Origin of the sequence: Streptomyces sp. NPDC091287 (assembly GCF_044768525.1) — a bacterium.
Lineage (GTDB): Bacteria > Actinomycetota > Actinomycetes > Streptomycetales > Streptomycetaceae > Streptomyces.
The window spans coordinates 81,007-250,098 of record NZ_JBIVUV010000001.1 but is presented as its reverse complement, the minus strand read 5'-3'; the positions used below and the strand labels follow the sequence as shown (position 1 = coordinate 250,098).

Here is a 169,092-nt window from a genome sequence, read left to right as displayed (position 1 = left end):
GTGGACGGGGCGGATCCGGGGGGCTGGTGAGGGCCGGGATCCGGGCCTCAGGTACGGGGGGGGGGGGGGGGGGGGGGGGGGGGGGGGGGGGGGCGGGGGGGGCGGGGGGGGGGGGGGGGGGGGGGGGGGGCCCCCCCCCCCCCCCACCCCCGTGACTCCGCTCAGACTTCCTTGACCTGGCCGTCGGCCACCTCGATGCGACGGGTCGTGCGGACCGCCTCCAGCATCCGCCGGTCGTGGGTGACCAGCAGCAGGGTGCCCGTGTACGTCTCCAGGGCCGCTTCCAGCTGCTCGATGGCGGGCAGGTCCAGGTGGTTCGTGGGCTCGTCGAGCACCAGGAGGTTGACGCCCCGGCCCTGGAGCAGGGCGAGGGCGGCGCGGGTGCGCTCGCCCGGGGACAGGCTGGTCGCGGGGCGCATCACGTGGTCGGCGCGGAGGCCGAACTTGGCGAGCAGGGTGCGGACTTCGGCCGGTTCCGTGTCGGGCACGGCCGCGCAGAACGCGTCCAGCAGCGACTGCGCGCCGAGGAACAGCTTGCGGGCCTGGTCCACTTCGCCGACGACGACGCCCGAACCGAGCGTGGCGTTCCCGGAGTCCAGCGGCAGCCGCTCCAACAGGGCTGCCAGCAGTGTGGACTTGCCGGCGCCGTTGGCCCCGGTGATGGCGACCCGGTCCGCCCAGTCGATCTGGAGCGAGGCGGGGCCGAAGGAGAAGTCGCCGCGCGCCACTCGGGCGTCGCGGAGGGTCGCGACGACGGATCCGGAGCGCGGGGCGGAGGCGATCTCCATCCGCAGCTCCCACTCCTTGCGCGGCTCCTCCACGACGTCGAGACGTTCGATCATGCGCTGGGTCTGCCGGGCCTTCGCGGCCTGCTTCTCGCTGGCCTCGCTGCGGGCGTTGCGGCCGAGCTTGTCGCCGTCGGTGGCCTTGCGGCGGGCGTTCTTGACGCCCTTGTCCATCCAGGAGCGCTGCATATGGCCGCGCGCTTCGAGGGAGGCCTTCTTGTCGGCGTACTCCTCGAAGCCCTCCCGGGCGTGCCGGCGGGCGGTCTCCCGCTCCTCCAGGTAGGCCGCGTAGCCACCGCCGTACAGGTTGATCTGCTGCTGGGCGAGGTCCAGCTCCAGCACCTTGGTGACCGTGCGCATCAGGAACTCGCGGTCGTGGCTGATGACGACGGTGCCCGCGCGCAGCCCGGACACGAAGCGCTCCAGGCGCTCCAGGCCGTCGAGGTCGAGGTCGTTGGTGGGCTCGTCGAGCAGGAAGACGTCGTAGCGGGACAGGAGCAGCGAGGCGAGTCCGGCGCGTGCGGCCTGTCCGCCGGAGAGCGCGGTCATGGGCCGGTCGAGGCCCACGGTCAGGCCCAGCTCGGCGGCGACCTGCTCGGCCCGCTCCTCCAGGTCCGCGCCGCCGAGGGCGAGCCAGCGCTCCAGGGACTCGGAGTACGCGTCGTCCGCGCCCGGGGCGCCCGCGACCAGGGCCTCGGTCGCCTCGTCCATCGTGCGCTGGGCGTCGGCGACGCCGGTGCGGCGGGCCAGGAACGCGGACACGGTCTCACCGTCGTGGCGTTCGGGCTCCTGCGGGAGGTGGCCGACGGTGGCGGTGGGCGGGGAGAGCCGCAGCTCGCCCTCCTCCGGGCGGTCGAGCCCGGCGAGCAGCCGGAGCAGGGAGGATTTGCCGGCGCCGTTGACTCCGACGAGACCGATCACGTCACCGGGAGCGACGACGAGGTCGAGTCCGGCGAAGAGCGTGCGGTCGCCGTGTCCGGCGGCGAGGTCCTTGGCGACGAGAGTGGCAGTCATCAGGGTGTCGATCCTAATCGCCGGGGCTCCATGCCCGTCGCCCTGTGCCCCTGGTCTCCGGTTTCCGGCTTCCGTTAGCGTCCACGCAGCGACCGGGTGCACCGATGCGACAGGAGTGACCGTGATGACGGATGTGATCGTGGTGGGCGGCGGGGTCGTCGGTCTGACCACCGCCGTGACGCTGGCGGAGCGCGGACTACGGGTGCGGGTCTGGTCGCGCGATCCGGCCGGGGCGACGACGTCGGCGGTGGCGGGGGCCCTGTGGTGGCCGTACCGGATCGAGCCGGCGGAGCGGGTGGGCGACTGGTCGCTGGCGACGCTGGCGGTCTACGAGGAGCTGTCGGGCGCCCCGGAGGAGACCGGCGTACGGCGGGTGGCGGGGCTGCACGGCGGGGAGCGGCTCGCGGCGCTGGGCGACTGGTCGGCGGGGCTGAAGGACGCCGTGGAGGTGCCCGAAGGGCTGCGGGTGACCTTGCCGCTGCTGGACATGCCCGTCCATCTGGCGTGGCTGGAGCGGCGGCTCGCTGCCGCCGGCGGGGCGGTGGAGCGGCGGGCGGTGTCGGGGTTCGGCGAGGCGGCGGAGCGGAGCCCGGTCGTGGTGAACTGCACGGGGCTCGGGGCGCGCGAGCTGGTGCCCGACTCCGGGGTGCGGCCGGTGCGGGGGCAGTTGGTCGCGGTGGAGAACCCGGGGATCGAGGAGTGGTACACCGAGGCGGATCCGGCGTCGGCCGCGACGACGTACTTCTTCCCGCAGCCGGGCCGCCTGGTGCTGGGCGGTACGGCCGAGGCGGACGATCCGCGCACGGAGCCCGCCCCGGGGACGGCGCGGGAGATCGTGGCGCGGTGTGCGCGGATCCGGCCGGAGATCGCCGGGGCCCGGGTGCTCGGGCACCGGGTGGGGCTGCGCCCGGCGCGGGAGGCCGGGGTGCGGATCGAGGCGGAGGCGCTGCCGGGCGGCGGTCTGCTGGTGCACAACTACGGGCACGGCGGCGCGGGCGTGACCGTGGCCTGGGGGTGCGCGCGGGCGGCGGCGGCGCTGGTGGGCTGACCGGGGCCCGCCGGACACGGGACCGCCGGGTGGTGCGCGCGGGCCTGCCGGGAGCGGGGCCCGCCCGTGATGCGTGGGACACGACGTACCGGAGCCCGCGGCCTGTCGGCGGTCGCGGGCTCCGGTACGGGTACGGAACGGGCGGGCGGTTCCCCGCTCAGTCGGAGGGGCGCTTCTCCGTGGCCGTGGAGCCCGATCCGGTGGCGTCGGGCCTGTGGCGCTCGTCCGTGATGGTCGTGGTCCCGGGGCCGATGCGGATCTCGAAGTCGCCGTCGTACTTGGCGTGCCCCTCGATCACCGCGGACTCGACCGCCTCCACGCCGAACTCCTGGCGGACGATCTGCGGGTCCCTGCGCAGGTCCCGCATCAGGGCCACGCACATGCCGATCATGACGAGGGCGAAGGGGGCGGCCACCAGGATGGTGAGGTTCTGCAGCCCTTGCAGCGCGTTCTCCTTGCCGTCGCCGATGAGCAGCATGATCGCGGCCACGGCCCCGGTCACGACGCCCCAGAAGATCACGACCCACTTGCTCGGTTCGAGGACGCCCTTATGGGAGAGGGTGCCCATGACGATGGAGGCGGCGTCGGCTCCGGAGACGAAGAAGATGCCGACCAGGACCATCACCAGAATGCTCGTGAACGTGGCGATCGGGAACTCCTGGAGGACTCCGAACAGCTGCGCCTCCGGGGTCTCGGCGCCACCGAGCTTCCCGGCCTCGTCCAGCTTCATGGCCGAGCCGCCGAAGACGGCGAACCAGATCAGGCTGACGGTGCTGGGCACCAGGATGACGCCGCCGACGAACTGACGGATCGTGCGGCCGCGGCTGATCCTGGCGATGAACATGCCGACGAAGGGCGTCCAGGAGATCCACCAGGCCCAGTAGAAGACGGTCCAGCTGCCGAGCCAGTCGGCCACGTCACCGCCGCCGGTCGCCTCGGTGCGTCCGGCGAGCTGCCCCAGGTCGGTGATGTACGCGCCGAGGGAGGTGGGCACCAGGTCGAGCACGAAGATCGTCGGACCGGCGATGAAGACGAACACGATGAGCAGGAGGGCCAGCACCATGTTGATGTTGGACAGCCACTGGATGCCCTTCTCGACGCCGGAGACCGCGGAGGCGACGAAGGCGACGGTCAGCACGGCGATGACGGTGACGAGGAGTCCGGTGCCCGCCTTCTCCAGCCAGTCCAGTTCCTGGATGCCGCTGCCGATCTGGAGCGCTCCGAGGCCCAGGGAGGCCGCGGAGCCGAACAGGGTGGCGAAGATGGCCAGGATGTCGATGACGCGGCCGACACCGCCGTAGGCGTGACGCTTACCGATCAGCGGTTCGAAGACCGCGCTGATCGTCTGCCGCCTGCGCATCCGGTAGGCGCTGTAGGCGATGGCGAGCCCGACCACGGCGTAGATGGCCCAGGGGTGCAAAGTCCAGTGGAAGAGTGTGGTGGCCATCGCCGTCTGCATGGCCTCGGCCGAGTCGGCGGGGTCGGTGCCCGGCGGCGGGGTCCGGAAGTGTGCGAGGGGCTCGGCGACGCCCCAGAACATCAGCCCGATGCCCATACCGGCGCTGAACATCATCGCGATCCAGGAGATGGTCCGGAACTCCGGCTTCTCGCCCTCCTGGCCGAGGCAGATCTTCCCGTACCGGCTGACGGCCAGCCACAGGGCGAAGATGACGAAGGCGGACGCGGCCAGTATGAAGGCCCAGCCACCGTTGTGGATCAGCCCGGTGAGCAGCTTGCCGGAAACGGTCTCCAGGGAGTCGGTGGCGGTCGCGCCCCAGACGACGAAGGCGAGGGTGAGGACCGCCGTGACCCCGAACACCACCCGGTCGGTGGTCGGAGTCCTGGTACTGGGCGGTTCGGGGGGGAGGTCCGCCGTGACCGGCAGCACTTCCCGCCCGTCCGTTGTCTGGTCGTCCTGGGACACTCATGGCACCTTTCACCGAGTCTGAAAAACGCTCTCCGTAGGCAGTACCACACCTGCCCCGGATCTCGAAGGATCAACAAGCAGTTCTGGCTTGACCGTTTGTGAGGTGATATGTCGCCCGCTGATCGAGAAGCAGCGGAATCAGGTGTCGAGCCGACTGACGCAAGGGCACAAACGCGCCACCCTCCTCCGGTCGGGCAGTGACGCCGTGCAGGGCCAGCTCGTCCTTCACCGCCGCGTACTGGGCCGCGTCCAGCCGGTAGCCGCACGGCGGGTCGGCGAGGACCTCCGCGGGCTCGGCCGGGTCGTTGTCGGCGCCGCCGAGGTACACGGGCCCCCGGTCGGCGAGGCCGGTCAGGCGCGCGAGGGCGGTGGCCGTCCGGAGCCGGGCGCGCTGCTCGTCGGTGAAGGCGAAGAGACCGCCGAGCGCGGTCTGCTGAGAGTGGACCCGGCGCCGGTGGTTGAGCGCCTGATCGGCCTTCTCCGCGTCGCTCAGCGCGTCGATCCGGGACTCGATGAGCAGGCCGGCGGCGTGCTTGAGGCCGGAGGTGTTGCGCAGGATGCGTTCCTGGCCGTCGCCGGCGACCTGCTTGACGGGCTCCCCGGTGGCCGGGTCGGTCCAGATGCCGTAGTGGCCGTTGCTGTAGCCGCCCGCCGTCGCGGCGGGGCGGACGTACCGCTCGGAGAGGGTGCGCGAGACGTCGTGGACCCGGTCGTCGACGTTGAGATTCCGCGGCCACAGCGCGAACAGGTCCTTGTCGTAGTACGGCGGGGTCGCACCGTACTCGTGCAAGTCGTAGATCACCTGGGGTCGTTCGTCGCGTACGACGGTGGCGACGGCCCGCGCCTCGGCGGTCTCCAGGGCGATGTGGTCGCGGTTGACGTCGACCCCGTCGGCGTTGCCGCGGGTGTCGGCGGCGCGTCCGTCGGGGTTGGCCGTGGGCAGGACCAGCAGGGTCGTACGGGCCAGGAAGGCGCGGGTCGCCCGGTCCTCGGCGAACGCCAGGTCACGGATGGTGGTCAGACAGGCCTCGCGCCCGGCGGGCTCGTCCCCGTGCTGGCTGCAGATCAGGAGCACCGTGGTGGCCCCGGGGCGTTCCTGGCCGACGCGTACGAGCCGCAGGGGGCGGCCCTGACCGGTCGTGCCGACGCGGTCCACGGAGACCCGGTCGCTCCCCCGGTCCACCGCGGCGAGGAAGGTCCGCTCCTCCGCCTCGCCGGTCCAGCGGGCCCCCTCGCTCGTCTCGAACCCGGTGCGCGGCGGGCGGTGCGCGGCCTCGGCGGGCGCGATGGCGAACGGGAGGGCCAGCCCGGCGAGTGTCACCGCCACGGCCGTCCGGCGCACCGCTCTCGCCACGCGGCGCGCGGGCGCCGACTGGGGCCGGGCGGGGCCGACGACCGGCGCGAGCCACGGGTGCGGGCTGAGCATGCGAAGCGCGCGAGCGATGCGAGGGGTCATCAGCGGCCTCCGGAACATGGGGGGCGGGCGCCTTGACGCCCGTCCGGCTGTCGGCAATGTGCGGACGTTACCCCGGTCAACTCCTGGGCAACAGGGGTTGATCACTGCTGTCGTACGGGTCGTCCGTGACGACGGAATGGCGATCGTGTGACAGAGGTGCCCGGAACGGCACGTCCTGCTCCGCCCCGTGCATAGCCTCATGAAGACCGGTCGGAAAATCATCCGACCCGACCATGTGGAGTATGCGTGCACCGCAGATTCATCGTCCCCGGCGCACTGGCGGCCACCCTTCTGCTGGCGATCCCGGCAGTGGCCTCACCGGGCACCGTGGGCGCCCCGGGTATCGGCGACCCCTACTACCCGGCCGCCGGAAACGGTGGCTACGACGTGTCCCACTACGACCTGCGGCTGCAGTACCGGCCGACGACCGACCTGCTGGAGGGCACGGCGACGATCCTCGCCACCACCACGCAGGAGCTGTCCCGCTTCAACCTCGACTTCGGACTCGACGTCTCCGAGGTGCGGGTGAACGGCAGGACGGCCCGTTTCGCCACGAGCGGCGACCACGAACTGGAGGTCACCCCGGCGGCTCCCCTGACGAAGGGCAAGGACATCTCCGTCGTCGTCCGGTACGCCGGGAAGCCCTCCGAGCTGAAGATCAACGGCTGGACCGCGTGGGCCCGGACCCCGGACGGCGGTGTCGCGGCGCAGGAGCCGGAGTCGGCCGTGTGGTGGTACCCGAGCAACGACCACCCCCTGGACAAGGCGACCTACGACGTGTCGGTCTCCGTTCCGGACGGCACCCAGGCGATCAGCAACGGGGTGCTCCAGTCGCAGAGTTCGAAGCTCGGCTGGACCCGCTTCAACTGGCGCTCCGACAAGCCGCAGGCGACCTATCTGACGACGCTCGCCATCGGCAGGTTCGACATCACGACCGACAGGACGGCGGACGGCCTGCCGGTCCTGAACGCCTACAGCAAGGACCTGGGAGCCAACGCCGGTGCGGCCCGCGCCAGCATCGAACGGACCACCGAGGTCGCGGAGTGGCTGACCGGGGTGTTCGGCCCCTACCCGTTCAACGCGCTGGGCGGCTACGTGCCGAACGTGACGAGCGGCTTCGCCCTGGAGACCCAGACCAGGCCCTTCTACAGCCCCAAGCAGTTCGCGGGCGGCGCCAACGTATCGGTCGTCGTCCACGAGCTGGCCCACCAGTGGTACGGCGACAGCGTCTCCGTCGACGGCTGGAAGGACATCTGGATCAACGAGGGCTTCGCCCGCTACAGCCAGTGGCTCTGGTCGGAGAAGGAGGGCGAGGGCACCACGCAGGAGCTGGCGGACTACACCTACGCCCAGCACCCGGCCGACGACCCGTTCTGGAAGGTGAAGCCGGGCGACCCTGGCCCGGACAACCAGTTCGACATCGCCGTCTACGACCGGGGCGCGCTGGCCCTCCAGGCGCTGCGCAACGAGGTCGGCGACGCCGTCTTCTTCGAGCTGCTGAAGGGCTGGCCGGCCGAGCACGCGTACGGCAACGCGAACGTCGGCGACTTCGTCCGGTACGCGGAGCGGGTCTCGGGCAGGCCGCTCGCCTCGCTCTTCGACACCTGGCTGTACCGGCCGTCGCGCCCCGCGCTTCCGGCGGCGGCCGACGCGGGGGTCGCCGAGGGCGCGCTGTCGGCTCGGACGGCGGCGCGGGTCGAGCGCCCCGCCTCCTGGCAGAAGATCGCGGCGACGAACACCGTGCACGACCACGGTGACCACGGCGATGGGGCCGGCCGGGAACACCCGCGCCACGACCACCGCTGACCTGCCCCGGGGCGTCGGAGCGGCGGGCGTTCAGCCGTTCCGACGCGCCTCGGCGGTGCGGGCGCCCCGTCCCGCCGTACGCGACGCGGCGCGGGCCGCTCGCGCCCGGGGCAGATAGCGCAGCCGCTCCGGGAGGACGGGGACGACGACCCGCAGCACCGCGCACATCCGGCGCAGCCGCTTCTCCTGGTCCGGGGTCCACGGCAGGCCGATGGCCATCCGGGCGTCGGGCGGCATGAGCCCGATGGTGACGAACCGGCGGAAGCGGGCCAGCGGCGGCAGCAGCACCGGCCACAGCGCCCGCAGCAGCAGCCGGAGCGGCCACGGCCCCCGGTCCGGCGGCGGGACGGACTGGTCGGTGGCGACGAGTTCCCGGACGACGGCGGTCGCCTCGATCTCGCCCGCGAGCATCTTCTCCCAGTACGGCCAGAAGTCCTCGACCGTCTGGGGCATGTCCCGGTCGTGGATGCCCAGGATCCGGCCGACCTGGAGCCACTCCGCGTACAGGGCACGCTCCTGGGCGGGGCTCATGGGGCGGATCAGATACCGGGCCGCGTGCTGGTACACGGGGAAGCCGGTGGCGTGCACCCAGGCGTAGTTGGCGGGCGTCAGGGCGTGGTAGCGGCGGCCGCGGGTGTCGGTCCCCTGGATGGTGCGGTGCAGCACCCGCAGCCTGCGGCCCTCCGCCGCGGCCTCCGCGCCGCCGTAGACCCAGAGCTGGAGCGAGCGCAGCGAACGTTCACCGCGCCCCCAGGGATCCGTACGGAAGACGGAGTGCTCGTCGACGCCGGCGCCGACGGCCGGGTGGGCGACCTGGAGGGTGAGGGCGGCGGGCAGCATCAGCAGGGCGCGGATGTCCCCGGACAGGCTCCAGAGCACCCCGCCCGGCGGGGGCGGCTCGGGGTTCTTCGCTTCGGTCGCGCCGCTCATCCGTGCTCCCGCGGTCCCGGCGGGCCTGCCGTGCGCTGCCCGTCCCCTGTCCCTCTCCTCCATGATCCCTCGCCCCCGGGAGAACCCCTGGGGCGGGGTCGGGGGCCGCCGACGGCCCGGTCAGTCGTGGTCGTACACCGTCACCGGCAGGCCGGCGGATATCAGGCGCCGCTCGATCAGCGGCTCGATCCTGGCCCACTTGCCGCCCGCGAGCCCGCAGCCGATCCGGGGCATATGGACCGAGGCCCCCAGCTCGCCCGCCTTGAGGGCCACCGCGCCGAGCGCCGTGTCGATCGCCTCGTACCGCACGGGCACCCCCTTGCTGCCGGTGCGCATGCCCCGCTGACCGACCATGTTGGCCACCCAGAGGTAGGGCCCCACCTGCACGAACTGCGCCGCGCCCAGGGCGAAGCCGTTGCCCGCGCGCTCCCGGTGCCAGCGCCGGTAGGCGGCTTCGGGCTCCGGCCAGCGGCGGGAGAGGGCCAGGACGAAACCCTTGCCCCAGCCGCCCAGGTCGTTGCAGACGTGGGCGATCAGCTTGACGCCCTTGCCCTGCGGCGCGGTGGCGTCCCCCCGTACGTAAGTGATCTCCGACATGACCTCACCGTACGGGCCGGCACTGACAACGGGCCCGGGGTGGACTGCGGGGCGATGGTGCCGGAGACTTTCACAGTGTTGGTGAGACACCAGCACTGTCCGATACGCGGATTCGACCGGCGGGGAGCATTGATGGCGACGGGGACCGACGAGCCGACGCTCACGGTGGACGAGCTGGCGGCGCGGGCCGGTGTCACCGTGCGCACCGTGCGGTTCTACAGCACCCGGGGTTTGCTGCCGCCCCCGGTCATCGGGCCCCGCCGGGTCGGACACTACGGGCCGGACCATCTCTCACGGCTCGCGCTGATCGAGGAACTCCAGCAGCAGGGGATGACGCTGGCGGCGATCGAGCGCTATCTGGAACAGCTGCCGCCCGACCTGAGCGCCCACGATCTGGCGATCCACCGGGCGCTGGTCGCGTCCTGGGCGCCGGACCAGGCCGAGGACTTCTCCCCGGCCGAGCTGGAGCGGCGGGCCGGGCGGGCGCTGTCGGAGGCGGATGTGGAGCGGCTGGCGGCGATGGGGGTGCTGGTCCGGCCGCAGGAGGACGGCGGGGCGTACCGGGTGGATCTGGGGCTGCTGCGGCTCGGGGTGGAGCTGCTGGACGTGCCGATCGCGCACGAGACGATCCTGGCGGCGCGGACCGTTCTGCTGGAGCACACCCGCTCGGCCGCCCAGGAGATGACCCGGCTGTTCCGGGACGAGGTGTGGAACCCCTATCGGGAGCGTGAGGGCGACCCGGAGCACGTGGCGGCGATGAAGTCACTGTCCGCCGATATGCAACCGATCGTGGTGCAGGCGCTGGTGACGGCGTTTCAGCGATCGCTGAAGGAGGAGCTGCGGGCCGCGTTCACCGCCGAGTGACGGTGAACGCGGTGCACGAGCGCCTCAGTCGTGGAAGGTCTCGCCCTTCTCCGCCTTCTCCACCAGCAGCGCGGGCGGCAGGAAGCGGTCCCCGTAACGCTCGGCGAGTTCCCGGGCGCGGGCCACGAAGCCGGGCAGGCCGCCCTCGTACCCGTTGATGTACTGGAGGACGCCGCCGGTCCACGGCGGGAAGCCGATGCCCATGATGGAGCCGATGTTGGCGTCGGCGACGGAGATGAGGACGTTCTCCTCCAGGCAGCGGACACTGTCCAGGGCCTCGGAGAAGAGCATCCGCTCCTTCATGTCCTCGAAGGGCACATCGGCGTCGGGCTTCGCGAAGTGCTCGCGCAGTCCGGGCCAGAGGCCGGCCCGCCTGCCGTCCTCGTCGTAGTCGTAGAAGCCCGCTCCCCCGCTGCGTCCCGGGCGGCCGAACTCGTCGACCATGCGGTCGATGACCTCGTCGGAGGGGTGGCCGGGCCAGCTGCCGCCGGCCTCCTCCACCGCACGCTTCGTCTCGTCGCGGATCTTGCGCGGCAGGGTCAGGGTCAGCTCGTCCATCAGGGAGAGCACCTTGGCCGGGTAGCCGGACTGGGCGGCGGCCTGCTCGATCGACGCGGGCTCGACGCCCTCGCCGACCATGGCGACGCCCTCGTTGATGAACTGGCCGATGACGCGCGAGGTGAAGAAGCCGCGGGAGTCGTTGACGACGATCGGCGTCTTCTTGATGCGTCGTACGAGGTCGAAGGCGCGGGCGAGCGCCTCGTCGCCGGTGCGCTCGCCCTTGATGATCTCGACGAGCGGCATCTTGTCGACGGGCGAGAAGAAGTGCAGTCCGATGAAGTCGACGGGGCGCGAGACGCCTTCGGCGAGGACGGTGATCGGGAGGGTGGAGGTGTTGGAGCAGAGCAGCGCGTCCGGCTCGATGACGTCCCTGATCTCCTGGAACACCTTGTGCTTGAGGGCGGTGTCCTCGAAGACGGCCTCGATCACCGCGTCGCAGCCCGCGAGGTCGGCCGCGTCTCCGGTGGGGGTGATCCGGGCCAGCAGTTCGTCGCGCTTCGCCTCGGTCGTACGGCCCCGGGAGAGCGCCTTGGCGAGCAGTTTCTCGCTGTACGCCTTGCCCTTGGCGGCCGCCTCGGTGGAGACGTCCTTGAGGACGACCTCGATGCCGGCCTTGGCGCAGGAGTAGGCGATGCCCGCGCCCATCATGCCGGCGCCGAGGACGGCGACCTTGCGGACGGGTCGCTCCGGGATGTCCTTCGGGCGGTTGGCACCGGAGTTGACGGCCTGGAGATCGAAGAAGAACGCCTGGATCATGTTCTTGGAGACCTGGCCGGTGACCAGCTCGGTGAAGTACCGGGCCTCGATGGTCAGGGCGGTCTCGAAGTCGACCTGGGAGCCCTCGACGGCCGCCGCCAGGATGTTGCGCGGCGCGGGCATCGGCGCGCCCGCGAGCTGCTTCTTCAGGTTGGACGGGAAGGCGGGCAGGTTGGCGGCGAAGCGCGGGTTGGACGGAGTGCCGCCGGGGATCTTGTAGCCCTTGACGTCCCACGGCTGCTGGGACTCGGGGTGGGCGTCGATGAAGGCGCGGGCCTTCTCGGTCATCTCCTCGCGGGTGGCGGCGACTTCGTGGACGAGGCCGTTCTCCAGGGCGCGCCGCGGCGTGTACTGGGTGCCCTGGAGCAGCACCTTCAGCAGGGCGTCGGCGATGCCCATGAGGCGGACGGCCCGGGTGACGCCGCCGCCCGCCGGGAGCAGGCCGAGAGTGACCTCGGGCAGGCCGATGCGGGAGCCGGGGGCGTCGAGGGCGACGCGGTGGTGGCAGGCGAGCGCGATCTCGTAACCGCCGCCGAGGGCCGCCCCGTTGATGGCGGCGACGACGGGCTTGCCGAGGGTCTCGATGCGGCGGAGCGAGGCCTTGATGGCGTTGCCGGCGTCGAAGGCGTCCTGGGCGTTCTCCGGGCCGACCTTGATCATGTCCTTGAGGTCGCCACCGGCGAAGAAGGTCTTCTTGGCGGAGGTGTAGATGATGCCGCGGATGGAGTCCTTCTCGGCCTCGGCGCGGTCGGCGACGGCCGCGATGGAGTCCTTGAAGGCCTGGTTCATCGTGTTGGCCGACTGGTTCGGGTCGTCGAGGACGAGGGTGACGACGCCGGTCTCGTCCTGTTCCCAGCGGATGGTCGTGCTCTCGGTCATGTCGGTGTCTTCTCCGTAAGCAGGTGGGGCCGGCCAGGGCCTGTCGTCAGACTGCCGTCGTCGCCCGGAGGGCGGCCGCGCGGCGTCTGGTGCGTGCGATCGCAAGGCGCTGGAATGGTCTTGTAGCGGAGCTACCAGGGCATTTCGGCAACGCCGCGAGTGTGCGTGCCAGGCGTCGCGCGGCAGGCGGCAGTTTGACGACAGGCCCTGGAGGTCAGATGCGTTCGACGACGGTGGCGACGCCCATGCCGCCGCCGACGCAGAGGGTGACCAGGCCGAACCGCTGGTCGCGGCGCTCCAGTTCGTCGATGACGGTGCCGAGGATCATCGCGCCGGTCGCGCCGAGCGGGTGGCCCAGCGCGATCGCGCCGCCGTTGACGTTGACCTTGTCCAGGGAGAGGCCCATGTCCTTGACGAAGCGCAGGACGACTCCGGCGAAGGCTTCGTTGATCTCGACGAGGTCGATGTCGTCGATGGTCAGCCCGGCCTTGGCGAGCGCCTTGCGGGTGGCGGGGGCGGGGCCGGTGAGCATGATGGTGGGCTCGGAGCCGGAGACGGCGGCGGAGACGATACGGGCGCGCGGGGTCATGCCGTAGCGCTCGCCGACCTCCTTGGAGCCGATGGCGACGAGCGACGCGCCGTCCACGATGCCGGAGGAGTTGCCCGCGTGGTGGACGTGGTCGATCTTCTCGACCCAGTGGTACTTCTGGAGGGCCACCGCGTCGAAGCCGCCCATCTCGCCGATGCCCGCGAAGGAGGGCTTGAGCGCGGCGAGGGAGTCGGCGGTGGTGCCGGGGCGCAGGTGTTCGTCGTGGTCGAGGACGAGGAGGCCGTTGCGGTCCTTGACGGGGACGACGGAGCGGGCGAAGCGGCCGTCCTTCCAGGCGGCGGCGGCGCGTTCCTGGGAGAGCGCGGCGTACTCGTCGACGTCGCGGCGGCTGAATCCCTCGATGGTGGCGATGAGATCGGCGCCGATGCCCTGCGGGGCGAAGCCGGTCTCGAAGCTGGTCATCGGGTCCATGGCCCAGGCCCCGCCGTCGGAGCCCATCGGCACCCGGGACATGGACTCGACGCCGCCGGCGAGGACGAGGTCCTCCCAGCCGGAGCGGACCTTGGCGGCGGCCAGGTTGACCGCTTCCAGGCCCGAGGCACAGAAGCGGTTCTCCTGGACCCCGGCGACGGAGTCGGGCAGGCCGGCCGCGATGGCGGCGATACGGGCGATGTCGGAGCCCTGGTCGCCGAGCGGGCTGACGACGCCGAGGACGATGTCGTCGATGGCGGCCGGGTCGAGGTCCGGGAAGCGGCCCCGGATCTCGTGGATGAGACCGACGACCAGGTCGATCGGCTTGGTCCCGTGCAGGGCGCCGTTGGCCTTGCCGCGGCCGCGCGGGGTGCGGATCGCGTCGTAGACGAATGCTTCGGTACTCAAGACAGCTGCCTTTCGAGGGTGGTTGGACTGGTACCTGTCGTTGAACCGCCGTCGTCGCCCGAAGGGCGGCAGTTTGACGACAGGCCCTGGGGGCGCCGGGGGGCTCAGGCGAGCAGCGAGCGGCCGATGATCTCCTTCATGATCTCGGTCGTGCCGCCGTAGATGGTCTGGACGCGGCCGTCGGTGAACGCCTTGGCGACCTTGTACTCGCTCATATAGCCGTAGCCGCCGTGGAGTTGGAGGCAGCGGTCGGCGACGCGCTTCTGCAGTTCGGTGGCCCACCACTTGGCCATGGAGGCGTGGACGGCGTCCAGGACGCCGGCGGAGTGGTCGACGATGCACCGGTCGAGGAAGGCCCGGGTGACGGCGCACTCGGTGGCCATCTCGGCGATCTCGAAGCGGATGTGCTGGAGCTTGGAGAGCGGACGTCCGAACGCCTCGCGCTCCTTGACGTACCGGGTGGTGATCTCCAGCAGGTGTTCGGCGGCGGCGATCCCGGCGACCGCTATGCCCATGCGTTCCTGGGCCAGGTTGGTCATCAGGTGGATGAACGCGCCGTCGCGTGTCCCGAGGAGGTTCTCCTTGGGGACGCGGACGTCGTCGAAGAACAGTTCGGCGGTGTCCTGGGACTTCTGGCCGATCTTGTCGAGGTTGCGGCCGCGCTCGAAGCCCTCCGCCCCGCGTTCGACGACGATCAGCGAGAGGCCCTTGGCCCCGCCGGCGGGGGTGGTCTTCGCGACGACGACGACCAGGTCGGCGAGGATGCCGTTGGAGATGAAGGTCTTGGAGCCGTTGAGCAGCCAGTGGTCGCCCTTGTCCTCGGCGGTGGTGCGGATGCCCTGGAGGTCGGAGCCCGCGCCGGGCTCGGTCATCGCGATCGCGGTGATGGTCTCGCCGGAGCAGAACCCGGGCAGCCAGCGCCGCTTCTGCTCGTCGGTGGCCAGGCCGGTGAGATAGGGGCCGATGATGTCGTTGTGCAGGCCGATCGCGAGTCCGGGGGCCCCGGCCCGGGTGAACTCCTCGGCGAGGACGGCGCTGTAGCGGAAGTCGTCGCTGCCGCCGCCTCCGTACTCCTCCGGGACGGCGAGCCCCAGCAGTCCCGCGCGTCCGGCGGCGAGCCAGGCGTCGCGGGAGACGATGCCGTCCTGCTCCCACTGCTCGTAGTACGGGAGGACCTCCTTGGCCAGGAAGGCCCGGACGGTCTCGCGGAAGGCGTCGTGCTCCTCGGTGAAGATCTGCCGTTGCACGGGGGCTCCTAGTAGGTGTCGGTTGATTCGGCGGGCCGCAGCGCGGGGACGTCCCAGTCCGCGGCGACGGCGGCCGTGTCGGCGCCGGGCAGGGCGGGCCCGCCGCGTACGGAGACGGGGGTGGCCGAGAAGCGCGGAGCCGGGGCGGGCTGGGTAAGGCCGCTGTGTTCGACGAAGGTGGAGCGGGCGACGAGGTGCGGGTGGTGCGGCGCTTCGGTGAGCGAGAGCACGGGGGCCACGCAGGCGTCGGTGCCGTCGAAGACCTCGGTCCACTCGGCGCGCGTACGGCTCAGGAAGCGCTCGGTGACGGCGGCGCGCAGCTCGTCCCAGCGGGCGAGGTCCCACCGGTCGGGGAAAGCGTCCGCGACGCCGAGGAGGCCGGCGAACTCCGCGTAAAACTTCTCCTCCAGCGGGCCGACCGCCATGTGGCCGCCGTCGGACGTGGCGTAGGTGCCGTAGAACGGGCAGCCGCCGTCGAGGAGGTTCGTGCCGCGCCGGTCCTGCCAGCTCCCGGCGGCCAGCATGCCGTGGATCATCGTGGCGAGATGGGCCGCGCCGTCCACGATGGCGGCGTCGACGACCTGCCCCTCACCGTGGGCGCGGGCGTGCTGGAGGGCGGCGAGGACGCCGACGACGAGGTAGAGCGAGCCGCCCGCGTAGTCGCCGACGAGGTTGGCGGGGACCACGGGCGGTTCGTCCGGCTTGCCGATCATGGACAGGGTGCCGGTGAGCGCGAGGTAGGCGATGTCGTGTCCGGCGCGCTCGGCGAGCGGCCCGTCCTGGCCCCAGCCGGTCATCCGGCCGTAGACGAGCTTCGGGTTGCGGGCGAGGCAGGCGTCGGGTCCGACGCCGAGGCGTTCGGCGACGCCGGGGCGGTAGCCCTCGACCAGGATGTCGGCGCGTTCGACGAGGTCCAGGACGCGGGCCGGCCCCGCGTCGCTCTTGAGGTCGAGGAGGACGGAGCGCTTGTTGCGGTTGGTGAGGTCGGAAGCGGGATCGATGCCGAGCCCCGCGCCGCCGGGACGGTCCACGCGTACGACGTCGGCCCCGAGGTCCGCCAGCAGCATCGCCGCGAACGGTCCGGGGCCGATGCCCGCCAGTTCGACGACGCGGACACCGGTCAGCGGACCGTGCCCGGGCCTTGGGCCTTTCGCCATCTGTGAGCCCCCCAGAGGTGTGACACAACCGATGTAACATCAGTGATGCTAAGAACGTGCCCCGCTCCGCACAACCCCTCGGGCCGAGCAAGCGCTTAGTTTTTTCCCTCGATCCTCTCGCATCCGGCCTGCCCGGCCGGGCGCCGCCACGTCGCTCTCCGCTAACCTCTGCCTGCCACGTCGGCACCCGGCTCGCAGCGGAGGTACTCGTGAACAGGCAGAACGACGCGACACGCCCCTTGGACGTCGTCCTCTTCGGTGCCACCGGCTTCGTGGGGACGCTCACGGCCGAGTACCTGGCGGCCCACGCCCCCGCCGGCCTGCGCTGGGCGCTGGCCGGTCGCAGCCGGGCCAAGCTGGAGGGGCTGCGTGCGCGGCTCACCGCGATCGCACCCGGCTGCGCGGAGCTGCCGCTGCTGGAGACGGACGCGGACGACGCGGAGGCCCTGGCGGAACTGGCCGCCTCCACCCGGGTGGTGGCCACGACGGTGGGGCCGTACATCCGTTACGGCGAGAAGCTCGTCGCCGCGTGCGCGGAGGCCGGGACGGATTACGCGGACCTCACGGGCGAGGCGGAGTTCATCGACCGGACCTACCTGGAGCACGACACACGGGCCCGTGAGACGGGGGCGCGCATCGTGCACGCCTGCGGCTTCGACTCCGTCCCCCACGACCTGGGGGCGTACTTCACCGTCCAACAACTGCCCGAGGACGTCCCCCTCACCGTCGACGGCTTCGTCCGTACCGACGCGGTGTTCTCCGGCGGGACGTTCGCCTCGGCACTGACCGCGATGGGCCGGGGCCCGCAGCTGCTGGCCGCCGCCCGGGAACGCCGGCTGCACGAACCGCGCCTGGTGGGCCGACGGGTCCGCACCCCGGTGGGCTCCCCGCACTTCAGCGGGTCCGTCGGCACCTGGGCGCTGCCGCTGCCGACGGTGGACCCGACGATCGTGGGCCGCTCGGCGCGGTCGCTGGAGCGGTACGGCCCCGACTTCCGCTACCGGCACTTCGCCTCGGTCAAGACGCTGCCGATGGCACTCGGCGCCCCGGTGGCGATCGGTGCGCTGGTGGCCGCCGCGCAGGTGGAGGGCGTCCGGGAGTGGCTGATGGGGCGTTACGAGCCGGGGCAGGGGCCGGACGAGGAACGCCGTGAGCGGAGCTGGTTCACCATCCGCTTCGTCGGCGAGGGCGGTGGACGGCGCGTCTTCACCGAGGTGTCGGGCGGCGACCCGGGTTACGGGGAGACGGCGAAGATCCTCGCCGAGTCGGCGGTGTGCCTGGCCCTGGACGAGCTGCCGGAGACCTCGGGGCAGGTGACCACGGCGGTGGCCATGGGCGACGCGCTCCTGGACCGGCTGACGGCGGCGGGACTGCGGTTCCGGGTGGCGGCGGTGCGGTAGCCGGCGCCCCGGGGGCCGACCGGGGGCGTCTAGAAGATCCAGCCGGCCAGCGTGTAGAGCATCGCGCCCAGCCAGACAAGGCCGACGGCGCTCCCGAGCAGCATGCCGAGGGCCATACGGCGCTGAGCGGGGTCGAAGGGCGCGGCGGTGCGGACGGCTGCACGAGAGGCGTTCATGCGTTCTAGCCTGCCCAGCTGTACGGATCTACGCCATCCGTACGGGTACTCAGTTGCAAGACTGTTCCACGCCCGGGACCGTCACGCGGCGGGCGGCAGCTGTTCGCGTACCCACGACGGGTCCGGATTGGTGTGCGGCCGGTCCGCCACGAAGACGGTCGGCACGGTCTCGTCGCCGCCGTTGGCCGCCCGCACCTCGGCCGCTCCGGCCGGATCGCGCCAGATGTCGACCCAGTGCAGCCGGGAGGCGTCGCGGCCCAGCCGGAGGCGGAGCCGCAGACAGTACGTGCAGCCCGGACGCCAGTAGACGACCGGGCGGCCGTCGGCCGCGCTGCGCCGCCGGGCCTCGGCGGCGGGGACCGGCCTCGGGAAGACCAGGGGCGAGGTCATCCCGGCGAACAGCACGAACAGCACGAGAAGTGCGGCCGCCATGACGGGGTCGCCGCCGCGGGCGGACCCCGTCGCGACGGCGGCGCCGCTGAGCACCAACAGGACCGGCGACATCCACACACGCGTCATGACGACGCACGCTATCCCCGCGCGACCCCGCCCATCGAGGCGGGCCGCCCGCCGGGGCCTCGGGGCCGCGTCAGGCGGTCGCTTCCCGCAGGGTCTGCCGGCACAGGGCGTCCGCCCGGCGGGTGCTCTCCGGCTGGCGGAACCGGCCGGCGAGGCGGAGCGTGTGGGCGCAGGCGTTGTCGAGGCTGATGCGGTGGCCCACCGAGACGAACACCGGGTTGGTGTTCTCCTGGGTGCGCAGCGCCCGGCCGACCACCTCTTCGCCGTCCAGCAGCGGCGAGAAGTCGCCGCGCCGGGGGCCGGGGGCCTCGTACGTGAACGTGAACGGGTTCTTGCCGACGCCTATCACCGGCAGACCGGTCAGCACGCCCAGGTGACTGGCGAGTCCGAAGCGGCGCGGGTGCGCCAGACCGTAGCCGTCGCAGATGACGAGGCCCGGGTCGACGCTCAGCCCCTCCAGGGCCTCCAGCGCCGTCGGGATCTCCCGGAAGGCCAGCAGCCCGGGGACGTAAGGGAAGGTGATCCGGCCGACGGCGGTGGCCTCGTCGATCGTCTCCAGGGTCACGGCGTCCAGCACCACGGCCGCCGCGACGACGACGTCCTTCACGTCGTCGTAGGCCACGTCCACCCCGGTGACCAGCCCGGTTCCCGGCTCCGGTCCCGCCTCGTCCAGGATCACCCGGCCGCGCAGCCGGTCCTGGATCTCCCGGCCCTCGGCTTCGTCGGCGGGGGTCTCGTGGGCGGGGTTGGGGGAGGTCGTCATGTCCGGAAGCTTATGCGGTGACGGGTCGGCGTCCGTTACGCGGTGCGCGGTGGGGCCCCGGAGCGGGCGGCCGGAATCCCGTAGCCTGACGATCATGTTCGTACTCGAATTGACCTACACCGCTCCGGTCGAACGCGTCGACGCGCTGATGCGGGAGCACATCGCCTGGCTCGACGAGCAGTACGCGGCGGGCGTCTTCATCGCCTCGGGCCGCAAGAACCCCCGGGACGGCGGAGTGATCCTGGCCGTCGGGGAGGACCGGGCGGAGATCGAGAAGACCGCGGCGGGCGACCCGTTCGCCGAGCACGGTGTGTGCGCGTACCGGATCACCGAGTTCATCGCCACCAGGACGGCGCCCGGACTCGCTCCGTACCAGCAGCCGTTGCCGTAGCGGGCGGCCGGGCCCCGTCCGCTCCCGGTCCGGACGCGGCCGATGAGTTTCCGGGGCGGGGGCGGTCTGCACGGGTATGGAAACGTACACACTCAAGACAGCCGGCGCCGACCTCGTCCACGACGTTCGCGGGCCCCTGCCGACCGCTGACGGCCGCCCGCCGTTGTTCATGATCGGGCAGCCCATGGACGCCACCGGGTTCGTCGCGCTCGCGGCGCGCTTCCCCGGGCGGACCGTCGTCACTTACGACCCGCGGGGGCTCGGCCGCAGCATCCGTAAGGACGGGCGGACCGACCACACGCCCGAGACCCAGGCCGACGACGTGCACGCGGTCATCGAGGCGCTCGGGGCCGGGCCGGTCGAGATGTTCGCCAGCAGCGGTGGGGCGGTCACCGCTCTCGCCCTCGTGGCGCGCCACCCCGGCGATGTGACCACTCTCGTCGCACACGAGCCCCCGCTCATCACGCTCACCCCGGACGGCCCGGCGGCCGTCCGGGCGCGGGCCGGGGTCCGGGACGCGTACGAGACGCGGGGGTGGGGGGCCGGGATGGCCGCGTTCGTGGCGATGACCTCGTGGGAGGGCGAGTTCACCGACGCGTACTTCGCACAGCCCGCGCCCGATCCCGCCGCGTTCGGCATGCCCACCGAGGACGACGGCTCGCGCGACGACCCGCTGCTGTCCGACCGGTCGTGGGCGATCAGCGACTACCGGCCGGACGTCGACGCCCTCGCCGCGGCCGCCACCCGCGTGGTGATCGCCGTGGGCGAGGAGTCCCGGAGCGTGCAGACCGGGCGGACGTCCGCCGCGACCGCCGAACTGCTCGGGCAGCGGGTGACCGTCTTCCCGAGCCATCACGGCGGCTTCCTCGACGGGGAGTTCGGCTATCCGGGGAAGCCGGACGAGTTCGGGCAGCGGCTGCGGGAGGTACTCGACGCCTCGTGAGGCTCCGGTACCTCGGGCGGCGACCGCACCACAGCCCCGGCTCCGACACCGCGAAAGCGGCAAGACCCGAAACCTGGCAGGAGCCTCCTCGTTGCGCGGGGTATGGCACGCAAACAAGCAGACCCGACTGCCCGACGGGCACGTGAGGCGGCCCGCAGGGCGGCGGCCGCGCAGCGCATCGGACCCCGCCCGCTCAGAGCACCGCGCCCGCGCCGGCCGAAGCTCCTGTTCGACCTCCAGCCGCCCGGGGTCTTCTACACCGACTGGGAGATCCCCGTCGGCACGGACACCGGGGTCATGGGCCAGGTCATCGACCAATTCGGGGCCGACTCCGCCGAGGCCGCCACCATGCGGATCCTGTTGTACTTCCGGAGAATCTACGGTCCGAACATCCCGCTGGGCGCGATCGGGCAGCTGGAACTTCTGCTGGACGAGACGGATCTGCTGACGCGGCTCTCCCCCGGGCCGGACGTCACCGCCGACGATGCCCGTGAATCGGTGCATTTCCTGCACGCCCACGGCAGGATCCTCATCGCCGACGACGGCTCCCTGTGGATGACGGTCCCTCCGGGAACCCCGAACTCCGCGCCGGACGGCACGTGGTCGTTCGTGGAACAGAAGGTCCGGGCACCGGCGGAACGCGTCGACGCGGCCACCTGACCTCACGCCGTCCGGCCCCGAGGCCCGGGCGCGGCCGCCGGTGTGATCGCGGCCGGCCCGGCCCGTCCGGGGTGCGTCGCCGCCGAACGGGCAGGAGAGCGGGGGTGCGCGAGGTCCGGGCGGGACCGGCGGGAGCCGGTGACGCAGCTCACGCCGCGCGCCGGTGCACGAAACGAGGAGTTCCGTCGTCTACTCCAATGCCGGGAACCGTTCACCCGGCCGCGCGAGAGGGAGCAGGTCTTGTCCAGCGTTATCGAGCAGTCCGTGCAGGCCCGCATGGTCGCGTCCGCACCGCGGATGGAGACCCTGCCCGCCACTCTTCAGTACGACCGCCAGTACCCCTTCGCCGTACGCATGGCGTTCCCGGCCCCAGCGACCCTGGAAGGCACCGAGGTGTCCTGGGAGTTCTCCCGCGAGCTGCTGACCACCGGGGTGGACTCCCCCGCCGGGCAGGGAGACGTACGCGTACGGCCGTTCGGGTACGAGCGGACCGTGCTGGAGTTCCACGCCCCCGAGGGCATCGCCATGGTCCATGTGCGCACCGAGGAGCTGCGGCGTTTCCTCCAGCGGGCGCAGGAGCTCGTTCCGATGGGCGACGAGCACCGGTATCTGGACCTGGACCGGGGTCTGACCGATCTGCTCGGCGGTCCTCGCTGACCTCGTAAATCCGGTTGCCGGGCCCGCGCCCCCGGCCCTACCTTCGTGACGGTTCCTGTTGTCGTCGATCGGAGTGGGACGTTGCTGATCTGAGGTCCTGTGCACACCGTGCAGCGCCCGCCGCGCCTTGCCGCGGCCCGGAGCGCCCGTGTGCGATCTCAGCTTCCGCCGACCGTCCCTGTCGTTCCCGACGTACAACGGGAGATCCGCATGTCTACCACCGACACCCACATCAGCTGTACCTCCCTCGCCTTCTCCTGGCCCGACGGCAGCGAGCTCTTCACCGGTCTCGACCTGGCCGTGGGGCCCGGCCGCACCGGTCTCATCGGCCTCAACGGCTGCGGCAAATCGACCCTGTTGCGCCTGTTCGCCGGTGACCTCGCCCCCCAGTCCGGTGTGATCAGGACCCGTGGCGAACTCGGCTACCTCCCCCAGAACCTGATCCTGGACACCGCGCTGCGGGTCGACGAGGTGCTCGGCGTCGCCGACCGGCGCACGGCGCTCGACGCGGTCGAGTCGGGCGACGTCCGGCCCGAGCACTTCGCGGTGATCGGCGACGACTGGGACATCGAGGAACGCTCCCTCGCCACCCTGGACGGGCTCGGCCTCGGCCACATCGGGCTCGACCGCGCCATCGGGGAGATGTCCGGCGGCGAGTGCGTCCTGCTGCGGCTGGCCGCTCTGCTGCTGGCGCGGCCCGGGGTGCTGCTGCTGGACGAGCCGACGAACAACCTGGACGCGTACGCCAGGCGGCGCCTCTACGACGCGGTCGACGCCTGGACCGGCGCGCTGCTCGTCGTCAGCCACGACAGGGAGCTGCTGGAACGGGTGGACCGAATCGCGGACCTGCGCGAGGGTTCGGTCACCTGGTACGGCGGGAACCTGTCGGCGTACGAGGAGGCGCTCGCCGTCGAGCAGGAGGCGGCGCAGCGCATGGTGCGCGTCGCCGAGTCGGACGTACAGCGTCAGAAGCGGGAACTGGCCGACGCCCACATGAAGTTGGCCCGGCGCAAGCGCTACGGGCAGAAGATGTGGGACACCAAGCGCGAGCCCAAGGTCGTCATGGGGCAGCGCAAGCGCTCCGCGCAGGAGTCGGCAGGCAAGCACCGCATCCTGCACACGGAGCGGCTGGCGGCTGCCAGGGAGCGTCTCGACGAGGCGGAGCTGGCGGTGCGGGAGGACGAGGAGATCCGGGTCGAGCTGCCGGGGACCCGGGTCCATCCGGGCAGCGAGGTGCTGCTGCTGCGCGATCCGGTGCCGCCCTACGGCCCGCCGCTACGCGGCGAGTTGATGGTGCGGGGTCCCGAGCGGATCGCGCTGACCGGTCGCAACGGGGCGGGCAAGACCGCACTGCTCCGGTTGATCGCGGGGCAGCTGACGCCCGCCTCGGGCGAGGCGACCCCCTTGGTCGCGACCGGGTTCCTGCCGCAGCGGCTGGACGTGCTGGACGACGCGTCGTCGGTGGTGCGGAACGTGGCACGGTCGGCTCCCGACCACACGGACAACGCCGTACGGGCACGGCTGGCCCGTTTCCTGTTCAAGGGGGCGGCGGCGGACCGCCCGGCGGGGACCCTTTCGGGCGGGGAGAGGTTCCGGGCGACGCTGGCGATGCTGCTCCTGGCCGACCCGCCGCCCCGGCTGCTGCTGCTCGACGAGCCGACGAACAGCCTCGACCTGGCGAGCGTACGGCGGCTGACCGAGGCGCTGGAGGCCTATGAGGGGGCGTTGATCGTGGCGAGCCACGACGTGCCGTTCCTGGAGTCGATCGGGGTCACCCGCTGGCTCCGGCTCGACGGCGGGCTGTCGGACACGACGGCCCGGGCGGTGCGCGACGGCCGCTGAGACCGGCCGGGCGGGGCGGTTGAGCCGGGGCACGGATCCAGGTGGCGCGGGCGGCTACTGATCCGGGCTCCGGCGGATCGCGTCGGCGAGCGTGCGCAGGCTCCGCAGGAAGCTCTCCCGGTCGAGGTCCGCCAGTTGTCCCAGCCAGGCCTCCTCGCCCCGCTGGATCTCATCCCTCACCGCGTCCCGGAGCCGGCGGCCCTCGGGAGTCAGGGAGAGCAGTCGGGCCCGGCGGTCCTGCGGGTCGGGCCTGCGCACGAGCAGATGGCGCGATTCCAGGTCGTCCAGCACGGTGATGATGCGGGTCTTGTCGGCGTTGATGGCGGCCGCCAGTGCGGCCTGGGTGCGCAGGGGCGTCTCACCGAGGGCCGACAGCACCACATATCCCCACATGCTCAGCCCATGCGCGTCCAGCACGGGTTGCTCGGCGGCCACCAGCGCCCGACCGAAGGGGACGACCATCGCGGCGAGGTCGGGACGGGGCTCGTTTTCGGCGGCGGCGTTCACAGTGCCGAATCTAAGCGTTGACAGATGATAAGCGCAAGCAGATCATCTGCACATGCCTACGAAAATCCTGAGGTCCTCCTGGACGGCCGGGCAGCTGGACGGCCTGCCCGGCCCGGTCCTGGTCAGCATCACCGACTTCGCCCCCCGCAGACGCCGCGATCTGCCCGGGATATACCGGGCGGCACGCCGCCTGTCCGCCGACTGGCAGGAGCTGGAGGGGGCGCACGGAATGTGGCTGTGGGCGGAGCGGACCGGCCGGCGATGCGGGGCTGTGGCCGTCTGGTGCGATCACCACGCTCTGCGCGGTTTCGTCGACTGGCCGCCGCACGTGGAGATCATGCGGACCTACCACGGTCGGGGGCGGCTGACCTCGACCACCTGGGACGCCGAGTCCTTTGCGCCGGGAGACGTCTGGGCGCGGTCGCGGGCTCGCCTGATGAGCGTGGGCGCGGACGGGTGACATCGGATCGCCCGGGAAAAGGGGACAGAAGCTGTCGGGTATACCGCCTAGCGTCGGCCTCATGGATCGCTTCCCCGAGCACGACGCGGAGCCGGGCACCTCTGGCTCCGCGCACCGCGACATCGTCATCACCGGCGCGCGCGAGAACAATCTGCGCGACGTCTCCCTCCGGATCCCCAAGGGCCGCATCACCGTCTTCACCGGCGTGTCCGGATCGGGCAAGTCGTCGGTCGTCTTCGACACGATCGCCGTGGAGTCGCAGCGGCAGCTGAACGAGACCTTCACCTCGTTCCTCCGCAACCGGCTGCCGAAGTACGAGCGGCCGCACGTCGAGTCCGTCGAGGACCTGTCGGTGGCCATCGTGATCGACCAGAAGCCGCTCGGCGGCAACGTCCGCTCCACGGTCGGCACGGCGACCGACATCTGGTCGGTGATCCGGGTGCTCTTCTCCCGCCGCGGGACCCCGAGCGCGGGCGGGGCGACCGCGTACTCGTTCAACGACCCCAGCGGGATGTGCCCGGAGTGCGACGGGGTGGGGCGCACGGTCCAGCTGGATCTCGACCGGGCGATCGACTGGTCGAAGTCGCTGAACGAGGGGGCGCTGCTGCTGCCCGGCCTGACGGTGGGCAGCTGGGAGTGGAATCTGTACGGGGGGTCGGGGCGCTTCGACAACGATCTGCCCCTGTCCGAGTTCGGCGAGGAGGAACGGCGGATCCTGCTGCACGGTTCCGGGTTCAGCGTTCGCATCGACATGCGGACCGGCTCGGCGGACATGAAGTTCGAGGGGGTCGTGACCCGGTTCGAGCGGCTGCACCTCAAGCGCGACACCGCCTCGCTGTCCGAGAAGCGGCGCGAGGCGGCCGCCCGGTTCACCGTGGAGCGGGTGTGCGGGGCCTGCGGCGGGGCACGGCTGAACGCGGCGGCGCTCGCCACCCGGATCGACGGTTTCTCGCCCGCCGACTACGGGCGGATGGAGGTCTCCGAACTCGTCGGCGTCCTGGAGCGGATCGACGATCCGGTGGGCGGGCCCATCGCCACCGCCGCCCGGGAACGGCTGGAGCGGCTGGTCGGCATCGGGCTCGGGTATCTGAGCCTGGACCGGGAGACCACGACCCTGTCGGGGGGCGAAGGTCAGCGCCTCAAGATGGTGCGGCACCTGGGCAGTTCGCTCACCGGGCTGACGTTCGTCTTCGACGAGCCCAGCGTCGGCCTGCATCCGCGCGATGTCGGGCGGCTGGGCGATCTGCTGGTGCGGCTGCGCGACAAGGGCAACACGGTGCTGGTCGTCGAGCACGACCCGGATGTGATGGCCGTCGCCGACCACGTCGTCGACATGGGGCCGCGGGCCGGGGCGGACGGCGGTCACATCGTCTTCGAGGGGACCTACGAGCGGCTGCGCGATGCCGACACGCTCACCGGCCGCGCGTTGCGCGGCCGCACCCCGCTCAAGGAGACCGTCCGCTCCCCCACCGGCCGGCTCGCGGTGTACGGGGCCGACCTGCACAACCTCAAGGGCCTGGACGTGGCGTTCCCCACCGGGGTGCTGACCGCGGTGACGGGGGTGGCGGGATCCGGGAAGTCGACCCTGGTGTCGCGGGTGTTCACGGCGGCGTACCCGGAGGCGGTGGTGATCGACCAGAGCGCGATCACGGCCTCGTCGCGCTCCACCCCCGCCTCGTACATCGGCGCGCTGGACGCCATCCGCAAGGTGTTCGCCCGGGAGAACGGCGTGGACGCGGGTCTGTTCAGCTTCAACTCCGCCGGGGCCTGCGCGGGTTGCTCGGGCCGTGGAGAGATCTCGACCGACCTGGCGTTCATGGATCCGGTCACCACGACCTGCCCGGAGTGCGAGGGCCGCCGCTTCCACGACGATGTGCTGAAGCACCGGGTCTCCGGCCGGTCGATCGTGGACGTCCTGGACATGACGGCGGCGCGGGCGGCCGGGCTGTTCGAGGATCCGGTGCTGCTGCGGAAGCTGCGCACCCTCGACGCGGTCGGCCTCACCTACCTCACCCTGGGGCAGCCGCTCTCCTCCCTGTCGGGCGGCGAGCGTCAGCGGATCAAGCTCGCCACCCAGCTGCACCGCACCTCCAGCGTGTACGTGCTGGACGAGCCGACGACCGGGCTGCACCTGGCGGACACGGGCACGCTGGTGGATCTGCTGGACCGGCTGGTCGACGCGGGGAACACGGTGATCTGCGTGGAGCACAACCTGGATGTGGTCAAGCGGGCGGACTGGGTGATCGACCTCGGTCCGGACGGCGGCAAGGGCGGCGGGGAGCTGGTCTTCGAGGGGACGCCCGCCGATCTGCTCGCTCATCCGACGTCCGTCACCGGCCACTATCTGCGCCGGGATCCGGGGGTGGGACCACGCCCGGGCACCGGGGCGGAGCGGCCTCGGAACCCAGGGGTGGAGCAACCCATTCCGGAACGGTGAAACGGGGCCCGGAAAGGCCAGGGGAGGGCTCTCGCACACCCCCTCACCTGGCCGGATGACTCCGTGTGTCCGGCCGTTCCCGGGGGCGGGCTTGGCTTTGGCCTTACGGTCGCCTTAACCTACGGTCACGTAACCTACGAAGCCGTAGGTAATTCTCCCGTCCCCAGGAGCTCCCCGTGACGATCACCTCTCCCCACCTCGGCAGTTCGAAGGCGTGGACCGACGCCCAACTGCTGTACGCGCTGGAAGAGGTGGTGGAGAAGGAACTCAACCGCCATCTCAAGGTCGCCAAGGACTGGATGCCCCACGAGTACGTCCCCTTCTCCGACGGCCGGAACTTCCCCGGCGTCTTCGAGGACGGCGAGGCGTGGACGGCCGACCAGTCCAAGGTCACCGACATCGGCAAGATCGCCCTCGTGGTGAACCTCCTCACCGAGGACAACCTCCCCAGCTACCACCACGAGATCGCCTCCCTCTTCGGCCGCGACGGCGCGTGGGGCACCTGGGTGCACCGCTGGACCGCCGAGGAGGGCCGCCACGGCATCGTGATGCGCGACTACCTGCTCACCTCGCGCGCCGTGGACCCGGACAAGCTGGAGCAGTTCCGCATGGCGCACATGGCGGAGGGCTTCGAGTCGGACAACCGGCACTCGATGCTGCACTCCGTCGCGTACGTCGCCTTCCAGGAGCTGGCCACCCGCGTCTCGCACCGCAACACCGGCCACCAGTCCGGCGACCCGGTCTGCGACCGGATGCTGGCCCGGATCGCGACCGACGAGAACCTCCACATGGTCTTCTACCGCAATCTCCTGGGCGCCGCCTTCGAGCTGGCCCCGGACCTGACCATGCAGGCCGTGCGCGACGTCGTCGTCGACTTCCGGATGCCCGGACACGGCATGCCCGGCTTCGAGCGGGCCGCCGCGCAGATGGCGATCGGCGAGATCTACAACATGCGCATCCACCACGACGACGTGATCCAGCCCGTGCTGCGCTTCCTGAAGGTCATGGACGTCGACGGGCTCGGCCCGGAGGGTGCGAAGGCCCAGGAGGAGCTCGGTCTGTACATGAGCGGGCTGGACAGCGAGGCGTCGAAGTTCGACGAGAAGCTCGCCGCCCGCAAGGCCCGGATGGTGGCGCGCGGCCGCGCCTGATCCCCACCCGGGGCCCTGATGCGTCAGGTGCCCCGGGCCCGCCGGATCCAGGACGCCCCTACTCCTCGGCGGTGGCCTCGGCGTACGCCACGTCGCGCACGTCGCCCGAGGTGTGCTGGCGGAGCATCCGCAGCTGGGTGCGCCACGGCCCGGTCCACCCGGTGCGCAGGCCGCACGCCACGGTCAGTTCCGCGGCGAGGAGCCCCTCGGCCGGATCCCCCGTCCCCGCCAGCCGTGCGACGACAAGCAGCAGGGTGTCCGGGTCGCCGGCCTCCGCCCCCTGGTATCCGGCGACCCGCCTGCCGACCGTTGCCGCGGTCCTGGCGGCGAGTGCGGGGCGGCCGCCGTGCAGGGCGGCCAGCGCGACCAGCTCGGTGTGCAGGGTGTCCGGGTCCCCCGCCAGGTCCAGGGAGCGCGAGAGCAGGGCGACGGCGTCCGGCACGAGGTCGCGGTGCGCGGCCAGGGTCCGGCCCGCGGCGGCGAGCACCACCGAGGCGGGCCGGTTGTTCGGACCGGCCCGCAGTGACAGCGTCCGGGCCACATGGCCGAGCCGCCGGCGGGCGGGCCGGTCGCGCTCCGCCCCGGCGTCGTCCGCGGTCTCGCCGGTGGCCAGCAGCGACAGGGCGCGGACCAGGGCCCCGACCGTATCCGGGGTGGTCAGGGCCGCGTCCACGAGGGCGTCGGCGGCCGGGCGCCATCTCCCCCGCCGGTCCAGGTCGGTGACCGCGTCGACCAGGGCGGCGGCGGCCCCGGGAGCCCACGGCAGGAACGGGACGAGCGCACGGTGGGCGAGGTCGGCGACCTGGTCGTCGTCCCCCTTGCACACATGGTGGATGAGCGCGGCGTAGCGGTCCCGGAAGCGGGGTTCCACCTCCATGGGGCACACCCGCAGCAGTGCGACGCGCAGCGCACGCTCCCCCAGCGCCGCGTCCTTCGTCATCTTCCATACGCGTACGTCGCCGAGCAGCGGCGTTCCGGCGGCCACACAGGCGGCCCGCACGTCGAGGTGCTGGCCGGGCTGCCCGTACGCGTCGGCGAGGAGGCCGGCCGCCTCCGCGCGGGGCAGCAGGGCGGCGGCGAGGCGGACCATCTCCTTGCGGCTTGTCACCTTGCCGGTGCCGGGACCCGTGCGGGCGGCGAGCAGGGGGGCCAGCCGGGAGGGTCGGGTGTGCGCGGCGGCGCGGCCCGCCGCGTACACGGCGACGCGGGCCCGGTCGTCGCCCGCGTGGGCGAGCAGCTCGGGCAGGGACTCGGCGGGCCGGTCGGTGTGGGCGAGCGCGGCGAGCGCGGCCTCCGCGAGCACCACGTCCCGGTCGTCGGTCCAGGCGCGTACGGCGTCGGCGCCCCGCCCGGGTATGCGGGCGAGCTGCCCCAGGGCGGCGGTGCGCAGATACAGCGGCAGCTTCTCGTCCGTGACCGTGCGCTCCACCGCGCGCTGTGCGGAACGCTGCTGACGGGGCGTCCAGCGCTCGGCTCCGGCGACCTCGACGGTCCATGGCGCTCCGGGCGCGAGGAACCGGCCCCGGGGCGGTGTCCCGTCGAGGTACGCCGCCAGCAGGTCCGTCCGCCGGCGGCTCACGACGCGCCGGACGTCGGGGAGCGCGATGGCGGAGGGGTGCCGGGCGAGCAGCGATTCGGCCCGCTCGTCCCGGCCGGCCGGGGCCCTGAGCCACAGGGCGGCGGCGGTCCGGGCGGCCGTGGCGTCCCCGTAGTTCACCGCCTGCCACAGCAGGTCCTGGAGGCCGGGCATGGCGTCGGCGCGACGGCCCACGGCGCGGGCCAGGGCCAGGACGAGGCCGTAGTCGGAGCGTTCCGCGCCCGCTTCCAGCCAGGGCCGCAGCGCGTCGAAGACGGTGTGCTCCTGGCCCCGGCGCAGCGTCCGGTCCAGTCGGCCGAAGTCCGCGCTGCCGCTGGTGCCGGTGATCCGGACCAGGGTGCGCAGCGCCCAGTTGAGCAGGTCGCGCTGGCCGGTCACCGCGTGTTCGCGCAGCGCGCCGACGGCCAGGGAGCCGAGGACGGAGCGGGTGGCCGCCGAGGAGTCGCGGGCCTCCACGGCGTCGGCGGCGATGCGGTCGAGCAGCGGTTCCACCGCGTCGGTGAAGAGCGCGGGCCGCACCCCGGCCAGGGCGGTGAGGGCGGTGGAGCGGACGGGGTCCTGCTCGTTGCGCAGCCGCAGCAGGTCCTCCAGCACGGTGGCGACGGTGGCCGGATCGCCGGAGCGGCCCGCGCCGGCGACGAGCAGCGCCCACGCCGTGGCGCGGTCGTCGGCGGCGGGCCCGCGGGTGGCGGTCAGGAGCTGTTCGCGTCCCTCGTCGACGGGGAGGTGGGACACGGCGTCGAGGACGGCGGCGTCGTCACCGCGGGCACGGGCCCGGTCCGCCGCCCGCCGGGCCACGGCCGCGACCCGGTTACGGGGCAGCGCGTCCAGGAGCCGGGTGTCGACGGTGGCCGTCGGTGCTCCCTCGCCCCTCTCCTCGGTGACCGCCTCGTGGAGTGCGGCGCGACGGCCGGGCGGCAGGGCGCGGAGGATCCTGGGCCCCGGGCCCGCCGGGTCCGCGGCACTGAGGGCCAGTTCGACGAGAAGGGTGTCGGGCAGGGCGCGGACGAGGCGGCGCAGCTGGGTTCCGCTGAGTACGTGGAGCACCCGTGCGCAGACGTCCGGCCTGATGGCGAGGCGGGCGAGCCTGACCGGATCGGCTGCGACGAGATGCCCGAGGGGGGCGCCCAGCACCACCGGGAGCCGGGTGGGGCCGAACCGTTCGAGGAGGTCGAGCACCCGGTGCGGAAGAGCCCGGGTCGCGGCGACGATGCCCCGGGGGTGCCCGTACCCGTGCCACCAGGCGTCCCGGGCCGTCACGGGGAGGCCGGCCAGTTCTTCCTCGGCGGAGTCCAGGACCGGTCCGGGGTGGTGGTGGCCGAGCGAGGACCAGCAGGCCGTCGAGCGCCGCAGTTCGGGCAGCAGCGTCCTGACCGTCGTGGCCGAGCACCCGGGCAGCAGGCGGGCCGCCTCGATGTCGCCGTGGGTGTCGCGCTCGGCGAGCACCAGGCGGTCGGCGAGTGCGGTGCGGCGGTCGGCGACGATCGCCCGCACGAGGTGGCGGCGCACGGCGGCGGGCGCGTCGGCGAAGGCCCTCTCGTACGCCGTGTCCGGCACCCCGAGCGTCCGCGCCGCGCGCAGGGCGTGCCCGCGCACGACGGCGTCCTCGTCGGCGAGACGCGCCCCGATCCACTCGGCGTCCCGGCCGACCGCGGCGGCGATCACCGCGATCCGGCGCTCGTACGGATCGCCGTCCTCCAGTTCGTCGAGGACGGCGCGCAGCGACCCCTGGTCGGCCAGTCGGCTCGCTCTGACCGCCAGTTCGCTCATGCGCCCCACGTGGGACAGCGGTTCGAGCGCGTCGAGCAGGGCGGCGGCGAGGACGAGGGGCGGTGCGTCGGTCATGGCCCGATTGTGCCGGGCCCGCCCCGAACACCCCAGGGGTTTACGGTGCGAGAGTGCGTGCCGGACGCCGCGGGCCAGACGAGACTTTGGCCTTTCGCGGTGTTCAGCCCCGGTCGCGGCCTTCTCTGCGCAGCCGCTCGCGCTCCTTCTCCGACAGCCCGCCCCAGACGCCGAACCGCTCGTCGTTGGCGAGGGCGTACTCCAGGCAGGCCAGTCGGCCTTCGCAGGCGTTGCACAGCTGCTTGGCCTCGCGGGTCGAACTGCCCGGGGCCGGGAAGAAGAACTCGGGCCCGGCCTGCGCGCACAACGCGGACTCCTGCCAGGCGAGCGCGTCGTCGGTCACGGTGTTGATCAGCATGGTGCACACGGTGCCCGGTGGCGATAAACAACTGATCAACGATTCATCAATTCGCTCCGAGGGCGGCCACGGAGCACTCGCCGGAGCCTCCGGGACCGCGGTACCCGCCCGTGGCTACTGCCTCGGCTCGGGCCTCATGACCGCGAAGACCGCCCCGTACGGATCGGCGACGTTGGCCATCTTGCCGACACCGGGCACGTCCATGGCGGCCAGGGTCTCCGTGCCGCCGAGCCGCTTGGCCTCGGCCACCGTGGCGTCGACGTCGGCCACGGCGAAGTACGGCAGCCAGTGCGGGCCCCGGGCGGCCTCGGACGGGACGTCGCCCATCCGGACCAGGCCGCCGAACGACGCGTCCGGGCCGGCCCCGGCCGGGTGGACGGTGGTGTAGGTGTAGTCGGTGCCCTCCACCTTCAACTGGTCGGTCCCCCAGCCGAAGACGGTTCCGAAGAAGGCGGCCGCCGCCGGGACGTCGGAGGTGTACAGCTCGGCCCAGAGGAACGAGCCGGGCTCCTGGACGACGCCGAAGCCGGGATGCTCCTTCGGCTGCCAGGCGCCGAAGTACGCCCCGGCCGGGTCCGTGAAGCCGCCCACGCTGCCGAAGTCCAGGACGTCCATCGGCTCGAACGCGGCGGCGCCGCCTGCCCGCTCCACCGCCGCGGCGGTGGCGGCGATGTCGGGTGACTGGAAGGAGACCGACCAGGCGCTGGGCGACTCCTCCTCCGACACCGTCATCACACCGCCGACGTACCGGCCGTCCAGGGTGAGCATTCCGTAGCCGCCGACCTCGGGGCCGCCGGGGATCAGGCCCCACCCGAACAGCTCCCGGTAGAAGGCGGTGGCCCCGTCGAGGTCGGGGGTGCCGAGATCGACCCAGTTGGGCGCTCCGTCGAGGAAGGTGGGGCTGATCATGGCGTGCTCCTCAGTCGGTCCGGGTGATCCTGCTCGTCCTGTGCTGCCGGGTGGTTCCTCTCGTTCCGAGTCTTGCACCGGGCACCGATGACCGCAGTCCGCGCGGGGCCGACCGGGGTGCGATACACCGGCGGAGCCGCGGGGCCCCGGCTCCGGGCGGTCCGGTGGGAGCCGGGGCCGACGGTGATCGCTTCTGTCACGCGGCTCAGCGTAGACAGCGCCGGGGTGCCGGGGCGAAGCGTTGGACCGGCGCGTCGTCCCCGCCGTCGGGCGATGGTCGTTCAGCGCCGTACGTCGAGGGACGGCAGCACGGTCTCGGCGACGCGGTAGGCCTCCTCCAGCAGGGGGTTGCCGGACAGGATGAAGGTGTCGACGCCCAAGTCCTGCAATTCCCGCAGGCGTTCGACGACCTGGGCAGTTGAGCCGACGACCGCCGTGCCGGGACCTGGTCGGAAGAGGCTCATGCCCGGCCACATGTTGGGGTGGACCTCCAGCTCCCGTACGCGGGCGGGGACCCCGCCGCCGTGCTGGCGGAACTGCCGCTGCCGGCCGACGCCGTCCTCGGTGTCGCGGACGATGAGGTGCAGCCGCAGCCCGACGCGCAGGGTACGTCCGTGGGCGGCGGCCCGCGCCCTGACCCGCTCCAGCTTCTCCTTCAGCAGGTGCGGCGGCTCGCCCCAGGCGAGGAAGACGTCGACGTGTTCGGCGGCCATCTCGATGCCGGGGTCCGAGGAGCCGCCGAACCAGAGCGGGATGTGCGGGTCCTGGACGGGCTTCAGCTCGCGGAAGGACGCGCCCGCGTCCCTCAGGTCGTAGAAGCGGCCCCGGTGGTCGAGCACCTCGCCCGCGGTGGGCCGCTTGACGATCGACCAGTACTCGGCGCTCAGCTCGTACCGCTCGTCGTGCTCCACATGGAGCCCGAGATCAGTCCCGGGTGGACGGCGAGCAGCGGCTTGAACCGGGTGCTGGTGGACGCGGCCAGCGCACTGCCGAGGGGCCAGACGTCGTAGAGGTCGGTGGCGAGCAACGCGCCGCTGTAGCCGAGCTGTTCGACCGTTCCGGCGAGCCTGCTGAGATAGCCGAGGTCGACGGGGCGCCGGCCGGCCGGCTCCCAGGGGTAGGCGCCTTCGCGCGGGATGATGTACCACAGGACTTCGGCTGCCATGTCCCTCAGACCGCCTTGGTGGGTGCGTGGGCGACGGCGTCCGCCACGGTGACCGGGCGCTCGATGAAGCCGGTGCGGTGGAAGATGTCGGCGGCCTCCTGCTGTTCGGCGAGGAACGCGTCGCCGACCGCCTCGATCCGCCACGGCAGGGCGGCCAGGGCGCTCTCCCGAGTGCCCGCCGGGGCGTAGCGCCCTGCCGTCCGACGCGTCGCGCGACTGTTGGGGGGCAGCTGTGCACGCCCGGGGGCTGTCGGCGGTGCGTGGCACGATGGCGGGACAGCCGACGGAGCGGTTCCCGGGGCGGTGAGACACCGGCACCGGAGCGGCGGGACACCCACTCCGGGAACAGAAGGACGTACATGAAGCAGAGCGGGGCGGCGGGCGGCACGGCCCTCGGGACACTCGCGCACGGGGCCGCCGCGAGCCCGGTGCCGACAGGCGGCCCGGTCCGGGAGCTGCTCGCGCGGGCGGAGCGGCTCCTGGAGAGCGCCCGAGCCGTGCCGGCGGACCGGGGAGCCGCCGTGGACGCCGTGCGTTCCGTGCTCGATCCGCTGCTCGACTCCCTGGTGGGCCGGGAGCTGGCCGCGATCCCCGTATCCCGGCTCAAGGACGTCACCGAGGGGCGGCTGCGTCTCGGTGCGCTGGAGCAGGCCGGGTTCGGCACGGTCGGGCAGGTCCACGGCACGAACCGCTACGAGCTCCGGCAGCTCCCCGGCGTCGGCGCCCACACCGCGGATCAGGCGCTGGCCGCCGCCGCGCAGATCGCCCACGCCGTGCGGGACACCGTCTCGGTGCGGATCGACGTGGACGCCCCGGACGACACCAGCACCGCACTGGTCGTCGCCCTGCACCGGCTGGCCGAGGCCGGTACGGACGCGCGGCGGGCGGTGGACGCGGCCCGTCGGCTCGCCGAGCGGCTCGGCCCTCCGGTGGCGGCGGCCGCACCGGCCGGGAGCCGGCTGCGCATGCTGTTCACGGGACGGGAGGCGCGGGCGCGGGCGCGCGAGGCCGTCGGCTCGGTGCACGCGGCCCTGGCGGACGCCGTGGAGCGGGAGCTGCCGGTGCTCTTCGCCCAGGCGTCGGCCGACCTGCTGCGGTCACCGGCGTCGCCGGCCGAGGCCTGGGTGGACTTCGAGCTGCGGTCCGCCGAGTACTACAGCCTGCTCGCCGAGCTGTCCGGCAGCGGTCCGGACCGGGACGCCGCCGAGGGGTTCCTGCCCGCCGGGATCGCGGACCAGGTACGCGCGCTGCGCCTGGACGACACGCATCTGCGGGTGTCCCTGCGCGGCTATCAGGCGTTCGGGGCGCGCTTCGCACTGGCGCAGAAGCGGGTCGTCATCGGGGACGAGATGGGGCTCGGCAAGACCGTGCAGGCCATCGCGGCGCTCGCCCATCTCGCCGCCCACGGCGAAAGCCACTTCCTCGTGGTCTGCCCGGCGAGCGTGCTGATCAACTGGACGCGGGAGATCCGGGCCCGCTCCACCCTGCGCGCCGTGCCGGTGCACGGTGCGGAGCGGACCGAGGCGTTCGCGGACTGGCGGGAGAACGGCGGGGTGGCGGTGACCACGTTCGACGCGTTGCACCTGCTGCCCGAGGCGGCGGCCTCGGTGCGGCCCGGGATGCTGGTCGTGGACGAGGCCCACTTCGTGAAGAACCCCGCGGCCCGACGGTCGCGGGCGGTCGCCGGCTGGGCGGACCACGTGGAGCGGGTGCTGTTCCTCACGGGCACCCCGATGGAGAACCGGGTCGAGGAGTTCCGCAGCCTCGTGCGCCAGCTCCGCCCCGAACTCGCGCCGTCGGTCAGCGGTACGCACGGCGCGGCCGGTTCGCGGGCCTTCCGCCGGGCCGTCGCCCCCGCCTATCTCCGCCGCAACCAGGTCGACGTGCTGGCCGAACTCCCGGCGCTGGTCCACGTGGACGAGTGGGAGGAGTTCGGTGCCGAGGACCGGGACGCCTACCGGGAGGCGGTCGCCTCGGGGCGGTTCATGCGGATGCGCCGGGCCGCCTACGCCGTTCCCGGGTCCTCCGTCAAGCTGGAGCGGCTGCGCGAGCTGGTCGACGAGGCCCGGGAGACCGGCCTGAAGGTGGTCGTCTTCTCCTATTTCCGCGAGGTCCTCGCGACGGTCGGCGAAGCCCTGGGCCCGGACGCCTTCGGGCCGCTCGCCGGGAGCGTCCCGCCGGCCCGGCGGCAGGAGCTCGTCGACGCCTTCTCCGCCGTGGACGGGCACGCGGTGCTGCTGAGCCAGATCCAGGCCGGGGGCACCGGTCTGAACATGCAGGCCGCCTCCGTGGTCATCCTGTGCGAGCCGCAGATCAAACCCACGCTGGAACACCAGGCGGTGGCCCGTGCGCACCGGATGGGCCAGGTGCGCGCGGTCCAGGTGCACCGGCTGCTGGCCACGGACAGCGTCGACCAGCGCCTGGTAGAGCTGCTGGCCCGCAAGGACCGGCTCTTCGACGCATACGCCCGGCGCAGCGACCTGGCACAGACCACCCCGGACGCGGTGGACGTCTCCGACGCCGAACTGGCCCGGCGCATCGTCGAGGAGGAGCAGCAGCGGTTCGCGGACGACGCCCGCCGTCCGTGACCGGGGCCGCCCGCCGTCCGGGCCCGCCCTCCGTCCACGACCGGGCCCGCCCCCTCCGCGGGCCCCGTGACGGACGGGACCACGGACGGGGTCAGTGCTGGTGCTCCCCGGAGCCCTTCCCGGCGGTCTCGGCGGCACCCTTCGCACCGGCCTTCTCCTCGGTCTTCTTCTCCGCGCCGCCCGCCGCGTGGTGGGGTTCGTAGCCCGGAATGGTGCCGTCGGGCTTCTTGATCAGCAGGAGCCCGGCCATCCCCATGTCGGAGTGGCTCTGGACGTGGCAGTGGTACATCCACGCGCCCGCGCCCACGCGTTCGCCCGCGATGATCTGGAGGCCGAAGGAGTCCGCGGGGCCACAGATCTTGTTGTCGACGACCCGGCTCGGGTCGTCGGGGCCGGTGAGGATGCCGGTCCGGTTGTCCGCCCAGCGGTGACCGTGGATATGGAAGGTGTGGTAGTACTCACCGTGCGTGATCATGACGAATTCGAGCCGGTCACCCACCGTAGCCTCGAAGTTGACGCTGTTGTGGGCCGTCTTGTTGTTGATCATCATGTCGTTGAAGACGACCGTGCAGGTCTGGTCGGGCAGGATGTCGCCCTTGCGCCGCACGACGACCGGCCCGTACAGCCCCTTGCGGATGCCGCCGGTGCCGTGGTCCGTGCCGACGACGTGGTCGTGGTAGTGCCAGTAGCCCGCGCTGCCCGGCTCGTAGGTGCCGTCCTTGCGGACGCGCGGGGCGTGGGTGCGCCAGGTGTACGTACGGGTGCCGCCGGGCTCGACGTGACTCTTGTTCATCCGGGTGCCGTCGTTGGCGATGTCGTAGTCGACGCCGTGGACGTGGAGGCTGGCGTCGACGTCGGTGAGGTTCTCGAACTCGATGTGGACCGTGTCGCCCTCGTTCAGCTCGATGAGGGGGCCGGGGATCGAGGCCTTGCCCTTCTCGAAGCCGTAGCCCAGCTCGCCGTTCGGCAACTTCTCGGCGTACATCTTCAGTCGGCGCACCACACCGCCGGCCGGGGCCGTGCGCGGCGGATTCTCTGCCGAGCTCGCCTCCACCGCCCCGAGCGACAACGATGTCACGCCCGTCGCGGCCGCGGCCGCACCACCGACCAGCATCCGTCGGCTGAAGGTCCTTCGGTCCATGTCGAACTCCCCACTGCGATAAGGAAACCGGCGAAGCGGCCCACAAGAACGGCCGGAACGGGCCACACCGTAGCCGGGGCATCCCCGTTTATCCACACCCAGGACAAAGTTCACACGATTGCTGCCATACCTATTGGCGGACCGCGAAAAGAGGTCTAGCTTCGTGCGCTGTCGCAGTGAATCAAGAGGAACTGACGAAGAGTGAGCAAGCCACAGTCACCGAGAGGTGCAGTGACCACAGAGGGGTGAGTGACCACATGCAGCGCGCATCACATCACCGGTCCAGATCACGACGCGGCCTCGCGGCGGCCGTGGCGGCCGGCGCACTGACCGTGTCCATGCTGGGCAGCGGCGGCCCGGCCAGCGCGGATCCGTCGCCGGACCGGGCCCTGGTGGAGAAGATGGCGACAACGTTGTCTCTACCGACTCCGCCCGGTGCCGCGAACCAGGTCAAGGTGCTGGTCTTCCACGCCTCGGCGGGCGACGAGGCACCGTACACGGACGCCGGGATCGCGGCGATCGAGAAGATCGGGCTGAGCGGCCCGGAGGCCGGCCGGTTCGCGACCGTGGCCACGGCCGACCCGAAGGTCTTCACCAACGGCAAGCGGCTCGGCTCGTTCCACGCCGTCGTCTTCCTGACCGGCGGGGGCGACGTCCTCGACCCGGAGCAGGAAGCGGGCCTGGAAGCCTACATGGAGGCGGGCGGCGGTTTCCTCGGCATCCATGACGCGGCGCGTACCGAGCCGTACTCGGACTGGTTCACCGGACTGGTCGGAGCCCGTCCCGCGGCGAACAGCCCGACTTCCACGCAGCGGGCGACCGTGGAGATCGGCGACCGGGTCCACCCGGCCACCAAGAACCTGCCGTTGGAGTGGAAGCGCCCCGACAAGTGGCTGAACTGGACGAAGAACCCGTCCGGTGACGTCCACACCGTGGCGCGCGTTCGGGAGTTGACGTACAAGCCGGGCGCGAGCGCCAACGGCTGGGACCACCCGGTCTCCTGGTGCCGCGACTACGACGGCGGCCGGTCCTTCTACACGGCCATGGGCGGTACGGCGGACAGCTTCGCGGAGACCGACTTCCGCGACCACCTGCGGGGCGCCCTCGCCTGGACGAACCGGACCTCGCAGGCCGACTGCAAGGCGACGATCACCTCCAACTACACCGCCGAGCGCGTCACCCAGCCCAACCAGCCGGGCCAGAACGACCAGATCGGCGAGCCGCACGGCCTGGTGACCGCACCGGACGGCCGGGTCTTCTACATCGGGCGCGGCGGGGCCGACAGCTCCGTCCCGGTCGTCATCGACTGGAACAACCCGAACATCGGCAAGGGCAAGGGCGAGATCCACGTCTACGACCCGAAGACCAGGAAGGTCACCCTGGCGGGTGCGCTGGACGTCTTCGGCAACAAGGGCGGCGGCGACGAACTGGTCAAGGTCGAGGAGGGGTTGCTCGGCATCGAGCTGGACCCGGACTTCGCGTCCAACGGCTGGGTGTACCTGCACTACACGCCGCACGCGAAGATCGACCGCGACAAGCGCATGGCGACCCGTCAGGTCTCCCGCTTCACCTTCGACTCCGCGACCAACAAGCTGGACCTGGCCTCGGAGAAGGTGCTGCTCGACTGGCCGGTGCAGATCAACAGCTGCTGCCACGCGGGCGGTGGCATGGCGTGGGACTCGAACGACAACCTGTACATCGCGACCGGTGACAACAACTCCTCCGGCTTCAGCGGTGGTTACTCCGGCAACAACCCGGAGCCGAACTACAAGGGCGTCTCCTTCGCCGACGCGCGGCGCACCGCCGGCAACACCAACAACCTCAACGGGAAGATCCTGCGGATCCACCCGGAGGACGACGGCACGTACACCCTGCCGTCCGGCAACCTCTTCACCGGCGAGGAGCCGGACGAGGGCGGCGGGAAGACCCGCGGCGAGATCTATGTGATGGGCGTGCGCAACCCGGCCCGGATCTCGATCGACACCGCGACGGACACGCTGTACGCGGGCTGGGTCGGCCCCGACGCGGGCGCCCCGTCCACCACCTGGGGTCCGGCGAAGTACGACACGTTCGCCGCGATCACCAAGGCGGGCAACCACGGCTGGCCGTACTGCATGGGCAACAACCAGCCCTACCGGGACCGTAATCTGCCCGACCCGAGCAAGCCACTGGGCTGGTACGACTGCGACGCCCCGAAGAACGAGTCGCCGCACAACGACGGCCTGGTCAAGATCCCGCCGGTGACCCCGAACACCATCTGGTACTCCCCCCAGGGCGGCGGAGTCGACTACCCGCGCGACGCCAACGGCGTACCGAGCTACAAGCCGGAGGAGGGCAAGCAGCTGCTCCCCTGGCTCAAGGGCGGCGGGCAGGCCACGATGAACGGCCCGGTCTACCGCTACGACGCGCAGAGCGAGTCCACGGCGAAGTGGCCCGCCTACTGGGACGGCAAGTGGTTCGTCGGCGACTTCTACGACGACACCCAGCCCCGGCACGCCGTGCTCACCGACCCGAAGACGGTCGGCAAGGGCGGACTGCCCACGCACGCCGAGTCGTTGAAGAAGATCATCCCGGTCGGGGCTGACGGCATCCGCAACCTGATGGACTGGAAGTTCGCGCCGGACGGTTCGCTGTACGTCCTGGACTACGGGCGCGGCTTCTTCACCTCCGACTCCAAGTCGGCGCTGTGGCGCGTGACGTACAAGGGCGGCGCCGCGACCCCGGCCGCCAAGGATCTCGTCGGAAAGGCGGCGGCGAAGTGAGACACCACTCGCTCCTGACACGCGGGCGGCACCGTCCGCCGAGCTTCTGGGTGGCCCTGCTGGCCTCCCTGCTGATGGTCCTCGGGCTGACCTCGACGGCCGCGTACGGCAAGGGGGACGACGCTCCCCGGGCGGCCGCCGCCGACCAGGTGCTGACCTGGACCGCGGGCGACCCGATCGACCACTATCTGTCCGCGCCGAAGACGGCGGTGGCCGGCAAGGCGACCATCGTCTTCGAGAACAGCACGGCCACCGGGAACACGACGAGCATGCCGCACACGCTGACGTTCAGCGTGTCGGACCCGGAGTTCAACAACGACGTCCAGCTGAACATCCTGGCCAACCCGGGCGACGCCGAGGGCGGCAAGCACAGCGTGGAGGTCACGCTGTCGCCCGGCCGGTACTTCTACCACTGCACGATCCCCGGCCACGGCATGATGCAGGGCATCCTGACCGTCACCGAGGGCAGTGGCGAGGACACCGAGGCCCCCGCGACCTCGGCGAAGGTCGACGGCGACCAGAACGGTGACGGCGCGTACATCGGCCAGGCCACGGTCGGCATCGAGGCCACCGACGCGGGCTCCGGCGTCGACACCGTCGAGTTCGCCCTCGGGGCGGACGGCGAGTGGCAGCCCTACACCGCGCCCGTCGTGGTGAACGAGGTCGGCGACCACACGGTCCGCTACCGGGCCACCGACAAGGCGGGCAACGTGGCGGCGGAGAAGTCCGTCGACTTCGCGGTCGCCGCGCCGCCGACCGACGACAAGACGCCGCCGGAGACCTCGGCGACCGTCTCGGGCGAGAAGGACGACGCGGGCGCGTACCTGGGAATGGCCACGGTCACCGTGACCGCGTCCGACACCGGGTCCGGCGTCAACACCATCGAGTACGCGCTCGGCGCGGACGGCGCGTGGCAGCCGTACACCGCACCGGTGATGGTCCACGAGCTGGGCGAGCACAAGGTCCGCTACCGGGCCACCGACCGGTCGGGCAACGTGGCGGCCGAGAAGGCCGTCGACTTCACCGTGGTCGAGCCGCCGTCGCAGGACCAGACGGCTCCGGAGACCACGGTGAAGGTCGAGGGCGACAAGAACAGCGACGGCGCGTTCATCACCAGCGCCAAGGCCACCGTCTCGGCGACCGACGACGACTCGGGCGTGGACAAGGTCGAGTACTCCCTCGACGGCGGTCCCTACCTGGCGTACACCACCCCGGTGATCGTCGACCGGGTCGGTTACCACTCCATCGCCCACCGGGCGACGGACAAGGCGGGCAACACCTCCGAGGCGAAGAAGGTGTCGTTCACCATCGCCCAGGGCGGCGGGGTTCCCGCGCCGAACTGCGCGGAGTTCGACGAGCGGCACACCGTCTTCGTCGGCACGATCGACACGGGCGTCCCGAACCGGATCACCCGTAACCGCTGCACGATCAACGAGCTGATCGAGGACGAGAAGGACTGGTCCTCCCACGCGCTGTTCCTCAAGCACGTGACGACGGTGCTCGACAAGCTGAAGACCGACGGCGTCATCGACCAGCGCGAGCGCAGGGCGATCAACCAGGCCGCCAAGCAGTCGGGCATCGGTAAGCCGGGCCAGGTCGAGGGCTACACCAAGCTCTTCGACGGCACGGCGGCCTCGCTCGCCAAGTGGCAGCAGGTGGGCGGCGGCGCGTTCGGGCTGAACGAGGAGGACGGCTCGATCACCAGCTCCACCACGGTGGACGGCATGGGCATGCTGTGGTTCCCGGCCCGCGCCTACGGGGACTTCTCGCTGAAGCTCCAGTGGCGGGACGACGCCCCGGGCTCGGGCAACGCCAACGGCGGGGTCTTCGTCCGCTTCCCGAAGGTCCACGACCACCCGGAGGAGTCACGTCCGGAGTGGGTCGCCATCAAGTACGGCCATGAGATCCAGGTCAACGACCGGCCGGACGGCGACATGTACAAGACCGGTTCGGTGTACGGCTTCGACCGGGTGGGTCTCGGCGGCGCCGGGGTCACACCGAAGGGCACCTGGAACGACTACGAGATCAAGGTGGTGGACCAGCACTACGAGATCTACCGCAACGGTGTCCTGATCAACGAGTTCGACAACACCGGTGGTCAGCTCTTCGAGCCGCCGCGGGGCGACGACCCGGGCACCGACGGCCGGCGGTTCGCCTCCGGTTACATCGGGCTCCAGGTGCACGGCGTCACCGACGTCATCTCGTACCGCGACATCCGGATCAAGGAGCTGTAGACCGCGGGGCTCGCTCAGGTGGCCGCGTCCGCATGCTCCGGCGTGCGGGCGCGGCCACCGGGGTGTCGGTGGCGCCACACCCAGAACACCGTGCAGGAGACCAGCGCCCAGCCGGCGAGGACCAGGTACGGGAAGACGAACTGGTGGCCCTGGTAGTAGACGGCGGTGTGCTGGGCGTTGACGGAGGCTCCCGGCGGCAGCCAGCGGCCGATGTGCCCGAGCGCCGAGGGCAGCAGCGGCCAGGACACCGCGCCGCCGGAGGACGGGTTGCCGAGCAGCACCATGACGCCCCAGGTGGGGATCATCGCCCAGCGGCCCATCAACGTGTTGAACATGGTGAAGACCATGCCGGAGGTGAACATCGTGAACGCCAGGATCAGCCAGGACTGGACGAACGGCAGGTTCACCGCCCCGAGCCACCAGTCCACGGCCGCCGCGATGGCGAACCCGCCGAGCAGGGCGTAGGCCACGGTGAAGGCGATCCGCTCGGCCGGGTTCAGGCCGTGGGCGTGCACGCTGAGCTGGATCGCGCCGAGGAAGCCCATGATCACGGCGGCCAGCGAGATGTAGAACAGGGCGAGCCCGCGCGGGTCGCCCCGCTGGAGCGGCTTGATGTCCCGGACCGTGACCTCGACCCCGGTGGCGTCACCCACCTCCAGGCCCGCCTTGCCGAGCAGCTCGGCCACGGACGCGCCGGAGGCTCCGGCCACGTCGAGCGCCACTCCCCCGTCGGACGCGCGCACGATGGCGAAGACCTTCTGTTCGTCCAGGGCGCGTCGGGCGTCGGCGACGTCGGGGTAGTCGCGCAGTTCGAGGGAGGCGTCGAGGGCCTTCTCCATGCCCGCGACGAACGCCTCGCCGCGCGCCGCCTCCGGCCGGGTGACCAGGGCGGCGGGAATGCGGTGCGGGGTCGGGTCGGCCATCGCGTACGTGTAGGAGCCCGCGAAGAGACCGGCCGCGGCGGCGACGATCAGGACGAGGACGGTCGCGGGGAGGAACGGGCTGTTCTTGTACGCCTCCCAGCGCTCGCGGAGGGTGAGCGGCCGCCCGTGCGCACCGTGCCGGTCGCCGCTCCCGCTCACGCCATCTCACCGTCGTCGTCGTGGCGGGCGCGGCTGGCGTCGTCGTGGCGGGCGCGGCTGGGCTGGACGCGCTTGGGCTCGCCGGGCATCTTCGGATACTCCGGCGGATAGGGCATGTCGCCGAGTCCGCGCTCCTTCTCGTCCCGGTCGGCCAGCTCCAGCAGGGCGTCGAGCCGGAACGCCTCCTGGTCCATGTCGGCGTGGACGTCGCCGAGTTCGGCGTAGCGCGCCGGGAGCGTGACGATGTCGAAGTCGCGCGGTTCGGCGTCGTCGATCTCCTCCCAGCGCAGCGGCGCGGAGACCGGGGCGTGCGGGAAGGGGCGTACGGAGTAGGCGGAGGCGATGGTGCGGTCGCGGGCGGTCTGGTTGAAGTCGACGAAGATCCGCTCGCCGCGCTCCTCCTTCCACCAGGCGGTCGTCACCCGCTCGGGCATCCGCCGCTCCAGCTCACGCCCGACGGCGATGGTGGCACGCCGTACCTCGGTGAAGGTCCAGGCGGGTTCGATGGGCACGAAGACGTGGATGCCCCGGCCGCCGGAGGTCTTGGGCCAGCCGCGTACGCCGTGGTCCTCCAGGACGGAGCGCAGCTCATGGGCGGCGGTGACGGCGTCCGCGTAGTCGGTGCCGGGCTGCGGGTCCAGGTCGATGCGGAGTTCGTCCGGGTGGTCGGTGTCCCCGGCGCGGACCGGCCAGGGGTGGAAGGTGAGGGTGCCGAGGTTGGCGGCCCAGATCACGGCGGCGAGCTCGGTGGGGCAGATCTCGTCGGCGGGCCGGCCGCTGGGGAAGGCGATGCGGGCGGTGGGGATCCACTCGGGGAGGTTCTTCGGGGCGCGCTTCTGGTAGAAGAAGTCGCCCTCCACCCCGTCGACGAAGCGCTGGAGCGTGGTCGGCCGGTGGTTCAGGGCCCGGGTGATCCCCGGCCCCACCGCCAGGAAGTACTCGGCCACGTCCCTCTTGGTGTAGCCCTTCTCCGGGAAGTACACCTTGTCCGGGTTGGACAGCCTCACGGCCCGTCCGCCCGCGTCCAGCTCCACCGCTGCTCCCATGACGGCCACCGTAGGCCGGTCGCACATATGCCGCACATCGGGAGACACGGGCGGGGTCGCGGTCCAGAATCGGCGCATGGACCTGCCGGTGATGCCGCCCGTGAAGCCGATGCTCGCCAAGTCGGTCTCCAAGATCCCGCCGGGCATGAGCTACGAGGCGAAGTGGGACGGCTTCCGGGCGATCGTGTACCGGGACTGCGACGAGGTGGAGATCGGCAGCCGCACGGGCAAGTCCCTGACCCGCTACTTCCCCGACCTGGTCGACGTCGTACGGGAGAACCTCCCGCCCCGCTGCGTGATCGACGGGGAGATCGTCATCGCCCACGAGGGGCGGCTCGACTTCGAGCGGCTCAGCGAGCGCATCCATCCGGCGGACTCCCGGGTGCGCATGCTCGCCGAGCAGACCCCGGCGAGCCTGATCGCCTTCGACGTCCTCGCCGTCGACGACACCTCCCTCCTCCCCACCCGGCAGGCGGACCGGCGGGAGGTGCTGAGGGCCGCGCTCTCGGAAGCGTCCCCGCCCGTGTTCCTCGCCCCGGCCACCACGGACATCGAGGTCGCCCGGGAGTGGTTCGAACGGTACGAGGGGGCCGGGCTCGACGGGGTCGTGGCGAAACCGCTCGATCTCCCCTACCGGCCGGACGCCCGGGCGATGTACAAGATCAAGCACGAGCGGACCGCCGACGTCGTGGTGGCGGGCTATCGCGAGCACAAGAGCGGCCCGGTCGTCGGCTCGCTCCTGCTCGGCCTGTACGACGCCGACGGCGTGCTCCAGCACGTCGGGGTCTGCGCGGCCTTCCCGATGAAGCGGCGCGCCGAGCTGGCCGGGGAACTCGCCCCGCTGCGCGTCGAGTTCGCCGAGCACCCGTGGGGCGCCTGGGCGGACGCGGCGGCGCACGAGCAGTCCCGGCTGCCGGGGACGCAGAACCGCTGGTCGGGCAAGAAGGACCAGTCCTGGGTGCCGCTGCGCCCGGAGCGGGTGTGCGAGGTGGCCTACGACCACATGGAGGGCGACCGGTTCCGGCACACCACCCAGTTCCGTCGGTGGCGGCCGGACCGGTCCCCCGCCGGCTGTACGTACGCGCAGTTGGAGGAGGTCGTCTCCTACGACCTGTCCGAGGTGCTGTCAGGCGGCTGACCCCGGTCACCGCGCCCGCTCGGACATGCCCGGCGGCTGTCGGGGAACATGCTCGTGCGGGAGAGGGCTCATCCGCGGCGGGTGGGCCCTCTCCCGCCGCACCGGCCCATGCGAAGCGAACGGGGACACGACCATGACCGACGACGACCGGAACACCGACCCCGCGGAGCTGCTGAAGGGACTGACCGTCGACGGTCGGCGCCCCGAGCAGCCCGTGCTCCTCGACGAGCAGGGCCGTCCTCTCGAGACGTGGCGGGAGAACTACCCGTACGACCGGCGGGTGCGCCGCAGGGAGTACGAACAGGAGAAACGATTCCTCCAGATCGAGCTGCTGAAGCTCCAGCGGTGGGTCCGCGAGAGCGGGCAGCGGCTGGTGGTCCTGTGCGAGGGCCGCGACGCGGCGGGCAAGGGCGGCACGATCCAGCGGTTCACCGAGCGGCTCAACCCGCGTGGGGCGCGCGTGGTCGCCCTGGAGAAGCCCACCGAACGGGAGAGCGGGCAGTGGTACTTCCAGCGGTATGTGGCGCATCTGCCGACCGCCGGCGAGATCGTCTTCTTCGACCGCTCCTGGTACAACCGGGCCGGGGTGGAGCGCGTGATGGACTTCTGCACACCGCAGCAGTACGAGCACTTCCTGAAGCAGGCCCCGCAGTTCGAGCGGATGCTGGTCGATGACGGTGTCCTGCTGGTGAAGTTCTGGTTCTCGGTCTCCCGCGCCGAGCAGCGCACCCGCTTCGCGATCCGGCAGGTCGACCCGGTACGCCAGTGGAAGCTGTCGCCGACCGACGTGGCCTCCTTGGACCTCTGGGACGAGTACACCACCGCGAAGGTCGAGATGTTCCGGGCCACGGACACCGAGAGCGCGCCGTGGACCGTGGTGAAGAACAACGACAAGAAGCGCGGCCGGCTGGAGGCGATGCGCAGCCTTCTGGGGCGTTTCGACTACGACAGCAAGGACGAGAAGGCCGTGGGTGCCCCGGATCCGCTCATCGTCGGTCCCGCGGACACCTTGTTGGAGCCGGGTGAGGAATGGGCGGATCTCTCGCCCACCCCTCTGACCGGCAGGGCCCACGGGCCGGGAGACCATCCCGGGCGGGCGTGACCCCCGGAGCGTTCAGCCCCACGGCCCTCTTCTCTCCTCTCCCCTCGGGGGAGGGGAGAGGAATTCCGTGTGCCGGGGGCTGAAACGCACCGCGCGAAAAATCATGCGTCATACATCATGCGCAAAAAGCTTTCCTGGTCAGGAAGTGATCTTCTTCGGGTCGACCACGTCAGCGTCGGCCGGTGCCTGCGCGTCGACCTTCTTGTTGTAATCGCTCAGCACGACCTCACTCGGCGCGTCTCCGCCCTCGGTGACCGCCTTGAGGATAAAGGGATCGCCCTCGGTGGCGACGTACATGGTGATCTTCTCGCCACCCGACTGCTTCTTCTCCAGGGCCAGTACCGACTGCCCGTCGATCTCCGTGGTGTCCCCCTTCTTCAATCCCTTCCGCTCGGACTTGTCGCTGTCCAGCGCGGCCAGGAACGCCTGCTTGTCGCACATTCCCTCGGTGCCGGACTGTCCCTGTTCGGACTTCACCCACTTGCCGTGCAGTTGCTCGATCGCCCCGTCGGTACCGGGCCTGCCCTGCAGTGAGTTCTGCCAGAACTTCTCGTCACCGCGCACATAGACCTGCTGCCCGACCTGGAGGATGTCGGCCTTGGCGCCCCGGCCGGTCATCGTGCCCTCGCACCGGTCCTGGTCGTCGACATGGAAGTCGAGACCTATCTCGTTCCCGCCCTTTTGTCGTGCGTTTCCCGTGACCCGTAAGGATTTCGCGTCGCGCGTCGCCTTGACCGCGTCCGCCGCGATCGTATCCGCGCTTTTTCCGCCGAACGCCTCGTCGCCGCTCTTCTCCCCGCCGCATCCGGCGAGCGCGGTCGCCCCCAGGGACACCGAAACCACAGCCAGGAATACTTTCTTCGTCACTTTTCCCTCCCAGAACAGTGAAGGGCCGTTACTGGCCTTCACCTGCCCGGGTACCCGGCGTAAACGGAATTCCACCTACGTGTTTCCGTTCATGCTCATATCCTGGCCAGGAGAGCGACTGTGCCGAGCCAGGTGCGAAACGCGCAGACCGTACCTGGTTCAGCCACCGGACCCTTCGCCCGGCACGCAGGGATCGCCCGGTTCGTCCTGGCCACCCGGTGTCTCCTCCTTCGGAGAAGGCGGCGACGGGGACGGTGACGGGGTGTCGTCGGGGCAGCCCGGGCCGGTCTCGCCGGGGTCGGGCGATGGGGTGGGGCCGGGGTCCGTCGGGTCGGGGCTGGGACTCGGGCCCGGATCGGTGGGACCCGGGTCGGTCGGACCGGTCGGGTCGGGGCTGGGGCTCGGGCCGGGGTCGGTGGGGCCGGGGTCCGTCGGGTCGGGGCTCGGGCTCGGTGAGCCGGGGCCCGTGGGACGGGGGGTGGGCGTCGGACTCGGCGGCCGGGTGGGCTGCGGGCCGACGACGACGCCTCCGTCGCCCTTGCCTGGACGTTCCGGCGCGCCGGGCCCGCCGACCGCTGCCTTGGGCGGGGTCTTCCCGCCGGGGCCGGGGCCGGCCGGGAGGACACCCTGGCCGTCGGCGACCGCATGGCTTCCGCTGCGGTAGAACTCCAGCCAGGACAGCACGGTCCGCAGATATGTCTCGGACCGGTTGTAGCTGAGGATCGCCCGGTCCAGGTCGGCGCGGCGGGTCAGATCGCGGGACCCGGCACAGAGGTAGCGCCCGGCGGCGAGCGCCGCGTCGTAGATGTTGTTCGGGTCCCGGCGGCCGTCGCCGTTGCCGTCCGCGCCCCAGGCCGCCCAGGTCGAGGGGATGAACTGCATCGGCCCGACGGCCCGGTCGTAGGCGCGGTCGCCGTCGTACGCCCCGTCGTCGGTGTCCCGGATCAGGGCGAAGCCCTTCCCGTCGAGCGCGGGGCCGAGGATCGGGGTGAGCGTCGTCCCGCGGGCGTCGACCCGCCCGCCGGACGCCTGGCCCGACTCGACCTTGCCGATCGCCGCGAGCAGTTGCCACGGCAGCCCGCAGCCCGGGTCGCCGCGGCCCACCGCACTCTCGGCCTTGCGGTAGGCGGCCAGCACGGTCGCCGGAATGCCCGCCTCGGACCAGGCGCGGGCCACGAGCGGATCGGGCTTCGCCCCGGGCTTCGGGGGAGCGGGCGGCTTCGGGGACCGCAGCGGAGGCAACTCGGTGTGGTAGACGTCGTCACCCGGCACCTCGCTCCACACGACGTCGTCCGAAGCCGCCGCCTTCCCCTGCCGGGGCTCGGGCAGCGCGACCCCCGGGGCCTGGGAGGCGGTGAGCGCGGTCATCGCGGCGACGGCGGTGGCCGTGGTGCCGAGCCGTCGGCGCACCGTGCGGTTGAAGCTCATCTGGACTCCACTCCCCTCTCCGGGGCTCAGCGGGTGAACGTGTCGATGGCGGCGATCAGCCAGGTGTCCCCGCGGCGGACGGCGTCCACGGCGAACATGGCCGCCGCGTACGTCGTCTCCTCGTCCTTGCCGGTACGGGTGTTGCTCTGGTCGGCGAAGATCAGCAGCCGGGCGCGGTCGCCGTCGAGGAACTCGACCCCGCTCTCGGTCACGGTGGTGGTCAGGACGAGCTTCTGCTTCGGGGCCTGCTCCCGTACGTCGGCGAGCATGTCCTTGTGCTGCTGCACGGCCCGGCCGGTCAGATAGGTGCTCGCGGCGCGGTCGGACCGGGCGGGCGAGGCGTAGTCGTACGAGAACACCGCGCCGACCGCCTCGCTGATCCGGCCCTTCACCTCACTGGTCCGGCCGATGTCGGTGAGCGCGGTGTTCTGCCGGGCCGGCTCGTCGCGGAGGCTGTCGGCCGAGGTGAACGCCCAGGCGGCGAAGGCTCCGAGGAGGACGGTGAGGGCGCAGAGCACGGCGGGCAACGTGACGCGGAGGCGGGATGTCCTGGTGCGCGGGGCATCCGCCGGGGCGTCGGACCCGGCAGTGGCGTCGGGGTCGGGGTCGGTGTTGAGATCGGTGGCGGTGCTTTCCGCTGCCCGCGGGGGTTCGGCGTCGGCAGCGGCGGTGGCGGCGGTGGTCTGTTCGGGTGCCGGATCGGTCTCGGCCCCCGGCGGGCGCGGTGGCGTCGTGGCAAGCCGGCGGCGGCGGTTCACGAGGTGACGGGTCGTCGACATGGGCGGGGTCCTCTCCGGGGCGGGCGGGGCAGGCGGGTGCAGGCGGATGCGGGGGCTGAGGTCAGCCGCCCGTGCCGCCGACGGGCGCCTGGCCGAGCGCGCTGAGCTTCCACCCGTCGGCGGTGCGGGTGAGACTCCCGAGCAACCGGCTCTCCTTCACCGCCGGTTCACCCTTCGGCGCGGTGACGGTGACCCGTAGCGCCACCATCACCCCCGCCCGGCCCGCCCGTTGGTCCAGCTCGGTCACCGCACCGGAGAGGACCTTCGCGGTGCTCACCGTCTTGGCTGCGGCGATCTGCTCGGCGAACGCATCGCGTCCGTCGACGAGTTGGCTGTGCAGATCGCCCGTGGTGGACTGCTCCCAGCTGTCGAGCCCGTTCTCCAGGGAGCGGTGGTCCAGGGTGTTCATGTTCTGCACCGCCTGCTCGCCCGCCGCCAGTGCGTCGTCCCGCGCCTGCGCGAAGGACGCCGCGTCGTCGTGGGTGGCCTCGTAGCGCAGCCAGCCGCCCCAGCCCGCCGCTCCGGCCGCGCAGACCGCCAGGGCCAGTGCGGCGACCACCAGCGGGTTCCGCGTCCCCGCCCGTGCCGTCCCTGCCGGCGCCGTGCTCTCCTGTGCCGGGTCCTGCCCTGCTGAGTCCTGCAGTGCCGTCCGCTGCCGTGCCATCTGCTGCCTCTCCCCTGCCTGCCGAACCGGACCGGTGCGCCATCGCCTCCGGCCCGCCGTCATGTGGAGCCGATCTCGACGATCCACCAGCGTCCGTCGCGCAGTTGCGCGGTCACCGTGAGCTGTGCGGAGGCGGTGGTGGGGGCGCGGCCCCGGCGCTCGTAGACCTGGTCGAGGAAGACCAGGAGGTGGGCGCTGCTGCCGGTCAGCCGGGTCACCCCGGCCCGGACGACCTCGGTGGTGAGCGTCAGCTTCTGGTCGGCGGACTGCCGCTCGACCTGGCCGAACAGCGTCGCGTACTGCTGGAGCGCCTTGCCCGCCAGGACCTCTTCCGCCGCCGCCCTGGTGACGGCGGTGGCCCCGGGACCGTACGAGAAGATCTTCCCGAGCGCGCTGCTGACGTCACCGGTGACGCGGGCGGTCGCCTCCGCGTCGGTGAGCGCGAGGTTCGCCGTGGCCGGGGTGTCCCGCAGGTGGCGTCCCTCGGCGTACAGGGCTCCTCCGGTGGCGAGCAGCACGACCGTCAGCAGTGCGCCGATGACGCGTGGCCACCGCCCAAGGGGTACGTCCGCCGCGCCGTCCGGGTCCGCCGTCTCCGCTCCGGCTTCCTGGTCGTCCACGTCGAGATCGAGGACCATGTCGCTCTTCATCGTCGCCGTTCCTCCCCGCGGTCTCATCGGCCGCCGCCCGTTCCGATCGCTGTGAGCGCCTTGACCTTCCAGCCGTCGGCCGTACGGGCGAGGGTCGCCCCGAACCGCTTGCGCTGGGTGCCGGCCGCGCCGGCGCGCGGGGTGACCTCGACGTCCACGGTGGCGATCAGCTCCGCCGTGCCCGTGCGCTCGTCGAGGGCGGTCAGCGCCGCCGAGGTGACCTTGGACCGGGCCGTGTCGCCCGCGGCCGTCAGGGACTTCGCGTCGGCTTTCCGGGTCCGCTTCAGCTGGTCGTGCAGCGGCCCCGTGGAGGAGTCCAGCCAGGCCCGTAGTCCGTCGTCGACCTGCTTCGCGTCCTCGCCGTCCAGGCTGTTCAGCGTCGCCAGGTGCCGCCTGCCCTCGGCCAGGGCCGTGTCGCGGGCCTTCGCGTAGGACAGGGAGCGGTCGCCGCGCGCCTGCCCGTACGACCAGGCCCCCAGGCCGCAGAGCAGGGCGGCGACGAGCAGGACGGCCCAGCCGCTCCGGCGTCGGGTGCGGGGGGTCATGAGCCGCCTCCCAGACCCAGCAGTCCGGCCATTCCCTCGGCCGGCGGCTGTGCGGTCGCGGACCCGCCGTCCGCCGTTCCGGGCAGCTTCATCGAGCCCGGAACAGCCGGTTTCGGCACCGGGCCGCCCTTGGGGGCGTTGGCGCTGCCCCGGACGTTGATGCCGGTGCCGGGCGAGGACGTGCAGCGGGCGGCGGTGTTCACGGCGGGCCCGTCCGAGGTGTTGAGGCCGTTGCGGTAGACCGTGCCGCCGTAGCCCGCGGTGCACGGCAGCGGTTCGAAGAAGGTGACGGACATCCCGAACCGGGCGCCGTCGTCGTCGACCGCGCTCGCTCCGGCGGCGGCGACGGCGGGCAGCTTCACGAGGAGTTCCTCCAGGCCTCGTTGGCGGGTGACGGCGACCTCCGAGGTGGTGAGGAGGTTGGCGACGACGACGCCGAAGGCGGGGTCCAGGTCGCGCAGCAGTCCGCTGATCTGGACGGCGGCGTCCGGGGTGGTCGCGATGAGGCGGCGCAGGTCGGCGTCGGAGCCCTTGAGTTCGGCGGCCAGTTCCCTGGCCCCCGAGGCGAAGCCCTTGAGGGCCTGCCCCTGTTCGGCCTGGGTGCGCAGGACTCGCTCGCCGTCGGCCATCAGCCGGGTGGTGACCGGCAGGGCCTTGTCGGCGGCCTCGATGAAGTCGCCGCTGGTGTCCAGCAGGACCTGGAGGTCGTCGCCGCGCCCCTCGAAAACGGCCCCGAACTCCTCGACGACGGTCCGCAGGCTCTCCAGGTCCACGGAGCTCGCCAGGTCGTCGACGCTGGTGAGGACGTCGGTCGGGGGCGCGGGGGTGGTGGTGTCGGCCTCGTCGATGACCGAGCCGTTGCCCAGGAAGGGCCCTTCCTTGCGGGTGGGCCGCAGATCGACGTACTGCTCGCCGACCGCCGACAGGTTCGCGACGACGGCGGTGAGGCTGTCCGGGATCGGCGGCGCGTCCTTCTCGATCCGCAGTTCGGCCTCGACGCCGTCCTCGGTCAGCTCGATGGGGCCGACGCGGCCCACGGAGACGCCCCGGTAGGTGACGTTGGAGTGGGTGTACAGGCCGCCCGTCTGCGGGAGTTGCACCGTGACGGTGTAGTAGCTGCGCAGTCCGACGTAGTGGCCGAGATCGGCGTACCGCACCCCCAGGTAGCCGAGGGCCAGCGTGGCGATGACGAGGAAGGCGAGGTTCTTCAGCCGGATGGCGAGGGTGATCACGGTGTCGCCTCCTTCTCCGGCTTCGGCGTTCCGGGGGCGGCCGGCTTCGACGTTCCGGATGCGCCGGGCTTCGGCGTTCCCGACACGGCGGGCAGCGGCAGGGGCAGGGGCAGCGCGCCCCGGGCCGCCGCGCCTTCGCCCTCGGCCGGGGGCAGCGGCGGGATCCCGGGGGGATCCGGGGTGAGCGCGGGGATGATCTGCGTACCGGGCAGGGCCGTCACGTCCAGGTAGACGTTGAGGTAGTCGCCCTTGACACCGCGCAGCACCTCGTCCGTGAAGGGGTAGGTCAGCAGCACCTGGAGGGAGTCGGGGAGGTCCTGGCCGGAGTCGGCGAGCGCCTTGAGGGTCGGGGCGAGCGCCTTGAGGTCGGCGATCATGTCGGCTTTGCTCCGGTTGATCGTGTCGACGGCCACGGTGGAGAGGGTGTCGAGGGAGCGCAGCATGGTCAGCAGCGAACCGCGCTGTTTCTCCAGGACCTTGAGTCCGGGACTGAGCCCGGTGAGGACCGTGCCGACGTCCTGCTTGCGGGTGGCGAGGGTGGCGGCGAGGCGGTTGACGCCGTCCAGGGCCTTGGTGATGTCGCTCTTGTTCTCGTCCAAGTTGGTCACGAGGGTGTCGACCCGGTTGAGCATGGAGCGGATCTGCGGTTCCTGCCCGGCGAGCGCCTTGTTGAGTTCGGTGGTGATGGTCTTGAGCTGGTTGACACCGCCCCCGTTGAGGAGCAGGGACAGTGCGCCGAAGACCTCTTCGACCTCCGGGTTCCGGTTGGTGCGGGAGTGCGGGATACGGCCGCCGGCGGCGAGCGACCCGCGTGCGGTGCCCTCGGGGGGCGGCGCGAGCTGGATGAACTTCTCGCCGAGCAGGCTGGACTGTTCGAGGCGGGCGTAGGAGTTCGCGGGGAGCTTGATCTTCCCGTTGACCCGCATGGTGACCCGGGCCCGCCAGCCGTCCGGGGCCAGCGCGATCTTCGTGACGCGCCCCACGGCCACGTCGTTGACCTTGACCGAGGACTGCGGCGCGAGGCTGAGGACGTCGCCGAACTCGGCGGTGACCTCGTACGGCCGGTCGCCGAGGTCCGCGCCGCCGGGCAACGGGATCTGCTCGATGCCGGTGAAGGAGGGGCCGTCGGGGCGGACCACGACCAGGGCGATCAGCGCACCGGTGGCGAGGAGGGCCACGGCTCCGACGGCGGCCCGTACGACGGGTCTGCGCCGGTCGTCGTCGTTCATCGTCGCGCCCCCTTCTGCTTGCCGGACTGCTGGCCGGGCTGCTTGCCGGGCTGCTTCTCGGGGGTGCCGTAGACCGTGCCGACCTCCGGGAGCGGCAGGGCGGGCAGGGCCTTGCGGCGGGTCGCGTCGACGGGGGCGAGGCCGGTGAGCCGGCCGGCGGCGGAGGCGGCCCCGGGGTCGACGAGCGGTCCCCCCATGGACAGTTCGTTGAGGTTGGTGCGCCCGTTGAGGGTGCGGTTGGCGGGGTCGTAGGCGTTGAGAACGTTGCCCGCGGCGAGCGGGAGGGTGTCCATCGCCTCGGCGAGCGAGGCGCGCTGGTCGACGAGCGCCTGGGTGACGGGCACCAGGGCCTCGACGTTCTTCTTGAGCGCGCCGCGGTTCTTGGCGATGAAGGTCTTGACCTGGCCGAGGGCGGTGCCGAGTTCCTTGAGGGCCGCGCTGAGGTTCTTCTTGTCGTCGGCGAGGAAGGAGGTGACCGTGTTCAGCTGCTGCTCGGCGCTGCGGACGTTGCCGTCGTTCTCCTTGAGCATGGTGGTGAAGGACTGGAGGTGGGCCAGGGTGTCGAACAGGTCGCCGCTGCTCCTGTCGAGTGTTTTGGTGGCCTTGCCGAACTGCTCGATCGAGTCGCCGATGGCCTTGCCGTTGCCGTCGAGGTTCTTCGCCCCGGTGTCCAGGAGCCGGGCGAGCGCCCCGTCGGCGTTGGCGCCGTTCGGGCCGAGGGCGGTGGAGAGTTCGGTGATGGAGGCGTACAGCTCGTCGACCTCGACGGGGGTGGCGTTGCGGGCGGCGGGCAGGACCGCGCTGTCGGCGAGCCGGGGGCCGCCGTCGTAGGCCGGCGCGAGCTGGATGTAGCGGTCGGCGACGAGGCTGGGGGCGACGACGACGGCGTGGGCGTCCTCGGGGACGTCGATGCCGCGGTCGAGGCGCAGCACGACCTTCACCTCCTCGCCGCGGGGCTCCACGGAGGTGACGGTTCCGACCTTGACGCCGAGGATCCGCAGGTCGGATCCGGCGTAGACGCCGGTGGCGCGTTCGAAGTAGGCGGTGACGGTTCTCTTCCCGTCCTCCTCCAGGGCGCTCACGCCGGTAACGGCCGCGACGGCGACGAGGGCCAGTCCGGCGGTGATGCCGGTGATGCGGGTGCGTCTCATGTCAGCGGCCCCCTTGCTGCCGGGGTGGCATGCAGCCGGTCGCCGGGGGTGTGCCGGCGGGGAGGTAGTTCTTGGGCACGACTCCGCAGACGTAGTTGTCGAACCAGCGCCCGCTGCCGAGGGTGTTGCCGACGAGCCGGCTGTAGGAGCCGGTCATCGCGAGGACCTTGTCGAGGCTCTTGCGGTTCTTGACCAGGACGGCGGTGACCCGGCCGAGGGACTCCAGGGTCGGCCCGAGCTGCTTGTCGTTGTCCCGGACGAGTCCGGTGAGCTGGGTGCCGAGGTCGCGGGTGCCGGTGAGCAGCAGGTGGATGGAGTCGCGGCGGGCCTGGATCTCGCCGAGCAGCAGGTTCCCGTCCTCCAGGAGCGTTTCGAAGCTGCTCTTCTTCCCGGCGAGGGTCTTGGTGAGCTTCTTGCTGTTGCGGAGCAGGGTGGCGAGCTGGGCGTCGCGTTCGGAGACCGTACGGGAGAGGGCGGAGAGCCCTCTCGCGGCGCTGCGGACGTGCGGCGGGGAGTCCTTGAAGGTGGCGGAGATCGTCTCGAAGCTCTTGGCGAGCTGTTCGGTGTCGATCTCCCCGATGGTCTCCCCGAGGCCGTTGAACGCCTGGGTGACGTCGTACGGGGAGGTGGTGCGGCTCGCGGTGATGCGGGAGCCGGGGTCCTGCGGGGCGTCGCCGAGGGGGTCGACGGCGAGGTACTTCTCGCCGAGCAGGGTCTTGACGGCGATGCCCACGGTGGAGGAGTCGCCGATCCAGGCGTTCTTCACCCGGAAGTCGACGCGGACCTTCGCGCCGTCGAGGGAGACGCCGGTGACCTCGCCGACCTTCACTCCGGCGATCCGCACCTCGTCGCCGTCGGTGAGTCCGGCGGATTCGGTGAAGTCGGCGCTGTAGGAGGTGCCGCCCTGGACGAAGGGCAGGGAGTCGGCGCGCCAGGCGGCGAGGCCGAGCAGGGTCAGGACGAGGAGCCCGACGACGGCGACGGCGACCGGGTTGCGTTCCCGGATGGGGGTGATTCTCATGCCAGGCACCTCGGTTGGGTGATCGCGATGCCGCCCGGCGGCTTGCTGCCGTCGTCGTGGGTGACGCCGCTGACCTTCGCTTCGCAGAGGTAGAGGTTGAGCCACGATCCGTAGGACGTCAGCCGGCTGATGGCCGCCATCTTGGCCGGGGTCTTCTGCAGGAAGTTCTCGATCTGCGGAGTGCCCTTCTCCAACTGGCCACTGAGACGTCCGAGTTGGCGGATGTCGTCCTTGAGCGGCTTCCTGCCGTCCTGGAAGAGGTCGGCGGTGACGGTGGTGAGCGCGCCCATCGCGGTGATGGCCTCGCCCAGGGGTTTGCGGTCGCCGGAGAATCCGGTGACGAGCTTCTCCAGGGTGACGACGAGGTCGTCGAAGCCGGCCTCCCGGTCGTTGACCGTCTTGAGGACCGTGTTGAGGTTCTTGATCACCTCGCCGATCACCCTGTCCTTCGCGGCGACGGTGGTGGTGAGCGAGCCGACGTGCCGCAGGATGCTGTCGACGGTGCCGCCCTCGCCCTGGAGCACCTGGACGATGGAGCCGGCGAGCTGGTTGACGTCGGGCGGGGACAGTCCTTCGAAGAGGGGCTGGAAGCCGTTGAAGAGCTCGGTGAGGTCGAGTGCCGGGGTGGTGCGGGAGAGCGGGATGGTGTCGCCTGGCGCGAAGGCCCGGCCGACGGGGCCGGGGCCCCGGTCGAGGTCGACGTACCGCTGGCCGACCATGTTGAGGTATTTGATGGACGCCGTCACCGAGGCGGGGAGGCTGCGCCCCTTGCGTACGGCGAAGGCGACCTCGGCGACCCGGCGGTCGGCGACCTTCACGGATTCGACCTGGCCGACCTTGACTCCGGCGATCCGGACGCTGTCGCCGGGGATGAGACCGGTGGCGTCGGTGAACCGGGCCCTGTAGGTGGTGGTGTCCCCGACGCCCGTGTTGGCGATGGAGAGCCCGAGGACGGTGGTGGCCAGCACGGTGACGACGATGAAGACGAGGGACTTGGTGATCGGTCCCGCGAGCGAGCGGCGTTTCACTTGAGCTTCACCTCCGCACCGCGGAAGGCCGGGCCGATGAGCACGCTGCTCCAGTCGGCCAGATCTCCCGGCCGGGCCTTCAGCGAGGGTGCGACCAGTTCGTTGACGAGCCGGGACTCCTGAGGCGAGTTGGGCAGTCCGAGCCCGGTGCCGGCGTCGTCGGCCGGGTCCGCCGGGGGCGCGGTGACCTCGATGGCCCGGCGGGTGTCGGCGGTGGGGGCGTGCTTGCCGACGTACGGCACCGAGTAGCAGGCGGGACCGCCGCTCGCGCTGTAGGCCGGGGTGTCCTTGCCGGGGAGGTATTTGCCCTTGGAGGGAACGGACTTGATCGACACATGCAGCCCCGGTTCGTCGGTTCCCTTGCCCAGCGCCTTGTCCATGGCGGGCACGAAGTCGGCCATGGTGCGCAGGGTGCAGGGGAACGACTCGGCGTATTCGGCAAGGAGTTCGAGGGAGGGGCGGCCGTTGGCGGAGAGCCGGATGAGGTTGTCCTTGTTCTCCCGCAGGAAGGAGGTGACGTCCTGCGCGGCGGCCGTGGTGGTGCCGTAGAGCCCGGCGAGCCGGGCCTCCTGGTCGGCGAGGGTGGAGCTGGTGACCGCGGCGTCGGTCAGTGCGTCGAGGACGTCCGGCGCGGCGTCCGCGTACAGCGTGCTCACCTTGACGAGTTCCTTGATGTCGGCGTTGAGGGTGGGGAGTTGGGGGTTGAACTTCTTCAGGTGGCCGTCCAGCGTGGTCAGCGTCTCGCCGAGGCGCTCACCCCGTCCCTCCAGCGCCTGGGAGACCGCGTTGAGGGTGGCGGAGAGCTTCTCGGGCTTCACGGCGGTCAGCAGCGGCAGGAGGTTGTCCAGGACCTGTTCCAGCTCGATGGCGTTGCTGGAGCGGTCCTGCGGGATGACCGCCCCGGCCCGCATGGTGGTGCCCGTGGGGATGCGGGGCGGGACGAGCGCGACGAACCGCGCGCCGAAGAGGGTGGTGGGCAGCATCTGGGCCGTGACGTCGGCGGGGACCTGGTCGAGCTTGTCCCGGTCGATGGCCAGGGTGAGGCGGGCGCCGTCGCCGTCGGTGGCGATGGAGCGGACCTGTCCGATGACGACGCCGCGCAGCTTCACGTCGGCGTTGTCGTGCATCTCGTTGCCGACCGCTCCGGTGCGGACGGTGACGGTGGCGTCGTCGGTGAAGTCCTTCTCGTACACGGAGACCGAGACCCACACCAGGACGGCGGGCACCACCAGGAAGGTGACTCCGGCCAGCCGTCGGCGGACCGTGCGTGTGCTGGAGGCGCGCATCAGCCGGCCACCTTCACCGTCGTCGTGGCGCCCCAGATGGCGAGCGAGAGGAAGAAGTCAGTGACGCTGATGAGGACGATGGCGTTGCGCACCGACCGGCCGACCGCCACGCCCACTCCGGCCGGTCCGCCGGTGGCGTGGAAGCCGTAGTAGCAGTGGGCGAGGATCACCAGCACGCTGAAGATCAGCACCTTGAGGACCGACAGCAGCACGTCCTGCGGGGAGAGGAAGAGATTGAAGTAGTGGTCGTAGGTGCCCGCCGACTGCCCGTTGAAGAAGATGGTGATGTAGCGGGAGGCGACGTACGAGGAGAGCAGCCCGATCGCGTACAGCGGGACGATCGCGACGACCCCGGCGATGATCCGGGTGGTGACGAGGTAGGGCATGGAGCGGACGCCCATCGCCTCCAGGGCGTCGACCTCCTCGTTGATCCGCATCGCGCCGAGCTGGGCGGTGAAGCCCGCGCCGACGGTGGCGGAGAGGGCGAGGCCGGCGACCAGGGGGGCGATCTCCCGGGTGTTGAAGTAGGCGGAGATGAACCCGGTGAACGCCGAGGTGCCGATCTGGTTGAGGGCCGCGTAGCCCTGGAGTCCGACGACGGTGCCGGTGAACAGGGTCATGGCGACCATCACGCCGATGGTGCCGCCGATGACGCCGAGTCCGCCGCTGCCGAAGGCGACCTCGGCCAGCAGCCGCTGCACCTCCCGCAGATAGCGGCGCAGGGTGCGCGGGATCCAGACGAGTGCTTTGACGTAGAAGGTGAGTTGGTCGCCCGATCGGTCGAGCCAGCTGAGCATCGCCATGGGTCAGCTCCCCTTCGCGGGGACGATCTGGAGGTAGATCGCCGTGAGGACCATGTTCACGAAGAACAGCAGCATGAAGGTGATGACGACGGACTGGTTGACCGCGTCGCCGACGCCCTTGGGGCCGCCGCGTGGGTTGAGGCCCCGGTAGGCGGCGACGATGCCCGCGATGAAGCCGAAGATCAGGGCCTTGAACTCGCTGATGTAGAGGTCGGGCAGCTGGGCGAGGGCGGAGAAGCTCGCCAGGTACGCGCCCGGGGTGCCGTCCTGCATGATCACGTTGAAGAAGTAGCCGCCGAGGGTGCCGACCACGGAGATCAGGCCGTTGAGCAGGACGGCGACGAGCATGGTGGCGAGCACCCGGGGGACGACGAGGCGCTGGATGGGCGAGACGCCCATGACCTCCATCGCGTCGAGTTCCTCGCGGATCTTGCGGGAGCCGAGGTCGGCGCAGATCGCGGATCCGGCGGCCCCGGAGATCAGCAGCGCCACGATGATCGGGCTCGCCTGCTGGATCACCGCCAGCACGCTGGCGCCGCCGGTGAAGGACTGGGCGCCGAGCTGCTGGGTGAGGGAGCCGACCTGGAGGGCGATGACCGCGCCGAAGGGGATGGAGACGAGGGCGGCGGGCAGGATCGTGACGCTCGCGACGAACCAGAACTGCTCGATGAACTCGCGCACCTGGAAGGGGCGGCGGAAGATCGCCCGGGCTACCGCGACGGCGAGCGCGAAGAGCTTCCCGGTCTCGCGGAGCGGGGCGAGCAGCCGGGAGGGCCGCCGCTGCTCGGGCGCGGACGGGGCGGTCGCCCCGCGGTCGGTGGGCGGCGGGGGCTTCTCGGGCGGCTCGGGTGGCCGCACCGGCATCGGGGCGGTCACGTGCGCGCACCTCCCGCGGCCGGGGCGTAGCTGTGGAGGATCGCCGTACGGGCGGCCTCCGGCAGCTGGCCCATCATCGACATGACCCGCTCCCGGCGGCGCAGCGCGCCCTGGCGTACGGGCATCCCGGGCGAGGGCTCCAGCTGGGGGACGACGGTGCGGGGCCCGGTGCGCAGCGGGGCGGTGTCGGCCTGCTGCTCGGCGGCGAGGGTGGCGGCGTCCTTCTCCTCCGACATGCCGATGGGGCCTTCGCGGCGTCCGGCGAGGAACTGGGAGACGACCGGGGTGTCGCTGGTGAGCAGCACCTCGCGCGGGCCGAAGGTGACGAGGTTGCGGCAGAACAGCATGCCCATGTTGTCGGGGACGGTCGCCGCGATGTCGAGGTTGTGGGTGACGATGAGCATCGTCGCGTCGATCTGCGCGTTGAGGTCGATGAGGAGTTGCGACAGGTAGGCGGTGCGGACCGGGTCGAGGCCGGAGTCCGGCTCGTCGCAGAGGATGATCTGCGGGTCCAGGACCAGGGCGCGGGCGAGGCCGGCGCGCTTGCGCATGCCGCCGGATATCTCGCCCGGCAGCTTTCCCTCGGCGCCCAGGAGCCCGACGATGTCGATGCGCTCCATGACGATGCGGCGGATCTCGGATTCCTTTTTGCGGGTGTGCTCGCGCAACGGGAAGGCGATGTTGTCGAAGAGCGACATCGAGCCGAAAAGGGCCCCGTCCTGGAACATGAGGCCGAAGAGCTTCCGGGTCTCCATGATGTCGCGCTCGGAGCTGTTCACCATGTCGACGCCGTTGATGAGGACGCGTCCCTGTTCGGGCTTGAGCAGCCCGATGATGGATTTCAGGAAAACGGTCTTTCCGGTTCCGGAAGGACCGAGCATGACGCTCACTTCACCGGCGGGCAGGGTGAGGCTGACGTCCTGCCAGATGTTCTGCTTGCCGAAGGACTTCGTCAGGCCCTCGACGACTACTTCGATTCCCATCGGCCCTCCCTCGAAGTGGCGGTGAACGTGTTCATCGATTGGCGCTCCGGCTCTGAGAAAAGCGATGGCGACTCGTCACACATGCACCAGGGGGCGCACGTTATGTCCGTCGAAACCGCCAGGGCAAGCCGTTGAACAGCGGAGATCGACGAACGCGGGGCTGAGAAAGGATCACTTGTCATTCGGTGACAAGGCCGGTGCCCGTCCTTGTCGAAATCTGCGCAAGCAGTGGGCGTTTGATCCGGGGTGCCCCCTGGACCGGAGCGGAGCGAACCGGGCCCGGGTGTGCCCGCCGAACAGGCACGCAGTCGGTTTCGATCGGCACGTCTGGGACGCTACGGGCCGGTAACCTGACTTCGCAATACTGGGTACAGACTTTCCTCGGCGAGAATTCACGCGGGGCGGAGAATTGTTCACGGGTGAGTAATCCGCGCGTCAAACCTGTCGGATGATGAGGAATCACACGACGGCCGGTGGGCAGGAAAAGAGCCCTTCCGGTCGGGGGACCGGAAGGGCTCGGGTGGTGTTCGGGTCAGCGCTCGGGGTCGGGCACCCTCGGCGGGCAGTCCGGCCCTTCCGGGTTCGTGGCCACGCACAGGGGCGCCTGTGTCATCTTGGTGTAGTTGTCGGCCTTCTTGCCCGGGCTGGAGATGGCCGAGGTGAAGATCGGGTCGAGGTCCTCCCCCACACCGCAGCCCTCGAACGGCGGGATGTGGGCGTACCCGGTCAGGCTGCCGCCGGTCGCCACGAGGTAGCCGGCCGGAGGATAGCTCTGGCCGTACCCTCTCAGCACCTGCTCGAAGGGGCGTTCCGTGCGGCAGTCGGGGCCCACGTCCAGGGGGACGCCGTTCACCTCGACATCGGAGAGCCGCATCACGAGCTGGGCCGTGACGGTCGTCTCCTCCGGGTAGGTGGGCGTGTTGGTGACCGTGTGGGTGTGGATCGCGGCCGGGGGGCCCACCTGCTCCAGCGTCATGGTCGCGGTCGTCGGCATGAATCCGTAGCTGAGGAACGTGGCCTTCGTCGGGGGGAGTTGCCGGCGCCCCTGGTAGTCGAAGTTCACCTCCGAGCTGACGTCGACGGTCGAGGCGCACGAGTCGTTGATGTAGCGCTTGTTGAGCACCACCTTCATGAACGCGGGCCCCAGCGCCGCCGCGCCGTCCAGCTTGGCGGCGTTGGCGTAGCCGGCGGCGTAGGTCTCGGCGGTGGTCATCACCCACTCGGGCGGGATCTCGATCGGGCAGCTGCCCGGGTCCTCGCCGTCCAGGGCCGCGAGCCGTTCGTCGGTGAGGGCGTCGATCCTCTCCCGGGCGCCGGGCGACAGGCCCTCGGCCGGCCGGGTGGGGGTCGGGTCCGGTGCGGGGTCGCTCGCCGACGGCTGCGGAGCGGGGGCCGTGGGGTCGCTGTCGCCGCGGACGGTGATCGCGGCGAGTTCGGGTTCCTGGCCCGGGGCCGGTTCGCAGGTGACGTCGAGCCCGGGGGGCGTGGTCGGCTCGCCGGCTCCGGTGAGCGAGGACAGCGAGAGGGCGAGTTCGGCGGGGGCCAGCGTCGCGCGCCCGGGGCTGCCGAAGGAGACCGTCGGCACGTCACCGGTCGCGGTCAGGGCCAGGCCACCCCCGTCGGGCCCGGGCAGGGCGACGGGCGGAGCGGTCAGATCCTGCCAGGAAGCGTCGGCGGACCGGTCGCCGACGGTGTTGCGGACGGTGAGCCGCGCGACGGCCGACAGGGTGGCGGCGTCCAGCTCCCCGAACCGGGCGAGCGCCGTGGGCTCCAGGTTCACCTCGACGGAGATCTGGGACGGGCGGATCTCCTCGCCCGTGCGAACCGAGGTGGGAAGCACCGCCGAGACGACGACGTCCACTTCCTCAGGCCCGGAGGGGAACGGGCAGGCGTAGCGGAGGGCGACCTCCGAGGTCTGTTCCGCGGCGGCCGACTCGGCGCTGGGGACGAGCGCGGTGGCGACGACGAGCGCCCCGCCCACGGCCCAGTGGATCGGTCGTCTCGCTGCGGCGCGTGCATCGACGGTCATACGGATGTGTCCTTCCGGCGCGCGTGGGCCCAGGGATGGCTGCGGAAAGCGGGTCCACTTCTCGGCAACGGCCCCTGCGGGCGGACGTCGAGCGGACTTCGAACGGACGTCGGGCGGGCTTCGGTGGTACGACGGCCGGGCTCGGCCGTACGTCGGCCGGACGGGGGATACGGCCCCTACCGACGGGTACGGTACGCACGCCGACGACGCCTGGGAAGGGCCGGGTTTCCGTTCGGATCACGGGTGCTCGGACTTTGGCAGCCGGTGACAATCCACGGCCGCGCCCTTGTCGGCGGGTGCGCGAAAACGGGGTGTGTCCGGCCGGCACGGTGGAGCGGCGCCCGCGGCTCCGGCCGACGCCGGTGGAGCGCCTCGTGCCCGGCCGTCGGGTGCGCACGGCCGGGCACGACGCTCAGGTACGGGACGTCATCGGCGGCGGGTCACCCGCTGATGACCGGGGACTTGCCCGAGGCCGTGTTCACGATGGTGTACAGCCCCTGGAAGCTGGCGGTGGTGCCGACGATGCCGCAGCCGCCGCCGACCTTGTTGGCGATGGTCAGGGTGAGCCCGCCGCCCGCGGTGTTGAGGGTGCCGTTGCTCCCGTTCAGGGTCGGGTTGTTGTACTTGGCCGCGACCTTGCCGGTCACGTCGAAAGTGCACGGTCCGAGGATGCTGCTCCCGGACACCTTCGCCTTGATCGCTCTGATCTCGCCGGTCACCTGGCCCGTGGAGTTGGTGCCGGCGCCCGCCGCGTAGTCCAGGCCCCAGATCTCCCACGGCGGTGTGGTGGTCACCGTCCACGTCGAGCTGAACGGCCCGGTGCACGGCGAGTTGAACGAGATCGCTGAGATGGACGCGAGCTTGGCCGGGCTGCCGGCGACCGGGGAGGTCGGCGCCGAGCCCGAGGCGGCGGAGGTCGCGCACTGGATCTTGTTGCCGTTGTTGTCGGTCAGGACGGTCACTCCGGCGGTGCCCTTGAAGGCACCGGTCGGGCTGATCGTCCAGCTGGTCGGCGCGGCGACGGCCGACGGTGCGGCCAGGACGACGGATGCCGCGGCGGCACCGATCGCGGTCAGGACTCCGGTTCGCTTGAACATGGGGGTACTCCCTTTTCTCGTCCCGTTGGGGATTCGACTGAACGTGACTGGAGAGGCGCTTGCTCAGTTGCTCGCCGTGCCGGACGGTGCGGCACTCGGCGGGTCCACGGCACCGGCTCGCGTCGAGGTGCGCGGACAGGGAATGGGGGGCGGTCGCGCATCACCTCCTCGGTACTCGGCGTCAGGGCGGGTCCGGCGGATCGGGACCGGGGCTACCGCTTCGCGGAGTGCCAGAACTCGGACAGCTTCCTGCCCTCGTTCGGCGCGAGGCCGGCGGGGTCGTAGGGGCTGCCGAAGTACGTCGTGGTGGCGTCGAGCGTCACGCTGTTCTTTCCGGCGGCGGACGGGAGACCGGTCTTGAGATTCACCGCCCAGTCCAGGAGCCCGGCACCGCAGCCGCTGGCCCCGGGAACGGCGAACGTGGCGTCACCCTGGTCGGCGCCGTCGAAGGTGTAGCGCCCCATCTCGCCCTCGTCGTCGTTCGGGGTCCCGTCGGCCGAGAACCGCTGTAGCGAGAGGCTCGGCGCCGTCACGTTCTGGGGCTTCAGGAGCACCGGGTTGGAAGTGGTCCCGATGTAGCACTTGTCACCGAGGAACGGATTCTTGAGGTGGATGCGGACCGGGATGGTGAGAATGGGCTCACCGGTGGAGAATGCCGCGCTCATATGGAAGTCGCGCGGCGCTCCGGCCGGTTCGATGGTGGCCGTCACGCGGTTGAGATTGTTGTCCGTCAACTGACGGCAGATTCCCGATACGAGCGGAATTCCACTGGGACACATGAGGCCGATCAGCCCGCCGGGGATCTCCGCCGGATCCGCGGTCAGCGCCCCCTCGGGAGGGGCCACCAGGGAGGCGGTGCCGTCGGGGCGCTGGATGACTCCGAGCTGCAGGTCGGTGTTGCCGGTGGAGACCTTCGTCTTGCCCAGCGTGATGGTTCCGGTGGCCGAGCTCGACGCTATGCAGGTCGCGATGGTGTTGAGGCCGTCCGCGGCCAGCATGGGGGCCGCGTCGACCGGGCAGCGGTCGAAGGGCGCCCAGTCGCCGTTGAGCTGGGTGGCGGCGGTGGCCGAGCCGGTGGAGAGCAGAGCACTGAATGCCGTGAACGCCGCGAGCAGACCTACGCGGGTTCGATTGGAAACGGATCTCATGTCGTCCCCTCTGTCGGCCGCCGTGGCGCGGCCTCGTGCACGAAGTTGAGCGGTTCTGCAATGCGAGCCCGCACCGCGACGACTTCTCGACGGTGTTGGAGCCTCGGGTGGGCCCAGGGGCGGAGGATCGGAGCATCAAATTTCGGGCAGATTTCGTGACCGAATTGATCGAGGCGTGATGTTACTCGCGGGAAACCGGGCGACACAATCCGTCCGTCTAAGATTCTTTGCAGCGCACTCTTTTTGATCCGGAAATGAGCATCGGGGCACCGTCCCCTTGTCAAGGAATGCGCACCCGGGGGCAGGGAATTGCGCAGCGGCGACCGGAACCCCGCGCGCCGTGCGTACGCGGCCCCACGGGGGCGGGGGCGACCGGAATCCCCACCTCCACCCCCTCTCGGGTGGCGCGCAAATCAGCCACTCGGCCGAAAATGCTCAGCAAAGAGCAGCCACCCACCATCATTCGCCGTGGTGAGCCGCCTGCGCGCCCGTTCGTCACGAGGGTCGACCGATACCGCGCGCACCACTCCGGGAACCTCTCCGGGCAGCGGAACGGCTTTGTTGTCATCGCCGGAGCAGGCGGCCGAAATTCATTGTCCGAAAGCGCGTAGTGCCGCCCGACCTGCACGGAAGTCGCACAGTGCGGCCGGGTTGTGTGCCCCCTGCACTTCGATCTTGTCCAAGTGGTGTGCAGTGCCTGTTCGTTGGTCTATCTTCGTCGCGAACTTGGTACGCACCTGTCGGTTCGTGGGAGCGCTTTCCCCCCACCGCCTCACCCCACCACCGGGCGCCGAGAGCAAGGGGACCTGTCATGCCACATCTCATACAGCCGTTGGATACCGAAGACCCGTTGGGACCGCTCCCGCAGGAATTCGCGGCGATCATGCGGCCCGAACTGCCCAGCCTCATCAAGGAAATCGGCGTCGAGGTCACCCGGGCCTATCCGGAATACGCCCGACTGCTCGAAGGCCCGAACGGGCAGGCCATCCGGGTGGGCGTGGAGCAGAGCCTCGCCTCCTTCGTCGATCTGGTGGCCGAGCCCGCCTCCCCCACCACCCTCCGCGACGACATGTGCCGGCGCTTCGGACGGTTCGAGGCGTACGAGGGCCGGAGCATGGACACCCTCCAGGGGGCCTACCGGCTGGGCGCACGGGTGGCCCTGCGGCGAGCGAAGAAGGTCGGGCAGAGCTACCACCTGTCCCCCACCCTGATGCTGAGCTTCGCCGACGCGCTCTTCGCCTACGTCGACGAACTGGAATCGCTTTCCCGGGAGGGATTCCAGGAGGTGCAGTCCCAGTCGGGAGAGCACAGCGAGGCGCTGCGCCGCCGTCTGCTCCACCTCATCCTCGCCGGACGCCCGGCCCCCGGCAGCGCCATCGCCGATCTGTGCGAGCAGGTCGGGTGGGCGCTGCCGGAGGAGGTCACGCTGATCGCCGTCCGCGCCCCGGCGGAGCTGGACCGGCTCAGCGCGGACCGCGACCTCCTCGTCGATCTCAGCGCCCCGCAGCCCCATCTGCTCATCCCCGGAGCAGTGGACGACGCACGAAGATCCATGCTGGAACAGGCTCTACCGGCCGGCCGCGCGGCGATCGGGCTGACCGTACCCACGGCGCTGGCCTGCGAGTCGATCCGCTGGGCCCGCCGGGTCCTGGAGCTCGTCGACTCCGGCGTGATCGACGACGCACCGCTGATCCGCTGCGAGGACCACCTCACCACCCTGTGGCTGCTGTCCGACCCCGCCCTGCTGGACCAGCTCGCCCAGCGGGAGCTGGCCGCCGTCGCGGGGATCAGCGCCACCCGCCGCGACCGGCTGGTCGAGACGCTGCGGATCTGGCTCGACACCCGGGGCACCGCGGCCCAGATGGGCGCACTGCTGGATGTCCACCCGCAGACCGTGCGCTACCGCATGCGGAGCCTGGAGACCATCTTCGGTGACCAACTCGTCGATCCCGAGAGCCGTTTCGCCACCGAGGCGGTGCTGCGCGCGTTACGGCTCCGCTCCCGTGCCACGGGCACATCCCCCTGATCCGGATCACGTTCGGCGCGGCGGGTCAACTTACCGGCGCGTAAGGCGAAATAGACGGTCAGTCCCAAACGGTTGCGACACGGAGACGTATCCGACGAGAAACCCGGAACCGCGTCCCGTACACAGGAAGGAACCTGCCGCCCAACAGGCGGCAGGCCCCGTGCACCGCCTCCTGGCCAACCATCCGAGAGGGAACGTCCCATGACCGCCTCGCACCTCCTCGTCCCCGTGCCGATCCCGGACCGGGTCGCCGCGCTGATCGGTTCGTGTATTCCGCCGCACATCCTCCAGGCGGAGTTCGACGCCGACTGCGCGGCCCGCGAGGTACGCAGGTTCCGCGGCCCCCGGCTCGGCGTCGAGGACCAGGCCGACCGCGAACAGGCCCTGTCCGACCTGGCCCGCGCCAACAAGATGCTGGCCGCGCACCACCCCGAACTCGCCGTGCTGCCCGGCTCGTCCTTCTGACCGCCCCTCACCCCTCCGCCCACCCGCCCCTCTCACCGCGACCGCCCGTGGACCGGCCTTGCGGGGAGCCGACACTCCCCTTACCTTACTCAAAAGTAAGTTTACTTTGGAGTAAGGAACTGGCGTGGACGGAACCAGCAGCGGCAACCTCACCGACGACCTGTCCGGGCTCGACTTCGCGGCGGTCGCGCCCGAGGAGTTCGCCCGCATCGTCAAGAGCCTGTCCGCGAAGCAGCTCGCCGAGGTCATGCGGGGCGAGCTGCGCACCCGGATACTCGGCGAGGTCTTCGGCCGGATGAAGCAGCAGTTCCGGCCCGAGGCGGCCGGCGGCCTCACCGCGCTGATCCGCTGGAAGATCACCGGGGAGAGCGACGCCGTCTACGAGACCGCGATAGCTGACGGAGCCTGCCGGATCACCCCGGGCCGCTCGGACGCCGAACCGCGCACCACGCTGGTGATGGGGGACGCGGAGTTCCTCAAGCTCGTCTCCGGCAACGGCAATCCCGTCACCATGTTCATGACGCGCAAGCTCAAGGTCGCCGGTGACGTCGGCCTCGCCTCAGGCCTGACCCGCTACTTCGACATCCCGAAGGCGTGAGCCCATGAGCTTCTTCTCCCTCGCCCTGACCGAGGAGCAGCAGGACCTGCGCAACTGGGTGCACGGCTTCGCCGCCCAGGTGGTACGCCCGGCCGCCGCCGAGTGGGACGCCCGGGAGGAAACCCCCTGGCCGGTGATCCAGGAGGCCGCCCGGATCGGGCTGTACGGATTCGAGTCGCTCGCCGACCTGTACGGGGACCCCACGGGACTCTCCCTCCAGATCGCCAACGAGGAGTTGTTCTGGGGCGACGCGGGCATCGGCATGGCTCTGTTCGGCACCTCGCTCGCGGTCGCCGGAATCTTCGCCTCCGGCACCCCGGACCAGCTCGCCGAGTGGGTGCCGCAGTGCTACGGCGACGAGGACGATCCGAAGGTCGCCGCCTTCTGCGTATCCGAACCCGGGGCCGGCTCCGACGTCTCCGCGATGACGACGAAGGCCCGCTACATCGAGGCGAGCGACTCCTGGGTGATCTCCGGTCAGAAGGCGTGGATCACCAACGGCGGCATAGCCGAGGTCCACGTCGTCGTCGCCTCGGTCGATCCCGCGCTCGGGGCCCGCGGGCAGGCCGCGTTCATCGTGCCGCCCGGCACGAAGGGCCTGACGGCGGGCCGTACGGTCAAGAAGCTGGGGCTGCGCGCCTCGCACACAGCGGATCTCTTCCTCGACGAGGTGACCGTACCGGGGCACTGTCTGCTGGGCGGGAAGGAGAAGCTGGACACCCGACTCGCCAGGGCGCGCGAGGGCGGCACCGCCAAGGGCCAGGCGGCGATGGCGACTTTCGAGGTCAGCCGCCCGACCGTGGCGGCGCAGGCACTCGGCATCGCCCGGGCTGCCTACGAGTACGCCCTGGAATACGCCGGTGAGCGCGAGGCGTTCGGCAGGCCGATCATCGAGAACCAGTCGATCGCCTTCGCCCTGGCCGATATCCGCACCGAGATCGAAGCCGTACGTCTGCTGATCTGGCAGGCCGCCTGGATGGCCCGCAACGACCGGACCTTCGACGCGGGCCAGGGCTCCATGTCGAAGCTGCGGGCCGGCGAACTCGCGGTCGCGGCAACGGAGAAGGCGGTCCAGATCCTCGGCGGAGCGGGCTACAGCCGGGAGCATCCGGTGGAGCGGATGTACCGCGACGCGAAGATCTACACCATCTTCGAGGGCACCAGCGAGATCCAGCGCCTGGTCATCGCGCGGGCGATCTCGGGTCGGCACATCCGCTGAGGCGGAGGCGGTGGTGGCGGCGGTGGTGGCGGCGGCGGTGGCGGTGGCTGTGGCGGCGGTGGCTGTGGCGGCGACGGGGTGAGTCCGGCGTCGCACCGGTTGGCGGAGGGAAGGGATCGCCCCCACCGACCGACCCGCCGCCCGCCGATGCGCCCGTCCACCCTGCTGAATCCGCCCTGATCCGGGCCTGAGCAGACCCTGATCCGGGCCTGATCCGGGCCTGATCCGCCTCGAATCCATGTGATCCTCGTCGCCCCGAACGCGTACGCCGATGGGGAACGGAGCCGTCGAAATCTGCGTCGGGCCAGGCCGGACGGCGACCGTCACCGAGCGCGTCGGGACGTGCACGCAACAGCCCCGAGGCCGCGCCACACCCCGCCGACGTGCGGCGACAGGGTTCGGATCGTCCGGTCGTGACGATCCGCGGCGATCGGTGACGACGGTGTGGAGAGCGTCGCGACAGGGGACGACAACGTGTCGGCGCCGCCTCGGGGCCGACGACGAACGGTGCCCGTGGCGGGCCCCACACGTTTGACCGGTGCCTCTCCGGCCTCCCTGCCACTAGCCTCTTCACATGACCTCCACTTCGACCGAGCCGACGCCTGCCCGCCCAATGGTTGAGCTGAACGCGGAGATCCGCGCTCTGGTCGCCGATGGCGGTGTGGTGTCGCCCGAGGGCCGCCGGGAGTACGAGCGGCTGCTTGTCGAGTGGGTGGCGGCTGTACGGGGCGGACCCACGGACGCTGTCTGACCGCAGGGTCACGGGAAGCGGTGAGGGCCCGAGGTCAGGGGAACCACCCGCTCCGGGGGGCCGGCCGGGCGTCGGCGATAGTGATCGTCCGTCCGCTTCCTCATCCCGGGAGAGCCCCATGACCGCCGCGACGCCCGCCGGCGCACGCCGCCTGTCCCTCCTGCTCGTCACCGATCTCGCGTACGAGGCCCGTGGCCGCCGCTACTGCGACGAGGACATCTACCTCGGCTCCCGGCTGCGCGAGTCGTTCGACGTCGCTCTCTGCCACCCCCGGGACGCGGCCGCGCTGATGGAGGGCTTCGACACCGTGCTCATCCGCAACAGCGGGCCCGTGCTGCACTACCGGGAGGCGTACGACGCGTATCGCTCCCGGGCCCGGGAGCTGCGGACGCCGGTCTACAACCCGCTGGGCGGGCGTGGTGACACGGCGGGCAAGGAGTATCTGGTCGAGATGAGCCGGGCCGGCCTGCCGGTCATACCCACGGTGGACCGGGCAGCGGATCTGCCGGAGCTGCCCGACGCCCCCGCCTACGTGGTCAAGCCGAAGCAGGGTGCCGACTCGGTCGGGCTGCGTTTCGTCACAGCGGCGGAGGCGGCCACCGAGCTGGAGCGGGCGGCCGAGGGCTCGCTCCTCGTCCAGCCGCGTATCGACTTCCGACACGAGGTGTCCTTCTACTTCGTCGACCACGACTTCCAGTACGCGCTGTACGCGCCGGACCCGGAACGGCGCTGGGTCCTGGAGCCGTACGCGGCGAGCGCGGAGGATCTGGCGTTCGCCCGGCGCTTCATCGCCTGGAACTCCCTTGACCACGGGATCCAGCGGGTCGACGCCTGCCGGACGGCGGACGGCGCGCTGCTGCTCGTCGAGCTGGAGGACCTCAATCCGTATCTGTCACTCGACCGGGTCGGCGAGGACGTCCGTGAGGCGTTCGTGGCGCGGCTGAAGAGCTCGATCGCCTCGCTGCCCCGCTGACCCCCGTCCGGCCCGCCCCCGCATGCGGGGGTCCTGAGCCGGTGTGAGGGTGCAAAGGTGACCACTGCCAGCGAGCAAGCTCCCGCCGCGCAGAGTGCCGCCGCGCCGCCGCCCGTCCTCGACCGGCGGCGGCGGAACATCGTCTTCGCGACGATCGTGCTGGGTATGCTGCTCGCGGCCCTGGACCAGACGATCGTGGGCACGGCCCTGCCGACGATCGTCTCGGACCTGGGCGGGGCCGCGCACATGTCGTGGGTGGTCACCGCCTATCTGCTGGCGGAGACGGTGGCCACCGTCCTGGTCGGCAAGTTCGGCGACCTGTTCGGACGGAAGCTGGTCTTCCAGGTCTCGGCGATCATCTTCATCACGGGTTCGTTCCTGTGCGGTCTCGCGTCGGACATGCTGCTGCTGATCATCTGGCGCGGTATGCAGGGCATCGGCGCGGGCGGTCTCATGGTCACGTCGATGGCGTTGATCGCGGACGTGATCCCGCTGCGCGAACGGGGCAAGTACCAGGGTGCGATCGGAGCGGTGTTCGGCATCTCGACGGTGATCGGGCCGCTGCTCGGCGGGCTCTTCACCGACCATCTGACCTGGCGCTGGGCGTTCTACGTCAATGTGCCGATCGCCATCGTGGTGGTGATCGCCGCAGCCCGGAACATTCCGTCGGTGAAGGCCGCCGGCCGGCCGGTCATCGACTACGCCGGGATCGCGCTGGTCACCGTCGGGGCGAGCGCGCTGATCCTGGCGACGAGCTGGGGCGGGAACGAGTACGCCTGGGGCTCGCCCATGATCATCGGGCTGTTCGCCGGCGGGCTGATCGCCCTGGCGCTGTTCTGCGTGGTGGAGACGCGGGCGAAGGAACCGATGCTGCCGATGCGGCTGTTCCGGAACCCGGTGTTCACGGTCTGCTCGATCCTCAGCTTCATCGTGGGCTTCGCGATGCTCGGTTCGATGATCTTCCTGCCGACCTATCTCCAGTACGTGGACGGGGACTCGGCGACGCTCTCGGGGGTGCGGACGCTGCCGCTGGTCGTCGGTCTGCTGGCCGCCTCGATCTTCAGCGGCAACGTGGTGAGCAAGACGGGCCGCTACCGGGTGTTCCCGATCGTGGGGACGCTGGTCATGGCGGCCGGACTGTTCCTGCTGTCCAGGATGGGGCCGGGGACCGGCGTCTGGCTGGAGTCGCTCTACATGGTGGTGCTGGGGCTCGGCATCGGTCTGGCCATGCAGGTGCTGACGATCGCCGTGCAGAACACCGTCGACTACGAGGACCTGGGCACGGCCACCTCGGGCGTGACGTTCTTCCGCACCCTGGGCAGCGCCTTCGGCACGGCGGTGTTCGGCACGATCTACGCCAACGCGCTGAAGCCGAACCTCACCGACGGCGTCGCGCGGGCGGTGGCGGCGGGCGGCGACCCGGCGGCCCTGGCCCGCGCCTCGCAGAGCCCGCAGGCGCTGCACGCGCTGCCCGCCGCCCAGTCGGAACCGTTGGCCCTGGCCTACGCGGACACCCTGCACACCGTGTTCCTGTGGACGGTGCCCATCGCGCTGATCGGCTTCGTCGTCGCGCTGTTCCTGAAGGAGGTGAAGCTGCGGGACTCGGCCCGGCTCGGGTCGACGGACATGGGCGAGGGCTTCGCCCAGCCGGGCAGCGGGGACTCGGCGAAGGTCCTGGAGTACTCCGTGGCCACGATCCTGCACGGCGCGGGCCCGGACACCGCCCGGCAGATCACCGCCGGGTCCGACACCCGCCTCGACATGGCGGGGGCCTGGGCGGTGATGCAGGTCGACCTCTTCACCAGGATGGTCGGCCACGCGGGCCTCGGGCTGATCGCGGCCCGGCACCGCATCCCGCCGGAGGTGCTGGTGCCCGTCTTCGACCGAATGATCGAGGAGGGCTATCTGACGGGCGACGGCCGGATCTTCTCGCACACGGCGGCCGGCCGGCGCGAGGCCTCGGTGATCTCCGACGCCTGGGGCCGCTGGCTCAACGAGCGCCTGGCCGAGGACGGCGCCCGCCCCGACGACCATCAGCTCCGGGCCACCGTGGACGTGATCGCCAAACGACTGCTGGCGGAGGACCTGGCCCAGGAGCTGTCCCCGGCGGCCGGTCCCGGCGGTTCGAAGCGGGTGGGGGCCCCGGTCTGAGGCAGTGGCCGGGGGCCCGCTCCCGGGCCCTTCCCGCACGGACGGGTCAGTGCTCCCAGGACCGGGGGCGGACCAGCGCCTCCCATTCCGCGCGGAGCAGGCCGAGGATCGCGTTGTCGTGGCGGCGGCCGCGGTGCAGGCAGGAGGACCGGCGTACGCCTTCATGGACGAAACCGGCTCCGCGCAGGGTGGCGAGGGCCGCCGTGTTGTCGGTATGGGTGACGGCCTCGACGCGGTGGAGGGGCAGCTCGCCGAAGGCCAGGTCGGTGAGGGCGGCGAGCGCGTCGGCTCCGATGCCCTTGCGGCGGTGCTCGGGGGCGAGGAGGAGGTAGGCCTCGGCGGTGCCGTCGGCGAAGTTCTCCTCGATGAGGGCGATGTGGCCGACCGGGGTGCCGTCCGCGAGGAGGACGAGGAAGTCGTCCCGGTCCCGGTCCTCCACGTTGGCCTCGACGCGCTCGCGGAATTCGTGGAGGGAGCCGGGCCAGACGCCGATCTCGTGGGCGGCCACCGGGTCGGCGCGCCAGTGGTGGATCAGTTCGGCGTCGTCGGGCTCGACAGGAGTGAAGGCGACGTCACGGCCCCGCCAGAATCGTTCCCGCGTGGCATCGGGCGTCGCTGCTTCGTCGTCCTCGTTCATGCGCGGATCGTACGGTCGCGCACGGTCCGCCGGGAAACGGATTTCGCGGGTCCGCGAGCGGCGGTCAGGGCGCGTCCGGCACGCCGCTCAGTCGACGAAGACCGCCGTCGTGTAGACCCAGGCGCCCTCGTGCCGGACGAAGCGGCTCTTCTCGTGGAGGGAGTCGGGGCGCCCGTCGTCGGTGTAGTGGGCGCGGAAGGTGACCGTTCCGGTGGAGTGGAAGGCGCTGCCCTCGGTGGTCTCCAGGATGTCCAGCCCCGTCCAGCGCATCGCGGGGTCGAAGTCGACGCCGGGCGGCCGGGTCCCGGGGTGCCAGGTGCGCAGCAGGTACGCCGCGTCCCGGACGACGAAGGCCGCGTACCGGGAGCGCATCAGGGCCTCGCAGGTCGGCGCGGCGGCGCTGCCGGAGTGGAAGCGGCCGCAGCACTCCCCGTAGGCGGCGTGCAGGCCGCAGGGGCACGGGGAGGCGGGGGTGATCCGCGCGGCGGCGGGCCCCCGCGGCCGGGAGGTGCGTCGTGACATGGGTCCATTGTGACGCGTGGCGGCGGGCTCAGGGTTTGCGGGCCACGCCGGCGTAGCCGGGGATCGGCTCGTCGCCCGGGACGTCGATGACCTCTCCGAGCTCCGGATGCCAGTCGGCGGAGAGCGAGACGCCCGGCTCGACCAGTTCGAGACCGTCGAAGAACGCCGTGAGTTCGGCGCGGCTGCGGGGACGCAGCGTCATCCCGCGCGCCTTGTACATGGCCCGTGCCTGCGCGGCGCCCTCCGGGTTGAAGTCGCCGGTGGTGTGCGAGAGCACGAGATAGCTGCCGGAGGGAAGCTGCTCGACCAGCTTGTCGACCAGTTCGCCCGCGCCGTCCTCGTCGTCGATGAAGTGCAGCAGGGCCAGCATCGACAGGGCGATCGGCTCGTCGAAGTCCAGGACCTTGCCGGCCTCCGCCAGGATGGTCTCCGGCTTGCGGGCGTCGGCCTGGATGTACTCGGTGGCGCCCTCGGGCGTGGAGCGGAGCAGCGCCGCCGCGTGGGCGAGCACGATCGGGTCGTTGTCGCAGTAGACGACGCGTGCGTCGGGGGCGGTCTGCTGGGCGATCTGATGGAGGTTCGGCTCGGTGGGTATGCCGGTGCCGATGTCCAGGAACTGGCGCACCCCGCTCTCGGCGAGCCGGCGGGTGGCCCGGTGCATGAACGCCCGGTTGACCCGCGCCATGTCACGGCCCCGTGCGTCCAGGGCGAGCAGCTGTCGCGCCATCTGTTCGTCGACCGGGTAGTTGTCCTTGCCGCCGAGGAACCAGTCGTACATCCGGGCCGGATGCGGCTTGCTGGTGTCGATCTCGATGGAGTGGGGTTCTTGCCCGGTCATGGCGCGCTCCGTGGTCGGGTGTCCGTGCAGAGGAGGGGTGCGATATCAGGTGAGCAGGAAGTCGGCCTGGCCTGCCTTGGCTCCCTGGATGAACGCGGCGATCTCACCGTTGGAGTAGATGAGAGCAGGGCCGTCCGGGTCGGCGGACTGGCGTACGGCGACCCGCCCGTCGGCGAGCTTCATGGCCTCGACGCAGTTGCCGCCGTTCCCGCCGCTCCACGGCTTGTACCAGCCTTCGGAGCCGAGGTCACCGGCGGGCATGCCGTTGTATATGTGGTTCATCACAGCTCCTTGCGGAAGTCCCGGAGGATTTCCTTCGTGCGTTGTGCAGTCGCGGCCTGAGCCGCCATGCGGTCCATGACTTCGAGATAGGAGGCCACCTCGGGTCGGGCGTCGAAGTAGACGGCTCCGGTCAGGTACTCGCTGTAGACCATGTCGGGGAGTTCGGGGACGGCGAACCGGAAGAGGACGAACGGTCCGTAGGTTCCCGGGTGGTGGCCGGTGGCGAACTCCGCGATCTGAAGCGTGACGTGAGGAAGCTCCGTGGCTTCGAGCAGCTTGTCGATCTGCCCGCGCATCGTCTGCACACTGCCGACGGGACGCCGCAGGACGGTCTCGTCCATGATCGCCCACAGTCTGGGGGCGTCCTCCTTGGCCAGCAGGGACTGGCGCTCCATCCGCAGCGCCACATGGCGCTCGATGTCCTCGGGCCGGGTCTGGCCGACCGCTCCGGTCCGCATCACGGAACGTGCGTAGCCCTCGGTCTGGAGGAGTCCGGGCACGAAGTGCGGCTCGTACATGCGCAGCAGGCTCGCCGCGCCCTCCAGGCTGACGTACATGCTGAACCAGTCGGGCAGGACGTCGTGGAAACGCTGCCACCAGCCCGGCTTGTTCGCCTCCTCGGCCAGGTCGACGAAGGCGTCGGCCTCCTGGTCGGCGATGCCGTACGCCTTCAGCAGCAGCTGGACGTAGGGGATCTTCAGCCCGACCTCGGCCGTTTCCATTCTGCGTATCGTCGCCGGGGCGACCCTGAGCACCTTCGCCGCCTGGTCACGGGTCAGACCGACACGCTCGCGCAGATCTTGCAGGCGCTTGCCGAGAACGACCTGGCCCACGGTCGGGGCGGACCGCGGTTCGCTCACTTCAGACCTCCCCATGCGCTGTTCTGCGAGCAGTGTGCCATGCGTGCGCCCCCAACGACACAGTCACTCTGGAAATTTCAGAGTGCCTCTTGCCAAGTGTCATCGTCAGGGGGAGAGTTGACTCCCGAACCAGTTCGCTCAGTCACGCCCGCCCCCGATCACCCGGGGAACGAAGCGTGACGCAGCCCCCACTGTGAGGAATCGGTCGTGGCACCTGGCAGTGCGCTCATCCCCCGGCTCATGGACCTCAGCCCCGGGACGGAGACGCTCCGTTACTGCTTCGCGCTGCCGGCGCACCCGGAGTCGGTGGCCGGTGCGCGCGAGCTGACGCGAGCCCGGATGGACGCCTGGAAGCTGGGCCGTGACACCGGTGACGCGGCTGTCCTCATCGTCTCCGAGCTGGTGACCAACGTCGTCGTGCACACCGCGAGCACCCGGGTGGTGTGCGAGCTGAGCCGGCTCGGCAGACGACTGCGGATAGCCGTGCAGGACCAGGGGCACCAGCCCGACGGTCCGCGGCTGCGCCGCTCGTCCGACGACGAGCACGGCCGCGGTCTGCTCCTGGTCGACGCGATGAGCAGCGCCTGGGGTTCGCACGACGCCCAGAACGCCTCCGGACGCATCGTCTGGGCGGAGCTGGCGCCCGACGCGGAGCAGCCGTCCGGCACGGAGCAGCCATGCTGAAGAACGCGCTGGCCAGGCTGCGCTCGGCGCACCGGGCCCGGACGCCCGAGCAGGCCCGTGGCGGCGGCCGGGTGCGGCTGGTCCTGCCGGCCTCGATGTCGGCCACCCTGGGCTGTGACGCGGTCGGGGTGCCCGCCCGGCACGGCTTCCGCCTCATGTCCCATCTGCCGCGCACCGGATGCGTCTTCGCCGACGCGGACCGCTGGTGGTGGATCGTCCCGGCCGGCTCCGACCTGGATCTCGACTGGCCCGAGCAGGTGACGTACGCGCGTGACGCGGACGTGCCCGGGGGGCGGCCCCGGCTGATCCACTCTCCGGACGGTCTCACCCCGTACACCCCGCCCATTCCGCTCTTCCTGATGGTCTGCCAGGTGACCGGGGTGGTGCCGAGCTGGGCCACGGCCGGCAGGCCGAGCGTCGTGTCCGCGCCGTAGTCTCCCTGGCGACCGGGCGGCGGGGCCCGCGTCGGAGCGAGCCGGGCCCGGTCAGGTCGGGCCCGTCTCGTTCCGACGCGGGTCCCGCGAGGTCAGGGCCGGTCGAGGTACGCGAGCCCCGGGTGGACCTCGACGTACCGGTCGAGCAGCCGCCGGGCCACTGCCACGGAGTCGACCAGCGGGTGCAGCGCGAACGCCTGGACGGCCGCCGCGCTGGACCCGCTCTCCGCCGCCTCCAGCACCGCCCGCTCCACGGCCTTCACGGCGGTGACGAGGCCGACCGCGTGGTCCGGGAGGGGGGAAACGGCCACCGGGTGGGCCCCGTTGGCGTCGACGAGACAGGGCACCTCGACGACGGCGTCCGCGTCCAGGGCCGAAAGGGCGGTGCGGTTGCGGACGTTGAGGATCAACGAGGTGCGTTCGTTGCGGGCGACGGCCCGCATCAGGGCGAGCGCGACCTGTTCGTAGCCGCCGGACTCCAGGTCGCTCTCCTCCCGCTCCCCGGCTCCGGCGACATCGCGGTTCTCCGCCATGTACGTCGCCTCGCGTTCGGCGCGGGTGCGGTCCCAGGTGGCCAGGGCGGGGGTGCCGGGCTCCCTCATGCGGGCGTAGAAGCCCTCCTGCTGGTCCCGGAGGAAGGCGCCCCGGGTCTGTTCGGCCTCCTGATAGGCGCGTACGGCTTCCCGGTTGAAGTAGTAGTAGTGCAGGTACTCGTTGGGGATCGCGCCCAGCGACCGGAGCAAGTCCGCGCCGAAGAGACGGCCCTCCTCGAAGGATGCGAGCAGCTCGGGGTCGGCGAGCAGCCGGGGCAGTTCGTCCCGCCCGTCCACGTACAGCCCCCGCACCCACCCGAGGTGGTTGAGCCCGGCGTAGTCGATCCAGGCCCGGTCCGGGTCGGCGCCCAGGACGCGTGCGACGCGCCGCCCGAGACCGACCGGCGAGTCGCAGATCCCGATGACCCGGTCTCCCAGGTGCCGGGACATGGCCTCGGTGACGAGGCCGGCCGGGTTGGTGAAGTTGATGACCCAGGCGTGCGGGGCGAGCCGGGCGATGCGGCGGGCGAGGTCGAGGGCGACAGGAACGGTGCGCAGCCCGTAAGCGATGCCGCCGGCGCCGACGGTCTCCTGGCCGAGGACGCCTTCGTCGAGGGCCACCCGTTCGTCGGCGGCGCGTCCGGCCAGCCCGCCGACCCGGATGGCGGAGAAGACGAAGTCGGCGCCGCGCAGTGCCTCGTCGAGCTCCGTGGTGGCGACGACGGCGGGGGCGTCCGCGATGCCCCGCCCCTGTTCCTCCAGGACGCGGGCGACGGCGGTGAGCCGGTCGGCTTCGGTGTCGTACAGCGTGACCCGGGAGACGCGGCCCTCGGCGTGATCGCCGAGGAGGGCCCCGTACACGAGAGGCACCCGGAATCCGCCACCGCCAAGAATGGTGAGTTTCACGCTGCTCGATGGTACGGGACAGCCCTTGAGGTCCGGCCTTCCGCCGCCGGCCGCGCCCACGGCCCCGGAGCGCGACGCGGCGGCCCCGGGCCCGTGGGCGTGATCCGGGGCCGCCGCGGTCGGGCGGGGGCGACGGTGTGTCAGTAGCCGCTCCACCAGCGGGCGACCGCCTGCCAGAGCCGGGCGGGGGCGGCCGGCCGGCGCTGCTGCGGGATCGTCGCCAACGGAGCGGGTTCGGGGGAAGGGGCCGGTTCGGACACGAGGGGTGCGGCCGGGGCGGGAGCGGGTGTGACGCCCGGGGCGGGAGTCGGTGTGACGCCCGGGGCGTGGGCGGGCTGCGCCACGGCCGCCTCGTGCCGGGGCTCGGGGACCTGCCTGGCCGGGGAGGAGATCTCCCAGGCGTCGGCCGGGCGGGCGGCGCGGGCCATCACCGAGAGCGGGTCGGCGTCCAGCTTCTGCTGGGGGCTGGGGGCGAACTTCACCGGCAGTTCGACCAGGTGGCGGGACATGATGTTGCCGACCCAGCGCAGCTCGCTCTCCCCGACACCGAGCTCCAGGTCCGGCAGGCGCATCAGGAGGGCGTCGACCCCGACGTCGGCGATGGCCCGGCCGATGTCCTGTCCCGGGCACTCGTGGGGGCCGCCGCTGAAGGCGAGGTGGGCACGGTTGCCGCTCATGTCGGCGGCCAGGTCCGGGCGGACGGTGGGGTCGGTGTTGGCCGGAGCGATCCCGACGAGCAGGGCGTCGCCCGCCTTGATCTGCTGGCCGCCCAGCTCGGTGTCGCCGACCGCCCAGCGGCCGAAGACGGCGGTGAACGGCGGCTCGTCCCAGAGGGTCTGCTCGACAGCCTCGGGGACGGTCATGTGCCCGCCGCTGAGCCGGGCGCGGAAGCGCGGGTCGATCAGGACCATGCGCAGCACGTTGGCGATGAGGTTGGCGGTGGACTCGTAGGCGGCGATCATGATCAGGCGCAGATGCTCGATGACCTCGGTGTCGGTCATCGTCGCGGGGTGCTCGACGAGCCAGGAGGCCAGGTCCGGCGAGGGTTCGGCGCGGCGCCGCTCGACCAGGCGCGTCAGCACGGACACGACGTGGGCGTTGCTGGCCACGGCGGTCTCGGTGCCGCGCGTCATGTCCCGGGCCGCCTGGACGAGACGCTCGTCGTACTCCTCCGGCATGCCGAAGATCGCGCACACGACCATCATCGGCAGATGCTCCGCGAACTGGCTGACCAGGTCGGCGGTGCCCTTCTCGCAGAAGTCGTTGACGAGGCGGTTACTGAAGCGGTTGATGTGGCGGCGCACCCCGCGGGTGTCGATGCGCTCCATGCTGTCGGTGACCGCGCCGCGCTGCCGTTCGTGCTTGGCGCCGTCGGCGAACACGCAGACGGGCTGCCAGGTGAAGATCGGGGCGAGCGGGTGGTCCGGGGCGACGCTGCCGTCCTGGAGGGCCCGCCAGCGCCGCGAGTCCCGGGAGAACTGGGAGGGCGTACGGGTGACGTGGAGGTTCTCGCTGTGGCCGAGCACCAGCCAGGCGGGAACGTCGCCGTGGAGCAGGATCGGGGCGACCGTGCCGTGTTCTGCGCGGAGCTTGTCGTAGAGGCCCGCCGGGTTGTTCTCCGCCTCGGGGCCGTAGAGCCGGCGCAGTCCGCCGGGGCCGGTGTCGAGGTTGTGGGCCGGGCACTGGGGCGGGGGCACGGCGCCGGGTTCGTGGTGGAAGGGGGTTGTCACAGGGGCTCCAGGGATCAGGATTCCAGGGCTGGTGCACAAGCGGGCGGGACGGGCCGACGGGTCGCGGCCCGGGCCGGACCCGGCCGGGGGCAGGCGCCGCGGGATGGCGCGCGCCCCCGGTCGTGGATCCGGTCGGATCCGGTCGGATCCGGTCGGATCCGGTCGGATCCGGTCGTGGATCCGTTCGTGGATCCGTTCGTGGATCCGTTCGTGGATCCGGGTGGACCGGGTTGGTCCCGTAGGAGGTTCGGCGTCAGGCGAGGGGGACGGCCAGGCTGTGCAGATAGCGCATCAGGGTCATCAGCACATCGCGGCTGGAGGCCCGCAGCCGGGCGTCGCAGTCGACCATCGGGACCTCGTCCGGCAGGTCGAGGGCTCTGCGCAGGGCCTCGACCGGGTGGTGCGGCGCGTCGGGGAAGGTGTTCACGGCCACCACGAAGGGCACTCCGCGCTCCTCCAGCCGGCCGATGACGTCGAAGCTGACTTCGAGCCGTCTCGTGTCGATGAGGACGACCGCGCCCAAGGCGCCCTCGAAGAGGCCGTTCCAGAGGAACCAGAAGCGTTCCTGGCCGGGGGTTCCGAACAGATAGAGGATCAGTTCCTCGCTGAGGCTGACCCGTCCGAAGTCCATGGCGACCGTGGTGGCGGTCTTCGTCTCCACCCCGGCGTTGTCGTCCACGCCGACGCCGGCCTGGGTCATGGTCTCTTCGGTCGTCAGCGGCCGGATCTCGCTCACCGAGCCGACCATGGTGGTCTTGCCGACGCCGAACCCGCCGACGATCACGACCTTCACCGCGGCGGTGGCCGTGGTGGGAAGGACGTCCTCGCTGCGGGGTCCGGTGATCGTGTCAGAGCTTCTGAAGTCCATGCATCACCGCTTCGAGAAGGGACCTGTCGGGGAGCGTGGCGCGGACGATCGGCGCACGCGACTGGATGAGTTCGGTCGCGAGGAGATCGCTCAGGAGCGAGGTGACCACGCTGAACGGCAGGCTGAGGTAGGCCGAGATCTCGGCGACGGACAACGGCGCCTGGCAGAGCCGCAGGATGGCCGCCTGCTCGGGCTGGAAGGTCGGCGAGGGCTCCGCCCGCGCGACGACCATCGTGACCAGGTCGAGCGCGGACCGTTCACTGTCGTCGAGATCGCCGGTGATCACGTACAGCCGTTCCGGATCGTGCAGGTCCGGATCGGCCTTGCGGCGTTCTCGTCGAGGACCACTCATCCGGACTGCCCGCCGTGGCGGGGCGGGCTGGTCAGGTGGGCTCCGATCCGCACGACCATGTCCCGCATCCGGGCCCCGACGAGTCCGGCGTCGACGGTCTCGCCGGCCAGGACCGCGAGATAGGCGCCGGTCCCGGCCGCCATCAGGTAGAAGAACCCGCCCGTCACCTCGATGACCACGAGCTTCATGAGGCCGTCGCTGTACGGGATCTCGGTGGCCACGGCGGCGGCCAGGCTCTGCAGCCCGGCGCAGGCCGCCGCGAGCCGGTCGGCGACGTCGGGATCGCCACCGTGCATCGCGATGCGCAGGCCGTCCGACGAGAGCACCACGATCTGGTGGATGCTCGGGACGTCGTCGGCCAGTTCCTTGAGCATCCAGTCCATGTTTCCCCGCTGCTGGATCACTTCAGGTCTCCCTTGTCCCACGCGTCATCGGAGTCTTCGCCGTGCTTTCGTTCCTGCGGTACGCCGTTGACGGCCTTGGTGAAGGCCTCCAGCCAGAGGCCGGGGGGCTTCTCCTCGCCGCGTCCGTCGTCCGCGCCCTCGTCCGCGCCGGGGTGGAAACCGTTGGCGGGTGCGGGGGGCGGTGGGGGCTGCTGCGGGAGGTTGTGCGAGCCGAGCGGGGCGCGCCCCCGGCTGCGGCGCTGCGGCAGCCCGTTCTCGGTCCACTCGGTGACCACGGGAAGGTCGTCCTCCATGGCTGCCGCGGGAGGGGCCGGGTGCGACGTGACCGCGGGGGCTCCGGTGGAGACCGGTGCGGCCACGGACGGCACGGGGCCGGTGGCGGCGGGCTTGGGCTTGCGCTTGCCGGGCGGCGGCACCACGTGCTGGAGCTGCGACATGTCCAGGGAGCTGGTGGGCCGCGAGGTGGCGCCGATGCCGTGGGCGATGCCCGGGGCGGGACCGGTGGTGATCATGTCGCGCGGCACGATGAGGACGGCGCGGACGCCGCCGTAGGCCGACTGACGCAGCGACACCTGGAGCTGGTACATCCGGGAGAGCCGGCCGACGACGGCCATGCCGAGGCGCGGGGACTCCCCGAGGTCGTTCATGTTGATGCCGGCCTGGGCCTGGGCGAGCATGTTCTCGGCGCGGGCTCGGGCCTCCTCGCTGAGGCTGACGCCGCCGTCCTCGATCTCGATGGCGATGCCGGTCTGCACCTCGACCGCGGTGACGTGCACCCGGGTCTGGGGCGGTGAGTAGCGGGTCGCGTTGTCGAGGAGTTCGGCGCAGGCGTGGATGAGCGGTTCGACCGAGGTGCCGACGATGGCGACCTTGGCGATCGAGTGCAGATCGACCCGCTGGTACTCCAGGATGCGGGACATCGCGCCGCGCAACACGCTGAACAGCGGTACGGGCTTGGGCCACTGGCGGCTTGGGCGGGCGCCGCCGAGCACGGCGATGGAGTCGGCGAGGCGGCCGATCAGCGCGGTGCCGTGGTCGATGCGCAGCAGGTCGTCGAAGACCTCGGGGTTGCGCCCGTAGTGGTCCTCCATCTCCCGCAGCTCACTGGCCTGGCGGTGCACGATCGCCTGGACGCGGCGGGCGACGCTGACGAAGGCGCGCTGAGCGGAGTCACGCCGCGCCTCCTCGTTGTCGATGACTTCGAGGACCTGGTAGATCTGCTCGCGCAGCGCCTTGGGCAGATGCCGGTTGGCCGCGTCCGCGTCGACGACGTCGCGCATCACTTCTTCGGGCGAATTGCCCACGCGCAGCCGCCGGATGGCGGCGGGCATGACTTCCTTGGTGAGCCGTACCGTCTCGGCGTCGTGCGAGAGGATGCGGTGTTCCAGGTAGGCGATGCGCTGTTCGTACTCCGCGCGCTGGACGCGCATGGCGCGTCGGCGGCGGTGCAGCGCCACGGTGAGTACGGCGACCACGAGCGTGGCGATCGCGCCGCACACGGCGACTGGTATCCGCGCGGCCGGTGCGACCAGGGCCGAGCCGGCGGCGGTGGCGCCGAGGAGCAGGGCCACGGGCAGCAGGACTACGCGGACGACGGGAATTTCTCTGTCGGTCGGCGGTGATTCAACACGGACCATCTAAAACCCTCTGGCGGTTGATTCCGGGATGTATGCGCACGTGAGCGGAGACTCAGGAACAAGTGCTCGAATTCATCTCAACTCGACTTCACTGCGCGTGAGCTTAGCCAGATCAGAACAGTGCTTCGGCATATTCACCCAACCCCCTGCGGAAGCTCTCCGAGAGGAATACACTCACCAGTTTTTGCACGCTGCGCTGTGGTGCGTGCGCGCTGAGTGATCGTGGCCGAAATCATCCCCCTGGAGGGCTCTCCGAGCTCGGAATCCGAAACACCCAACACCAGTTATTGGAATTTTCCAGGGCAAATCGCCCTCGCGTAGGAGCATTTCGTCGGGCAGAACAGGACAACGGCACAGGTGATCGAACCGGATCGAAAGGTGCAGATTCCTGACCGACGAGCGAGTGACGCGCGAAATCGCCGCGCTGACGCGGCTACGAAGACCCTGGGCCGGGCCGCCGGATCAACGCCGGGCTCCGCCGAGCCGCCCCTCCAGCTGGACGAGCAACTCGCCCAGCCTGGAGCCGAGTTCGCCGCGCGCATCCCCGTCCAGACCGGCGAGCACCGCGCGTTCGTAGGCGAGCTGTTCGGGCAGGATCCGGTCGACCAGGGCCCGGCCCTCGTCGGTGAGCCGGACATGGGCGACCCTCCGGTCGCGGGCGTCGCCCCGGCGCTCGACCAGGGCGCGGTCCTGGAGGGCGCGCAGCCGCTTGGTGACGGCAGCCCCGGAGGAGAAGGTCTCGCGGGCCAGCTCGCCGGGGGTCAGCTCCCGGTCCGTCCTGCGTACGGCGCCGAGGAGGTCGAATTCGGCGCGGGTCAGTCCGGCGGAACGCAAGGGGGCGTCCTCCGCCTGCTGGAGCAGGGCGGCGCAGCGGTTGATCCGGCCGATGATCTCCATCGGTCCGGTGTCGAGCCCGGGGTTGACGGCCTGCCACTGCCGGACCACCGAGGCAACGATGTCGTCGGTCACTCCGCTCCGATCGAAGGGGCGTGGACCGTAGGAGGTGTGTCGCCCCCGGGCCCCCGCCGTTGTGCTGTCGCGGCGAGCGTACGGTGTCCGGCCTGCTCGGCCGCGAGAAGGCGCTGCTCCGGCAGGGCGCGCTGCCACCATTCGCCCGCGGCGGTGTCGCCGGCCTCGCGCAGTTCGACGAGGCTCGCGGTGAGCGCCCGGCGCGCCCGGTCCCGGGCCGCGGGCGCCGCCCCGGGGTCGGCTCCGGTCCGTTCGGCGTCGGCGCGGGCCCGGTCAAGGGCGTCGAGCGCCCGCTCGACGCGCCCCGCCGCCCGCCGGTTGGTGACCAGCGTCGCGGCCAGGAAGCCGACGACCGCTCCGAGGACGGTGTCCAGGACCCGGTCGCCGATGAGCTCCCCGGCCGGATGGGCGCCGCCGAACTCCAGGACCAGCAGGGCCATCGGGGTCACCGCGACGGAGCCGAGCCAGTAGTTGCGGGTGATGAGGGCCTCCGCGGCGAAGCTGAAGAAGAGGCAGCAGCAGACGAGGGCGAGCGGGCTGATCCGGGACACGGACAGGACCGCGGCGAAGACGAGCACGCCCAGGAGGTTGCCGAGGGTGCGCTGGATGGCCCGGTTCCACGACAGGGTGATGTTGGCCTGGTAGAGGGAGGCGGCGGTGACGATCGCCCAGTAGGGGCGTCCGACGCCGAGCGCGGCGCAGAGGTACCCGGCGAGCGCGCAGCCCGCCAGGGTGCGGACGGCGACCGGCAGCAGCGGCGATCCGGGGCCGAGGCGGCGGAGCAGGGCGCGACGGGCCGCGTGGCGCCCCTCGGGGCCCCGCCGGGCGGCGCGCTCCGCGTCGATCCCGTAGAGCTCGTCGGCGGTGCCGGGGGCCGGCGGCGGCGCGGGCACGGGACCTCGGGCCCGGGTCAGGGCGGCCCAGGCGCGCAGCCGGTCCGGATCCACGGTTCCGCCCTCGGGGCGCGGGGCCACGAAGGCCGCTTCGGCGTGCACCACCAGACGTTCCAGCGACCGGCGTACGGGGGTGGGGCGGCCGGAGGCGAGCAGGCACTGCCAGGCGGCGTGCACGGCGGCGGCCGCCGCGTTGCGGGTACGGGGGCCGGGGTCGGCGGCGCACGCTGCCGCAGCCTCCAGGGCGCGGGCGACGGCCCGGCGTTCGGGGCCCTCGCGGCGGAACAGGGCGGGCGCGACGGCGACCAGCCAGGCGAACGCGCCCGCCCCGAGGGTCAGGGCGAGGTGGCCGGGGATCTGCTCGGGGCGCTGCGGGGCGAAGAGGGCGGCGGAGCTGACGAAGGTGAAGATCACATGGCCGGGCGGTCCGATCCGGGTGGCGTCGCACAGCACCTTCTGGGCGGCGGCGAGCAGCGCCCCGACCGCGATGAGCACGGCGGTCGATCCGGTGAGCGACGCGGTGACCAGGGAGACGGCGAGCGAGGCCGTCATGCCGAGCACCACGCCCGCGACGGCCCCGGCCCGCCGGGCGTACGGCAGGCCGTGACCGTAGAGCGCGCAGAGCGAACCGGCCATCGTGTACATCACGAGGTCCAGCCGGCCGATGGCCAGGAGCGTCAGCTGGGGTGCCGCGGAGGCGACGACCACGCTGAGGGCGGGCTTGAACCAGGTGTCCGACGGCCGCGAGAGCCGGAGGGCCGAGGTCAGCGGGAGGGCCCGGGCGGAGGGCCGTCCCGGACGGATAGGTGTATCGGTCACTTATACACGTTAGCAGGTATTACACCTGTAAATCACCTGTAAATCATTTGGGCTCTGTTCGAGCGGCGGCGACTCGGGCACACTGTCCCGCGGACAGCGCGACCCATATTCTTTGAATCTTCATGCACCCACTACGATGACGGGCGATGACCAGGGTGAGCACGCGGGCGGACCGGCAGCGGTACCGCTCCCGCACGCCCCTCGCTCTGGGCTGGGTGTTCTTCCTCCTGGCCATGCTCTTCTGCTGCTCGGTCACCACCTCGTCCGCCGGCACCCCGGTGGCGGCGGGCCCCGCCGGGGCGAGTGCCGTCCGCGCTTTCACCCCGACGCCCGACGCCGCCTTCGAACCGGTCGTCCTGGCCTCCCCCGCGGACCGCGGACTCGGGACGTCGTGCCACGGGGGCTCGACGCACACGGCGGGCGTCGTGCTTCCGGCGTCGTCCGCCCCCGTCACCGTTCCCTCGCCCGTGACCTTCGTCCCCGCCACCCCGCTCACCGGCGCGGCGGCCATCCGGGGTCCCGCGCACGACGGTGTGCGTTCCGTCGATCAACTACGCCTTCAGGTCCAGCGGATCTAGAGGCCGGGTCCGCTCTCCCGCCGCGCCCTGGCGCCGGTTCACCGGGAGCGGTTTTTCGCCTGCCCCGCACCCCTTCCCCCTTCATGCATCGCCTGTATGCATCGGTTGAACGACGAGGACTCCCCATGGCTTCCGCCAAGAACCAGAACAACCCGGCCTCAGCGCGTCGCGCCAAGCTCGAGGAGGCGCGCCGCAAGGAGCGCGCCCGCGAGCGGCGGGTCCGCGCCATCACCATCAGCGCCTCGGTGGCCGTGGTCGCCGCCCTGGTCGCCGGGGGCGGCTATCTGATGTCGCAGGCGAACGAGAAGGACAAGAAGGAGGAGCAGGCCAAGACCTCGCCCGTCACCGGCGAGCGCAGCTGGGACGAGCTGGGGCGGGAGCACGTGACGGCCAAGGTCGACTACCCGATGAACCCTCCCGTCGGCGGCGACCACAACCAGGTCTGGATGAACTGCAACGCCGACGTCTACACCGACGAGATACCGAAGGAGAACGCCGTGCACTCGCTGGAGCACGGCGCGGTCTGGGTCACGTACAGCGACAAGGCCTCGGACGCCGACATCGAGGCGCTCACCAAGAAGGTCAAGTCGACTCCGTACTCCCTGATGAGCCCGGTCAAGGACCAGAAGGACCCGCTGATGCTCAGCGCGTGGGGCAAGCAGGTGACGATCAAGAGCGCCACCGACGACCGGGTCGCGCAGTTCTTCACCAAGTACGTGCAGGGCCCGCAGACCCCTGAGCCGGGGGCCGCCTGCACCGGCGGGCTGGACAAGTGACCGCCCTGACGCCTTCCGGCTCCACCCGTCGGATGGTCCTCGCGGGGGCCGCCGTGCTGCTCCTGGCGCTGGGGCTGGTGGCGCTGATGGTCGTACGCCCCTCCGCGGCCTCCCCGTCCGGGGCGTCCTCGGCGGCGCGGTCGGCTCCGGCGGAGGACTCCGTGGACGCGGGCTTCGCCCGGGACATGGCGATCCACCACCAGCAGGCGGTCGAGATGTCGTTCATCGTGCGGGACCGCACCGATGACGAGGACGTGCGGCGTCTCGCGTACGACATCATCAACACCCAGGCCAACCAGCGCGGCATGATGCTGGGCTGGCTGGAGCTGTGGGGGCTGCCGAAGAGCGCGGCCGGTCCGCCGATGGAGTGGATGGGGCACACCCTCACGCCGACCTACGACGGTTCGCTGATGCCGGGCATGGCCACCGACGCGGAGCTGGCGGCCCTCACGGCCGCGAAGGGCGAGAAGGCCGAGGTGCTGTTCCTGCGGCTGATGACCGTGCACCACCGTGCCGGTGCGGACATGGCGCAGGCGGCCGCCGGGGCGGCGAGGACGGACGCCATCCGGGATCTGGCGGCGGGCATGGTCAGCGGCCAGCAGTCGGAGATCGGCCTGATGGCGGACATGCTGAAGGACCGGGGCGCGAGGCCCTGAACCGAGCCCGACCGGAGGGGCGGTTCGGGCCGGACGGCCGGAACCGCCCCTTTCCGTGACGCCTTCCCCTCCGCTTCCGCGATACCGCCCGTTCCCGCGCCCCGCCGGGAGCCCCGCATCACATAGGCTCGGCGACGATATGAAGAGCATCCTCACTCCGCTGGGGCCCAAGGCCGACAAGGACACCGTGCGACGGCACAATCTGAGCCTGGTACTCCGTGCCGTACGGGACGAGGGCGAGCGCGGCGAGGCGACCCGGGCCGGAGTGGCCGCCCGGGTCGGGCTGACCCGGGCCGCGGTGTCCTCGCTCGTCGAGCAGCTGATGGACAGCGGGTTCCTCACCGAGTCGGGCAAGACGTTCAGCGGGCAGGCCGGCCGCCCCGGCACCGCGCTCAAGGTGGCCAGGACCGGGCCGGCCGGGCTCGGCGTGGAGATCAACATCGATTACGTCTCGGTGTGCGTGGTCGACCTGGCGGGCACCGGCCGGGTCCGGCAGACCGAGCACCTCGACAACCGGGGCGCGCCCGCCGAGGAGGCCCTGGCTCGGGCGGCCCGGATCGCCGCGCGGACCCTGGAGTCGGCGTACGAGCAGGAGTTGCGTCCGGTGGGCGCTGCGCTGGCGCTGCCGGGTCTCGTCTCCGGCGGGTCGGTACGGCAGGCCCCCAACCTCGGCTGGAACGAGGTCCCGGCGCAGGAGCTGTTCGCCGAGGCGCTGGCCGCCCTGCGCCCCGGCCACCCGGTGCTGCCGGTCGCCTCGGAGAACGAGGCCAATCTCGCGGCACTGGCCGAGCTGTGGTTCGGCGGCCTGGGGGATGTCCGGAGCTTCCTCTATCTGACCGGGGAGATCGGGGTCGGGGGCGCCCTCGTCCTGGGCGGCGAACTGCTGCGCGGTGCGCACGGTTTCGCCGGGGAGATCGGGCATGTCGTGGTGGATCCGGCGGGGCCGGAGTGCCGGTGCGGTTCGCGGGGGTGCCTGGAGCAGTACGCCGGTCAGGCGGCGCTGCTGCGGGCGGCCGGGATCGAGGGCCTCGGCGGCGCCTCCGGGGTGCTGGAGCTGGAGCGGCGCGCGGGTGCCGGGGACCCGCGCGCGGTGGCCGCGGTCGGTGAGGCGGGCCGGATGCTGGGCCGGGTGCTGTCGGGCGCGGTGAACCTGATCGACCCGGACGCGGTGGTGCTCGGCGGGATCTACCGGGGGCTGATGCCGTGGCTGGCGCCGCCGGCCGACGAGGAGCTGACGGGCCGGGTGGTGTCGGGGCTCTGGGCCCCGGGCAGCGGCCGGCTCCGGGCGTCGTCGGTGGCGGGGGACGCGGCGCGGGGAGCGGCGGCGCTCGTGGTGCAGGACGTGCTGGACGATCCGGTGGCGTACGCGGAGCCGTCCGGCGGCTGAGCCGGGCCCGGACGGCCCCGGCTCAGCCGGTGGGCCGGACCCGGTGCGGGCCGGCCCGGTGCGGGTCAGCGCACGGCGAGCAGGTGGTCCATGGCGAGCTGGTCCAGTGCCTCGAAGGCCATGCCGCGTTCCGCGGCGGCGTCCACGTCGAAGTCCTCGTACGCGCCGCGGTCGGCGAGCAGGTCCGCCAGTCCCTCGCCGGCGGTGGGGCGCGCCAGTTCGTCCAGGCGGGACGCGCGCAGGGCCGCCCGCACCTCGGGGTCGGCGCGGAAGGCGGCGGCCCGCTCCTTGAGGATGAGGTAGTTGCGCATGCAGCCCGCGGCGGAGGCCCAGACACCGTCGTAGTCCTCGGTGCGCGGGGGCTTGAAGTCGAAGTGGCGGGGGCCTTCGTAGCCGCTCTCCAGCAGGTCGACGAGCCAGAACGCCTGGCGCAGATCGCCCGCGCCGAAGCGCAGGTCCTGGTCGTACTTGATGCCGGACTGACCGTTGAGGTCGATGTGGAAGAGCTTGTCCGCCCACATGGCCTGGGCGATGCCGTGCGGGAAGTTGAGCCCGGCCATCTGCTCGTGCCCGGTCTCCGGGTTGACGCCGACCAGCTCGGGGCGCTCCAGGCGCTCGATGAAGGCCAGGGCGTGGCCGATGGTCGGCAGCAGGATGTCGCCGCGCGGCTCGTTCGGCTTGGGCTCGATGGCGAAGCGGAGGTCGTAACCCTGCTCGACGACGTACTCGCCCAGCAGGTCGAAGGCCTCCTTCATCCGGTGGAGGGCGAGGCGGACGTCCTTCGCCCCGCCGGACTCGGCCCCCTCACGGCCGCCCCACGCCACGAAGGTGCTCGCGCCCAGTTCGACGGCGAGGTCGATGTTGCGCAGGGTCTTGCGGAGCGCGTAGCGGCGTACGCCACGGTCGTTGGCGGTGAATCCGCCGTCCTTGAAGACGGGATGGGTGAAGAGGTTCGTCGTCACCATGGGTACGACGAGCCCGCTGTCGTCGACCGCCTTGCGGAAGCGCTTGACGATCCTTTCGCGCTCGGTCTCCGGCGCGCCGAAGGGGATCAGATCGTCGTCGTGGAAGGTCACCCCCCAGGCGCCCAGCTCCGCGAGCCGCCGCACCGACTCCACGGGGTCGATGGCCGCCCGGGTCGCGTCGCCGAAGGGGTCCCGGCCCTGCCAGCCCACGGTCCACAGGCCGAAGCTGAACTTGTCCTCGGGGGTGGGGGTGAAGCGTTCCGTCATCGTCGTCCGACCGCCTTCGCCTGCCGTCGGGACGCCCGGCCGCCAGCCCGGCACCCCTATTTGTTCAGTGTCATGACTAATCAAGCACACTCCACCTCGACCAGGGAACCCCCCTGCGGGGCGAAGGCGACCCCGCCCCCTGTGCAGGACGGCGGTCATCCCGTAATTTGTTCGTGCCCCAGCCAAATGATCAGGCCGTTCCGTGCGAAAGAGGCTCCCCATGCCGTCACCCGCCGTCGTCATCGGCGTGGACAGCTCGACCCAGTCCACCAAGGCCGCCTTCATCGACGCGGCGACCGGCGAGCAGCTCGCCGTGGGGCGCGCCCCCCATGTGGTCACCGGCGAGGCCGGGGCCCGGGAGAGCGATCCGGAGATCTGGTGGCGGGCCCTGTGCGAGGCGGTGGCCGCCGGGCTGAAGGAGTCCGGCCTCCCCGCCCGCGCCGTCACCGGCATCGCGGTCGCCGGGCAGCAGCACGGGCTCGTCGTGCTGGACCGGGCGGGCCGGCCGCTGCGCCCCGCGCTGCTGTGGAACGACACCCGCTCCGCGCCGCAGGCCGCCGCTCTCACGGACGCGCTCGGCGGGCCCGGGGCCTGGACGGAACGGACCGGGTCCGTGCCGGTCGCCTCCATCACCGCGTCCAAGTGGCAGTGGCTGCGCGAGATGGACCCCGCGAGCGCCGCGGACGCGGCGGCGGTCCGGCTCCCCCACGACTTCCTGACCGAACGCCTCGCGGGCGTCGCCGCCACCGACCCCGGGGACGCCTCGGGCAGCGGCTGGTACTCCACCGCCACCGGCGCCTACGACCCCGATCTGCTGGAGCTGCTCGGCCTGGACGCGGCGCTGCTCCCGGAGGTCGCGCCCACCGGGGCGGCCCGGATCGGCTCGCTCACCGAGTCGGCCGTGCAAGCGCTCGGGCTGCCCGCGGGCATCGCGGTGGCGGCCGGCACCGGCGACAACATGAGCGCCGCCGTGGGCCTCGGTCTTGGCGGCGACGGACTGCTGGACCACCCGGCCCTCAGCCTGGGCACCTCCGGCACGGTGTTCGCCGCCTCCCGCACCCGGCCCGCGTCGACCGCGCTGAACGGGTTCGCCGCCGCCGACGGCACCTACCTCCCGCTGGCCTGCACCCTCAACTGCACGCTCGCCGTGGACAAGGTGGCCGCCCTGCTCGGCCTGGACCGTGAGGACGCGACGCCCGGCGGCGAGGCCGTCCTGCTCCCCTATCTCGACGGCGAACGGACCCCCGACCTGCCGACCGCCTCCGGGCTCCTGACCGGCCTGCGCCATGACACGACCCGGCAGCAACTGCTGGGCGCCGCCTACGAGGGCGCGGCCGTCACCGTGCTGCGGGCCACGGACGAGCTGCTGTCGGCCTGCGGCCTCGACCCGCACGCGCCCGAGGTCGCCGCCCGCCCGCTGCGCCTGATCGGCGGCGGGGCGCAGGGGCGGATGTGGGTGGAGACGGTGCGCCGGCTCTCCGGTCGGCCGCTCGTCATCCCGGGCAGCGGGGAGCTGGTCGCCCTCGGTGCGGCGGCGCTCGCCGCCTCGGCGGCGGGCGGCGGCGATCCGGTGGCGCTGGCGACCGCCTGGCAGAAGTCGGGGACGGACCGCCGGCTGCCGCCGGTGGAACGGGACATGGAGACCTGGGAGCGGGTCACCTCGGTCCTGGAGCGGGCCTCCGGGCCGCTGCTCACCGGTCCCTGACGCCTCCTGGAGCCAGGGCCAGCATGTCCTCGATGAGGCCGACGGCGCGCTGGGTGCCGCCCTCGCTCCGGGCGGCGGCGCGCAACCGCGCGGACCGGCGGGCGGTTTCCGGGTCGTTCACCAGGGCGTTCAGGGCCGCCCGCAGGGTCTCGGCCGTGGCATCCGGGGTGTCGATGCGGCGGGCGACGCCCAGCTCCACCAGCCGGTCCGCGTTCATGAACTGTTCGGCGCCCTGGGGTACGGCGATCATCGGGACGCCCGCGAGGAGTCCGTCGCCGCAGCCGCCCATGCCGGCGTGGGTGACGAAGGCGTCCGCCTGTTCCAGGATCGCCCGCTGCGGGACCCACGAGTGCACTTCGACGCCTGGCGGGATGTCGCCGAGCTCGCGCGGATCGGTGTGCCTGCCGATCTGGAGCACGACGTGCCAGCCGGGCAGGTTCCCGTACGCCGCGAGGCACTGGCGGTAGAACTCCGGCCGGTTCGTGTACGCCGAGCCGAGGGAGATCAGCAGGACGTTCTCCGCGTCCTCGGGCCGGGTCCACCGGCCGGTGTCGGCGTGGGCGTCGAAGCAGGGGCCGACGAAGGTCACCGTCCCGGCGTCGACCCGGTCGGCGCTGGGCTGCATGGTCTCGGGGATCAGCGCGAGGGCCCGCGAGGGAGGGCCGGAGAAGGCGTCCACGTCGAGGGTGGCGGCCCCGCAGTCGGCGAGCCAGCGCCCGAACCTCTCCCGGTGCGCGGGGGCGCCGGGCAGCCCCCGCAGGTGCGCCGCGACCTCCTCCTCGTACCCCTCCCAGGCCACGAACGACGGGGACAGCTGCATGAGGGGCCGTCCCTGTGATTCGGCGAGGGCGCGGGCGGCGTAGGCGCCGATGTCGTACAGGTACAGGTCCGCCGGGTCGTGGTCGTAGGCGGCGTGCAGTTGGGGCAGTGCCTGCATCGCCTCGTCGAGGAAGAGGTCCATCGCGGCGACGGGGTCGGTCGGCCAGTTGTTGTCGGCGACCGGCAACACCGAGGTGCAGGGCACGAGTTCGGCTCCGGTGGCCTCGATCCGGTCCGCCACGAACGGGTCGTTGGCGTAGGTGACCCGGTGGCCTCGGGCCACCAGCTCACGGACGATGCCGAGGCCGGGCAGAACGTGGCTGACGATCGGGATGCCGATCATCGCGATGTGGGAGCGGCGCGGGGGCAAGGGTGATCACTCGCTTCGGGTAGGGGTACGGGGGCGGCGGAAGCCTCAGCCTTCGAGCGCGGGCACTCGGGCGGCCCGCAGCGCCAGCCGGGCGCCCCGCCAGCGGCTCCGGAGCAGCCGGTCGTGGCTGACGAGGACGACCGTGCCGGCGAAACCGGCCAGGGCGGTCTCCAACTCCTCGGCGAGGGCGGGAGAGAGGTGGTTGGTGGGCTCGTCGAGCAGCAGGACGTCGGCGGGCCGGCTGACCAGCCGTGCCAGGGCGAGCCGCTGCCGCTGGCCGGTGGAGAGCCGCGCGACGGGCACCGACAGACGGGCACGGTCGAACAGCCCGAGGGCCAGCAGCCGTTCGGCGTGCTCGTCCGCCTCTCCGGTGAGCCCTCGGGCGTAGGCGGCCAGCAACGTCTCGTGCGCCGAACCGGGTGCCGGGTCCTGAGGGAGGAAGCCGATCCGGCCGCGTCTGACGACGTGGCCCCGGTCGGGGGTCAGGTCTCCGGCGAGGACGCGCAGCAGGGTGGTCTTGCCCGCGCCGTTGTCGCCCGTGATCAGCAGGTGCTCGCCCGCCCGGACCGTCAGGTCGACCGGGTCGAGTCTGCCCGCGAGGGAGACCCCGGCGGCGTCGAGCACGGTGCCGGAGAGCTGTCCGGCGCGGAGCACGGGCGAGAAGCTCAACGGGTCCGGCGGGGCCGGGACCGGGTCGGCCAGCAGACGGTTCAGCCGTTCCTCGGCGTTGCGGACACGGCTGGCCAGGGACTGCTGCACCCGGGCCCCTGCCTGGTTGTAGGAGAGCTTGTCGCCGTCCTTCATCGGCCGGCCCGGGGCGACCCGGCGGGCGGTGACAGCTGCCGCTGCGCGTGTCCGGTCGACCTCCTCGCGCCAGCGGTCGTGGTGCCGGCCCCAGCGCTGCCGTGCAGCCGCCTTCTCCGCGAGGTAGCCGGCATAGCCGTTGCCGTACCGGACGACGCTGTGCCGGTCCCCGTCCACCTCCAGGAGGCTCGTCGCGACGTGTTCGAGGAAGCGCCGGTCGTGGGAGACGGTGACGGTGGTGCCCCGGCGGCCGCGCAGGTGTTCCTCCAGCCAGGTCAGGGCGGCCTCGTCCAGATGGTTGGTCGGCTCGTCGAGGAGCAGCACCTCCGGGGCGGCCGCCAGCACCGCGGCCAGGCGGAGCCGGGCCCGTTCGCCGCCGGAGAGGGTGCCCAGGGTCGAGGCGCGGTCCACCTGCCTCAGGCCGAGGCCGTGCAGGGCGCGCTCCAGCCGGGCGTCGGCGTCGTAGCCGCCGCGCAGCTCGAAGGCGGAGACGGCGTCGCCGTACGCGTCGAGCGCCGACGTGTCGCCGTCGGTCATCGCCGCCTCCAGGCGGCGCATCCGCGCCTCGATCGCACGGAGATCGCCCAGCGCGCGGTCGATGACCTGCTGGGCCGTCATATCGGCTGGCAGGGCCTCGTCCTGCGCGAGGTAGCCGACGCCACCGTCGGCCCGCAGGACGACCCGCCCCTGGTCGGGGCGGGCCCGCCCGGCTAGCAGCCGCAGCAGGGTGGTCTTGCCGGAGCCGTTCTCACCGACGATTCCGGTGCGCTCGCCCTGCGCGAGCGAGCAGCTCACCGAGTCGAGAACGGGCCTGCCGTCGAAGGCCTTGCTGACGGCGAGCGCGGTGATCTGTGTAGGCATACGGGCGACTCCGAAGCTGTCGTGGACGAAGCGGTGGTGGCGGACCGCAAGGCCGGGGGAAAGCTTCGGAAGAGCATCGACAACTCCACTAGTGCGACAACTGTTGCTTTAAGATGGTGCCATGACTCATGCCACCGGGCAACCGGATTCCCGATGACGACCCCGGCGGACGACCTGCCGGAGCACGACCGCGCCGACCCGCCGCCGGACCGCCGACCGGGCGGCCGCACCGCCCGCATCCGTGCCCAGGTGCTCGACGCGGTCCGCGCCGAACTCGGCGACCACGGGCACGAGGGGCTGACGATGGAGGGCGTCGCGGCCCGCGCCGGCGTCCACCGGGCCACGGTCTACCGGCGCTGGCAGGACGTCGGCGGCCTGCTCGCCGACGTCCTCGACGCGGCGGGCGAGGACGACTGGCAGCCCGCGGACACAGGATCCCTGCGCGGCGATCTGACGGCCCTCAACGACGAGATCCAGGAGTCCCTGGTCGTCCGGCCGTCGATCCCCCAGGCGCTGATGGCCGCCTCGTTCCGCTCCCCGCGGGCCGCCGACGCCCAGCGGCGGCTGTGGGAGGACCGGTACGCGCGCTGCGAGGTCCTCGTCGCGCGCGCCGTCGACCGCGGCGAACTCCCGTCGCACACCGACGCGCGGCGCCTGCTGATCGCGTCCACCGCGCCGCTGTACCACCAGCTGGTCCTCCTGCGGACCGCTCCCGATCCGCAGCTGCCCGCCCAAGCGGCGACCACGGCGACCTTGGCCGCGGCGGCCGGCGCGTTCGCCCACCCCGCGCCGGGCGACGGGTCGAACACTCCCTAGGACAGCCCCATCAGGCCCCAGCCGCGGCGGGCGGCCGTCGTCGTCACTTCGCCCCATTCACGGAGCAGCGCGATGAAGCCCTCGAAGGTGTCCGGGCGGCCCGCCCAGCCCTCGCACTCGGCGGCGAACGGCGCTCGCAACTCCTCCAGAAGCGGCTCCATCCGCTCCCGGGCCCGGGCCTTGGCCGAGACCGCCTCCGGCGGGCAGGACAGCAGGACGTGCCGGTGCCAGCGGTCGGCGGAGGCGGTCGGAAAGAACGCCCTGCCACCGGAAGAGGCCCGATCCGCTTCCCGGAGCAGACCGTCGAGAAGGGTGTCCATCGGCTCACGCACGGAAGCGTCGACGAGCAACCGCAGGTCCGCCCATGCGGCGCCCGCACGGGCATGCGGCGCATGAGCGCCGGTGGTGGTGAAGCCGTACACGGCGCACCACGCCGACCCCGGGCCCGGAGGGCGGCGCCAGCCGTCGCCGCGCCCGCGCGTGAGGTCGTCCGAGTCGTCAAGCTCCTCCGGCCAGGCCGCCTCCTCCAACAGCCCGATCCGGTTCTCGACGGGGACGGCGCCCAGCCACCCCCAGTCCGCCATGAACAACGTGAGATCCATCCCCATGGCCGCAGCATAGGCAAGATCCGCATGCCGCGAACGGCGTCGCCGAGCACCGGCAGCGGACCCCAAGAGCCCCAGTTGGGAATGCGAACTGATCTTCCATAAGATCCGGCGATGATCACAAGAAAACGGCTGGTGACCGGGGTGGGCATAGCGCTCGCCACCCTGACCGCCGGGCTCGGCACCGCGCTCCCCGCCGCCGCCGACGAAGCCCCCGCCGCCCCCTCCCCCAAGGTCGAGCTCGTGCTCGACGTCAGCGGCTCCATGCGCACCCGTGACATCGACGGCCAGTCCCGGATGGCCGCCGCGAAGCAGGCGTTCAACGATGTTCTGGACGCGGTGCCCGAGCAGGTGCAGCTCGGCATCCGGACGCTCGGCGCGGACTATCCGGGTGAGGACCGCAAGGTCGGCTGCAAGGACACCCGGCAGCTCTACCCGGTCGGCCCGCTGGACCGTACCGAGGCTAAGGCCGCCGTCGCCACCCTCGCCCCGACCGGCTTCACCCCGATCGGCCCGGCCCTGCTCGGCGCGGCCGACGACCTGGAGGGCGGGGAGGGTTCGCGGCGGATCGTGCTCATCACGGACGGCGAGGACACCTGCGGGCCGCTCGACCCGTGCGAGGTGGCCCGGGAGATCGCCGCGCGCGGCACCCACCTGGTCGTGGACACGCTGGGTCTGGTGCCGAACGCCAAGATCCGCCAGCAGCTGACCTGTATCGCGGAGGCCACCGGCGGCACGTACACCGCCGTCCAGCACAAGGACGAACTGTCCGGCCGGGTCCAGCAGTTGGTGGACCGCGCCGCCGAGCCCGTCGTCACGCCGGTGGCGACCGAGGGCGCCGGGAGCTGTTCCGCCGCCCCCAAGCTGGAGCCGGGTCTCTACACGGACCGCGAGCAGATCGGCGAACACCGCTGGTACCGCGTCGACGTGCTGCCCGGTCAGGAGCTGCGCGCCTCGGCGAGCGTGGCCGCCGACCGTGCCGTCAATGACGACTACGGGGTGCTGCTGCGCGCGGTGACCGTGCACGGCCGGGAGATCGTCCGGGGTTCCGAGGCCGGGACCGGCCGCACCGACGTGATCTCGTCCGGGCTGCGCTATCCGAAGCCCGGGGTGGAGGACGGCGACGACGGAGACGGCAAGCCCGCCGCCGAGACCGTCTGCCTCCAGCTCGCCCACTCCTTCTCCGCGCCGGCCTCGGTGAAGCGGTCCCCCGGTCTGCCGGTCGAGCTGACCGTGGACCTGGTGGACGGCCCGGACAACGCCTCCGACGCGGCGGCCTTCGGTCTCGGCCGCGGCTGGTGGCTGCTCGGCGTGCTCGTCCTGACCGGACTGGTCGCGGGCCTGCTGACCGGCTGGATCTCGCGCTGGCGCGTCGCCGTATGGAGGACCAACTGATGCGCATCACCCCTCGCCGTACCCACGGCATACGACGCGCGCTCTCCGGAGCTCTGCTCGCCGGACTGACCCTGCTCACCTCGGCCGGCGCGGCGGTGGCGGACGACCCGTCGGCGAGCGCGAGCCCCGCCGAGGACGAGGCGGGCCCCACCGAGGCCGGCACCACCTTCCGCACGGCCACCGCGCTGAAGCCGGACCAGACCGGCATCGCCCTGGCCTCCGCGGGCGACTACCTGTACTGGGTGTTCCCGGCCGACGCCGGTCAGCGGCCCACCGTCACGGCCACGGTGAAGCTGCCCGAGAACGCGGCCCGGCGCTCCACGTCCACCTGGCAGATCGACGTGTACGACGGACTGCGCCGCCGCCAGGCCTGCATGTACGGGCACCAGACCAGGAAGGCGGCGGCCGACGCGGCCACCGTCGAGCTGTCCTGCGTCCTGCGGCCCGTGCGGGCCTGGTCCGAGCCGTGGGCGAACGACCCGCTGCCCGGCAGCTACTACGTCCGGCTCACAGTGGTGGACCTGCCCGCCGACGAGCTCGGACTGCCGGTCGGCGCCGAGGTGAAGGCGACCGTCAAGGAGCAGGGCGGGGCCCACGACGTGGACGGCGCGCTCTCCGAGCCGCTGGTGCCGGGCGTCTCGGTCGCCTCGGCGGGCGACGCGAGTGACGCGGGTGCCGCCGGTGACGCGGGCGCGCCGCGGGTGCCGTCCGCCGGTGAGCCGGAGGACGGCTGGGCCTCGGGCTGGTGGACCGACCGCTGGCTGTGGACCGTGGGCGGCGGCGTTCTCGCCGCGCTGGCGGCCGTGTTCGGCTACTCGCTGACGCGGGGCCGGGGCCGGCCGGCCCGGGTACCGCAGGGCGTCTGACGGTCCCACCGGCCGCTCCCCCGAGCGGCGGCCCGCCCTGGCCTCGAAGGCCCCGCCCCGGCAAGGGCGGGGCCTTCGAGGTCCGGGGCACGGCCGTTGTGACATGAGGGCGCTGCACGAGGGCACCGCGGCCGACGTGCCGTGGACGCCCGGGCCCGAGGGGCTCGCCACGTGGCCGGGCTGGGCGGTGAGAGTGCGCAGGCCGGGCGATCCGGCGACCTGCGCAAGGCTGAACGGCGTGCCGGCACAGTCGCCGACGCACAGAACCTCCAGAGCGGGATGGGCGGCGGCCTGGATGCTGTCGAGGTGCCCGTCGCCGACCCTGGCCAGAGTCGGCGGTTCATCCGCGGGTCGGTCACGGCGTTCTTCCCGCATCCGGCCCAGGTCGAAATCGGTGAGGGAGTCGGCCACCAGCTCGGCGCCGAGGCTCTGTTCGTGATCGACCAGGATGATCTGCCCGAAGGGTCCGGACGGGCCAGGAGTGAGGTCGACAGCGAACTCTTCTCTGAACTACCAGCAGCACGGCGGCTGCCGGTAAACCAGTGGCGTTTCCGTGGATGGATCCCATAGCTTGTGCGTTTGTGACTGGTGATCCGGAAATGCGCCCAAATCGACATGACCTCGGCCGAGTGTTCAACGAGGTGCCGGAGCTCTACGACCGGGTCCGGCCGGGATATCCCGACGAGTTGTTCGCGGACCTTGGCGCCGTCGCCGGCATGGACGAACGGTCGTCGGTGCTGGAGGTGGGCTGCGGTACCGGCCAGGCGACGCGCTCGCTGGCAACGCTCGGATGCTCAGTGATCGCCGTCGAGCCAGGTGGCGACATGGCCGCATTTGCTCGCCAGCGTCTCGCCTCTTTCCAGAACGTCGAAGTCGAGACGTCGAGGTTTGAGGAGTGGGACGACCGCGGTCGACGCTTCGATGTCCTCGTGGCTGCGTCGTCGTGGCACTGGGTTGACCCGTCGATTGGCTGGCAGCGAGCGCACGACGTGCTCCATCCCGGAGGCTGGATGGCGCTGCTCGGTCACGTGGTTGTCCGTCGGCCGGGAGAGCCGGAGGTGTATGCCGAGACCGCCGATCTCCACGAGCGGTTCTGCCCAAGGAACCCTGATTGGGGTCATCCGCCACTCGAAGAAGACGTGCGCGGCACTGACGGGGGTTGGGGCCTGGTCGACGATCCCGGAGGATTGTTTGGCCCTACGATTGTGCGCTGGTATCCAACCGTTCAGTGGTTCACGGGGGACGGCTTTGCCGATCACCTTCGCTCGTTGTCGCTGTACAGGAGACTCGATCGCGACGTCCGTGAGCCTTTGCTCGACGCTGTCGCCGAGCGGATCCGCACGCGGATGGGGGACCGGGCATCACGCCGTTACCTGAGCGTCCTCCGTGTTGGACGGCGCGCCCAGTGAGGCCAGGGACCTGCCCCTGAACTAACTCGAAGGTCTTGTAGCTGTGCTGGTCCGGGGTACCCCAGCCCGCCAGGCGCTCTCCTGATAGAGCCGTAGCCTGACGAAAGCGTCCGCTGAGCAGGGGAGTTGTTGATAGGCCCGGCTACCCTTGCGGACCACCCCCAGGATTTGTTGGCCGGGCAGCGCGTCGCATTGCCGGCTGGTGAGCAGTTCCTCGGCACGGGCGCCGTTGGAAACCCAGAAGGCCAGCAGAGCTCGATCACGGTCATGCTTCAGCGCGGCGAACATCGCGTCGGGGATCCGCCGAGGTGCTCTCTTGGGGATGGTCGGCCGGTAGCGGCCCTGCCGTTCGTGGCGAAACCGCTCGTCAGGGTTGTGGTGAGCATGTGGCCTGCCATGACGCCGGGAGCGATCCAGTGGAAACGGGTTCAGGATCGGCCCGGTCCCTTCGGAGAGGTGGAAGTCGTAAAAGGCCCGCAGGACGGTCTCGCAGTGCGCTCGCGTTGTCGGCGTGTATCTCAGCCCTGGTGACGACTTTCCCGTGATCGGATTGGGGGCTCCGGGAGGCAGCGGCTCCGGTACTGGCTTTGGTGCTGTCTCCGTCCTGATGTCCCGTCGGCGGCGCCAGTGCAGCGATGCGGGCTTGTTCGCGATTTTCATCCAGCGGGCGAAGTCCCGAGCGTCCGACCGGTCTGCACGGTCCCAAGCGACACCCCAGCCCGACAGGAAGCTTCTCTGCACCAAGCAAGAGGACACGCCGGGGTGATTGGTTCTGGTATTCAGGGACCCGTCCGTCTCGCCTTCACACTCGTGGGACAGAGCGGCGGGACTCATCCGGCCCGCCACTGCGTTGGTTCCGGGCTCCGGTGATCACTGGGCCGCGTGCCGCGCAGCCGCTTGAACGCCACGCTCAGCGCGAAGGCGTTGGCGTAGCCCACCTTCCTTGCGATCGTGCCCACCGTGTCGTCGGTCTCCCGCAGCAGGTCCGCGGCCAAGGTGATCCGCCAGTCCGCGAGGTAGGCCATCGGTGGTTCGCCGACCAGCGCCGTGAACCGCCGGGCGAGCGCTGCCCGCGATACCCCCACCTTGGCCGCCAGGTCCGCCACCGTCCAAGGGCGGGCGGGTGTGTCGTGCAGCAGCCGCAGCGCGGTACCAACGACCGGGTCGTCCAGTGCGCGGCACCAGGCCGGGGCATCGGTGTCTGGGTTGTCGAACCAGCTGCGCAGCGCGGAGACCAGCATCAGGTCCAGTAGCCGGTCCAGCACCAGCTGTTGTCCCGGTCGCTCTCTGGTGACCTCCTCGGCCACCATCTCCACCGATGGGTAGGGGCTGCCCTCGGCCGGTACCATCAGCACGGCGGGCAGGGCCTGCAGCAGTCGTTCGCTGAGCTCTCCCCGGCGCTCGAAAGCCCCGCTGACCAGCACGGCAGCCCCCTCGGCTGGCGCTCCGCAGGTCCGGGCGGGCCGGGAGGCGTGCTCGACGCCCTCGGCTCCCGTGCAGTAGTCGGCGCTGGTCACCATCAGCGAGGGTGTGGTCGCGGGGTCGTCGGCCACTGTGTAGGGCGCGTCGCCGCGGATGACGGCGATGTCGCCGACGCCGATGGGCACCGGTTCGTGCTGGTCGGGAACGATCCAGGCCCGGCCGCGCAGCATCGTGGCCAGCGTCAGCGGGGCGCCACTGGCCATCCGCAGGGCCCAGGGCGGTCGCATGATCGTCTGACGGAAGACGGCGCTGCGTGCCCGTACCTCTGCCAACAGCTCCGACACGGCGTCCATGCCCTCAGCGTAGACGCCTAGACATCATGTGGAGCTTGCTAGCCATGGATCGTCTCGGCACCCGCCGGTTGACTGGGGTCATGTCTGAACATCCAATCCTTGTCACCGGGGCAACGGGTAAGTCTGGCCGCCGCGTTGTCAGCCGACTGCGGGCCAAGGGGCTGCCGGTTCGCGCGGCTGCCCGGAACGGCGAGCACATCTTCGACTGGACCGACAGCAGCACCTGGGATGCGGCTCTGGAGGGCGTGCGGTCCATGTACATCGTGCAGTTGGACGGCACGAAGCTCGTTCGCCCGTTCATCGAGCGGGCGGTGCAGCATGGGGTGCAGCGAATCGTGCTGGCCTCGGGGCGTGGGATCGACAATCCGGATTACGCGAAGGACAGCAGCGGTGTCTTTGAGGGCATCGTCGACAGCGAGGCCGCCGTGCGGGAGAGTGGTCTGGAGTGGACGATCAGCAGGCCGGGCTGGTTCGCGCAGAACTTCAGTGAGGGCTTCTTCGCCGATGCCATCCTCGCCGGTGAGCTGCGGCTGCCCGCCGGCGATGGGGCTGCCAGCTTCGTCGATGCCGAGGACATCGCCGCGGTGGTGGTCGCCGCGCTGACCGAGGACCGGCACGCGGGCCAGATCTATGAGTTGTCCGGACCCCGGGCGGTGACGCTGACCGAGGTGGTCGCCACGATCTCCGAGGCCACCGGCCGCGAAATCCGCTACGTGCCGCTCTCCGTCGAGGGCTACGTCGCGGAACTCGTTCAACAGGGATTGCCGCCCGCGGACGCCGAAGTCTTCGCGGACGTCATTGAGCCACTCAGGGAGGGTACGGACGAGTACGTCTCCGACGGCGTGCAGCGGGCCCTTGGTCGCCCGCCGCGGACCTTCGCCGAATTCGCCAAGTCCACTACTGACGGAGGCGGTTGGCTAGGCTGAACGTCTTACCGAAACCGGCGCGGCCGGGCAGAATCTGCAGTCGCCCAAGGGTCGTCACTTCCCTGGGCGGCTGCGGCCGTCGACGCCAGAGCATCTCGCGCTGGGGCTATTGCGCAGTACATGAGCCGCCGCTCGCGGAGCGGCGGCCGAGTAGGCGGCCGTCGAACCAGTAGGTCACCCCGGCCGTAGGCCGCGTATCCGATTCGATGGGTCACAGGGAGCCGTCGCGCGAGTCAGGCAGCGGCGGCGGGATGCCGGGTATGCCGAGGTCGACCGGCGCTATGCGAGCCAGCCGCCGGCTCTCTTCGTGTTTCTGACGCAGGAAGGTGAGGGTGAGATCGATGCCCTCGATCTCACCGAGCCATCCCTCTTGCTCGGCACGGGCCCGGCGGGCCAGGAGGTCGGTCTCGATCTCGTCGAGGCGAGGCAGCATCTTGGGGTTGATGTTGAGCATGGGACATCGCAAAAATGCTTATCCGAACCAGTCCAGCTCGACGCTGAGCTCGTCCGCGAAGTGCGTTCGCGACGGAAAGTAGTCGTGAAACAGCCGGGTGACAGGCCGTCCCGGGCGTGTCGCGCTCCGGGATGGGCCGTTACGCGGGCCTAATGGGAGAACGCGTAGGTTCGGACGGGGTCGAGGTGCAGTTCGTAGGGCCCGAAGCAGTCCGCCGCGAGCGTCGCGACGGCGGCGCCGCAGGGGCAGGCTCGGTTGAGTCCTTCGTTGCCGGTCGGCCCGCAGCAGCCGGTGCTGTTCTCCCAGTTGGGCAGCGGTTGAAGGTCGGGGGCGTCCTCCGAGTGCATCAGCACCGTGCCTGGGACGCCCGCCGAGACAACGAAGCCCTCCTCACGGCAGACCAGCGGCCCTCGGGTCTGAGCCGACTTCGGGTCCTCCTGACCGTCCTGCACGACGTAGGGCGGCCCCCAGGGCTCGGGATCGATCGCGTAACGGCCCCGCGGAACGGTGGAGGGGGCCCGGCGTGTCTCCTTGTCCCGGTCGTGTTCGTCGTCGGAGATGTTGGGGACGGCGGCCAGCTCGGCCAGCTCCGGCGTGATCGCGGTGCCGCACTTGGAACAGAGAAAGACGGTCATCCCCTCGTTTTAGCTCATCCAGCTCGATGCAGAGCAAGCCCGTCAACGCCAAGTGCTCGATCTGGGCATGCCCAGCTTCAGCCAAATCGCGACACGAGTCAGTACGGCCAGAGGACCTTCAAGTTAGCCGAGCCTCATCCACGCGACTGATCTACACCACCCCGGCGCAGGCCACGACCCTCGCTCTACGGGCGGCGGGCCAGCAAATGAGTGTCGAGGAAACCCCGCTCGGAAGCTGGGTCGTGGAGCAACCGAGCAAATGTGACGAGACCGGCCCCGGCGAGCAACTCGGCAAACTGCTCCGCCGGCCAGCTATAGGCGGGCGTCACCTTGTGGTCGAAGCGAACCGGCTCCGGTCCCTCGGTCCCGAAGAAGGACACCAAGAGCATGCCCCCTGGTGCCAAGGCACGCACTTGCTCGGCGAGCAGCGCGGGCAATTCTCCAGGTGGGGTATGGATCATCGAGTAGTGGGACAGCACTCCGCCTAGCGCACCGTCCTCGACCGGCAGGGCCTCCATCCGCGCTTCGTCGAACCGCAGCGCCGGATGGGCCCGCCGGGCATGGGCGACCATGGCTGGGGAGAGGTCGAGGCCGAAGGCGTCCAGCCCCAAGTCATGCAGCATCGCAGTCACATGACCGGGGCCGCACCCGACATCGGCTACCCGCAGGTTCCCCGTGCCACGCACGAGCTCGGCGAAAGTGCCGATCATGTTCCGCGCGAACGGGTGCGTCTCCAGCCCATTGGCGAACATCGACGCGTACAGATCGACGACCCCGTCGTAGGCCGCCCTCGTCTCGTCCTGGTGTCCTAACACGGGAAGGAAACTAACACCCGCGCCGTTCGCAGCCATTCTCCGGTCCCACACCGGTTCCCTCAGGGCTGCCAGACCCGTCGCCTGATCACGGGACGCTCTCGTTGGTTCAGAGAAGAACTCGTCGCCGCCGTTGCCGTCTTTCGCCTGGTGTAGAGCATCTTCCTCTGCCTCTCGTCGTTGGCCCTGAGCGGGACGCGGACGGCGGCGCCAGGGTTCGGGAAGGCCGTCGGACAGGAGCAGCACGCCCAGGTCCGGGTAGCCGACAGCCGGTTCCACGGCCTCGCTCGGCCGGACAAGACCGAGGGTGGTCGTCCCGTCCGGTCGGACCTCTGCCCGGAACGCGACCTCCTGGACACCGCCGTACGCGAAAGCCCTCTGGATGATCTTCACGACGGTTCTCGCGGTCGCCGACACGGAGCCTCGACAGGCCAGGCTCCAACCGTGCTGGCTGATGCGTCCCGCCACGCGGGCCGGCCGGACAGCAGACAGCCGCGTTCGGTCGGCCAGCATGAGCCGCAGCACCGGCTCCCAGGTCGCGAAATCACCTACCGATGACAACGGTGGTCTCTGATCCGCCATGCGCAAACCGTAAGCGGAGCCCATGACATGCGTCGTCCGGCCCGGACCTACGCTGGATCCCTCACCGGTCGCGGCGGAGGGGAACGGGATGAGCGGGACGACGACGTACGTACGGTTCCAGAGCACCGGGCGGAGCCCTCGCGGCCACTTCCCCGGGATCTTCGCGCTGGCCAACGGCCTGGCCCGGGAAGGGCGTCTGAGTGAGGAACAGCACCGGTTCTGGCGGGCGGGCAACGACTGGTACGACGCGGCCTACACCGACCCGTCGCTCGTCGACCCGACGGTCTACGACCCCGCGGTGAATCCGGGGGCGGTCGCCTGGTTCAAGGCGTCGGCGACGCATCTGCTGGACCGCGTCCCGGGCTATCTCGCGCTGCTGGCCGCGCACGGGGTGCCGTGCGAGCGGCTGGAGTCGGCGGATCCCGGCAGGATCGTGTACGAGGACGACGTCCAGATCGTCGTGGTACCCCGGGGCGGCGGGGGCTCGGCGCGGAACGCGGCGGTTCCCGCCGGCGGGTAGGGCTCGTTCAGGACAGCCGTACGCTCAGCTGACGGTCCAGTTCCCGGGAGTTCCCAAGGCGGCGGCCGGTTCGGCCGCCGACTCCCGCCACAGCCCGCGGGCTCGGGCGACCAGCGGATCGATCGTCATGGCGGGATTCCCGCCTGATCGCGAAAGTCCGGCCGCAACCCTGTTCGAATCCGGAGGCGGCGGCGTCTACTCTCGACAACTCACGTACGCCGCATGCCAGATGACGACTTCCGGCCGCACCCGGTCGACGCCCTGGCGGGGTACCACCCTCATCCTGTTCGATGAGGTCCGAACGGTAGCGGGCCAGCAAGGCGCGCCCCAGGGAGCGGAGTTCCTCGATGTCCACGCAGACCGGCCCGGCACGCCACACCCAGCCTCGCGGCCATGCGTTCGTGCCGGGGCCAAAGGGGCTGCCGCTCGTGGGGAATCTGCCGCAGTTCGGCAAGAACCCCCTCGCCTTCTTCGAACTCCTGCGTGGACACGGGGACATGGTGCGCTGGCGGTTCGGACGCAACCGGTGCGTCTTCCTCGCCGACCCGGACCTGGTGGGCGAGTTGCTCACCGAGACGGAGCGCACGTTCGACCAGCCGAAGCTCGGCATCGCGTTCCGTACGGTGCTGGGCAACGGGATGCTCGTGGCGCGGGGCCGGGACTGGCGGCGCAAGCGCTCGCTGGTACAGCCCTCCGTGCGGCCCAAGCAGGTCAAGTCGTACGCGACCACGATGGCGGGCTGTGCGGTGGAGCTGGCGGACCGCTGGGCGGACGGCCAACGGGTCGACGTCAAGCGGGAGATGTCCGCGCTGACGCAGTCGATCGCCGTGCGCACGATCTTCGGGGTGGACACCCCCGCGGACTCCGAGGCGATGGGCCGGGCGATGGACGTCGCCCAGATGGAGATCGGCAAGGAGTTCGCCGGGCTCGGCGCGCTGCTTCCGGACTGGGTGCCGACACCGGGCCGGGCGCGGATCAGGAAGGCCGCCGCCGTCATCGACGCCGAGGTGCGCCGGGTCGTCGCCCGGCACCGGGACGGCGAGGAGGAACGCCCCGATCTGCTCAGCCGGTTGCTCACCGCCGTAGACGAGAGCGGGACGCGCCTCAGCGACGAGGAGATCCGGGACGAGGCGGTCACGCTGTACATCGGCGGTCATGAGACGACGAGTACGACGCTGGTGTGGGCGTGGTACCTGCTCGCCCGCAACCCACGCGTCCGCGACGCGCTCGCCGAGGAGCTGGACCGGGTGCTCGGCGACCGGGAGCCCGGCTTCGAGGACTACGCACAACTCAACTACGCCCAGGCCGTGGTGAAGGAGACCCTGCGGCTGTTCCCGGCGGTCTGGCTGATCACCGGGATCGCGAAGGAGGGGGCGACGATCGGCGGCCTGCCGGTGGAGGAGGGCACCCGGGTGTGGAGCAGCCAGTGGGCCACGCACCGCGACGCGCGATGGTTCCCCGAGCCGGAGGAGTTCCGGCCCGAGCGCTGGGACGCCGAGGACGGGGACGAGATCCCGGAGTACGCGTGGTTCCCGTTCGGCGGCGGCCCCCGGGTCTGCATCGGCACGCGCTTCGCGATGGTGGAGTCCGTCCTTCTCCTCGCCGTGCTGGCCCGCCGTTTCACCCTGGACGTGGACCCGGGCGAGATCACGCCGCTGACGGGGTTGACGCTCCAGCCGGACCGGGACGTGCTGGCGACGGTCCGGGCGCGGTAGCGGGGCGGACGGAGAACAGTCGGCGCCCGGCCCCTCGGGAGAGGGGCCGGGCGCCGGACGGGGTCAGTCCTGCGGAAGCCACTTCTTCCAGACGTCCGGGTGGCGCTCGATCCAGCGCTTCGCCGCTTCCTGGGGCGTGAGCTTCTGCGAGGCGATCATCTCGGAGACCTCGTTCTGGTCCTTCTCCGACCAGTGGAACTTCTTCAGGAACGCGGACGCCTCGCCGCCGCGCTCGGCGAAGTCGGCGTTGAGGAACTTCTGCAGCGGTGTCGTCGGGTACGCGCAGTCGATGTCCGCCGGGTCCTTGGCCGCGCACGCGTCCGTGTACTCGGGGAGCTTCACCTCGACCATCGGCACCTCGTTGAACAGCCACTGCGGCTGGTACCAGTAGCTGAGGAAGGGCTTCTTCTCCTTGGCGAACTGCTGGATCTGGGTGATCTGGGCCGCCTCGGAGCCGGCGAAGACCACCTTGTAGTCCAGGTCCAGGTTCTTCACCAGCGCCACGTCGTTGGTGACGTAGGAGGGCGAGCCGTCCATCAGCTGGCCCTTGCCGCCGCTCTCGGCGGTCCTGAGCTCCTCGGCGTACTTGTCGAGGTTCTTCCAGTCCGTGACGTCGGGGTGCTCGTCCGCCCAGTACTTCGGGACGTACCAGCCGATGTGGCCGGTGACCCCGAGGTCGCCGCCCCGGACGATGGTCTTCTTCTCGTCGACGTACAGCTTCTCCTGGTCCGGGTGGCCCCAGTCCTCCAGGATCGCGTCGACCCGGCCCTGGCTGAGGGCGTCCCAGGCGGGGACCTCGTCGGTCTGGACGAGGTCGACGCGGTAGCCGAGCTTCTCCTTGAGGAGCTGCTCGGCCACGGCGACGTTCGCCTGGGCGCCGACCCAGGACTGGACCGAGAGGGTGACCGTCTTGACCCCGGCGGGGGCCGCGAAGGGCGAGGCCTGCTTGGTCATGTCGGCGGCGCCGCAGCCGGCCGTGGCCAGCAGGGCCCCGGCCGAGGCGAGCGCCACGAGCAGACGGGTGCGGGAGCGGTTCATCTCAGCTCTCCTGTCGCTGGCGGCGGGTGGTGGGCTGGGTGACCCGGTCGAGCATCAGACCGAGGCAGACGATCGCCGCTCCGGCGACGAGGCCGGTGGCCAGGTCGCCCTGGGCGAGGCCGAGGACCACCTCGTAACCGAGCGCGCCCGATCCGACGAGTCCGCCGATGATGACGACGGCGAGGACCAGCACGACCGCCTGGTTGACGGCGAGCAGCAGGGAGGGCCTGGCCAACGGGATCTGGACCTGGCGCAGTTGCTGGCCGGGGGTCGCGCCGAGCGAGCGGGCGCACTCCATGGCCGCCGGGTCGACGCCCCGCAGTCCCTGGGTGGTGATGCGGATGACGGCGGGCAGCGCGTAGATCACCGCGGCAGCGGCGGCGGGGGCGCGGCCGACGCCGAAGAGAGCGACGACGGGGATCAGGTAGACGAACTGCGGCATGGTCTGGAAGACGTCCAGGACCGGTCGCAGCAGCCTCTCCAGCCGTTCGCTGCGGGCGGCTCCGACGGCGACGCCGAAGCCGATGACCAGGGTGACGGCGACGGCGGCGAGCACCTGGCTGAGGGTGTCCATCGAGGGTTCCCACACGCCGAGTACGCCGATCGCGGCCATGGCGAGGACGGCGGTGGCGGCGGTGCGCCAGGTGCCGATGGTCCAGGCGAGAGCGGCGACGATCAGCAGCACCGACCACCAGGGCAGACCGGTGAGCCCGCTGCGCAGCGGGTTGAGGACGCCGCTGGTGAAGTGGGAGGCGAGATCGGCGGTGCCGCCGACGACGGGCACCCCGGTGTAGAGGTGGTCGACCATCCAGTCCTTGGCGGTGTTGACCGGTCCGGCGATGGCCACGGTCACGTCCTCGGGCCACACCCGGCCGTCGGTGGCCCGTCCGACGACGGCGACGGCCGCGGTGACCACGGCGGCCAGGGACCAGCCGCGCCAACCGCGCAGCAGGGCCGGACCGGTGGGCTCGGCGCCGATGCGGCGGCCGGCCGCCTCCGTCGTACGGTCCAGGACGACGGCCAGCAGCACGATCGGGATGCCCGCGGCGAGCGCGGCGCCGACGTCCACGGAGGACAGCGCCTGGTAGACGCGGTCGCCGAGGCCGCCCGCGCCGATCACGGAGGCGATGACGGCCATGGAGAGCGCCATCATGATGGTCTGGTTCAGGCCGAGGAGGAGTTCCTTGCGGGCCAGCGGGAGCCGGGCGCTCAGCAGCCGCTGCCGTCCGGTCGCGCCGAGCGAGGCGACGGCCTCCATCACACCGGCGTCCGCGCCGCGCAGTCCGAGCGCGGTGAGCCGGGCCATCGGCGGAGCCGCGTACACGACAGTGGCGAGGACGGCTCCGGGGACGCCGATGCCGAAGACCAGCACCACGGGGAGCAGATACGCGAAGGCGGGCAGCACCTGCATGGTGTCGAGCACCGGGCGCAGGATGCGGAACGTGCGGTCGGACAGTCCGGCCGCCAGTCCGAGGAGCAGTCCGAGCACCACGGAGGCGAGGACGGCGACGGCCATCAGCGCGAGCGTCTGCATGGTCGGCACCCACATGCCGAGCAGCCCGCAGACCAGGAACGAGACGGCCGCGGTGAGGGCGAGCCGGATCCCCGCGACGCGCCAGGCGACGGCGGCGGCGAACACGGTGACGCCGGCCCAGCCGAGGGCCAGGAGAACCAGGTAGACCCCGCGTACGGAGAGCACGACGGCGTTGCTGATGTGGCCGAAGAAGTAGAGGAACAGCGGGTGGCTGTCGCGGTTGGAGACGATCCAGTCCGTCACGTCGCCGAGCGGCGCGGAGAGGTCGGCGGTCAGCGCGTCGGGCCAGACGCCGCCGCCCCAGCGGCCGTGCACGAGAGGGACGACGACGACGGCGACGAGAGCGAGCAGCAGAAGCTTGGCCGCTGCCGGGCGATCGCGGAGTACGGCCAGTGGTCCCCGGCGCGCGCCCGCCTGCGCGGGGCGGGCCGGGGTGGCCTGGGCGGTGGCCATCAGAGGGTCACCTCGCGGGATCCGTCCGGCGCGTCGGGGCCGGCGGGGGTGTCGGGGGCGCCGGACGCGGTGGCGGTCGCGGTCGCGTGGCCGGGTCCGGTCGTTCCCGCGACGACGTCGAGCAGGCACGCGTGGTCGACGACGCCGACGAGCCGGCCGCCGTCCATCACCCGGGCGGCGGGGTCGCCGGAGCGGGAGACCGCTTCGATGGCCTCGTGGACGGTTGCCCCGGGGCGTACGGCCGGGCCGCGCTCGCTCTCCCCGGCGAGCGCGGGCCGCATGGCCGTGGCGACGGTGAGGACCTGCTCGCGCGGCACGTCGCGGACGAACTCGCGCACGTAGTCGTCCGCGGGCGAGCCCACGATCTCCTCGGGGGTGCCGAGCTGGACGATGCCGCCGTCGCGCATCAGTGCGATCCGGGTGCCGAGGCGCAGTGCCTCGCTGAGGTCGTGGGTGATGAAGACCATGGTGCGGCCCTCCTCGCGGTGCAGCCGGACAACCTCGTCCTGCATCTCGCGGCGGATCAGCGGGTCCAGCGCGCTGAACGGCTCGTCGAAGAGGAGGACGGACGGGTCGACGGCGAGCGCGCGGGCGAGCCCGACGCGCTGCTGCTGGCCGCCGGAGAGCTGCGACGGTCGGCGGTCCTCCAGACCCGCCAGACCGACCTTCGCCACCAACTCCGCCGCCTTGGAACGGCGTTCGGATTTACTCAGGCCCTGAATCTCCAGGCCGTAGGCGACGTTGTCCAACACCGTGCGGTGCGGCAGCAGTCCGAAGTGCTGGAAGACCATCGCGGCGCGGTGGCGGCGCAGTTCGCGCAGCCGGGAGCGGTCCATCGCGAGGACGTCCTCGCCGTCGATGGCGATGGTGCCGCTGGTGGGTTCGATCAGCCGGGTCAGGCAGCGTACGAGGGTCGACTTTCCGGAGCCCGACAGGCCCATGACGACGAAGACCTCGCCCTTGCGGACGTCGAAGGAGACGTCGCGTACGGCGGCGGTGCAGCCGGTGGCGGCACGGAGTTCGGCGGGCGGGAGCGCGGCGTGCTCGCCGCCGGGGATCCGGTCGGCCTTGGGGCCGAAGACCTTCCAGAGGTTACGTACGGAGAACACGGGGTTCTCGTCGGCCTTGGTGTTCCCGGCGGCCTTGAGGGTCTCGGTTCCGGTCATCGGGCATCGCCTCCGGTGCTGGTGCTGGTGACCGGCGCGGTGTCACGCGCCCGGTCCGCGAGAAGTTCGGCGCACTTCTCGCCGACCATCAGGACCCCGATCATCGGGTTGACGGCGGGCATGGTCGGGAAGACGGAGGCGTCGGCGATCCGGATGCCTTCCAGGCCCCGGATGCGCAACTGCGGGTCCACGACGGCCTGCTGGTCGTCGGCCGCGCCCATCCGGCAGGTGCCGGCCGGGTGGTAGACGGTGTGGGCGACCTTGCGGGCGTACTCGCTGATGTCCTCGTCCGAGGTGACCTCGGGGCCGGGGCAGACCTCGCGCTTGAGCCAGTGGGCCAGCGGTTCGGTGGCCGCGATCTCACGGGCGAGCTTGATGCCGTCGACCAGGGTGCGCCCGTCGTGGTCGTCCTCGTCGGTGAAGTAGCGGAAGTCCAGGGCCGGCTTGACCTCGGGGTCGGCGCTCGTGAGGTAGAGGCGGCCCCGGCTGCGCGGCTTGGGGATGTTCGGGGTCATCGACACCCCGTGCTCGGGCTTCTCGTAGCCGAGCCGCTCCGGGTTGTCGGTGAACGGGATCTGGTAGAAGTGGAACATCAGGTCCGGGCCCCGGGATTCGGGGTCGCGGCGGACGAAGAGTCCCGCGTCGGAGTCCATCGCGGAGTTCTCCGGGATGGGCCCGTCGGTCTCCCAGACGATGACGGACTCGGGGTGGTCGAGCAGGTTCTCGCCGACGCCCGGCAGATCGTGGCGTACGTCGATGCCCAGTGCGGCCAGGTCCTCGCGCGGACCGATCCCGGAGTGCAGCAGCAGCCGGGGCGTGTCCACCGCGCCCGCGCAGACGATGACTTCGCGGGCGGCGCGCAGCAGGATCTCCTCGCCGTCCTTCGTCCGCACGTGTACGCCGGTGGCGCGGGTGCCGTCGAACTCCAGCCGGTACGCCCAGGTCTCCAGCATGATCCGCAGGTTGGGGCGGTCGCCGGCCTCGATGTGCGGGTGGAGGTAGGCGACCGAGGCGGAGGAGCGCTTGTTGTTCTCGGGGTGGTAGGCGAGGTCGAAGAAGCCGACGCCCTCGTGGAACGGCTTGCGGTTGAAGCTGTCCACGCGCGGGACCCCGGCCGCCTGCTGGGCGGCGTCGACGAAGTCGCGGGCGATGGCGTTGCGGTCCTTCTCGTCGACCGGGACGATGTTGTTGCGCAGCTTGGCGAAGTACGGGTCCATCGCGGCCGCGCCCCAGCCCTCGGCGCCCGCCTCGGCCCACTCGTCCCAGTCGCCGGGCAGCGGCTTGAAGCTGATGAGGGTGTTGTGCGAGGAGCAGCCGCCGAGGACCCGGGCCCGGCTGTGCCGGATGTGGGAGTTGCCGCGCGGCTGCTCGGTGGTGGGGTAGTCGTAGTCGAGGTCGCCGCCGAGCAGGCCGAGCCAGCGGCGCAGGGTCAGCACGTCGTCGCGGTCGATGTCGGTGGGGCCGCCCTCGATGACCGTGACGGTGACGTCCGGGTCCTCGGTGAGCCGGGAGGCGATGACCGATCCGGCGGTGCCGCCGCCGACGATCACGTAGTCGGCCACGGGGCCGTCGGGGACCGCGGTGCTGCGGGGGGTGGAAGGCATCGGTCACTGCTCCTTCTGCAAGGTTCGTGCGTGTACGTGGTGCTGCGAACAGCCGGGCGGGACCGGGCGGATTCCGCGGAAGGCGCCCGGTCCCCGCAGGCGTCAGCCGGCGAACCAGCGCTGGGGGCGCGGGTTCAGGTTCTGGTAGATGTGCTTGGACTCGCGGTACTCGGCGAGCCCCGTCGGGCCGAGCTCGCGCCCCGTGCCGGACTTCCCGAAGCCGCCCCACTCGGCCTGCGGCAGGTAGGGGTGGTAGTCGTTGATCCAGACGGTGCCGTGGCGCAGCCGTCCGGCGACCCGGCGGGCCCGGCCCGCGTCGGTCGTCCAGACGGCGCCGGCGAGGCCGTAGTCGGTGTCGTTGGCCAGCGTGACGGCCTCTTCCTCGGTACGGAAGGTCTCGACGGTGAGAATCGGGCCGAAGGTCTCCTCGCGGACCACCCGCATCTCGCGGTGGCAGCCGTCGAGGACGGTCGGCCGGTAGAAGTAGCCGCCCTCGGGGCGTACGTCGTTGGGCTCCGGGCGTTCGCCGCCGGCCCGGACGATGGCGCCCTCCTCGCGGGCGGAGGCGACGTACGCCTCGACCTTGGCGAGCTGCTGGGCGGAGACGAGGGGGCCGCACTCGACGCCGTCGAAGGTGCCCCGGCCGAGGCGGATGGCGTCGGCGCGGCGGGCCAGCTCGGTGACGAACCGCTCGCTGATGCTGTCCTGGATGATCAGGCGGGCCCCGGCGGAGCAGACCTGGCCGCTGTGGAAGAACGCGGCGTTCAGTGCCTGGTCGACGGCGGTGTCGAAGCCCTCGTCGGTGGCGCAGGCGTCGGCGAAGACCACGTTGGGGTTCTTGCCGCCCAGCTCCAGGGCGACCTTCTTCACGGTCGGCGCGGCCGCCCGGGCCACCTTCGTACCGCTGGCGAGGCCGCCGGTGAAGGAGACCAGGTCGACGTCCGGGTGCTCGGAGAGGCGCGCGCCCACCGGGTCGCCCGCGCCGGTGACGAGGTTGGCCGCGCCGTCGGGAAGACCGGCTTCGGAGAGCAGTCGGATCAGGTGGACCGTGGAGAGCGGGGTGACCTCGCTGGGCTTGAGCACGAAGGTGTTGCCGGCGGCGAGGGCCGGGGCGATCTTCCAGCTGGCCTGGAGGAGGGGGTAGTTCCAGGGGGCGATCAGGGCGCAGACGCCGACGGGCTCGTGGACGACGATGCTGTGGACGTCGGGGTCTCCCGCGTCAACGACCCGGCCGCCGCTCTCGTTCATCACGAGGTCGGCGAAGTAGCGGAAGGCGTTCGTGACGTCGTCGACGTCGACCCGGCCCTCTTCGAGGGTCTTGCCGGTGTCGCGGCTCTCGGTGATCGCGATCTCCTCGCGGTCACGCTGGAGCAGCTCGGCGACCCGGCGCAGCAGCCCGGCCCGCTCGGCGACGGGCTTGTGCGGCCAGGGGCCGTCGTCGAAGGCGCGTCGCGCCGCCGCGATCGCCGCGTCGGCGTCCTCGGCCCCGCCCTCCGCGACGACGGCCAGGACCGTGGCGTCGGCGGGGTCGATGACCTCGCGTGTCGCGCCTGATCCGGCGGCCCGCCAGGTGCCGTCGATGTGGATGGTGTTGAGCGCCGACATGTCGATTTCGCCTTCCGTGCCTGAAATGCCCCCTCCGGTTCGGCCGGGGCGTGCTGCGCGGTGAACCGGGGTACGGCCGCACCAGCGGCCTGGACCCCTCCCCGGTCCGGCGGAATGTATGCCGAGAATTTCACGCAGAGTGACGCGCCTCACGCGTGCAGGCCTCCCCGAGAGGCCCCGGCCCCTCCGTGCGGGCGGCCCGGTGCTGGTCAGGCGGGTGGTTGTGGGGCGGCCAGCCGTTGGGCCGCGTGCTCCCACACCTCCGGCCCCTCCCCCGCGACAGCGGCGGCGAACCGCTCCGGGCGGGCGAGGAGCCGCCGGTGGCCGGGGTGGAGCGCGGTGTGTGCCAGCAGCCAGCCCGCCAGCGGATGGGGGTCCCCCGGCGCCTCGGACCAGCGCTCCCGGTACGCCTCCCGTGCTGCGGCGGCCTCCCCCCGGACCAGCAGCACATCCGCGCGGACCGGTGGCGTGGCCTGGGGGCGTACGCCGCGGGCGACGGTGGCCGACGCGGCGCCCACGGCGACGTCCGGAACGGCGACCGACGCGACACCCGACGCGATGTCCGGCCCGATGTCCGGCCCGATGTCCGCGACGGTGACGTCCAGCGCGCTGTCCGGCGCGATGTCCGGGCGGAGGTACAGCGCGCCCCGCACGTCCTGCCAGTGGGTACGTTCCGAAGCCGGGACGAACACGGGCTGCCCCACGGACGGCGGCGGAGCCCCCGTGCGCAGCGCCGCCGCCAGCCCGGCACGCTCCTCGTCCGCGCACCGCAGATTGCGCAGCCGCCACTCGACCCGGTGACCGGCCGCCGCCGCGCGGGCCCGCGCAACGGCCCGCCCGTCCACCGGCTCACGGAGCCAGCCGTCGACGGTACGGGTCAGTCCCGCGACCAGCCGGCGGCCGGGCCCGGTGAGCGCGGCGCGGGTCGCCAGGGTCCGCAGGACCGTACGCGTCTGGATGCGGCGGAGCGCGAACCGGAAGGGTGCCAGGTCCAGCGGATCGGCCGCCCGGACCCCGATCCGGTCCCGCCAGAATCCGGCGACGCCGACGAAGGCGTACGCCCCGTGGAGAAGCCCCGGCAGATGACGCGGGTCCGGGCGCCACGGGGCGTAGTACTCCTCCGCGCGATCGTCGTCGAGCATCGCGAAGAGGTGCAGCAGCGCGCCGAGTTTGCTGTGCTGGAACTCGTGGACCATCGCCTCCGCGAGCGCCGCGCCGTCCGGGGGCCGGGCCACCACCATGGAGCCGAACGCGTCGGCGGTGGAGGCGCTGAACCCCGCGCCGGGGCCGTGTCGCAGCCGTCCGGGCCAGGGCACGATGCGCCCGATCTCCTCCGGGCGCAGCGTGCCCGGCCCCGTACCGCCGGAACGCGGGCCAGGGCCGGAGGCGGGGCCGAGCAGCGCGACCGCCTCGGCGAAGAGGCTCTGCCAGGAGCCCAGTTCACGCGGGGTGAGCCGCTGGGGCGGGATCGGGCGGTCGAGGTCGCGGTACGGGTCGGTGTCGTCGAGGGCGACCTCGGGCCCGCCCGGCCGGACCGGCAGCCGGTGCGTCGGCCACCACAGGGCGCTCGGCGGCGCGGTGATCGGTCGCACGGTCAGCGTCGTCGCCCCGGTGCCCCGTCCGGCCGGGACGAGCTGCAACTCCCCTTCCTGCAAGCGCGCGTGGACCGGGTGGAAGCCCAGCAGCGGGATGCCCGGCAGCCGGGCCAGGCCCAGCGTCGGCAGGGCCACCGCGCCCTCCCTCGCGGGCACCACGAGCTCGGCGGCCGTCCCGGCCCTCAGCGCGGCCACCAGGGCGACGGCGGCCAGGTGTCCGGCGTCCACCCACAGCGGAGAGCCGGCCGAGGTACCGTGCAGGCGGCGCAGCGTGTGGGAGAGCCAGCTCCCCACCTGCGGGCTGAGCAGCAACTCCTCCACGCACTCCGGCCTTCGGACCTCGGCCCGTTCGACGGTCCGCCAGATGGCGCCCAGGTCGGCGGGGCCGAGCAGCGCGGGCCGCTCCTCCAGCCGGCTCAGCAACTCCCTCAGCAGGACGAGGCGTCGGGCCCGTTCGCCCTCCACGAGAAAGCCGACGGCCTCCACCGAACCACCGCCCGCGGCGAGTTCGTCGAACCAGTGGCCGGGCATCCGCATCGGTCCGTGCACCCGCGCTCCTCCGTCGTGTTCCCGACACGGCCCGGGGGCCCGTTTCCGGGAGGGCCGCGCAGCGCTCAGTCAGCGCGAGGGCCAGGGGGTTCCTGGGACAGTGTGCTGGTGCGCGCTCTTCGGATCTCCTCCAGCAGACGCTGTCCGGGTGCGGGAGCGAGGGCGCGCAGGGTGGCGACGCCCACTTCCGCCAGGTCCGCCACATCGGACTCCAGGTAGTCGGCCGGATCACCGGCCGATGCCGTCTGCTGCAAGGCCATTTCCCCCTTTTCGGTCCGGCGGCACACGATGCCACCCGTCCCTTCCCATCATGACGAATGGGTTGCCTTCCGGAAACCCGTGCGATCACGTCGTACGATCACGGTCCGGGCGGACCGGGCCGGTCCTCGGCCAGGAACTCCCGCAGGGCTTCCTCCAGTTCGGCGGCCCTGGCTGGATCGTCGTCGAGCAGGGTGACGGCCCGGTAGAGGTCCCAGGGGCCCTCCGGGCGCCGCCGCAGCGTCCGCAGAATGCCCAGGACGTCCGTACGGGGCACCGCGTGCCGCGGCATCCGCGCCACCAGGACCGGGTCCAGCTCCCCCACCATCGTCTGGCGTTCGTCCCGGTCGCTCATCAGCGGATAGGCGAGGAGCGCTTCGACCACCCGGACAAGACCGCCGCCCGTCCGGTCGGGTCCGGGGCGGACTCCGTTCGCCGGGGGCGGTGTCGCCGGCCGGTCGGGCAGGTGCTCCGCGTGGCCGGGGCGTTGCAGTTGGAGCGTGGGGAGCTGGGTGTGGCTCCCCTCGGCGCGCAGCCGGTCGAACCGGTCCCGGACGGCCGCGAAGAGCGCCTCCGGGTCGGGAGCCGGACCGCCGGGCAGGGCGGCCAGCTCGCGCAGGAGAATGTCCGAGAAGACGCCCAGGCCGCGCACGGGGTCGTTGGCCGCGCGCTGCCCCCGGTCGGCGGCCAGCAGCACGTTCTGCCGGTGCACGCGCAGTCGCTGCCCGGCGGGGAGGCTCCCGTCCGGGATCGTGACCGCCGGGCGGTGGCGCTCCTCGAAGGTCCGGCAGGCGTCGACGACCCAGTTCTGCTCCGCGAAGCCGGGCAGGACATCGCTGCTCAGGCGGCGTCTGGCGGACTCCAGGTCGATGTTGCGGCGGTCGGCGTCCGTGGCGTCGGCGCAGTAGAGCCGCAGGTGTTCGTCCCGGTCCAGGACGCCGTGCCCGCCCCACCAGACCCAGAGCACGTCCCCCTGCCGGGTGGGCAGTTCGTGGACCAGGACCCGGCGCAGGGTCTCGTGGTCGGCGCCGCGGTGGCCGGTGACGGCGTCCGTCCCATCCGCCGGGGCGAGGTGCAGCAGGATGTTGGTGTCCGGCACGCCCGTGGACCGCAGCCAGTCCCGGAAGCGCAGCGCGTCGCGGACCGGCCCCGGCAGCGTCCAGTGCGGGCCCGCCGCATAGGCCTCGACGCCGACGACGAGCGCCACCACACGCGCCGGGTCGACACCGTCCGCGGTCACGGCAGCCGCTCCGCGATGGCGCGGTAGACGGCCGGATCGGTCCAGTAGGCGCTGTGGGCCGCGGGGAACGGCTGCCGGTTGTCGGTCGCGATGTCCTCGGCCCGGCCGGGGAACAGCGGTGCGGCGGCGAAGCCGAGCAGGTCGCGGCGGTCGTGGATGTTCAGCCAGGCGGGGACGTGGGCGGGCAGCGGTTCCGGGTGTTCGAGGTGGGGCAGCGCCCCCGTCTCGTACAGGAACGGCCCCTGCGAGCCCACCGTGACCAGCAGCCGGACGTCGGGCAGCGGGGCCTCGATCAGGGTGTCGAGGGCGATGATCCCGCCGAGGCTGTGGCCGAGCAGGACCACCGGGGGCTCGACGGCGGCGACCAGCTCGCGCAGGGCGGCGCGCAGGGGGCCGCCGCGGACGAGGAACGTGAGCACGTCGCCGGCCGCCGGGTGGGCGGCCCCGGTGAGGGCGCGGCGGCGGCGCACCGCGTACCGGGAGCCGAGCCGCGTCAGGGGCCGGGCGGCCAGGCGGCCCACCGGCCCCCTGCTGGTACCGGGCGTCGCGGCGCCGAGCTCCCGGGCGATCCGGTCCACCGCGGCGTCGCGGGTGGCCCCGTCGGGGATCACGGGCGCGTCCTCGGCCAGGGCCGCGCCGATCACGGCGGCGACCAGCGCACGGGCCAGGAGTGTCGCCAGGGCTTCGGGGTCCGTGGCTTCGGCGGCCGGGGCCAGCAGCGGACTGCGGGCCAGGGCGGCGGCCCGCGCACCGAGACCCGGGCCCAGCTCCGGGGCGGCCGCCTCGCCCCGGGCGGTCAGCGCCGCCAGCCGCTCCCGGAACTCCTCGTCGGGGAAGGCGGCGCCCGGCGGGATCTCGCCCGAGGGGCCGCGCGCGGCGGCGAGGGCCAGCTCCGCCTGCGGGTCGCGGTAGAGACGCTCCCAGCCGGCGGCCTCGTCGTCCTCCTCGCTCTCCGCGTCCCGTTCGGTGGCGCCGGCCCCGTCGTACGGGATGCTGGCCCCGCCCGCCGCGAGCCGGGCCCCGTACCGCTCTCCCCAGTCGAGCGGTACGACCCGCACGCCCGGTGCGGCGCCGACGAGCGAGGCCGTGACCCGTGTGTACAGGGCCTCGGCGTGCGGCGGCCGCACGCCCGTGCCGTGAATGAATATGACCGTGGTCATGCGTCGCCCCCGTCAGTGGTCCACCGGCCCGCCGGTCCGGGCCGGGCCCCGTGGTCCGAACGGACCAGGTGCCGGAGCCCCGGCCCGATCCGTCGCCTCACAACGGAATCACCGTCACGTCGTACTCGATGCGCTGATGCAGCCGGGCCGAGGTCCGCCACGGGTGCTGTTCCCCGAGCACTCGGGTCAGGCCCTCCACCGCCTGGGCGTTGAGCCGGTCCGCCTCCCCGGGGCGGCCGAGTCCGCGCTGGTCCAGGGAGAGGTTCGCGACGCAGACCAGGGTGAAGGGATGGTCCTCGCCGGCCACCTCGGTGAGCAGCGGCAGTGTGGCGCTGTCCACTTCCAGGGCGCCCGCGAAGTCCAGCCGGGCGTAGTGGTCGTTGGCGCGGCCCAGCGCGGCGGCCAGGGAGTAGACGTGCCGCTCCCCCAGGTCCGCCCGGAGCCGTGCCCCCGCGGCCGTGTCCAGCCGCTCGGCCTCCTCCACCTCGCCCATGGCCCGCAGGGTGGCGGCCACGTTGACCATGGCGCACAGGGTGTACGGGTGGTGCTCACCGAAGATGTCCCGGTAGCGGTCGAGGATCTGCCGGCCGAGGCGCCGGGAGTCCTCCAGCCTGCCCGCGATCCTGCGGTCGACGACCGCCGCCATGGCGGCTCCCAGGGTCTCCGGGTACTCGGCGCCGTACCGGGTGGTGAACTGGTCCAGGACCGCCTCGGACAGTTCCGCCGCGCCTTCCAGCAGGCCCGCGCGGCGTCGGCAGATCGCGAGGTTCAGCGCGGCCCGGATCGTCGCCGCGTTGGTCGCCCCGAAGTGGGTCAGATGGGTCTGGTAGGTCGCTTCCTGTAGGACCCGGGCCTCCAGGAAGTCACCCGCCTCACGGATGTCCGTGGCCAGGGACCGCAGGGTGTTGAGGGTGAGCCCGCTGGTCGGCCCGTAGAGCAGCCGGCGCTGTCTGGCCGTCTCCTCGTCGAGTTCCTTCGCCCGTCGGAAGTCTCCGTTCACGCGCAGCGAGATCGCGTAGCTGTGCGCGGCGCTGAGCGTCGTCGGATCCTCCGGGCCGTAGAGGTCGCCGGCCCGCTCGAAGGCTTCGGCGTCCAGCTCCCCGGCGGCGTGGAAGTCGCCCCGGTGGCGCAGCGAACCGGCCATCTGGAGCATGGAGTCGATGAGCTCCTCCTCCGGGATCGGTGCGCTGCGCGAGATCTCCATGGCCTGTTCGCTCAGCGCCGCGGCCTCCGGGATCCGGCCGAGGTGCTGGAGGTAGAAGCCGAGCATCTTGGTGATCCGGATGACATGCAGGTCCGCCTCCGCCGACTGCTCGCTCCAGGCCTCCCACGCCCGCCGGGTCAGGTCCGCTCCCGCCTGGTGCGCACCCCAGTAGTAGAGGAAGGTGACCATGTCGAACACCAGGTCGCGCACCCAGCCGTCGGAGCTGTTGACCGCGTCGGAGGCGATCACGTGGGGCAGCAGTCCGAGGTAGGTGGGCCACTGTTCCGGTGAGGCGGGCAGTCCGGGTTTCGCGGTGGTCAGGAGGAGGTGGGCGGCGTCGCGCATCGCCTCCCGCTCGTCCGGATCCAGCCGGGCGACGATCACGTTCTGCATCAGCCGGTGCATCTGGAGCGTGCCGGCCTTGTGGTCGAGGCGCACCAGCGAGAGCTTGCTCAGGTCGCGGGTGGCGCGGGCGAGCAGCAGCGGGTCACGCAGCACGGGGTCCAGTTCGGGGGTGATCTGGACGTTGCGGCCGCCGCGGAGCATGTTCAGCGGGATGGGCTCGGGTGCCATGCAGGCGCAGATCTGGAGCAGTTGGCGGGCGGCCGGGTTCTCGACGGACAGCCGGCCGAGCGAGATGTCCCAGACCGCGGCGACGGGCAGGGGGTAGTCCGGGGACGGGGCCAGTTCGAGGATCTCGGGGCGGCGTTCGTCGAGCAGTTGGAGGTACTCGTCGACCGGCATGCCGGTGGCGGCGTGCCAGGCGCCGGCCTGTTCGACGGCCAGGGGCAGATCGCCGAGCGCCTCGGCGAGCCGGCCCGCGTCATGGGTGCTCAGTCCCCGGGCCCGGCGCTGGAGCAGCGAGATGCTCTCCTCACGGTCGAAGACATCGACGCTGAGGGGGGTGGCGACCCGTTCCCACTCCCGGTTGCGCGAGGTGACGATGATCTTTCCCGGTCCGCCGTTGGGGAAGTACGAGCGCACCGACTCGATGTCCTCGGCGTTGTCGAAGACCAGCAGCCAGTTGTCGAAGGGCTTGCCGGTGCGCAGGGCCTCGCGGACGGCGGGGACGGCGGTGTTCGCCTGCGGCCCGACCTCCAGGCCGAGGCCGGCCGCCAGCTCGGCGAGCGCGGCCAGGATCAGGCTCTCCTGCTCGGCGGGGATCCACCAGATGATGTTGTACTCGCCGCTGTGACGGTAGACGTACTCCACCGCGATCTGCGATTTGCCCACGCCACCGAGGCCGTGCAGTGCGTGCGGGAGGACCGCCGTCGTCTCGTCCTCGGTCAGCTGCCGCTCCACGGCGGCGAGAAGGGACTCGCGGCCGGTGAAGTTGGGGTTCTTGGGCGGTACGTTGCCCATGATCCTCGGCTGGCCCGAACGGACGACGCGTGCTTCCGGCGCTTTGACTTCCATCTCCTCGTGAGCCCTCCGGGCGGTGTTGTCAGCTGGTGCCGAGGTGTCAGCTGCTGGGGGTGTCGTGGGCGGCACGGGTCCTCCTGGTGAAACGACGCTGTCCGGTGGCAGCTTTGCCCAGTTCGGGGCATCTTTCAGCAAATCCGCATCGATCTCACCCGGCCGGGCAGGGGGGTCGTCCGGCGAACCCACCAGGCGGGCGGCCACCCTGGCGGCCCGGCCGGCGTAGGGGCCCGACAGCGCCCGCAGCACCGCCAGCTCGATCCGGAGCCAGGGGCGGACGCCGGGCTCCGCACCGGGGAGGGCGGTGCGCACGGGGTCGTGGAGGGCCGCGCGCAGGCGCGCACCGTGGCCCTGCCCCGTACGCAGTTCGGCGAGCAGGCCCACGGTGCGGGCGAGTTGGGTCCTGGTGCTGGTGGCGAGCAGTGCTTCGCGCACGTCGTCGGCGAAGTCCGGACCGCTCCCGGCGTCGGCGTCCCAGTCGATCAGCCCGCCCATCATGACCTCGGCGAGGTGTTCGGGCCCGGCGTCCGGCAGGGCCAGGTCGCGCAGCTCGTCGATGACGGCGAAGTCCATGGGTGCGAGTGCCAGCAGGACGGCGAGCTGCCGGGCCAACGGGCTGGCGAGCGAGCGGAACCTGCGTACGGCGGCGGCCGCCGCCCGGGGGCCGTCGACGACCGGGGTGCGCAGCCCGGGGGCGGAGGCGCCTTTGGCCATCGCGCCCGCCAGGACCACCGGCAGTGTGCGCCGCACGCCGCGTTCGCCGGTCACCAGGTCGGCCCAGGCGCGGAAGGACCCGGCGCGCACGCTGAGCACCGGTACGGGCACGGTGTCGTCGTCCGGTTCGGGCAGCGGCCGGACGGGGTCGTGCGCGCCGAGCGGCGGACGGAAGCGGAAGCGCCGGTTCGGCGCGCCGAAACCTCCGGCGTCCAGCTGGGCGCGGAAGGGGAACAGCGAGGAGCGGTGGCGCAGATAGGGCGGCAGGAGGTGGACCAGCGCGGTGGGCCCGCCGGAGGTGAGCCGTTCCAGTAACCGGTCGGCTCCGGGGCCCGCCCAGCCGTGGGCGAGCCCGTCCGTCACGACGAGGAAGAGCCGGGCGCCGCGGCCGTCGAGCAGTTCGGCGGGGTCACCGTCGCGTCCGCCGGGCCAGCGCAGCGCGGGCTCGCCGGACCCGGGGGGCAGGGCCACCCCGACCGTGCGGACGTCGCGGAAGGCCCCGCTGCGGGCGGCCTCTTCGGCGATCTGCCGGACGGTGGCGCCCCACGGCGGCATGGTGGGGGCCCGGTCGACGAGGAGCACCAGGTCGAAGGCCCGCTCGCGGTCGGGGAGAAAGTAGGGGACCCACAGTCCGTCGGTGAGCCCGTGCTCGGCCGTGCTCTCCTCGTCCAGCGCGCTCCGGCCCCCGGTGGGCACCCTGCGGCCCAGCCCGCGCAGCGACCTGGCCAGCCGCGGCATGGCCGTCCGCACGGCCCGGGGGCGGGGGCCCGGCAGCCGTTCGGGGCCGGTGCGGGTGCGCTCCTGGACGGTCCTGATCTCCCGTTCGTACGCCGGTGGCCCGGGCAGCCCGGAGACCCCGGGCACGGCGTGGGGCGCGGGGTCGGACGCTGTGCCGGGGTCCGGGCCGAGCAGCGGTTCCGGCCCTCCGGCGGGCGGCGGGCCGGCGGCCGGCGGTGGCCCGGACCCGGAGGTGTCGGGGCCGGGCGTGTCGGGGTGCCGTTCGGCGTGGGGCGGGTGGTCCGGGGCGGGTCCGGGGGTGCGCTGGGCGTCGAGGCGGGCGGCGGCGAGCCAGGCGGCGTCGGCGAGCTCCGTCCAGTCGGCTCCGCCCGGGTCCGGCGGGCCGTCGTCCTCGTGCCGGTCGCCGGTGGTGGGATCGGGGGAGTCGGCCGGCACGGACGCGGGGTCCGGAGCACGCTCCCTGGGCAAGCCGTTCATCAGCGGCCCTTCGAGAGGTCTCGGAGGAGCATCTCGATGAGTTTACGCCCGTCGGCATCCGCTTGAAAACCGCCCGCGGTCGTCAGCTGGACGGCGTTGAGCAACTGGTCGATCGACTGGGTGCCGCCGCCGCGCAGACGCTTCTCGAACTCGTCCACCAACGCCTCGACACCTTCCGGGCGCTGCCGCAGATGGCTGACGACGATGCCGATCAGCTGCTCGCGGCTCGGCGGCCGCATCTCCAGCGGCAGGCAGCGGCGGCGGAACGCGGCGGGGAACTCCCGTTCGCCGTTGCTCGTGATGACCACGACGGGGAACTGCGCGCACTCCACCCGGCCGCCCTCGACCCTCGCCGAGCCACGCGGGTCGTCCGTGAACACGGTCGCCGACTCCTCGTTGCTCCGCACGAGTTCGGGGATCTCGTAGCTGCCGTTCTCCAGCACGTGCAGGAGGTCGTTGGGCAGGTCGATGTCGCTCTTGTCCAGCTCGTCGACGAGCAGCACCCGGGGGCGCGCGTAGGCGAGCAGGGCGGTGCCGAGCGGGCCGAGGGTGACGAAGTCCCCCAGCGCCGGGGGCCCTTCACCGGCCGGGCCGCGTCCGTCCGGGTCCCCGCCGACGGCGTCGGGGGCGGGACCGTGCGCGCTCGTGGCGTCGGCTGCCCGCCAGGCCGCGATCGCCTGGGCGCGGCCGATCGCGTCGTACGCGTACAGGCCTCCCTTGAGCGTGCTGCGGCTGACGACGCTCCAGGGCAGGACCCGGCCGAGCCCCAGCTCACGGGCGATCAGATAGGCGAGGGTGGACTTGCCGACGCCCGGCGGGCCGGTGATGAGCAGTGGGCGGCGCAGCAGCAGCGCGGCGTTGACCGCGTCGATCTCCTCGCGGCGCAGCTGCGGCCCGTCCTGGATCCGGCCGAGGCGGCGCTCCGCGGCACGGTCGTCCTCGGGCGGCGGCGGCTGGAGCGGACCACCGGGAAACGTACGCCAGGGCGGCGGCGTCGGCAGCTCCGGCGGCTCGCCCCCGGGCGCCCTTCCGGTCGCGTGGAAGACCCACCACGGGGGCGGCGGCGACGGTGGTACGACAGAGGCCTCTCCGGTCATGCCGACAACAACTCCTCACGATCGACCAGTCGGTACGGGTCGTCCCAGAAGAACGCGATGTGCCTGCCCACCCACAGGGGGCCGTCCTCCTCGATCTCCGCCCCCGCTCTCAACCTGTGCACCTTTTCCGGTAGTTGTGCGTACGTGTGCCCCAGAAGCAGCGTGAGCAGTTCGCTGGACCGGGAGGAGCTTTCGGCCCTGCGGTCCCAGGCGGCGACGCCCACTCCCTCGACGACGGCGGCCTGCAACGCCTCCAGACCGTGCCCCTGGACGGCGGGCGCGTCGAGGATGACCGCGGTGAGCGACTCGTCCCCGGCGAGGTGGGCACGCCAGCGTTCGAATCCGTGCCGGTCCGCGGCCTTCCAGCGGTGGGGGGCCGGGGCGGTCGCGGTCCGGAGCTGATCCCAGCGGGCCTGCCAGCGGCGCAACTGCCCGGCGTCGCCGCGCATCCGGTCCAGGCTGCGCAGATGGACCCGGTAGTGCATGCCGATCGGCCGGGGCCTCGGGTCTCCGGTACCCAGTTCCAGGCGGGCCATGTCGTGGTTCAGCAGGTCGAAGGGGAGCAGGAACTCGACGTGGACCGGGCCCCCACCGACCCCCGCCTTCCCTGCCCGGCCGCCTGGCTCCGGTGGCTCCGCAGGCCCCTTCGGAGTGTCGGCCCACAGCGCCTCGCCCCGCTGGACGGCGCGCTCGACCGCTCCGGCCAGGGTGTTCAGGGTGACGGTCTCCATGGCGCCCTGCTCCGGCCGCCAGTAGCCGGGGACCTTGTTGAGCCAGTGCCGGACGAAGACGTCCGGTGAACCGTCGCGGGCCGGTTCGACCATGACGACCAGACACCGGGGCACCGTCGGGTCGGGGGCGGCGGGCCGCTCCAGGCGCCGCCGGCAGTCGGCGAGCGCCTCCTGCGCCCCGGCGACCGCCGCCCGGGCGTCGCCGGCCGGGGCGGCGTGTTCCTCCGCCTCCGCCCAGCGGTCCGCCCACCGGCGCAGCGCCGCGCCCTGCTCGGCCGACAGGGCGGCGGCCGCCTCGACGAGGACGACGGCTGCGGGGAGACCGTCGGCGCGTGCGGTCATGTCCAGTGCGTGGTCGAAGAGTTCGGTCGGCGTTCCGTGGTCCGGCAGGTCCCCGGGCAGTTCGTCGCCGAGGAGGGCGGCGAGGCGCCCGCTGTCGATGTCCTTCGCCTCGACGAGCAGCCGGCGCGCCTGCCGGGCGATGTCCTCGGCGAAGACGGGCGCGGGCCAGGGCCCCGGCCGGCCGCCGTCGGTCCGGATGCCGGCCTCGGCGGCGATCCGTTCGGCGTCGTCCTTGCCGGAGACGGTGCGGACCGCGTAGACGAGCGCCTCGGGGCCGTCGGGCCGGTGGATCACCTTGCGGACCAGATGCGTCATGTCGATCCGGGGCGTGCTGTCCGGGTAGGTCAGTTCGACGCCGAGTCGGTACCCCACCGTGCTCACGAACTCGACGCGCTGGCTCCGGTCCTTGACGCAGTCGAGCAGGGTCAGCGCGTCGACGAGGATCTGCATCAGGTCCGGTCCCGGGTGCCCGTGCGGGACAGCATTCATCGCCGACCATCCCCCGCCGAGTCGGTCCAACTCACATGGCTGAACGCGAAGTTACCACGACTGAATCTTCGGTAACCAGGGCCTTCACGTGCCCCTGCGGCCCCGTGCGGAGCGCTGCTCAGACCCTGGACGCGGGCTCGGTGGGGCGGTCCCGTCCGGAACGCCAGGTCCCGCTCGCGGACCAGCCCGCCGGGGCCCGCCGACCGGAGGACCACGTCCAGGGCGCGGTCGGGGTCGGCGGCGTACACGGTGCTGAACCAGGCCATGTTGGCCTCGACGACCGCCCAGTCGGGTTCCCGGCCGGGGCGGCGCATCCGTCCGACGTCCACGACGACGGCTCCGGGCAGGGTGTCCCCGCACTCCTCGGTGAGCCGGTCGGCGAAAGCACGTACGGCGGCCTCCTGGGGGTGACCGGCCAGTGGGGCCGCGTCGAGCCGGCCGTGCACGGCGTAGCGCGATCCTGTGCGGACCTCGCCGTCGAGCAGGAAGAGTCTGAACTCGTCGTCCCAGCTGACGACTTCGCTGATCTGGACGAGCGGGTCGCCGGAGCCCGGCGGAGGCTGCGGGAGAGAGGCGCCGTCCGGGTGGACGGCGGCGGGGAAGCTCTTGTCGGTGGGGGGCTTGACGAAGAGCGGGCCGGTACGGCGCCGGGCCTCGGAGAGGGGCACCCGGCTGACGCTCCGGCCGGTGAAGGCGCCCGGAAGGGCGTCCAGCCACCCGTCGTGCGGCTCCAGGAGCGCCACCCCGAGCGGGCCCGCGACCCGGGCGCCGAAGCGCGGGCCTCCGTAGTAGTGCCCGTCTCCCCTCCTCCGGTACCGCTCGGGGACTCCGTCGGCGGGCAGCACGGTCACCTCCATGCCGCGCCGGTGTGCCGCGTCGGACAGGAGGGAGGCCGTGCTGGAGCGATGGGGCGGGAGCGCCAGGAAGCCGGGTCCGGACGGCATGCGACTCCTCCCTCCCCCTGTCCGCCGGTTTCGCCGGTTTCGCCGTCAGCCCAGGAGGACCGGGAAGGCGGTCATGTCGTTCTGCGTCATCACCGGCAGCTTGGTGATCTGCTCGTCCGGGACGGCGAGGCGGAGTCCGGGGAAACGCGTGAAGAGAGCGGGCAGGGCGATGCCCGCCTCGACGCGCGACAGGGCCGCCCCGGGGCAGATGTGCGGACCGTGGCCGAAGGTCATGTGGCGGTTCCGGGTGGGCCGCGTGATGTCGAAGGCGTCGGCGTCGGGGCCGTGTTGCTCGATGTCGCGTCCGATGGCCCGGTAGGAGACGACGACTCCCTCGCCCTTGCGGATCACGTCGTCGCCGACGGTGATGTCCTCGGTGGCGAACCGCATCAGCAGGTGGGTGGTGGGGGTGTCCCAGCGCAGCGTCTCCTCGATCACCGCGTCCCAGCCGACCTCCCCGGTGAGCACCATGCGCAGCTGGTCGGGGTGGGAGAGGAGGGCGCGTACGGCGTTGAGGACGAGGCCGATGGTGGTCTCGTGCCCGGCGGCGACCATGGCCTTGAGGTTGCCCACCACCTCCTCCTCGGTGAGCGGCTCGCCGCCCTCCTCGGCCAGGATCAGCGCGCTGGTGAGATCGTCCGTGGGCCGGGCGGTCTTCTCCCGTACGAGGTCGGTGTAGAAGACGTCCAACTCGGCCAGCAGCGCGAGGCGTTCGTCCTGCGGGGTGAGCATGGAGAAGAACGCCTTGTACTGCCTGGTCAGCATGGCGTGCTGGGACTCGTCCACGCCCATGAGCAGGCCCACCACCCGCATCGGCAGCGGCTGGGCGAAGACGGCCTTCAGGTCGACGACCCCGTCGTCCCCCTGCGCGGCGTCGAGGGCGTCCAGCAGCTCCTGGGTGAACTTCTCGATCTCCGGGCGGATCGTCTCCAGGCGGCGGGGAGTGAGCGCCTGCGAGGTCTTGGTGCGCAGCCGCCGGTGTTCGGCCCCGTCGACGGTGAACATGGAACGCCCGGCGTCGATCATGCCGATCAGCGGCCACGCGTGGGTCACCGCACCGCTCTGCCAGAGGCCCCAGGCGTCGATGTCCTTCACCAGCCGCGGGTCGAGGAGGAGTTGGCGTGCCTCGGCGTGCCGGGTGACCGTCCAGGCCGGTACGCCGAGCAGGTCGATCCGGGCGAGGACCCCGGCGTCGCGCAGCCGTGCGGTCTCGCCGTCCAGGTCCTGGACCATGGGGTCGATGACGACGGTCCCGGCGCCCCGGTCGGCCGGCGCGGCGGCAGTGTGCGGGCAGTTCACAACGCGTCTCCTGTCGTGCGTACGGGAGTGAAGCGGACGGGCAGGGCGGTCGTCCCGCGCAGGAACGCGGACGGCCGGCGGACCAGTTCGGTGGCGGGGACGGCCAGTTCGAGGTCGGGCAGCCGGTCCAGCAGCACCTCGATGCCGGTACGGGCGATGATCTCGGCGATCTCCTGGGCGGGGAAGGGGCAGCGGTACTCGCCGTGGCTGAAGGCCAGGTGCGCGCTGTTGCCGCCCTGCCCGGAGCGGACGGCGGAGGCGGTGACCTGCTGCCGGATGTGCGGGTCGGCGTTGGCCGCGCCGAGGCCGAGGAGCAGCATGTCGCCGCGGGCGATGTTCCGTCCACCGAGCCGGGCGTCGCGCGCGGCCCAGCGGCCGGCCAGGATCTGGGTGGGCCCGTCCTCCCAGAGCACCTCGTTCATGGCCTCGGCGACACTGTGCCGGCCGCCGGACAGGGCGTCGGCGAACTGGTCCTCGGTGAGCATCAGCCGGGTGGAGTTGCTGATCCAGTCGGCGGTGGTCAGGTGGCCGGCGGCCGTGATGGCCATCAGGTCGAGCGCGTACTCCTCGTCCGTGAACGGTTCGGGGTGGGCGAGCATCCGGGACGTCACGTCGTCGCCGGGCCGCGCCCGCTTCGCCGCCACGAGGCGCTGCATGTGCTCACCGAAGCTCAGGTGCGCCTTCTGCGCGCCGGGGCCGCCGTCGGCGAGGTCCTTGAGTACCCGCGCGATGTCGGCGCCCTCGTCGTCGGGGAAGCCGACGAGCCGGGCGAGCACGAGGACGGGCAGCGGCTCGGCGAACTCGGCGACGAGGTCGGCGGTGCCCCGGGTGCAGACGGCGTCGATGAGGCGGTCGGCCAACTGCTCGCAGTGCTGCCGGATCTCGAAGGGGTCCGCCCCTTCGAGAGCCGGTACGACCATGTCGACGTGCCGGCGGTGCTCGGCTCCGGCGGTGAAGTAGATGGACGGCATGGGGGTGCCCACCATGGGCAGCAGCGGCCAGTCGGCGGGGACGTTTGCCCACTGGTTCCACAGGGAGACGTCCCGGGGGAACAGCTCCCCGTCGCTGGTGACCTGGTGGAGTTCCCGGTAGCCGATCACCAGCCAGGCGGGAAAGCCGCCGGGCAGTTCGACGGGGACGACGGGCCCGTGGTCGCGCCGCATGGACCGGTAGAGCTCCTGCGGCTCGGTGGGGAAGCCTGGCCCGCCGAGCACGACGGCGCCCGTACCGGCGCCCACGGGGCAGCCTCCTCCGGTGCCGGCCGTGGACGCGGGCGTGGCGGACGAGGGGTTCGTCATCGTACGGACTCCAGGGGCGGCGGCTTCGCGCGTTGCGACCATACGATCAACGCGGCACCACTATAAGGAGGTTGCGTGAACCACCGGAGCTGTTCGCGCTCATTTTCGCCCGAACTCCGAACGATTCGACCTCATGTTCCGCCCGTTCTCCCATGACATCTGCACACCTTTGATCACAAGGTCGCCATCGTCGCGGGGCTCGGCCGGCCACCGACGGCCGTCGGTCCGGGTCGGGGTCGCGTCCGGGATGTGGACGGCGCGGGGGCCGCCCCGGGCTCGCGCCGTAATCCCCCCGCTCTACGATCGGGGCGTGTGCGCTGACGTCATAGTTGCCGAGGACGACGAGAAACAGGCCGAGCTCGTACGCCGCTATCTGGAACGGGAAGGACACGCCGTACGGGTCGTGGGCGACGGCCTCGCCACGCTCGACGCCGTCCGGCACCAGGAACCCGACCTGCTCGTTCTCGATGTGATGATGCCCCGGGCCGACGGCCTGGACGTGGTGCGGGTACTGCGGTCCGAGAACCGCGAGCTGCCGGTGCTGATGCTGACCGCCCGCTCGACCGAGGACGACCTCCTGCTCGGTCTCGACCTCGGCGCCGACGACTACATGACCAAGCCCTACAGTCCGCGCGAGCTGATGGCCCGCGTCCGTACCCTGCTGCGGCGTACCCGGCGCACCGCCGCCCCGGAGCCGGTGGTCGAGGACCCGGTCCTGCGTGTCGGCGCCCTCGTGGTCGACCCGGCGCGGCACGAGGTGTCCGTGGGCGGCGGGGCGGTGGAGTGCACCCCGGGCGAGTTCCGGATCCTGGCGGCCCTGGCGGCGGGACCGGACCGGGTGTTCAGCCGTCAGCGGCTGCTGGAGGAGCTCCACGGGTTCGACCGCTACATCAGCGCCAGGACCGTCGACGTGCACGTCATGAACCTGCGCAAGAAGATCGAGCGGGCCCCGCGGCGGCCGGAGCGCCTGCTCACCGTGTTCGGCGTCGGCTACAAACTCACCGACCCGGCGAAGGCGATCCGGCGTGCGTAGGGTGCGCGACGGGGACGACGGGGCGGTCGGGCGCGGGACGGACGGGGAGGGCAAGGGCGCCGGCCGACGCGGGCGGCGCGACGGCCGGCGGGAGACGCCGGGCCGGGCGCGGCTGCCGCTGCGCCGGAGCCTGCTGGGGCGGCTGCTCGCCGTTTCGGCGCTGGTGGCCGCGTGTTCGGTGGCGGCCACCGCCTGGATCGCCGTGCAGACGACCTCGGGTGCGATCAAGCAGGAGCAGGGGCAGAACCTCACGGCGGACGCCCGGATCTACGACACCCTGCTGAATTACGCCGCCCGCAATCCGACCTGGGACGGGGTCGGCGCGACGGTGCGGGAGCTGGCCCGGGAGTCGGGCCGCCGGGTCGCGCTGACCACGCAGGGCAGGCAGCCCCTGGCGGACTCCGCCACGGCGGCGACCGCCCCGGCGCTCCCGCCGCAGGCGTCCGCCGTGGTCGACCCGTTGTCCGTGGACACCGTTCTGGCGGCGCGCGGGGCCGACGGGCAGGGCACGGCGGCCGACCGCATCGATCCCCGGGCGGTGGGGCCGTTCCGGCTGTCGGCAGCCGACAGCAAGACCTTGCGGCGGACCGCCGATGACAAGGTGCAGTGCCTGAACCGGGCGGGTATCGCCTCGGACGTGGTGGTCGGCGCGAGCGGCCGCCCGCGGGTGCAGATCGTGGGCAACGATCCCGAACGGGCGCTGGGCACCCGCTGCGATCTCGCTGCCCTGGACACACCCACCCTTTCGGAACGGAAGGCGCTCGACGCGCTCACCGAGCTGGCCGACGCCTGTCTGAAACGCCAGGGCCGCGAGGGCGTGCGGCTGAACGGCGACCTGTCCTGGGGCGATCCGGCCTCTGCGTCCGTGCCGGGCGAACCCGGACCGCTGGTGCCGCGTGTGCCGCTGCCGGCACCGGTGCCGACGCCGCGCGACGGCCCCGTGGAGGACGCCGAGCCGTCCGTCGTCACGCCGGAGCGCACCGGGGAGAACGACCGGGCCATCGCGTCCTGTGTGAGCGCGGCCCGGAGCGAACAGCTCAGCTCGTACGTGTCCTCCCCCGCCCTCCTCTTCATCGGCGACGAGGGCGGCGCGACGCTGCCCGGGTTCGACCTCTCCCCCGCGAACACCGCCAGGATCGCCGGGGCCGCGGCGCTCGTACTGGCCCTCACCGTGGGCGCGTCGGTGTTCGCGGGAGCCCGGCTGGTGCGCCCGCTGCACGCGCTGACCGGCGCCGCGCAGCGCATGCGCGAGGGGGAGCAGCCGGAGTCGGTGCCCGTCTCGGGGGACGACGAGGTCGGACGGCTGGCCGCGGCGTTCAACGACATGTCCGCGCACCGGGCGCGGCTGGAGGAGCAGCGCAAGGCCATGGTGAGCGACGTCGCCCATGAGCTGCGCACCCCGCTGAGCAACATCCGGGGCTGGCTGGAGGCCGCCCAGGACGGCCTCGCCGACCCCGACCCGGCGTTCGTCTCCTCGCTGCTGGAGGAGGCCGTGCTGCTCCAGCACATCATCGACGACCTCCAGGACCTGGCCGCCGCCGACGCCGGGGTGCTGCGGCTGCACCCCGAACCCGTCGAGGCCCGGGAGCTGCTGAGCCAGGTCGCCGCCGCCCACCAGGCGCGGGCGGAGAACGCGGGCGTCACGCTCGCCGTCACGGCCACCGCGCCGGGTCCGGCCCTGCGCGCCGACCCGGTCAGGCTCCGGCAGGCGGTGGGCAACCTGGTGTCCAACGCCGTACGGCACACGCCGGAGGGCGGGCGGGTGACGCTGCGCGCGTACGCCGCCGAGGAGGGTGACGGGGCGGTGCTGGTCGAGGTGGCGGACACCGGTTCCGGTATCCCGCCCGAGGACCTTCCCCACGTCTTCGACCGGTTCTGGCGCGCGGAGAAGTCCCGCAGCCGCCGCACGGGCGGCAGCGGCCTCGGCCTCGCCATCGTCCGCAAGCTGGTCGAGGCCCACGGCGGCACGGTGGACGCGACGAGCGTCGAGGGCGAGGGGTCGACGTTCCTCCTCCGGCTGCCCGGGACCACGCCGTCCGGCCCCTGATGGGATGCCCTGATGGGATGACCACAGCGCCCTGACAGCTTCTTCATATCTCCACGCCAGCCTGGCGGCACGCCCCGTCCCCGGTGCGAACCGGCATCCGGGACCGTCACGGGCCGAGTATGGAATGGAGCCATCCGTATGACCGCTTTCCCCTCTCGCCGCACTCTGCGTGCCGCAGTCCTGGCCGCTGTCGCGGCCGGCGCGGTGCTGGTCCCGTCCGCCGCCGCCTTCGCCGACTCCTCCCCGAAGCCGTCGGAGCCCGCCGCGGTCGATCTGTCCACGAAGCGCGCCGAGGACGCCGCGAACGCCCCGAAGGAGGCCGCCCCTGCGGTGACCCCGCGCGGCGGTGTCGCCGCGGGCGACCGCCCGGCACCCGCGCCGACGGAGGCCGGACCCGCAAAGGCCCCTGCGGTGACCCCGCGCGGCGGTGTCGCCGCGGGCGACCGCCCGGCGCCCGCGCCGACGGACGCGGGCCCGGCCGTCACCCCGCGCGGCGGTGTCGCCGCAGGTGAGCGTGGCGCCGGCAGCGGTGACAACAGCACCGCGGTGCTGGCCGGTTCGGTGGCCGGGACCGCGCTGCTCGCGGGCGTGGGCACGATCGTGCTGCGCCGCCGCTCGGCGGCCGGCCTCAACGGCTGACCCGCACCGCTCACCACCGCTGACCGTGGCGTCGCCCCCGCACCGGGGCGGCGCCACGCCCGCGCACCGGCCCGCACCCGCCCCGTCCCGCCCCGATCCCGGAGTCCTCTGTGCCGTCCCGTACGCCCCACCGCTTCCGGCGGACCGCCGCCCTGCTGACCGCCCTCGCGGCCTGCGTCGCACTGGCGGGGTGCTCGTCCGCCGAGCCCTCCTCCTCGTCCTCCTCCGCCGCATCAGGCGCGCCCTCCGCCTCGGCGTCTTCCGCACAGGGCGAGGCGGTATCCGGATCGAGCGGATCGACCGAGCCGTCCAGCACCGACGAACCGGATCAGCCCGGCCCCGCCCACGTCTCGATCCCCTCGATCGGCATACAGAGCACTCTCATGGAGCTGGGGCTCAACGCGGACGGAACGGTCGAGGTCCCGCCTGCGGAGAAGGGCATGACGGCGGGCTGGTACACCGGCGCGTCCGTGCCCGGGGCACCGGGGCCGGCCGTACTGATCGGCCACAACGACACCCGCTTCGGCCGGGCCGTCTTCCACGACCTCAAGGACATCCGTGAGGGCGCCGAGGTGCTGGTCCGCGACGGAGCGGGCAAGACCCTGCGCTTCACGGTCACGGGCAAGGAGACGGTCAGCAAGAAGGCGTTCCCCACCGAGAGGGTCTACGGCCCGACGAAGGACAGCACGCTGCGGCTCATCACCTGCGACGGGGAGTTCGACGCGGAGGGCCATCCGGTCGACAACCTCATCGTGTACGGCGCCCTCGCCTGAAAGTCGGCGCACCCGCCCACGTGGCCCTCGGATGGCAGCCGGCCGGACAGACTCGCGCCACCCGATGTCTACCCGTGGGTAACTCCCGCTGCTTGGATGGGGTCGACCGGTACGCCCCCCACTCGACCACAGGAGACCTCGTGCCGAACACCGCGTTCCCCCGCCTGACCGGCGTGGCCTTGTCGGCCACCCTCGCCTCCGTCACCCTCGCCGTGAACGCACCGCAGGCGGCGGCTGCCGAGCCCCCGTCGCTGCGGGTGCTCTCGTACAACGCGTTCATCTTCAGCAAGACCCTGTACCCCAACTGGGGCCAGGACCACCGGGCGGCCGAGATCCCGAAGGCGTCGTTCTACCAGGGCAATGACGTCGTGGTGATCCAGGAGGCCTTCGACAACGGGGCCTCCGACGCACTGCTGCGGAACTCCGCGTCCCAGTACCCGTACCAGACCCCGGTGGTCGGCCGGAGCAAGAGCGGCTGGGACGCGACGGGCGGCTCGTACGCGGCGGCGACGCCGGAGGACGGCGGCGTCGCGATCCTGAGCAAGTGGCCGATCGTGCGCAAGGAGCAGTTCGTCTTCAAGGACGCCTGCGGCGGCGACTGGTTCTCGAACAAGGGCTTCGCCTACACGGTGCTGAACGTCAACGGCGCCCGGGTCCACGTCGTCGGCACCCACGCCCAGTCGACCGACCCCGGCTGCTCGGCGGGCCAGGCGGCACAGATGCGCAGCCGGCAGTTCCAGCAGATGGACGCGTTCCTGGACGCGAAGAACATCCCGGCCTCGGAACAGGTCGTCGTGGCAGGGGACTTCAACGTCGACGGGCACTCGGCCGAGTACGCCTCGTTCCTCTCCGACGCGGGCCTGAGCGCACCGGAGACCCGGACGGGCCACCCGTACTCCTTCGACACCCGCGACAACTCCATAGCCTCCGAGCGCTACCCCGACGACCCGCGCGAGGACCTGGACCACGTCCTGCACCGCACGGGCCACGCCAAGCCGGCGGGCTGGAAGAACGACGTGATCAAGGAGGAGAGCGTCCCCTGGACGGTGTCCAGCTGGGGCACGGACTACACGTACACGAACCTCTCCGACCACTACCCGGTGGTCGGCTCCGGCCAGTAGCCGCACCATGACGCCGCCGTCCCCCTCCGCTCGTCGCCGGAGGGGACGGCGCACCGCCCGGCCCCTGCCGATATATCGTGGCCAGCGCTTGTGTCCGGGAGCGCGAGAGGGCCGGTATGGACGAGGAGCAGGACCAGTGGATACGGGTGCCGGTCGGGGACGACGCGGCTCGCTGGGCCACGCGGGTGCGATGCCGCCGCGTGCTGTTCGTCGTGCACAACGTCACCTCGGCGACCCGGCTGCTCGACGTCCTGCCGCTGTTCCACGACGACCTCGGGGCGCAGCTCCTCGCCACCTGCACGGGGTCCTCGGCCTTCCGGTCGGGCGTCGCGGACCTGCTCGCGGACCTGGGGATGCCCGTACTCCCGTGGGAACAGGCCCTCGCGACGCCGGTGGACCTTGCGATCTCGGCCAGCTTTGGCGGCGAACTCGCCGCGATCCAAGGGCCGTTGATCGTACTTTCGCACGGTATCGGCTACACTAAAAGGCTGGCGACACCGAGCACCGAGCACCGAGCACCGAGCACCGAGCACCAAGCACCGAGTCCGGATGCGGATGCGGATGCGGATGCGACGGTCTTGCCCCGGAGTGTGTCTCCCCCCGTCTTCGGACTCGCGCCGGACTGGCTGCTGGCGGACGGTGTTCCCCTCGCCGACGCACTCGTCCTCTCCCACCCCGAGCAGTTCGACCGGCTGGCCGCCGCCTGTCCGGAGGCGCTGCCCACCGCCGTCCTCGCCGGCGACCCCTGCTTCGACCGGATGCTGGCAGCACGTCCGTACCGGGACCGGTTCCGCAGGGCGCTCGGCGTGGGGCGTGGACAGCGTCTCGTCCTGCTCAACTCCACCTGGAGCCCGTGGTCGTTGCTGGGCGACGGCAACGGAGAAGGAGCCGGTGACGGAGGCGGGGGCGGTGACGACGCGCTGCCCGCACTGCTACCGCGGCTCGCGTCGGAGCTTCCCGCCGACGAGTACCGCGTCGCCGCAGTCCTCCACCCGAACATCTGGCACGGTCACGGTCCCGGCCAGATCAGGGCCTGGCTGGACCGGGCCAGGCGCGCCGGCCTGGCGCTGATCGACCCGCTGGAGGACTGGCGTCAGGCGCTGCTCGCGGCCGACGTGGTCATCGGGGACCACGGTTCCGTCACCTATTACGCCGCCGCACTCGGCACCCCCGTACTCCTCGGAGCCGCGCCTCTGGACAGCCTCGATCCCGATGCGCCCATCGCCGACTTCATCCGGACCGCTCCCCGATTCGACGCCCGGGCACCCCTGCGCGGCCAGGTGGACGCGCTGATCGAGAGCCACATCCCGCAGCCGGGTCCGATGCGCTTCACCTCGTCCGTGCCCGGCGAGGCGGCGGTACGGCTGAGGCGTGCCTTCTACGGGCTGATGGCCGCCCCCGAGCCGCCGGGCCCCGCCCTGCTCCTGCCGTTGCCGCTGCCTGACCCGGAACCCGCTCTCCGTACGGCTCCCCAGTACGTACTGACGCGCGTCCTCGCGGGGCCGGAGGTCGTCGTGACCCGGTACGCCGATCCCGCCCGGGAACCCGGTGGGGCGGGGGACGCCCATCTCGCCGTTCATGAGGACACCCGCGATCCGGGGCAACTCGGCCTGGCCGACGTCGTCTTCCGGGACGGCGCCCCGGACGACCCGCGGTTCGGCCCGCCCGGACGATGGGCCGCCGAGGTACTGGACCGGCACGCGCAGTGCGCGCTCGCGGCGTACGTCACCGGGCCCTCGTCCTGCGTCGTCAGGGCCCGGGGCGGGGACCTGCTCCGGCTCACCGCAGGACCGGAAGCCGACGCGGACCCGGCGGTGTACGCGTCGGCGGTGCACGCCTGGCTCGCGGCGGGCAGGACCGTTACCGCCCTGGTCGAAGGCGGCTTGGTCGTCCGTACGGGCAGCACCGCCCACCACGTGGTGGTCGCGACCGAGGCGGACAGGCCGGCGGCGGGCGGAACGCGGCAGCGCCCCTCCCCTACTCCGGCGGACCGGAGCACCGCTCACGCAGGCGGCGCAGATACTCCACGTGCTGGTCGGCGTTCTCCTCGGACAGGATCCTGATCGCCTCGTCGGTCAGCGGCAGTGCCGCGGCGGGCTCCGCACCGGCCAGCAGGATCTCGGCCAGGTCCGTGAGAGCCCGTGCGGTGTTGTACGCCTCGCCGTTCGCCCGGAAGGCGGCGAGCGCGCGCCGCACATGTTGCTGGGCCTCGTCCAGCCGCCCGAGACCTCGCAGGGCCCGGCCCCGGTGGCGTTCCAGCAGAGCCCGGGCCCGGGGCACATCGGCCGCACCCTCGCCGTCGGGCCCGATGCCGTCGAGGACGGCCTCCGCCTCGTCGAAGCAGTCATACGCGTCGGCGAAGCGCCACTGCCGTAGTCGCAGCAGCCCCAGGAACTCGATGGCGGAGGCCAGCCCGCGGGTGTGACCCGCCGCCCGCTCGTCGCGTGCGGCCGCCGCCGCTTCCGCACCGGCCTCGTCCATGAGCTGCAACTCACCCAAGGTGTGGGCAAGTTGTGCGTGAAGAGCGCCTGCGGCCCGACTGCCGGGAACCTGCGCGTCGGCGACCGCCGTCCCGATCCGCAGGGCCGGGAGCACCGCCTCGTGGTGGCCCGCTTTGAGCTGGAGCGGCCACAGGGCGCGGCAGAGCGTCAGCACCGTGTCCGGCTTTCCGAACTCCTCGGCGGTCGCGACGGCTTCGACGAGGTTGGGCAGCTCGACGGCGAGACGCGCCACGGCGTCACCACGCCCGGCGTAGGCGCCGTCCGGGCCGTCGTCCAGGGCGTCCGGCACCCGCCAGCTCTCCGGAAGTGCGGCCCGCGCCGCCGTCACCGACAGCCGCAGGTAGTACTCCACGGCGCGGGTCGTGGCCGCCGAGCAGCCGGAGATGCCCTCCTGGCGGTACGCCGCTTCCTCGGCGTGGGCGCGTACGGACGGCCGGTAGCGGTAGCGCCCGTTGTCCGTGTGCTCCAGCAGCAGTACGTCGGCCAGCCCGCCGAGCAGTTCCTCGGCGGCGTCGACGTCGATGCCCGCGCCCCGGGCCGCCGCCTCCGCGTCGAAGGCAGGCCACTGCCGCAGCCCCATCAGGCGGTACAGCCGTGCCGCGTCCGGTCGCAACAGCCGGTAGGCGTCCTCCGCGGCCGTACGCACCGGGTCGCTGTCGCTCATGGTGAGACCTCCCGTCGGTTCGTCATGGGGCAGTGGGGTCGGCGGGGCCGCAGTGAGCAGGCCGGGATCGAGGAGCCGGGGTGCGGCGGCGCGCAGGGCGTACGGCGACCCGCCGCAGCGTGCCAGCACGGCGGGGAGCGCCGCACGGGCGGAACGCATGACCTGCTTGCCCACGATCTTGGCGAGCAGGCGCGCCGCGTCCCGGTCGCCGAGGGGTCCCACGGGCACCGGGAACGCGTCGAGACCGGAGAGCGGTCGCCGGGCCACGACCAGGGTGAGAACGGAGGGGGCGGAGGTGAGCAGCGGTGCGACCTGCGCGGCGGACCGGGCGTGGTCGAGGACGAGGAGCAGCTTGCGGTCCGCGACGACACGGTGGAAGGCGTCGATGCGCTCCGCCTCCGAGGGCGGGATCCGCTCGTCGCGCAGCCCGAGCCGGAGCAGCAGTTCTCGCAGGGCGCTGCCGGCGGTGTGGGCACTGCCGGCGCCCCGGCGGCCGAGGTCCACGTAGAGCTGCCCGTCCGGGAACAGGCTTTCCGCCCGCCAGCCCCAGTGCACGGCGAGGGCGCTGGTGCCCATGGAGTCGTCCCCGTACAGAACGGCGACCCGGGGGCGTCCGTCCGCCTTGCGGCCCGCCTCGCGGTCGAGCAGCTTCATCGCCCCCTTCCGGTCTGTGAAGAAGCGCACGGAAGCGGGCAGCCGGGGCCGCCCGATCGTTGCTCCCGTGGTCTGCACCGTGCGGGCGAACGCGCTCCAGGTTCGGGCCAGTTCGGGGTCGCTCCGCACGCTGTCGTGGATGATCCGCGCCACGGCGTCCCGTTCCTCGGGCCGGGTCGGCGCGGCGACCTCGCGTCCGGCCATCCGCCGCACCAGTCCGCCAGCGGACTCCCAGGCCCACTTGCCGGCCTCGCTCGCCACGCCCGATCCGACGGCGCCGAGGACCGCCGTGATGGCGGCCATCGATATGGGATCCAGCATGCGGTGCGCCCCCTGTTCCCGCCGGTTCGCCCGGTGCACCCCTCCCGGGCACCGCCACGACCGATCGCAAGGAGCAACGGTATCCGCTGGGCCTGCGCGCTGACGGGCTGCCAGGAGAACGGGGCAACCGTGCGGCCCCTTCCGGCCACGGTCCGGGATGCTGGTGCGGGAACGAACGAAACACACCGAAGGAGTACTCGTGAGTGATCCGCAGCCGTTCACGCTCATCCCGGGAGCTGCCGGTTCACCGGTCCTCCTGCACGTACCGCACGGGTCCCGCCGCATCCCCCGACAGGTGCGCGCAGGAATCACCTTGGACGATGCAGCCCTGGAGCGCGAGCTCGACCACATCACCGACGCCCATACCGCCGAACTGGCGGCCACGGCCACGGAGATCGCCGCGACCGCCCCGTGGCGCTTCGTCAACAACCTCTCCCGGCTGGTCGTCGACCCGGAACGCTTCCCGGACGAGCGGGAGGAGATGCTCGCCGTCGGCATGGGCGCCGTCTACACCCGCACCACCCACCGTGAACCTCTCCGCCCGCCGGAGGCGGACCCGGGTCCCCTGCTGGAGTCGTACTTCCACCCGTACGCCGACGCGATGACGGCGGCGGTCGAGTCGCGCCTCGCCGCCGCCGGCCGCGCGGTGATCATCGACGTCCACTCGTACCCGGCCGCACCCCTCCCCTACGAGCTGCACGGCACCGGCCCCCGCCCGCCCGTCTGCCTGGGCACCGACCCGTTCCACACCCCGCCGGAGCTCCTCGCGGCGGCGGAGGCGGCGTTCGGGGGCCGCGTCGGCCGCGGCGGCATCGGGCGCGACACCCCGTTCGCCGGTACGTACGTCCCTCTCCGGCACTACGGATCGGACCGCCGGGTCACCGCGCTGATGATCGAGATCCGCCGCGACACATACATGAGCGAGCCGGGCGGTCCTGCCGGGCCGGGGCTCGACGCACTGGCGGCGGCGTTGGCGGAGCTGGTGGGGGTGGTGGACGCGGGGTGATCGGCAGCTCGGACAGCAGAGGACCTCCCGTACGGCCGCCGACCGGCTACCCGATCTCCACCACCCGCGCCCACGCCGGAGGCCGGCGGGGGACGTAGTCCGGGTTGTCCTCGTCCCAGGAGCTGCGTCTGTGGTCCCTCGGGAACAGGCCGACGACCGTGCGGCAGGCCGGTTGCGCCGCGGGCCAGGGTGTCTGTCCGTCGGTCAGGACCACGATGGCGTCGGGGCGGGGATGGGACCGGAGCGCCTTGGCGAAGCCCGTACGCAGATCCGTGCCGCCACCTCCCACCAGCGGGATGCCCTCGGCCTGGCACAGCGGGTGCACGACCCGGGTCGCCGCGTCGCACGCGAGGACGGTGACCAGGTCGCGGCGGCCGCCCACCGCACGGGAGATGGCGGCGACCTCCAGGAGGGCGCTGCCCAGTTCGGCGTCGCTGACCGAGCCGGAGGTGTCGATGACGACGGAGACCCGGGGCGGTCTGCGGCGGAGGCTCGGCAGGACGACGCCGGGCAGTCCGGTGGAGCGTCGCGACGGGCGGCCGTAGGTGTAGTCCTCCCCCGCACCGGGCCCCGAGGCGGCCGAACGTACGGCGGCGCCCAGCAGGTCCCGCCAGGGCTGGGGCGGATGGAACGCCTCCTCCGCCCACCGCTTCCACCCCTTCGAGGCGTTCCCCGGCCGGCCCGTGATGCCCTGCGCCACCCGGAAGCGGACCGCGTCCTGTTCATGGGCGCTGAGCCCGTGCGCACCGTCGGGCCCCACGTCCCACTCCCTCTCCAGCCCGTCGGCGCCGCTTCCGCAGTCCAGCCAGGCGAGGTCCTGGGTGCGGGAGCCGAGGCGGAACTGGTACAGGTAGTCCTCCATGAGCTCGCCGGGCTGAAGGTGCAGCGTCGACGGGTGGACAGCGCCCTTCGGCCGGGCCAGGCCGGCGCCGTACACGTCGTCGTTGATCTCGCAGTCGGCGGCGATGTTCATCCGCAGCCGGTCGCCGGGCCCGGTCAGCCCGCGCTGCCGGGCGACCCGGTCGCTGCGGCCGTGGTGGTCGCGCAACAGGTGCGACACCTCGTGGACCCAGACCCCGGCCAACTCCTCGACGGGGGTACGGGCCACGAAGGCCGGCGAGACGTAGCACCGCCAGTACCGGTCGACGGCCATGGTCGGAACCTGCCGTGACTCCACGGTGTGCAGGGCGAACAGCGCGGTCGCCAGGTAGGGGCGGACCCGGGCTGCCTGGAGGCGGGCGGCGAAGAGTTTGTCCAGGTCGAGCGCGCTCGGCGCGTCCGTCGTCGTCATCGGCCCGCCGTCGCCTTCGCCTTCGCCGTGACCCGGGCCGCCGCCCGGTCCGCGCGCCCGGACAGGGACACGACGCCCGCGAGCTGTTCGATGGAGGGCGGTACGTCCCAGTCCTCCTGGCGCAGCGAGGCGAGGGTCGTCGCCGGGACGACCACCAGATCCGGGGCTCCGGACTCCAGCGCCCGGACGAGCAGCGCCCACGCGGCGTCCCAACGGGCCCTGTCCGGGCGGGTACGGACCGCCGCGACGACCCCGTCCAGCGCGGCCTGGCGGAGATCGCCGCGCTCGGGCAGAACGGCGCCCGCCGGGTCGGCGAGGAGGTCCTCGGGGTCCGGAAGGTCCATCCGGTCCAGGCTCGCCAGCAGCTCAAGCCCCGGGCCGTCCCCCACCGTTCCCCTGACCAGCAAGGACAGCACGTCCCTGGAGGATCCGGCGGCGGTCGCGAAGGCGATCAGGTTCAGCGTCATGTCCCAACTGCGCGGCGAGGGCCACGGGCCGCCCCGCCGTGTCTCCGTCGTGGGCAGCCGGTGGACGAGCGTGGGGCGGGCGGAGAGGAGCCCGCACACCGCGCGCCGGGCGAAGTCCACCGCTTCGGGCAGCTTTTCGGGGTCGAGGCGGGGCAGTGTCGCGCGGGGCCAGGTGCCGGCGAGGCCGCGTACGACGACCTCGTGGTCGTGGGTCCACTGGAGGTGGACGAAGCGGTTGGCGAGCGGCGGGCTCAGCTCCCAGCCGTCGGCCGCCGAGGAGCGCGGGTTGGCGGCGGCCACGATTCGCACGCCGGGCGGGAGTTGCAGCGCCCCGATCCGCCGTTCCAGTACGAGGCGGAGGAGCGCGGCCTGCACGGCGGGCGGTGCGGTGGAGAGCTCGTCGAGGAACAGCAGCCCGCGCCCGGACCGTACGAGGCGAACGGCCCAGTCCGGCGGGGCCATCGGCACTCCCTGTTCGGCGGGGTCGTCGCCGACGATGGGCAGCCCCGAGAAGTCGGACGGCTCGTGCACGCTGGCGATGACCGTGGTGAGCGGCAGGTCCAGGGAGGCGGCGAGCTGGGTGAGGGCCGCGGTCTTGCCGATCCCCGGCTCACCCCAGAGCAGCACGGGCAGGTCGGCGGAGACCGCCAGGGTCAGCGCCTCCAGTTGGGTGTCGGGGCGCGGCTCGGTGGTGGTGGCGCGGAGCAGGCTCATCAGCGCGTCGGCTACGGCGAGTTGGGAGGTGGGAGCGGAGTCCGTGGGCACGGGTGCGGGCGCGACGGACGGGGTGTTCGTGAGCATGGGTGATCACCTGAGGGTATGCGAGAGGGCGAATGAGCACGGGTACGTACGGCGGTGAGCGAGGGCGGTCACGGTGCTGGGCCCGTCAGGCCCGGCACACCGAGGTCAGCAGACGACTGTGTGGCGCGGGCGCCGGGCCCGGCGGGGACGGGGGTCGACGGGGCGGCGGGGGTCGGAGCGTCGGCGGATGGGACCGGGCCCGAGCAGGTCGGCCCGGAACAGTCCGTAGGAGATCCGCCGTTGCGCGGCGGCCTCCAGTTCGTCCCGCAGAGGACCGTTGCGCAGCACCGCCCCAGGACCGAGCAGCCCCTCGACGACGGCCAGCGCACCGGCGATGTCGCCGTGGTCGAGGCGTTCCCGCACACCGGTGAGGCAGTCCGGCCGCCGATGCGCCTCGTCGATGGCCCGGAGGCAGGGCAGCGGAGTACCGGTCAGCGCGACCAGCAGTTCTTCGCGGCGGACCTCGGCCGGATCGTGGTCCAGCGGGGCGAGAACCCCTTCGACCAGGCCGATCCGGTGCTGCTCTCCCCGGCATTCCACGAGGCGTGACGCTCCCGCCCGGTCACCGCCACCCGGACGAGCCGGTGCCGGAGCAGGCGACGGTAGATCTGGCACGAGGGCCCGAGCCACCAGCGGGTGCAGCTGACCGGCCTCGATCGCCCCGGTACGGAGCAGGTCGAGGTCGGGCAGCACCCAGGTAGCCGCGTCGGGCAGCACCGGTGGTGTGGACGCGCCCGGGTCCGGTGCCGCCTCGGCGACCCGTGCGACAGGCGTACCCCGACCGTCCGCGCCGGCCTCCAGTTCCAGGAGAAGCCGGCGTCGGCCACCCAGCCGCACGCTGACCGCTCTGCCCGGCCCCGGCCCCTCGGCGCGGAGCAGGATCGCCGCTTCCGCCGCCCAACGGTCGACGGCGCAGCGTCGGTCCGGCGGGACGGCGGCCCACAGCTCCGGGTCGGCCGCCTCGGCGGCACGGGTGGACAGCAGGTCGTCGAGGCCCGAACGGATCCGTAGCTCATCGGCCCTGCGCGCGTCCCACAGGTGACGGTGCAGATCGAGGCGGAAGCGCCGGTTCGGGCGCGGATGAGGGTGACGGCGGGCGGCGGGCTCGGTGTGCGACCCGTCCCACAGTGCGAGGCTGATCCGCTGCCCGGCGTCCGCCCAGGCGGGCGGGGTCCGGACGACCAGGTGCAGGGGGCCCGGTCCGTCGCGCTCCGGTGGGTCGTAGCGGGCCAGTTCGATCGTCAGCCCCGGGCGCAGCAGCCCGTGCGGGGCGATCCTCGGCATGTGCCAGCGCAGCAGGTCGGGAGCCAGCCGGCGAAGGTCCGCCCGGATGCGGGCGGCGAGTTCCCTGCCGTGGCTGCGCACCACGGACCGGAGGCGGAAATCGATATCGACGCCTGCCGCGGCGCACGCTCCTGCCCAGTCCCCGGCCTCACGGCGGGCGGTCGCAGTCTCGATCATCGGGGCCGGCACGGCGAACTCGCGCACGCGCGGCCAGAAGGACGGGGAGGACAAGGGGGACGGGTAGGAATCCCGGTTCGCGGTCGCAGTGAGCATCAGCACTCACCTTGCGCGGACGGGTCCCCCAATCTGTTCATGGAGTGAGTCATCGCGGGGAGCTTAGCTCCGGTCACCGGGATCCGCCAGAGCTTTGCTCTCCGGCGGATCTTCGCCAAGACGCCTGCCGGGACGCCGCGTTGTCAGAGCTCATTCGCCCTGCGGGCCGCCGCACACCACGCGCCTTCTGATCAGCGAGAACCCACTGCCTCCGGACGCCCGGAAGAACGAGGATGCCTGGTGAACGATCGCGGGCAATCAACTCAAGAAGACCGTGAACGACACCCTGGGCCGCGCGTCGGACGGTAACGCCCTCGCCGCCTTCGGCACCCGGCTCACCGCATGGCCAGGCCCGCTGCTGTCCGGGACCGCGTGCCTCGGTACCGGCGCGCGTCTCAGCGCAACGCGCTCATCCCCTGCCACTCGGTCCACGAGACGTTCCACGCGCCGAAGCCGTTCCCGGGCGCGACCACGCCCTTGGTGTCCTTGCCGGTGATCTCGAACGGGTCGCCGGGTCGCACCTGACCGTAGAACCAGGCCGCGTCCGCGTCGCTCATCCCTATGCACCCGGAACTGCGGTTGGCCCTGCCGAGATGGCGGGCGTTCCACGGGGCGGCGTGCGCGTACATGCCCGACCAGGTCAACCGCATCGAGTGGTCGACCATCTTGTCGTAGGCGTCGGCGAGGCCCACGGTCTCGGAGTTCATGTTGATCGTGCCCTCCTTGGCCATGAGCACGGCGGTTCCCCGCCAGGATCGTTTGTCGCCGCCGGGCGTGCCGCCGGAGACCGGGATCCGGCGGACCGTACTTCCGTCCCGTACGAGGGAGAGCCGATGGCGGTCGAGGTCGACCTCGACGATCTGCCGGTCGCCGATGGTGAAGGACGTCGTGTAGTCACGTACGAACCAGCCGCCGTCCGCTCCCGAGTCGGTGCCGTTCAACTCGGCGTGCAGCCTGACCTCGGTCCCCGGCTTCCAGTACGTCCGGGGCCGCCAGTCCACCCGGTCCCGGCCCGACCAGTCGCGTATCCAGCCCCAGGAGCCCTCGGTGCCGTTCGAGGTGGTGACCTTGAGCTGCTGCTCGACCTCGGCCCGGTTCCTGACCGGGTTGTCGAATACCAGGGAGATCGGCTGGGCGACGCCGACGGTGGTGCCGGCGCCCGGCCTCCAGTCGACCTTGTTGACCTTGTCCGCCTTCGCCGTGGTGAATCCCGCCCGGGCGCTCCGGGCGGTCCCGCCCACGCTCCGGGTCCCCGCCGTCACCTCGTACGCCGTACCGGGTACGGACTTGCGGTCGGAGACCCAGGACCGGCCGTCGGCGGCGACCTTCCCGGCGAGCCGGCGGCCCTCGGCGTCGGTGACGGTCACCGAGGTGAGGCTGCCGCCCGAGACCGTGACCCGTACGGGCTCACCGGCCTGGATCTGCTTGCCCGCGGGAGTGACGGAGACCGTGACGGGGCGGTCGTCGGGGCTCGGCGTCACCTCGGCGACCGGGGCGCCGGGAGGGGCGCTCGACGAGCAGGCTGAGAGCGGTGCCAGCAGGGCGGCCGCGACGGCGGCCCGGACGCGGGCACGGATGCGTACGGGTGTGCGTGACGAGCGGGACAACAGGACCTCCGGGAGAGCCGCGAGAGAGCCGGACGAGTCGGCGATGCTGCGACTGTAGAGCCGGAAAAGCCGAGGTCAGGCCCTATGGAGCGATGTGACGGCGACTGGTGAGGAACGGTCATGGTCCGGTCACATTCGGCGGTCGGAGCGGTCATGAAGCGCTGTGAGCATCCTCTGCATCCCCGCGAAACGTCCGGGGAGCCGTCCCCGCGACAGGGTCCGGGGAGAAGGAGAGGCCAGACCGTGTCAGCGCTGCTCTTGCCGTCGTCGTCCAGCCCCGTGCCCCGAGCACGGAACGGGGACGTGGCCCTGGGAACCATCACCCCGAAGACCTACCGCGGCTTTCTCGCGTCCCCCGAAGGCCAGGCCCTCGGCGCCGGCTTCCTCCAGTGCCCGTCCTGGGCCGGCGTCAAGGAGGGATGGGACTCCCAACTGATCGGCTGGGGGCCGGATCCGGAGGCGGGCGGACTGACGGGCGTGGCCCTGGTGCTGCTGCGGCCGTTCCCCGGTACGCGCAAGTACTTCGCGTACCTCCCCGAAGGGCCCGTCGCCGACTGGAGCGACCCCGACGTCGACGACTGGCTCGATCCGCTCCTGGGGCACCTGCGCCGCGCGGGCGCCTTCGCCGTGCGCATCGGCCCGTCGCCCGCCTACCGGCGCTGGGACGCCGCCCGGCTCAAGCCGCTCACCGGCCCGGGCCGACGCCTCGGCGACGTCCTGGCCAGCGAGGTCGACCCCCTCGGCTCCGCCGTCGCCGACCGGCTGCGGGTCAGGGGCTGGCGCCGCTGCGGTGGCGACGGGCCCGGGCAGGGCGGGGACGCCCAGCCCCGCCACGTCTTCCGGGTGCCGCTCGCCGGACGCACCACGGACGACGTGTGGGCCGGGCTCAACCAGGAGTGGCGACGCAATGTGCGCCGGGCCCGGAAGGAGGGCGTGGAGGTGGTGGTCGGCAGTGCGGCGGACCTTCCCGAGTTCTGCCGACTGCTCGCCATCACCGAGCGACGCGACGGATTCCGCCTCGGTCGCTCGCTCGCCTACTACGAGCGCCAGTACGCCGCGCTCAACGCGGAGGAACCGGGTCGGATGAAGCTGTATCTGGCCCGTCACCGGGGCGAGATCCTGGCCGCCCACACGCTGATCACCGTGGGCCGCCGCGCCTGGTACCAGACGGGCGCATCCGCCGACCACCGCCGCGAGGTCCGCCCCTCCAACGCCCTTCAATGGCGGATGCTGCTGGATGCCCACGCCCTCGGGGCGGACGTCTACGACATGCGCGGGGTAGCCTCCACTCTCGATCCGGAAGAACGTGGTTACGGATTGCTGCGGTGGAAGCTCGGCACCGGTGGGCAGGTCGTCGAGACGTTGGGGGAATGGGAGAGGCCATTGGGGGGCAGCGCCAACCTCGCGCTTCACCGTGCCTTCCAGGCGTATCTGAACCGCCGATGAAGATGAAGATGAAGCAGACATCCCCGACGACGCACACCGCCGCGGACCGTCCGGAAGGCGAGGGTGCGGTCTCCGCTCCGCGCGGCAGTGCTGTCATGGCCGCCGGATCCGTCGTCTCCCGCGCCACCGGTTTCGCCCGTTCCGCCGTGGTCGCGGCGGCCCTGGGCACCATCGGGCCGAGCGCCGACGGCTACGCGGTCGGCAACGCCCTGCCCACCATCGTCTACATGCTGCTGCTGGGCGGCGCGCTGAACGCCGTCTTCGTTCCCGAGCTGGTCCGGGCCGCGAAGGAACACCCCGACGCAGGGGCCGCGTACACCGACCGGCTCGTCACCGTCTGCGTCGTCGCCCTGCTGGTCATCACCGCGACCGCGGTGTGGGCCGCCCCCACGATCGTCGACGTGTACACCGACTACACCGGCCGGCAGGCGGCCATGACCGTTGCGCTGGCCCGCTACTGCCTGCCCCAGATCTTCTTCCTGGGACTGTTCACGCTGCTCGGCCAGATACTCAACGCACGGGGCCGGTTCGGCGCGATGATGTGGGCGCCGGCCCTGAACAACATCGTCGTCATGGCCGTCTTCGGCCTGTACCTGGCCCTGTCCCTGGGTGGCGGGGACACCCTCACCCCGACCGGGACCGCCCTGCTCGGCTGGGGCACGACCGCGGGCATCGCCGTCCAGGCACTCGCCCTCGTCCCGGCCCTGCGGGCCGCCCGCTTCCGCTGGCGGCCCCGCCTCGCCCGACGCGACAGCGGACTGACCCGCCCCCTGCGAGCGGCCGGCTGGCTGGTGCTGCTTGTCCTCGCGAACCAGGCCGCCTACTGGGTCACCACGCGGCTCGCCACGGACGCCGGCCTCGACGGCGGACCCGGATTCGGCGCCTACAACAACGCCTACGCCCTGTGGGTCGTACCGCACGGCATCATCACCGTGTCCGTGGTGACCGCGCTCCTGCCACGGATGAGTGCGGCGGCGGCCGACGGGGACACCACCGGGCTGCGGAACGACGTCTCCCACGCTCTGCGGGTCTGCGCGGCCGCCGTCGTACCCGCCGCCTGCGCGCTGCTCGCCCTCGCCGGGCCGGTGACGTCCCTCGTCTTCGGATACGGCAGGACCAGCGCCGCCGACACGGCCGCCCTGGCCGGAATCCTGATGGCCTTCGCACCGGGACTGATCGCCCTGTCGGGCCAGTACGTCCTGTCCCGCGCCTTCTACGCGCTCTCCGACACCCGCACGCCGTTCCTGCTCAACCTGGTGATCGTCGTCCTCAACGCGGGCCTGTCCCTGACCGCCGCGCACGTGCTGCCGGCCCGTTGGGCCGTCACGGGCATGGCAGCGGCCTACTCACTGGCTCTGTGCGCGGGCTGGGCGCTGACCGGCAGGGTGCTGAGCCGTCGGCTCGACGTCGTACGTCCGCTGCGGCGGTCGTCCTCCGCGGCCGCCCACGCACGCCTGCTGCTCGCCGCCGTCCCCGCCACCGCCCTCGGCCACCTCGCGGCCCTCGGCGCCGCACGGGCGGGAGCCCTGGCCGCCACCGTCGCCGGCGCGGCCGCCGTAGTCCTCACCTTCGCCCTGCTCGCCCGTCCGCTGCGGCTCGCCGAACTGAACGCTCTGCTCCTGCGTGTACACAGTCGGCGGACCCGGACCCGGACCCGGCCCTGACCACCACCATCACCACACCGAGGGAGAACAACCGATGCCCCGCGTGCTCCTCGTCGAGGACGACCCCTTCGTACGCGAGGGGGTCCAGCTCGGTCTGCGCCGCCGCGGCCACGACGTACGAGCAGCCGAGACCGGCGAGGACGGCCTCGCCGCCCTGGCCGAATTCCGCCCCGACTTGCTGCTGCTGGACCTGATGCTGCCAGGAATGACCGGCGTCCAGGTCTGCCGGCAGGTCCGCGAGCACAGCCAGCTGCCGATCATCATGCTCACCGCGCGCGGCGACGACTTCGACGTGGTCATCGGCCTGGAGGCCGGCGCCGACGACTACATCGTCAAGCCCGCCAGGCCCGAGGTGATCGACGCCCGGATCCGGGCCGTGCTGCGCCGCATGGACGACGGCTCCACGGGCCGCCCGGCCATCGAGGTCTACGGCGACCTCACCATCGACCGGGTCGGTCTGACCGTCTCCAAAGCGGGCCGGCTTCTGACGCTCGCTCCCTCGGAGCTCAGGCTGCTCCTGCACCTGTCCGCCGCCCCCGAGCAGGTGTTCAGCAGGCAGCAGCTCCTGGAGAACGTCTGGGAACACACCTTCCACGCCGACGGCCGGCTGGTCGACGCCTGTGTCGCCCGGCTGCGCGGCAAGATCGAGAACGAGGTCGGCAGCCCGCGTTACGTCCAGACGCTGCGGGGCTTCGGCTACCGCTTCGGTCCGCTGTGATCGCCACCCCCCGGCCCGGCCGCCCGCGCAGTGGCGGGAACGGAGGGCAGGACGGCGCGGGTTCGGCCGCGAGCACCCGCGGGCGCTCGCGGGCCAGAGCGTTCGGCCTGCGTACCCGACTGCTGGCCGCCTTCCTGCTGGTCGCCGTGGTGAGCGCCGGCACGACGTCCGCGCTGACCTACCGCGAGGCCCGCAACGCGCTGCTGAAGACCGCCCAGGACACGGCGGTCTCGACGTTCCGCGACCAGGTCCAGCGGACGGGCTGGGGGCTGCCCGTTCAGGAGGAGGGGCTGGAGGAAGTCCTGCGCGACCTCGCCCGCACGGGTAAACCGCGCCCCTGGGTGGTGTTCGCCGAGTACGGCTCCCTCCGCGCGTCCTCGGGCGAGAACCCGGTCTCCACCGTCATCACCCCCGATCTGCGGCGGGCCGCGACGGCCGACCGGTACGGGAGCTTCGAGCGGGTCGTCAAGGACGGCGTCCCCTACCTGACCATCGGCATGCCCACGGTCTTCAGAACCGGCCCGGACAGCGTGCTGCCCACCGGACTCGTCCTGTACGCCGTCATGCGGATGACCGACGAGCAGGTCAACGTCGACGCCCTGCTCGTCGCCGCCCGGAACGGCGCCCTGCCCGGCCTCGCCATCGCGCTCGTACCCGGTCTGATCGCCGCGCGCAGTGTGCTGCGTCCGGTGCGGGAGCTGCGCCGCGCGGCCAGGAGCATGGGCAGCGGCAGGCTCGACACCCGGATACCGGTACGCGGCAACGACGAACTGGCCGATCTGGCGGACACCTTCAACGAATCGGCGGGACAACTGGAGCGGTCCGTCGGCGAACTGCGCGACGCCGAGGCACGGGCGCGCCGCTTCGCCTCCGACGTCTCGCACGAACTGCGCACCCCCCTGGCCGGGATGCTCGCCGTCACCGAGGTCCTCGATCAGGACGCGGACCGTCTGGACGCCGACACCGCCCAGGCGGTCCGGCTGGTCAGCGCGGAGACCGGAAAGCTCGCCGTACTCGTCGAGGACCTGATGGAGATATCCCGCTTCGACGCCCGCGCGGCCGAGTTGAACTCCGACGAGATCGACGTCGCCGAGGCCATCCGCAAGTCCCTCCAGACCCGGCGCTGGTCGAACGACGACCGGATCCACGCCGAGCTCCCCACCGGTATCCGGGCCCGGCTCGACCCGCGCCGCTACGACATCGTGGTCGCCAACCTCGTCGGCAACGCCCTGCGGCACGGCGGCGCGCCGGTCACCGTGCGCCTGCGCACGGAGGCGAGTTCCTCCGGCACACAGGTGCTCATCACCGAGGTCGCGGACTGCGGCCCCGGCATCCCCTCGGCCTCGCTGCCGCACATCTTCGACCGCTTCTACAAGGCCGACGCGGCCCGTACCCGATCGCCGGGCAGCGGCCTGGGGCTGGCGATCACCCTGGAGAACGTGCGTCTGCACGGTGGAACGGTCCGCGCGGGGAACCTGCCCGGCGGTGGTGCCGTCTTCACCGTCGAGATACCGCTCCGGGTCGAGGAGGCCGACAGATGAGGCGTGCGTGGTGGCGCGGACTCGTGGTGGGCGTGCTCGTCACGGTCGGCGCGCCTCTGGCCGGCGGCTGCGGGATCCAGGCGTCCGATGTCGTCGAGGCGGGCGGACCCGCGACCGTCGACGCCTTCCTCAACCGTGACGACGACATGCTGCTCTTCTTCCGTTCCCCCGACGGCGGGTTGAGTCCCGTGATCCGGGCGGTCAGGCCCTCGGCCGGGTTCGGTGACGAGTATGTCGAGCTGGGCTCCGGCGACCGGGACCCCACGGGACCGGCGGGCCCCGCGCCCACGGAGAAGGTCGTCCTGGCGCTGCTCTCCGGCCCTGGAGGGACAGACCGGGCCGCCGGCCTGACCACCGCGCTTCCCGCTGTCCGCGAGGGCACAACCGTAGCGGTCGAGGTCTCGTCGGACGGCGGGATCGCGGTTCGCCTGCCCCTGGCCGTGCGGGGACTGAACGCCACGGCCCTACATCAGTTGACCTGCACGATCGCCTACAACGAGGCCACCGACGGCCGGGGAGTCGTGACGCTGACGGGACGGGACGGGGTGAAGAGGTCCGGCACCTGCCAACTCGCCCCCGGCAGAGCCGGCTGAGAACGGTTCCTCGGCCGGAAGCCGCGCCGCGGCGCCCCGCGTAGGGCGAGGTTCCGGACCCGTACCGTCCTGCTAGGGCCTGTCGCCAAACTGCCGTCGCCGCCCGGCAGGCGGCAGTTTGACGACAAGCCCTACGGGTCCGGGACGCGCCCTCGCTCAGAAGAAGACTCCGCACCTCAGCAGTACGTTCGCGTACGGCCGGGCCTCCCCCGTCCGTACGACCAGGCGGGCCGCCGCCGTGGCGGCCTTGAGCTCGTCGTGCGGGACCACTTCCAGCCAGGGGAAGTGACCGTCCAGGAGCGCCGCGGCCTCCGGGTTGGCCTCACGGATCTCCTGGGCGGCCGTCGCTCCTTCCACGACCAGCTCGTCGAGCAGGCCGTCCAGCACCTCGGCGAACGACGGGGTCCCGGCGCGGAAGGCCAGGTCGATCACGCGGGGGCCGGGTGGGATAGGCATGCCGGCGTCGCAGACCAGGACACCGTCGCCATGGCCGAGTTCGGCGATCGCGCCCGCCAGGTGGCGGTTGAGGATGCCCGACTTCTTCACAGCGCGTCGACCTCCTCCAGCGTCGGGAACGACTCCTGCGCGCCCCGCGCCGTGACCGCCGCCGCACCCACCCTGACCGCGAAGGCCGCCGCCTCCCTCAGGTCGTCGCCCCGGCCCAGCCGCCAGGCCAGGGCAGCCGTGAAGGCGTCCCCGGCGCCGGTCGTGTCGAGGGCCTCGACCTTCGGGCTGACCAGGTGGTCCAGGGATTCCGTACGGCTGTCCGCCACCAGGGCCCCGGCCGCGCCCAGGGTGATGACGACCGAGCGCGGGCCGAGCGCGAGCAGGGCCGGCGCCCAGTCGTGCGGGGTCTCCCCCGCCTCGTCGCCGAGGATGTACCGCGCCTCGTGCTCGTTGACCACCAGCGGATCGCAGGCGGCGAGCACCTCCTCGGGGAGCGGGGCGGGCGGGGACGGGTTGAGGACGAGCCGGGTGTCCGGCCCCCGGCCGCGTACCGTCTCGGCCACTGTGGCGAGCGGGATCTCCAGCTGTACGGAGATGACCCGGGCGGCGGCCAGCAGCGGGGCCGCCGCCCGGACGTCCTCGGGGGTGAGGCGGCTGTTGGCTCCCGGGGAGACCACGATGCTGTTGTCGCCCGAGGGGTCGACGGTGATCAGGGCGACACCGGTGGGGGCCCCGCCCACCAGGACGCCGTCCGTGTCCACGCCCGCCGCGCGCTGGGTCTCCAGCAGGAGGCGTCCGTGGTCGTCGTCGCCGACCCGGGCGAGGAGGGCGGTTCTGGCGCCGAGGCGGGCGGCGGCCAGCGACTGGTTGGCGCCCTTGCCGCCGGGGTGGACGGCGAGGTCGGAGCCGAGGACCGTCTCGCCGGGTGCGGGGCGGCGCTCGACGCCGATCACCAGGTCGGCGTTGGCCGACCCGACGACCAGCAGGTCGTACCGGTCGTCGGGGGCGTTGTCGTGCATGTGCGTGCTTCCTGCTTTCGTCGGTCCGGGGTCGACAGGCCGGTTCACCGGCCGGGTTCAATCAGGCCGGTTCACAAGCCTGGTTCAACAGGCCGGTTCACAAGCCTGCTTCAACAGGCCGGTTCACAAGCCTGCTTCAACAGGCCGGTTCACAAGCCTGGTTCAACAGGCCGGTTCACGAGCCTGGCGCAAGGCCGGTTCACAAGCCGGGTGGCGGTCAGGAGAAGTCGGCGACGTTCTCCCGGGTGACCACCTTGACCGGCACCTTCACCGTGCTCTCGACCTTCTCGTCCTTCGCGGCCCTCACGGCATTCTGCACCGCGATCTTCCCCAGTTCGGCGGGCTGTTGGGCCACCGACGCGTAGAGCGTTCCGGCCTCGACCGCCTTCAGGCCGTCCGGGGTTCCGTCGAAGCCGACGACCGAGACGGACTTCCCGGCCTTGCCGCCGAGTGCCTTGGCCGCGCCGAGCGCCATCTCGTCGTTCTCGGCGAAGACGCCGGTGACGCCGGGGTGCGACTGGATGAGGTTGGTCATGACGTCGAGGCCCTTGGTGCGGTCGAAGTCCGCGGGCTGCTTGGCGACCACCTTGATGCCCGGGTACTCCTTGAGTCCCTCGGCGAAACCGGCCCCGCGCTCACGGCTGGCGGAGGTGCCCGCCGTGCCCTGGAGGATGACGATGCTGCCCTTGCCGCCGAGCTTGTCGGCCAGCGCGTCGGCGGCGAGCTTGCCGCCCGCCACGTTGTCCGAGGCGACGAGCGTCGCGGTCTCCGCCTTGTTGACGCCCCGGTCGGCGGCGATCACGGGGATGTCCGCCTTGTTGGCGCTGCGGACGCCCGGTCCGACCGCGTCCGAGTCCACCGGGTTGACGATGATCGAGGAGACGCCGGAACTGGTGAAGTTCTGGAGCTGGTTGGCCTGCTGGGAGGCGTCGTTCTGGGCGTCGGTGACGGTCAGGTCGATGCCCGCCTTCTCCGCCTCCGCCTGTGCGCCTTCCTTCATCTGCACGAAGAAGGGGTTATTGAGCGTGGAGAGGGACATGCCGACCTTCGTCGTGCCGCCGGACGAGCCGGAGTTGAAGAAGGAGACCGCGCCGACGACGACGGCGACGCAGAGTGCCGCGCCGGCCAGCTTGAACGCTCCCTTGCGGCCTGCCCCCGGTGCGCCGGGGGCGGTGCCCGCGGAGGAGGCCGCTCCCGAACCGGCCTTGCGGCGCAGGGTGTCCAGCAGGACGGCGAGCGCGATGACGACGCCGATGACGACCTGCTGCCAGAACGCCGACACGGAGAGGAGGTTGAGCCCGTTGCGGAGGACGGCGAGGATGAGCGCGCCGATCAGGGTGCCGGACGCCTTGCCGACACCGCCGGCCAGGCTCGCCCCACCGATGACGACCGCGGCGATGGCGTCGAGTTCGTAGCCCTGGGCGGCCTGCGGTTGGGCGGAGACGAGGCGCGAAGCCAGGACGATGCCCGCGACGGCGGCGAAGAGGCCGGACAGCGCGTAGATGACGATCTTCTGGCGCTTGACGCGGAGCCCGGAGAGCCGGGCCGCTTCCTCGTTGCCGCCGATCGCGTACATCGAGCGGCCGATGAAGGTGCGGCCGAGGATCAGTGCGGTGATCAGGCCCATCGCGATCATCACGAGGACCGGTACGGGGAGCCACCCGCCGAGGGTGTCGCCGAGCACCGAGACGGAGTCGGGGAAGGCGATCGGGCTGCCCTGCGAGATGACGAGGGAGAGGCCGCGGGCGATCGAGAGCATCGCCAACGTCGCGATGAACGGCGGGAGTTTGCCGTACGAGACGAGGGCTCCGTTCACGAAGCCGCAGGCGATGCCCGTGAGAATCGCGAGCACGACGGCCAGGACGACCGGCACGCCGGCCGAGGTCGCTGACCAGGCGAGGACCGTCGCGGACAGGGCCGCCACCGAACCGACGGACAGGTCGATGCCCGCCGAGACGATGACGAAGGTGACACCGAACGCGAGGATGGCGGTGACGGCCGCCTGGACGCCGACGTTCAGCAGGTTCTGGGTGGTCAGGAAGTCGCCGGAGAGCAGCGACATCGCCACCACCAGGACGACCAGGGCGCTGAGCGCGCCGTTGTCGAGCAGGACGCGGCGTATCACGGAGACTCCGCCGCCCGTTCCCGCGTCACTCTTGGCTGTCTCAGTGGCCACGGGGGCCCTCCTCTTCCTTCTTCGGTGCGGGGTGTTCGGTGGGGATGGGCCCCTGGGCCGCGGCCGGGGTGCCGACGGCGAGGGCCATGACGGCGTCCTGCGTGGCCTCGTCGGCGGGGAGTTCCCCGGCGATGCGGCCCTGGGCCATGACGAGCACCCGGTCGCTCATGCCGAGGACCTCCGGCAGATCGCTGGAGATCATCAGGACGGCGTGCCCGGAGGCGGTCAGTTCGTTGATGAGCTGGTAGATCTCGACCTTGGCGCCGACGTCGATGCCCCGGGTGGGTTCGTCGAGGATGAGGACCCGGGTGTCGGCCAGCAGCCACTTGCCGATGACGACCTTCTGCTGGTTGCCGCCGGAGAGGGTGCGCACATGCTGGCCGAGGCCGGACATGCGGACGCCGAGCTGCTGGGCGATGCGGGCGGCGGCCGTGCGCTGCCCCTTGAGGTCCACGAGGCCGGAGCGGGTCGCGGAGCGCAGGGTGACCAGACCCAGGTTCTCCTGCACGGAGGCGTCGAGGACCAGGCCCTGGCCCTTGCGGTCCTCCGGTACGAGTCCGATGCCGGCGCCCATCGCGGCGGGCACGTCGTGCCGGGCGAGGCGCTCGCCGCGTACGTCGACGGTGCCCGCGTCGTACGGGTCGGCCCCGAAGACGGCACGCGCCACCTCCGTGCGCCCGGCGCCGACGAGTCCGGCGAGGCCGACGACCTCGCCGGCGTGCACGTCGAAGCTGATGTCGTGGAAGACGCCGTCGCGGGTGAGTCCGCGCACCGACAGCAATGCGTCGCCGGTGTCGGGGCGTTCACGCGGATACTGCTGTTCGATGCTGCGGCCGACCATGAGCTGGACGAGTTCGTCCTCGGGGGTCGACGCCGGGACCTGGTCGATGCTGCGGCCGTCGCGGAGGACGGTGACGCGGTCGCCGAGTGCGGCGATCTCCTCCAGGTGGTGGGTGATGAAGACGATCCCGACGCCGTCCTCACGGAGTTGGCGGACGATCGCGAAGAGTTTGTCGACCTCCTCGGAGGTGAGCACGGCGGTCGGCTCGTCCATGATCAGGACACGGGCCTCCAGGCTGAGCGCCTTGGCGATCTCCACCATCTGGAGCCGGGCGATGCCCAGTTCACGGACCTTGGCGTCGGGTCGCACGTTGACGCCGACCCGGCGCAGCAGCTTCTCCGCGTCCTCGCGCATCCGGCGGTGGTCGACGAGCCCGTAGCGGCGCGGCTGTCGGCCCAGGAAGATGTTCTCGGCGACGGTGAGGTCGGGTACGAGGTTGAACTCCTGGTAGATGGTGGCGATCCCGAGCCGCTCGGCGTCCTGCGCGCCCTCGATGCGCACCTCACGCCCTTCGGCCAGGATGCGGCCGTGGTCGGGGCGGTAGGCGCCGGAGAGCATCTTGATGAGGGTGCTCTTCCCCGCGCCGTTCTCGCCGAGCAGGACGTGCACCTCGCCTCTGCGGAGGTCGAAGTCGACGTTGTCGAGCGCCACCACGCCGGGGAAGGTCTTGCGCAGACCCTCGATGCGCAGCAACTCGTCTGGTGAGGTCACCAGTTGCTTGTCCGGTGCGGTCACCGGTCGCTCCTCTGGTTCGATGCGGCCCCGCCGCACGAGCGGCGTACGACGAGACGGGCGGGCAGGGTGACGGACTGCGGGGTCCGCCCTTCGATCAGGTCCGCCAGCGCGCGCACGGCGGCCCGCGCCAGGTCGGCGGTCGGCTGGGCGATGGCGGTGATCGGCGGATCCGTGTGGACGAACCACGGGATGTCGTCGAAGGCGGCGAGCGCGATGTCGTCGGGGACCCGCAGTCCTCGGGCCCGGATCGCGTCCAGCGCTCCGAGGGCCATCAGGTTGTCGGCGGCGAACACGACCTCGGGCGGCTCGCCCAGGGCGAGGAATCCCTCGGTGACCCGGCGGCCGCTGGCCGCCTGGAAGTCGCCCTGGCCGATATAGGCGTCGGGCAGGGCGAGCCCGAGCTCGCGCATCGCGTCCCGGAAGGCCTCGACGCGCTCGTTGCCGGTGGTGGTGGCGGCGGGCCCGGCGATGATGGCGAGCCGGCGGTGGCCGAGGCCGTGCAGATGCGCGACGAGATCCTTGACCGCGCCCGTACCGTCGGCCCGGACGACGGGGACGTCGATGCCGGGGATCCAGCGGTCGACGAAGACCATCGGGGTGCCGCTCAGGGCGACGTCCCGCATCAGCGGGGAGCCTCCGTCGGCGGGCGAGACGAGGAGCCCGTCGATCCTGCGGTCGATGAGCGTGCGGATGTGGTGGTCCTGGAGCTCGGGCCGCTCGTCGGCGTTGCCGATGATGACGCTGTAGCCGAGCGCGCGGGCCTCCTCCTCGACGAAGCGGGCCAGCTCGGTGAAGTACGGGTTGAGCACATCACTGATGACCAGGCCGAGCGTGCGGGTCTGCGCGGTGCGCAGCGAGCGGGCGACCGCGTTGGGCCGGTAGCCGAGCGCCTCGACGGCGGCGATGACGCGGGTACGCGCCTCTTCGCTGACGGACGGATGGCTGTTCAGCACACGCGACACCGTGGCGACGGACACACCCGCCTCGGCCGCGACATCCTTGATGCCCGCCATGTCCGGACCACCTCCTTGTGGTTTCCGTACACCTCGAAACCCTTGCGCCGACCGGCGGTGGACCAGCCGCTCTGCGCCATGGAATCGATTACACGAACGATTGGAATCGATTACATGACCAAAAACAAGCCCCCCTCCCGCGTCCGAGACCGGATCGTGACGGGAGGGGGGAGACGCGGGGCCCTCGGCCGGACAGCTCAGTGACCGCGGCCGAGAGTGATCGAGTCCTTGTCGGGGTTGTCCACTCCTCCGTCGGGGAAACGGCTCACCGCTCTCAGGTCGGCAGCACGTACCCGCAGGCCTGGACTCGCTTACGGAAAGTGGGCAGGTCGTCGGGGCGTACGGCGAGGTGGAGTTCGCCCAGCGGCGTGCACAGGCCGCGGAGTCGGCGGTCGCCGGCAAGAAGCAGGCTCAGCGCGCGGTCGGCGCATTCGATCAGGTGGACAGGGCCCCGGTCGGTGACTTTGCCGGTGTGCGCCTCGACGTCGGCGAGGAAAGTGGACACCGTGTCGGGCAGGGCATGGTCGTTGCGGTCGGTGAGGAATGCGCGCAGCTCGCGCAGGGTGCGGCCAGCGCCAAGAGCGGCGAGCAGTGAGCCGGTGCTGAGCTGCCAGACTCGGTCGGCGGTCTGCGCGGCGTAGGCCCGAAGCAGCAAGGTGTCGGCGGTCGTCAGGCCGTCGGGGGCCACGATGTCGAAATTGCCGAGGACCTTGACACGTCGGACGTCAGCGGCGTCGTGCGTGCGAACTGAGGGGAGGTAGACGTCGGCGGCACCGGCGGCGTAGGCACCGAGGGGGTTGAGGCGCAGGGCGAGCAGGCCGTCGTAGCGGGTGAGGCAGTCGAGATGGTCGGCGCCCCACCGGTGGTGGTAGTCGGCGCGGGCCCCGGCGGGCGCGGTGTGCCGGATGTCGATCAGGCCGAGGGTGGCGGCGTACTCGAAGAGGACGGCCAAGGTGTAACGGCCCTGGAGGAGGGACCAGTCGCCGTATCCCGCGTAGCCCATGCTGCCGTGTTCCGGGTCCACCAGGTACAGCCGCCACCGGGCGCGCTCGCTGCGGGCGACGGCGAAGTCGTTCCGCTCGGCGCGCACCCGGTCGAAGAAGTCGTCCACGTCCTCCCAGACGCCCGCTGCCGCGGTGGCCAGGGTCGCGGCGACGGCCTGTCGACGTGGCTTGACGGCGGTCAGGACGTTCGCCGCGCGCTGCCCTTTGATCTCCTCGCAGCGGGAGAACTCGTCGAGGACACCCCGCGTGATCCATTTCTGCGAGAGATGGCGGATCGTGTCGTGAGCGGTCCCGGTGAGCGCGGCCCGGCCGCGCGCTGTGAGCTGGAGCTTGCTGCCGGACAGTTCGGCGAACCCGCCGGCCTGGAGCAGCAGGGGCCAGGCGTACGCGGCGATCGGTTAGTCGGCGTGGAAGTCGCCGCCGGTCAGGGTCTCGGCCAGGAAGGCGGCCGTCGCCGCGGCCGGGCGTAGGGTCTTGGCGCTGCACCGGAGTTGGCCCGCCGCGCACAGCTGGAGCACGGCCCGGAGGTCCGCCTGTGCGTGGTGTTCGGTGGCACGGTCGACGGCGTCGGCTGTGGCTTCGGTCGTACGGTCGGCCATGTCGGTGAATGTCCTCGGGGTTCCTGGTGGGTACGGTTCGGACGGACGGCTGCGGCGTCAGGCCGGTGGCCAGGTCCAGTCCGGGCGGGACGCGGCGGGAAACGGGCCGAGCCCGAGGAAACGTCGGTATGCGGCATGCGCTTGGCCGCCGAGGGCTCCGAGGGAGGGTGGAGGGCCGGTCAGGCGGCTCCGCGGCTGGGCGACGGGGGCTGCGCCCCGAAGGGGGGTGATCCGGAGAGAAGGTGGTGGAGGAGGCAGCCGACGCTCGATCGAGAGAGTAGTTGTGAACTCTGTCAACGATTGACTGAGGGCGGGGTGGCTGGGCTACGGTGAGGACGTCCCATGTCAGGCCTGTCCGGAACTCGCCCCCTCGCTCGGAGAACCACATGTCAGACGCCATCGACGCGCCCGTCACCCTGGCGGAAATCGCACGTATCGCGGGAGTCGGCCGAGCCGCGGTGAGCAACTGGCGGCGGCGCCATGACTCGTTCCCTTCACCGGTCGGCGGGACGGACACCAGCCCGCAGTTCTCCCTGGTGGATGTCGAACGGTGGCTCCGCACCAACGGGAAGATCGTCCGGATCGGCCTGCGCGAGCGGCTGTGGCCGCACTACGAGGCGCTGGGTGACCGCGCGGTCATGGGCGCGGCACTCGCCGAGGCCGGCGGCCGGCTCCTCGCCACGGAGGGACCGGGAGCCCCGGGCCGGGTCACGCCCGGGCAGCCGGACCTGCCGGCGGAGGCCGCCCGTGTGGTGGACGAGACGATCGAGGCCGCGTGCCACGAAGGAGGCAGGGAGACCTTCGACTTCCTGCTGTCACGCTGGCTCGATGCCCATGTCCGGCAGGTCAGCACCACCCCGGCGCCACTCGCCCGGCTGATGGCGGACGTCGCTGTGGCCGTCGGGGCCGGAGGGCCGGCACGAGGAGGGGCGGGAGGCGCGCCGGGAGGAGTGACCGTCCTCGACCCCGCGTGCGGCACCGGCGGACTGCTGCTGGCCGCCGGCGAACGCATGGGCGATCAGGGAACGGGGGCCGGTACTCCGGCTCCCACACTCCTCGGGACCGACATCGACCCGGTGCTCGCCGCGCTGGCGGCGGTCAGGCTGGGCTTCGCGGGTATGGCAGGCGCGGGGGCGCCCGAGACAAGGGCGGGGGACTCACTCCGCGCCGATCCGCAGGCCGGCGCACGGGCCGACGTCGTCCTGTGCAATCCCCCGTTCAACGCACGCGACTGGGGCCACGAGGAACTGGCCACCGACCCTCGCTGGATCTACGGCCTCCCACCAAGGACCGAGCCCGAGCTCGCCTGGGTCGAGCACGCATTGGCCCGACTCGCACCCGGCGGCGTGGCCGTGATCCTGCTTCCGCCGGCGGTGGCTTCCCGGCGTGCGGGCAGGCGCATCCGAGGTGCGCTGCTGCGCACGGGCGTACTGCGGGGAGTCGTCGCGCTGCCGGCCGGGGCCGCTCAACCACACAGCGTCTCACTTCAGTTGTGGATCCTCCGGGCACCGGCGGCCGACGGCGTGGCCGCGCCGGGCGATCGCCTGTTCCTGTTCGACGCTGTCGATCGGCAGGGGGCGGCGAAGGGCGCACAGAGCATCGACTGGCCACGGTTGAGCGGTCGCGTGCTCGATGCGGTCCACTCCCATGCGTGGTCCGGGGATCTGAGGGCGGGAGCGGAGGAGCCGCCGCCCGAGCGGTGTGTCACCGTCCCCGTGATGGATCTGCTCGACGAGGAGACGGACCTCACGCCGGCCCGTCACGTACCGGAGACGGCGAGGGAGGCGCAGGCCGTGCTCCGGGAAGCCTGGGGGCAATTGGACCGGCTGCTCGACGAGGTACGCGGGCATTCCCGCCATCTCGCGGACATCGACCTGTCGGAGGGCGGTGACGCCGCGTCCACGGTCACGGTCTCGGACCTGGACCGCGCCCGGGCGCTCAAGGCGCGGCAGGGGCAGACGCCCACCGGTGAACTACTGCACGGCGACGCACTGCCGGACGACGCGGTGCCGGTGATGACGGTTCCCGACCTGATCATGGGCGGCCTGCCGGGCGGCTGGCTGGCCGCGGACGACGTGAAGGCGGGTGCCGTCAGTGGCTCGCTCACCGTCGCGGACCCCGGGGACGTCGTCGTGGTGGGTGTCGAGCGGGCGTTTCGCGTATGGGTCCAGACGGACACCCCCCTGGTACTCGGGCCACAGCTCCATGCCCTGCGCCCGGACCCCGAACTTCTCGACCCCTGGTTCCTCGCCGGCTGTCTGCGGGCACCGGCGAACGCGCGGCAGGCCGGTTCCCACACCTCCAGCTCGGCCCGAATCGACGTGCGCAAACTGCAGGTGCTCCAGCTCTCCCTCGCCGAACAGGGGCCGTACGCGGTGGCCTTCAAGGAGCTTCTGGCACTCGAGGAGGCCCTCCGCTCGGTCGTGGCGGTCGGTGAGGATCTCGTCCGCGGCCTCGGTGACGGGCTCGCGGCGGGGAGGCTGCGGCGGTCGGGCCGGTGAACCCTGGCCCCGCCCCGGCCCGCGGCACCGGGGCGGGGCGGGGCGGGGCGGGCGCCCACCCCGGCGGGCCGGGGCGGGCCCGGAAAAGCTGACCATGCGGAATCATCTGCGCGGGACCAGTGAAGTCGCCTACGCCTGGTCGCCCTCCTTCGTCCCGAGGCGCAACTCCTTCAGCTCGGCGTCGACTTCACGGCACCGCTCCGCGAGCAGTTGAGCGCGAGCGGCGCCGACGCGGGGAAGCGCTTCACGCACCATGGTCCGTGCGGCCGCCGCGGGCAGCAGGTCGCCGAAGGGGATGTGGCACTCCGCCGCGCCGAGGACGCCTTCCAGGTGATCGGCCAGATCGTCCGGATCCACGCTGCCCTCGGGCCGTACGGCCAAAGCCTCGTAGAGTGCGATCGCCTCCCTGCAACGCCCCGCGACGCGCATGCCGTTCGCGGCCACGCGCAGGGCCGCCCGGACCCGCGGGTCGAAGGCGCCCCAGCTCCGTCGGGCGGCGGGCAGGAGCTCCGCCAGCGCGTCCACCGCGCCGGCGGGCTCACCGGAATCGGTCTCCGCCTCAGCCTCGGCCGTGAGCTCCTCGAACACCCTGCGACTGAGGAACCCGGAACCGCGGTGCCTCCTGTTCGTCGTCGTCACAGGCGTGGGTTTCGTGGCCGGAACGGGCGGGGCGCACTCGCCCGGGAGTCGCAACGGACGCGTGGGATCCGGCTCCAGGCGGGGAGAGGGTGCGACATCTCCCGGGCGCGGCGCGAACCGCCGCAGCACCGCGGCGACCGCGCGGGCGCTCGCAGGCCGGTCCTGCGGCTCCTTCGCGAGCAGCCCCAGGACCAGCGCTTCCAGCTCCGCCGGGATGTGTGCGATGTGGCAGGTCAGCGGGATCGGCGCATCGTGCACATGCTGGTCCCTCAACCGGTCCCCGGAGAACGGCGGGTGTCCGGTGAGCAGGTGGTAGAGAACGCAGCCCAGCGCGTACAGGTCGGTCTGCGGCGTGATCTGCCGCTCCAGGATCTGCTCCGGGGCTTCGTACCCCCTGCTGCCCACGGTGGAGCCGCTCTGCGTGTAGTCCGTGACTCCGGGCCAGAGCGGCTTGGCGATCCCGAAGTCGATGAGGACGACGACGCCGCCCCGATCGATGATCAAGTTGTACGGCTTGAGGTCGCGGTGCACCACCGGCAGATCGTGGGCGTGGGCGAGCGCCTCGGCGATCTGGACGCCGATGGCCGCGGCGACCTCGACGGTGGGTGTGTACCGGTCCAGGAAGGTGTGCAGTGCCATGCCGTCGACCAGGCGCATGACGAGGTAGGGCTCGGAGCCGAAGGTTCCCTGGCCGTACAGCTCGGGGATGCTCCGGTGTCGCAACTGCCCGAGCAGTGCCCCCTCGCGCCGGAAGCGTCCGCGGATGCGGGTCAGCTCGGCGTGCGCGTCGTCGTCGTCCAGCGAGGCCAGGAGGTCACCCTCCGCGCGCAGGCACTTGACCGCCACCGCCCGCCGGTCGTCGCGGAGGTCCTGCGCCTGCCAGACCACGCCCATGCCGCCGCTGCCCAGACGGTCGAGCAGCTTGTACCGGCCGCCCAGCACGTCGTCCTTCTTCATGCCCGCCCCTTGCCTCTGAAGCGTCCCGCGGGCGCCAACGCCGAGAAGGCGTGACGCCGTCGGGCTTCCGCATCCGCCGGCTCGTTGCGCGACGGATGCGCTCAGTGTAAAGCGAACAGCAACGATTTCGTGCATGGACAGAGTTCACATGCGATATGTGTCATGCTGGGGTCCTCCCGAGCTCGGCGCCTCACTCTGCGAGGTCGCATCGGGCCGTCCTGCCGTATCGCTTGGAGGAGACCATGAGCAGCTGGCCACGCCCCGCCGGGACCAGTGGTGACATCAAGCTGGTGCGCACGAACCTCGGCGCCGCCCGGCTCGACCCCCGGGACTGTCCGACGAAGCGGAGCAGTGACGCCCGCCCGATGCTCACGGCATACCCCGCCCCGGCCGAACACGCCGAAACATTGCAGGACTTCACCCTCAAGGTCTTCATGGACGCGCTCGACCTGATTGAACACGACCGCAGGGACCCGGAGGAGGTCATCGGGGAACTCCGGCGCACAAAGGGAACTTTCGGGCTCTACCGGCGACGGGAAGCACACCCCCTGCTGCTGGCCTGGTCGGCCGCGGCGGTCCGGCGCTTCGTGACGGCGCGCGTGTCGGACCAACGCGCGCGTCGGGCCGCCGGATTCCCCCTCACCGTTCCGGTCCGCGACGCCTGGGCCCTCCGCACGGACCCCCGACCGGTCGACGCGCGGGGAGCGGACACCTACGAGACGACGGCATGGGGACGGCGGTTCGCCGCCATCGACGGGTCCACCAGGGAGTTGTGGCTGCTGACCTTCGGTGCGGCGAAGGACGGCCGCCCCGAAGCGGAAGCGGCCGTGGCCGCGTACGTCGCGGCCCAGGGGCGACCGGTGAGCGGAGGGTGGAAGAAGCGGTACACCGTGGTTCCCGCCGAACGGCTGGAACCTCACCGCACCGCCGTTCCGGAGCGGGTCCGAGTCATCGAATTCGGCTGTGGAGACGGGGCGTACAAGGAGCTGCTCGACTGGAATCAGCAGGAGGTCAGACAGCACTTCAGGGCGGACGGATGGCCCGCGCTGAGCCAGGCAATCGACGGCACCGGGGCCCGCCCCGGAAGCAGTTGTGTCGACTGCAAGACGCTGGCGGGTTGCGACGCGATCGCGCGCACTCCGGAGCTGCTGACGATCGCGCCGCCGGAGCCCCGGCGACCCCGGCGCAGCCTCTCGGTCACCGACCTACGCGCTTACCGGGACTGCCCGGCGAAATTCCATGCGACCCGACAGCTCAAACTGCGTTCCGCGAAGCCCGAGAGCCCGGAGGTGCGGCGCGGCCGCGTGGTGGACGACGTCCTGAACCAACGGCACGGCGGCACGCCCTACCGGAGCTGTGCGGAATTTCCCGGACCGGCGGACCCGGCGTCCTGGGGCTCGGGCGCATTGCAGCTGAGCGGCAAGGAAGCACGCGACGGCGCGGCCATGCTCGAACAGCACAGCTTCTACTGTCCGCTGGACGGGCTGGCCGCGGCGGAAGAAGTGCGCGTCCAGTACCAAGTGGCCTGCTACGACCCCGGGCTCGATCTTGTTCTGATCGCCACGCCCGATCTGCTCCACACCCGCAACGGAGGATGGGTCTGGCGGGAGACCAAGACGGCGAGCAGGTACCTCTACGAGGGCGAGTCGTTGATGAAGCGCTACCCCCAGCTCGCTCTCGGCGTACTGATGCTGGCCGCCGGAGTCCTGGGCGGAGACGTGAAGCGCTCCCGGGTGGAGCTCGAACTGCTGCACACCGACGACGTGACCTTCGAGGAGCTGGACCCCTCACGCACGAGGGCCGTCGACGAAGCGCGGGAGGTCATCGCGGAACTCGCCCGCCCCTGGACCGGCGATCGGGACTACCCGGCCGCCCCGGGCCGGCACTGCAACAGTTGTGAAGCCCTCGAATGGTGCCGGCCGGGCAACGAACATCTCGTCACGACGGAGAACAGGACGCACGACACGACGGAAAGGGAGTCCTGATGACCGCTGCCCCGCACGCTCTCACCGGCCCCCGCGGAGACTGGCTCGGCTTCCCCGACGTCGGCATCGTCCGTACGCTGGCCGGCGCGGTGATCCAGCTCGCCGATCTCGGGCCCCTTTCCGCCTTCGCCCTGCCCTACCCGGCCGAGGCGCAGCGGGCTCTGGACCGGACCGTCCTCGCCTGCCTCCTCAAGGGCGTCGAGGAAATCCCCCGCAGCCTCCCGGAGCTCCTCTTCTGGTGCCACAGCCGCCCCCTGGAGGACTGGCCCCTCGATCTGCCGCCGGACGCCTTCGGGCCGGACGACTACCTGGTGGACCCCGAAGCGCTGGTCCCCTCCCAGCTGTGCCACGAGTGGTGGATCAGGGGAAAGGACGGCGGTGCCG

Annotated in this window: 140 protein-coding genes and 2 pseudogenes (1 of these 142 only partly in view); 54 read left to right on the top strand and 88 right to left on the bottom strand. The window is 72.0% G+C overall.

Features of this window, described 5'->3' with window-relative positions:
• Positions 1 to 161: 161 nt before the first annotated feature.
• Positions 162 to 1,799 carry an ABC-F family ATP-binding cassette domain-containing protein gene (locus tag ACIQRW_RS01015; RefSeq protein WP_403752526.1) on the bottom strand — a complete coding sequence of 546 codons (1,638 nt, stop codon included), beginning with the start codon at positions 1,797 to 1,799 and terminating at the stop codon, positions 162 to 164.
• Positions 1,800 to 1,923: 124 nt separating this feature from the next.
• Here ACIQRW_RS01015 and ACIQRW_RS01010 point away from each other — a divergent pair, with 124 nt between their 5' ends.
• Positions 1,924 to 2,847 carry an FAD-dependent oxidoreductase gene (locus tag ACIQRW_RS01010; protein ID WP_403752522.1) on the top strand — a complete coding sequence of 308 codons (924 nt, stop codon included), beginning with the start codon at positions 1,924 to 1,926 and terminating at the stop codon, positions 2,845 to 2,847.
• Positions 2,848 to 3,004: 157 nt separating this feature from the next.
• Here ACIQRW_RS01010 and ACIQRW_RS01005 read toward each other — a convergent pair whose 3' ends face one another.
• Together ACIQRW_RS01005 and ACIQRW_RS01000 are read right to left on the bottom strand one after the other, a co-directional pair.
• Complete coding sequence (locus tag ACIQRW_RS01005) at positions 3,005 to 4,771, bottom strand: BCCT family transporter (RefSeq protein ID WP_403752520.1); 1,767 nt, start codon at positions 4,769 to 4,771, stop codon at positions 3,005 to 3,007.
• A 73-nt stretch (positions 4,772 to 4,844) separates the two neighbouring features.
• A complete protein-coding gene (locus ACIQRW_RS01000) occupies positions 4,845 to 6,230 on the bottom strand; it encodes a M14 family metallocarboxypeptidase (protein ID WP_403752518.1) in 1,386 nt (461 codons plus the stop codon).
• A gap of 246 nt (positions 6,231 to 6,476) precedes the next feature.
• Here ACIQRW_RS01000 and ACIQRW_RS00995 point away from each other — a divergent pair, with 246 nt between their 5' ends.
• Positions 6,477 to 8,036 (top strand): M1 family metallopeptidase, encoded by a 1,560-nt coding sequence (locus tag ACIQRW_RS00995; RefSeq protein ID WP_403752515.1) that lies wholly within the window; start codon positions 6,477 to 6,479, stop codon positions 8,034 to 8,036.
• A 30-nt stretch (positions 8,037 to 8,066) separates the two neighbouring features.
• On the opposite strand, the gene ACIQRW_RS00990 is transcribed toward ACIQRW_RS00995, so the two are convergent.
• On the bottom strand, positions 8,067 to 8,966 hold the full coding sequence (locus ACIQRW_RS00990) for an oxygenase MpaB family protein (RefSeq protein WP_403752512.1): 900 nt from the start codon (positions 8,964 to 8,966) through the stop codon (positions 8,067 to 8,069).
• A gap of 120 nt (positions 8,967 to 9,086) precedes the next feature.
• The gene (locus tag ACIQRW_RS00985) at positions 9,087 to 9,563 is read right to left on the bottom strand and encodes a macro domain-containing protein (RefSeq protein ID WP_403752509.1); all 477 of its coding nucleotides are present in this window, start codon (positions 9,561 to 9,563) and stop codon (positions 9,087 to 9,089) included.
• A gap of 132 nt (positions 9,564 to 9,695) precedes the next feature.
• Here ACIQRW_RS00985 and ACIQRW_RS00980 point away from each other — a divergent pair, with 132 nt between their 5' ends.
• The gene (locus tag ACIQRW_RS00980) at positions 9,696 to 10,427 is read left to right on the top strand and encodes a MerR family transcriptional regulator (RefSeq protein ID WP_403752506.1); all 732 of its coding nucleotides are present in this window, start codon (positions 9,696 to 9,698) and stop codon (positions 10,425 to 10,427) included.
• 24 nt (positions 10,428 to 10,451) lie between these two features.
• Here ACIQRW_RS00980 and ACIQRW_RS00975 read toward each other — a convergent pair whose 3' ends face one another.
• The 4 genes from ACIQRW_RS00975 to ACIQRW_RS00960 form a co-directional block, all read right to left on the bottom strand.
• Complete coding sequence (locus tag ACIQRW_RS00975) at positions 10,452 to 12,623, bottom strand: 3-hydroxyacyl-CoA dehydrogenase NAD-binding domain-containing protein (protein WP_403752503.1); 2,172 nt, start codon at positions 12,621 to 12,623, stop codon at positions 10,452 to 10,454.
• Positions 12,624 to 12,837: 214 nt separating this feature from the next.
• Positions 12,838 to 14,052 (bottom strand): acetyl-CoA C-acetyltransferase, encoded by a 1,215-nt coding sequence (locus ACIQRW_RS00970; protein ID WP_228925849.1) that lies wholly within the window; start codon positions 14,050 to 14,052, stop codon positions 12,838 to 12,840.
• Between the two features lie 104 nt (positions 14,053 to 14,156).
• Positions 14,157 to 15,299 (bottom strand): acyl-CoA dehydrogenase family protein, encoded by a 1,143-nt coding sequence (locus tag ACIQRW_RS00965; protein WP_403752500.1) that lies wholly within the window; start codon positions 15,297 to 15,299, stop codon positions 14,157 to 14,159.
• Positions 15,300 to 15,307: 8 nt separating this feature from the next.
• Positions 15,308 to 16,456, bottom strand: coding sequence for a CaiB/BaiF CoA transferase family protein (locus ACIQRW_RS00960; protein ID WP_403752497.1), 1,149 nt, complete (start codon positions 16,454 to 16,456; stop codon positions 15,308 to 15,310).
• A gap of 209 nt (positions 16,457 to 16,665) precedes the next feature.
• Between ACIQRW_RS00960 and ACIQRW_RS00955 the strand changes: the two genes are divergently transcribed.
• The gene (locus ACIQRW_RS00955) at positions 16,666 to 17,856 is read left to right on the top strand and encodes a saccharopine dehydrogenase family protein (protein ID WP_403752494.1); all 1,191 of its coding nucleotides are present in this window, start codon (positions 16,666 to 16,668) and stop codon (positions 17,854 to 17,856) included.
• Positions 17,857 to 17,885: 29 nt separating this feature from the next.
• Here ACIQRW_RS00955 and mmpA read toward each other — a convergent pair whose 3' ends face one another.
• The 3 genes from mmpA to ACIQRW_RS00940 form a co-directional block, all read right to left on the bottom strand.
• Positions 17,886 to 18,032: a morphogenic membrane protein MmpA gene (mmpA, locus tag ACIQRW_RS00950; RefSeq protein ID WP_403752491.1), complete on the bottom strand. Its 147-nt coding sequence runs from the start codon at positions 18,030 to 18,032 to the stop codon at positions 17,886 to 17,888.
• Between the two features lie 81 nt (positions 18,033 to 18,113).
• Positions 18,114 to 18,551 (bottom strand): glutaredoxin domain-containing protein, encoded by a 438-nt coding sequence (locus tag ACIQRW_RS00945; protein WP_403752488.1) that lies wholly within the window; start codon positions 18,549 to 18,551, stop codon positions 18,114 to 18,116.
• A gap of 70 nt (positions 18,552 to 18,621) precedes the next feature.
• Positions 18,622 to 19,314: an endonuclease V gene (locus ACIQRW_RS00940; RefSeq protein ID WP_403752485.1), complete on the bottom strand. Its 693-nt coding sequence runs from the start codon at positions 19,312 to 19,314 to the stop codon at positions 18,622 to 18,624.
• Positions 19,315 to 19,408: 94 nt separating this feature from the next.
• On the opposite strand from ACIQRW_RS00940, the gene ACIQRW_RS00935 reads away from it, so the two are divergent.
• From ACIQRW_RS00935 to ACIQRW_RS00915, 5 genes are all read left to right on the top strand, one after another.
• Complete coding sequence (locus tag ACIQRW_RS00935; RefSeq protein ID WP_403752482.1) at positions 19,409 to 19,705, top strand: YciI family protein; 297 nt, start codon at positions 19,409 to 19,411, stop codon at positions 19,703 to 19,705.
• Between the two features lie 76 nt (positions 19,706 to 19,781).
• Positions 19,782 to 20,648, top strand: a complete 867-nt coding sequence (locus ACIQRW_RS00930; protein WP_403752479.1) for an alpha/beta fold hydrolase — start codon at positions 19,782 to 19,784, stop codon at positions 20,646 to 20,648.
• Positions 20,649 to 20,750: 102 nt separating this feature from the next.
• Positions 20,751 to 21,308 (top strand): hypothetical protein, encoded by a 558-nt coding sequence (locus tag ACIQRW_RS00925; RefSeq protein WP_403752476.1) that lies wholly within the window; start codon positions 20,751 to 20,753, stop codon positions 21,306 to 21,308.
• 240 nt (positions 21,309 to 21,548) lie between these two features.
• Positions 21,549 to 21,965: an SsgA family sporulation/cell division regulator gene (locus tag ACIQRW_RS00920; RefSeq protein WP_026290062.1), complete on the top strand. Its 417-nt coding sequence runs from the start codon at positions 21,549 to 21,551 to the stop codon at positions 21,963 to 21,965.
• Positions 21,966 to 22,175: 210 nt separating this feature from the next.
• The gene (locus ACIQRW_RS00915) at positions 22,176 to 23,807 is read left to right on the top strand and encodes an ABC-F family ATP-binding cassette domain-containing protein (protein WP_403752473.1); all 1,632 of its coding nucleotides are present in this window, start codon (positions 22,176 to 22,178) and stop codon (positions 23,805 to 23,807) included.
• 54 nt (positions 23,808 to 23,861) lie between these two features.
• Here the strand turns inward: ACIQRW_RS00915 and ACIQRW_RS00910 are convergent, their stop codons facing one another.
• Positions 23,862 to 24,314, bottom strand: a complete 453-nt coding sequence (locus tag ACIQRW_RS00910) for a MarR family winged helix-turn-helix transcriptional regulator (protein ID WP_403752470.1) — start codon at positions 24,312 to 24,314, stop codon at positions 23,862 to 23,864.
• A 52-nt stretch (positions 24,315 to 24,366) separates the two neighbouring features.
• Here ACIQRW_RS00910 and ACIQRW_RS00905 point away from each other — a divergent pair, with 52 nt between their 5' ends.
• The 3 genes from ACIQRW_RS00905 (at position 24,367) to ACIQRW_RS00895 (ending at position 28,362) form a co-directional block, all read left to right on the top strand.
• Entirely contained in the window at positions 24,367 to 24,774 is a 408-nt protein-coding gene (locus ACIQRW_RS00905) for a hypothetical protein (RefSeq protein WP_403752467.1), read from the top strand.
• Positions 24,775 to 24,835: 61 nt separating this feature from the next.
• The gene (locus ACIQRW_RS00900) at positions 24,836 to 27,211 is read left to right on the top strand and encodes an ATP-binding cassette domain-containing protein (RefSeq protein ID WP_403752464.1); all 2,376 of its coding nucleotides are present in this window, start codon (positions 24,836 to 24,838) and stop codon (positions 27,209 to 27,211) included.
• Between the two features lie 176 nt (positions 27,212 to 27,387).
• Positions 27,388 to 28,362 carry an acyl-ACP desaturase gene (locus ACIQRW_RS00895; protein ID WP_403752461.1) on the top strand — a complete coding sequence of 325 codons (975 nt, stop codon included), beginning with the start codon at positions 27,388 to 27,390 and terminating at the stop codon, positions 28,360 to 28,362.
• Positions 28,363 to 28,420: 58 nt separating this feature from the next.
• Here ACIQRW_RS00895 and ACIQRW_RS00890 read toward each other — a convergent pair whose 3' ends face one another.
• The 5 genes and pseudogenes from ACIQRW_RS00890 to ACIQRW_RS00870 all read right to left on the bottom strand — a co-directional run.
• Positions 28,421 to 31,804 (bottom strand): hypothetical protein, encoded by a 3,384-nt coding sequence (locus ACIQRW_RS00890; protein WP_403752458.1) that lies wholly within the window; start codon positions 31,802 to 31,804, stop codon positions 28,421 to 28,423.
• Between the two features lie 103 nt (positions 31,805 to 31,907).
• The gene (locus ACIQRW_RS00885; protein WP_026290061.1) at positions 31,908 to 32,162 is read right to left on the bottom strand and encodes a WhiB family transcriptional regulator; all 255 of its coding nucleotides are present in this window, start codon (positions 32,160 to 32,162) and stop codon (positions 31,908 to 31,910) included.
• A 114-nt stretch (positions 32,163 to 32,276) separates the two neighbouring features.
• Positions 32,277 to 33,071, bottom strand: coding sequence for a VOC family protein (locus ACIQRW_RS00880; RefSeq protein ID WP_403752455.1), 795 nt, complete (start codon positions 33,069 to 33,071; stop codon positions 32,277 to 32,279).
• A 281-nt stretch (positions 33,072 to 33,352) separates the two neighbouring features.
• A pseudogene (locus ACIQRW_RS00875) lies at positions 33,353 to 34,236 on the bottom strand (LLM class flavin-dependent oxidoreductase).
• Positions 34,237 to 34,241: 5 nt separating this feature from the next.
• Positions 34,242 to 34,403, bottom strand: a pseudogene (locus ACIQRW_RS00870) (sulfonate ABC transporter substrate-binding protein); the annotation flags it as partial.
• A 192-nt stretch (positions 34,404 to 34,595) separates the two neighbouring features.
• Here ACIQRW_RS00870 and ACIQRW_RS00865 point away from each other — a divergent pair.
• Complete coding sequence (locus tag ACIQRW_RS00865; protein WP_403752452.1) at positions 34,596 to 36,824, top strand: DEAD/DEAH box helicase; 2,229 nt, start codon at positions 34,596 to 34,598, stop codon at positions 36,822 to 36,824.
• A 91-nt stretch (positions 36,825 to 36,915) separates the two neighbouring features.
• Here the strand turns inward: ACIQRW_RS00865 and ACIQRW_RS00860 are convergent, their stop codons facing one another.
• Positions 36,916 to 37,965, bottom strand: a complete 1,050-nt coding sequence (locus ACIQRW_RS00860; RefSeq protein ID WP_403752449.1) for a multicopper oxidase domain-containing protein — start codon at positions 37,963 to 37,965, stop codon at positions 36,916 to 36,918.
• A 257-nt stretch (positions 37,966 to 38,222) separates the two neighbouring features.
• On the opposite strand from ACIQRW_RS00860, the gene ACIQRW_RS00855 reads away from it, so the two are divergent.
• Positions 38,223 to 40,727, top strand: a complete 2,505-nt coding sequence (locus ACIQRW_RS00855) for a ThuA domain-containing protein (RefSeq protein WP_403752446.1) — start codon at positions 38,223 to 38,225, stop codon at positions 40,725 to 40,727.
• Entirely contained in the window at positions 40,724 to 42,961 is a 2,238-nt protein-coding gene (locus tag ACIQRW_RS00850; protein ID WP_403752443.1) for an OmpL47-type beta-barrel domain-containing protein, read from the top strand. Before ACIQRW_RS00855 ends, ACIQRW_RS00850 begins: the two co-directional genes overlap by 4 nt.
• 14 nt (positions 42,962 to 42,975) lie before the next feature.
• On the opposite strand, the gene ACIQRW_RS00845 is transcribed toward ACIQRW_RS00850, so the two are convergent.
• Complete coding sequence (locus ACIQRW_RS00845; protein WP_403752440.1) at positions 42,976 to 44,043, bottom strand: ABC transporter permease; 1,068 nt, start codon at positions 44,041 to 44,043, stop codon at positions 42,976 to 42,978.
• Entirely contained in the window at positions 44,040 to 45,089 is a 1,050-nt protein-coding gene (ligD, locus tag ACIQRW_RS00840; RefSeq protein WP_403752437.1) for a non-homologous end-joining DNA ligase, read from the bottom strand. Before ligD ends, ACIQRW_RS00845 begins: the two co-directional genes overlap by 4 nt.
• 76 nt (positions 45,090 to 45,165) lie before the next feature.
• Here ligD and ACIQRW_RS00835 point away from each other — a divergent pair, with 76 nt between their 5' ends.
• Complete coding sequence (locus ACIQRW_RS00835; protein ID WP_403752434.1) at positions 45,166 to 46,227, top strand: ATP-dependent DNA ligase; 1,062 nt, start codon at positions 45,166 to 45,168, stop codon at positions 46,225 to 46,227.
• Between the two features lie 133 nt (positions 46,228 to 46,360).
• The gene (gene ppk2, locus ACIQRW_RS00830) at positions 46,361 to 47,329 is read left to right on the top strand and encodes a polyphosphate kinase 2 (protein ID WP_403752431.1); all 969 of its coding nucleotides are present in this window, start codon (positions 46,361 to 46,363) and stop codon (positions 47,327 to 47,329) included.
• 138 nt (positions 47,330 to 47,467) lie between these two features.
• Here ppk2 and ACIQRW_RS00825 read toward each other — a convergent pair whose 3' ends face one another.
• From ACIQRW_RS00825 to ACIQRW_RS00740, 18 genes are all read right to left on the bottom strand, one after another.
• Positions 47,468 to 48,196: a hypothetical protein gene (locus ACIQRW_RS00825; RefSeq protein ID WP_403752428.1), complete on the bottom strand. Its 729-nt coding sequence runs from the start codon at positions 48,194 to 48,196 to the stop codon at positions 47,468 to 47,470.
• A gap of 159 nt (positions 48,197 to 48,355) precedes the next feature.
• On the bottom strand, positions 48,356 to 49,624 hold the full coding sequence (locus ACIQRW_RS00820; protein ID WP_403752425.1) for a lytic transglycosylase domain-containing protein: 1,269 nt from the start codon (positions 49,622 to 49,624) through the stop codon (positions 48,356 to 48,358).
• A 26-nt stretch (positions 49,625 to 49,650) separates the two neighbouring features.
• Complete coding sequence (locus tag ACIQRW_RS00815; protein WP_403752422.1) at positions 49,651 to 50,403, bottom strand: hypothetical protein; 753 nt, start codon at positions 50,401 to 50,403, stop codon at positions 49,651 to 49,653.
• A 61-nt stretch (positions 50,404 to 50,464) separates the two neighbouring features.
• Positions 50,465 to 51,067: a nuclear transport factor 2 family protein gene (locus ACIQRW_RS00810; protein ID WP_403752420.1), complete on the bottom strand. Its 603-nt coding sequence runs from the start codon at positions 51,065 to 51,067 to the stop codon at positions 50,465 to 50,467.
• Positions 51,068 to 51,126: 59 nt separating this feature from the next.
• Positions 51,127 to 51,717, bottom strand: coding sequence for a hypothetical protein (locus ACIQRW_RS00805; protein WP_403752417.1), 591 nt, complete (start codon positions 51,715 to 51,717; stop codon positions 51,127 to 51,129).
• Positions 51,718 to 51,740: 23 nt separating this feature from the next.
• Positions 51,741 to 52,262 (bottom strand): hypothetical protein, encoded by a 522-nt coding sequence (locus ACIQRW_RS00800; protein WP_403752415.1) that lies wholly within the window; start codon positions 52,260 to 52,262, stop codon positions 51,741 to 51,743.
• Complete coding sequence (locus ACIQRW_RS00795) at positions 52,259 to 53,494, bottom strand: MCE family protein (protein ID WP_403752412.1); 1,236 nt, start codon at positions 53,492 to 53,494, stop codon at positions 52,259 to 52,261. The genes ACIQRW_RS00800 and ACIQRW_RS00795 overlap by 4 nt, the downstream gene beginning before the upstream one ends.
• Entirely contained in the window at positions 53,491 to 54,723 is a 1,233-nt protein-coding gene (locus ACIQRW_RS00790; protein WP_403752409.1) for an MCE family protein, read from the bottom strand. The genes ACIQRW_RS00795 and ACIQRW_RS00790 overlap by 4 nt, the downstream gene beginning before the upstream one ends.
• On the bottom strand, positions 54,720 to 55,874 hold the full coding sequence (locus ACIQRW_RS00785; protein WP_403752406.1) for an MCE family protein: 1,155 nt from the start codon (positions 55,872 to 55,874) through the stop codon (positions 54,720 to 54,722). Before ACIQRW_RS00785 ends, ACIQRW_RS00790 begins: the two co-directional genes overlap by 4 nt.
• Before the next feature lies 1 nt (position 55,875).
• Entirely contained in the window at positions 55,876 to 56,895 is a 1,020-nt protein-coding gene (locus ACIQRW_RS00780) for an MCE family protein (protein WP_403752403.1), read from the bottom strand.
• Positions 56,892 to 57,923 carry an MCE family protein gene (locus ACIQRW_RS00775; RefSeq protein ID WP_403752400.1) on the bottom strand — a complete coding sequence of 344 codons (1,032 nt, stop codon included), beginning with the start codon at positions 57,921 to 57,923 and terminating at the stop codon, positions 56,892 to 56,894. Before ACIQRW_RS00775 ends, ACIQRW_RS00780 begins: the two co-directional genes overlap by 4 nt.
• Positions 57,920 to 59,209: an MCE family protein gene (locus ACIQRW_RS00770; protein WP_403752397.1), complete on the bottom strand. Its 1,290-nt coding sequence runs from the start codon at positions 59,207 to 59,209 to the stop codon at positions 57,920 to 57,922. The genes ACIQRW_RS00775 and ACIQRW_RS00770 overlap by 4 nt, the downstream gene beginning before the upstream one ends.
• Entirely contained in the window at positions 59,209 to 60,012 is an 804-nt protein-coding gene (locus tag ACIQRW_RS00765; RefSeq protein WP_215110544.1) for an ABC transporter permease, read from the bottom strand. The genes ACIQRW_RS00770 and ACIQRW_RS00765 overlap by 1 nt, the downstream gene beginning before the upstream one ends.
• A 3-nt stretch (positions 60,013 to 60,015) precedes the next feature.
• Complete coding sequence (locus tag ACIQRW_RS00760; RefSeq protein ID WP_403752394.1) at positions 60,016 to 60,888, bottom strand: MlaE family ABC transporter permease; 873 nt, start codon at positions 60,886 to 60,888, stop codon at positions 60,016 to 60,018.
• Positions 60,885 to 61,871: an ABC transporter ATP-binding protein gene (locus ACIQRW_RS00755; RefSeq protein WP_403752391.1), complete on the bottom strand. Its 987-nt coding sequence runs from the start codon at positions 61,869 to 61,871 to the stop codon at positions 60,885 to 60,887. Before ACIQRW_RS00755 ends, ACIQRW_RS00760 begins: the two co-directional genes overlap by 4 nt.
• Positions 61,872 to 62,403: 532 nt before the next feature.
• The gene (locus ACIQRW_RS00750; RefSeq protein ID WP_403752388.1) at positions 62,404 to 63,900 is read right to left on the bottom strand and encodes a DUF6801 domain-containing protein; all 1,497 of its coding nucleotides are present in this window, start codon (positions 63,898 to 63,900) and stop codon (positions 62,404 to 62,406) included.
• 440 nt (positions 63,901 to 64,340) lie between these two features.
• Positions 64,341 to 64,997, bottom strand: coding sequence for a hypothetical protein (locus ACIQRW_RS00745; protein ID WP_403752386.1), 657 nt, complete (start codon positions 64,995 to 64,997; stop codon positions 64,341 to 64,343).
• 212 nt (positions 64,998 to 65,209) lie between these two features.
• The gene (locus ACIQRW_RS00740) at positions 65,210 to 66,145 is read right to left on the bottom strand and encodes a hypothetical protein (protein ID WP_403752383.1); all 936 of its coding nucleotides are present in this window, start codon (positions 66,143 to 66,145) and stop codon (positions 65,210 to 65,212) included.
• 811 nt (positions 66,146 to 66,956) lie between these two features.
• On the opposite strand from ACIQRW_RS00740, the gene ACIQRW_RS00735 reads away from it, so the two are divergent.
• From ACIQRW_RS00735 to ACIQRW_RS00705, 7 genes are all read left to right on the top strand, one after another.
• On the top strand, positions 66,957 to 68,171 hold the full coding sequence (locus ACIQRW_RS00735; RefSeq protein ID WP_403752380.1) for a helix-turn-helix domain-containing protein: 1,215 nt from the start codon (positions 66,957 to 66,959) through the stop codon (positions 68,169 to 68,171).
• 201 nt (positions 68,172 to 68,372) lie between these two features.
• Positions 68,373 to 68,636 carry a hypothetical protein gene (locus ACIQRW_RS00730; RefSeq protein WP_403752377.1) on the top strand — a complete coding sequence of 88 codons (264 nt, stop codon included), beginning with the start codon at positions 68,373 to 68,375 and terminating at the stop codon, positions 68,634 to 68,636.
• Positions 68,637 to 68,760: 124 nt separating this feature from the next.
• Positions 68,761 to 69,234, top strand: a complete 474-nt coding sequence (locus tag ACIQRW_RS00725) for an SCP2 sterol-binding domain-containing protein (protein WP_403752374.1) — start codon at positions 68,761 to 68,763, stop codon at positions 69,232 to 69,234.
• 4 nt (positions 69,235 to 69,238) lie between these two features.
• The gene (locus ACIQRW_RS00720) at positions 69,239 to 70,453 is read left to right on the top strand and encodes an acyl-CoA dehydrogenase family protein (RefSeq protein WP_403752372.1); all 1,215 of its coding nucleotides are present in this window, start codon (positions 69,239 to 69,241) and stop codon (positions 70,451 to 70,453) included.
• A 574-nt stretch (positions 70,454 to 71,027) separates the two neighbouring features.
• Positions 71,028 to 71,204, top strand: a complete 177-nt coding sequence (locus ACIQRW_RS00715) for a hypothetical protein (RefSeq protein WP_403752370.1) — start codon at positions 71,028 to 71,030, stop codon at positions 71,202 to 71,204.
• A 118-nt stretch (positions 71,205 to 71,322) separates the two neighbouring features.
• Positions 71,323 to 72,177 (top strand): hypothetical protein, encoded by an 855-nt coding sequence (locus ACIQRW_RS00710; RefSeq protein ID WP_403752367.1) that lies wholly within the window; start codon positions 71,323 to 71,325, stop codon positions 72,175 to 72,177.
• Between the two features lie 57 nt (positions 72,178 to 72,234).
• On the top strand, positions 72,235 to 74,328 hold the full coding sequence (locus tag ACIQRW_RS00705) for an MDR family MFS transporter (RefSeq protein ID WP_403752364.1): 2,094 nt from the start codon (positions 72,235 to 72,237) through the stop codon (positions 74,326 to 74,328).
• A 46-nt stretch (positions 74,329 to 74,374) separates the two neighbouring features.
• Here the strand turns inward: ACIQRW_RS00705 and ACIQRW_RS00700 are convergent, their stop codons facing one another.
• From ACIQRW_RS00700 to ACIQRW_RS00680, 5 genes are all read right to left on the bottom strand, one after another.
• Positions 74,375 to 74,965, bottom strand: a complete 591-nt coding sequence (locus tag ACIQRW_RS00700; protein ID WP_403752361.1) for a GNAT family N-acetyltransferase — start codon at positions 74,963 to 74,965, stop codon at positions 74,375 to 74,377.
• 87 nt (positions 74,966 to 75,052) lie between these two features.
• Positions 75,053 to 75,487, bottom strand: coding sequence for a YchJ family protein (locus tag ACIQRW_RS00695; protein ID WP_403752358.1), 435 nt, complete (start codon positions 75,485 to 75,487; stop codon positions 75,053 to 75,055).
• Between the two features lie 28 nt (positions 75,488 to 75,515).
• On the bottom strand, positions 75,516 to 76,325 hold the full coding sequence (locus ACIQRW_RS00690; RefSeq protein WP_403752355.1) for an SAM-dependent methyltransferase: 810 nt from the start codon (positions 76,323 to 76,325) through the stop codon (positions 75,516 to 75,518).
• Positions 76,326 to 76,370: 45 nt separating this feature from the next.
• A complete protein-coding gene (locus tag ACIQRW_RS00685) occupies positions 76,371 to 76,607 on the bottom strand; it encodes a DUF397 domain-containing protein (protein ID WP_018955330.1) in 237 nt (78 codons plus the stop codon).
• Positions 76,607 to 77,467, bottom strand: a complete 861-nt coding sequence (locus tag ACIQRW_RS00680) for a helix-turn-helix domain-containing protein (RefSeq protein WP_403752352.1) — start codon at positions 77,465 to 77,467, stop codon at positions 76,607 to 76,609. The genes ACIQRW_RS00685 and ACIQRW_RS00680 overlap by 1 nt, the downstream gene beginning before the upstream one ends.
• 207 nt (positions 77,468 to 77,674) lie before the next feature.
• Here ACIQRW_RS00680 and ACIQRW_RS00675 point away from each other — a divergent pair, with 207 nt between their 5' ends.
• Both ACIQRW_RS00675 and ACIQRW_RS00670 read left to right on the top strand, forming a co-directional pair.
• Positions 77,675 to 78,151 carry an ATP-binding protein gene (locus ACIQRW_RS00675; protein ID WP_403752349.1) on the top strand — a complete coding sequence of 159 codons (477 nt, stop codon included), beginning with the start codon at positions 77,675 to 77,677 and terminating at the stop codon, positions 78,149 to 78,151.
• Complete coding sequence (locus tag ACIQRW_RS00670; RefSeq protein WP_403752347.1) at positions 78,145 to 78,585, top strand: hypothetical protein; 441 nt, start codon at positions 78,145 to 78,147, stop codon at positions 78,583 to 78,585. Before ACIQRW_RS00675 ends, ACIQRW_RS00670 begins: the two co-directional genes overlap by 7 nt.
• Before the next feature lie 92 nt (positions 78,586 to 78,677).
• Here ACIQRW_RS00670 and ACIQRW_RS00665 read toward each other — a convergent pair whose 3' ends face one another.
• From ACIQRW_RS00665 to ACIQRW_RS00630, 8 genes are all read right to left on the bottom strand, one after another.
• On the bottom strand, positions 78,678 to 80,024 hold the full coding sequence (locus ACIQRW_RS00665; protein ID WP_403752344.1) for a 6-phospho-beta-glucosidase: 1,347 nt from the start codon (positions 80,022 to 80,024) through the stop codon (positions 78,678 to 78,680).
• A 140-nt stretch (positions 80,025 to 80,164) separates the two neighbouring features.
• A complete protein-coding gene (locus tag ACIQRW_RS00660; RefSeq protein ID WP_403752341.1) occupies positions 80,165 to 81,754 on the bottom strand; it encodes a cytochrome P450 in 1,590 nt (529 codons plus the stop codon).
• Between the two features lie 253 nt (positions 81,755 to 82,007).
• Positions 82,008 to 82,622 (bottom strand): GTP-binding protein, encoded by a 615-nt coding sequence (locus ACIQRW_RS00655; RefSeq protein ID WP_403752338.1) that lies wholly within the window; start codon positions 82,620 to 82,622, stop codon positions 82,008 to 82,010.
• Complete coding sequence (locus tag ACIQRW_RS00650; RefSeq protein ID WP_097871513.1) at positions 82,603 to 82,974, bottom strand: DUF742 domain-containing protein; 372 nt, start codon at positions 82,972 to 82,974, stop codon at positions 82,603 to 82,605. The genes ACIQRW_RS00655 and ACIQRW_RS00650 overlap by 20 nt, the downstream gene beginning before the upstream one ends.
• Positions 82,971 to 83,378 (bottom strand): roadblock/LC7 domain-containing protein, encoded by a 408-nt coding sequence (locus tag ACIQRW_RS00645; protein ID WP_006128841.1) that lies wholly within the window; start codon positions 83,376 to 83,378, stop codon positions 82,971 to 82,973. Before ACIQRW_RS00645 ends, ACIQRW_RS00650 begins: the two co-directional genes overlap by 4 nt.
• A complete protein-coding gene (locus ACIQRW_RS00640; RefSeq protein ID WP_403752334.1) occupies positions 83,375 to 85,015 on the bottom strand; it encodes a sensor histidine kinase in 1,641 nt (546 codons plus the stop codon). The genes ACIQRW_RS00645 and ACIQRW_RS00640 overlap by 4 nt, the downstream gene beginning before the upstream one ends.
• A 462-nt stretch (positions 85,016 to 85,477) precedes the next feature.
• Entirely contained in the window at positions 85,478 to 85,984 is a 507-nt protein-coding gene (locus ACIQRW_RS00635) for a MarR family winged helix-turn-helix transcriptional regulator (RefSeq protein WP_403752331.1), read from the bottom strand.
• Complete coding sequence (locus tag ACIQRW_RS00630; RefSeq protein ID WP_403752328.1) at positions 85,981 to 87,696, bottom strand: FUSC family protein; 1,716 nt, start codon at positions 87,694 to 87,696, stop codon at positions 85,981 to 85,983. Before ACIQRW_RS00630 ends, ACIQRW_RS00635 begins: the two co-directional genes overlap by 4 nt.
• Before the next feature lie 146 nt (positions 87,697 to 87,842).
• On the opposite strand from ACIQRW_RS00630, the gene ACIQRW_RS00625 reads away from it, so the two are divergent.
• The 4 genes from ACIQRW_RS00625 (at position 87,843) to ACIQRW_RS00610 (ending at position 91,093) form a co-directional block, all read left to right on the top strand.
• Positions 87,843 to 88,274, top strand: a complete 432-nt coding sequence (locus ACIQRW_RS00625; RefSeq protein WP_403752325.1) for a hypothetical protein — start codon at positions 87,843 to 87,845, stop codon at positions 88,272 to 88,274.
• Positions 88,275 to 88,399: 125 nt separating this feature from the next.
• On the top strand, positions 88,400 to 89,050 hold the full coding sequence (locus tag ACIQRW_RS00620; RefSeq protein WP_403752322.1) for a DUF3105 domain-containing protein: 651 nt from the start codon (positions 88,400 to 88,402) through the stop codon (positions 89,048 to 89,050).
• Positions 89,047 to 89,706: a DUF305 domain-containing protein gene (locus ACIQRW_RS00615; RefSeq protein ID WP_403752319.1), complete on the top strand. Its 660-nt coding sequence runs from the start codon at positions 89,047 to 89,049 to the stop codon at positions 89,704 to 89,706. The genes ACIQRW_RS00620 and ACIQRW_RS00615 overlap by 4 nt, the downstream gene beginning before the upstream one ends.
• 139 nt (positions 89,707 to 89,845) lie before the next feature.
• A complete protein-coding gene (locus ACIQRW_RS00610; protein ID WP_403752316.1) occupies positions 89,846 to 91,093 on the top strand; it encodes an ROK family protein in 1,248 nt (415 codons plus the stop codon).
• A gap of 65 nt (positions 91,094 to 91,158) precedes the next feature.
• On the opposite strand, the gene xylA is transcribed toward ACIQRW_RS00610, so the two are convergent.
• Positions 91,159 to 92,325, bottom strand: a complete 1,167-nt coding sequence (gene xylA, locus ACIQRW_RS00605; protein ID WP_403752313.1) for a xylose isomerase — start codon at positions 92,323 to 92,325, stop codon at positions 91,159 to 91,161.
• Positions 92,326 to 92,545: 220 nt separating this feature from the next.
• Here xylA and xylB point away from each other — a divergent pair, with 220 nt between their 5' ends.
• On the top strand, positions 92,546 to 94,030 hold the full coding sequence (gene xylB, locus ACIQRW_RS00600; protein WP_403752310.1) for a xylulokinase: 1,485 nt from the start codon (positions 92,546 to 92,548) through the stop codon (positions 94,028 to 94,030).
• Here xylB and ACIQRW_RS00595 read toward each other — a convergent pair.
• Positions 94,017 to 95,192 (bottom strand): macrolide family glycosyltransferase, encoded by a 1,176-nt coding sequence (locus ACIQRW_RS00595; RefSeq protein WP_403753436.1) that lies wholly within the window; start codon positions 95,190 to 95,192, stop codon positions 94,017 to 94,019. The two genes, xylB and ACIQRW_RS00595, sit on opposite strands and share 14 nt — an antisense overlap.
• Positions 95,193 to 95,264: 72 nt before the next feature.
• Positions 95,265 to 96,884 carry a ribosomal protection-like ABC-F family protein gene (abc-f, locus tag ACIQRW_RS00590; RefSeq protein WP_403752307.1) on the bottom strand — a complete coding sequence of 540 codons (1,620 nt, stop codon included), beginning with the start codon at positions 96,882 to 96,884 and terminating at the stop codon, positions 95,265 to 95,267.
• Between the two features lie 153 nt (positions 96,885 to 97,037).
• Between abc-f and ACIQRW_RS00585 the strand changes: the two genes are divergently transcribed.
• Positions 97,038 to 97,700: a TetR/AcrR family transcriptional regulator gene (locus ACIQRW_RS00585; protein ID WP_403752304.1), complete on the top strand. Its 663-nt coding sequence runs from the start codon at positions 97,038 to 97,040 to the stop codon at positions 97,698 to 97,700.
• On the opposite strand, the gene ACIQRW_RS00580 is transcribed toward ACIQRW_RS00585, so the two are convergent.
• Positions 97,697 to 98,308 (bottom strand): hypothetical protein, encoded by a 612-nt coding sequence (locus tag ACIQRW_RS00580; protein ID WP_403752301.1) that lies wholly within the window; start codon positions 98,306 to 98,308, stop codon positions 97,697 to 97,699. The two genes, ACIQRW_RS00585 and ACIQRW_RS00580, sit on opposite strands and share 4 nt — an antisense overlap.
• A 111-nt stretch (positions 98,309 to 98,419) precedes the next feature.
• Between ACIQRW_RS00580 and ACIQRW_RS00575 the strand changes: the two genes are divergently transcribed.
• The 4 genes from ACIQRW_RS00575 (at position 98,420) to ACIQRW_RS00560 (ending at position 101,975) form a co-directional block, all read left to right on the top strand.
• Entirely contained in the window at positions 98,420 to 99,700 is a 1,281-nt protein-coding gene (locus tag ACIQRW_RS00575) for a VWA domain-containing protein (protein ID WP_403752298.1), read from the top strand.
• Positions 99,700 to 100,566 carry a hypothetical protein gene (locus ACIQRW_RS00570; RefSeq protein ID WP_403752295.1) on the top strand — a complete coding sequence of 289 codons (867 nt, stop codon included), beginning with the start codon at positions 99,700 to 99,702 and terminating at the stop codon, positions 100,564 to 100,566. Before ACIQRW_RS00575 ends, ACIQRW_RS00570 begins: the two co-directional genes overlap by 1 nt.
• A 171-nt stretch (positions 100,567 to 100,737) precedes the next feature.
• Entirely contained in the window at positions 100,738 to 101,136 is a 399-nt protein-coding gene (locus tag ACIQRW_RS00565) for a hypothetical protein (protein ID WP_403752292.1), read from the top strand.
• A 59-nt stretch (positions 101,137 to 101,195) separates the two neighbouring features.
• Positions 101,196 to 101,975 (top strand): class I SAM-dependent methyltransferase, encoded by a 780-nt coding sequence (locus ACIQRW_RS00560; RefSeq protein WP_403752289.1) that lies wholly within the window; start codon positions 101,196 to 101,198, stop codon positions 101,973 to 101,975.
• Positions 101,976 to 102,805: 830 nt separating this feature from the next.
• Here the strand turns inward: ACIQRW_RS00560 and ACIQRW_RS00555 are convergent.
• A complete protein-coding gene (locus tag ACIQRW_RS00555) occupies positions 102,806 to 103,750 on the bottom strand; it encodes an AraC family transcriptional regulator (protein ID WP_403752286.1) in 945 nt (314 codons plus the stop codon).
• Positions 103,751 to 103,794: 44 nt separating this feature from the next.
• On the opposite strand from ACIQRW_RS00555, the gene ACIQRW_RS00550 reads away from it, so the two are divergent.
• Positions 103,795 to 104,676, top strand: a complete 882-nt coding sequence (locus ACIQRW_RS00550) for an SDR family oxidoreductase (RefSeq protein WP_403752282.1) — start codon at positions 103,795 to 103,797, stop codon at positions 104,674 to 104,676.
• A 211-nt stretch (positions 104,677 to 104,887) separates the two neighbouring features.
• Here ACIQRW_RS00550 and ACIQRW_RS00545 read toward each other — a convergent pair whose 3' ends face one another.
• The 3 genes from ACIQRW_RS00545 to ACIQRW_RS00535 form a co-directional block, all read right to left on the bottom strand.
• Positions 104,888 to 105,130, bottom strand: coding sequence for a recombinase (locus ACIQRW_RS00545; RefSeq protein ID WP_403752279.1), 243 nt, complete (start codon positions 105,128 to 105,130; stop codon positions 104,888 to 104,890).
• A 149-nt stretch (positions 105,131 to 105,279) separates the two neighbouring features.
• Positions 105,280 to 105,765 carry a hypothetical protein gene (locus ACIQRW_RS00540; RefSeq protein ID WP_403752277.1) on the bottom strand — a complete coding sequence of 162 codons (486 nt, stop codon included), beginning with the start codon at positions 105,763 to 105,765 and terminating at the stop codon, positions 105,280 to 105,282.
• Between the two features lie 185 nt (positions 105,766 to 105,950).
• Positions 105,951 to 106,580, bottom strand: a complete 630-nt coding sequence (locus tag ACIQRW_RS00535; protein ID WP_403753433.1) for a class I SAM-dependent methyltransferase — start codon at positions 106,578 to 106,580, stop codon at positions 105,951 to 105,953.
• A 667-nt stretch (positions 106,581 to 107,247) separates the two neighbouring features.
• Here ACIQRW_RS00535 and ACIQRW_RS00530 point away from each other — a divergent pair.
• On the top strand, positions 107,248 to 107,679 hold the full coding sequence (locus ACIQRW_RS00530; protein WP_403752274.1) for a hypothetical protein: 432 nt from the start codon (positions 107,248 to 107,250) through the stop codon (positions 107,677 to 107,679).
• A gap of 347 nt (positions 107,680 to 108,026) precedes the next feature.
• Positions 108,027 to 109,394, top strand: coding sequence for a cytochrome P450 (locus ACIQRW_RS00525; protein WP_403752271.1), 1,368 nt, complete (start codon positions 108,027 to 108,029; stop codon positions 109,392 to 109,394).
• 63 nt (positions 109,395 to 109,457) lie between these two features.
• Here the strand turns inward: ACIQRW_RS00525 and ACIQRW_RS00520 are convergent, their stop codons facing one another.
• From ACIQRW_RS00520 to ACIQRW_RS00450, 15 genes are all read right to left on the bottom strand, one after another.
• Positions 109,458 to 110,432 carry an ABC transporter substrate-binding protein gene (locus ACIQRW_RS00520; protein ID WP_403752268.1) on the bottom strand — a complete coding sequence of 325 codons (975 nt, stop codon included), beginning with the start codon at positions 110,430 to 110,432 and terminating at the stop codon, positions 109,458 to 109,460.
• A 1-nt stretch (position 110,433) separates the two neighbouring features.
• Positions 110,434 to 112,419 (bottom strand): ABC transporter permease, encoded by a 1,986-nt coding sequence (locus ACIQRW_RS00515; protein ID WP_403752265.1) that lies wholly within the window; start codon positions 112,417 to 112,419, stop codon positions 110,434 to 110,436.
• Positions 112,419 to 113,585: a glycine betaine/L-proline ABC transporter ATP-binding protein gene (locus ACIQRW_RS00510; RefSeq protein WP_403752262.1), complete on the bottom strand. Its 1,167-nt coding sequence runs from the start codon at positions 113,583 to 113,585 to the stop codon at positions 112,419 to 112,421. Before ACIQRW_RS00510 ends, ACIQRW_RS00515 begins: the two co-directional genes overlap by 1 nt.
• A complete protein-coding gene (locus ACIQRW_RS00505) occupies positions 113,582 to 115,189 on the bottom strand; it encodes a GMC family oxidoreductase (RefSeq protein ID WP_403752259.1) in 1,608 nt (535 codons plus the stop codon). The genes ACIQRW_RS00510 and ACIQRW_RS00505 overlap by 4 nt, the downstream gene beginning before the upstream one ends.
• Positions 115,190 to 115,291: 102 nt before the next feature.
• Positions 115,292 to 116,794 carry an aldehyde dehydrogenase family protein gene (locus ACIQRW_RS00500; protein ID WP_403752257.1) on the bottom strand — a complete coding sequence of 501 codons (1,503 nt, stop codon included), beginning with the start codon at positions 116,792 to 116,794 and terminating at the stop codon, positions 115,292 to 115,294.
• Positions 116,795 to 117,003: 209 nt separating this feature from the next.
• Positions 117,004 to 118,938: an aKG-HExxH-type peptide beta-hydroxylase gene (locus tag ACIQRW_RS00495; RefSeq protein WP_403752254.1), complete on the bottom strand. Its 1,935-nt coding sequence runs from the start codon at positions 118,936 to 118,938 to the stop codon at positions 117,004 to 117,006.
• Positions 118,939 to 119,003: 65 nt separating this feature from the next.
• Complete coding sequence (locus ACIQRW_RS00490; RefSeq protein WP_403752251.1) at positions 119,004 to 119,198, bottom strand: hypothetical protein; 195 nt, start codon at positions 119,196 to 119,198, stop codon at positions 119,004 to 119,006.
• Positions 119,199 to 119,296: 98 nt separating this feature from the next.
• Positions 119,297 to 120,436 carry a caspase family protein gene (locus ACIQRW_RS00485; protein WP_403752248.1) on the bottom strand — a complete coding sequence of 380 codons (1,140 nt, stop codon included), beginning with the start codon at positions 120,434 to 120,436 and terminating at the stop codon, positions 119,297 to 119,299.
• Positions 120,433 to 121,596, bottom strand: a complete 1,164-nt coding sequence (locus ACIQRW_RS00480; protein WP_403752246.1) for an alpha/beta fold hydrolase — start codon at positions 121,594 to 121,596, stop codon at positions 120,433 to 120,435. Before ACIQRW_RS00480 ends, ACIQRW_RS00485 begins: the two co-directional genes overlap by 4 nt.
• A 97-nt stretch (positions 121,597 to 121,693) precedes the next feature.
• Positions 121,694 to 126,148 (bottom strand): FxSxx-COOH system tetratricopeptide repeat protein, encoded by a 4,455-nt coding sequence (gene fxsT / locus ACIQRW_RS00475; RefSeq protein WP_403752243.1) that lies wholly within the window; start codon positions 126,146 to 126,148, stop codon positions 121,694 to 121,696.
• Positions 126,148 to 127,245, bottom strand: a complete 1,098-nt coding sequence (locus ACIQRW_RS00470; RefSeq protein WP_403752240.1) for an AAA family ATPase — start codon at positions 127,243 to 127,245, stop codon at positions 126,148 to 126,150. The genes fxsT and ACIQRW_RS00470 overlap by 1 nt, the downstream gene beginning before the upstream one ends.
• Positions 127,242 to 128,807, bottom strand: coding sequence for a hypothetical protein (locus ACIQRW_RS00465; protein WP_403752237.1), 1,566 nt, complete (start codon positions 128,805 to 128,807; stop codon positions 127,242 to 127,244). The genes ACIQRW_RS00470 and ACIQRW_RS00465 overlap by 4 nt, the downstream gene beginning before the upstream one ends.
• Positions 128,804 to 129,751, bottom strand: a complete 948-nt coding sequence (locus ACIQRW_RS00460) for an ATP-grasp domain-containing protein (protein ID WP_403752234.1) — start codon at positions 129,749 to 129,751, stop codon at positions 128,804 to 128,806. The genes ACIQRW_RS00465 and ACIQRW_RS00460 overlap by 4 nt, the downstream gene beginning before the upstream one ends.
• Positions 129,752 to 129,796: 45 nt before the next feature.
• Positions 129,797 to 131,050, bottom strand: a complete 1,254-nt coding sequence (locus ACIQRW_RS00455) for a cytochrome P450 (protein WP_403752231.1) — start codon at positions 131,048 to 131,050, stop codon at positions 129,797 to 129,799.
• Complete coding sequence (locus ACIQRW_RS00450) at positions 131,047 to 132,348, bottom strand: cytochrome P450 (RefSeq protein ID WP_403752228.1); 1,302 nt, start codon at positions 132,346 to 132,348, stop codon at positions 131,047 to 131,049. The genes ACIQRW_RS00455 and ACIQRW_RS00450 overlap by 4 nt, the downstream gene beginning before the upstream one ends.
• 310 nt (positions 132,349 to 132,658) lie before the next feature.
• On the opposite strand from ACIQRW_RS00450, the gene ACIQRW_RS00445 reads away from it, so the two are divergent.
• From ACIQRW_RS00445 to ACIQRW_RS00420, 6 genes are all read left to right on the top strand, one after another.
• Entirely contained in the window at positions 132,659 to 133,381 is a 723-nt protein-coding gene (locus ACIQRW_RS00445; RefSeq protein ID WP_403752226.1) for a response regulator transcription factor, read from the top strand.
• A 1-nt stretch (position 133,382) separates the two neighbouring features.
• On the top strand, positions 133,383 to 135,428 hold the full coding sequence (locus tag ACIQRW_RS00440; RefSeq protein ID WP_403753430.1) for a sensor histidine kinase: 2,046 nt from the start codon (positions 133,383 to 133,385) through the stop codon (positions 135,426 to 135,428).
• Between the two features lie 138 nt (positions 135,429 to 135,566).
• Positions 135,567 to 136,067: a hypothetical protein gene (locus ACIQRW_RS00435; protein ID WP_403752223.1), complete on the top strand. Its 501-nt coding sequence runs from the start codon at positions 135,567 to 135,569 to the stop codon at positions 136,065 to 136,067.
• Between the two features lie 110 nt (positions 136,068 to 136,177).
• Positions 136,178 to 136,840 (top strand): class F sortase, encoded by a 663-nt coding sequence (locus ACIQRW_RS00430; RefSeq protein WP_403752220.1) that lies wholly within the window; start codon positions 136,178 to 136,180, stop codon positions 136,838 to 136,840.
• A 140-nt stretch (positions 136,841 to 136,980) separates the two neighbouring features.
• Entirely contained in the window at positions 136,981 to 137,961 is a 981-nt protein-coding gene (gene sph / locus ACIQRW_RS00425) for a sphingomyelin phosphodiesterase (RefSeq protein ID WP_403752217.1), read from the top strand.
• Between the two features lie 116 nt (positions 137,962 to 138,077).
• A complete protein-coding gene (locus ACIQRW_RS00420) occupies positions 138,078 to 140,024 on the top strand; it encodes a hypothetical protein (RefSeq protein ID WP_403752214.1) in 1,947 nt (648 codons plus the stop codon).
• Here the strand turns inward: ACIQRW_RS00420 and ACIQRW_RS00415 are convergent.
• Positions 139,939 to 142,101 carry a tetratricopeptide repeat protein gene (locus ACIQRW_RS00415; protein WP_403752211.1) on the bottom strand — a complete coding sequence of 721 codons (2,163 nt, stop codon included), beginning with the start codon at positions 142,099 to 142,101 and terminating at the stop codon, positions 139,939 to 139,941. The two genes, ACIQRW_RS00420 and ACIQRW_RS00415, sit on opposite strands and share 86 nt — an antisense overlap.
• A 157-nt stretch (positions 142,102 to 142,258) precedes the next feature.
• Here ACIQRW_RS00415 and ACIQRW_RS00410 point away from each other — a divergent pair, with 157 nt between their 5' ends.
• Positions 142,259 to 143,107: an N-formylglutamate amidohydrolase gene (locus tag ACIQRW_RS00410; protein ID WP_403752208.1), complete on the top strand. Its 849-nt coding sequence runs from the start codon at positions 142,259 to 142,261 to the stop codon at positions 143,105 to 143,107.
• Positions 143,108 to 143,153: 46 nt separating this feature from the next.
• On the opposite strand, the gene ACIQRW_RS00405 is transcribed toward ACIQRW_RS00410, so the two are convergent.
• The 4 genes from ACIQRW_RS00405 to ACIQRW_RS00390 form a co-directional block, all read right to left on the bottom strand.
• Entirely contained in the window at positions 143,154 to 144,398 is a 1,245-nt protein-coding gene (locus tag ACIQRW_RS00405) for a VWA-like domain-containing protein (protein ID WP_403752205.1), read from the bottom strand.
• On the bottom strand, positions 144,395 to 145,666 hold the full coding sequence (locus ACIQRW_RS00400; RefSeq protein WP_403752202.1) for an AAA family ATPase: 1,272 nt from the start codon (positions 145,664 to 145,666) through the stop codon (positions 144,395 to 144,397). The genes ACIQRW_RS00405 and ACIQRW_RS00400 overlap by 4 nt, the downstream gene beginning before the upstream one ends.
• Before the next feature lie 105 nt (positions 145,667 to 145,771).
• A complete protein-coding gene (locus tag ACIQRW_RS00395) occupies positions 145,772 to 147,223 on the bottom strand; it encodes a hypothetical protein (protein WP_403752199.1) in 1,452 nt (483 codons plus the stop codon).
• Positions 147,224 to 147,618: 395 nt separating this feature from the next.
• The gene (locus ACIQRW_RS00390; protein ID WP_403752196.1) at positions 147,619 to 148,830 is read right to left on the bottom strand and encodes an Ig-like domain-containing protein; all 1,212 of its coding nucleotides are present in this window, start codon (positions 148,828 to 148,830) and stop codon (positions 147,619 to 147,621) included.
• Positions 148,831 to 149,073: 243 nt separating this feature from the next.
• On the opposite strand from ACIQRW_RS00390, the gene ACIQRW_RS00385 reads away from it, so the two are divergent.
• Genes ACIQRW_RS00385 through ACIQRW_RS00365 form a run of 5 tightly spaced genes read left to right on the top strand, consistent with a single transcriptional unit; the run spans position 149,074 to position 154,792 of the window.
• Positions 149,074 to 150,276, top strand: coding sequence for a lipid II:glycine glycyltransferase FemX (locus tag ACIQRW_RS00385; RefSeq protein WP_403752193.1), 1,203 nt, complete (start codon positions 149,074 to 149,076; stop codon positions 150,274 to 150,276).
• Between the two features lie 8 nt (positions 150,277 to 150,284).
• Entirely contained in the window at positions 150,285 to 151,940 is a 1,656-nt protein-coding gene (gene murJ, locus ACIQRW_RS00380; protein ID WP_403752190.1) for a murein biosynthesis integral membrane protein MurJ, read from the top strand.
• Between the two features lie 34 nt (positions 151,941 to 151,974).
• The gene (locus ACIQRW_RS00375; protein ID WP_073742781.1) at positions 151,975 to 152,658 is read left to right on the top strand and encodes a response regulator transcription factor; all 684 of its coding nucleotides are present in this window, start codon (positions 151,975 to 151,977) and stop codon (positions 152,656 to 152,658) included.
• On the top strand, positions 152,655 to 154,199 hold the full coding sequence (locus tag ACIQRW_RS00370; RefSeq protein WP_403752187.1) for an ATP-binding protein: 1,545 nt from the start codon (positions 152,655 to 152,657) through the stop codon (positions 154,197 to 154,199). Before ACIQRW_RS00375 ends, ACIQRW_RS00370 begins: the two co-directional genes overlap by 4 nt.
• Entirely contained in the window at positions 154,196 to 154,792 is a 597-nt protein-coding gene (locus ACIQRW_RS00365; RefSeq protein WP_403752184.1) for a hypothetical protein, read from the top strand. Before ACIQRW_RS00370 ends, ACIQRW_RS00365 begins: the two co-directional genes overlap by 4 nt.
• A 156-nt stretch (positions 154,793 to 154,948) precedes the next feature.
• Here the strand turns inward: ACIQRW_RS00365 and rbsD are convergent, their stop codons facing one another.
• The 7 genes from rbsD to ACIQRW_RS00330 form a co-directional block, all read right to left on the bottom strand.
• Positions 154,949 to 155,338 (bottom strand): D-ribose pyranase, encoded by a 390-nt coding sequence (rbsD, locus tag ACIQRW_RS00360; RefSeq protein ID WP_403752181.1) that lies wholly within the window; start codon positions 155,336 to 155,338, stop codon positions 154,949 to 154,951.
• A complete protein-coding gene (locus ACIQRW_RS00355; protein WP_403752178.1) occupies positions 155,335 to 156,258 on the bottom strand; it encodes a ribokinase in 924 nt (307 codons plus the stop codon). The genes rbsD and ACIQRW_RS00355 overlap by 4 nt, the downstream gene beginning before the upstream one ends.
• Positions 156,259 to 156,475: 217 nt before the next feature.
• A complete protein-coding gene (locus tag ACIQRW_RS00350; RefSeq protein WP_403752175.1) occupies positions 156,476 to 158,434 on the bottom strand; it encodes a substrate-binding domain-containing protein in 1,959 nt (652 codons plus the stop codon).
• The gene (locus ACIQRW_RS00345) at positions 158,424 to 160,010 is read right to left on the bottom strand and encodes a sugar ABC transporter ATP-binding protein (RefSeq protein WP_403752172.1); all 1,587 of its coding nucleotides are present in this window, start codon (positions 160,008 to 160,010) and stop codon (positions 158,424 to 158,426) included. The genes ACIQRW_RS00350 and ACIQRW_RS00345 overlap by 11 nt, the downstream gene beginning before the upstream one ends.
• Complete coding sequence (locus tag ACIQRW_RS00340) at positions 160,007 to 161,023, bottom strand: LacI family DNA-binding transcriptional regulator (RefSeq protein WP_403752169.1); 1,017 nt, start codon at positions 161,021 to 161,023, stop codon at positions 160,007 to 160,009. Before ACIQRW_RS00340 ends, ACIQRW_RS00345 begins: the two co-directional genes overlap by 4 nt.
• 274 nt (positions 161,024 to 161,297) lie before the next feature.
• The gene (locus ACIQRW_RS00335) at positions 161,298 to 162,134 is read right to left on the bottom strand and encodes a hypothetical protein (protein ID WP_403752166.1); all 837 of its coding nucleotides are present in this window, start codon (positions 162,132 to 162,134) and stop codon (positions 161,298 to 161,300) included.
• 291 nt (positions 162,135 to 162,425) lie between these two features.
• Complete coding sequence (locus tag ACIQRW_RS00330; RefSeq protein ID WP_403752163.1) at positions 162,426 to 162,626, bottom strand: hypothetical protein; 201 nt, start codon at positions 162,624 to 162,626, stop codon at positions 162,426 to 162,428.
• Between the two features lie 386 nt (positions 162,627 to 163,012).
• Here ACIQRW_RS00330 and ACIQRW_RS00325 point away from each other — a divergent pair, with 386 nt between their 5' ends.
• Entirely contained in the window at positions 163,013 to 165,127 is a 2,115-nt protein-coding gene (locus tag ACIQRW_RS00325; protein ID WP_403752160.1) for an N-6 DNA methylase, read from the top strand.
• Positions 165,128 to 165,256: 129 nt separating this feature from the next.
• On the opposite strand, the gene ACIQRW_RS00320 is transcribed toward ACIQRW_RS00325, so the two are convergent.
• On the bottom strand, positions 165,257 to 166,723 hold the full coding sequence (locus ACIQRW_RS00320; protein ID WP_403752157.1) for a protein kinase: 1,467 nt from the start codon (positions 166,721 to 166,723) through the stop codon (positions 165,257 to 165,259).
• A gap of 242 nt (positions 166,724 to 166,965) precedes the next feature.
• On the opposite strand from ACIQRW_RS00320, the gene ACIQRW_RS00315 reads away from it, so the two are divergent.
• Together ACIQRW_RS00315 and ACIQRW_RS00310 are read left to right on the top strand one after the other, a co-directional pair.
• Complete coding sequence (locus tag ACIQRW_RS00315; protein ID WP_403752154.1) at positions 166,966 to 168,708, top strand: PD-(D/E)XK nuclease family protein; 1,743 nt, start codon at positions 166,966 to 166,968, stop codon at positions 168,706 to 168,708.
• Positions 168,708 to 169,092 carry the start of a hypothetical protein gene (locus tag ACIQRW_RS00310; protein WP_403752151.1) on the top strand. The gene runs 824 nt beyond the window's last position, so the window shows 385 of its 1,209 coding nt (coding positions 1-385); it begins with the start codon at positions 168,708 to 168,710; the stop codon falls past the right edge of the window. Before ACIQRW_RS00315 ends, ACIQRW_RS00310 begins: the two co-directional genes overlap by 1 nt.

Bases quoted from the DNA above. Each gene is read 5' to 3' on its own strand.
- ACIQRW_RS00750 (WP_403752388.1), bottom strand. From the start codon at position 63,900: ATGACCGTCGATGCACGCGCCGCAGCGAGACGACCGATCCACTGGGCC.
- ACIQRW_RS00915 (WP_403752473.1), top strand. From the start codon at position 22,176: ATGTCTACCACCGACACCCACATCAGCTGTACCTCCCTCGCCTTCTCC.
- ACIQRW_RS00755 (WP_403752391.1), bottom strand. From the start codon at position 61,871: ATGGGAATCGAAGTAGTCGTCGAGGGCCTGACGAAGTCCTTCGGCAAG.
- xylB (WP_403752310.1), top strand. From the start codon at position 92,546: ATGCCGTCACCCGCCGTCGTCATCGGCGTGGACAGCTCGACCCAGTCC.
- ACIQRW_RS00575 (WP_403752298.1), top strand. From the start codon at position 98,420: ATGATCACAAGAAAACGGCTGGTGACCGGGGTGGGCATAGCGCTCGCC.
- ACIQRW_RS00490 (WP_403752251.1), bottom strand. From the start codon at position 119,198: ATGGCCTTGCAGCAGACGGCATCGGCCGGTGATCCGGCCGACTACCTG.
- ACIQRW_RS00770 (WP_403752397.1), bottom strand. From the start codon at position 59,209: ATGCGCGCCTCCAGCACACGCACGGTCCGCCGACGGCTGGCCGGAGTC.
- ACIQRW_RS00855 (WP_403752446.1), top strand. From the start codon at position 38,223: ATGCAGCGCGCATCACATCACCGGTCCAGATCACGACGCGGCCTCGCG.
- ACIQRW_RS00735 (WP_403752380.1), top strand. From the start codon at position 66,957: ATGCCACATCTCATACAGCCGTTGGATACCGAAGACCCGTTGGGACCG.
- ACIQRW_RS00740 (WP_403752383.1), bottom strand. From the start codon at position 66,145: ATGAGATCCGTTTCCAATCGAACCCGCGTAGGTCTGCTCGCGGCGTTC.
- ACIQRW_RS00580 (WP_403752301.1), bottom strand. From the start codon at position 98,308: ATGGGGATGGATCTCACGTTGTTCATGGCGGACTGGGGGTGGCTGGGC.
- ACIQRW_RS00980 (WP_403752506.1), top strand. From the start codon at position 9,696: ATGGCGACGGGGACCGACGAGCCGACGCTCACGGTGGACGAGCTGGCG.
- ACIQRW_RS00400 (WP_403752202.1), bottom strand. From the start codon at position 145,666: ATGCTCACGAACACCCCGTCCGTCGCGCCCGCACCCGTGCCCACGGAC.
- ACIQRW_RS00550 (WP_403752282.1), top strand. From the start codon at position 103,795: ATGGATCGTCTCGGCACCCGCCGGTTGACTGGGGTCATGTCTGAACAT.
- ACIQRW_RS00650 (WP_097871513.1), bottom strand. From the start codon at position 82,974: ATGAGTGGTCCTCGACGAGAACGCCGCAAGGCCGATCCGGACCTGCAC.
- ACIQRW_RS00325 (WP_403752160.1), top strand. From the start codon at position 163,013: ATGTCAGACGCCATCGACGCGCCCGTCACCCTGGCGGAAATCGCACGT.
- ACIQRW_RS01010 (WP_403752522.1), top strand. From the start codon at position 1,924: ATGACGGATGTGATCGTGGTGGGCGGCGGGGTCGTCGGTCTGACCACC.
- ACIQRW_RS00620 (WP_403752322.1), top strand. From the start codon at position 88,400: ATGGCTTCCGCCAAGAACCAGAACAACCCGGCCTCAGCGCGTCGCGCC.
- ACIQRW_RS00640 (WP_403752334.1), bottom strand. From the start codon at position 85,015: ATGGTCCGTGTTGAATCACCGCCGACCGACAGAGAAATTCCCGTCGTC.
- ACIQRW_RS00695 (WP_403752358.1), bottom strand. From the start codon at position 75,487: ATGTCACGACGCACCTCCCGGCCGCGGGGGCCCGCCGCCGCGCGGATC.
- ACIQRW_RS00765 (WP_215110544.1), bottom strand. From the start codon at position 60,012: ATGGCGATGCTCAGCTGGCTCGACCGATCGGGCGACCAACTCACCTTC.
- ACIQRW_RS00990 (WP_403752512.1), bottom strand. From the start codon at position 8,966: ATGAGCGGCGCGACCGAAGCGAAGAACCCCGAGCCGCCCCCGCCGGGC.
- ACIQRW_RS00460 (WP_403752234.1), bottom strand. From the start codon at position 129,751: ATGCCGTCCGGACCCGGCTTCCTGGCGCTCCCGCCCCATCGCTCCAGC.
- ACIQRW_RS00410 (WP_403752208.1), top strand. From the start codon at position 142,259: ATGCTGGTGCGGGAACGAACGAAACACACCGAAGGAGTACTCGTGAGT.
- ACIQRW_RS00925 (WP_403752476.1), top strand. From the start codon at position 20,751: ATGGCACGCAAACAAGCAGACCCGACTGCCCGACGGGCACGTGAGGCG.
- ACIQRW_RS00450 (WP_403752228.1), bottom strand. From the start codon at position 132,348: ATGACGAACCCCTCGTCCGCCACGCCCGCGTCCACGGCCGGCACCGGA.
- ACIQRW_RS00880 (WP_403752455.1), bottom strand. From the start codon at position 33,071: ATGATCAGCCCCACCTTCCTCGACGGAGCGCCCAACTGGGTCGATCTC.
- ligD (WP_403752437.1), bottom strand. From the start codon at position 45,089: ATGGGAGCAGCGGTGGAGCTGGACGCGGGCGGACGGGCCGTGAGGCTG.
- ACIQRW_RS00555 (WP_403752286.1), bottom strand. From the start codon at position 103,750: ATGGACGCCGTGTCGGAGCTGTTGGCAGAGGTACGGGCACGCAGCGCC.
- xylA (WP_403752313.1), bottom strand. From the start codon at position 92,325: ATGACGGAACGCTTCACCCCCACCCCCGAGGACAAGTTCAGCTTCGGC.
- ACIQRW_RS00890 (WP_403752458.1), bottom strand. From the start codon at position 31,804: ATGACCGACGCACCGCCCCTCGTCCTCGCCGCCGCCCTGCTCGACGCG.
- ACIQRW_RS00320 (WP_403752157.1), bottom strand. From the start codon at position 166,723: ATGAAGAAGGACGACGTGCTGGGCGGCCGGTACAAGCTGCTCGACCGT.
- ACIQRW_RS00510 (WP_403752262.1), bottom strand. From the start codon at position 113,585: ATGACCGGAACCGAGACCCTCAAGGCCGCCGGGAACACCAAGGCCGAC.
- mmpA (WP_403752491.1), bottom strand. From the start codon at position 18,032: ATGAACGCCTCTCGTGCAGCCGTCCGCACCGCCGCGCCCTTCGACCCC.
- ACIQRW_RS00710 (WP_403752367.1), top strand. From the start codon at position 71,323: ATGACCGCCGCGACGCCCGCCGGCGCACGCCGCCTGTCCCTCCTGCTC.
- ACIQRW_RS00595 (WP_403753436.1), bottom strand. From the start codon at position 95,192: ATGATCGGCATCCCGATCGTCAGCCACGTTCTGCCCGGCCTCGGCATC.
- ACIQRW_RS00505 (WP_403752259.1), bottom strand. From the start codon at position 115,189: ATGCCTTCCACCCCCCGCAGCACCGCGGTCCCCGACGGCCCCGTGGCC.
- ACIQRW_RS00730 (WP_403752377.1), top strand. From the start codon at position 68,373: ATGACCGCCTCGCACCTCCTCGTCCCCGTGCCGATCCCGGACCGGGTC.
- ACIQRW_RS00685 (WP_018955330.1), bottom strand. From the start codon at position 76,607: ATGAACCACATATACAACGGCATGCCCGCCGGTGACCTCGGCTCCGAA.
- ACIQRW_RS00905 (WP_403752467.1), top strand. From the start codon at position 24,367: ATGCCTACGAAAATCCTGAGGTCCTCCTGGACGGCCGGGCAGCTGGAC.
- ACIQRW_RS00365 (WP_403752184.1), top strand. From the start codon at position 154,196: ATGAGGCGTGCGTGGTGGCGCGGACTCGTGGTGGGCGTGCTCGTCACG.
- ACIQRW_RS00405 (WP_403752205.1), bottom strand. From the start codon at position 144,398: ATGACGACGACGGACGCGCCGAGCGCGCTCGACCTGGACAAACTCTTC.
- murJ (WP_403752190.1), top strand. From the start codon at position 150,285: ATGAAGCAGACATCCCCGACGACGCACACCGCCGCGGACCGTCCGGAA.
- ACIQRW_RS00985 (WP_403752509.1), bottom strand. From the start codon at position 9,563: ATGTCGGAGATCACTTACGTACGGGGGGACGCCACCGCGCCGCAGGGC.
- ACIQRW_RS00715 (WP_403752370.1), top strand. From the start codon at position 71,028: ATGACCTCCACTTCGACCGAGCCGACGCCTGCCCGCCCAATGGTTGAG.
- ACIQRW_RS00355 (WP_403752178.1), bottom strand. From the start codon at position 156,258: ATGCACGACAACGCCCCCGACGACCGGTACGACCTGCTGGTCGTCGGG.
- ACIQRW_RS00720 (WP_403752372.1), top strand. From the start codon at position 69,239: ATGAGCTTCTTCTCCCTCGCCCTGACCGAGGAGCAGCAGGACCTGCGC.
- ACIQRW_RS00865 (WP_403752452.1), top strand. From the start codon at position 34,596: ATGAAGCAGAGCGGGGCGGCGGGCGGCACGGCCCTCGGGACACTCGCG.
- ACIQRW_RS00540 (WP_403752277.1), bottom strand. From the start codon at position 105,765: ATGACCGTCTTTCTCTGTTCCAAGTGCGGCACCGCGATCACGCCGGAG.
- ACIQRW_RS00655 (WP_403752338.1), bottom strand. From the start codon at position 82,622: ATGGACTTCAGAAGCTCTGACACGATCACCGGACCCCGCAGCGAGGAC.
- ACIQRW_RS00820 (WP_403752425.1), bottom strand. From the start codon at position 49,624: ATGAGCTTCAACCGCACGGTGCGCCGACGGCTCGGCACCACGGCCACC.
- ACIQRW_RS00420 (WP_403752214.1), top strand. From the start codon at position 138,078: ATGGACGAGGAGCAGGACCAGTGGATACGGGTGCCGGTCGGGGACGAC.
- ACIQRW_RS00315 (WP_403752154.1), top strand. From the start codon at position 166,966: ATGAGCAGCTGGCCACGCCCCGCCGGGACCAGTGGTGACATCAAGCTG.
- ACIQRW_RS00545 (WP_403752279.1), bottom strand. From the start codon at position 105,130: ATGCTCAACATCAACCCCAAGATGCTGCCTCGCCTCGACGAGATCGAG.
- ACIQRW_RS00780 (WP_403752403.1), bottom strand. From the start codon at position 56,895: ATGAGAATCACCCCCATCCGGGAACGCAACCCGGTCGCCGTCGCCGTC.
- ACIQRW_RS00465 (WP_403752237.1), bottom strand. From the start codon at position 128,807: ATGAATGCTGTCCCGCACGGGCACCCGGGACCGGACCTGATGCAGATC.
- ACIQRW_RS00480 (WP_403752246.1), bottom strand. From the start codon at position 121,596: ATGACCACGGTCATATTCATTCACGGCACGGGCGTGCGGCCGCCGCAC.
- ACIQRW_RS00930 (WP_403752479.1), top strand. From the start codon at position 19,782: ATGGAAACGTACACACTCAAGACAGCCGGCGCCGACCTCGTCCACGAC.
- ACIQRW_RS00520 (WP_403752268.1), bottom strand. From the start codon at position 110,432: ATGAACCGCTCCCGCACCCGTCTGCTCGTGGCGCTCGCCTCGGCCGGG.
- ACIQRW_RS00790 (WP_403752409.1), bottom strand. From the start codon at position 54,723: ATGAACGACGACGACCGGCGCAGACCCGTCGTACGGGCCGCCGTCGGA.
- ACIQRW_RS00395 (WP_403752199.1), bottom strand. From the start codon at position 147,223: ATGCTCACTGCGACCGCGAACCGGGATTCCTACCCGTCCCCCTTGTCC.
- ACIQRW_RS00815 (WP_403752422.1), bottom strand. From the start codon at position 50,403: ATGTCGACGACCCGTCACCTCGTGAACCGCCGCCGCCGGCTTGCCACG.
- ACIQRW_RS00860 (WP_403752449.1), bottom strand. From the start codon at position 37,965: ATGGACCGAAGGACCTTCAGCCGACGGATGCTGGTCGGTGGTGCGGCC.
- ACIQRW_RS00375 (WP_073742781.1), top strand. From the start codon at position 151,975: ATGCCCCGCGTGCTCCTCGTCGAGGACGACCCCTTCGTACGCGAGGGG.
- ACIQRW_RS00670 (WP_403752347.1), top strand. From the start codon at position 78,145: ATGCTGAAGAACGCGCTGGCCAGGCTGCGCTCGGCGCACCGGGCCCGG.
- ACIQRW_RS00625 (WP_403752325.1), top strand. From the start codon at position 87,843: ATGACCAGGGTGAGCACGCGGGCGGACCGGCAGCGGTACCGCTCCCGC.
- ACIQRW_RS00330 (WP_403752163.1), bottom strand. From the start codon at position 162,626: ATGGCCGACCGTACGACCGAAGCCACAGCCGACGCCGTCGACCGTGCC.
- ppk2 (WP_403752431.1), top strand. From the start codon at position 46,361: ATGACCGACGACGACCGGAACACCGACCCCGCGGAGCTGCTGAAGGGA.
- ACIQRW_RS00525 (WP_403752271.1), top strand. From the start codon at position 108,027: ATGTCCACGCAGACCGGCCCGGCACGCCACACCCAGCCTCGCGGCCAT.
- ACIQRW_RS00935 (WP_403752482.1), top strand. From the start codon at position 19,409: ATGTTCGTACTCGAATTGACCTACACCGCTCCGGTCGAACGCGTCGAC.
- ACIQRW_RS00745 (WP_403752386.1), bottom strand. From the start codon at position 64,997: ATGTTCAAGCGAACCGGAGTCCTGACCGCGATCGGTGCCGCCGCGGCA.
- ACIQRW_RS00340 (WP_403752169.1), bottom strand. From the start codon at position 161,023: ATGGCGGGCATCAAGGATGTCGCGGCCGAGGCGGGTGTGTCCGTCGCC.
- ACIQRW_RS00785 (WP_403752406.1), bottom strand. From the start codon at position 55,874: ATGAGACGCACCCGCATCACCGGCATCACCGCCGGACTGGCCCTCGTC.
- ACIQRW_RS00835 (WP_403752434.1), top strand. From the start codon at position 45,166: ATGGACCTGCCGGTGATGCCGCCCGTGAAGCCGATGCTCGCCAAGTCG.
- fxsT (WP_403752243.1), bottom strand. From the start codon at position 126,148: ATGAACGGCTTGCCCAGGGAGCGTGCTCCGGACCCCGCGTCCGTGCCG.
- ACIQRW_RS00960 (WP_403752497.1), bottom strand. From the start codon at position 16,456: ATGGCGAAAGGCCCAAGGCCCGGGCACGGTCCGCTGACCGGTGTCCGC.
- ACIQRW_RS00570 (WP_403752295.1), top strand. From the start codon at position 99,700: ATGCGCATCACCCCTCGCCGTACCCACGGCATACGACGCGCGCTCTCC.
- ACIQRW_RS00810 (WP_403752420.1), bottom strand. From the start codon at position 51,067: ATGGCACGGCAGCGGACGGCACTGCAGGACTCAGCAGGGCAGGACCCG.
- ACIQRW_RS00900 (WP_403752464.1), top strand. From the start codon at position 24,836: ATGGATCGCTTCCCCGAGCACGACGCGGAGCCGGGCACCTCTGGCTCC.
- ACIQRW_RS00700 (WP_403752361.1), bottom strand. From the start codon at position 74,965: ATGAACGAGGACGACGAAGCAGCGACGCCCGATGCCACGCGGGAACGA.
- ACIQRW_RS00470 (WP_403752240.1), bottom strand. From the start codon at position 127,245: ATGACCGGAGAGGCCTCTGTCGTACCACCGTCGCCGCCGCCCCCGTGG.
- ACIQRW_RS00610 (WP_403752316.1), top strand. From the start codon at position 89,846: ATGAAGAGCATCCTCACTCCGCTGGGGCCCAAGGCCGACAAGGACACC.
- ACIQRW_RS01000 (WP_403752518.1), bottom strand. From the start codon at position 6,230: ATGACCCCTCGCATCGCTCGCGCGCTTCGCATGCTCAGCCCGCACCCG.
- ACIQRW_RS00435 (WP_403752223.1), top strand. From the start codon at position 135,567: ATGACCGCTTTCCCCTCTCGCCGCACTCTGCGTGCCGCAGTCCTGGCC.
- ACIQRW_RS00515 (WP_403752265.1), bottom strand. From the start codon at position 112,419: ATGGCCACCGCCCAGGCCACCCCGGCCCGCCCCGCGCAGGCGGGCGCG.
- ACIQRW_RS01015 (WP_403752526.1), bottom strand. From the start codon at position 1,799: ATGACTGCCACTCTCGTCGCCAAGGACCTCGCCGCCGGACACGGCGAC.
- ACIQRW_RS00940 (WP_403752485.1), bottom strand. From the start codon at position 19,314: ATGACGACCTCCCCCAACCCCGCCCACGAGACCCCCGCCGACGAAGCC.
- ACIQRW_RS00805 (WP_403752417.1), bottom strand. From the start codon at position 51,717: ATGAAGAGCGACATGGTCCTCGATCTCGACGTGGACGACCAGGAAGCC.
- ACIQRW_RS00885 (WP_026290061.1), bottom strand. From the start codon at position 32,162: ATGCTGATCAACACCGTGACCGACGACGCGCTCGCCTGGCAGGAGTCC.
- ACIQRW_RS00945 (WP_403752488.1), bottom strand. From the start codon at position 18,551: ATGACGCGTGTGTGGATGTCGCCGGTCCTGTTGGTGCTCAGCGGCGCC.
- ACIQRW_RS00690 (WP_403752355.1), bottom strand. From the start codon at position 76,325: ATGACCGGGCAAGAACCCCACTCCATCGAGATCGACACCAGCAAGCCG.
- ACIQRW_RS00415 (WP_403752211.1), bottom strand. From the start codon at position 142,101: ATGCTGGATCCCATATCGATGGCCGCCATCACGGCGGTCCTCGGCGCC.
- ACIQRW_RS00530 (WP_403752274.1), top strand. From the start codon at position 107,248: ATGAGCGGGACGACGACGTACGTACGGTTCCAGAGCACCGGGCGGAGC.
- ACIQRW_RS00500 (WP_403752257.1), bottom strand. From the start codon at position 116,794: ATGTCGGCGCTCAACACCATCCACATCGACGGCACCTGGCGGGCCGCC.
- ACIQRW_RS00975 (WP_403752503.1), bottom strand. From the start codon at position 12,623: ATGACCGAGAGCACGACCATCCGCTGGGAACAGGACGAGACCGGCGTC.
- abc-f (WP_403752307.1), bottom strand. From the start codon at position 96,884: ATGCCTACACAGATCACCGCGCTCGCCGTCAGCAAGGCCTTCGACGGC.
- ACIQRW_RS00800 (WP_403752415.1), bottom strand. From the start codon at position 52,262: ATGACCCCCCGCACCCGACGCCGGAGCGGCTGGGCCGTCCTGCTCGTC.
- ACIQRW_RS00585 (WP_403752304.1), top strand. From the start codon at position 97,038: ATGACGACCCCGGCGGACGACCTGCCGGAGCACGACCGCGCCGACCCG.